This window comes from Actibacterium pelagium (assembly GCF_002285415.1).
Taxonomy (GTDB): domain Bacteria; phylum Pseudomonadota; class Alphaproteobacteria; order Rhodobacterales; family Rhodobacteraceae; genus Actibacterium_B; species Actibacterium_B pelagium.
The window spans coordinates 679,685-910,370 of sequence record NZ_NSBU01000007.1; the positions used below are offsets into that span (position 1 = coordinate 679,685).

A 230,686-nucleotide genomic window follows, 5' to 3' on the forward strand; every position below is an offset into this window, starting at 1 on the left:
TCCGGTTCTGCAGATGATCCTGCGCCAGCCGTTCACTGTTGCTGGTGTTGAAGACCAGTTCGACGTGAACGCCACCGTTAAAGGCGGCGGTCTGTCTGGTCAGGCCGGTGCGGTTAAGCACGGTATCTCGAAAGCGCTGCAGCTGTTCGATCCGTCGCTGCGCTCGCCGCTGAAAGCCGCTGGCTTCCTGACCCGCGACAGCCGTGTTGTTGAACGTAAGAAGTTCGGTCGCCGCAAAGCGCGTCGTTCGTTCCAGTTCTCGAAGCGCTAATTCGCTTTGCAAACAGTTTTGGATTGGGCTCGCTTCGGCGGGCCCTTTTCATTTTTGCCGTCCAGCCCGTCAATCTTTCGCTACATATACATGCAAAAGGCGAAGGCTTGCGTGTTGGTGCAGCTAAATCGGGAAACCTTTCCTGCGAAAACGGAAAAATAATGCTACATTAACCAGAGTTCCCGCCAACTCTGGAGCCCCCATGTTCGACGTTGTTTGGTCCAAAGACACGATAACCTGCACACTGAAAGTTAAACCTGAAGCGGATAAACTTATCGAGCCTACCGAAATGGCCTGCAGGATCGATTTGAAACTTGGGGTTACCCCTTCACCAGCTGCCGGTAAGGCACTGCGCAATGGGATGGACAAAACCTTCAATGCCTTGGTCGAACGAAAGTCCGGAAACTTCCTGAAAGACATGCGGACCAAGGTGCGCGCCTTGGGAGCCGTGCTGCAAAAGGAGATTGACCAAGGTAAGGGCGACCAAGCAAGGGCGTCCAAGTTTTTAAAGGCAGAAGAAGCTGACCTAAAGGCAATGTGGACCAAATGGTCTGAAAAACTGGCTCATAAACTTGCCGAAGAAGCATTGCAGGAGGTGGTGAAAACCACCAAGGAAAAAGAGCTTAAGGACCTTAATGTCAAGAAAGTAAAAGCGGCGGGGAAAGTGCTTACAGTTCCCACGCTAGCGCTCGCCTCAGCGGCGGTTTCTCTGTTCACAGGAAATATCACCGGGGGGGCTTCGGCGATCTTGAAGGCAGGCAGCGCGATGATGAAAGCGTCTGAGGATCTATCTTCTGCGCTAAATACCTACAGCAACGACCAAGCAGCGGTCGAAAAAGACATTGGGGCTTTAGCCGGTGCGCTGAAAACGATCGCAGGGCGTATCAACTCAATGGACAAACAGCGAAAGCTGGCAGAGATGGAGATCGCAAAGATTGCCTCAGAGCAAAGGGTCATGGCAAAAGAACTTGCCGCCGCGAAGAACTTACCAGCCGCAGAGCGCAACGCGGCTATAAAAGGGCTGCGTGCACAGGGTGAGGCAATCAAGAATATTGCTAAAGGGCTTCCGGATACCTCAGATCTCAAGGTGTCTTGGAAGGCTATAGCCGGCGAGCATAAAAAGATGCTGGACGCAGTGAAAGCAACGGGCGCTGATGCTCCTAAATCTTACAAGAACGCACGCAACCTCGCTGACGGTGCCAAGGAAATTCTTAGTATGTTGTCCAAAGTAGAAAAGGCCTTGCGGAGGTGATTAGAGTGCCTCTTCGGTGGGACGCAGAACCAGCCAGATTAGTGCGCCACCTGCCAGCATTAATAGCGGGGCCATGGCCATGTTGACGGTGAACCAGCCCTCTTGCGGCGTTCCGCCCGCGCAGTTCATTAGACCGCCGGATGACAAGGACGCCAGCGTAACACAGCCAAAGACGATCAGGTCGTTCAGGCCCTGAATGCGGCCGCGTTCTTCGGGGGTGTGGGCCGAGGCCAGCATGCTGGTGGCTCCGATGAAGCCAAAGTTCCAGCCGACGCCCAATAGGAACAGCGCGATGAAGAAGTTCTCTAGCTCGACCCCCATCATGCCAACGACGCCAGCGGCCCCGAGGATCGCAAGACCAAGTGCAACGATCTTTTCGACCCCGAAGCGAGCAATCAGGTGGCCGGTAAAGAAGCTGGGAGCGAACATCGCCAACACATGGGCAGAGACCACATCGGCCGCGTTATCAGTCTCGAACCCGCAGCCGACGACGGCCAGAGGGGTAGAGGTCATCACTAGGTTCATCAGCGCGTAAGAGACCGAGGCACAAATGACCGCGACCGCAATGCGGGGTGTGCGCAAAAGCTCCATCCGGGTGCGGCCCTTGACTGTCGTATCGCTGGCGCGCGCGGGTGTTGGGATGTCCAGAAAGCCGAACAGGGCAAAACCCAGAAGGTTGATGACAACGACTCCCAGATAGGTCCCTAGAAACGGAACGACAAAAGCGTCCGAGGTGACCTTGACCAGTTGCGGCCCGATAATGGCTGCGGCAAGGCCGCCTGCCATGACATAGGAAATCGCCTTAGGCTGAAGCTCTGGCTTGACGGTATCGGTGGCGGCAAAGCGGTAAAAACCCTGTGCTGACATATAGATACCGGTTAAAAGTGATCCAAGAAGAAACAGCGGAAACGATGCGTAATACAGGCCAGCGGCCCCAACAACGGCCCCAATGGTTCCCCCTGCCGACCCGACATAAAACCCGACCCGACGTCCATAGCGCTGCATGATGGCGGACAGAGGTGTCGCCGTCAGCATAGACCCCAGAATGATCAAAGAGATCGGCAGGGTCGCATAACAGGCATTGCTGGCCAGCGACTGCCCGGCCAAGCCACCAATGGTGAACACCATTCCCATCTGCGCACCCAGCACGGCCTGCGCCAAAACAAGAATGGCAACATTGCGGTTGGCGTGGCTGACGCCGGCATCTTCTGGCGAGGCAAAAGTCATGGACAAAGGAGTACTCTGCCCATTGGTCTTCTGAAAGCGGGAATTCGTGCGTGATTGACGCAGGGCTTGTTCATCCACGAACAGGGGTGACAAGGGGCGTAGGAAGTATCAGGCTGCGCCCATGGTTGGACGTATCATAGAAACAGAGGCCTGCGTGGCCGAAGGGGCGGAATACCTTGCCCGAAAAGAGCCGCGCTTTGCCGAATTGCTAGAGCTGACAGGCCCGCTGCCTCTGCGACGCCGCAAGGATGGGTTTGAGATGCTGCTGTCTTCGATCGTCAGCCAGCAGGTCTCGGTCGCGGCTGCAAATGCTATCTGGAAGCGTCTGAGGAATGCCCGGTTAACCGGCCCGCGCAAGATCATCTGGGCCTCTGAGGAAGAGTTGAGGGCCTGCGGCTTGAGCCATCAAAAGATACGGTATGCCAAGGCTTTGGCGGCAGAACGGATCAATTTCAATGCGCTGCGCGAGATGCCGACCGAAGAGGTCATCGACACGCTGATCGTCGTACCCGGCATCGGCCGATGGACAGCCGAAATCTATTCCATGTTCAGCCTTGGTCGCGCGGATGTCTTTGCACCCGCTGATCTTGCGTTGCAGGAGGCCGTGCGCCTTTTGTTCGATCTTGACGAGCGTCCAAAGGAAAAAGTGCTGCGACAGATGGCCGAAGCGTGGTCACCATGGAGAGGCGTTGCAGCGCGGGCGCTTTGGGCCTACTACCACGTGGCGAAAGAACGGGAAGGGATCCGATGACACGCGTATTGCAGGCAGGCCGCAAAGGGCCGAAATCAGGCGAAACTCGTTCGGCGGTGGTGTTCGTCCACGGCTATGGTGCCAATGGCGCAGACCTTCTGGGGCTGGCCGATCCCTTGTCCGAACATCTGCCCGATACGCTGTTTGTGGCGCCCGATGCGCCCGAGTCCATTCCGGGGATGCCTTTTGGTTATCAATGGTTCCCGATCCCATGGATCGACGGCTCATCTGAAGAAGAAGCCGCGCGCGGCATGGTGCAAGCCGTCGAAGATTTTAATGCATTCCTTGATGCGCTGATGGTCGACGAAGATCTATTGCCAGAGCAAGTTGTTCTGTTCGGCTTTAGTCAGGGCACGATGATGAGCCTTCAGGTCGCGCCACGTCGCGAAGACCCGGTGGCCGGCGTCGTCGGCTTCTCTGGCCGCCTATTGGAACCCGAACTTCTGGCCGAGGAAACCGTCAGCCGCATGCCCATCCTTCTGGTCCACGGCGATGCCGATGACGTGGTGCCGATCCAGTCGCTTCCCGCTGCGATCGAGGCCCTGCAGGGCGCAGACTTCAAAGACGTCTACGCCCACGTCATGAAAGGCACCGCCCACGGCATCGACCCCGAAGGTCTTGGTGTGGCTTTGGCCTTTATGCGGGACAAACTGGGACTGTAGGGCCCAACCTTCTTTGCTTGTTGGGTCGGCAAAGCTGGCCCAGCAAGCCTTTGAAACTGCAGCAATACTTTGCCGTTACCAAAGCAAAGCATTTGCCCGCCTGCTGATGCTCTCCCAATCATTTCTACTTGATTGGGAGGCTCTAGCGGCATCTATTACGTTGGATTGTAAAAATCGCGATTGAATAGAAGATTGTGCTATCCGGTTTCAGCCACTTGTTTTTGAAGAGCTTTCGCTGCTTTCAAGACTGTTTCAGCGACATGTTCTGGTCCATGGCTTTTCGTCAATTGACTCATAGGGACTTCAACGCCCAAAGGCGTTTGATTTGGGAGCGCTTGCAGGAAAGACACAAGGTCGATCTGCCCGTCACCCGGAGGCAGGCGTTCAGCGCGGCCGGCGTGGAAGAGATCTTCAGTAGAGTAGGGCGGGTGAACTGGCGCATCGCAGAGATGGGCAAAGCGCAGGCGTTCTGGTGAAAGTGAAAGCAACTGGTCCAGCGAGCTTTCCGAACGATCAAAATGTAGGCTGTCGATGAGGATCCCAACTTTAGGACCCGCTTGGGTGACAACTCTTACAGCAGTTTTTAGATCTGGAACGTCGGTCCATGGAAAGAACTCAAGAGAAACGCCAAGACCGTATTTCGCTGCGAGGTTTGAGAAGGCACCTAGCTGATCTGCCAGACGATTTAAATCTGGGTCGTAAGGGGCGGTTATGACCTCTTTCGCACCCAGTTCTGCGCCAGCGGCCAAAAAGGGCTCAAGCGCCGAAATATCCTTATCGGGTTCGATTTTCATAAACTCGATGTCGTGAACAAGTATACCTGTGTCGTGCAGGGCGGCCTTGGTTTCCTGCATCATCACCGGATCGTCCATGAGCGGATAGCCGGGGCTTGTCGGGGTTACCTGAATTAAGCGGAGGCCAACCGCGTCAAATCCCACTTTTCCCGCTAGGCGGATCAGCTCGGGCGGAGGCAGGTCAATTGCCGTAAGATGTGCGAGTGATAGCATGAACGACCTCAGCTTTCTTTTGCAGCATGGCGCCCGGCAATGAACCCAAAGGTCAGAGCCGGTCCAAGGTTGATTCCGCCTGCGGGGTAGTGCCCCCCCATGACGCTCGACATATCAGTTCCGGCTGCATAAAGGCCGCGGATGGGGTCTTCGTTGTCATCAAGGACCCGCGCGTTTCCGTCTGTCTTCAATCCTGAGAAGGTGCCGAAGCTGCCCGGCACGACCTTCACTGCATAAAAGGGCCCATTTTCGATAGGGGCGAGACATGGATTTGGGCGCACATCCGGGTCGCCCTGAAGCCTCATATAAGGTGTTGTTCCACGTCCAAACCTTGGATCCTCGCCGCGACGAGCATCCTCATTGAAATCTGCAACGGTGGCTTCAAGGCCGGCCGTGTCGATACCACAGGCCTTGGCCAAGTCGGCAAGCGTCTTCCCGCGGGTCAGGTAACCGCTTTGCAGCCATCCTGAAATCGGGATCGGGGCAGGGCGTACGATTCCCAACCCATAGCGACGCAGGAAGCGGTGGTCGCAGATCAACCAAGACGCGGTCTCTTGGCCGTCTGGAACCTTGGTCAGCATTTCTCGGACATAATCGTGATAGCCAAGGCCCTCGTTACAGAACCTTTGTCCGTCGGCCAGTACCCCGATCACGCCGGGTTTGCCGCGGTCGATAATATGGGGGAATACTCCGGTACTTCCATCTGGCCATGTAACCTGAGAAACCGGGCACCACGCCCCGGGGGCTGCAACCGAAAGGTCTTGGTGCCCGCCGGCCGTTTCACCAAGGCGCAACCCATCACCGGTGGCCGACGGAACCGCTAGCGTCAGGTGTTCTTCTGGTCGGGGAAATGTGCTTTCTCGACGCGCCAGGTCATTGGCATAGCCACCGCAGGCAAGAACGACACCGTGCTTGGCGTGGATCGTGGTTTTGCCTGCCTCGCTTTCAACAACCGCCCCGATGACGCCGGTTTGGTCTTGCAATAGCTCCGTTATCTTGTGGCTCGGGCGAAGGTCGACGCCCTTGTCCAAAGCGGCCCGTAAGAGACGACCGATCAGCGCGTTGCCATTTCGAAGCTGCATACCACGCCCATAGCGCAATAAATCCCACAGGTGGCGACCGAAGCGAAGGCTGACATAAGCCATCGACTTCACGGACCGAGTGGCGGTCAAAAAGGCTCGCAGGTCCGGACCAGCTTGTATCGTCATGCCAAGAAAGGTTGTTTCTTTCATGGGCGGTCTTAGAAGGTCAACGTCATCCCCGAGAGATCGGGCATCATAGGGCTGCGCGATCACAGATCGTCCCCCCATGCCGGCGCCGGGCAATTCAGAGTAGGTGTCAGGAATCTTTGCTCCGCAATCGAAGGTCAGTGCGGTATTGTCTTCGAAAAACGCGACCATTTCGGGTGCTGCTTTCAAAAACGCGTCCACTAGTTCGGGCCGAAAGTTGTTGCCTAGAACTGCCTTCAAATACCTGCGCGGTGCCTCGATTTCTTCAAGGATACCGTGACGTTTTGCGACCGGGTTACACGGAGCCCATATCCAGCCCCCCGACAGTGCCGAGGTCCCGCCAAGCGTCATGTCCTTTTCAATAAGAATGACCTTCAGACCGTGATGCGCGGCGACGACTGCTGCTGCGAAGCCAGCCGCACCAGAGCCGGCTACCAACAGGTCACAGGTTTCGATTTTTGAATTGTTCGAAGTCGACAAAATGAGAGCTTTCGATCGTATTTGCGAAGAACCTCTGCGACAGAGTGGGTAACGTCAATTGCTTGTTTGGGTGAGTTAATAACATTAAGTTAATCGCAAGGGTTGGTCAGGGAGGAGCAAAATGGCGGAAATGACGCTTCGTCAGATAGAGGTCATTCGTGCGGTTATGATGACCGGTACCATTACGGGTGCGGGAAAGATGTTAAATGTCTCAGCGCCGGGCATCAGTCGTTTGGTGAAACATACAGAAGAATCTCTGGGTATTCGGCTGTTCGAACGCAAAGCGGGGCTTTTCACTCCATCCGTTGAAGCAGGTCCGGTTTTCGATCAGATACGAGAGGTTTATCGGGGTGTCGAGAATCTGCAGGAATCGATTGGCTCCTTGCAAAAAGGGGAAGATGTCAGCCTTGCGTTTGCTTCGGCTCCTTCCGTCGCACAGTTCATCGCAGCGCGTGTTTTAAAGCGGGTTAGGTCCCGTTACGACGATCTGTTCATCGACCTAAATATCCTCAAGATCGAAGAGACCCCGGATTACTTGCTGCTTGAGCGGGGCGAATTCGTAATCATGTCTTCCGAGGTTCAAAACGCGGCAATCGAGAATGAGAAAATCGCCGAAGGACGTCTGGTGGTGATTCTGCCAGAAGGGCACCCATTGGCCGAGAAAGCCGAAGTATCCGTTCATGATCTGGTCGATGAAAAAATCATCAGCATGGATCCAATGGACCCCTATGGTGCAAAACTGGCGAAACCCTTTTTGGATGAGGGCATCGAGATACATCATTCGATGCGAGGACGCTTCGCGCAGACCGTGGTTAGTCTTGTAAGGCATGGATTGGGGGTCGCGCTTATCGACGTGTTTTCGGTGGCCGAAGTCTATATGCCGGGCCTAGTACGCAGGCCTCTGAAAGAAGAGCATTCTATCGAGATCTTTATTGCCCGCCGTAAAGGGCGAGTGCTGTCGAACTTCGCCGAATATACCATCCGTAACTTCAAACGTGAACTTTCGCTCGCTGTCGAGCATCAGCCTTGGCTTACTGAAACGGCGAAAAGTCAGAAGTGATCCGCCTATTAACATCAAGTTAAAAGCGGCGCTACTTAGGTATTTGACGTTACATGCGGATTGCGTCAATTAATCCGACGTGATCTGCCAAATCTGGCAGGATGAACACGAAGCCCTTTGGGAGGAAATAATGAAACGTTTCGTATTCGGAGCTCTGTCAGCTCTGGCTCTGACCTCGACCGCTGCACTGGCCGAGTATCCAGAAAAAGAAATTCAAGGCATCATTCAGTGGGGCGCCGGTGGTTCGACTGACACCGTAATGCGTTCGGTTACCCCGCATGCAGAGGCGGCTCTGGGTGGTACTGTCGTCATGCAAAACATGACTGGTGGCGTTGGCGCAATCGCGCTGAACCATGTTGTTGGCGAAGACGCTGACGGCTACACGCTGCTGATGGGCGCTGAAAATCCGATGCTGTACAAGATCATGGGTCTGGGCGACAAAGACTATAACGACTTTACCCCGATCAGCATTCTGGCACGCGGCACCCCGATGCTGGTTGCCAACCCTGACGCGCCTTACAACACCTACGCCGAGCTGATGGACTACATCAAAGCCAACCCCGGCGAAGTTCGTTTCGGCGCAACTGGCCCCGGCGGTCTGCCGTCGGTCGTGACCGCAATGATCAACACCATTGAGGGCGATCTGGACGTGATTTCGGTTCCTTACGATGGTGACGGCCCCGCGCTGACCGCGCTGCAGGGTGGTGCTATTGACGTAATGCCTGCCGTTCTGGGTGCCGCGATCGAAGGTGTTCGCGCCGGTAAGATGAAACCGCTGGCCGTGTTCGACGTCGAGCGTAACGAAAAACTGCCAGACGCACCGGTCGTGACCGAGTTCAACGCTGCCTTTGAAACTTATCTGCCTTGGGGCCCGTTCTTTGGCGTATTCGTTAAGAACGGCACTCCGGACGATGTCATCGCCAAACTGCAAGCAGCATACGCGGAAGGCGCCAAGCACCCCGACTTTGTCGAGCTGATGGACAACCGTGGCTTCACCATGATGGGCATCTCGGGTGCCGAAGCGGATGCCTTCCTGAGCAAGTGGCAGCAAGGTACAGCATGGCTGCTGCAGGACGCAGGTCTTGCCAAGAACTCGCCTGAAGAGTTCGGTATTGCACGCCCGTAATTAAATTGGATTGGGCGGGATTTCCCGTCCAAACCCTTTTGGCGCCGGCCTCGTTACAGCAGGTGCGGCGCCATTTTCTTTCATGCGACTTGGGGAGGACGTCATGCAGCATATTGATCCCGAACACCACGACGGCACGTCGGACGCCACACCTGGCGGAACTGAAAACATGCGCCGCCCAGGGGAACTGATCTTTGGCGTCGTCATGCTGGTGACCAGTCTTGGTCTGTTGTGGAGCGCTTACGGTATTTCCGGTTTCGAAGCCCTGTCTGCGCCTGGATCTGTGCCGATGGCCACAACGCTTGCGATGGTCATCTCGGCCGCGCTGATCGTTGCAAAGACTGCGCGCTTGCCGCTGGATACCTCGGAAACCCTGTCACGTGATATCTTGCCCGGCGTTGTTTTGATTTTTGCCGCTGCTCTTGTCGGTTATGGCATTTTGCTGAAGCCCTTCGGGTTCCTCCCGACCTCGGCCCTGTTCCTGATTGGTGCGATCAAGCTGTTGGCGCGCCGCGGTTGGGGTTGGACGCTGACAGTCGCGCTTAGCAGCCTGATTGTGATCTGGCTGATCTTCCGCATTGTCTTCACCGTTCTGATGCCCGCAGGCATCGTCCCCGAGGCCGAATTCATCCAATTTTTCCGTGATCTGACCAATGGGGGTGACGCGTAATGGACGCCCTGATGAACTTTTTGACCGTCTTCACGCAGCCCCAGCTTCTTATGTTGGTGGGTTTGGGGACTTTTGCCGGTGTCTACGTCGGTGCAATCCCGGGACTGTCGGTCACCATGGCCGTGTCGATCCTGATTTCGTTTACTTTCTCTTGGGATGTTTACCCCGCAATTTCGTTGATGATCGGCATCTACATGGGCGGTGTCTATGGTGGGTCGCGTACAGCGATCTTGCTGAACATTCCCGGCGCGCCATCGGCGATTGCCACGGCATTGGATGGATATCCGATGGCGAAGCGCGGTGAAGCTGGAACGGCCATTGGCGTAACCACAGTAATGTCGTTCATCGGTGGTTTCATCGGAATCGGCGTTCTGGCCGTAGCTGCGCCGGTGGTCTCTGACTTTGCGCTGAAGTTTCAGCCCCGCGACTACATGCTGTTGGCAATTCTCGGAATTCTGCTGGTTGGGTCCCTGTCACAAGGTAGCCTTTTGAAAGGTATCTTTGCTGGCGCATTGGGCATCGCAATTGGGGCGGTCGGACGTGACCCGCTTACTTTCACCGAACGCTTCACATTCGATTTCCGACTTCTTGAGGGGGGGATTTCGTTCATCGCCGTGATGATCGGTATGTTCGGCGTTTCCGAAGCGCTTCTTCAATTGCACCACGTAGACAAGGACGCCGTACGCCAGAAGATCAATCGCATCGTGCCTTCTTTGTCGACCGTGAAGAAGCATCTGCCACTGTCACTGCAAACGTCCACCATCGGCGTCATTATTGGTGCGCTACCCGGCACCGGTGGAGATATCGCTGCACTGATGGCTTATGACCACGCGAAACGGGTTACGAAGGACCCCGAGCGCGAGTTTGGTGATGGCGCGATGGAGGGGCTTATTGCACCTGAAACCGCCAATAACTCTGCGGTGGGCGGTGCCTTCATTCCGATGATGACCCTTGGTATTCCCGGCGACGCCGTGACCGCGATTATGATCGGTGCGCTCTTCATCCATGGCCTGAACCCTGGCCCCATGTTGATGATCGACCAGCCTGACATGTTCTGGTTCATCGTCGGCGCCTTGGTTATGGCCAATATCTTCATGGTGATTTTTGGTCTGACTGGCATCAAGCTGTTCACCAAGATCGTCGAGATGCCTCGTTCGGTTCTGATCCCGCTGATCATGCTTCTGTCCATCGTCGGGGCCTATGCCGTGAACAACTCGATCACCGACGTTTACTGGATGCTTGGTTTTGGTGTCTTCGGCTATTTCATGCGCCACTATGGCTATCCGCTTGGCCCAGTCATTCTTGGTGTGATCCTGTCGCGCCTTCTGGATGACAACTGGCGCCGCGCGATCATTTCGGAACGCGAAGATCTGGGCCGCTTCTTTGAAGGGATATTCACAAGCCCACTGTCTTTGGTCCTGTTCATTGCCGTGATCTTGATCTTCGTTAGCCAAACCCCGCTGTGGACCCGTGGCAAAAGAATGCTTCTGGGTCGCAAATCAGAAAGTACCTCCAAATGACAACGACCCCTGATCTGCTGCTCGGCCTGATTGGTGACAATATTTCACGGTCCCGATCCCCGCTCCTCCATAAGTTGGCCGGGCAGCAGAACGCTATGGACGTGCGTTATGACCGACTAATCCCTGTAGAGTTGGGCGCAAAGTTTGACGCCGTTTTTGACGACTGCAAACGGAAGGGGTATCGCGGCATCAACGTCACGTACCCCTACAAAGAGCTTGCCACGCATAAGGCCCAGATCGACGATCCGCTGGTGCGCTCCATCGGAGCCATCAACACCGTGCTGTTCGAGGACGCTGGACCCAAGGGATTCAACACAGACTACTCTGGCTTCAAGGCAGGGTATCGCAATGTCCGCGGGGACGCAGAGCCGGGGGTGGTCTGCCTGATCGGAACCGGTGGAGTAGGGCGTGCGGTTGCCTTTGGGCTTCTCTCTTTGGGTGCGACAGAAATTCGCCTTTTGGACCGTGATGAAGCCAAGGCCAAGGCGCTTGCAGCTGATCTGAAATCTGCGGGTTCAGAGACCCGGATCGTAGTTTCATCTGATCAGGCGACTGCCTGTGAGGGGGTGGATGGGGTGGTCAACTGCACCCCTGTCGGCATGGTTGGCTACGAAGGAACTCCGTTGTCCGCGTCATATATGAAAGGTGCCAATTGGGCCTTTGATGCGGTTTACACACCGGTCGATACGCAGTTTCTGACGGACGCTGCAGCGGCAGGGCTGGATATCATCTCTGGCTATGAGTTGTTCATCTATCAAGGTGTACACGCCTGGGCGCTGTTCGCTGAAAAACCCTTGGACGAAACCCTGCTTCGTGCCGACCTGCTGGAAACGCAGGAGGATTAATGACTTCTGCTCCCGCCATTTCTTCGATTTCCGGAAAGACGCGCCTGATCGGATTGTTCGGCTCTCCAGTTGATCACAGCCGTTCTCCGGTAATGCAGAACAGCACCTTTGAAGCGATGGGGCTGGACTATGTTTACCTAGCCTTCGATGTTGGGGGCGATCACGTGGAAGAGGCAGTTTCAGCGCTGCGTGCGCTGAACATGCGAGGGGCCAATGTAACCATGCCCCTTAAGCGCGCAATCATTCCGCACCTTGATGCGCTCTCAGAGGCGGCAGAGTTGGCAGGGGCGGTCAATGTGATTGTTAATGATGAGGGTAAGCTCACCGGCCAAATCTCTGATGGGGAAGGCTTCATGCTTTCGTTGAGGGATGCGGGTCACGATGTTGTTGGTCAGCGAATGGTCATCCTTGGTGCCGGAGGCGCTGCAATCGCGGTGGCTGTTCAAGCCGCTTTGGACGGTGTGTCTGAAATCGTTCTTTTCAACCGACGCGATGCCTTTTTCGAAGAAGCCCGGGGGTTGATCGAACGGCTTCAACAACGTGATTTGCCTATTCGTTTGGCTGATCTCGAGGACCACGCACTTTTGGCTGAAGCCATTAGGGACGCGGATATTCTTGTCAACGCGACCCCCGTCGGAATGGAAGGCAGTCTTTCCAAGACCGCGCTGCCTGATCTTGAATTGCTTCGGGCCGAGCTTTTGGTTTGTGACCTGATTTATGTGCCCCGCGAAACCCGTCTTCTGCGCGAAGCGGCAGCGCGTGGTTGTCGAACAGTGCCCGGTACTGGAATGCAACTTTGGCAGGCAGCCCCAGCTTTTCGGCTTTGGACCGGTGTCGACATGGATATGACCGTCGCTAGACAAGCCCTCTATGGAGCTGACACATGAAGGACTACGGTTTCCTTGCGATTTGGTGCGAAATTTCCGCCGAAGATTTGGATGACTACCGCGCGTGGCTGACGCAAGAGCACATTGCGGACCGCACGTTTTCGCCAGGCTTTTTGGGGGTCCGCGTGTTCGAAGAACTGGACAACCCCTTGGCCCATTTCATTCTGTACGCCACGGACGGGCCAGAGGTTCTGAATGGAGCCGAGTACAAGGCCATTCTCGATAACCCTTCGCCGTGGACGCAGCGGATCATGCCAAAGTTCGGGCCGTTCGATCGCGCGCTTGGCCATCAGATTTTGAAAATTGGTAATGGGTTTGGCTCGCATGTGGCGATTTGGAAAGTTCGACTTACCAGCCCGGCGCTTGATACCGCCCATCTGAACGAAGAGCTTTCGATCTACCTTGGCAAAGATGGTATCGTCAGCCTGCGTGTTTGTCAGTTGAACCATGACACAACAGACCGGCACAGCGTCGAAAAGACCATGCGCGGTGGAAACGAAGGAGATTTCGATCTTCTTTTGGTGGCCGAAACTACAGATGCTTCTTCAGTCCTCGCTGCAAAAACCCACCTTTCCGAAGCGCTTCCAAACCTATTCCAGCATTTCTCGGAAGCAGACGGCAAATGCTTTAGAATGTTCTACGGTGAGGCTGCTCACGAAGGGCCAAGCCTTTCACTTTGATCGACAAAGGGACACGGACATGAAAACCTCTATTGCGACAGTTTCGATCTCTGGCAGCCTTCGCGAGAAATTGACCGCGATCGCCAAAGCTGGGTTCGACGGTATCGAGATTTTCGAACAGGACTTCATCGCTGACACCGGTTCCCCGCGGGAGATCGGACAGATGATCCGTGACCACGGTTTGGAAATCACCTTGTTCCAGCCATTCCGTGATTTCGAAGGGTTGCCAGAGCCTTTGCGGGCCAAGGCCTTTGATCGGGCAAAGTATAAATTCGACACGATGGCAGAATTGGGCACGGATCGGATTCTGGTCTGCTCGTCTTGCCACCCTCAATCACTGGGCGGGATCGACAGGGCGGCCGACGACTTTGCCGCGCTTGGCGAAATTGCGGCACAATACGATATCTTCGTCGGGTACGAGGCCCTTGCCTGGGGCAAGCATGTCAATGACCATCGCGATGCCTGGGAGGTCGTCCGCCGTGCAGACCACCCGAACATTGGCCTGATTGTCGATAGTTTCCACACCCTGTCTCGCAAGATTGATCCGAATACGATCCGACGAATTCCTGGCGACAAAATCTTCTTTGTTCAGCTGGCAGATGCGCCGTTGATTGACATGGATCTTCTTTATTGGTCTCGCCATTTCCGGAATATGCCGGGCGAGGGGGATCTTCCTGTTCTTGATTTCATGCGCGCTGTGACGGCAACGGGCTATCAGGGGCCGATCAGCCTAGAGATTTTCAACGATCAGTTCCGCGGCGGTCGGCCCGAGACGCTGGCGGTTGATGGATACCGGTCTTTGGTCGCGCTGATGGATGACGTGCGGCTGGCCGAACCGGCGCTAAAAGTGGATACTCCGAACATCCCTGCCAGAGTGCGCCTTGAGGGGGTGGAATTCATCGAATTTGCGACGCGTGGCGAAGAAGCAAAGGCTTTGGCGCGGACGCTGCAATCGATGGGGTTTGTCCACGAAGGTGACCACATTTCCAAGAAGGTCGCGCTGTGGCGTCAGGGCGATATCCGCATCATCTTGAACCAAGAGACCACAGGCTTCGCCAGCTCGGCCTACACGATGCACGGAACGACCATTTGTGATCTGGGCCTACAGGTTAGCAGCGCCAAAGACACCACCGAACGTGCTTTGGCCCTTGGCGCGACGCCCTTCAACCAACCGGTCGGACCCGGAGAGATGGAGATCCCAGCCATCCGCAGTGTCGGGGGTAGCCTGATCCATTTCATCGATGAACAAAGCGGTCTGTCTGACGTTTGGTCTGTCGAGTTCCGTCCCGTGTCGGAACCAAAGGATTCTGACTGCGGGCTCGAGCAGGTCGATCATGTCGCCGAGACAATGAACTATGACGAGATGCTAAGCTGGGCGCTTTTCTACACAACCCTGTTCCAGATCAGCCGTTCGCCGATGGTGGATGTGGTGGACCCTGACGGTCTGGTGCGCAGCCAAGCGCTGCAAACCCCGGATGAGGCCGTCCGAATTACCCTCAACGGCGCAGAAACGCACCGGACCTTGGCCGGCAGTTTCCTTGCAGACAGCTTTGGCGGTGCCGTTCAGCATGTCGCTTTCTCGACGCCTGATATCTTTGAAACGGCGACACAGATGGCCGCGAACGGATTCCAAAGACTAGAGATGACCGGTAACTACTATGCAGATGTTGCTGCGCGGTTCTCGTTGGACGCAGACGTTCTAGAAAAAATGCGTGCCTTTGACATCCTGTACGATGAAGACGAAAGCGGTGCGTTCTTCCAGTTCTACAGCCAGCCCTTCAATGGCGGCTTGTTCTTCGAGATCGTTCAGCGCGTCGATGCCTATCAGGGGTACGGAGCGCCCAACGCCCCGTTCCGGATCGCCGCGCAGAAAAGAAAACTGCGTACCAAAGGTGTCCCGTCAAAATAGACACGGCTTAGGACAGGGACCCAAGGCGACTTTCAAGAGCAGGTAAATCAAGGATGCCTAGCCTCTGTATACGCCCCCTAATGGAAGCGATTGATCTGGCTGTATGCTGATGCAATTATTGTATCAATATACGGGGGGCGCCGGTGAACCTTGATCTGTTTGAAGACTTTCTAGAACTGGCGCGCGAATTGAATTTCTCGCGGGCAGCGGCAAAGCGGAACATGACACAGCCCGCCTTCAGTCGACGGATTAAAAGCCTCGAAGACGTGCTTCAGGCCCCCCTTGTCAGTCGGTCCACGCGCAGTGTCACACTGACGCCGGCCGGGGAGGCTCTGCAAGGTCGGGCCGAAGACATCGTGCGTATGATCGCCGAGACACGGCAGGATGTTCAGGACGCGGCGGGGCAAAGCCGTCGTCAACTCAACCTCGCGGTCACCCATGCGCTATCCTACACCTTCGTTCCTCGTTGGCTGATGCAAGTAACAGGACCCGCCGAGCTTGGGACACTGAACATGGTCTCGGATACGCAAAGGCAGTCCATCCGGCTCTTACAGGCCGGTGAGGTCAATTTTTTAATTACTCACATGGGGTTGGATCTGCCAAGCGGGCTTTCCAGGCGCCAATTCAACGCCATTCAAATCGGTGAAGATCGGCTTGTGCCAGTGTGTGTGCCGCTTGCCGATGGGTCACCACGCTGGTGCTTAGGCGGCGAAGATCCGTTCCCCGTGCTTGATTATGCCGAGGCATCTGGTCTTCACGCTATCCTTAAATCTTACTGGGCCGCACATGGGCGCCCGGGAATGACGCCGATCATGAGTTCGGTATTGGCTGCGACCAACTTGGAGATGGCGAAAGAAGGACAGGGCGTCTCCTTCCTGCCTAGCTCAATCGCAGAGCCGGACTTGGCAGCGGGGCATCTGGTGCATGCAGGTGACCTAAAAAACGAAGTGCCGATTAGGATCATGATATTTCGCAGCAAAGCGCGCCTTTCGCGACATAGTGAGACGTTTTGGCAGCGTGTGGTCGAAAACAGAGAGTCCGATCTATAACCTATATGTATAAATAAGGCCGGTAAGAGCATTGGATTTTCGTTGGGCCAGACAGTTAGGGTACCGTCAAACAGCCGTAGCGCGGCGCCATTGAACCAAAGGACCACCCGATGCGCATTGTCGATATCTGTGAAGTAACGAAACCTATCTCTTCCCCCATCCGCAACGCCTACATTGATTTCAGCAAGATGACTGCAAGCCTTGTGGCTGTCGTTACCGATGTCGAACGGGATGGGCGGCGTGTGGTGGGATACGGGTTCAATTCCAATGGGCGGTACGGGCAGGGTGGTCTGATCCGAGAACGGTTCCGGGATCGCATTCTAGAGGCTGATCCAGCGTCTTTGCTGAATGAAGACGGGTCAAACCTTGATGCTCATAAAATTTGGGCCGCGATGATGCAGAACGAAAAACCGGGCGGGCATGGCGAACGCTCTGTTGCGGTTGGGACGATCGACATGGCGGTTTGGGACGCCATCGCCAAAATCGAACAGAAACCGCTGTTTCGTCTGCTGGCCGAACGCAAGGGCGTCGAGGCCAATCCCCGCGTCTTCGTCTATGCCGCTGGCGGGTACTATTACCCCGGCAAGGATGACACGGCGCTGCGCCAAGAAATGCGCAGTTACGTCGATCGCGGGTATACCGTCGTCAAGATGAAGATCGGAGGTGCGTCCCTTGCCGAGGATCAGCGCCGGATCGAGGCTGTCCTGAATGAAATCGGGGATGAAGCGCAGTTGGCAGTCGATGCCAACGGCCGCTTCGATCTGGAAACAGCCATCGCCTATGCCAAGATGCTGCGCCAATATCCGCTGTTCTGGTACGAAGAGATTGGCGATCCGCTGGACTATCGACTTCAGGCAGCAATGGCAGAGTTCTATCCCGGCCCGATGGCAACCGGCGAAAACCTGTTCTCGCACCAAGATGCCCGGAATCTGCTGCGTCATGGCGGGATGCGTCCGGATCGCGACTGGCTGCAATTTGACTGCGCCTTGTCCTACGGGCTGGTCGAGTACCTGCGAACATTGGATGTGCTGGACGAACTGGGTTGGTCTCCAACCAGATGTATTCCGCACGGCGGGCATCAGATGTCCCTGAACATCGCAGCCGGTCTGGGGCTTGGCGGCAATGAAAGCTATCCTGATCTGTTCCAGCCCTATGGCGGATTTCCAGATGGTGTCGAAGTGATAGACGGCCATATCACGATGCCTGACCTTCCGGGAATCGGGTTTGAGGGTAAGTCCGATCTTATTGCCGTGATGCGGGATCTCGCAGAGTAGCTTTGAGTTCGCTCTGCATCAGGGACGCGCCTGTGCGATAAGAAGCCGGTTTTGAAACGTCCAAAGTAGGATTGGAAATTCGCGATAAGAATTTCCAACGCTTTTCAGCTGGCCGGCAAAGGCGATCACCTAGCGCAAATCCACACGCAACAAAAAACCCGCCTCGAAATCTCGAAGCGGGTTTTTTGTGTGCAATCAACGCCTTGCGGGATGATTGGCTCCGGCGGTAGGGATCGAACCTACGACCAATTGATTAACAGCCGCGTCAGGGCCATTTCTCCGCATTTCTCCGATTTTCGCTACACCTACAAAAATGACGTAAAAACAATTATTTACGTTGACCGTTTCTGCGCAGGTGACTCATGAATAACGTCAGAATTCGCTCCCTGCTGCTTCCGTAGTGCTTCCGTAGACCGGGAGAGGGGGCGAAAAACGAAGGCGGAGTTCATGGAGTGTTTAAGCTGACCAAACGCAGCGTCGAAGCGCTCGAGATCAAGGAGAAAGACTACTTTGTCTGGGATACCGAGATAGCGGGTTTCGGTGTCCGCGTCTTTGCGTCGGGTCGGAAATCGTACTTGGTACAATACAGGGCAGGCGGCCGATCAAGACGGCGGTCCATTGGTCAGCACGGGGTGCTGACGGCGGAAGAAGCCCGACAGGAGGCGCGAAAACTTTTAGGGGAGGTAGCAAAAGGGGGAAACCCTGCAGAGGAGCGCCAGCGCATGCTCCGAGCCCCAACCGTTTCCTCCCTCTGCGACCGCTTCTTGGAAGAGTACGCGGCGCACCATTGCAAGCCGTCCACGCGCAAGGGATACGAGATCGTCGTTCGGACCTGTATCAAACCCAATTTAGGAAGTCGTAAAATCGTGGACGTGACGCGGGCCGAAGTGGTTGAGTTTCATCATGGACTGCGGGACCGGCCTTACATGGCAAATCGTGCCGTGAGTATCCTGTCAAAGATGTTCAACTTGGCGGAAGATTGGGGGTTGCGGACGGATGGAACAAACCCGGCGCGGCGCATCCGAAAATTCCGAGAAGAAGAAAAGAAGCGCTACCTGTCAGATGAAGAACAGGCGCGGCTTGGAAAGGCGCTCGCGGAAGCGCTGGAGACAGGGCAGGAGTCGCCTTACGCGGTTTCAGCCATATACCTGCTTATGTTGACCGGCTGCCGCCTTGGCGAAATCCTGACGCTGCAATGGGATTTTGTGACGGCGCATCATCTGGAACTGCCGGATAGTAAAACCGGACGGCGTCGTATCCCGCTTCCAAGGGAAGTCTATGACGTTATCATGTCGCTGCCGCGTCGTGAGGGAAACCCCTATGTGATCTTAGGCGAGACGGAAGACGGTCATCTTGTGAACCTTCAAAAGCCGTGGCTTCGTATTCGCAAAGCTGCTGGCCTTGAGGATGTTCGGATGCATGACCTTCGCCACACCTATGCAAGTGTTGCGGTTATGAGTGGTATCGATCCATTCCTTCTTAAGGAGATCATGGGGCACAAGAACCTGCAAACGACTTTGCGTTATGCGCATTTCGCAGATGAGGCAGTTCAGCGCGCGGCGGGTTCGGTTGCGAGCAGGTTGGCGGGGGCATTAAAGGCCAGTCCTTCAGGTAAACCTACTTTACGCGTTGTTGGAGTGTGACTCGACGGTTGCGGTGCATGTTTCTTTTAGGCTAATCGAGTGGAGGTATTTCTACTTGCCGCTGTTGCGGCTGCCTGCTTCAAGTAATGGCGATGAGTACGGTTCTGAGTGAATATTGGAGGCAGAAATGGGCGAGAAAATTGACCAAACCTTTTGGGAAAAAATCTACTATTGGCCTATCGGAAAAGAACGCATGATGTCACCTAAAGGGCGTCTGGTGTCTGAACTGATTGATATTTTTGGGATGGTAATTGTCGCTGCACTGGGCGGTATGTTCTTGGCGTTAGCGGTTTTCACAGAAGACCGAGAGGGATTGTTTTTTACCTACAGCAGTAGCGGCGAGAGGTACTGGTACATGGTAATAGGTGCCGGATTTATACTGTTTTCTTTGGGTGCAGGAATTGCGCGCCGGATCATTATTTTACCTCCCAAACATCTCAACGACGAAGGTTAACTGGCACTCCTGACGCGCTCGATTTCAGGCACGTTCTGCGCCAATAAGTATCTGGATCGATACCGCATAATGTATCCTAATGGGCTTTGCTGCGTATCGAAGCTAAAAGGCTCCTAAAAGGAGTCCATCAATGCGATTTGACCTATCTCGCTATTACAATCTGCTTCAAGTATTTGACCTGGCCGGACGGCGGATTTTTGGCTCCGAGTGGCAAGGTGACGAGGTGGGCGCCCGTCCGGTCGCTGACCCAAACAGTATTAAAAAACAGCGATACGAATTTCGAAACAAAATAGCTGAACTTGATGGTCAAATCGCGCCTTTGCAGGCCCAGTTTGGCATCGACCTAGACATTGAGGAAGCGAAAGAGACATCTGAAAAGTTGCGCCCACTTAAACAGAAAAGAAGCGCATTGGTTTTGGAGTTCAATAACTTGCCCTATCTGACGGAAAGTTGGGTCGCGAGCGACAACGCTTTTAAGCGTAGAATGAGAGTCGAAAACGAGCTTCGCGCTGCCTTTCGCGAAGAAAAGCTAGAACTCATTCTTAGCACCGCCGATGTTGTTAAATGGCGGCATTGGGAAGAATATTCTGACTTCAAAGTTTATTTTGATCTTTCGATGGTTCGGCTGCCTCTCAGCCATACCCAGCAGCGCAGGCGCGCTGCGGGTTTTGTTCGCAAACCTGACCTAGATGCATGGCTGGTCCGGTTCGGAGCCGCCAAAATTACGGGAGAACCAGAGGAGCGAGAGCATCTTAGAAATTGGCTGGAAGACAAGGTGCGGAGTGACAAAGCCAAAGCGCGAAGTAAAGAGAGTTATCGCGCCGAGGCACAGCGCCGTTTCCCTAGCATTACAATTCGAATGTTCAACTCAGTCTGGGATCAGGCAGTTCCAGAAGCTTGGAAGCAACCGGGCCGCACTCGTACTAAATCAGGTAAAAAATAACGCGGATTGGCTTTCTAATTAGCAGCTTTCTTAAGAAATATTCAGTCAACACGTTGAAAAATATAGTGAATAATTAAAACGCAAAATTGTGCTGATTAAAGTTTTTTGTGCAGACTATTTCAGAACCGGACGCTGAAATAGCTTCAGTTCACAGGCAAGACGCCAAGCAACCAGCAATGGGAACTGAAGAGATGATGAAACAAACAAACTTAGATGATGAGGCACCCGACCTCGACCAACTCATGGATGAACGTCAAGCAGCGGATGTGCTGTGCTACTCCGTGCGCGCGCTCCAGAACTGGCGACATCGTGGAGGCGGTCCGCGTTTCGTAAAAGTATCGGCCCGGTCCGTCCGCTACCGTCGTCGCGATCTACTCGATTGGATCAATGAGCGCACCGTGGGCAATACTACCCAGACACCACTTCAATAATCTAGTTTTGCCCGTGTGAGGTTGGCAGCGTCACACGGGATTTTGGGGCCGGATGGCTCTTAAGGGCGCGAGGTCAATCGCCATCTCGCGCCCTTCCTTTGTCCAAAAGACGGCGATCACTGTAAATGAAAGGAAATATTCGAATGAGCAATCAACCAGTAAACAAGTTCAAACTCGGACTCATCACAGCGGCAATCTGGGAGAACAACGGGTTCTACTCCGTTGAAATTTCGCGATCTTACAAAAACGACGCTGGAGATTGGCGATCCACGAACAGCTTTTCGCACAGCGATTTGTTGAACGTTTCCAAATGCGCCGAACGCGCAGAAACTTGGATAGGGCGACGTGTCAATCAAGCTCAGTGAGGTTGGCCGGACTCTCGAGTCCGGCCCCAAAATAATTGCTGCCCCGCCGGAGGCGCAATTCCGGTCAATTTGAAAAAACTTTCACAAAAACTTGCAAATCAAACATGTCGCACAGCGACAAAGGGGGGTCCCTGTAACACCCCCCTCATCAATGACATAGCGCAGTCTGGAGCACAGAATGTCCGAATACAAAATCGTTTACTCCGGAATTGATACATTGGATTTCGCCGTTCGGGGCGCTTTTCCAAATGATGTTTTAGAAACCCTAAGAAATGCCCGAGAAGAAGCGGAAAAAACAGAAAAGGATCAGCCAATTAAATTGGGGAAATCGGATGTTTCTTTCTTGGTAAAACCGCACGGAAAACGCGGGGGATATAAATACGTATTGGTAGATGGGCCTACCGGCGCAATTTATTCGGTAAAAGCAAATACCGATTTGGACGAATGGAACTTATTCATTTCAATTCGGGCAAGTCGTTTGCTGACATACGGCTATGAAAAGACAAAAGTTTGGATATTCGAAAAGCTCGAAAAAATCGGTTTTCGCACATTAGAATTTAGCGTGAATAGAATTGATTTTGCTATTGACGTTAAAACCAATGGTTTTGAATTGGAGCATTCAAAACTCATTACACCGGCAAGAGCTAAAGTGAGTTCGTATTTATCAAACGAAAGTGACTTGGACGAATCCGGCAATCAAATCAGGTCCGTGGTCCGTGCTGGACGGTTTGAAAGTATTACTGTCGGGAAAATGCCAAATCGTCAGGTGATTATTTATGACAAACGCCGCGCTGCTATCGATCAAAGGCAGCCTTGGTGGTTTGATGCATGGAAGGTGGATAGAGAGGACCCAAGTGTTCAAATCTGGCGCGTCGAAATTAGGGCAGGTCGGGACGCTCTAGCGAAAAAACTTCTGAGACGCAGTTTTGAAGCGTGCGAGGCTGAACTTCCCGATTTCTTGAAAACTGCGCTTTCCGAGGTGCGATATACTTCGCGACGGGACACCTCAAATGTTTCGCGGTCATTGGAGCATCCGCTTTGGTCAGAAGTCCGGAAACATGCAAAAAATGTCTTAAAGAAAAAGGAAGCTCCAGTACTACTCGAACGAGTGCTACGAATAATGCGCGACCAAAGGCGAGATATCGCGATTCCTCAAAGTTTCGGTAATTTGATTAATGCGATGGTTCTAGATGGTGTTAATCCAATCGAAATATCCAGTTCGTTTCCCGAATTGGCTTATCGATACGCTGAGGAGTATTTGAGTTCTATCAGCGAGCCAAAATTGAGAGCAAAGGCTGAAGAAACACAGCAGCGTTTGAGTATGTTTTGTTGAAATATATTTGAACAAAGTGATCGGTTAGATCGCACGGTAAAAGCAATTGAATTCCCAAGGAAAAAATGGATTACATCCGCTGTTCGTCACTATTAGATTTCCTGCAATGTGGTTTCCCGAAAGCGGACAGCCAAGGACGCCGGCAAAGCTACTTTAGGGAAGTGCGATCAAATAGTTTTTAATTTACTCCATCTTTGCTTTTCCGGTTGCAACAGAGGCCGAATTCAATGGAGATTTGATTAGCTAGCGCGCTTCCAATATGTCTCAAAATCTTGCGCAGGATCGTGAGAGCTATTCGATGAGATATATAATGGCCTCGTGATTTTTGAGAAAATGAAATGATCCTTTACAAGACCATCGCCCTAAAATTCGGTCACCATCTCGAAAACGAAAAACCCGAAAGTATACCTGGCCCCGATGGGCAGTTGGTTTTGTCTGAGGAAATCCGTCAGCACTGGCAAAGAGTTTTAAATGATCTCTCCTCAGCAAGAATTTACTTACTTGACCACAATGCAGCGAATTACCTCGATTCCTTAAGAATGGATGTCCAAGGAATGCCATGGGAGAACCGGTCAGAGGCCGACATACAGGGCTATGTCCGCGAAGTCAGCCTCCCGCGAGACCTCATTTGGATCGAATACGACGACCGCAAACTTTGGGAACATCGTGTCGCGCGAAAAATAACGACACTGAGCGAAGACGAACTGAGCAGCCGGCATCAGCGAGGGTTTCTCTTTGACAATAGGTCTTCCGAAAAGCTGAGCGTGCGTCTTTTCTCAGCAATGACAGACACCATTTTTTTTGATGCGCCGTTCGTACTCGAGATATCGAAATCACAAGATGGTCGGCCTGACTTTAACAACACCAAGTGGAAACTCGAGAGAACCGTAATTGCGGGACTGATGAGGGCAGGATTATTACGAAACGAAGCTTCTATAAGAGAACACTTCGATGAACATAAAGGTCACCTCACCTACGAGATGGTGATCGGATTTATGCTCTTTGCAGCTCTTGCAGCACGTGAGGACGATTTGCTGTCGCAAGAGGTTGCAAGCCTTTCAGGCCGTCAAGCCAAAACAGCACGGAAATTTGGCAAGACTTGGATGACAGAAACACTAAAGTCTCACGTCACCATTCGAATTGGACCTTCGGCTGAACGGCATTTGGCTGAGCAACGGGCAAGAATTGGATTTGAAAGAGAACAAGCCGCAAGCAGAGCTACGCCCACAGAACATTGGGTGGCCGAACATGAAAGACGTTATTCGAACGGAAAAGTAGTACGGGTTCGAGCGCACAAGCGCGGACGAATAGCTAGTCGGGATTTGCCTACGCGCGTCGTGGGGCCGAGAGTGACGGGCTGAGCTCTGACAACCGCTCTTCAACGTCAACTGAGACTGACTTGTCTGGATACGGGCCCAGAACCGATATCCAGCATCAGATCAATATGCCGCATTGCGGCCCGTCAAACCGGTCGTTCGCTGCGCTCGTAAGGCTGAGGAATGCGCACCTGTATTCAGGAAACCGTCAAGAAATCACTATACAAAACCTGACGGGTTAGTCTGGATGCACAGACTCACCTCTAGCGGGCTTGATAGTCGCGGAACACTTTCTCGAACGATCCTCGAAGTCGTATTTCCAAGTCAGGTGTTAGCGGTGAAAGGCCGATTTCATATTCTTTTCTATGACGAGCAAAGAGCTTGTCGACTGATCCGGCGTTTTGAGTTGATACAAAAAACCGGTTGTTGGAATAAATGTCGTCGATTAACCCTAAGAACGACCTCCCTAAATCTACCCCAAGAGAGCTGCTGAGGTAGTATTTACATTCAACCGACATGACAACTTTGCTTGAGCGCGGATGCACATTGTTGGAACGGCACGTGTTTGCTTCGTCCTGATAAACTACTGCAACGTCGCACTCGTGATTCACTCGAGACTTGCCAGAAACATAAATGCCGATATGAGCCTCGAGTATTGGACTTCGGGGGAACCTAATTTCAGCATGACAGTAATCATGCCTAGTGGAGAAAATTGAACTCGGTGATGTACGGAAAAAGAAATTTTTTGCTGGTGATCCACTGCGGGTAAACAACCGGATTGTAGCGCCTTCTCGCCTTGCAGCATCGAGTACCAGCGCCCAAACGTAGCACTCATAAAGATCATTGCCAGCCGAAGCGGCTGTCAGATTGGCACTAGTCGCCGAAGCAATGGCTGCGGAGATATCTTTCCACATGTCTGAGCGAAGTGACATCAGGAAAGGTCCTGGTTTTGGGGAAAATTACGTTGCTTAATTCCCGCTTCTTTTGAAAGTTCGGATAGAAGCAAGGACAGCCTGTTTGTTTTGGTGCGAGATTGTTCAATGTTTGCGCGCGAAATTTTGGACCAACTGTCCTCGTCAGACTCGCCGATCTCACCCAGGCCCACTAGGTGAACATCAGGAACAACTTCTGCATCTTCGTCTATAACTCCAAAGTCCTCGATAGCTTGCATGAACTGTTGAGCCATCATTTGAGGCGCAAGGTATGCCATGCCAAGCGCCCCTAATAGCATGTTGAGTTGCTCAGTTGGCTCATAGTCTTCCCTGCCAATGAAATCACCACTGGTCGCCCTCCGAGATCGTGGAACATCAGCTATCACGTCCAGTCCTGGGCTTTGACGGACAGTCACTTTCCGCTCAACCTGCCGGCCAATTTCAATATCAGACCGCCATTGGTTAATGATTTCTGCGATGCCTGCCTTGTCCTGTTCGGTCGCTTCGCTGCGTACTTTCTCTTCGATAAAGTTGACCAGTTTTGTTACTTCATCATTTGAAATCGTCATTTGATAATTGCTCCGCCAATGAGCTCATTGTCTTCAGCAATATTACGCAAAGGGTACGCTATAGAAAGCCGGAACCAAGCTCGGTGTTTTCGAAAGGTCAACTTCCGGTCGGCCCAAAGCGAACCTTGATCAGATGCTGCAGCCGCAGCGTGGTTTGCCGCCATTCGTAACAGCGTAGTGAGCGAACTAGTACTCATCGTCAAAATCCAAATCTGGTTCTTGATCTGTCACATCTTCATCAAACTCCAGCAAATCAATACCAAAGTCGTCCAGAAAATCTTGGCGGAGAATTCTTGCTCTAGTGTTCTCAGCCTTGCGAATTCGAAGTTCCGACCCCATTGAGGTGAAGCCTCGCTCAGGATCGAAGAACTTTATGTTTCGGTTCAACAGTGCCGAAAAGAACGGATCTTGTTCAATAAAGGTTCTGTCTGTCGATGGGTTTGTTCCGTTGCGAATGGTCTCATAGGCATACAACCACATCGGTCCCTTTAAGCCTTCCCCAGACAAGTGTTGCTGCCAAGCACTGTGATCCACCGCTCCTGACACAATGCCTTGATTGGCTGCGTAGGTTAGCATCAAAGCAACCATTGAGTTTTCAAGCTGAAATAGGGGTGCGAGCCTACTTGAGGGCAACTCAAGCTCAAGTCTAATCACCAATAAGAGGAGCCATATAATCTCCCCGGTCCTGTTTTCTTGGGCTAGTTCGGGGAGTCTACGCTCCAGGAACCCAGCAAGCTTTGCCCTATCCAAATCGCCGTGTTCAGTCTCTCGCAAAACCAGCACTTCTACTAGAAGCGAGACCAATGTGGAGTTGCGTCGATACGCATTGATGAGGTGACTTTGCAAAGCGCTCCACTCATCTGCATTGACGAATGCAGATCTTGCATTCTGAAATGCAAATTTCTCCACATTTAACTCTGGGTGGTCGTTACAAACTCTACCGACTTCGTAAAAGAAGCGAAGGAACGAGTTCGTTGTTCTGTCCTTTCGAGGGACGCAAGCCATGGCAGCTTGCTTCCAGCCTGTCGAAGGACGCATGGACGTTAGTTCCACCGAAGACTTATCGTTGTTGAGCTCGAGCTCAAAAAATGCAGCGGCTTGCCTCACCGCAGCTATTACCCCGTCTCCTGACATCCCACTCGCGACCGCTATTGTGAAGTCATCAATGTATCGCGAAGCGTCTAAATCCTCGATTTGGACAATCTCAGAAAGCTTTTGATCAATTGCAGAAGCTATGACTTCGCCAATAAGTCGAGACGTATCTGGGCCGACAGGTAACCCAATTGTTTGACCATCTTGGGCGTTGCGGCAAAACAGATCGAGCAGGTTACCATAATGCGAAATTTGTCGATTTTGTTTAGACCATGGCTTGCCGTAGATAGCCCATGGTATTGAATGCGTGTATACTGAATGGAAGAACGCTCGGATGTCGGCCGCAACGTACCGTTCATGTCGTGTAGCCAGATTGACGCGAAAATCATCCCGCAAATCGATGCTAGGCCTGAAGACCGCGCGGCTGCCAACCCAGTCAAATACAAGTGGAGACGTGCTAAACCTTGAACTTCTCGAAGCGGATCTGAGTTGGACGAAATTGTCTGCAAGTACCTTGGATATCGCGAGATATGAGATCGGGTTAATTACGGCGTGTTTTCGGTCGTCTCGCCCGTACCTTGGAAAGTAAAACCAAGCCGGCTCGGAAATAAATTGTTTAGCGCCCGGATAACGCGCGTTGTTCAATCGTGGAACACTCTCAACCGCTTTCCAAAGACTTTCTCTGTAGCGGGCAAGGTCATCCGATATGAAGCATGGGGGAAGTTCAGGAGCGAAAAAGCCGTGTGAAATTAGACGTTTGAATCGCAGCGTTTTGGTCTTTGCGGTCATAGTACTTGCCCAAGGGTCTAATTGGTTTTGTGAACTGTCTTAGTAAAGGTCAGTCTGTGCAACTAAAAAGTGTGCCCTTGTTTGCGCTGGTTGCAGTGAACGGCCAGACTACGATTGACGGACCGCTTTCTAAAAGTCGGATTGCTTGTGTCGCTCCTGCCGCGAATGGCCGCTTTCCGCCCTTTTTCAGCTCGCTAAAAGACACCAAATCTTTTTGAACTCGCTATGAAAGCTTTAGGCGGCTAGATGGCTACCTTCGAACAGTATTGCCCGATTGCAACAAGTGGAAAGGCAGCGACGCTGCTTCCGTAGTGCTTCCGCAAATTCTGTAAAAGGTTTGGTCCAATTTCCAATTATCAATAACACATTGATAATATTGGTAAATTGGCTCCGGCGGTAGGGATCGAACCTACGACCAATTGATTAACAGTCAACTGCTCTACCGCTGAGCTACGCCGGAACATGTGGGGCGATATAGCAATGCCGGTTTCCGGCGTCCAGAGGGTTTTGCGATATTTTCTCAAACTTTCTGCGATAAAGGTGTGGGTAACTTTTAGTGTTACGCCAACCCCCTTATTTTCCAGAGAAAATACTCGTTTCCGTTAGGTGGCCTTCCGTCGTGACCAGCCCGCGGCGGGACAGGTCGATAAGATGTGCCAGAACATTTCGTGTCGCCGCAGGGATCAGGGCGGCGGGTGTTTCGGTGTAGATACGCTGTGCAAACTCCTGTGCGGTGCCGGGGGTATCATGGACAGCAGACAGAATCTGACCCTCGCGGGTTTTGCGGTGTGTGTGCAGTTCCTGCAGGCGGCCCTCTGCATCTGCGACGGGCGCGCCATGAGCGGGCAGAAGCCGCGTGAATTGACGCCCCATCAGTTTTTCCAGCGATGCCATGAAGTCGGTCAGATCCCCGTCAGGTGGAGAGACCATAGACGTCGCCCAACCCATGATATGGTCACCTGACAGTAAATCCTCTCCGATCCCGAAGCACAGGTGGTTTCCCATATGTCCCGGTGTCCAGATGGCGGTGGCGGACCAGTTGTCTCCTTCGATGATCTGGTCGTCTTTCAACACAACGTCAGGAGCAAACTGCCTGTCCCGGCCTTCGCCGCCGCCAAGACCCTCTAGCGCTGCGGTGTCGTCGCGGCGACCTGCAAGGCTGTCGCCATAGGCCAAAACCTGCGCCCCGGTGGCGGTGACAAGGGCAGGGACCCCCGCGCTGTGATCCAAGTGGCTATGGGTCAGAAAAATCCGTGTGATCCGTTCGCCAGCCTCCAGCGCCGACAGGATCGACTTTGTATGTGCCGGGTCAGAAGGGCCGGGGTCGACAACCGTGACCTCTCCCCGACCCAGAAGATAGGTGTTGGTTCCCCAAAAGGTCATGGGCGATGGATTCGGTGCAAGAACAAGGCGGATCAGGTCATTGATCCAGGTAACTTCGCCGGTCTCATATGGGGTGGTCATCGGGTTCGGGCTTTCGCTTTGCCTTGGGCTTGGCTACGGTCCTAGCCCATGAAAGAGGGTGTGATCAAACGTATGCTGCCGCGCAGCCTGTATGGGCGGGCCGCGTTGATTCTGTTGGTGCCAATTCTGACACTGCAATTCGTGGTCTCGGTGGTCTTTATCCAGCGCCATTTCGAAGGCGTAACCCGGCAAATGACACGGGGGGTTATCGCGGAACTGACCCTCATTTTGGATAGCATCGACGCTTCTGAAGATGTGGTGATCGCTAAGACTGCGCTGGAACCGCTAGAGGTGGCATTGGATATCGCTGTGACACTACCCCAAGTCACGCACGTTGTCAGTGCGCGACCGTTCTACGATCTTAGCGGCCGAACCATTCAAAGCGAGTTGGCCGAATCCTTCCCAAACCTGAATGCGGTCGATCTGGGCAGTTCTTCCAAGCTTGTCATCCTTGGATTTGAAACGCACCTTGGCCCGGTCACGGTTGAAGTTCTACGTGCGCGCGTGTCTGCCTCTAATCCGCACCAGTTGTTGGTCCTGATGATCTTCACGGGTCTCCTTATGACGTTGATTGCGTTCTTGTTTCTACGCAATCAACTGCGCCCAATCCGCAGGCTGGCCTTTGCGGCAGATGCATTCGGCAAGGGTAAGGACATGACGTATAAGCCCACCGGCGCGACCGAGGTCCGTCTTGCAGGCAACGCCTTTCTGGACATGAAGAACCGGATCGAACGTCAGATCGAACAGCGCACTATGATGCTGTCGGGTGTCAGCCATGACCTGCGCACCCCTTTGACTCGTCTAAAGCTGGCCCTGTCGTTGGCCGATGACACCGACGACACCGAAGCCATGCGGAAAGACGTTTCCGAAATGGAGCGGATGTTGGACACCTTTCTGGATTTCGCGCGTGGCTCGATGGTCGAGGAAACGGTGAGCACAAATCCGGCCGAATTGGTTGATCGCGTCGTGGACGGGTTCACGCGTTCTGGCGGTGTGATCGAAGTGACCTGCAGCACAGACACGCCACTGGTTCTTTTGAAAGAGGTGGCGGTAGAGCGCGCCCTGCAAAACCTTCTGGGCAATGCACTGCGCTATGGCACGAAAGCGCGCGTAGGGCTGAGCGTGGGGCAAAAAGCGATCGTGATCTCGGTCGAAGATGACGGACCAGGTATCCCAGAAGACCAGCGCATCGCCGCGGTCAAAGCGTTCTCTCGGCTTGATACGGCACGGAATCAAAACAGTGGTACAGGCGTGGGGCTTGGGCTGGCGATTGCGGCTGACGTAGCGCGCAGTCACGGCGGTCTTCTGCGTCTTGGCGAAAGTAAGGAGTTGGGCGGCCTCAAGGCAGAACTTGTTCTGGCCCGATAGGAAGGTGGTAGGCCCGGCAGGACTTGAACCCGCAACCAAAGCGTTATGAGCGCTCTGCTCTAACCAATTGAGCTACAGGCCCTCCATGCCCCCGTGCTAGCACCGAATAGCGGGACCCTCAAGACGATCTGTCCGCAAGATTGTATGTACGCTTTCTGCACGGAATCTGTACGGATTCTGCATGCCCCGTGGACAGTCGCGGGCTGATCCTTTATCGCAAGCGCAAACCAAGATGAGGACATGCCATGACCGAGGGCAAGAATGGGCTGACCTACGCCGACGCAGGCGTTGATATTGATGCAGGCAACGCGCTGGTAGACCGGATCAAACCGGCGGCCAAGCGCACGAACCGCTCTGGCGTGATGTCGGGTCTGGGTGGCTTTGGCGCCTTGTTTGACCTGAAGGCAGCTGGATACGAAGACCCCATTCTGGTAGGTGCAACAGACGGTGTTGGCACCAAACTGCGCATCGCAATTGACACTGGTGAAGTTGGCGGCGTGGGCATCGACCTTGTTGCCATGTGCGTCAACGATCTGGTTTGCCAAGGCGCAGAGCCCTTGTTTTTCCTTGATTATTTCGCGACTGGCAAACTTGCCGTGGAAGAGGCCGCTTCGGTCGTTGACGGTATCGCAGAGGGCTGTGTCCGCTCTGGCTGCGCGCTGATCGGTGGCGAAACCGCCGAGATGCCCGGCATGTATGATGACGGCGATTTCGATCTAGCAGGCTTTGCCGTGGGCGCGATGGAGCGTGGCGCAGATCTGCCCGTGGATGTGGCCGAGGGTGACGTTCTTCTGGGCTTGGCTTCGGACGGTGTACATTCCAACGGCTATTCACTGGTTCGCAAGGTGGTCGAGATGACCGGCCTTGGCTGGGACGCCGAATGTCCGTGGTCGTCCGGCCAAACACTTGGTGCGAATCTTCTCACGCCAACAAGGCTTTACGTAAAGCAGGCGCTGGCTGCTGTACGGGCAGGGGGCGTGCATGGCTTGGCCCATATCACCGGCGGTGGCCTGACCGAAAACCTTCCGCGCGTGCTGCCCGAAGGACTGGGTGCCGAGATTAACCTGTCCTCTTGGGACCTTCCGCCGGTCTTCCGCTGGTTGGCCGAAACCGCGGACATGGCGGAATCGGAGCTTTTGAAAACCTTTAACTCTGGTATCGGCATGATCCTTGTGGTCTCGGCCGACCGTGCCGGCGCGCTGACAGAGCTTTTGGAAGCTGAAGGCGAGACCGTGACCCGCATGGGGCAGGTAGTATCGGGTGAAGGTGTCGCCTATTCCGGGGCGCTTCTGTGACCAAACGCGTCGCGATCCTGATCTCTGGTGGCGGATCCAACATGGTCACGCTGGTCGACAGCATGGTGGGCGACCACCCGGCGCGGCCAGTCCTAGTGGCCTCGAATGATCCCAATGCCGGAGGTCTGGCTAAAGCGGCGGAACGTGGCATCCCCACAGCGGCTGTCGATCACAAACCTTTCGGTAAGGACCGCGCCGCATTCGAGGCGGAACTGCTGAAACACATCGAAGCAGCCGAGCCGGATATCCTGTGCCTGGCCGGGTTCATGCGTATCCTAACGCCCGATTTTATCGCACGGTTTGAGGGTCGGATGCTGAACATCCACCCTTCTTTATTGCCTAAATACAAAGGGTTACACACGCATGCTCGTGCGCTTGAGGCTGGCGACTCCGAAGCTGGCTGCTCTGTGCATGAGGTAACCGCAGAGCTGGACGACGGACCAATCCTTGGTCAGGCCCGTGTACCGATCCTTGACGGTGATGATCCTGATACTCTGGCGCAGCGTGTGCTTCGCCAAGAGCACCTGCTTTACCCGCAAGTGTTGCGCCGTTTCGCTTCTGGAAATCGGGACATCCTGCACCTTACCTAAAGGGTTTCATTTTCTCGTGTGACCGCATACACATGAGGGCGGGATTGAAAACAACAAGAATTGGGCAAAGACCCTTTAATGCGGACACTTACGACGACTGAAGAGCTGGCAGAGTTCTGCCATCGCGCCAAATCCGGCCCCTATATCACCATCGACACAGAGTTCCTGAGGGAGCGGACTTATTATTCCAAGCTTTGTCTGGTCCAATTGGCATTGCCGGGGGACGGAGAGGCTGTTCTTGTTGACCCACTGGTCAAAGACCTGTCGCTGGATCCGCTTTACGAACTTTTCGGGAATACTGATGTCGTAAAGGTCTTCCACGCGGCGCGTCAGGATCTGGAAATCTTCTTTGTTGAAGGCAAAGTTTTCCCGCAACCGCTGTTTGACACCCAGGTCGCCGCAATGGTCTGTGGCTTTGGCGAGCAGGTGGGTTACGAAACCCTTGTTCGTAAAATCGCCAAACAGCCGTTGGATAAGTCCTCGCGCTTTACCGATTGGTCCCGTCGCCCGCTAAGCGAGGCCCAAAAGACCTATGCGTTGGCGGACGTCACACACCTAAGGGTAATCTACGAATTCCTTGCTGCCGAACTTGAAAAATCAAATCGTTACAAATGGGTAGAAGAAGAAATTAAAGTTCTCACCGACCCGGAAACCTATATCATTCGCCCGCATGAGGCTTGGAAGCGTGTTAAGACGCGCACCAACTCGGGTAAGTTCATGGCGGTCGTAAAAGAACTGGCTCAGTTCCGCGAAGGCTATGCGCAGGTACGGAATATTCCCCGGTCGCGTGTCTATAAAGATGATGCGTTGCTGGAACTAGCGTCTACTAAACCGCAAAACCCACAAGATTTGGGGCGCTCTCGTCTTCTGCTGCGAGAAGCGCGGAAGGGTGAAATCGCACAGGGTATTCTGGACGCGATTCAGGCTGCGAAAGTGATGGATCCAGCGGATTATCCCAAAGCCCCGCAGCGCAATGACAAACTGCAGGTCAATCCAGCTTTGGCCGATCTTCTTCGTGTGCTTTTGAAGTCAAAGGCCGAGAACGTAGGCGTCGCGCAGAAGCTGATCGCGACCTCGGCGGATCTGGATCAGATTGCTGCCGGAAAACGTGATGTTGCTGCGCTAAGTGGTTGGCGCGCCGAGGTTTTTGGTGATGACGCGTTGCGTTTGTGCAAGGGAGAATTGGCCCTTCGAGCCAAGGGTGCCACTGTCGAAGTGATCGAACTTTAACGGCGTACGGACCGCGCGTTATTCGCACCACGGATAACGATGCTGCGCACGCCGGACAGTTCTTGGTCCGTCAGGAACATCGCAGCTGCAATCTCGCGCGAGGCTTGTGTGCCTTGAATCTGGTTGGTCAGAGGCTCTGCAACCCGGAATTGGATTGTCAAAACTCCATCAACGGGAACTCCGCGGTTCTCGGCGATTAGCGCAGGCTGCCAGTATCCCTGCCACTGTGTCAGGCCGACGGTGTTCACAATTGCACCACCGGGGGCGCGGTCGACGCGTACGCTTTGAATTTGCGCGATCAGCGGTCGGGAATCGATGATACCGCCGGGCACCTCTTGAACCACGACTTTCACTTCCTTGTCCCGGCCAAACCAGTTCAGCGGGTTCAGGCGTGACGAACAGGCAGAGGTCACAAGAACAATCGACAGGACGGCCAACAATGAAACGCGTGACATGGGAACTCCTTTGATCCGTACCCAAGGGGTTAGCCGAAACCACGCGGCTTGAAAAGACAGTAGAGCAGGGTCTGGACCTTTTGCTGTCAAAGGCCTAGGTCAAGCCGGCAACATCAAGTGAGGGCATCATGGCCAGCGAAGCCTTTGAAGAGATCGTCGAAACCTTTGAATTCCTGGACGACTGGGAGGACCGGTATCGGACCGTGATTGACATGGGCAAGGATATGGATCCGCTGGAAGATGCCTTGCGCGTTCCAGCCACCAAAGTGGACGGTTGCGCCAGCCAAGTCTGGCTTGTCCCCGAAATCGAAGGTGAGGGCCCAACGGCCACGTTCCGCTTCCGCGGTGACAGTGACGCGATGATTGTCCGTGGTTTGATTGCCGTTCTGAAGGCGCTTTACTCTGAGCAGACCATAGAACAGGTGCTTGCGGTAAACGCATCGGAAGAACTGGGCCGTCTTGGCCTGAACGACCACCTGTCTGCGCAGCGCTCTAACGGGCTGCGTGCGATGGTAGAACGCATTCAGCAGGTTGCGGCTAAGGCCTGATCCGCGCCAGTTCTGGTGTCAGTTCGCCATAGCCTGTCGCCCGGTGTTCGAACTCCAACCCAAGTCGCGCAGCGCAAACGCTGGCCTTTTCGGTTAGGGCAGGATCGTCCGTCTGGGCGAGGTGAACCAGTTTGGTGTAGTTCCCGAAATAGGTTTCAAGAAGGTCTGGATAGCGGTCTAATCCAAGCGGTTTCCAGACAAACGCGTCGAACTGGCGAACCAGAAAATCGGTCAGATAGAAGGCGGTGAACTCTTCTCGCGCTTCAAACGTTTCGACACCGTCAAAGAAGGCATAGCAATGGGGGCCAGCCATCATTTTAACCCCTAGGTCTTCGCAACGCTGTTGCAACTGACCGCCAGTACCGCAGTCGGCGTAAACGACGAAAATCTCATCGTAATTCGGCCGATGTTCGAGAACGGCTGCTTCGACTGCATCAGGGATGCCTTGCGGACTGTTGTGTAAAATCGCGGGCAGGCAATGCAGGGCCAGATGCGTCCAGCCGTTCGCCTCGATCACGGCAAGAATCTCACGAGCCAGCGCACCGCATGCTAGCAGAAGCGTTTTCGCCTCGGCAGCGCCCGTGTTCAGTCCTTTTTCAGTGAGGATTTTGTCGTCGATGCGCACGTCAGCCACGCATGAAGCGGACCAGAACCGCCGCAGCCAGTAGGGCAGGGATCAGCGCCGTGCTCGCGACCTCGTGTTCGACGAAGAACGCCACGGTCACGCCCGCCGCGATCAAGACCACCAACAGTAACATCAAAAGCCGTTTTACTGGCATGGTTCGCATCTGCCCTTCATAAGGACCCTACGCGCATCAGCGCTGGCTGATCAGGTCCTTTGCAACTTCCACGGCGACAGCGGCGTCCCTGCAATAGGAATCCGCGCCGATGGCGGTGCCGAACTCTTCATTCAAAGGTGCGCCACCGACCATGACGATATATTTGTCGCGTTTTCCCTGCGCTGCAAGTTCTTCGATGACCGTTTTCATATAGGGCATCGTGGTTGTCAGCAGGGCAGACATGCCAAGAATGTCGGCGTCAAATTCTTCCAGAGCGGCGATATATTCTTCGGCCGAGTTGTTGATCCCGATGTTCATTACCTCGAAACCAGCACCTTCCATCATCATGGTGACAAGGTTCTGGCCGATATCGTGGATGTCGCCTTTGACGGTGCCGATAACCATCTTGCCCATGCGCGGTGCGCCGGTGTCAGCCAGCAAAGGCTTCAGGATCGCCATACCCGCCTTCATCGCCTTGGCGGCCATCAGAACCTCGGGCACGAAGAGGATACCATCGCGGAAATCGTTGCCCACGACAGTCATGCCGCCAACCAATGCTTTGGTCAGGACGTCATAGGGCATCCAGCCACGTTCGAGCAGGATATTTACGCCTTCGACAACTTCTTCATCCAGACCGTCATACAGGTCGTCCTGCATCTGGGGGACAAGTTCATCATCGGGCAGTTCCGACAGGATAATATCTTCTTCTTCTGACATTTTCCTGATCCTCAAAAGGTTTCGCGTTCCCTGCCGTATACTGACTTTTTTCAGTTTGGAAACGCGAAATCGACGAATAGTTTTTATGAGTTGTGATCATATTCAGGCTGTAACCGTTTGAATATGATCACTAAGAGCAGGCGATGCCCCTAGTTTTGGACCTGCTCATCCGCGGCGACGACGGCGCGTGCGCGTGGGGGCCACGTCATCACCGGTGCCATCGCTGGCTGAAGAAAAGCCACCAAGCTTCGCGGTGATTTCTTCCAGCGTCGGGCGGTCGCCTTTTGGACGCGTTTCCAATGCCTCACGCATCGAAGACAGGTGCTCCGGCATCGTGCCACAGCAGCCGCCGATGATCGCAACACCACAGTCGCGGGCCAAACAGGCGTAGTCTGCCATCAGTTCGGGCGTGCCATCATAGTGGATGTGACCGTCGTGGTATTTCGGGATGCCCGCGTTGCCCTTGGCGATCAACGGACGTTCAGTGCCCGAAGCCACAAACCCAAGCGCGGTGCGCAGCAGGTCAGAGGCGCCCACGCCACAGTTTGCACCATAAGCGACTGGCGGATTGTCCAGCTTTTCAACCAGTGCGGCCATGTCGGCAGAGGTCACGCCCATCATGGTACGGCCCGCGGTATCAAAGCTCATGGTGCCACACCAAGGCATGTCAGCCATGGCAAAGGCTTTGGCTGCGGCTTTGAATTCTTCCGGGGCAGAGATGGTTTCAACCCACAGAACGTCAACGCCACCGTCTTTCAGGGCTTCTGCCTGTTCGTGGAACATTTCGACGGCGCCATCAAAGGACAAGGTGCCCATCGGCTCCATGATTTCGCCGGTGGGGCCGACCGAACCCGCTACGATGATCTCACGGTCGCAGGCGTCGGCAACTTCACGGCCAATCTCGGCGCCGGCGATGTTCAACTCGCGCACGCGGTTTTCGGCGTTGTGCAGTTTCAGGCGCGATGCGTTGCCGCCAAAGGTGTTGGTCAGGAACAGGTCCGAGCCCGCGTTTACAGCACCGCTGTACAGCTTCTTGATATTGGCTGGCTCGTCCACGTTCCAAAGTTCCGGCGCATCACCAGAGCTAAGCCCCATGTTGAACAGGTTCGTCCCCGTTGCGCCATCGGCCAGCAGCCATTCACGGGTTTCCAGCATGCGGGACAGAGCGTTGCTCATTTCAGAGTATCCTTTGGGAGCGTCAGATTCATCGGGGCGGATGCCACGAAACCTGCGGATTGGCAAATGCAAATTGGAACATAAAAATATGAGCGGCGCTCATGTTGGAGCGCCGCTCATAAATTCGAATTGCAGTTCGAGGCTTAGACCTCGTTCATGATCTGCTCTTTGGCAACGATCGCCAGTTCGGCCATTTGGGCGCGAATGGTGGCTTCGTCGGCCTTGTCGCCCAGATCACCAGCAACCTTGCGGAAGACGTCTTCGTGACCGGCTTCTTCAAAGTCCGACTTCACCACTTCGGCGGCATAGGCTTTTGCGTCGTCGCCGGTTTTGCCCAGAAGCTCTGCTGCCCACAGGCCAAGCAGTTTGTTGGCACGCGCTGCGGCTTTGAACTTCATTTCTTCATCATGGGCGAATTTGTTTTCGAAGGCGTTTTCGCGATCGTCGAAGGTGGTCATCACTTGATCCCCTTAATCAATAGTGTCGGACGGAGTTTTACAGAACTGACAGGTGGCCTCAAGAGCGGCAAAAGCGTTTTCTCGCCAAAACTTGCCCTGCCTTGCCGCAGGGCGTAAAGAGCGAGGCATTCCGCCGGGTCATTTGATTCCCGGCCTATACGCGTTGGAGAGACAATGGCCCGTCGCAAGAAGATATACGAAGGCAAGGCAAAGATCCTGTACGAAGGCCCCGAACCGGGTACTTTGGTCCAGTATTTCAAAGACGACGCGACCGCGTTTAACGCTGAAAAGAAAGACGTAATTGAAGGAAAGGGCGTGTTGAACAACCGCCTGTCCGAGTACTTCATGCTGGGTCTGAACAACATCGGTGTGCCGACCCACTTCCTGCGTCGCATCAACATGCGCGAACAGCTGATCCGCTCTTGCGAGATCATTCCGCTGGAAGTCATCGTGCGTAACTTTGCCGCTGGCTCGATTTCCAAGCGTTTGGGCATCGAAGAGGGGACTCAGCTGCCGCGCCCGATCATCGAGTTCTCTTACAAAGATGATTCCCTCGGCGACCCGCTGGTCCCGGAAGAGTATATCACCGCCTTTGGCTGGGCTTCGCAGCAGGATCTGGACGACATCGTGTCGATCGCGATCCGTGTGAATGATTACCTGTCGGGCGTCATGTATGGCGTCGGCATCAAGCTGATCGACTTCAAGATCGAAATCGGCCGCATCTATGACGGTGACTTCATGCGCCTTGTCGTGGCGGATGAAATCAGCCCCGACAGCTGCCGCCTATGGGACATCAAAACCGGTGAGAAACTAGACAAAGACGTGTTCCGCCGCGACCTGGGCAACCTGACCGACGCTTATACAGAAGTCGCGCGCCGTTTGGGGGTGATGCCCTCGAACGTAACCCCCGCAACCAAACCGACGCTGATCAACTAAAAGGACCGCACCCGATGAAAGCTCGTGTACATGTCATGCTGAAAAACGGTGTTCTGGACCCGCAGGGTGAAGCCGTTCGTCACGCCTTGGGTTCGCTTGGGTTTGACGGTGTTGAATCGGTGCGCCAAGGTAAGGTCATCGAGCTGGAGCTGGCCGAAACAGACGCCGCGAAAGCCGAGGAATCGGTGAAGGCCATGTGCGAAAAGCTGCTGGCCAACACTGTGATCGAAAGCTACGCGGTCGAGCTGGACTAAAGCCCTTCGCCCGCACCACACCGGAGGTGACCATGCGGGCAGCGGTTTTACGCGCTTATAACGAAGATTTGTCATTAGAGCAGGTCGCTGATCCTCAGTGCCCTGCCGATGGCGTTGTGCTGCAGGTCGAGGCTTGCGGCGTTTGCCGTTCCGACTGGCATGGTTGGGTTGGTGAACATCCGCGCGTGAAACCCGGTCAGATCCCGGGACATGAATACTGCGGCACGGTGGTAGAGGCCGGGCCACAGTCGACCTATAAGGTCGGGGATCATCTGGTCGCACCTTTCATTTTGGCCTGTGGGACGTGTCCGTCCTGTCAGTCAGGTCATCAGAACACCTGTCCAAACCAACGCTTGCCGGGGTTCATCGAACCGGGCGCCTTCGCGGAATATATCGCTGTTCCATTCGACCATAATCTTGCACGCCTGCCGGAAAGCCTTTCACCCACAGTTGCTGCCGGACTTGGGTGTCGCGTCACGACCGCTTGGCATGCCCTGACGGGTCGTGCAGCGTTGGCAGGAGGAGAGTGGCTGGCGGTCCACGGAACGGGCGGGGTTGGCCTGTCTGCGATGCTGCTTGGTAAAGCTCTGGGCGCGCATGTGGTCGTGGTCGACATTGTGCAGGAGAAACTGGACCACGCGCTTGGCCTTGGGGCGGACGCTGCGGTGAACGCCAGCGAAGGTGACGTGGCAGAGCAAATCAAGGAAATCACTGGGGGCGGTGCGCATGTCAGCGTCGAAGCCCTTGGAATTGAAGTGACGGTCAACGCCTCGTTGGAGTGCCTGCGTCCCTTGGGGCGTCATGTTCAAGTGGGCCTTCCAACCGGCCACACCGCCCGCATGGATATCAATATGAGCGCGATCTATCAGGGCAACCTTGCTGTTTATGGTACCCGAGGCATGCCTTCTTGGCGTTATCCAAGCCTGTTGGGGTTGATAGAAAGCGGACAGGTGGATATGACGCCGCTAATCGCCCGCGAAATCGGTCTGTCGGGTGCCAGCGAAGAGCTGCGCGCGTTCAACGGTCCGACACCTCCGGGTGTTGCCGTGATTACGGATTTTAAAGCCTGACGAAAGGATCCGCCCGATGAAAGCTGCCGTCATTCAGTTCCCTGGCTCTAACTGCGACCGCGACATGGCGGTGGCGCTGGAAGGGGTTGCCGGTAACGGACAGGTCTCGACCGTATGGCACAAGGAAACGTCGCTGCCCGAGGGGCTGGACGTTGTTGCCATTCCGGGTGGTTTCTCTTTCGGTGACTACCTGCGCTGCGGGGCGATTGCCGCGCGTTCGCCGATTGCCAAGGCGGTAATCGAGTTTGCCAACAAAGGTGGCTTTGTTCTGGGTGTTTGCAATGGCTTTCAGGTTCTGACCGAAACCGGCCTTCTGCCGGGTGCGCTGATGCGCAATGCCGGGCTGAAGTTCATCTGCAAGGATGTCGGCCTGAAGGTCGAAACCACCGACAGCGCCTTCACCAGCAGCTATCAGAAGAGGCAAGAGATTTCGGTCCCCGTTGCGCACCATGATGGTAACTACGTCGCAGATGACGAGCTGTTGGCAAAACTGCGCGGGGAAGACCGGATTGCCTTCACCTACACCGACAATCCCAATGGCTCGGTCGCGGATATAGCCGGTGTTCTAAGCGAAAACCGTCGTGTGCTTGGCATGATGCCTCACCCAGAGCGTTGTACCGAAAAGGCGCATGGTGGCACCGATGGGGCGGCGATGTTCCGCTCAATTCTGGATGCGATGGCGACTGCCTAATGCTTGTCGCGCCTTCGCCTAGGGCGTAGGCTTTGGCCATGGTCAACAACCCGATCAAGGAGTTTCGTGTCGTGTCCGGTCATATTGGCTGGGCGCGCAGGCTTTTTGTTTTGATCATGATCATCATGGCGGTCTCGGTCGTTGTTGTGACCAATAGCCTGCTGACAGAACGCTTTACCGAACGGACCCGAACCCTGGCGCAGGTCCGGGTGGCGCTTTATTCCGGCAACCTGATGTCTGAGGTTCAAAGAGCCTCCATCGTTCCGCTGCTGCTGTCACGCGACCCCGCGCTAATCGGTGCGCTGAATTCAGGCGATTTCTCTTCGACGTCACAGCGACTGATTTCCTATGTCGAGGAAATCGGTGCGGCCTCGCTTCTGTTGCTGGATGCCGATGGCAAGGTGGTGGCTGCCAGCAATCGGCAATTGCTTGGCAGTGATCTGTCAGACCAACCCTTTTTCCTAGCCACCGCAGACAATCAGGACACGGTGTTCGTGTCCTTTGAGACAGAGAAGGGCGACTATGAATTTGCCTATTCCCGGCAGGTTCGCAGCGAGAATAGCACCGTCGGTGTTGTGGTCGTCGAGGTTGACCTTGCGCAGTTCGAACAACGTTGGGCGGGGATTTCGGACGCAGTTGCTGTCATCGACAGTACAGGTCGTATCCTTTTGGCGACAGAGCCGCGTTGGCGGGGCCTGACAATCGAAGAAGCTTTGAAGGTCCGGTCCGCCCCGACCGCGATCGAGCGCGCGATCCGCGTGACCTCTGACTGGGGGGTATTGCCGACAGACCTGTATTCACCAGAATCGCAGGTCATGCGGAACGAGGTCGCGATGCCATTCGAAGGCTGGCAATTGGTGTCCTTCACCACTTTTGCCTCGGTCCGCGAAAGGGTGAACACCTTCCTCGCGTTAGAGATCATGGGTTTCGCGATCCTTCTGGCGTTTTCCTTCTATTTCCTGTCGCGCCGGGCGCAGTCGCGATCAATCTTTTTCCAGCGAGAGTCGGCAGAGCTTCGCCAGTTGAACGCACGCTTGCAGCGGGAAATCGCCGAGCGGGAACGGGCCGAAAAGAACCTTGAGGTTGCCGAGCAAACGCTTGAGCAAAGCTCGAAACTTGCCGCATTGGGTGAGATGTCGGCAGCAGTCAGCCATGAGCTGAACCAGCCTCTGGCCGCGATGAAAACCTATCTGGCTGGGGCGCGCCTGTTGCTGGAACGCAAACGCGGGGAAGAGGCGCTGACATCGTTCCATAGGATCGACGATCTGATTGAACGTATGGGGGCGATTACCCGTCAGCTGAAATCCTATGCCCGAAAGGGTGGAGAGGCGTTTGAACCCTTTGATTTAAGGGAATCCCTGTCGACTAGCCTGTCGATGATGGAGCCTCAATTGCGGTCTCGGGACGTTCGGATCAGCCGAAGCGTGCCTTCGGAGCCGGTCTTCGTGATGGGTGACCGTTTGCGGGTCGAACAGGTCATCATCAACCTGCTGCGCAACGCCATCGATGCCACCAAGGTCGTTAGCGACGCCGAGATCGAATTGATCCTGTCCGTCGGTGAAACCGCCACGCTGACCGTACGCGACAATGGTCACGGGATTGATAATCTGGATGACCTTTTTGAACCATTTTACACGACCAAGCAGCCCGGCGATGGCACGGGTCTTGGGCTTGCCATTTCCTCTGGTATCGTGAACGACCTTGGAGGACGCCTGACGGCCCGGAACGGGGACGAGGGCGGAGCAGTATTTGAAATGCAGTTGCCGTTGCTGGATGACAGCATGGCCGCAGCAGAGTGATCGAGGCTAGAAAAATGAACCGCTCGATGAAAATTGCGATTGTAGATGACGAACAGGACATGCGTCAGTCGATCAGCCAATGGCTGGCGCTAAGTGGATTTGAGACCGAAACCTATGCGTCGGCGCAGGATGCGTTGAAGGCGATCGGTTCAGACTACCCCGGTGTGGTTGTGACCGACATCAAGATGCCCGGCATGGATGGAATGGCCTTTCTGAAGCGCCTGATGTCTACCGACAGCACTTTGCCCGTCATCATGATCACCGGTCATGGCGACGTACCGATGGCCGTCGAGGCGATGCGTATGGGCGCCTACGACTTCATGGAAAAGCCGTTCAACCCCGACCGGATGAGTGAGCTTGCTAAGCGCGCCATTCAGGCCCGTCGTTTGACGCTGGACAACCGTGCTTTACGACGCGAGTTGTCCGATGGTTCGGTTCTGATGAAGAAGTTGATCGGGCGCTCTGATCCGATGGATCGTCTGCGCGAGGATATTCTTGATCTGGGGCAGGCGGACGGTCACGTCCTGATCGAAGGTGAAACCGGCACAGGTAAGACCCTTGTTGCGCACGCGCTTCACGCCGTTGGTCCAAGGGCAGGGCGCAAGTTCGTTCACGTCTCCTGCGCGGCTTTCGAAAGTGAAGATCTGGCCAAGCGCCTGTTCGGTCCCGTCGAAGAGGGTGAGACCCTGCCATTGGCAGAAGAGGCCCGTGGCGGCACGCTGTGCCTTGAGGATATCGAAGCGCTAAGTCAGCCATTGCAAGCCCGTCTGCTGACTTTCATCAACGATCAGGGCACGCCGGCCGAAACCCGGATCATCGCGGTGTCCAACCTGCAAGAGCAGGGCAAAACCTGCGAAGACGTCCTGCGTCCCGATCTGTTCTACCGCCTTGCGGCGATGAAGATCACCGTGCCGCCGCTGCGCCAACGTGGTGAGGACGTGCTGACCCTTTTCAACCGCATGAGCGAACAGTTCGCCGAGGAATACGGCTGCGACGCGCCGGAAGTCACTGCACAGGAAGCGGCCCAGTTGCTGCAAGCCCCGTGGCCGGGAAATGTGCGTCAATTGATCAATGTCGCCGAACGCGCCGTGTTGCAGAACCGTCGTGGTACGGGCAGCATCTCTTCGCTGTTGATGGCCGATAACGAAGAAATGCAGCCGGTGATGACCACTGAAGGCAAACCTTTGAAGGAATATGTCGAAGCGTTTGAGCGTATGCTGATCGACAACACGATGCGACGTCACAAGGGCTCTATCGTGAATGTCATGGAAGAGCTTTGCCTTCCCAGACGTACGCTGAACGAGAAAATGGCAAAATACGGTTTAAGCCGAGCGGATTACCTTTAATACCGCGTCTGAAAAAAGCCCATTGTATTTCCTACAACTTCCCCGGTATGGTCGCCTGAGGTAAGTCCGTTTTCATTCGGGCGACCGCCAACAGTTTTTCTGGATAGGCGCTGGCCGCTTTTTTGACAGGCCGCGATGACAGACCGACAACCGACCCGTTTTGGGTCAAACAGAATTGTCCCGCGTGGCAGACACCGGGCCTTTACCAACGGATGCCGTGATCGGCGTCGGAGATAAACCGCGATGCAACGCGTGCGAACGAACAGGCAGACGACAGGCAGGCTTACAGCCGCCGGTACCGGCCGCGTTACGCCCGCTTTCGCCCAAACAAGACACCATCTGACACGACCCAGCCCACTGCGGCGAGGGTTTGATCCGTGGTGCAAAGAGTTCAAATGGCAAAGAAAATGCTCATCGACGCCACCCACGCGGAGGAATGCCGTGTTGTGGTGGTCGACGGAAATAAGGTCGAAGAATTCGACTTTGAAAGTGCAAACAAGCGCCAGCTAGCTGGCAACATTTACCTAGCAAAAGTTACCCGGGTTGAGCCGTCTCTTCAGGCGGCGTTCGTTGACTACGGCGGAAACCGTCACGGTTTCCTGGCGTTCTCGGAAATCCACCCGGACTATTACCAGATCCCTCAGGCAGACCGCGAAGCGCTGCTTGAAGAAGAGCGCGCCTACGCTGAGGCAATGGCCGAAGAAGAGGCCAAGCCGAAACGTTCGCGTTCGCGCCGTCGTTCGCGCTCTAAAGCCTCGAAGGCCAAGGCCGAAGAGGCCGTAGAAGCTAACGACGTCTCTGAAGAGGCAACAGATACCGAGATCAAGGGGATGGATGTCATCGACCTTGGCCCGGAAGAGGAAGAGACATCCGCTCTGGTAGTCGACCAAGCTGCCGCGCCTGCAGAGGATGTTGCAGAGGAACAGGCCTCTGAGGACGCACAGGCCGAAGAACCTGAAGCAGATACACCTTCGGCCAAGGCGTCGTCGGTTGTTTCAGATGACGCGGTAGTGACCGAAGAAGTCGAGGGCGCGTCGGAAGAAGCGACAACAGAAGAAGCGTCTGAACCGGTCGAAGAAGTCGCCGAAGAAGCCCCGGCAGAAGAAGTCGTCGCCGAGGAAGCGGGAGCTGACGAAGCATCTGAAGAGAACTCGGCCGAGGCATCCGCAGAGGCGGAAGCGGAAGAGGTTTCTGAAGAAGACGACGACGCCAATGGCGACGAAGGTGACGATGGTCTGGACGCGTCTGAAAAGGACGAGAACATCGAATCCGTCGCCGACGAAGATGTCAGCGAGGAAATTCGCCCACGCAAACCGCGGGCGCGTCGTTACAAGATTCAAGAGGTCATCAAGGTTCGCCAGATTCTGCTGGTGCAGGTTGTCAAAGAAGAGCGTGGCAACAAGGGCGCGGCCCTGACCACGTATCTGTCGCTGGCAGGCCGCTATTGCGTTCTGATGCCGAACACTGCACGTGGCGGTGGCATTAGCCGTAAGATCACCAACGCTGCTGACCGTAAGAAGCTGAAAGATATCGCGGGTGAGATTGAGGTTCCGGAAGGTGCTGGCCTGATCATCCGTACCGCAGGTGCCAAACGCACCAAATCCGAGATCAAGCGCGACTATGAATACCTTCAGCGCCTGTGGGAGCAGATCCGTGAGCTGACCCTGAAATCGGTTGCTCCGGCGCCGATTTATGAAGAGGGCAACTTGATCAAACGGTCGATCCGCGACTTGTATGCGCGCGAAATCGACGAGGTATTGGTGGAAGGCGAGGCCGGGTATCGCACGGCCAAGGACTTCATGAAGATGATCATGCCGTCCCACGCCAAGAAGGTGAAACAGTACCAGGATCCGCTGCCGCTGTTCGCGCGGTATCAGGTCGAAAGCTACCTGTCGGGCATGTTCAACCCGACCGTTCAGCTGAAGTCTGGCGGCTATATCGTTATCGGTGTGACCGAGGCGCTTGTGGCCATCGACGTCAACTCTGGCCGGGCGACCAAGGAAGGCTCGATTGAGGAAACCGCGCTGAAGACCAACCTGGAGGCGGCTGAAGAAGTGGCACGCCAACTGCGTCTGCGTGACCTAGCCGGTCTGATTGTGATCGACTTCATCGACATGGACGAGCGTAAGAACAACAACGCCGTCGAAAAGCGGATGAAGGACAAGCTGAAAACTGATCGTGCCCGCATTCAGGTGGGTCGTATCAGCGGTTTTGGCCTTATGGAAATGTCCCGCCAGCGCCTGCGCCCGGGTATGATCGAGGCGACAACGCAGCCGTGCCCGCATTGCCATGGCACGGGGCTTCTGCGCTCGGACGATAACGTTGCTTTGGGCATCCTGCGTCAGCTGGAAGAAGAAGGCGTTCGCGGTAAATCGAAGGAAGTTCTGGTCAAGGCGCCTGTGGCGATTGCCAACTACCTGATGAACCAGAAGCGCGAACATATCGCCCAGATCGAAGCGCGCTATGGCATCTCGATCCGGATCGAAGCCGATGGGCACATGATCAGCCCGGACTTTGAGATCGAACGCTTCAAGACCGCCACACGCAATGTGCCGGTTGCATCGGCTCCTGTGATCTCGATCGACATGCCTGAAATGCCCGAGGCCGAAGAGGCGCCGGAAGAGACAGCAGAGGACGAAGACGCACCCAAGAAGAAGCGCCGTCGCCGTCGCCGTCGTCGTGGTCGGAAGCCGACCGACGGAGCCGAGAACCAGACAGAAGCGGAAGAAGATCAGGAAGAAGCCTCCGAGGAGGCTTCTGACGGCGAAGAGTCTGAAGCTCCTTCGGAAGAGGCAACTGAAGAAGAAAAGCCCAAGCGCAAGCGCCGTTCGCGTTCTCGCCGTCGCAAGACGCAGGACGATGACGCTGAAAGCACGTCTGAAACGGACGCCGCAGAAGGGGCTGATAAGGCTGACGCGCCTGAGACAACGGAAGAGGACGCGTCTGAGACTGCGGAAGAACCGGCCGTCGATGCTGTAGAAGAAACGGCCGAGGAAGCAGTTGAAGCGGAAGCGCCTGCGGAAGAGGTTGCCTCGGAAGAGCCTGAAGCGGTTGAAGAGCCTTCGGCTGAAGAAGATCCTGCCGTCGAGGAAGAGCCAGAACTGGTTGCGTCGGAAGCTGTCGCCGAATCTGTAGAAGAGGCCGCGACAGCAGCGGTAGACGAACCACCCAAACCGAAACGTCGTGGATGGTGGTCTCGCGGCTAACGCCATCAAGTGAAAGCTGCCCCGGCCATTGGTCGGGGCAATTTTCTTTGGGCACCAATGCACGCAAACGTGACGCCGTTTTTAGGTGACCTTCGGGGCGCGCGCTCATAAGTTCAGTCCGACAAAGGATGGAATATGTTCGGAATTGAAATCATCGATGCGGGACTGCTCCCAGCTCTGCTGATCGCACTTTTGGCCGGGGTGCTGAGTTTTCTCAGCCCCTGCGTGTTGCCAATCGTCCCGCCGTATCTTGCCTATATGAGTGGCGTTAGCATGCAGGACTTGTCCGAAGGACAGCAAGCGTCAAGGCGTGCGTTGTTTTCGGCGCTTTTCTTTGTGCTGGGCCTGTCGACTGTCTTTCTGTTCTTAGGATTTGCCGCTTCGGCCTTCGGGGCGTTCTTCCTGCAAAACCAGCAGTATTTCAATTACGGCGCGGGGGCAGTTGTCAGTATCTTCGGCCTGCACTTTCTGGGCGTCATCAACATTCCGTTTCTGAACCGCGAGGCCCGCATTGATGCAGGTGACCAAGGCGGTTCGGCCTTCGGGGCCTATCTGCTTGGGCTGGCGTTTGCCTTTGGCTGGACACCCTGTATCGGCCCGCAACTTGGGGCAATCCTGTCGATGGCCGCAAACGAGGCAGATCTGGCTCGGGGTACCTTGTTGCTGGCTGTCTATGCTTTGGGTCTAGGCGTTCCTTTCCTATTGGTGGCGGCCTACTTCCCGCGCCTCAAAGGGCTGATGGGCTGGATGAAGCGCCATATGAAGGTAATTGAACGCGTCATGGGGCTTCTTCTTCTCGTCGTTGGTCTGCTGATGCTGACCGGCGGGTTTGCCCGTATGTCCTATTGGCTGCTGGAAACATTTCCGGCGCTGGCTCTTGTCGGCTGATCTTCCCTTCGTGCGCCATCCGTCTATGATCCCCTGAAACGGGGAGCGCAGGCAAAGCAAATGGCCGAAAAGTCCGACACGACGGTGCTGAAACGGAGGGTGTTCTACATCCCCGGATATGACCCGTTTCCTCCTCGTAGATATCGCGAAATCTATCGACGCGAAGGGGCAGCACAGGCGCAGATCGCTGGCTACGAGTTGAAGATGGTCAATCGCCAATCTGGCGAAGGGTTTGGCTGGTCTGCTGAGCTAACAGAAGATGGTCAGACTTCGACTGTTGAGGTCGAAGTTCTTGAATGGGCCGATATCGTTCAGGCGTCGATGAATGCTGGGGTCTTGGCGACCTATGGCCAGCTTTTGGTGACCACTTATCGCTATCTTGCGAGCGGAGCGCTTTTTCGGCTGATGCGCCTGCGAAAGGGACCGGTGATCGCCGCCCTATATCCGGTTGTCCTGCTTTTGATCCAATTGATACTGGCACTTTTGGTGGCGCGGTTTGCCGGTGCGATCCTTGCCATCAGCGGTATTCCGTGTGTCGGTTGGCTTGGCCTGGCAGCAGTTTGGCCAGTGCTCCACCTTTTCCGGAAGTGGGATAACAAGCTTTTTGCCTATTACCTGATGCATGATTATGCGTTTTCAGCCCGTTGGAACGGCGCTTATCCCAAACAGTTGCAAGATCGGTTGTCGTCCTTCAGGGACCGGATCGAGGCTGCCTTGGACGAAGACATCGAAGAGGTTCTGGTAATCGGCCATTCGTCAGGAGCCTACCTCGGAGTTTCAGTGATGGCTGGGCTACAGACAGGGCAGGGGCCGAAGGTGGCCTATCTGTCGCTTGGGCAAGTGGTGCCGATGGTCAGCTTCCTGCCCAAGGCAACAGAGTTGCGCCGCGGCCTGCGGATCCTATCTGAGCGTAATGACATCTTCTGGCTGGATGTTTCTGCGCCGGGGGACGGGTGTTCCTTTGCGCTGTGCGATCCTGTCGCTGTGAGCGGGGTATCGACAAACAAGCAGCGTGGACCTTTGGTTTTATCAGCCGCCTTCACGCAGACCTTAAGCCCTGAACGATACAAAGCCCTGCGTTGGCGGTTCTTCCGTCTTCACTTCCAGTATCTTTGCGCCTTCGACAATCCCGAAGGGTATGACTATTTCCAAATCACAGCGGGTGCGAAAACCTTGGAAGATCGTTTCGCCGATCGTACAGCTTCTGCCAGTCGTATAGAGGCCCCGAGATCAGGCTATAGGAGCGTCACATGATCCGGCCGCCAAAGCCCAAATCACGGGAAGCCAAAGTGTCTTTGTGGCGCTACGTGCGGCTTTTTCGCAAGGATATCTTGTCTGCTCAACCCGAACGTCTGTACCGCGCCAAAATGGCTGTGATGCGCACACCGTTTTTCTGGTCATTCATGATCAATCAGACCGAGTTGGTCGAAACGGTTTTGAAAAAACGCCCCGAAGACTTTCCTAAATCCCGCCGTTTTGCCGAAGGGGTCAGCCCGCTGTTGGGGCAGTCGGTCTTTAATACCAATGGCAAGACATGGGCGCGTCAGCGGCGCATCATCGACCCCGCCTTTGAGCATGGAAGATTAAAAGACAGCTTTGACACGGTTTGCGATGCGGCACGTGCCGCAAGCGACCGGCTGGATCAAGGATCGATCGACGTCGAACCCTTTACCAGCCATGCTGCCGCCGACATCATATTTCGCGCGCTATTTTCGATCCCGATTGATGCCCCTGATGCAGAATTGATTTATCAAGAGTTTCAGGACTACCAATCCACGCAACCCTTGTTGAATCTTGCCGCATTTCTACCGCTACCGGGCTGGTTGCCCCGGTTTCATCGGCGCAAGACAAAACAGTCAGCACGACGCCTGCGCGCCTTGATCCTGCGCCTGACCAAAGCGCGCGCAGACAAGATTGCGGCGGGAAATGCTCCTGACGATCTTTGCACCAAGATCATGACCTATTCGGACCCCGAAACCGGAGAGAAGTTCTCGGCTGAAGAGATGGTCGATCAGGTTGCGATTTTCCTTCTCGCTGGACATGAAACGTCGGCTTCGGCGGTGGCATGGTCGCTTTATCTGCTTGCTTTGTCCCCGGAAACGCAGTCGGCACTACGCAAAGAGGCGCAGGAATTCTGGGCGGCACCAGCGTTTTCAAAACTATCGGATTTCAAGGAAACGAGGGCGGTTTTCCGCGAGACCATGCGCCTGTACCCACCCGTTCCGATGATGGTTCGGGAATCCACGCAGCCAGAGGTTTTTCGAGACCGCAAAGTCCCAACTGGCAGCCAGATCGTGATCAGCCCCTGGCATTTGCATCGCAATGATCGGTATTGGCCCGATCCCGACGCATTCTGTCCTGAGCGCTTCAATGATCCAGAACAGCGTGACGCGGTGCGGTCTGCCTTTCTTCCTTTTTCTGCCGGTCCTCGCGTTTGTCCCGGGGCGGGTTTCGCCATGATGGAGGCCTGTTTGCTGATTTCACGTATCTTGGCAGATTGGGATGTTAGTCCTGTTGAGGGACATATTCCGCAGCCCTCTGCCTACCTGACGGTTCGGTCAGCCAATGGAATACATCTACGATTTTGGTCTCGCGCTTAGGTTTTAGCGAATGTTTTCCCAGAAGTACTCAACCTAGGGGCTATAGAGGTGAGTCTTTTTTGCCGCAGGTTTAAAGATGATTAACCGCTAATTAACGCCAAGTTTTGAAATGTGGCAGAAATATGGTTTCCTGATAGCACACCTAATCACATAAAAAAATAGGTTGAGGCATGGGTGGCAGTATCAAAACTATGGCGCGGAAAACCGCGCTCTTCGGGCGTTTCTGGCGTAAATCTTCAATTCTCTCTGCGGGTGGCAGAGAGCTTTCTGGCAAGCGGCCAATTCGCCGTAAAGAATTGATGGAATTGTGTAAAAAGGACCTGCAGCAGGCCTGTCATGAACATGAAGACAAGCTGATGCAGATAGGTGAGGTGCGTTTGCGTAGCCGCATTCGAACTGCAATCACCAGCTAGGTTTTTGACAAGCGCCTTTTTAAGTCATTGAGCACATGAAGCCGGATCGCCGAGGCCAGCCCTAGGCGGTCGCCTCTGTCTGCATCAATTTGTGCGGCGAGTTCGTTAATAGGAATATTGCGCCGTTCAGCGATTTGCCGGAACTCAGACCAAAACTCTTTTTCCAACGAGACGCTGGTGCGATGCCCGCGCAGGGTCAGCGAATGCTTTTCGGGGCGTTCGCTCATGTGTCGTCCCGCTTGTGCCCGTCAAGAAAAGTGACCGAGCGCTCGGCCTGATCTTCTTCTTGTTTCTTCTGGGATTTACTGCGGCCATGCAGCGCGGCGTTTTGATCCGCCTTTTGGCGTTTCGCAAGGCGCTGTTGCGCCTTGCGAGCTGTTCTAAGGTTCACGACCTTGGACATCAGTCCTTGGGGCCGATCATCTGTTCCGGACGCACCACTGCATCGAAGGTTGCTTCGTCGACGAAGCCCAAAGCAATCGCTTCTTCCTTCAGGGTGGTGCCGTTCTTGTGCGCGGTTTTCGCAACCTTGGTCGCATTGTCGTATCCGATAGTCGGGGCCAGAGCGGTGACCAGCATCAGCGACTCTTTCATCAGTTTGTCGATGCGCGGTTCGTTGGCCTTGATGCCGTTCAGCATACGCTCGGTAAAGCTGTCGGCGACGTCGCCCAGCAACTGCATGGACTGCAGCAGGTTGTAGGACATCATCGGGTTGTAGACGTTCAGTTCAAAGTGTCCCTGCGACCCGGCGAATTTCATTGCGGCGTCGTTGCCCATGACGTGGGCTGCGACTTGGGTCATTGCTTCGGCTTGGGTCGGGTTCACTTTGCCCGGCATGATCGACGAGCCCGGCTCGTTTTCCGGCAGGATCAACTCACCAAGACCCGAGCGCGGGCCAGAGCCCAGGAAGCGGATGTCGTTGGCGATCTTGTACATCGCGCCGGCGGTTGTCGCCAGAGCGCCTGACATGAAGACCATCGCGTCATGCGCTGCCAGCGCTTCGAACTTGTTCGGCGCGGTCACGAAGGGCAGGCCTGTGATCTCAGCCATGTTGGCGGCGACTTTTTCGCCCCAACCGTGCTGGGTGTTCAGGCCGGTGCCGACAGCGGTGCCACCTTGAGCCAGCTCATAGATGCCGGGCAGGGCGGCCTCAATACGCGCGATGCCTTGACGGATCTGGTGGGCATAGCCGCCGAATTCCTGACCAAGGGTCAGAGGGGTTGCGTCCTGGGTGTGGGTGCGGCCGATCTTGATGATGTCTTTGAACTCTTCCGACTTGGCCTCCAGACCAGCCAGCAGCTTTCTCAGGCCCGGCAGCAGAACGTCGCGCGTGGTCATCGCCGCGGCAATGTGCATCGCGGTCGGGAACGTGTCGTTCGAGGATTGACCCATATTACAGTGGTCGTTCGGGTGAACCGGGTCTTTCGAGCCGATAACACCACCCATAATTTCGATCGCGCGGTTTGCGATAACCTCGTTCGAGTTCATGTTCGACTGGGTGCCCGAACCGGTCTGCCAGACGACCAGCGGGAAGTTGTCGTCGAACTTGCCCTCAAAGACCTCTCCAGCAGCTTGGATAACGGCGTCAGCGATCTTCGCGTCCAGCTTGCCGGATTCCTTGTTGGCCATGGCGCAGGCTTTCTTGATCACGCCAAGGGCGCGTACGATCGCGACGGGCTGCTTTTCCCAGCCAATCGGGAAGTTCATGATCGAGCGCTGCGTCTGAGCACCCCAATACTTGTCGGTGGGAACTTCCAGCGGGCCAAAGCTGTCGGTTTCGGTACGGGTCTCGGTCATGCGAACTCTCCTGCATTTGTCCACAAAGCGTATAAGGCGCGTATTTGCCTTTCGCAACGTCAAGAAGGCACCGTTAGCGCGACCAAAATGCTCAACCTGTCAATGGTGTGGAAACGGTTAGTTCAAAACGCCATTTCGCCTGAACTGATAGACCCGGGCAGGGGGAAGATTGCCCCAGACCCTTGAGCTGACCGTCCAATCAAGCTGAAGATCTTCGCGAATTTCTTGCGCGATCGGTGGCACAGGCCCGTATGTGAATTGGACGAACTTGCCGCCATCAGACAGGGCATGAAACGCACCACGAACAATTTCGCGCTGCACCGCGGTCGGCATGGAAAGAAGCGGCAACCCACTGACCACGGCGCCGAAGGACCCAGGTTCGACCGAGTTTAAAGCCTGTGCCGGTTCGTTCAGAATATTGGCGTTCGGGAATGCCTTGGTGAGAATTTCATGGAAAGAGGGATTCAGTTCGAACCCGGAAATGTCTTCTTCCCGGACGCCTCTTTCCAGAATGGCGCGGGTGATCTTGCCGGTTCCAGGACCTAGTTCGGCGACTTTTCCCGTTTCCGGCGACAGGCCCTCGCACATCTTGCGGGCCAAGCTGGTGCTGGAAGGGGCGAGGGCGACAATTTCGTGCGGGCGGCGTAGCAGTTGGCCAAGAAACAGGCTGAGGTCGCGCGCCGACATGGTTCAGTGCTTTCTGAAGCTATCCAGGCTGACGACTTCGGCCTCGGATGCGGTTGCACCTTCCACATCGGGCTCTGGAGGAGCCTCTTCTTCAGCTCCCTCATCCTCATCGCTATCCTGCGTCTCGAACCGCAATCCGAATTCCACTGACGGGTCTACAAAGGTGCTAATCGCGTCGTAGGGAATGTAAATCGGTTCCGGGCTGTCGCCAAAGTTCAGGGTGATGCCGAATCCGTTGTCGCCAACCTCAAGATTCTCGAACCAGTGCTGTACGACAACTGTCATTTCGCCGGGGTACCGCTGACGCAGCCAATCGGCTAGGGCGACATCTTCGTGAGTGGTGTCGAAAGTAATGAAAAAATGATGCTCTGCGGGCAGGCCTTCATCCGCGACCTGGCTCAGGACCTCACGGATCAGACCACGCATCGCGTCGTGCATCAGATTTCCATAGTCGATACTGTCGGACATCAAATCACCCCACCAATTGCCGTCAGCATATTCCATTCGTCAGGAGATGAAAGTGGTTCGCGGAGAATTTATTCAAGCTTCGTCAGACCATGGACAGGCCGACACCGGCAAGGGCCATCAATATAAGGGTTATGCCCAAAGGAACGCGCCCCAAGGCAAGAAGCCCAAAGGAGGCGATTGTCAGAAGGACAGTATGTGGATTCAAGCTGGTAAGTTTGGGCAAAGAAACTGTCGAATTACCCACCATATATACGTTAAATTCAGCAAATAAGGTATTGAAAGAGAACCATATTCCTAGATTTAAGATCACGCCTACAACTGCTGCCGTTACAAAGCTTAACGCGTTTGCAAGGCGCGGTTGGCGCGTCAAGTTCTCTACATGACCGGCTGCAAGAAAGATCCAAAGGAAACACGGAATAAAGGTCATCCAAAGGGTGAGTAGAGCGGCAAGGATACCAAACCAAAGCCCGCCAGTTTTGAAAGCGGCCAGAAAACCCACGAATTCAGTCACCAAAATCAGTGGTCCGGGGGTCGTTTCAGCAAGGCCGAGGCCGTCAATCATCTCGGGCAGGCTAAGCCATCCGAAGTCCTGCACGGTTGCCTGAGTCATATAGGCAAGGACCGCATATGCGCCGCCAAAGGTGACAACGGCAAGTTTTGAAAAGAACCATGCCAGTTCGGCAAGAAACTCTGATCCGAAGAATTGCAGGCTGAGAAGCGGGATCGCCCAAAGCGCTGCGAAGAGCGCCGCAGCTTTGTAGGGCGTTTTGACCTTCGCGTGACTGGGCTCAGTCCGTCCAGATTTCTTAGCGGTGAGGAAACCAAAAAGTGCAGCGGCGGCGATGGTCAAAGGGAAGGGGGCCGAGAAGACGAAAATGGCAATGAAGGATAATATGGCTGCAATCCAGCGCGGCTTGTCTTTCAAAGTCTTGACAGCCAATCGATATAACGCGGTCGCGACAATAATTATGACTGCGGCTTTAACCCCTAAGAATGCAGCTTGGGTCAGGGGGAGGCGCCCCCAGTAGCCATAGGCAATCGCCAGTACCAGAATGACCATCGCGCCCGGCAGGACAAACAACAGACCAGACAGGATCCCGCCGAGGACTCCCCGGATCTTCCAACCTGTGTAAGTGGCAAGTTGCATTGCTTCGGGGCCGGGAAGCAGCATGCAGAAGCTCAGTGCGCGCAGGTAATCCTCTTCCGTCAGCCATTGGCGTTTCTCGACGATTTCTTGATGCATCAGGGCCATTTGGGCCGCGGGCCCGCCGAAGGACAGAAGTCCAATCCGCCCGAAGGCTTGGAAAAGCTCTGACATCGTTGGCTGTGACATAGGACGCCCGATCCGTTGAATTCCTGTTCAGAGTTGGCTGGAATTCAAGGCGGAGTAAAGCGTGGTTCAGGCGCGCAAGAAACGCGTGCTTGAATGTTGCAAATACTGCTCAGAGATTTGTGGAAGTAATGCAGGTTTCTGTTGCCAGGTACCTGCGAACCCCGCCAGCCGTTGCTAGACAACTGGACTTAAGTTTCGGTGTGAGGCACTGCTTACGCAGCGACTGCTACCGGAGCACGATTGTCATTTGCAATTGTACAGTTTGAACCGATAACGGTGGTATCTCACCGAGACAAAGCTAACACCTTTAGACGTCCGTCGATCCTATTTCGGCCCCATGATCCCCAAATGAAGGATTATTGGTGGAGCCGCCGGGTACCGCCCCCGGGTCCGAGCCGCTTATTACGAGCGCATTTATGTCCATAGTCCCGAAGGACAACCTGAATATATGTGTGCTTATGCCAAGGTTCAACGGATTTGTACCGAATTAATTAAATACAATAAAAACAAATGGATATTGACTGATGCGAAGGTGAGTACAGAAAGTTTTTCGATTCAAGTTACTACGACTCTCGACCTTTCACCGCGGTTGACGATAGCTTGGCGCCAGGAGGGCGCATGAATACTTTAAATATCGCGGATCAACAGATTAACTATCGCCGATCTGGCAACGGGCCACCGGTACTTTGCCTGCATTGTTCGTCCAGTCACAGCGGCCAGTTCAAACCCTTGATTCAGTCGCTGCAGGATCGCTTCACCGTATTTGCGCCAGATGTGCATGGCTATGGCGGGTCCGACGCTTTTCCCAAAGACGGGAACCCATGGTTTTACCATGATCTGAAGGTCATCGAGGCGTTGCTGGAGCAGTTTACGGAGCCTGCGCATATTGTTGGTCACTCACTGGGGGGCGCTTTGGGCTATATGGCGGCGCAGCGATGGCCTGATCGGTTTAAATCCGTGACTTTGATCGAGCCGGTGTTGTTCATGTTACTTGCGCAAGCAAACAGCCCTTTTATCGCCGAAGGACACTATGCCACGTCGATGGTGCATGGTCATTTGCACTTGAAACTCCCAGAGGAAGCAGCGCGATCGTTCATGGATTTTTGGGCGGACGAGGGCGCTTTTGACGCCGCGCCAGAGCATGTTCAAGATTACGTTGTCGCAACTGTCTCGCGTGTTGCCGATGATTGGGCGGGAATGCTGCCGAACCTGCCCGGCACGCCAAAGTTAGAGGCTGTTTCGCAATTGACCCTGCCTACCCTGTTGATGCGCGGTGGGGCCACGCGTCGTTCGGCGGCCGCTATTGTGGAGCTGTTATCAGAAAGACTTCCAAACGCGCAGTTGGTCGAGATGGAAGGGATGACGCATATGGCGGCGGCCACGCATCCAGGGGTCGTAAACCCTCATATCCTGCAATTTATTGATGCGCAGAGTAACTGAGCTGGTCTGTGGCCTATCCGGCAGACCGCTCGTCCCGCTGCGCCTTAACATCCTGTCCAAGTTTGATGGTGTAATCCCGAAGCAGGTCGACTTCCGCTTCCGCACGCGCCGTATCGTTACCTTCAAGAGCGTCTGTAAGATACTGATGTCGAGTGATAATTTCCGATCTGTTGCGTGCCGTAAACGTGATCATGTTCATCAAGGGCTGCATGGCTTCAACAGCGCCGGCCAGTTGGTAGGACAGTACCGGATTACCAGCCGCATCAACCATGGCGCGGTGAAAAGCGACGTCAGAAGCACAGAATCCTTCATCGCTTAATCCTTCTTGCCCTTGTGCGGCGATTTCCGCCCGCATTCGGGCCAAATGATCCGGGGTGCGGCGTTGCGTTGCAAGTGGAAGGCACGCCCGCTCTAACGCAAACCGCGCTTCGCAGGCGGTTTCAAAGTCGATCGCATTCATCGACAAAAGCAAAGTCGAGGTCGTGATCTGATCGCGATAGGCGTCTTCGTAACGCAGTTGGTTCACGAACGCCCCGCCAGCCGCGCCACGTTTGGTTCGGATCAGGCTTTGCGCAGCCAACCGCTTCAGCGCCTCGCGGATCGTGGGGCGGGACACGCCGTGCGTTTCAGCCAATTCAGCCTCAGACGGCAGGCGCTCATCTACCATCAGCTGGCCTGTCAGAATGGCTTCACGAAGCACTTGAGCGATCTGCGTCGATAGATCTTGGTCTGATTTTCCCATGGCACTCACGTCTTAACAATTGTCAGACATTTAAATGTATGACATTTACTTGTACGACTCATTCACGCTTACAACAAGAACGAAACAGAGGTGTCCCGATGTTCAAAGCTCTCGTCGTTGAAAAGAATGATGATGGGAAAACCCATGCATCTGTTCAGGAAATTTCCATCGATCAATTGCCGGAAGGTGATGTTGTGGTTTCCGTCGAATATTCGACTGTGAATTACAAGGACGGCCTGTGCATCGGCCCCGGTGGTGGTTTGGTGCGAAACTATCCGCATGTGCCCGGCATCGATTTTGCTGGCACAGTCGAAGCGTCCGAAGACCCTCGTTACAAGCCGGGCGACAAGGTGGTTCTGACTGGTTGGCGCGTCGGCGAAGTTCACTGGGGCGGCTACGCACAGAAGGCACGGGTGAAAGCCGACTGGCTGGTTCCGCTGCCAAAGGGGCTGACGACCCGGCAGGCCATGGCTGTCGGTACAGCCGGTTTCACGGCAATGTTGGCTGTAATGGCGCTTGAAGATCACGGATTGGAGCCGGGGAATGGCCCGGTTCTGGTTACCGGCGCTGCTGGTGGGGTCGGGTCGGTTGCCAGTGCCATTCTGGCGAACCGAGGATACGAGGTTGCCGGGGTCACAGGGCGCCCAGAGACGGCCGAGTACCTGAAGTCGCTTGGAGTTAGTCAAATCGTGCCGCGTGAAGACATCAACACAACGGTCAAACGCCCGCTGGAGACGGAAACCTGGGCTGGATGTATTGACGCCGTAGGCGGCGAGATGCTGGCACGCGTTCTGGGCCAGATGAAATACGGGGCCTCGGTCGCAGCGGTTGGGCTTGCCGGTGGGGCTGGTCTGCCCGCGACGGTGGTTCCGTTCCTGCTGCGTGGCGTAAACCTTCTTGGAATCGACAGCGTCATGCAGCCCTATGAAAATCGCCTTCGCGCGTGGGAACGTGTCGCCCAAGACCTGCCGATGGATCGTCTGGAAGAGATGATCAATCCGGCAACCTTGGCCGATCTGCCAAAGCTTGGTGCGGACATTCTGGCCGGCCAAGTGCAGGGCAGGGTGGTTGTCGACGTAAACGCTTGATTGCGCTTGCCTCTTTGCGTTGTCCGGCACACAGTCTGTCGGACAACAATAAGAGGGCATCATGCTGGACACCGAATTTGTACGCGCCCAGTTCCCGGCGTTTTCGCAACCATCGTTGGCCGATCAGGCGTTTTTCGAGAACGCTGGCGGGTCCTATCCCTGTCGGCAGGTCGTCGATAGGCTGACGGGGTTCTACACCGACCATAAGGTCCAGCCCTATTACCCGTTCCTAAGCAGCCAAAAGGTTGGCGCGGAAATGGATGAGGCCCGCGCGCGTTTGGCCGCCATGATGGGGGTGACGCCGGACGAAGTCAGCTTTGGTCCGTCAACCACCCAGAACACTTATGTCCTTGCACAGGCGTTTCGCCAGTGGATGTCACCCGGCGATGCGATTGTCGTAACCAATCAGGATCACGAGGCAAATTCGGGCCCATGGCGTCGCTTGGCCGACGACGGGATAGAGGTGCGCGAATGGTCTGTTGATCCAGAAACCGGACGGCTGGACCCTGCCGATCTTGAGGCCATTCTGGATGAGAAGGTCCGGCTGGTTTGCTTCCCCCATTGTTCAAACGTCGTGGCAGAGATCAACGACGTTGCCGCCATCTGTGCGACTGCGCATATGGCTGGCGCTTTCGCCTGTGTCGATGGGGTAAGTTATGCGCCTCACGGGTTGCCGAATGTTGGGGAATTGGGGCCAGATATCTATCTGTTCTCAGCCTATAAAACTTATGGCCCTCATCAGGGGATCATGGTCATGCGCCCCGCTCTGAATGCGTTGCTGCCCAATCAGGCGCACTATTTCAACGCGGATGTCCCTTACAAGCGGTTCACACCGGCAGGACCAGATCATGCTCAGGTCGCGTCCTGTGCGGGGATCGCCGACTATTTTGATGCCATTTATGACCATCATTTTGATGGAACCACTGATGCAGCAGAGAAATGCGCCAAAGTATCTGGCTTGATGCGCCAGAAAGAGGTCGAACTGGCGCAGCCCATTTTGACCTACCTTGCCGAGCGAAATTCTGTCCGCCTGCTTGGGCCATCGGATGCCAAAACACGCGCACCAACGATCGCCGTCGTGGCCAAAACACCTGCGGCAGAACTCGCCCAGGCGCTGGCAGCCGATAACATCAACGCAGGGTGCGGGACGTTCTATGGAAACCGTGTGCTTCAGGCCATGGGGGAAGACATTGACCACGGCGCGCTTCGACTGAGCCTTGTCCACTACAATACAAACGAAGAGGTTGATCGATTGCTGAACGCGCTAGATCGATTGCTGTAAGCAATCAAAAGCACGTCCCATGACCCAAAAACCTGTTCTTCTGTGGCTTCGCCGCGACCTGCGGCTATCCGACCATCCCGCGTTGACCGCAGCCGTTCAAACCGGTGCGCCGATCATTCCGGTGTTCATCCGTGACCCATTGGTCGACGCGATGGGACGCGCCCCCAAGTGGCGTTTGGAAAGGGCTTTATCCCATTTGCAGGGAAACCTTGAAGCCGTCGGAAGTGCACTGATCCAAAGGTCTGGTGACGCGCTGGAGGAACTTCAAAAACTGGTCCGCGAAACGGGGGCGGGGGCTGTCTATTGGAGCCGCGACTATACCCCCGCTTCGATCAAGCGCGATACGCGGGTGAAGGCAGCACTGAAAGATGCAGGGGTTGAGGCCCGCTCTTTCAAAGGGTTTCTGTTGTTCGAACCCCCAAGCGTTCAGACGCAGCAGGGGTCGTATTACAAGGTTTACTCACCGTTCTGGCGTGCGGTTCGGAATATACACGTCGAGGCGATTTTGCCACGGCTTGCGAAGCTGCCTGCGCCGGATGCGTGGCCAGTTTCAGAAAAGCTTACGGATTGGGGGCTTGGCAAGGCCATGAACCGAGGGGCAGCGGTGATCGCCAACCATACTGCAGTGGGTGAACAGGCCGCGCAGGATAAACTGGCTGCGTTTCTGACGAACGCAGTCGAAGGGTACAAGGCTGACAGAGACTTTATGGCCAAGCCCGCGACATCGGGCCTAAGCGAATACCTGACCTACGGAGAGATCTCTGCACGGCAAATCTGGCATGCGGGTCGCAGGGCGATGGAAGAGGGCGCCTCGGGTGCGGAACACTTCCTTAAGGAACTCGTTTGGCGAGAGTTTTCCTATCACCTTGCGTATCACACGCCGCATTTATTGGACCGAAACTGGAAAGACGGTTGGGACGATTTCCCCTGGGGCGGCGAAGATGCACCGCATGTTAAATCGTGGAAGATGGGCCGGACTGGTGTTCCTTTGGTCGATGCCGCAATGCGAGAGATGTATATAACTGGCAAAATGCATAACCGCGCCCGGATGATCGCGGCCTCCTATCTTACCAAGCATTTGATGGTTGATTGGAAGGTCGGACTGAATTGGTTCGCAGATTGCCTGACAGATTGGGACCCTGCAGCTAATGCGCTTGGCTGGCAGTGGGTGGCTGGATGCGGCCCGGACGCAGCCCCATTTTTCAGGATATTCAATCCCGAAACGCAATGCGCCAAGTTCGATCCGGATGGAACCTATATCCACCGCTGGATTGCCGAGGGTCAGCCCAACCCCGGTGCAACGGCCTTGTCCTATTTCGACGCCATCCCGCGAGGCTGGGGCCTATGCGCTGACGGAGCCTATCCTGATCCGGTTGTTGGGTTGAAAGAGGGGCGTGAACGGGCGTTGCAGGCTTATCACGCGACCCGTGGCTAAGTCGGAGCTATGACAGCTTTTTTCCAGCTTACTCTTGCCGCGTGACCCGCGTTAACGCAGTGTGGTGGGAATAAGGAACCACCCGGAGACAAAGATGCCCACAGCCGCCAAGCTGATCGCCGCTTTGAGTCTTGCTGTCGTTGCGTTCTTCGCGACCACAGAGATCGTTCGGACCCTGCCAGACGGAATGGCCGGTCCTAGGTTTGTGATCGTGAACTGCGCAATCGGGTTCCTTGTTGGTTGGAAAGTCCTTGGGCGATATGCCGACCGAGGTTATCGGGGGTCAATTCCGTTCGGATTCTGGGCGCTGTCGAACCTTGTTTTCTGGGCGATGGTCACCCATTCGATCAATGAAATGTTAAGCGAGTCGACCAAGCTACGTTATGACGGCGTGATGGAAGCTTTGCAGGGCACATTCGAGATCATGCTGGAATATGCCATTGTCATGATAGAGGCGCCGGCTTCTATTGTGACCTTGCTTATCGGAAGCCTGCTGGCCACATGGGCCAGTGTCTGGGCTGATAAGCGCTGGAAGTAATCAATGACTGACATCTTTGTTTTTGGCACGCTGCGGCATCTGCCGCTGCTTGAAATCGTGCTTGGTCGGTCGTGGGAAGGAACCCCGCAAGAGGCCGTTCTTCTCGATCATCGCTGCCTTTGTGTAGCAAATGAAATCTATCCGGCGTTGCGGAACGAGGTTGGCGCCACAGCCAAAGGATTGCTTTTAGCAAATCTCACAGCCACCGAAATCGAACGGCTGAACTTTTATGAAGGGCCATTTGACTATGCGCTGACTAGCGCAAGCGTTCGGGTCGGGGATGAGATTAAGACCGCGCAGGTCTATAAACCTCAAAGCCCACTCCAAGTGATTGATGTCGAATGGTCGCTCAACGATTGGGCGCAAGCGCATTCAAGCGTGACCGAGATTGCCGCCAAGGACGTCATGGCCATGTTCGGACGGCAGTCTCTAGAACAGCTCGGCCGTCGTATGGAGGCGATCAGGGCGCGGGCAAGCTCTGCACTTCGAGCGGGGAATTCTAGTTCTACCGCAGGAGATCCAAGGTTTCTGCCGGGGCAGGGTGATGTTGAGATTGTTCAGCGGACCACGCCGCACGCCGGTTTCTTTACCGTGGAAGAGGTAGCTCTTCGGCATCGGACCTTTGACGGTGGTCTCAGTCCTGCGATCCACAGAGAGGCCTTTGTGGCAGTCGATGTGGTCACGGTGCTTCCCTTTGATCCCGTTCGAAATCGCGTCCTGTTGGTCGAACAGTTTCGTGTCGGCCCCTTGGTAAGGGGTGACACAAACCCATGGTCGTTAGAGGCCGTCGCAGGCCGGATCGACGCGGGCGAAACCCCTGAAGAGGCCGCGTTTCGAGAGGCCCGCGAAGAAGCAAATCTGGATATCCGTAAGCTCGTCCCCCTTAGCCCTTGCTACACCACTCCGGGCGCAGTGACGGAATACCTGTATCCGTTTATTGGCATTACGGACCTTCCTGACGGTTGCGCCGGGCTTGGCGGCGCACAGGATGAAGGAGAGGACATTCGTGCGCATCTGATAGAAATGGACGAATTCCGGGCCTTTATTTCGAATGGAGTGCTGGAAAATAGTCCTTTGATCCTTTCTGGCCTCTGGCTGCTCTTGAATCATCAGCAGCTTACGTCCATTCCTTAGGTCTGCACCGGGAACGCCCGGCGCGAGAGAGTTCGGAGAAAAGAATGACACGCTGTGAAGACCTTGCTGCCCTGATCGGAAATACACCTCTTATACGCCTGAAAGGGCCTAGCGAGGCGACCGGGTGTAATATCTATGGCAAGGCAGAGTTTCTAAACCCCGGTCAATCGGTGAAGGACCGCGCTGCGTTGTTTATCATTCGTGACGCGGTCAAAAGCGGTGCACTGCGCCCCGGCGGCACGATTGTCGAGGGGACTGCGGGCAACACCGGCATCGGTCTGGCCGTCGTCGGCGCCTCGATGGGGTTCCGCACCGTGATTGTGATCCCTGAAACCCAAAGCCAGGAAAAGAAAGATATGCTGCGCCTTGTTGGGGCAGAGCTGGTGGAGGTACCGGCCGTTCCCTACAAGAACCCGAACAACTATGTGAAGTATTCGAAACGTCTGGCCGAAAAGCTGAACGAGACAGAAGAGAACGGCGCAATCTGGGCCAATCAGTTCGACAATGTTGCCAACCGTCAGGCCCACATCGAGGGCACCGGTCCCGAAATTTGGGAGCAGACAGAAGGTAAGGTCGACGGCTTCATCTGCGCGGTCGGTTCTGGTGGTACTCTTGCGGGTGTCGGTATGGCGCTACAGCCCAAGGGCGTCAAAATCGGTCTGGCCGATCCTGATGGCGCGGCGCTTCATTCCTATTACAAAACGGGTGAGTTCAAATCCGAAGGATCATCGATCTCGGAAGGTATTGGTCAGGGCCGGATCACCGCGAACCTTGAAGGGTTCACCCCGGATTTCAGCTGCAACATCCCAGATACAGAGGGCCTGCCTCTGGTCTTTGACCTGTTGCAAAACGAGGGCCTATGCCTTGGTCTGTCGACCGGGATCAACGTTGCTGGCGCCATGCGTCTTGCCAAGGATCTTGGTCCGGGCAAGACCGTCGTGACCGTACTGTGCGATTACGGAAACCGCTATCAAAGCAAAGTCTTCAACCCTGAATTCCTAAAAGAAAAGGGACTGCCGTTCCCCGAATGGCTGGATGGAGAAAAGCGGAAATTGGTCGAAGTTTTCGAAAGCTAAGACTGCTTCGTTGCCTGAATTTGATCTCTGCGCCACCCAATCGGGTGGCGCCTTTGATTCAGCTTGGAAATTATCGCGAAGTTAGGGCTTTCTTTGCTCTTGCAAACCCTGTCGCAACAAGGCTAAACAGCGCGGCACGGAGAGGTGGCCGAGTGGTCGAAGGCGCACGCCTGGAAAGTGTGTAGGCGGGAAACCGTCTCCAGGGTTCGAATCCCTGTCTCTCCGCCATTCACCCCAATTGCTGTCGGTAGCCTCTCGTTTTCACGGGGCCTTGGGCTTTGGTTTTTTCCTTATAAACAACTGTTGTATCGCCGTTGGCGGCGAAATCATTGAGACGGCCTTGCGGGCCAACTTTGGGCAAGGACTGCTCTTACACCATTACGATTCGAAATAGACTGATGGCAACGCTAAGTCGTATCACTTTCGCCGTTGGAACAGGATCAATGAAAGCGCCAGCAGCGAAGACCCCAGCATCAGTAGAAGCGACACAGCGTTGAGAAGCGGTGTTGATCCTTCTTTGAGGCGATCAAACATGGCGATGGTCAACGGAGCATCCGAACCGACCAGCATTAGGGTCGTGTTGAAATTCTCGAAGCTCATCAGGAAGGCCACGACCAGTGCGCCGATCATAGCCGGCATGAGGAAGGGAATGGTAATGGTGCGCACGGCCGTTAGGCGGCTAGCGCCAAGGTTCAGGGCAGCTTCTTCCAGGCTGCGATCGAATTTTTGCAGGCGGGCCGAGATGACGAGCGTGGCGATCGTAGCGATAAATGAGAACTGCCCAAGGATGACCAGAAGCAGGCCGGGGCGCAGGGCTTGGATATCCATTTTGGCGATGTCCCACATGCCGTTGGCTACGGTCGAGGAAAACACCAGTATGGAAATGCCCAGTACGATACCCGGAATGACCAAGGGCAAAAGCATCAGGACATAAAGCAGGCCTTTGCCGCGGAAATTGTAGCGGTTGAACAGGAATGCGTTCGAGGTGCCCACTGCGACAGACAAGAGCCCAACAATGCCTGCTACAAAGGCAGAGGTGCCGACAGCACGGATAATCGGTCGTTCGTGGAATACGCCGATCATCGGGCGGCTGTCGCCAAAGAACCAGTTCCAGGTGAAGCCTTCCCACGGCAGCGAGGGGAACTGGCTGTCGTTGAAGGCAAACACTGCCACCACGGTAAGGGGCAGGGCCAGATAAAGGAAGAACAGCGCGATATATGTGCCATAGACGATACGAAGCGCACGCGGTTGGGGAATGGTGGGAATCATCGCGGAGCCTCCTTCTATCCCATGGTCTCTTCAAGCGACTGCCGGGTCAGTTTCAGCATCCCCCAGACAATCAACGACGACAGGATCAGCAGCATAAAGCCAAAGGCGGCGCCCAACTCCCAGTTAAAGCGCACGATGAACTGATTGTAGATCATCTCGGTGAACCAAAGGCTGTCCTTGCCGCCCAGAATCGTGGGGGTCAGGTAGTTGCCAAGGCTTAGCATGAATACCACGATAGAACCTGAAACGATGCCCGGCGCGGCATGAGGAATTATGATCTCGCGCAGGACTGAAAAGCCGTTGCCACCAAGATCGTATCCCGCCTCGATCACGCTGTCGTCTAGGCTTTCCAGTGTCGTGACCAGCGGCACCACCATGAACAGCATCGAGGTATAGACCAGCCCGATCATAATGGCGGCGTCGTTATACAGCATCTCGACCGGCTGATCAGCAAGACCCGCCCATTGCAGAAGGTTCGACACCAAACCCGTCTCGCGTAGCAGGATCATCCAGCCGAAGGTGCGCACGAGTTCCGAGACGTAGAACGGGATGAGGCAAAGAACGAACAGTACCTGTCCCAATCGGCCACGGGCAATTTTCGCGATATACAGGGACACCGGGAAGGCGATCAGCAAAGTGATGATCGTCGCCAAAACCGACATCACGGCGGTGCGGACGAAGGTCCAGATATAAAGCGGCTCGGTAAAGAAAGTCAGGTAGTTGGCGAAGCTGGTTTCATACTGGCGTACACCAACCCGTTCACGCAAAGACACAAGAAACATGTCGATATGCGGAATAACGATCAACAGAGCCAACCACAGCACCAGTGGTGTCAGCAATAGGTAGAAACCAAGGCGAGTACCGCTCTGCATCAATCCGCCCCAACTGGGAAGCAATTGCCTTGCGCCCCGGACCAGCCGATATGCACCTCGTCGCCCCGTGCCAAGCTGGCATATTCGCCCGATTGCGGCAGGTTGACCTCGATTTCTTCATTGGCTGTGGCGTCGCGCACAAGGATGCGGCTGGCTGCGCCATTGAATAGAAGACTGGTAACGCGACCGGTGATGCGATTGTCGAATTGCTCTAGCTCGGTGGCGTCTCGCGTCACGCGGATGGCTTCTGGGCGCACGAAGATATCTGCGCTGTCGCCCGCGCTTAGAGAGCGGCCATGGGTGGCACCGCGCATAAGCATGCCGGTGTCGGTGCGCATCTCCATTTCGTTTCCCTGCACCCGTTCGATTTTGCCGCGCCAGCGGTTCGACTCTCCGACAAAGGCCGCAACGAAGGCAGAGTCCGGGCGATAATAAAGGTCTCGGCCAGTGCCAGTTTGTTCAAACCGGCCCTCGTTCATCACCGCGATCTGGTCAGACATCACCAAGGCTTCGGATTGGTCATGCGTGATGTAGATGAAAGTTGTATCAAAGGCCGTCTGCAGCGCTTTCAGCTCGATCTTCATGTGCTCGCGCAGCTTTAGGTCCAGTGCGCCCAAGGGTTCGTCAAGCAACAGAACATCCGGCTCCATCACCATGCAGCGGGCAATCGCTACGCGTTGTTTCTGACCACCCGAAAGCTCGTCCACCTTGCGGTTGCCGATCCCGGGCAAGCCGATCCGGTCCAGCGCCTCGTCGACCTTGCGGGCAATTTGATCCTTGGGAAGTTTTTTCCTACGCAGCCCGTAGCCGATATTGTCGGCGATGTTCATCATCGGGAACAGTGCCAAATGTTGGAACACCATGTTCACCGGGCGCTTGTTCGGGGGCGCGTTCAGGACGGATTTGCCCTTGATTTCGATGTCGCCCGAGGTCGGATCCTGAAACCCGGCTATCATCCGCATGATCGTCGTCTTGCCACATCCCGACGGGCCAAGGATCGAAAAGAACGATCCGGCTGGCACCGAGAAGGACACGTCGTCGACGGCGGTAAAATCGCCGAACCGCTTGGTCAGGCCTTTGCATTCAAGATCGGGCGTCATCGGATTTCCGGTTATTCAAATGGCTGCGGCACCCGCGCGTTGCGGGTGCCAACATAGCTTCAATGGTTGCTTACTGGGCCGCTTTCACGCGATCCAGAACGCCACCTTCGATGGCTTCCAGACCAGCAGGAACCGGCGGATACCACTTGATGTTGTCCACGGCTTCTGGCGGGAAGCTGGCCTGGTAACGGGCCTTAAGCGCATCTTCGGCATAGGCATCTGCACCTTGCGAGGCGGTGAAGTTGCCCGCCGCTGCAGTGATTTTGGCCGCAATCTCTGGGCGCATCACGAAGTTGATCCAGGCATAGGCCGCATTATCAGATTGCCCTTTAGCAGGCAGAACGAAGGTGTCGATCCAGCCCAGTGCGCCCGATGCGGGTGCAACAAACGTGATGTCGGGATTGTCAGCATTCAGTTTCCAGCCGCCGGTGTCCCAGGCCATCGAGGCGACAACTTCGCCCGAACGCACCAGACCCATCAACTCATCGCCGCCACCCCAATAGGTTTTGACATTGGATTTGCACTCGATCAGCTTAGCTTCGACCTTGCTCATCACCTCACCATAGGCGTCGGCGTCGCTATATGCCGCGAAGGGGTCCATACCCATCGCGAACGCAAATCCGATCAGGGTAGGGCGTTTCAGGCGATACGAGACCTTACCTGCAACTGCCGGATCACAGAGGTCGGTGTAGTCTTTGACAATATCCCCGGCCGCCTTGGTGTCCATCACCAGACCCGAAGTGCCCCAGACATGCGGAACGCCGTAAACTTCGCCCTCGACCGTTGTATTGGCCATTGTTGCCCCAAGCATCGACTGGATGAATTGCCCCTGGTCGATTTTGGAAACGTCAATTGGCTTATAGATGCCGAATTCCAGTTGCGGACCCGTGATCCGGTCCTGGCTGGGTTGGGCAAGGTCGAAACCACCACCACCGGTGGCGCGAAGCTTCGCGATCATTTCTTCGTTGTTGGATTTGGTCACTTCTACCGTGTGGCCGGTTTCCTCTTCGAAAAGTGCGACGACATCTTCTGGCGCGTATCCGCCCCAGGTCAGCAGGCGCAGCGTGTCTGCATTCGCCGTTTGCGCCAGTCCGGCCATGGCGAGGCCGATCGCGGCAAGTTTAACTGTTTGGTTCTTCATTGGTCTTCTCCTCTCTGTTGTCTTTCGTTTTGATCATGATCGACTGGCTTAAGGTTGATTGGTCTTTGCCAACTTTTTCAGTCTTTCTAGCTCCTGGCGATCATGAACCTGCTTTGTAACAATCGGGCTACAAAGCAGGGAACACTTCGTTTCTCAAGTTACAGAACCTCTTCGAACAAGGCTCGAACGTTGTCTTCGTTCAACTCGACGGGGTTGCCGCCACAGCTTGGATCTTTCAATGCCCCGGCGATAAGACGATCTATGTCCGGGTTGGTTACACCAAGATCTGACATTCGCTTGGGGATGCCCAGTGAGGCGTTGAATTCGTCGACAAAGGCGCAGAATCCGTCGAACCCACCTTTGATCCCCAAGTAAGGTGCCACCTCGTTAAAACGGGTTTCGATCATGGGGCGGTTCAGTTGCAACACTGCGGGCATGCAGACCGCATTCGTGGTGCCATGATGGGTGTGATACATCGCCCCAAGCGGGTGGCTAAGCGAGTGGATCGCGCCAAGCCCTTTCTGAAAAGCCGTGGCCCCCATCGCCGCAGCAGACATCATGTTTGCTCGCGCCTCGATGTCCCCGCCATCGGCATAGGCGCGCGGAAGGTTGTCGATAACCAACCGCATTCCTTCAATAGCGATGCCTTGGCTCATCGGATGATAATGCGGGCTAGAGAACGCCTCGACACAATGGGCGAAGGCATCAAGGCCCGTGCCTGCGGTAATTGCCGGCGGCATTCCGACGGTCAGTTCCGGATCGCAGATCACCACCGACGGCAGGACCTTTGGGTGGAATATGATCTTTTTCTCTTCCGTTTCCGAATTGGTGATCACGCTGGCGCGGCCCACTTCCGAGCCTGTGCCGGCCGTGGTCGGCACGGCTATGATCGGAGCGATGGCGTCGCTATCCGCACGGGTCCACCAATCGCCCACATCCTCGAAATCCCAGACCGGGCGGGTTTGACCAGCCATAAAGGCGACCATCTTGCCCAGATCCAACCCCGAGCCACCGCCAAAGGCGATCACGCCGTCGTGTCCGCCCGCTTTGTAGGCAGCAACCCCGGCAGACAGGTTCTTTTCGTTTGGGTTCGGATCAACGTCCGAGAAGATCGCTCGACCAAGGCCAGCGGCCTCCATGACATCAAGTGTTTGCGCAGTCACTGGCAGCCCGGCCAGACCCCGGTCGGTCACCAGAAGGGGGCGCGTTATTCCAGCGCTCGCGCAGGCATCTGCCAGTTCGTTGATGCGACCGGCGCCGAATTTGATTGCGGTCGGATAGGACCAATTGCCGACAAGGGTCATGATGTAACTTTCTTCAAGTGGAAGGATTTGGGTCGGGTCAGGTTGTGATAGCCGATTACTGACAGGCCTCCACCGCGCCCTGTGTTTTTGCACCCGGTCCAGCACAGGCCAGGGTCAAGGTAATCAGCCCGGTTCAAGAACACGGTGCCGGTTTCGATCTGGTCCCCCACACGTTCGGCTCGGTCCACGTCGCGGGTCCACAGGCTGGCGGTCAGACCGAACTCGCTGTCGTTCATCAAAGCGATGGCTTCGTCATCGCTGCTGACGGGCATAATACCGACGACCGGGCCAAAGCTTTCTTCTTTCATGACGCGCATGTCGTGGGTGACATTGGTCAGAATTTGGGGGGTTAAGTAGGTGCCACCGTCATCTTGTTCGAAGGTAGGAATATGCGCCGTGGCACCGGCGGCAACCGCTTCGGAAATTTGGGCGCGCACCTCGTCAGCGAAACGCTTGTTGGCCATGGGGCCAATGGTGGTTTCGGACTCTAAAGGATTGCCCAGTTTGTAGTTTTTTACAATTTCGATGGCCTTGGCGAGGAAGGAGTCAAAAAGACTTTCATGCACGTAAATCCGTTCGATCCCGCAGCAACATTGACCGGAATTGAACATCGCCCCATCGATCAGGGTTTCGACCGCCGCATCCAGATCGGCGTCTTCCATTACATAGCCGGGGTCCTTACCGCCCAGTTCTGTACCAACACCTGTAAAGGTGCCGGCTGCGGCGCGCTCCATCTCGGCCCCGCCACCGACTGAGCCTGTGAAGTTGATGAAATCAAACGAGTTCTCGGCGATCAGTTTCGATGTCGTGGCGTGATCAAGGAACACATTCTGGAACACGTTTTCCGGCACACCTGCCTCGTGGAAAGCACGCGCCATTCGTTCACCAACCAGAAGCGTCTGCGTGGCATGTTTAAGAACCACCGTGTTGCCTGCGATCAGGGCAGGTGCCACTGTGTTGATCGCGGTCATGTAAGGATAATTCCATGGGGCCACCACGAAGACGACCCCGTGCGGCACGCGTTTTATATAGCGTTTGAAGCTGGCATCTTCGCCAACCTCAATCGGGGCCAACGAGGTTTCGGCGATCTCGGCCATGTAACTGGCGCGCTCGTTGAACCCACCAAATTCGCCGCCATAGCGAACCGGGCGGCCCATCATTTGGGCCAGTTCGGGCACGATCTCGTCGTTCATTGCGCCTACGGCGGCAACGCCTGCCAGAACAAGGTCAATACGCTCTTGCAGTGGACGCGCTGCCCATTCCGATTGAGCGCCCCGCGCTCGGTCTACTGCCGCTCGAGCATCTTCGACCGAAAGCGTTTCTCGAGTGGCAAAAACAGAGCCATTAATGGGTGAGATACAGGTTAGCGTGCTCATGCCTTTTCGAAGCCTCGTGCGATTTCATAGTTAGTAACGACGCGATTGAATTCTTCGATCTCCCATTCGGCCGCGCGGGCGTAGTGGGTTACGGTTTCCTCACCAAAGGCCTCTTTCAGCATGTCCGAGCTCAGCAAAGCCTCGTGCGCGTCGCGAAGGGTGCGGGGAATATGGTTCTGTTCATCATCCGCGTATGCATCCCCGGTATAGGGCGCAGGCAACTCCAGCTTTTCTTCGATCCCCTTAAGACCAGCCGCCAACATCGCGGCCTGTGCCAGATAGGGGTTCATGTCAGAGCCCGGGACGCGGCATTCAACCCGCACCGCCTTGGTTCCATCGCCACACAGGCGGAAGGCAGCGGTACGGTTATCCACAGACCAGACCGTTTGCGTTGGGGCGAAACTGCCTTTGGCAAACCGTTTGTAGCTGTTGATATAGGGCGCCAAGAATACGGTCATTTCGGAAGCGTATTTCAGCAGGCCCGCCAAGTAGTGATCCAGCAACGCCGACTTGCCCAGTGGAGCATCAGGTTCATGAAAGGCATTCTTGCCGCCTTTCCACAGAGATTGGTGCACATGGGCGGCACTGCCCACGCGGTCATGGTGCCATTTCGGAAGAAAAGTCGCGGCATATCCGTTAAGATGGGCGATTTCCTTGACGCCGTGCTTGGCCAGCGTGTGGTGATCCGCTGTAGCCAGCGCATCGGCGTATTTGATGTTCAATTCTTCTTGGCCGGCTTCAGCCTCGCCCTTGGTTCCTTCGACGGGGATACCCATGGCCCGCAAATGATTGCGGATCGGCCGCATGACCGGTTCCTCTTTCGAGGTCTGAAGGATGTTGTAATCTTCGTTATAATTCGAGATCGGACGCAAATCACGGAAACCGTTCGAAGCGATCTCATCATGAGTGCCTTGGAACAGGAAAAATTCGAGCTCAGTTGCCATGATCGGGCTAAGGCCCAGTGCTTCAGCTCTGGCGATCTGACGCTTCAGAACCTCACGCGGGGAGAAGGCAATCGGTTCATGGCTGTGGTGATCCTGAACGTCGCACAGAACAAGTGCTGTGCCCTCTAGCCACGGCACTGGGCGAATTGTGCTCAAATCGGGCTTCATCACGTAATCGCCATAACCTGACGACCAAGACGTCGAGGCAAAGCCGTCAGGCGTTGCCATCTCAAGGTCCGTTGCCAGCAGGTAGTTGCAGCAATGGGTTTCATCCTCGGCCATCTCCAGGAAAGCCTCGGCATGAAAGCGTTTGCCCATAAGGCGTCCCTGCATGTCGACGATACAGGTCAGGACCGTATCAATCGCACCTGCTGCTATTTGTTTTTTGAGCTCTTCGAATGTCATTGCAATCTCGATCGTTATTTGCGCGGGTGAGTTGACCCACCCGCGCAGTTTGCATGTACTTTAGCCGTAGCGATAGGGCCGTCCGGCTTTCTGCATGTCGGCGTTATACTTCCGGAAGATATCAACTACCTTCGCCTGTACTTCACCTTCAGCAGCGATCTCGTCCCAGAAGGCAACGGCCGCGTTTTCGACCTGTGCCCATTCTTCGTCGGGGATCGAGGTCAGTTGCATCTTGGTGCCGTTGACACGCAGGTTGGCCTCGCCACCCCAGTACCACCACTGGCGATAGTAGTGGGATTGATCACAGCACACCCGGAACAGGGTTTGCAGGTCGTCAGGCAACTCGTTCCAGCGGTCCATATTCGCAAAGAACGAACCGGCCCAGGCGCCCGAGATGTTGTTGGTCAGGAAGTAGTTGGTCACATCCGCCCAGCCGACGGTGTAGTCCTCGGTGATGCCCGACCACGCGATACCGTCCAGTTCGCCGGTTTGCACGGCAACCTCGATGTCTTCCCATGGCAGGGTCACCGGTACGACGCCGAACTGCGACAGGAAGCGGCCCGCGGTCGGGAAGGTGAAGACTCGCTTTCCCTTGAGGTCTGCAAGGCTGCGGATCGGATCTTTAGTCGCAAAGTGGCAGGGGTCCCAGGAACCGGCGCTGATATGCTTGACGCCCACGGCGCTATATTGCTCGTCCCAGATTTCATTCAGGCCGTACTGATTGAACAGAACTGGTACGTCGAGCGAATAGCGCGAGGCGAACGGGAAGTAGCCGCCAAACACAGTCACATCGGTGGGCGAGGCCATCGAGTCGTCATCCGATTGTACCGCGTCGATGGTGCCTTTCTGCATGGCGCGGAACAACTCGCCTGTGGGAACCAGCTGATCTGCGTAGAACAGTTCGATCTGCATCCGGTCACCGGCGATCTTGTTGAACATTTCAATCGCTGGATCGATAACGTGCGCGGCCAGTGCCGGGCCGGCATAGGTCTGCATCCGCCACTTGATCGTGCTTTGGGCCAGTGCTGGTGTCGCCAACGGGGCCGCCGCCGCGCCAGCCGCAGCAGTACTTAAGAACTTCCGTCTTGTCGTGTTGGTCATTTTGATACCTCCATTCAGGTGTTGAAATGTGTGCCTTTCAGGCCTTCTGGTTATTTTCCGTAAACATATTCGGGCAGCCACAAAGCGATCTGTGGGAAGGTCATAATAATCGCCAGCGCTAGGATCATGATGCCGACGAAGGGGATGATAGAGCGGTAGATGTCTCGCAACCCGATCTCGGGCGGCGCCATGGCCCTCATCAAGAACAGGTTATACCCAAACGGCGGGGTCATATAGGCAATCTGTGTGGTGATCGTATAAAGAACGCCGTACCAGATCAGGTCGAAGCCCAATGCACCGACCAGCGGGACGTAAAGTGGCGCCACGATGACCAGCATGGCCGTGTCATCCAAAAACGTGCCCATAAGGATGAAGCTAAGCTGCATAAGGATCAGGATGACCCAGGGGCTGAGGCCTAGTTGGTCAGTAAAGAGGCTGTCGATTGCCTTGACCGCACCCAACCCGTCGAACACCGCGCCAAAGCCCAAGGCGGAAAGGATGATCCACATGAACATACAAGAGATCGCCAGTGTCTGCTTGGTACAGGTGTGAAACACGGCCCATGTCATCCGGCGTTTCAGGATTGATGCCACCAGCGCCGTCAACGCACCAATAGCCGAACTTTCGACCAGAGAGGTCCAGCCGTTGACAAAGGGCACCATCATGGCGGCAAAGATCGCCAGCGGTAGAATTCCGGCGCCCAGTAGGCGGATTTTCTCTTCGCGGCTAAACTCGTGCAGGTCTTCGGCCACCGGTCCCAACTCTGGGTTCAACCGACAACGGAACCAGATGTAGAGAATGAACAACGCCGCCATCATCAGCCCTGGGATGATCCCTGCCAGCCACAATTGGCCGACCGGTTGGCGTGCAATCATTGCGTAAAGTACCAGCACGACTGACGGCGGCACCAGAATTCCAAGTGACGACCCGGCTTGGATCACGCCTGTGACCATAAGCTTATCATAGCCACGCTTAAGAAGTTCCGGCAAAGCGATCGTTGCGCCAATTGCCATGCCTGCCACCGACAATCCGTTCATGGCAGAAATCAGCACCATCAACCCGATGGTTCCCATCGCGAGCCCACCATTCACGTTGCCGAACCAGACATGGAACATGCGGTAAAGGTCATCTGCAAGGCGGCTTTCCGACAGGACGTAGCCCATGAAGATGAACATTGGCAGGGTCAGAAGAGGATACCATTTCATCAGTTTCATCGCCGCAGAGAACGGGATGTCCTGACCGCCAGTACCCCACAGCGCAAGTGCGGCGATGGCGGCAATTGCACCGATGGCCCCAAAAACCCGCTGCCCGGTGAAAAGCATCAGCATCATTGATGCGAACATGAACAGTGCGATGTATTCTTGGCTCATAGCTTGGCATCCGGAATGTCGCGGCCAATGGCGCGCGCGAGGTCTTTGATTAGCTCGGACAGGGCCTGCAACAGCATCAGGCAAAGACCCACGATCATGATCGTCTTGACTGGCCAAATATACGGACGCCACGCGGTGGACGAACGCTCCATACGGCCGATACTTTCCTCGCCGGTGATTAGTCCGATGAAGAACTCGACTGGCGCCGACCCCCAATAGCCAAGCGAATAAGCCGTCGAGCCCAGCGCGCCATAAAGCAGCACGCCAAGATAAAAGAGCAGGAATAGGACGGTGATCACATCAATCGTCGCTTTCCGACGCAATGACCAAGTTCCGTAAAACAAGTCCATCCGTACGTTCGATCCCACTAGGATCGAATAGGGACCGCCCAACATGTAATAGGCAACCATGGCAAACTGGGCCATTTCGAGTGTCCAAAGCGACGGCACGAAAAAGGTCTTTGAAATCGTGGACCAGAGCAGGATACCCATCAGGATGAATACGCCATACATCACCACCAGACCGATCCAACGGTTGATGCGGTCGACAAACCGGGCAAATCCTAAAGCAGCGTTCATGCCGAAACCTTTGAGTTGCGCAGATGGTCCAGCGTTTTCTCGATCCAGGGATAAAGATAGCTGGCCATGTCGTCCTGCTGCTGTGGCGTTGCAATCAAATCGTTTCGGATCTCGATCATCACGTTGAGCAGTCCGTTTTGCGCTCCGTGCAGGTCCAACGAATGGGTCACACCATCCTTCGCCGCATAGGGTTCATTCAGACGAGTAACGTAGGGGGCTTTGGCAGGCTGTAACTCCATCATCGCCTTGGCAAACCGGTCGTTTTCGCCGTGCAAGATGCCCAATTCAACGGCCCGTTTCTTGCCATGAAAAATCGGGGTGAAGCTGTGAATAGTGATCAGAAGTTCAAGGTCATTTCTCTTTTGCCTGACCTCTTCGCTTACGGCTTGGACAAAGGGAACATAGACGTTTTCAACGCGTTCCATCCTTGCTTTTTCGCTCAGGTTTGTGTTGCCCGGAATGTCGTGGATTTCACTGCGTGCCGGGATGGCGCTTTCAGCTTCTGGTGGGCGATTACAGTCATAGACCAACCGCGAGATGTTTCCGTTGATCAACGAGGCGTCCAATTTCTGACGCAGGGTTTTCGCCACGCCTAAAGCGCCGGGATCCCACGCAACATGACTGTTTAGGACCTCTTGCGAAACGCCAAGGTCGTTTAAACAGGCCGGGACGCGGTTCGATGCGTGTTCACAAAGGATCAGGAACGGCGTCCCTTGAGCAGGGGCGCTCACTTCAAGTGGCTGGCCATAGCCAGATGCTTCTACGTGCGATTCCATCGTCAAATCATTGACAGGAGAAATTTACCTGTCAATGATTTTCCGGAATAATATCGACAGCATTGACGAGGCTGTTCAAATATTGACAATCGTCAGCGTGCCACCCCAAAAAAGGAGCACATGTCATGACTGTTTCTGCCAGACTGATCGAACACCGCGACGAGATGACTCCGTCCGAGCGGCAACTTCTGAACACGCTTCTCGACGATTATCCGATCGTTGGCCTGGGCAGCATTACCGAGCTTGCCAGCGCTGCCGGCGTATCGACAACAACGGTTGCTCGGATGCTGCAAAAGACTGGGTACGATGGATTCCCACAGTTTCAATCCGCGCTGCGCGCTGAGCTGAAACAGATGATTTCAGACCCAATTGCCAAGCGCAATGTCTGGAAAACCGACTTACCCGAGGAACACATACTGAACCGCTATTCAAGGCAAGGGATTGAAAACCAACAGCGTACGCTTGGCGATGTGGACCCCGAGGATTTTGACAGCCTGTGTTCCCTGCTTAGCGACCCGAACAGGACGATCTTTATTGCCGGCGGCCGGATCACCGGGACGGTGGCCCATTACCTTTACTTGCATCTGCAAATGATCCGCCCGCAGGTGCGGCTTGTTGCCAGCGGAGGGTCGTGGCCGCATGACCTTCTTGACCTCCAGCCCGGGGATGTCTTGCTTGCCTATGATGTGCGGCGCTATGAAAACGGCACCTTACAGATGGCGCAGATGTGCCATGAGAAGGGGGCCGATGTCCTTTTGTTCACTGATCAGTGGCGCTCGCCGATACACCGGTTGGCCAAGCACACTTTCGCCAGCCGGATAGATGTGCCGTCGGCCTGGGACTCCTGCCTGCCGCTGCTGATGCTGACCGAATGTACCATCGCCGCCGTGCAAGAGATTCTTTGGGAAACGGTCAAGGCAAGAACAGACGCGCTGGAAGCGGCGTTCGACCAAACAAAGCTGTTTCGGAAGTTCACCTAGGTTAGTTTACGGCATCCCGAGATGGTGCCGAAAAATCTACTGTGAAGGGCAGGGCGGCGATCTAGCTTCTGTCTGGGATAGGACGTGCACCTTTGCCTTACTTCAAAAGCACCGTCCTGACACGTCATCAGTGTTTACGCTTAACAATGCTATATCAGCCTTGAGCGACGATAATATTGAGCGACGAGGTCACTTTTTCAAAGCCAGCGTCGACAGGGCGGTCTGTTACCAAGAAGTCACCGGACCGCAGATTTGGCTGCCTCATCGCGGGTCTACGATCTTGCGGAGAGAATTTGGATGCGTCGACCGCCATGATGGTGCGCGTGGCATTACGCATCATCGCTGTTGCGATATCCACCTCACACTGTTCATGGACCAAAAAGCCTTTCTGCGCGTCAACGACAGAGGCTGACAGAAGGGCATAGTCAACCTGCATCCGCTCAATCACCTCAAAAGCAGAACGGTCGAAGGCTGCGCCATCATGATCGCGCAACTGGGTGCCTGCCATAGAGACGTTGTTGCCGGGAATCATCGCCAAAGTGCTTGCCACAAACGCGGAATTGGTGACGACCGTCAGGTTCTTGCGTTCGCGCAAGGCCTGCGCCGCGAAGGCCGAGGTAGATCCGGTGTCGATCGCGATACTGTCCCCGTCCTTGACAAGACGGGCGACTTCTCGAGCGATAGCGATTTTCGCAGTTCTATTTTGCGACATTCGCGCCAAAAATGGCGGATCCAGTGCCGAGCGATTGGATACGAGGGCGCCATGGACTTTACTGATGTCACCGCGCTCCACCAAGGGTTTGACAACCCGCCTGATGGTTTGATCAGAGACCTGCAATTCATTAGCGAGGTTAAGCACGCTGATGCTGCCACGGAGATTGACGATCTCTATTATTTGAGATTCATATTTCGACATCGCTTGATCTTTTTGTTTAAAATATAGGGGTATATTACACGACCCCTTTAGGCAAATCGACTTAAATCAACAAAAATCAACAAAAATATTGTGCTTTTGTTGCTTTGGGTTATCGTGGCCTTAGCAAAATCAGGGGCTGTGAGATGGCAAAAACGGCGGTGAAGCATCTTATTGTCGGTGGAGGCATTATTGGATGCTCTATCGCTTATCATCTTACGCGAAATGGCGAAAAGGACGTGGTCTTGCTAGAGCGCGAAGGCCTGACCGAAGGGGCCACGTGGCATGCGGCAGGTCTGGTCGGTCAACTTCGATCATCGCGTAACACCACTCGCATGTTGAAGAAGTCGGTCGAGATGTACGACCGCCTGCAAAACGAAGAGGGGTTCCAGTTCGACTGGAAAAAAACGGGTTCGCTTCGGTTGGCGGCGACCAAGGAGCGGATGCTTGAAGCCAAACGTCTGGCCACGATGGCGCGCAGCTTTGAGCTTGAAATGTCGATCATTTCTCCTGCAGAGGCAAAAGTACTCTTTCCGTTGATCGATGCGAGAGGACTTGAGGGGGCGGCCTATATTCCCTCTGATGGCTATGTGGATCCGGCATCGCTTTGTCAGGCAGTGGCGAGTGCCGCCCGCAAACAAGGTGCCGTGATCAAGCAAGGCGTCGAAGTCACGGATTTCACCGTCAACAATGGCCGCGTCACTCAGGTGATGACCAGCGACGGCATCTATGAGGCGGATACGGTGATCCTTGCCACTGGTATGTGGAGCCGAGAGATTGGTGAAAAACTGGGTATCAGAGTGCCGGCCTGTGCGGTTGAACACCAGTATATCGTCACTGAATCTACTGGCAGCGATATTGGTCACTACCCAACCCTTCGCGACCCTGAAAGACTGGTCTATTACAAGCCGGACGTAGGTGGCCGCCTTGTGATTGGCGGCTACGAAGACGACACTTTGCCATTTGGTGATCCGAAAATTCCCGGTCGCTTTGTGCGCCAGCTTTTGCCGGAAAACCTTGACCGTTTCTTGCCCTTGGCTGAATTGGCCGGGAAAGTGACACCGGTTGTCAACGAAGTCGGTATTCGTCAGGTGATCAATGGCCCGATCCCTTATTCTGCTGATGGCGATTTCGTCATGGGGTGGCAGCCTGGGTTCGACAACCTTATGTTGGCCACAGGCTTTCTTTACGGCATTGCGGCAGGTGGCGGCGCTGGCGAGATGATCGCTGAATGGGTTGTCGATGGTGCGCCGTCATTGGATTTGTGGCCGCTGGATGTGCGTCGGTTCGGGCCGCATCACGGCACGCGAGCCTTCATGTATCCTCGGGCGGTCGAGCACTATGCCCATCATTATAAAATGCGTTATCCCGGGCAGGAGCATGAGACTGCGCGTCAACTGCGACTGTCGCCGCTGTATCAACGTCTCAAGGACGCGGGCGCTGTTTATGGGTCGAAAAACGGGTGGGAGAGACCGTTGTGGTTTGCCCCCGAAGGGGTTGCACGGGTAGACCAGCTCGATTTCCTCAATCCAGGCTGGAAGGAATACGCCGCGCAAGAACACAAGGCGGTGCGGGAACGTGTGGCGCTGATAGACCAAAGCTCTTTTGCAAAGTTCGAAATTCTAGGGCCTGGCGCACTAGATCTGCTTCAACGGTTGTGCGTTTCAAATATGGACAAGCCGGTCGGGTCGGTCATCTACACCCAGATGTGCAATGAGCAGGGCGGGACCGAGGCAGATGTGACCTTTATCCGGCTTGCACAGGATCGCTTCTATATGGTCACCGGCTCTGGCTTTGGGGTGCATGACAGCGATTGGATCAAACGCAACATGCCCAATGACGGATCCGTTCACCTGATAGAGGTTACCTCTGGCAAGGCAGTCGTAAACATCGTCGGCCCTAAGGCGCGCGAAGTTTTGGCGAAAGCATCGGAATCGGATGTTTCGGACCAAGCCATTCCATTTTCCACCGCATGTGAAATCATCGTGGGCGCAGCACCAGTTCTGGCCGCGCGGATCGGCTATGTCGGGGAATTAGGTTATGAGCTGCATGTTCCCACAGAATTCGCCGCACATGTCTATGACCAGCTGTGGCAAGCCGGGCAAAGCGCGGGCATTGCAAATGTCGGCTACCGCGCGATCGAAAGCCTGCGAATGGAAAAAGGCTATATCTACTGGTCGGGGGATGTGACGCCAGATTATACGCCGGTCGAGGCCGGGGTCGGCTTTCGCGTGCATTTGAAGTCCAAGGGAGACTTTATGGGCCGCGCCGTTCTTGAACAGCAGAAGGCCGGTAAACTGACGCGCAAGCTGTGCACGTTTACGACAGATGCCAACCTGCCGCTGACCGGGGGAGAGACGATCCTTGACGGCGATCGGGTTGTTTCACTGGCGACATCTGTGGGCTTTGGGCACAGTGTGGGTAAGACCATTTTGCGGGGTTATCTCGACAAGGATCATTGGGACAAAACGGATTTCATGCTGGAGGTCTTTGGCGACCGCCATCCCATCACCAAGGTAGATGGGCCGCTGTATGATCCCGAAAACAAGGCGCTGAAAGGTGAGGTGTAAGCGATGACAGAACATGCTGAACAGGTGATAGAGGCGCTGCACAAGGCTCCGGGATTGGAAAAGGCAGAAGTGCTTAGCATTACGCGACTTGGTGGGATGACCAATTTGGTGCATCGGGTTGATATGGCCGATCGCTCTGTCATCGTGCGCATCCCCGGGGCGGGGACGGAAGATTATATTGATCGGGCTGTAGAGGCTCATAACGCCGAGGCCGCCGCCCAAGCAGGTGTGTCGGCCAAGGTAATCTTTGCCGATCCAGCAACCGGATTGATGATTACCGAGACGGTTCCGAACATCGAGACAATGACGCCCGATCTGTTCAAATCGCGAAAGGGATCTCCGGCGCGCGCTGGTGCGGCTTTGGCCAAATTGCACAATTCGGGACAGATGTTTGAGTTCCGCTTTGAGCTTTTTGCGATGATTGACGATTACTTGAAGGTTCTTTCGACCAAGGATGTCGACCTGCCTGCCGGCTATCACGACGTGGTTGAAGCCGCAAAGCCGGTTAAGGATGTGCTGGCGAATGCCGATCTGCCGCTAAGCCCGTGCCACTGCGATCCGCTGTGCGAGAATTTTCTGGATGACGGCGCGGTCATGTGGATCGTCGACTGGGAATATTCCGGCATGAACGATCCGTTGTGGGATGTCGGTGATCTTTCGGTCGAGGCGGGTATGGACAGTGATCAAGATGCGGAATTGATGCGCGCGTATTTCGGCCGAGAGCCGACAGCGGCTGAAACTGGTCGGATGGTCATTTACAAGGCCATGTGCGACCTGCTTTGGACGCTTTGGGGCCTGATCCAACATGCCGATGACAACCCGGCCGAAGATTTCTGGGCATACGCGACAGAACGGTTCGAACGTTGCAAGGCGTTGATGCAAGACCCAAGCTTTGCGGATCATGTCGAGGCGGTTCGGCGCGGCTAGGTCGCGACCAACGCCATCAATTCTGCATGAAGCTCGGGGGTTGAAGCGGTCAGGGTACGACCGTCAGAGTTCAGGGTCAGCGGGGCGCCGCTCCAATCGGTCATAACCCCGCCAGCAGCTTCTACCACAGCCGCAACCGGTAGATAGTCGTACGGCTGCAGGTCGAAATCCACGACGGCATCTATCGAGCCCGCAGCAACCAGCGCATGGGCGTAACAATCCGCTCCCATGCGCCGCAATTGGCCGGCGCCCACAAGGCGTTTGAATACATCGGGCTCTTGTACGGCAAGTTTGTCGCCTTCGTTTATAAAAAGTTTGGCTTCGGACAGGTGTTTGCATTGGCTGACATGGATCGGCTCTTCGTTGCGTGTCGCCCCAAGGCCGGGGGCGCCAGCATAAACCTCGCCAAGCGCGGGCATCCGAATGACCCCGACGGGGCTGTCTGAAGGATCCTGAAAGCCAAGCAGCATTCCAAACAAAGGCAGTCCGGCGATAAACGACCGCGTGCCGTCGATTGGATCAATGATCCAGGTTCGGTCAGAACTACCAGAGCGCCCCATTTCTTCGCCAAAAATGTGATCCTCGGGGAAGCGCTCTTCCAGCAAATCACGGATTCGGCCTTCGGTCTCCCGATCGGCTATGGTGACAGGACTTTCATCGGACTTGGTGTCAAATCCGGAAACGCGCCTGAAGTGACGCATCGAAGTTCGCGCGGCTATCTCGGTGATATCGACGGCTGCGCGAAGTCGCTCCTGACGTGTATGTGTGCTCATTGTTTAAAGGTCCAAGTTTCAATTTGCATCAATCTATAGCGCTGAAACTGAACTATCGACAGTAAAACGTTGAAATTTGTTGATTTGAGGCGGGATTGCTGTTGGAATTGGATCATAACAGAGCGAGTCGGACGGCTATGCCCCCACGAGATGACATCGCCGCACAGAGTCAAAAGGGAGGACTTCCAATGAAATTTCTCGCAGCTGCGTCCGCATTATCACTTGCGGCGCTTCCGGTTATGGCTGACAGCGCCGATCCGATTAAGCTTACATTGCATGACTGGTCGGGTCAGTTGATCACTACCACCCTGATGGGAGAGGTGCTCAAAGCTGGCGGCCACAACGTCGAATATGTTCAAGCCGATTACATCGCGCAGTTTGCCGGGCTTGAAACTGGCGATCTGCATGTCGCTATGGAGATTTGGGAAACCACGGGCCGCGAAGCGATGGACGCTGCAACCGGCACCGGGAAAGTCGTCAATCTTGGCTCGACCGGGATGGACGCAATCGAAGAGTGGTGGTTCCCGTCTTATATGAAAGATGTCTGCCCCGGCCTTCCGAATTGGGAAGCTTTGAATGACTGTGCTTCCGAGTTTGCCACTGCCGAAACCGCGCCGATGGGCCGGTATCTGGGTGGACCGGTAACTTGGGGTGGTTTCGACGACGAGCGTGTTGAGGCCCTCGAGATGGACTTTGAAGTGGTTCATGCCGGTACGGATGCCGCGCTTTTTGCAGAGCTGGAGTCGGCTTACCAACGTAAAGCACCGATCGTCTTGTGGATTTATTCGCCGCACTGGGCACCTGCCAAATATGATGGTGAATTCGTGGAGTTCCCGCCGTATTCGGTAGAGTGCTACAATGATCCGTCGGTCGGGATTAACCCCGATGCGGCTTACGACTGCGGTAAGCCAACCGGTCCGATTTGGAAAGTTGCACATGCCGGGCTGCAAGAAAGCCACCCGGATGCCACCAAGGCAATCGTGAATTTCAACATCTCTAACGCCGATATGGGCGCAATGGTGGCTGAGGTCGATCTTAATGGCAAATCGGTTGAAGAAACCGTTGCCGCTTGGATGGATGCGAACCAAGACACCTGGAAAGCTTGGTTGAACTAAGCTCTTTCGTAAGATTGCGCCCGCCAGTTTTGGCGGGCGCACACAAAACCTCACAACAATAACGGCAATTCGGTTTACTTTCGAGCGACCGGAATAAAAGAGACCGAGAGACCTGATATGACCAACCAAGTTCTGTTGGATTGCCGAAATGTGTGGAAACTCTACGGCGCGCGAGCCGAAACAATTCTGCAAGAGAATGATTGTCCAGACCCAGAGGCGTTGAAAGCCGCAGGTGTCATCGGAGCAGTGCGCGCAGCCGATGTTCAGATCAATCGGGGCGAAATCTTTGTGATTATGGGCCTGTCTGGCTCGGGCAAATCCACATTGGTGCGGTGCCTGTCGCGACTGGTAGAACCCACCGCAGGCTCTATCCAATTTGACGGTATAGATCTGTTAAGCGCGTCAGATGCCGAGCTGATCGAGATCCGCCGCAAGAAAATGGGCATGGTCTTCCAGCAATTCGCCTTGTTGCCACACCTGACAGTTCTGGAAAACGTGGCGTTTCCGCTGGATGTTCAGGGTGTTGATCGCAAGACCCGCGAAGCGCGCGCCCGCGAGGTGGTTACGCTAGTTGGTTTGGAAGGGCGGGAAAACTATTATCCGCGCGAGCTTTCCGGGGGCCAGCAACAGCGCGTCGGTATCGCACGTTCTCTGGTTGTAGAGCCCGAACTGTGGTTTCTGGACGAACCCTTTTCCGCGCTTGATCCCCTGATCCGCCGTGAAATGCAGGACGAGTTCCTTCGTCTGCAGAACATGTTGAAGAAAACAATTGTCTTCATCACCCATGACTTTGACGAGGCGATCCGTCTGGCAGATCGGATTGCGGTGATGAAGGACGGGGCAATTGAACAAATCGCGGCGCCCGAGGAACTGGTGCTGAATCCGGCCACTGAATATGTGGCAGAGTTCACGCGACATGTGTCACGCGCGAAGGTCATCCGAGCCAAAACGATCATGTCGCCCGTGACGTCAGAGAGTTTCGCCGGAGAGGTCGACTGCCGTGCGACGGTTGAAAGCATTGCCGATCAGGTTGAGGCGGCCTCGGGGCCCGTACGGGTGCTCAATAACGGCGAAATAGTCGGCCAGATCGACAAACAGGCCGTGATCGACGTGCTTGTGGGGCGCAAGTGATGCGTCGCTGGATCACATGGAGCACAGGGTTCTGGGTCGGGCTGTTCGCAGTCACCTGGCTGCTGTCTTCCTATTCGTTTCAACTCTACAAGGCCCTCGATGCGCGGTGGATCGTCAGGTTTCCGAAAGCCTACGAATTGCCGACCGAAAGCCGGATCAGCGCTTTGCTCGACTGGCTTGTCGACTCGGCCCATTTTGTTTTCTTCACCTTTCGGGACCTAACGCGCGCCATCGCGGCGCTGATCGAAATTCCTTATCAATTCTTGCGGAATCTGCTGATTGAAGGGTTCCAAAGCGGTCTTGGCGCAGAAGCAGTACAGATAGCGCCGTCCCTCAGCTGGATCGCGGTGATCGGGGTGGCGGTTTTGATCGCGCACTTTGCCAGAGACTTGAGCTTGGGCGCCCTGACAGGCGTTTGTTTCCTGTACCTTGCAGTTTTTGGGCAGTGGGCCAGTGCCATGGTCACAATGGCGTCGGTTCTGATCGCAGTGCCGATCGGTGCGGTGGGTGGATTGCTGCTTGGTATCGCTGCCTATCGTAGCCCGCTATTCGAAAAGCTCCTGCGGCCGTTTCTTGATCTTATGCAAACTGTTCCGGTTTTTGCATACCTCGTACCGGTCCTTATCTTGTTTGGTTTTGGCCCGGTTGCGGCTCTTGTGGCGACGGTCATTTACGCCATGCCGCCAATGGTGCGGGTGACAATCGTTGCCCTCAAGGCGGTTCCTGAAGAAATCAAAGAAGCGGGGCGCATGGTGGGTTGCACCAGACATCAGATGATGTGGAAGGTGCTTGTACCCTCGGCCAGCCCGGCGCTGATGGTTGGCGTCAATCAGGTGATCATGTTGACCCTGAATATGGTGATCATTGCTTCGATGATCGGCGCCGGAGGTCTGGGGTTTGATGTGCTGGCCAGCCTGCGTCGTCTGGATATCGGCGGTGGTATCGAAGCCGGACTAGCCATCGTCGTCATGGCAATAGCCCTGGACCGTGTCAGTCAGGCTTTTGCCTCGCGTGGTGTACATGAGCATCGCAGCGGGAGTTACCTGAAGCGCCACCCGTGGACATCCACTTCATTTGCGATCATCGTCGGTACCCTTCTTCTGGGCCAGTTCATTCCTGCTGTGCAGACCTATCCCAAAGACCTAACCATCACCACCGGGCCGTTCTGGACGGCCTCGATCGAGTGGATCAACGTCAACTTCTTCGATGCATTCGAAGCGATCAAACTTGTGGTCTTGCAAGGGCTGTTGCTGCCAGTCAAAAAGTTCTTCACAGGCATTCCTTGGGCGTGGGGGATCATCGCTACAGGGCTTTTCGCGTGGAAGCTTGCAGGCTGGCGCATGGGATTGATGGCCATGCTTTTCATGGCCTTTATTTCGGCCAGCGGCCTGTGGGGCAAAACGATGGTCACGATCTATCTGTGCGGCGTATCCGTCTTTCTAGCATCACTGATCGGTATCCCGCTTGGCATCTGGGCGGCAGAACGTCCAAGAGCCGGCCGTGTCATTCTGGGTTTAATGGACACGCTGCAAACCCTTCCCAGTTTCGTATACCTCATCCCAGTGGTGATGTTGTTCCGCGTTGGCGACTTCAGCGCGATGATTGCGGTTGTGCTTTACGCGCTTGCCCCGGCGGTGCGGTATGCTGCCTTCGGTCTTCGCGAGGTGCCGGCGCATCTGATTGAGGCCGGGCGGATGGCTGGCTGCACCCCGCGGCAAATCCTCTTTCGGATCAAACTTCCATTGGCGACCCCGCATCTTTTGCTGGGACTGAACCAGACCATCATGCTGGCGCTTTCGATGCTGGTGATCACCGCTCTCGTTGGTACTCGCGATCTGGGGCAAGAGGTTTATATCGCGTTGACCAAGGCGAATGCTGGTCAAGGCATCGTCGCGGGACTGTGTGTTGCGTTCATCGCGATCATCGCCGATCGCGTGGTACATGCAGCCGCCGACGGGCAACGTAGGAGGTTGGGATTGTGAACAAAGCAATCGAACGTGCCGCTGGACTGTCCTGCTTCAAGGCGCCGACCGAAATCACGCCACTTGGTGGTGGGATTACCAATGTAAACTTGCGGGTTACGGACGGTGATGCCGACTATGTCGTGAGACTGGGTTCAGATATTCCCGAACACGGCGTTATGCGTTGGAACGAACTTTCGCTCAGCAAAGCGGCCTATGAACTAGGAGTGGCGCCCAAGGTCGTTCACCACGAACCCGGTGTTTTGGTTCTAGAATTCCTTAAGGCACGAACCTTCTCTGAAGACGATGTGCGTGACCCTGAAAACCTACCGCGTATCGTCGATCTTCTCATAAAGACACATCGGGGCCTTGGCGCGCATTTGACGTCGCCCGTACTGGCCTTCTGGCCCTATCAGGTCAACCAGACCTACATGACCAGACTGATTGCCGAAGGCTCGCCCCATGTCAGCAAATTGCCAGAATTGAAGGCAGAGCAGGACAAACTGATTGTGGCCACCGGACCCGTGGAAATGGTCATTGGGCACAACGACCTTCTTGCTGCCAACATTCTGGATGATGGCAGGCAACTTTGGCTGATCGATTGGGAATATGGCGGGTACAACACGCCGCTGTTCGATCTGGCCGGTCTCGCCAGCAACAACGGACTGTCAGAAGAACAGGAGCGCGAAATGCTGACCCAGTATTTCGGCAGCGATCCAAACAAGTTTTGGCGGTCCTACCAAGCCATGAAATGCGCGTCTCTGATGCGTGAGACCCTATGGTCGATGACTTCGGAACTGCATTCCGAACTTGATTTTGATTACGCCGCCTACACGGCCGAGAACTTCGACAGACTGCGAGCAGTCCTGTCCGACTTCCACAATACCTAAGAGAGTGACATGAGCCTGCCTTCTTCTTCGAAAATCATCATTATCGGCGGCGGTATCATCGGCTGTTCGACCGCCTATCACTTGGCTCAGATGGGCCACGAGGTGCTGCTGCTGGAGAAGGCTGGACTGACCTCTGGATCAACTTGGCACGCCGCCGGGCTGGTAGGGCAGTTGCGCTCGAATGCCAATGTCACACAGCTACTTGGGTATTCGATCGAACTGTACAATCGACTTGAGGAAGAAACCGGCTTGGCAACAGGCTGGAAGATGAACGGTGGCCTGCGACTGGCCTGTAACCAAGAGCGCTGGACCGAAGTCAAACGCCAAGCCACCACGGCCCATTCCTTTGGTCTGGACATGCAGCTTCTGACTCCACAGGAGGCACAAGATCTTTGGCCGCTGATGGATATCTCCGACATTGTCGGCGCGGCTTTCCTGCCGACAGATGGTCAGGCCAGCCCATCGGACATCACGCAAGCCTTGGCGCGTGGTGCGCGTAACGGCGGGGCGAAGTTGGTTGAGAATTGCCCGGTTACCGAGATTTTGACCGAGAAAGGCAAGCTTGTCGGTGTGCGCACGCCTCAGGGGGACGTGAGCTGTGAGAAACTGGTCTTGTGCTGTGGTCAATGGACGCGCGATCTGGCGGCAACGATCGGCGTGACCGTGCCTTTGGTATCGGTCGAACACCAATACATGATCACAGAGCCTTTCGGCGTGCCTTCCGATTTGCCGACCCTGCGCGACCCTGACCGGCTGACCTATTACAAGGAAGAAGTCGGCGGGTTGGTTATGGGCGGCTACGAGCCCAACGGCATTCCCTGGGCCGAAAAAGGGATTCCCGATCCCTTCGATTTCCAGCTACTGGAATCCAACTTTGACCATTTCGAACAACTCGTCGAACTTGCCCTGCCGCGGGTGCCCAAGCTGGCCGATGCAGGCGTTAAACAGCTTTTGAACGGACCTGAAAGCTTTACGCCAGATGGCAATTTCATTCTGGGCGAGGCGCCAGAAATGGCCAACGTCTTTATCGGCGCGGGGTTCAACGCTTTTGGTATCGCATCTGGCGGTGGTGCAGGCATGGCACTGGCAGAGTGGGTGGCGAAAGGCGCGCCGCCCTATGATCTTTGGCCAGTCGACATTCGTCGCTTTGGCCGGCCGCATACCGATACGGATTGGGTTCGCGCGCGAACGCTTGAAGCCTATGGCAAGCACTACACCATGGCGTGGCCCTCGGAAGAGCATCAGAGTGGGCGGCCCTGTCGGCGTTCTCCTCTCTACTCAACCCTAAAGGAATCCGGTGCGGTTTTCGGCGAAAAACTTGGTTGGGAACGTCCCAATTGGTTTGCTGAGGCCGGGGAAGAGGCCCGTGATATTTACACCTTCGAGCGTCCCAACTGGCATGGTCCGGTCGGCCGGGAACACACCGCTGCGCGAGAGTCTGCGGTTCTGTTCGATCAGACATCCTTCGCGAAATTCATTCTCACCGGACCGGATGCCGAAGCGGCGTTACAGTATATTGCTTCCAATCGTGTCGACAAACCGGTCGGCTCGATCATCTATACCCAGATGCTGAACGATCATGGTGGCATCGAGTGCGACCTGACATGTGTGCGCACGCGAGAAGACGAATATTACATCGTGACCGGCACGGGGTATGCCACCCATGACTTTGACTGGATCAAGCGCAACATTCCCCAGGGGATGAATGCAGAACTTGTGGACGTGACCTCGTCGAACGCTGTTCTTTCGCTGTTTGGACCGAAGGCGCGCGACATCCTTCAAGCTGTCACCAATGACGATGTTTCCGATGGGAGCCACCCGTTTGGTCGTGCGCATCGCATCGGGATCGCCGGATGTCCTGTTCTTGCGATGAGGATCACCTATGTCGGTGAACTCGGCTGGGAGCTGCACTTGCCCGCGGAATATGCGCAAACTGTCTATGACGCGCTTCATACTGCAGGGGCGCCGCTTGGTCTGCGCAATGCAGGTTACCGCGCGATCGAAACCCTAAGGCTAGAGAAAGGGTATCGCGCTTGGGGGTCAGACATCGGACCTGATCACACGCCGGACGAAGCTGGTCTTGGCTGGGCCGTCAAGATGAAGTCAAATATCCCGTTCCGGGGTCGTGACGCCGTGGCCAAGCAACGTAAGGACGGCATCAAGAAGATCATGGCAACCTTTACAACGGACCCGGATGTGATCCTGTCGGGCCGGGAAACAATCTACCGAAATGGAAAACGCTGTGGCTGGCTAAGCTCGGCGGGCTTTGGTCATACCATCGGAAAATCCATCGGTATGGGCTATGTGCGCAGCGAAACGCCGATTGATCGCGACTATGTTTTGTCAGGCAAGTACGAATTGGAGGTCGCGACCGTGCGAGTTCCGGCCGATGTGAGTGTTGCGCCGTTGTATGACCCGAAAATGGAAAAAGTGAAGGTCTGAAAATGGTCGCGTTTGAATAACTCGACTTTGATTGGGCAGGGCGCTGTTTAGCGTCCTGCGATGCCTAAGCCCATCCCTTAGGGGTGCCATAAAACGAGAATCAAGATTCTCGTTCGCGGCGCGGATATCCGCGAATTGGCGGTCCGGTGGTTTCCTTCTCAAGTGGAATTTCCCTGACGGTCTAGGGCCAGTCCGCAAAGTTCAAGGCAGGCGTCTCTTTCTGCTGCAATTGCTGGGCAAGATTGTCCCTGAACATACGCGGAGACTCAGCGCTTGCGGATTTGAAATACTTACTGAAGTGCGCGGGATCACGAAAACCAAGCCTGTCAGAGATTTCCTTGATAGAGATCGAAGAGCGCGCCAGCATCATTTGCGCTTCGTAGATCGTACGGTCCCTAATCAGGACGCTTGGTGATTTGCTCAATTTCTCTGTGCAAAGGTCGTGCAATCTGTCCGGGCTTATGCCCAGTTCAGATGCGTATTGGGCAACGGTCCAACGGTCACGAAAGCGGTTTTCCAGCAACTGCCGGAACCGCAGAAGCAAATTGCTTCCTCTGTCCGATACGTGCTGTGGCATAACCGTTTCGGGGATATTGCGCAGTAGCATCCCGAAAATCATTTTCAGGCTGGCCTCAATCATCGTCTGCTGGCCGGGTGCCTCTTGGCGCGCCTCTGTCTGAATTGTGTCAAAGGCTCTTTCTGCCTGCTCAACCATGCCACCTTTGTCGAGCAATTGACTGACGGCAGGGCGTTCCAACACTCGGCGAATGTCGGCGGAATCTGGACCCCGGCCAATAGATGTCAGCACGACTTGCTCTGGGATGGTGCAGATCACCGCTTCGCCCCCCGCCTGGATGCGAAAGGTTCTTTCCTTGTCCACCGGCGCGAGGAAAATGGACACGGGGGCAAGTGCCAAAGTCTCGTGCGCGTCTTCGATGTGCGCCGTTCCGGAAACGAGCAATGCCCCGGTCCAATGGCGTTCACTTTCAGACGGCGATGTCGACCAAACTCGTTCTCGAATCGTCGGCTCGATTTTTTCGGCTCTTAGCAAATTTGTCGGCTTTCTAGATACAAACGCTGATTTTTTCCGAAAATATACAATCAAATTCCATAAATATACATGTATTTGCGAGCGTTTTGCTCGTTTCAATATATGACGGGAGGAACGGTCTGCATGAACCGCACAAATCATATGCATATTTCGACGTGTCGGAATCTGTTCAACGGGATGTTGCTTCAAGATGTATGAAGCACAGTTGATCGTTGGCGGTAAGAAGGTCGATGCGCGTGATAAGTCGACTTATCAGTTGATGTCTTCCACTTTGGAAGGCCCATCAACAGTCGCTGCTGCCGCGACAGTTCGGGACGCTAAAAATGCGGCCAACGCAGCTGCGGCCGCGTTCCCGGCATGGTCAGTGACACCTGATGAGGAACGCGCAGCGGTTCTTAGCAAGGCGGCCGATACGATCGAAGCTCGCGCAGATGATTTCGTGGCCGTCATGGCCAGCGAAACGGGTTCGACCGAGGCATGGGCGCGCTTCAATTGCAAAATCGCCGCCAACGTTTTGCGGCACGCCGCGTCCCAATGTGGATATGAGCGTCATGTCGTGCGCGAGGGCGGGGACCCGCATGTGTCCTCATATCTGGTACGCCAACCGGCCGGGGTTGTTCTTGGAATTGCCCCTTGGAACGCGCCGATCGTTCTGGCGACCCGTGCGGTGGCAATCCCGCTTGCGGTTGGAAACACAGTTGTTCTGAAGGCGTCCGAGAGATGCCCGAAAACCCATTCGATGGTCATAGAGGCGATTAACGAGGCAGGGGCCGTTCCTGGCGCCGCCAATCTGGTGACCAATGCACCCGATCTTGCCTCTGAAGTAACCGAGGCCATCATCGCACACGCCGCCGTTCGGCGGGTGAACTTCACAGGGTCCACCCGGGTCGGTCGTCACGTGGCCGAAACCTGTGCACGCCATCTGAAGCCCGTGGTTCTGGAACTTAGCGGCAAGGCGGGCGTCATCGTACTGAACGACGCTGATACCGACCGGGCTGTTAATGCCGCCGTTTTCGGTGCCTTTTTCAATCAAGGCCAGATCTGCATGTCGACAGAGCGTGTGATCATCGACGATCAGTTGGCGGATGACTTCGCCGAAAAGCTTGTCCAACGCACCAGTGAGCTAAGCGTTGGTGACCCTAATACTCAACGCGTGAACGTGGGCCCGATGATTTCAGCGGACGCCGCCATTCGTGCGGGCAACCTGATCGAAGACGCGGTTTCCAAAGGGGCGCAGCTTCTGACCGGTGGGGCGATTTCAAAGTCCACAATGGAACCCGCGGTTTTGGATCACGTCGACAGTTCGATGCGTATTTATCACGAAGAAAGCTTTGGTCCGGTGTTGTCGATAATCCGTGTTCGCAGCGAGGACGAAGCCATCACCGTGGCCAATGACACCGACTATGCACTTGCCGCGTCTGTTTTCAGCGAAGACATCGCGCGTGCGCAGAAGGTCGCCGCGCAGCTTGAATGCGGCGTGTGTCAAATCAACGGGCCAACGGTTTACGACGATCCAAGGATGCCCTTCGGAGGCCTAAGAGCAAGCGGTTACGGAAAACTAGGTGGCGTCGAGTCCATCGACGAGTTTACCGAACTCCGCTGGATCGGAATTCACGAAAAAGAGGGCGAGCATTTCTTGTGATTACTCTGCCGAAGGCGCGGAACAGCGGCTCGGCCAATCTGCAGAAAGACAACGGGAGAATGTAATGAAACGCAGAACAAACCTAAAACTTGCCGCAGCCGCGGCGCTGGCCTTGGCACTGCCACAAGTGGCACTGGCCGAGGATACCTTGAAACTGGGTATCGTTGCCCACAAAACAGGGCCTTTGGCGGGCGGTGAGAAAGTCACCCAGACACCAAACGTCCAGCTTTGGATCCACGAGGTTAACGAACGTGGCGGTCTGAACGTCGGCGGGACCCAGATGAAGGTCGAGCTGGTTGAATATGACGACAAAACCAACCCGGGTGAGCATATCAAGGCCGCTAACCGTTTGATTAACCAAGACAACGTACACTTCATCGTCGCGCCTTATGGCACTGGCTTCAACATCGCTGCGGCGCCGATCTACGGTAAGTCCGGTTATCCGATGGTTGCGGTTTCGGCGATCACTGACAAGGTCGACGAACTGGCAGAACGTTTCCCCAACCTGTTCTTCACCCTCGGCACTACGACCGCTTTCGTAGAAGCCGTACGTGATATCCTGGTTGAGCAACGCGATGCCGGCAACATTGGCAACAAAGTCGCTATGGTGAACGTTGCTGACGCATTCGGAATCGAACTGGCCGATGTGGCCCGCCAAGCCTTTACCGATGCCGGGTTTGAGCTGGTTTACGACAAGTCGTACCCGCTTGGCACTCCGGACCTGTCGCCTGTTATGAAAGGCGCCAAGGCCTCGGCCGCGGATGCGTTCATCGCTTGGTCCTATCCGCCGGACAGCTTTGGTCTGGCAGAACAAGCGATCATCGAAGATCTTGACGTGTCGATCTACTACTCGGCCGTTGCGACCTCTTTCCCGGCGTTCTTCGGAGCCTACGGGTCCAAGATCGACAACGTTCTGGGCGCAGGCGGTACGAACGTCGACGACCCCAAAATCGCGGCTTATCGTCAGGCGCATGAAGAGGTGACCGGTGCGACACCTGACTTCTGGGCCTCAGCCAATACCTATGCTGCTTTGGAAGTTCTTGGTCAGGCGATCGAAGGTGCAGGCACTTTGGACCGGAACACTGTGACCCAGTACATCAAGGACAACAGCTTTGACACGATCATGGGCACTTTGGATTTCGAGAACAACTTCTCTGAAAAATTCTGGACCGTTGGCCAATGGCAGGACGGTGTGTTCCGGGGCGTCAAAGGCGTCAATGTCGACGGTGCTGTCGACGTACGCCTGAAAGACGGCTGGAAGTGATCTGAAAGCAATACTCTCTCGGCGCTTAGCCGCGCCGGGAGACCTTTGAACACCGGAAAAGACGCATGGACATCCTAGTTTCAGGACTGCTGCTGGCTGGCACCTACGCCCTAATGGCGTTGGGTTTGAACCTGCAATACGGCGTTGCCAGGATCATGAACCTTGCCAATGGCGAGATGCTGGTTCTGGGCGCATTGGCAGCCTTCTGGCTTTACATAAACGCGCAGGTCAGCCCCTTGCTGACTGTCGTGATGGTCGGACCAATCGCTTTCATCGGCAACTGGCTGATTTATCGCTTTTTGCTTGTGCCGCTTGTGAAGCGGTCAAAAAACCAAGGTCAGCTAGAGGTCGACTCGATCCTCGCCACCTTTGGGATGAGCTTCTTTATCGTCGGCATCATGGTGTCCATTGAAGGGGGCTTTTTCGCCTACAAATACCTTTCCGAGACTATCTCGATCCTCGGCTCCACATCTTCGCTGAACCGTCTAGCGGCCTTTTTGCTAGCCGTCGTGATCGGCGGTTCTTTGTACCTTTGGCTTAACAGAACACGAACTGGGGTGGCCGTACGTGCTGTATCGGTCAGCACCGAAGCTGCAGGCCTTGTTGGGATCGACGTGCCGAAGATGTCCGCGCTTGCCTTTGCGCTTGGTGGCGCGGTGACATCGATGGGTGGCAGCTTGATCTCGACCTTCTACACTTTGGATGCCTCTGTCGGGGTGATCTTCACCATGAAGGCCCTGATCATCGTTATCATGGGCGGGGTCGGTGATGTTCGAGGTACCATCGTGGCGGCGATCATCCTTGGTATCGTGGAAACTGCCGTCGCAACCTTGGTCGACCCCGGTCTGACGCTTGCCTCCGCCTACTTCATCTTTCTTCTTATCCTGCTGTTCCGTCCGCAGGGCCTGTTCGGGAGGCGTACCGCATGAGCCGCAGCGGTTTTAAAGAGCTGGCCATTGCCGCCTGCCTGGCCATTCTGGCTGGCTTCGTGCCGCTGGTGTTCAACAACTATTGGCTGTCGATCTCGGTGACGGCGATGATGTATATCGCGCTATGCACTAGCTGGGTGATGTTCTCTGGTCCGACGCATTACATCTCGCTGGCCTCAGGCGCTTTCTTCGGCATTGGGGGGTACCTCGTTGCCACTGGCATGAGCGATTACCAGATGAGTTTCTGGCTGATGGCTGGAATTTCTGCGCTGGTCGCAACGATCTTGGCCGGACTGATCGGGGCCGCGACTCTGCGGTTGTCTGGTGTCTATTTTGTGATCTTCACACTTGGTCTGGCCGAGATGATCCGGAACCTTGTGAGCTGGGTTCAAAACAACTTTCTTGGCTCGCGCGGGCTGTATGTCCTGACCGATTTCACAGAAGCGCATATCTATTGGATGCTTTTGGTCCTGGCCGCGGCCGCCTATTTCCTTGGTTGGTATATCAATCGGTCGCGCCTTGGTTTCGCGCTGCGAATTATCGGCAATGATGAGACCGTCGCGCGCCATGTTGGCATCAATACTGCCACCGCCAAAATCGTTCTATTCATGACGACGGGCTTTTTCGGTGCATTGGTCGGTGCCGTGATTGCACCGCGCTACAGTTATATCGAGCCGAACCAGGTGTTCTCGCCAGAGCTTAGCTTCATGGTTGTGATCATGGCATTGCTAGGTGGGGCAGGGCGGCTTTGGGGCCCAATCGTTGGGGTCATTCCTTTCACTTTGGTCTGGGAATACGTCTCGTTGCAGTTCCCCAATCAGACCACGATGTTTATCGGCCTGATCTTCCTGCTGATCGTCTTCGTTTTGCCTAACGGCATCGTCGGACGCCTAGAGCAGGTGGCGGTCAAAATCCGTCAAGGAGGCCACTGATGCGTTATAGCGGTTCTGCTCTTTCAGTGAACGGTGTCACCAAGCGGTTCGGTGGTCTTGTCGCCGTCGACAACATGGAATTCAGCGTGGGCGAGCACGAGATGGTCGGCATCATCGGTCCGAACGGCTCGGGCAAGACGACCATGATGAACATGATCTCTGGCACGTTCAAACCAACTTCTGGTTCCATTTCGATGATGGGATCACGGATCTCAGACCTGCCTGCGCAAGAGATTACCCGTCGCGGGGTGGGGCGCACATTCCAGCTTGTTCGCCTTCTACCGTCACTTTCGGTTCTGGAAAACGTCATTGCCGGTGCCGTTTTCGGGCATCGCAAGCGTTGGGGGCGCGAAGCAGAGGATCACGCCCATCGGATGCTTGAGCGCGTTGGTATGGACGCGATGAGCTATGCCCCCGTGTCCTCGCTTACTTATATCGATCAGAAACGCGTCGAACTTGCGCGCGTTCTGGCGGGTGATCCTGAAATTTTGCTTTTGGATGAATGGCTTGCGGGCCTTAATCCAACAGAGTTGGAAACCGGTATCGAGCTTATTCATGACCTTCGCAAGGAAGGCCGTACCGTCATTCTGGTTGAACATGTCATGGATGCAATTCGCTCGCTTTGCGACCGCTGCGTTGTAATGTCGTCGGGGGTGAAGATCGCAGAAGGTTCGCCTGATGTCGTCTTGTCCGACCCCGAAGTGATCCGCGCTTACCTGGGAGATGACGATGCTTGAGGTCAGAAATCTCTCTGTCGCTTATGGCCAGCACCGCGCGCTGGAAAACGTGTCTATCAAGATCGACAAGGGCGAAATCGTTGTGATCCTTGGGGCCAACGGCGCTGGTAAGTCAACACTTCTGCGCGCCATCAGCGGCATTTGCGAAGGGCAGCATTCCGGTGATGTTGTCGTTGATGGGCACCCCATTCTTGGCCTTTCTTCAGATCGTATTGTCGAAGGCGGTGTCGCGCTTGTTCCAGAGGGTCGCGGGATATTTGGTGACCTGACCGTCCGGGAAAATCTGGTGCTGGGGGCCTATGCCAACCGCGCCCGAGACGACGAGGCCGCAAACCTTGAACGGGTGATGAGCCTATTTCCCAAACTTGGCGAACGGCAGAACCAAATCGCCCGCACAATGTCGGGCGGCGAGCAACAGATGGTTGCCATCGGCCGAGCAATGATGAGCAACCCGCAGATCCTGATGCTGGACGAGCCCTCTTTGGGTCTGTCTCCCCTGCTTTGCAAAGAGCTGTTCCAGAGCCTGACAGAGGTGCGTAAGGCTGGCATCGGGATACTTCTGGTCGAGCAGAACGCAAAGCAAAGCCTGGCCATCGCTGATCGGGGCTATCTGCTAGAAAACGCCCATATCGTACACGAGGACAGTGCCCAGAAACTGGCCAGTGATCCGGCTGTTCAGAAAGCCTATCTTGGCGCGGGCGGGACGGCGTCCGGAGCCGCGAAAAAGGGTTCGGCAGAGAAATCCGCCGAAGACGCGGTCATTGCCGACGTTGTCACCAGACAACCGTTCAGACAGCGCGTAGTGCCGCGCCGTAACGCCGATGACCTTCTTGGGCAGTCGGTCGATGCGCTCGTGGCGTCAGCTTCGGTTAAGTCTGCGCCCACGCTATCGCGACCAAAGGCCTCGTCAACAGCGGGCAGCCATGAGGCGCGCCTAAAGACAATGATTGCGGAGATCGAGACAGCGGCAGCCGGAGCGCGACAGAAGCGGCGTTTGCAGCCTGTACGCATGCAAAGCCCGGAAGTGCCGGTGCCGAAAGAACCCAAAAAGCCTGTCGTGGTCGAAGTTTACCGCGCGCCACGCGTCGAAGTTTATCGCCGTCGCGAAGGCAGCAACGAATTTGAAAGGGACTAAAGGAGAAAGTCATGCTGGATAGGGCTACATCTGGTCCCGTTATCAAGGGACATTACATTGGCGGCCAATGGGTTCAGGGAACTGGAACATTCGTCGACTCAAACCCGTCAGACGGCAGCACATGGGCGACCGTGCCAGATGCCGGAATCGCTGAAGTTCGTGCAGCGATTGATGCCGGGCAGGCGGCCTTTGAGGGCTGGTCTTCGCTGAAATTCAGCGAGCGGGCACATTATCTGCTGAAGATGGCCGACATCTGGGAACGTCGCATCCCCGATTTCGTGACCGCGATGCAGGGCGAAGGTGGCGGCTGGTTCGGCAAGGGAATGTTCGAGGCCGGCTACGTGCCGGAAGTTTTCCGGGCAGCGGCCGCTGCGTGCTTCAACCCAATTGGTGAAGTGATGCCTTCGGAAACCGGTAAGTTTTCGACCGCGGTGCGTTCGCCGATGGGGGTGGTGACCATCATTTCCCCATGGAATTTCCCCGGCATTCTGTCGTCGCGCGGGCTCGCCTTTCCATTGGCGGCGGGCAATACAATCGTGCTGAAACCTTCAGAGGATACACCCTATTGCGGCGGTTTGTTCTTCGCGGAAGTAGCCGAAGAAGCAGGCCTGCCAGCCGGTGTTTTCAATGTCGTAGTCTGCTCGCGCGACAACGTTCAGGTGGTTGGCGACGAGTTGATCGAAAACCCGTTGGTCAAAGGGGTGTCGTTCACAGGCTCGACCCCGGTAGGGCGCACTATCGCGGCTAAGTGCGGTGCGCATCTTAAAAAGTGCTGTGTCGAACTGGGCGGGAAGGACAGCCTGATTGTCCGCGCCGATGCGGATTTGGAACGCGCCACACAGGCTGCCAATTTTGGCAGTTTCATGCATCAGGGTCAGATCTGCATGAGCGTCGAAAAAGTTCTGGTACATGAAAGCATCTACCCGGAATTCCTGCGCCGTTTTGCTGAGCGCGCCCGCAAGCTTCCGGTTGGGAACACTTCGGACAAAGGCAATGTTATCGGTCCGCTGATCAACGATCGGCAAGTGGCCCGAGTGAAAAGCCAGATAGAAGATGCTCTCGCAAGAGGGGCCAAAGTTGTGGTCGGCGGTGGCATCAAAGATCGTTTTGTCGAGCCCACAATCCTGACCGGGGTCACCCCCGACATGAAGGTCTATCAGGATGAGACTTTCGGCCCTGTAGTGCCAGTCATCCCATTCTCGACCGACGAAGAGGCCATCGCGATTGCCAACGACACAGAATATGGGTTGTCGTCGGGCATTATCACTGCCGACGAAGAGCGTGCGCTTGAAATGGCCCGTTCTCTGCAAACTGGGATGTGTCACATCAACTGTAGCTCTGTGAATGACGAGCCGCATGTGCCCTTCGGTGGCTCGAAAGCCTCGGGCGTTGGGCGTCACGGCGGGCGTTGGTCAATGGAGACCTTTACCGAAACACGCTGGATCACGATGGACAGGGGCGGTCGCCCTTATCCGCCGGTATTTTAGGGATTAGACATGTCTGTTCAAAACCTGCTGGCAGGTAAGAAAATCGTCGTCACGGGATCGGCCTCGGGGATCGGCAAGGAAACCGCCCGCTTGCTGACTGCACAAGGGGCGACCGTTCTGGGTGTCGACCTCAACAAAAGCTTTGATCATGTGGAAGAGTTCTACCGCGCTGATCTTAGCGACGGTCCAACCATCGAAGCACTGGTAGACGTTCTTCCCTCGGGCATCGACGGGATTGCGAATGTCGCGGGTCTGCCACCGACAGCACCGGCGGAAAAGGTGTTGGCGGTGAACCTTGTCGGGCTGAAGCACTTCACCGAACTCATGATCGACAAACTGAATGACGGTGCCTCGATCGTGAACCTTGCCTCGCTTGCCGGGTTCGGCTGGCAGCAATCTGTCGAGGCTATCAAGGCTTCGGAAAATCTTGGCTACGCCGGCATAAAGGACTTCATCGCTAAATGGAGTGTCGGCAACGAAGGTGGACGGTCTTATTTCTTCTCCAAAGAAGCATTGGTCGTCTGGACCATGCAGAACCGATGGACCTGGCGCGACCGCGGCATTCGCATGAATGCGGTCAGCCCGGGGCCAGTGGACACTCCGATCCTTCAGGACTTCCTCGAAACCTTGGGCGCCCGCGCCGAGGAAGATGCCCGCGTCATGGACCGCCCCGGTACACCGGAAGATATTGCGCCCGTCGTGGCCTTTCTGTTGTCGGACATGACCAGTTGGTTGCGCGGCACAAACATTCACACCGACGGCGGAATGGCGTCGAACATCCTGTGCGACATGCACGGCTTCTCATAAGGAAAGGGTAAGAAAATGAGCGTACTTGCCTGGGTCATTCTTCTTCTAGTCATCATCGCGGCCTTCGTCGCGGTCGTAGCGTGGTTCTATGAACGCGCCACAAATGAGGTCAGCCTCGTTCGGACCGGCGTCGGGGGGCGCAAGGTGATAAAGGACGGCGGCACATTGGCCGTTCCCTATTTCCACGAGATTTCTCGTGTGAACATGCAGACCCTACGGCTGGATGTTGCACGAAAGGGCGACTCCTCCCTGATCACCAAGGACAGGATGCGTGTCGATGTCGGGGCAGAGTTCTATGTCTCGGTCGCGCCGGAAGAAGACGCCATCGCACGCGCCGCCCAGACCCTTGGCAAGCGCACGTTCCAGTCGGATCAACTGCGGTCGCTGGTCGATGGGATGATGATCGATGCGCTTCGCTCTGTCGCGGCGCGCATGACGATGGATGAGCTGCACGAGAACCGCGCGGCCTTTGTCGCCGAGGTTCGCGAGTCGTTGAAAGACGTGCTGTCGCGTTACGGTCTTGAACTGGATAGCGTGTCGCTTACGGCGCTTGACCAGACGCCCTTCGCCTCTTTGGACGAGAACAACGCGTTCAACGCGGTTGGGATGCGCAAACTGGCCGAGGTGATCGCCAATTCCAAGAAGGAACGCGCCGAGATTGATGCTGACGCAGAGGTGTCGGTTCGCAAGGCTGCGATGGAAGCGGCCCGTCGCCGTCTAGAAATCGACCTTGAAGAACGCCGCGCCGAGATTGCTCAGCAGCAAGAGATTGAAACACTTTCTGCCGCCCAACTGGCCGAGATCGCCCGGCGTAAGGCTGAAAGCGAACAATCTGCGGCCTCTGCGCGGATCGAAATGGAAAGACAGATCCAAGCCGCCGAGATTGCCCGCGAACAGGCTCTGACTATTGCAGAGCAGGATCGCCAGATTGCGATTGCAGCGAAGAGCCAGGAAGAAAGCAAGGCGGGAGCAGCGGCGGATACTGCGCGCGCTAATGCTGTCAAAGCAGCTGAGGCCGTGGAAACCGCCAAAGCCACCGCCGAGGCAGAACGTCGTCAGACCCTGTCACTGATCGCAGCACAGGCCGAAGCCGAAGCTGTGGCCCGCCGCGCTGAAATCAAGGCGAAATCCGAGAAAGCGACCGCGAAAGACAAGGCCGAGGCGATGCAAGTCGAGAACGAAGCGATCAAGGCTGTCGAACTTGCGAAAGCAGAAACCATCAGGGCACGTCTGGAAGCCGAGAATGCTCGGTCGAGTGAACTGGTTGCCATGGAGTTGGAAAAAGCACGTCTTGAAGCGATGCCGAAAATCGTCAGTGAAATGGTTAAGCCCGCTGAAAAAATCAATGGTATCAGCATCAACCATCTTTCTGGTGGGTTTGGCTCTCAGTCGGGTGGCGGTTCACATGGCGGGGATAAGCCTGTGGTCAATCAGGCGCTGGACTCTATCATGGACATGGCCGTTCAGCTTCCAGCGTTGCAGAAGATCGGCGAGACCATCGGGCTGAACCTGGAGGATGGACTGCCTGACACGCGGAAGCCGAAAAAGAAATCCTGATGATGGGATGAAGGGTGTGAACTGAGCATCCTTCCCAATCAAAATTTCGAGAAAACTAAAAACGCGCCCCCTCTATTCAAGTAGAGGGGGCGCGTTTTTGTCAGCTCATCCGAACTCATATCCGCAGGTAGCTTGCGCCAAGCAAACCCGTTCGGCGCGGTCAACTAGATGCCCTAGTTAAACATTGTATTCGGCAGGAAGAGCGAGATTTGCGGGAAGGCAATCAACACACCCAATGTCGCCACCATGGCCAGCCAGAAGGGGATCACACCGCGGAAGATCTGGCCCAATGGAACTCTGGGTGCGACAGATTTCACGATGAATACGTTGATGCCCACCGGGGGTGAGATCAGCCCCATTTCCAGCGTCAGAACGACCAGAACGCCGAACCAAATCGGGTCGATGCCAAGCTCCAACACCACCGGAAAGAAGATCGGCAGCGTCAATACAAGCATTGCAAAGCCTTCTAGAAAGCATCCCAGCACCAGATAGACGGCCAAAATGAATAGAAGAGTGCCAAGCACGCTTAGATCGAGGTAGGCAAGGAAATTGCCCACGGTTTCCGTGATGTGGGTCAAAGCAAAGAAAGGATTCAGCAAATGCGCGGCTATAAGGATAAGCATCACGGTCGCAGTCGTTACCACGGAATCTGTGATCGCTTCCTTCAACGCGGAAAAGCTTAGCGAGCGGGTGAAAAGACCATATAGAATGGCCAAGCCGGCGCCGACGCCTGCAGCCTCTTCCGGTGAAAAGAAGCCGCGATAAATTCCGCCGATTGTCACCAGAACAAGCACCAGAATGGGCAAGGCACCGACCAATGCGCGGCGCTTTTCGCTAAAGCTGGTTTTTGGGCCTGGCGGACCAAAAGAGGGCTGGATCAGACACAGAATAAGGACGGTCAACACAAAGACCATCAGCAAGAGGATACCGGGCAGGATGCCTGCCATGAACAAACGACCGATGCTTTGTTCAGTTAGGATCGCGTAAATCACAAACCCGGTGGACGGCGGAATAAGGATGCCAAGCGTTCCACCAGCCGCGACGCTGCCGGTTGACAGACGGTCATCGTATTTGAAGCGCTCCATCTCTTTCAGGCTGACTTTGCCCATCGTAAGCGCAGAGGCGACCGAGGACCCCGACAAGGCAGCGAACCCGCCGCAGCCAATAATCGTGGCAGAGGCGAGACCTCCGCGCACATGACCGATAAGAGAGTAGGCCGCGTCATAAAGCTGTCGGCTCATACCGGAAGCCGATGCCACGTTACCCATCAGAATGAAAAGAGGGATCACTACAAGTTCGGGCTTAGAGGCAAGCGTGAAGGTTTCCGACGAAAGAAGGCCCGCGGCCACGTTCCAGCCGTCGACGATCCAAAGCCCAAGGAAGCCCACGATAAACATGGCAAAGGCTACGGGCAGGCGCAAAAGCAGCAGCGTCAGTAGGGCGACGATGCCAATCAAACCAATAATGCCGTCACTCATACTGTGTCCTTGCGAATGTCTTTGGACTTGAGCGCAAGCTCAAGCGCGCGCAGGGCCATGCCAAGCGCGGTTACGATAGAAAGTACCGAGACACCCCACTGAAACCAAGCGCGCGGCAAGCGCAAAAGATTGGTCGAGATATTCAGCATCTGGCTTAGCTTCGCGGATTCGTGGACCGTGTAAGCAATCATCACAAAAATTACCGCGCCAGTCAGTGCGGCGACAATGTCGATTATTCTGTTCAGACGGGCAGGGTAGCGGGGCTCTAGTAGATCGACGGCGATATGCCCGCCTTGGCGGTCACACAGTGCCATGCCTCCAAACACCAGGATCGCCATACCCATGTTGATAAGGTCCTGACTACCGAAAAGGGGCGCCCCGAAAGCGCGCCCAATTACGTCAATCAGAATGACGCCGACGAGCCCCAAAAGACAGAGCCCGCCGATGAATGCGGACAGGCTGATCAGCCTGTCCGCTATGGTTCTTAAAGACGACACTTAGTTGACTGCGCCACGCATTGCTTCCAGCGCCGCAGCACCGTCGACTTCAGCGACATAGGCATTCACGACATCCGCGACGGCTGCGGCAAATGCTTCGGCTTCGTCGGCGTTCAGGTCGATGAATGTGTTGTCACCAGTGGCGCGTGCCTTGGCGAGGCCGTCATCCGAGGTCGCATTCCACGCATCTTCCGCGGACTTCGACAGGGCTGCCGGATCAAGAGCAGCCTTCGCCGCGTCGCTCAGCCCATCATAGGCGGACTGATTCATGACAGCGAAGAATGACAGGCGGCCAAGGTTTGCACCAAGCGTGTAGCTGTTTGCCACTTCATCCAGTTTAAAGTCGTTCAGCGTCGACGATCCGGTAATAACACCGTCAATCAGGCCAGTCTGCAGCGAGTTGTAGACCTGGTTAATCGGCATCTGTACCGGAGTACCGCCCAAAGCCTCGACGACTTTGGCTGCAGTTGCCCCTGCAACGCGAATTTTCAGGCCAGCCACATCCGCCGGGCTGCGAACTTCACGGTCCTTCATGATGAAGATATTGGGTTCAGAAGTCCAAAGCGCCACGGGAACCGTGCCGGGGAATTCATCTGCCAGGTGATCTTCGTAAGCAGCCCAAATGGCGGCCCAACCCGGTGCGTCCAGCGGGATCGCATTTGGCAGCTCCACAATCATGGTGTCATCAAACTGAGACGACGTGTAACCCGGAAGGCCCCAGGCAACATCGGCCACGCCCTGCACGACGCGCACATATTGCTCAACCGGGCCCGCGCCCAGTTCGCCGCCATGATACCCGCGTACTGTCACTTCGCCGCCGGTGGCACCCGAAAGCATCTCGTTCATCTTTTCGATAACGCTGGCGTTGATCGTGTGGAACGGCGGTGTGAAGTTGGCAAATTTGATCTCATCTGCCCAAACCGTCGTGCCTAGTACTGCTGCCATGGATGCAGCGCCAATCAGTCGTTTTAGTTTCATGATAATCCTCCCAGATCATGGTGTCCCGCTGAACGGGATCTTTAGAGAGGCCAGCGCGCTGGCCCCTCGGTTTGCCATTTATTCCGCGGCGATCGTCTTGGTCCGCCAGCTGTCCGCATAGTTCTCGCGGGCTTCTTTTGCGTATGGCGTGGGGGCCACGCGAACGCGGATCTCGGCCTGCTTGTGCAACTCGGTCGAGGTCTTTCCTGTTGGTTCCGGCTCACCCCATTTCAGGGTCAGCACGTCGCCCACATTAACCGATTGGTCGACTACGCCAAGACTTAGAACACAGCGCTCATTGTAGCTGTAGCCATTGAACATCGACATCCCGACCATCGACCCGTCCTCAGCGCAGATCATGTCGGCACTGGACGAGGCGTAGTTCGGCTGTGGGAAGTCGATCCACTTGTATGGCGTCCCTTCTTCGAATGCAGAGGCGATGACCTTCAAGACGTCATCACGGTTCCATTCGAACGTGACCTTTTTGCGGTTAGAAGTGCTGCCCTTCATCTTTTCGAGGGCCGATTTCCCGATGAAATCGTCTTTTTTCCAGCCAATGTAGAAATCATAGCCCAGTTCGAACGGGTTGACGTAATAGTCTTCGATATTGTCAGAGACAAAAGACCCGCCAATCGCACCAGCTGCTTCGTAGCTGTCAGCGCCCAACCAATCACGGTAATCAGCCAACATCCCATCGCCGGTATAGATGCCGGGCAGGGGGGACGGGATCCAACCGGATTCCAATGTGTTGGTCGAATAGGCCCGCGACCCACACTGAACAAGATCGACGCCCGCATCGCGCGCGGCCTGCTGAATGGTCGACAGGATATAATCTTTGTCCTTGTAAGGACCCCAGACCTCAAGACCCGGCGCACCCGACATGCCGTGGCGAAGTGCCTGCACCTTCTTAGAGCCGATGTTGATCCAATCGACGTGGAAGAACTTGATGTCCGGGATCGGACCCCCGTTCATCTTTTCAAAGATCGCCGGGGCGTCGGGGCCCTGAATCTGGAAACGGTAATGCTCTCGCATCACCCGTTCACCTTCGGGACGAGACGGCGAACGCGGGTCGTAACGCAGACGAACATTCCAATTGCCGTAAGCTGCAGCAAACATAAGCCAGTTCGAGGTCGGCGCACGGCCCACCAGAATGTACTTGTTCTCATGCTCTCGGAAAATGATGTGGTCACCGATGACGTGACCGTTCGGTGTCACGGGTACAAAGTGCTTCGCGCGGTTAAGACTGAAGTTGCTGAAGCTGTTGATCCCGTGATGGGACAGGAATTCCGTTGCTTGCGGCCCTTCAACGATCAATTCGTCCATGTGATGAGTTTGATCGAAAAGTACCGCGCTTTTACGCCAGGCTTCTTGCTCTACGCGCCAATTCATAAATTCAGGCGCAACAACCGGATATACGTACATACCGATTTTGGAGTTGCGCAGCATCGACACGGGGTTTCCAGCCGCTTCTATGGCTGATGTCAGGCTATGAGCCATTTCGAGTCCTCCCAGTTAAGATGTATACATAGTTATCGTCACATTCGTACAAGGCAAGATAAAATCACCAGGCGCGCTGGCGGGACCGCTGAGCGTTTCTTCGCGCTATCTCATGCAGAGACAATCGCAAGCGGCGCACTGCCTTCCCTCAGGGCGGCTTCGTTCTTGGTCAGGAACTCCACGTTCTGCAGCGCGGCTCGGGCGTGTTCTCTGGTCAGTGCTTCTGCGCGCGCACTTTGTCGATTAGCAATGGCGTTAAGGATGGCCCGGTGCTGTTCGTTGGCCACGATCAAGTTGCGCAAAAGCTGTGTGGCGCGGCTTTCGTCGTCCAGAAAGGCCGACGGGGATGCAAAGGGTAGGGTAGTCACCCGGGTCAATTCTCGCGCCAAAACGCGGCTTCCACAGGCCCGGGCCAAGCAGTCGTGAAAGATTGAATTATACTTTGAATACTTAGACATATCGACAGTTTTTCCCGAAAGAACCTTGTCTATCTGGCTTATCGCATCGTCGGCTTGCGCCAGGATTTCAGGATCCGCCCCCATTTCAGCCGCAAGCCGTGCGGCGGTCCCCTCCAGTACTCCGCGCAGTTCGATCGTGTCAGTGACGTCGCGCAGGTCAAACTTCCGAACGGCAAAGCCGCCGGATTTCATGCGGTCCAGCAATCCCTCTTCAGCGAGTTTCGACAATGCGGCGCGAACCGGGGTGCGAGAGATATTGAGGTCCTCTGCCAAAGCCACCTCGAAGAGACGCTGCCCGCCGGCGTATGCCCCGCTGACAATGCGCTGGCGCAGGGTGATCAACGCGCGTTCGGTGTGGGTTTTTGTTGTCATTATGCTCTCATATTCTCAAATGTGGACCAAAACGCCCTTCGCTCTAGATTGACCAAATGTATACATCAATGCAATGGTGATGCGAAGCACGGCTTAAATAATCGGTATCGGGCGTTCGCGGGAGTGACGTGAACATTTGGGCCTAGTGGGTCCGAACGGACGAACGAAAGAAAGAAAGAAATGAATACTCTGTGTTCTCGTGCACCAGAGACAGTTTGAGAGGAGGGCGCCAATGAGCGATGTCGCGCATCTTGGCCACGTAGAAGTCTACACCGACCAATTTGAGGCTAGCCTTGATTTTTTCACGCGTGTCTATGGGCTTAAACTGTCGCTTCTTGACGGTGACAGCGCCTACTTACGCGCGTGGGACGATTACGAGTTTCATTCGCTTAAACTGACAAAGCATCACACGACAGGCGTCGGACATATTGCCTATCGGACATCAAGCGCCGAGGCACTTGAACGGCGCGCCAAACTGATCGAGGAGGCGGGTTACCCAGTTCGTGGTTGGGTCGAAGGTGATGCGGGGCACGGCCGCGCGTTTCGGTTCGAAGATCCGTTCGGCCATGTGTTCGAGCTTTACTACGATACGCGCCGCGCTGAACCCGGGCCCGACGACACACCCGCGCTGAAGAACATGGCGTCACGATTTCATGCGCAAGGTGCGTGTCCGCGCAGGCTGGATCACCTGAACCTTCTTGCCGAAGATGTCAGTGTCTTTCGGACCTTTATGGAAACCTGTTTCGGTTCAAAGGTGACCGAGATGATCCAGCTTGATAACGGGCGGATCGGTGGATGTTGGTTCACGGTTAATAACAAAACATATGACTTGGCCTGCACAGAAGAACATGGTCGAGGTAAAGCGCGATTGCATCATCTGACCTACGCGACAGACCAACGCGAAGACATCCTGCGTGCCGCTGACATTTTCCTTGAGAACGGCGTTCACATTGAAACCGGACCTCACAAACACGCCATTCAGGGCACCTTCTTTTTGTATGTTTGGGAACCGGCCGGAAATCGTGTCGAGCTGGCAAATGCCGGGGCGCGGTTGATCCTTGCCCCGGATCATGAACCGGTCGTTTGGACAGAGGCTGAACGTAAAAAGGGTCAAGCCTGGGGGCTTAAAACGATCGAAACCTTTCACACGCATGGGACACCCCCTGCACCCACTCAGGAGTGAGAAGCGCATGTCTGTTTTTCCGATTGATGCCAACAAGAAACCTAACGCTTCCGCCTCAGGCTTGATGCAACGCTTCTCTATCGAAGTCATGCCGCGAACAGCTGCAAAAGTCGAAAGCTTCAGGGCGATTCTTCCCAAGGGGACACGGGTTTATGTCGCTCATATCGAAGGAACAATGATCGACGATATGATCGCCACTGCCAAACGCCTTACCGACGAAGGCTTTGTTGCAATGCCTCATATTCCGGCACGGATCGTTCCCGATCGAGCGCGTTTGAAAACTTGGCTGAAACGCTATCGGGACGAAGCGGGCGTGTCCCAGGCGCTGGTATTGGCGGGCTCGCCAAAGGCGCCGCTTGGAGATTTCCATTCGGCCATACAGCTTTTGGAGACTGGGCTCTTCGATCAGTTGGGGTTCAATCGTCTGCACGTCGCGGGTCATCCAGAGGGCAATAAAGACATCGACACCCGCGGCGGCACCCGATTGGTGGACGACGCGGCAAAATGGAAGTCGGACTTTGCCAATCGGACTGATGCCAAGATGGCGATGGTGACCCAGTTTGCCTTCGACGCAGATCCGGTTCTAAATTGGGCACGCCGGATGCAAGCCGCTGGTGTCGACTTACCGATCCATGTCGGTGTCGCAGGGCCAACCAAGCTGAACACACTGATTAAATTCGCCATCGCATGTGGTGTCGGGCCGTCTTTGAAGGTCTTGAAAAAGCGCGCGCTTGATTTGACCAAACTGGCAGCGCCTTTTGAGCCCACGGATGTGATCAATGCAGTTTCGGAAGGCCACGCCGCGGGGCAGGCCGGTTTGATTGAAAGTATTCACCTGTTCCCACTTGGGGGGATCAAAGCGTCTGCAAACTATGCGACAGCGTTTGGCAATGACGCGGGTCACCAAAGGGCAATGGGCTAAGTAGACCGGATGGAATTCAAGTTTGTGGTTGGGGCTCGGTTGAAGCGAGATGTCAAAAACAGAGGGCCGGGTGTCGTTTCAGGACCCGCAATCAAACGTCTCTCTGAATGACGGTTGCATGTAAAATAGAAAGTCAGGACCAAACACGCTGGCGCGTCGTGTTTGCCGCAGTCGGCCTAGGTGTGATTGGCGCCATGCACATCGGTAAGGTGCCGCCAGCGATGCCCGCGATCCGCGAAGACCTAGGGCTTGGCCTTGTGGGCGGCGGATTTGTGGTATCCCTGTTCAATCTGCTCGGCATGGTTCTGGGCCTGCTGATTGGCAGCATGACCGATCGGCTAGGAACCCAACGGGCGACAATGCTTGGGCTTTTGTTTTTGGTTGCAGGGGGTGTGCTGGGTGCTTTGGCCTCTGATCTGTCGCTCCTCCTAATTAGTCGCGCGCTGGAAGGGGTCGGCTATATCGCTGTCGTCGTGACGATGCCCGGGATCGTAGCCGGCGCCGCAGGAGAGCAAAGCCGATCATTCGCGATGGGCCTTTGGAGCGCATTCATGCCTCTAGGGTTTGCCCTTGGTGTTCTTGGAACATCTGTGATCATCCCAGTTGGTGGCTGGCCGATTGCTTGGCTCGGTCTGGCAGGGATGACGTCACTTGGTTTTTATGTGGTGATCCGTGTCTTACCGAAAGACGCTAAAACGCCGCTTGAAAATTCAATGGCCCAATTAAGAATGATCGTCGCACGCCCACGCCTGTGGGGGCTGTCTGGTGCATTTGCCGCTTACGCGTTTCAGTGGGTCACTTTCATGGTCTGGCTGCCCACCTATCTGATCGAAGAACTGGCCTTCACGCTTGGGGCTGCATCGCTGGCCACGGTCGGGGTGGTGGTGATTAACGTTCCGGGGAATTTGCTTGGCGGTGTTCTGCTGAATCGCGGTGTGGGCCCCGCATGGATTGTTGCGGGGTCGGCGATATCCATGTCTCTTGCCGCGGCAGCGCTCTTCCTAGGGTGCGTTGGCAGCCCATGGCTTGTCCTGCTGTGTTGTTTCGCCTTTTCATTTTCCGGAGGTGTTGTGCCAGCAGTTCTATTTACCGGGGTTACATACAATGTGGATCGTCCGGGGCTTGCTGGTAAAGCCAACGGCATGCTGATGCAGGGATCAGCCATAGGGCAATTTATTGGCCCGCCACTTGTAGGTGCAGCTGTTGCCGCCGCCGGAGGGCAATGGAGCGGGGCAGTTGCGCCATTGGGTATAGCCGCTGTTATCACTACCTTGTTGTGCACAGTGGCTGCAAATAGACCGCGAAATTAGAAGAACAGTACTAAAAACCCGCAGACGAAGGCCGTGAATTCGGAAACTTCTGTATTCAGGTTCGGCGCAATTCGTTTTACCAATTGATGAGGCAAATCTGCTTGTCCGAACGCAGTTTTTGATAGCGCTAACGTAAACTTCAGTCTATGACCAGCCTACGGAGGTCCAGCGCATGATTGTTTGTTGTGGTGAAGCACTTATCGACATGATCCCCGCTAAATGCGGAGAACTTCAAGAGGATGGATTTATCCCTCGTGCTGGTGGGTCTGTTTTCAATACAGCGATTGCGTTAGGGCGTCTTGGATCGGGCCCTAAGTTCTTGTCTTGTTTGTCGAGGGACATGTTCGGCGATCTGCTTGAGCAAACTTTGGTGAACAGCCGAGTTGGTAATGATTTGTGCCTGCGCGCTGACCGTCCCAGCACAATGGCTTATGTCAAGCTGACCAACGGCAACGCCACCTATGTGTTCTACGACGAGAATTCGGCGGGCCGGATGATCAAACCCACTGACATTCCAGCCATCCCAGATGAAGTTTCGACCCTCTTTTTTGGTGGGATTTCCCTTGCGGTAGAGCCTTGCGCGGACACCTATGCTGACCTGGCAATCCGTGAAGGAACCGAGCGCGTAGTGATGGTGGACCCCAACATTCGCCCCGGATTTATCGCGGATGAAACGCGCTTTCGTGAACGGCTTAGACAGATGTTTCAAATCACCGACATCGTGAAAGTGTCGGACGAAGATTTGGAGTGGCTGGTTCCGGGAGATATGACTGACCAAGAGCGCGCTGAAAAGATCATTCAGCAGGGGCCCCAGTTGGTGTTGGTCACCGCAGGTGGGGACGGAGTGACTTGCTTCGCAGCGGATGGGCGGTCAATCAAAAAAGAGATTACCCCAGTTGAAGTTGTAGACACGGTTGGGGCGGGCGATACGTTCAACGCTGGTTTCCTGCACAGCCTTCACGCTAATGGACTCCTTGTTAAGGGCCGCATTGGCCAGTTGACGGATGACCAGATTTTGAAAGCTCTTGGATTGGGCACACAGGCCGCAGGCGTTGTCGTCGCCCGGTCCGGCGCAAACCCGCCTTGGGCGGATGAGCTAGATGTCCTTTGAAAGGTTTCCAAATCGTAGGGTAAGCCGAAGCTCTCGTGGAATGCCCTAAATTGGGCTAATCGGGGCCCACATCTACGATTTTACCTGACAAATCTGTAAGTACCTGTTGAAATTTATTTTAATGGGAATGCCTTTGGGCATTTGAAAGATTTGTTGCGCGAAACTGGGTTTCCAGGACGCATGATGGGAAGGCCAAGCTACGATGGACGTTCGAACGATCCCTACATCCCCGATTGATGGGCAAAAACCCGGAACCTCTGGCCTGCGTAAGAAGACGCGAGTGTTCATGGGTAAGCACTATTTGGAGAACTTCGTTCAGTCGGTTTTCGATGCTATCGGTGGGGCGGCTGGCAAGACCTTCGTAATTGGTGGGGATGGGCGCTATTTCAATGCTGCGGCTATCCAGACCATTCTGCGTATGGCTGCGGCCAACGGGGCTAAACATGCGATCGTTGGACAAGCGGGGTTGTTGTCGACGCCAGCGGCTTCTCATCTGATCCGCAAACACGCAACCGACGGTGGCCTGATCCTATCCGCCAGCCACAACCCCGGTGGCGTAGACGAAGATTTTGGCCTTAAGTTCAACGCAGACAACGGCGGCCCTGCACCAGAGGGCGTGACGGATGAAATCTTTCGTAAAACACTGGAAATTTCGTCGTATCGAACTTTGGACACAGAAGATTTGGATCTAAGCGCGATTGGGGAAACCTCTGTTGGACAAATGAATGTCACCATTGTTGATCCGGTAACTGACTATCAGGAGATGATGGAAGACCTGTTTGATTTCAAAGCCATATCTGATCTTTTTAATTCTGGTTTCCGGATGCGCTTTGATGCCATGCACGCGATAACCGGGCCCTATGCCAAAGCTATTCTTGAAGGGCGCGTTGGGGCTCCCGAAGGGACAGTAATGAACAGCGTCCCGAAAGAAGATTTTGGCGGCGGACATCCTGACCCGAACCCAACTTGGGCAAAAGATTTGATGGCTGAAATGATGTCGGATGCGGGCCCTGATTTTGGTGCGGCGTCTGATGGGGATGGTGACAGGAACATGATCCTAGGGCGCAATACCTATGTGTCTCCGTCCGACAGCCTTGCAGTTCTGACCGCCAATGCGCACTTGGCGCCCGGGTATTCGAAAGGACTGGCCGGTGTTGCACGTTCGATGCCCACAAGCTGTGCGGTCGATCGTGTCGCTGAAGATCTTGGCATCGAATGCTTTGAAACGCCCACCGGTTGGAAGTTTTTTGGAAACCTGCTGGATGCAAGTCGGGCGACCCTGTGCGGCGAAGAAAGCTTTGGCACGGGCTCTGATCACGTTCGGGAAAAAGACGGACTATGGGCCGTTTTGCTGTGGCTGAACATTCTGGCAGTCAGGAAAACAACGGTGGCGGAGGTTCTTAGCGACCATTGGCAACGTTTTGGGCGAAATTATTACTCGCGTCATGACTATGAGGCGCTGCCGACAGAAACGGCGCAAGCCCTGATGTCGCGCGTGACTGATCAGCTTAAAACCCTTCCCGGAACGACGGTGCATGGGTTGACGGTCGAACACGCAGACAGCTTCAGTTATCAGGATCCTGTCGATGGTTCGACCAGCGTGAATCAGGGCCTGCGTATTCAGTTTGATGGGGGTGCCCGCGCGATCTTCAGGCTGTCCGGCACCGGAACTGACGGCGCGACGCTGCGCTTGTATATCGAGGCGTTGGAAACAGATCCGACCAAGCTGTCGCAAGACCCACAGCAAGCGCTGTCTAGGGTTATCGCCGCAGCGCACAATATCTCTGGCATTGAAAAACTGGGGCGCGATGCCCCTGATGTGGTCACCTAATCAAAGACAACGACCTTCGAATTCCGCGGATTTCGACGGGATAGTTTAACGTTAAGCAATGCGCTGAACGCATAACGGACTGCTCATATCGCGATTTCACTCGCCTGACTTTATATGTATAGTCCTGCGCCATAGAGGAGGCCCCAATGCGTGACCTGAAGTTGCCGGAAGAACGTCATCCGGAAAAGGCGCATCGTTCAGACAATGCGCAACCCAAGAAGCCCGACTGGATTCGTGTGAAAGCACCGGTATCCGAAGGGTATAAGGCCACGCATAAGATTATGCGCGAGCATGGGCTTGTGACCGTCTGCGAAGAAGCAGGCTGCCCGAACGTCGGCGAATGCTGGAGCCAGGGACACGCGACCATGATGATCATGGGCGAGATCTGTACCCGCGGCTGTACCTTCTGCAACGTCGCCACCGGCCGTCCTGACGCGCTGGACGTGTTTGAACCGGGCCGTGTTGCCGATGCCGTCAAAAAGCTGGGGCTGAACCACGTTGTTATCACCTCGGTTGACCGTGACGATGTCGAAGACGGCGGGGCAGAGCACTTTGCCCAGACCATCCGCGCCGTGCGCCGTCAGGCACCCGATACAACGATTGAAATTTTGACCCCGGACTTCCTGAAGTGTACTGACGATGCGCTGGAAGTTGTGGTCAAAGCGAAGCCTGATGTGTTCAACCACAATCTGGAAACCGTCCCGGGCCTGTACCCCGAGGTGCGCCCCGGTGCGCGGTACTTCCACTCTCTGCGTCTTTTGCAGCGGGTGAAAGAGATCGATCCGTCGATGTTCACCAAATCTGGAATCATGGTTGGTTTGGGCGAGGACCGTCAGTCCGTCCATCAGGTCATGGATGACATGCGCGCGGCAGACATAGATTTCCTGACGATCGGTCAATACTTGCAGCCGACCCCCAAGCACCACGCGGTGGATCGCTTTGTGTCACCGGAAGAGTTCGCTAGCTATGAGAAAGCCGCTTACGGCAAGGGCTTCCTGATGGTTTCGGCAACGCCGCTGACGCGTAGCTCTTACCACGCTGGCGACGACTTCGCGCAGTTGCGTGCAGCTCGTTTGGAAAAGCTGGGGCAGGCTTAAAAAGCCCACCCGACAAACGTACTGAAGGCCGTATCGGACACATCCTGATGCGAGATGCCGGCCTTCAGATAAAGGTTCTGTCCGAATGCAACATCCACAGCGGCCCCAATCGCTGTCTCCGAACCGCCTGAGGTTTCTTGCTGCACAAAACCTGTGGCCGTAACGCGGGCGTTTGGCTGATAGGTCAGGGCAAGTTCCGCCAAATCGGCTTTGGCGTCGTAGCTGTTCAAGAAATAGCTGACCGAAATCCCAAACTGATCCAACTGATGATTGGCCTGTAGCTTTGCGTTCGCATCAGATCCAGTGTCGTGGTCGATATATTCCAGCCCGCCTGATAACGTCCAATCCCCGGCATCAATTCCTACTCCGAAGCTCAGGACCTGTGTGTCGAGTACGTCAACAGAATGCGCGGACAGGGCATAGGCTGTTCTGCCAACACTGGACTGATACAGGATCCCCAACGGGACTTCTTCCAACTCGGCAGAGGCGAGGGTTGCATAACTGCGAGTCTGCCCCAACTGATTGATCCCAACAAAGGGCAGGGCGCTATCCGCCACAGAGACGGCGAATAGGTCATAAGCAGGCCGTGGCACCCCCAGAGATACGCGGCCATCCAAGACATCTGCGAACAAAGCGGCATAGGTTTCGTGCGGGTGGTCGTCTTTGGTCCAAACCCCGTATGATCCGACTTGCGCGCCGAAGCCGCCAAAGTCGAGCGTATAGATGGCGTCTGTGTATAACGTGGCTTCAGTCGTACCGTTTCCGCCAACAGTCCCGATACCGATCGTGCCCTCTAACCCATTGGACGAACTAACTGATGGAAACGCCGCGATCAGGGCGCTTAGAAATATAAAATGCTGCATGAAATCACCTGTATTTGCATAAGAATATGCAGGCTTCTGCAGTGCAGAAAAGTCTATTCGTCTGGGATCGCTTTCAGGTAGGCTGCAACACTTTTTCGATCAGATTCAGTCAGTCTCGACATGTTTTCTACGACTGCTGCCATGTGCCCGCCAACACTGTCGAAGTCCGGTGTAAATCCGGTTTCCAGATAGTATGCGATGTCCTCTGCGGTCCAGTTCAGCTTGCCGGGTGAAATTGCAGGGACCCGCCCTTTGCCGCCAGGAACGGGAGCGCCCTCCAACCACGACGAAGTCTCTAACCCACCCAAGGCATTTCTTGGCGTGTGGCATTCCCCGCAATGGGCAAGGGCCTCGACCAGATAGCGGCCTCTTTCAAGTTCAGGGGTCGGTGCAGTGTCTAGAACCCACTCGTCCGATACGAACAGGAACTTCCAGCCGCCAAGGTTCCGGCGAATGTTGAAAGGAAAGCCCACATCATGCGCTTTGCTTTCCGTTTGGTCGGCGGGCAGGGTGTCGAAAAAGGCTTTCAGGTCGACAAGGTCCTGTGCCTGCATCTTGTTGTAAGCCGAATAGGGGAAGGCAGGGTAATAGTGCTGTCCCGTGGGCGAGACACCTTTTTGCACAGCATTTGCAAATTCCTCGACCGTCCAACCGCCGATCCCATGGTCGGGATCGGGCGAAATGTTGGGGGCGTAGAACGTCCCAAAGTCAGAGGCAAAGGCTTGGCCGCCTGACAGCGATGGCGCATCTGTCGCATCGCTGCCCGGCTCTGTATGGCAAGAGGCGCATCCGGCTGCCCAGAAGACCATCTTGCCGTTCTCGGGGTTGGCAGTTAGCCCGGCGTAGGTTTGGGGGTCGACCTTGACCGGGCTGGTGATCCAAAAGAACACGCCGATCCCGACGATTCCGACCGCAACAAAACCTCTTAACGCCAAAAGCACTGCCTACCCCTATATTGCTTTTACTGCTCCTGACGATACGCTTTGTGGCAGGCACCACACGCACCACCAAGCGCACCCATTCCGCTTTGAAGCGATGCCAGGTCGGCACCTGCAAGACCCTGCATGGCAGCGGCTGCGTCTTTCAGGGCGCCGGATTTGGCGCCTACATCGGGAAAGTTGCTCCAGATTTCTGGCAGCGCCCGAGTGCCTTCGGTCGACGCGCTGTCAGAGCCTTGCGGCCACAGCGAATTCACATTCACACTAGTCAGAGCAACAAGGTTATCGGCGGCCACCTGTGCGGCTTCTGCGTCATATGCGATCTTTTCACGCGCCATTCCACCCAGAACCCCAAGGTTCACAGCGTAAAGGTTCATCATACCTTTGCGGGCCTTGATCTGAGAGTCGTACGGCGATTTTGCCCCATGGCTTTCAGCGAAAACAGTGGTGGTTGCAAGCAGGGCGCCCGCGGCGATTACGGCTACTTTACGGAATTTCATAAATCTCTCCCGAGTTAACTATCTACAAATTTTATTATGTGCAGTAATTCGTGTATATTTATAAAAAATGCACCGTGGGTCACGAATTATGCACAGCCTGAATTGGGATGACTTTCGCTACGTCCTGACTGTTGTCGAAACCGGTACGGTTAGCGGCGCGGCGAAAAAGCTTGGCGTTAATCATGCAACGGTCGTCCGGCGCATCAATGCTTTCGAGGAAAATCAGGGATTTCGCATCTTCGAGAAAACCCCGACAGGATACCGTGTCATCCCTGAAAACATGCGCATCATTGATGCCATGCGAGAGGTCGGAGCAGCGGTTTCGGCGACAGAGGGCATATTGGCAGGTCATGAAGGCGGCGTGTCCGGCAAGCTGCGCGTAACCGCCACGGACACGGTTTGCACCTATCTTCTGCCGCCCGTTCTGAAGCGGATCGCAGAAGCAGAGCCCCGCCTTCAGGTGGATCTTATGAGCAGTAATCAGACCGAAGATCTGGGTCGGATGCGCGCAGATATTGCGGTTCGAACGATGGGGAAGGTGACTTCCAAAATCACCGGAGAAATTGTCGGCAGAATTGGGCTGGCGGTCTATGGACGAAAAGGCGCGGATGAACGGTTGATTTCGGTTTCCGGATCGGTCGCGCAATCCCGGATCGGGCAGCACATACTTCAAATGGCCGAAAGATCTACGCCGCCGGCGGTTGCGGACAGCTTTCTTGTTGCCGCGCAACTGGCGTCCCATGGCATCGGGCGGGCGGTTTTGCCCAATTTCGTCGGAGATCGGTTTCCGGAACTGGAGCGTATTAAGCCAGTTGATGGCTTTACCTCGGTTCCGCTTTGGGCGACGTGCCACACGGAAATGGCAGGGGTGACCAGGATCGCGACCTTGCTTCGGTTGCTGTCAAAAGAGTTAAAGCGAGAGATCGCGACTTATCCATCTGCGGATTAATCGGGGTCTGTAAACCTGACTGTGCCGATATACGACAAGTTGCGGTTTCGTTGCGCATAGTCGATGCCATAGCCGACAACGAACTTGTCGGGAATTTCAAACCCGGTCCAATCAGCGCCAAAGGGCACTTCCCGACGGGTTGGTTTGTCCAGCAGCGCACAAACCTTCAGTCGCGCGGGATTGCGGCTTTTCAAAAGGCCAACTACATGGGTCATGGTGTATCCGGTGTCGACGATGTCTTCGACAACCAACACGTCGCGGCCCTCGATCTTGCCGCGCAGATCCTTCAGGATTCGCACTTCGCGCGTGGATTCCATGGCATCGCCATAGGACGAGGCTTCGATGAAATCGACCTCGATTGGCAGATCAAATTCACGCACCAAATCAGCAATGAAAATGAATGATCCGCGCAACAGACCGACCACGACAAGCTTGTCGGTGTCTTTGAAATGTTCACAAATTTCCCTGGCCAATTCTTCGACTCGGGCGGAAATGGCCTTGGCAGAGATAAGCTCGTCGATGACATAGGTCGGAAGTGTCATGGTGACCCCTTGATTTTCCAAGCCCTATAGTCGAAACCCCCGGGCAGTTTCAACGACCACTCTGCCTGATGCCGATACATTCCGAAACCCGCCATATGCCCTATACCGCTCAGCAGATGTACGATCTGGTGGCGGATGTGGCTTCTTATCCGAAATTCCTGCCTTGGACGGCGGCCGCGCGCATTCGTTCGACCACGCCGAAGGGGCATGGAATAGAGATGCTCGCGGATCTTGTGATCAGCTTCAAAGTCTTCCGGGAACGTTTTGGCAGCCGCGTGATGCTATATCCCGACGTTAAGCGGATCGACACAGAATATCTGGACGGTCCCTTCAAATACCTCAAGTCGAACTGGTCGTTCGAAGATGCCGAGGGCGGCGGGTGCAACGTTTCCTTCTTTGTGGATTTTGAGTTCAAAAGCAGGATCTTGCAGGGCGTAATCGGCGTTGTGTTTAACGAGGCCATGCAGCGCGTTGTGCGGGCTTTTGAAGACCGGGCAAAAGAACTTTACGACTGAAAAAGAAAAACGCGCCCATGAAAGGGCGCGTTTCTTTTTATGTATGTCCGGATTGACTTAGGACGACATGTCGTAGGCGCGTTCGCCGTGGACCGTCAGGTCCAAACCGTTGGTTTCAGTCTCGGCATCCACACGCAGCGGCGTGATCAGCGCGACGACTTTTACCAGTACGACGGTGACGACGAAGGTGAAGAAACCGACGATCGCAAGGCTGCCAAGTTGCGCGGCAAAGCTGCCCGCGCCGAAGACCGCGATCATGATGGTGCCGAAGATACCGCCAACGCCGTGGACGGCAAAGACGTCCAGAGTATCGTCAATCTTCAGAACCTTACGCACAAGGGTCACGGCTTCCTGACACAGGATACCCGCGACTGCCCCGATGATCAGTGCTTCGATCGGGCCAACAAAACCCGATGCCGGGGTGATCGACGCCAGACCAGCAATGGTGCCGGTTACCAGACCAACAAGGCTGGCTTTGCCGTACTTGATCTTCTCCCAAAGGATCCAGGTCAGCGAAGCTGTCGCGGCCGAGATATGGGTAACGGTCAGAGCCATCGCAGCACCGCCGTCAGCAGCCAGCTGAGAGCCACCGTTGAAGCCGAACCAACCGACCCACAGCATTGCAGCACCGACCATCACCAGACCGGGGTTATGCGGCGGAGTGGTTTGGTTCTTACGCGGGCCTAGGAAGAAGGCGATGATCAGCGCGGCCAGACCTGCGGTTTCGTGAACAACGATACCACCTGCAAAGTCTTTAACGCCGGTTTCACCGAAGATACCGCCGTCCGACAGCATGCCGCCGCCCCAGATCCAGTGTGTGACCGGCGCATAGCACAGCAGCATCCACAGTGCAGAGAAGACCAGAACAAAGCCAAAGCCAACGCGTTCAACATAGGCACCGACGATCAGGGCAGGGGTGATGATGGCGAAGGTCATCTGGAAGGCAAAGAACAGAACCTCAGGCAGGGTGCCCGACAAGCTGTCTGCGGTTACTCCCATCAGGAACATTTTGCCAAGGCCGCCCCAATAGGCGTTGCCCTCGCCAAATGCGATGGAATAGCCGAAAGCCAGCCAGAGAATGCTCATCACACAGGCGATGGCATAGCAGTGCATGAAAACGCTAAGTACGTTGCGTGCGCGTACCAGGCCGCCGTAAAACAGCGCCAGCCCGGGCAAAGTCATAAACAGAACCAGCGCCGTGGCGACGATGATCCATGCGGTATCCGCTCCATTCATTGGATTAAGTCCCTTCCTTATTTTGGCCGACATGAAGCGGCTATTTTTTGATTAGAGAAGGGGCAAATTGAGCGAGGGGTGGATTAATTTATGTGCAATGTGCGCTATGCCTATTATTTAGGCACTTAACGCGAGCCGTGATTAAAGGTTGATCAAGCGCGAGATCAATCCTTCAGAGCCTCTAGAAGCAGAGTTAAAGCGTGTTCGACCGTTTTTTGACGCACTTTTGCGCGGCCAATCGCGCCAAACTCAACCGTTTCTGTGACGACATTTGCACCCGTCTGCGCCAGTCCAAAGCATACGCGACCCTCCGGCTTGAACTCGGATCCGCCGGGGCCAGCAATCCCCGTCACCGACACAGCAAGCTTCGCACCAGAGTTCTGAAGGGCTCCAGCAGCCATCTCTGAAGCGACCTGTTCCGACACCGCACCAAACTGCGTCAGGGTTTGTGCCTTGACGCCCAACATCTGTTCTTTGGCGTCGTTTGAATAGGTTATGAAGCCCCGGTCCACTACATCGGAAGACCCCGGGATATCCGTCAGTGCGGCAATGATCATCCCGCCGGTACAAGATTCTGCAGTTGCGATTGTAGCGCTCGCACCTCGTGCGGCCTGCAGAACCTGCTCGGCAAGGGTCATATCAGCACCGCATGATACAGAACGCCGAAAATCACAACGACTATGGCCGCCATATAGCCAGCCAACACATCATCCAGCATGACGCCAAGAGGTGTAGACTTACGATCAGCCCAGCTAACTGGCCATGGCTTGAAGATGTCGAACAGGCGGAAAGCCAGAAACGCCGTGATCCAGCCGGGCCAGAGGGCGGTGACGTCCATTCCTTGGTGCCATGCCCCGAATGAAACAGGCCAAAGCGCGATCCACTGTCCCGCGACCTCATCAATCACGATCTCTGATGGATCGTGGTCACCCTTGCCCTTGGTCTCGACCATGGTGGCCCACCAGCCAAGCACGAAGACGACAAGCGTCATAATGGCCAGCAACGGAAACCCACCCAAAAGATGAATGATATACATCAAGGGCAGGGCTGCGGCAGAGCCCCAGGTTCCCGGTCCGGGGCGTAGAAGGCCAACATAGAAAACAGTAGCGATAAAACGGGTCATGATTTCACCAAGGTTGCTGTGGCAATGGATGCAATCCCCTCACCGCGGCCGGTAAAGCCTAATTTCTCTGAAGTCGTCGCTTTGACAGAGACGCGGTCAAGGTCGATGTTCATGGTTTCAGCCAAGGCCTGACGCATGGGTTGGACATGAGGGCCGATCTTGGGTTGTTCACAAATCAACGTGACATCGCAATTGGTTAGCGTGAAGCCTCGTTCATTGGCTGATGCCACTGCGTGCTTCAAAAAGATGCGGCTGTCCGCGCCTTTCCACTGGTCGTCCGAGGGTGGGAAGTGTTTGCCGATATCGCCAAGCCCTAAAGCGCCATAGATAGCGTCGGTCAGTGCATGCATTCCGACATCTGAGTCAGAGTGACCGTTAAGGCCCTGATCAAAGGGAATGCGCACGCCGCACAGGATCACGTGATCCCCCTCGACGAAACTATGCACATCAAACCCATTGCCGCAGCGAATGTCCAAGCCCGCCTCCTGTCTAAGAATTTCTTCGGCCCGGGCGAAGTCTTCGGGCCGGGTGATTTTCAGGTTTCTTTCGTCACCTTCGACGATAGCGACGTCAATACCTTGCGCGAGGGCTACCTGCACGTCATCCGCTGCGTTTTGATCCGCCGCCGCATGGGCATTTAAGATAGCGCGACGATGAAACCCCTGTGGGGTTTGAGCGCGGAACAGTCCGTCACGTGGAACCGAGGTCACGACTTTCCCGCCCGCGCCTTTCCATAGCGCATCGACAACGCCAAGGGCAGGGGCGGCACCTACACTGTGCTTTAGCGCCTCTAGCACACGAGTGATGACCTCATTCGATACCAACGGGCGTGCAGCATCATGGATCAGCACTGGATCTGATTCAGAAACCGCCTTCAGACCGTTTTGAACCGAAATCGCCCGGGTCGCGCCGCCATTCACGATGGAAACTGCAGAGTGCAAATCGCCAAGAGCTTGCTTGCAAAGGTCGTGGTCGTCCTTGTGGATGACAAGAACCGTTTGGGAAATCTCGGGATGCCGAAGAAAGCGCCGCACAGTGTGGCGCAAAACAGCCTCGCCGTTCAGCAATTGGTATTGCTTAGCAACAGGCCCTCCGGCCCGGGTGCCGCGTCCGGCCGCAACGATGATGGCGGTAGCCTGCATAGTGTTCCTTTCCCTTGCTTTCCTTTACGGTCTGCTTCGCGCATCGGCAAGTTTCCGGAAAAACAGCCCTTTATGCCTAATTTTTGTGCAATTGGTGTCTATTGTTTAAAAATCTGGCGCATGTGATTGTTAAGGGTCCGCCGAAGCATTAGTTAGAAGTCCAAACCGCTCAAGGATTAAGCGATTGTCTGTTCAATTTGCAGATATAACTCTAGACCCTCCTGTTTTATTGGCACCCCTCGCGGGAATCACAGATTTGCCGTTTCGGAATCTGGTCTCTTCGTTCGGTGCGGGGCTGGTTGTGTCTGAAATGGTCGCAAGCCAAGAATTGGTTCAGGCCAAGCCCGGCGTCCGAGAGCGGGCAGAGCTTGGGTTTGAGGTTGAAAATACCTCGGTCCAACTGGCCGGACGCGAAGCATCGTGGATGGCGGAAGCCGCCCGGATGGTCGAAGGCAACGGGGCCCGACTGATTGATATCAACATGGGCTGCCCCGCGAAGAAGGTCGTGAACGGCTATTCCGGGTCTGCCCTGCTGAAAGACCTAGACCACGCGTTGACCCTGATCGAGGCGGTGGTCGATGCCGTCGACATCCCGGTAACGCTAAAAACCCGTTTGGGTTGGGACGACGACCTGCTTAACGCACCCGAACTTGCGCGCCGAGCAGAGGCGGCGGGAATTTCAATGATTACCATACACGGGCGTACACGCTGCCAGTTCTACAAAGGCCGCGCCGATTGGGCCGCAATCTCGCGCGTGAAGGAAACGGTTGCGATCCCTGTGATCGCGAACGGCGATATCGTTGATGCGGACACAGCGTCGGAAGCCCTGCAACAGTCTGGCGCCGATGGCGTGATGGTCGGGCGAGGGGCCCAGGGACGGCCTTGGCAACTGGCTGTAATCGCATCAGAGCTTTTTGGCGCGCCGGATGTTGATATCCCCAAAGGCAAAGCCTTGGTCGATATGGTTCAGACCCACTACGATGCCATGCTTAACTTTTACGGCGCCGACCTAGGCGGTCGCGTGTCGCGCAAACATCTGGGTTGGCACATGGACGAAGCTGGCACGCCCGCAGGGCTTCGCCGACTGGTTCTTACCGAAAAGGACCCCGATCGGGTTCTTTCCCTGATCAATGACGCAATCCTACAGACCGAAGAGGTGGCTGCTTGATGGAAGACTTGTCCAAGAACTCTGTCTGGACCTCTCTCCCGTTGCCCGGTTTCATTATTGACGCCGAGGACCGGATCGAGACGATCAACCCGGCGGCCGAACAGTTTACAAACACGTCGCTTAGGGCAGTCCGTGGAGAGCCGATTTGGGACAAGCTTGCCGTAGATGCGCCGTTGGACGATGCGTTCTCTCGCGTGCGGAGCAATCTCGCTGAGCTTTACATCAATGATGTCGACGTCAGCACCGGGTCGAACCCGCCCGACCTGTGCAACATTCAGATCGCGCCGCTGGCAGGGTCTGAAGGCAAGGTAATGCTGTTGATCGCGCCGCGGAAAATTGCGGGGCGTTTGAACAGAGCGTTTTCCCCGAAATCTGCGGCAAAATCTGCGATCGGCATGGCAGAGATGCTGGCCCATGAGATCAAGAACCCCTTGGCCGGTATCACCGGGGCTGCGCAGCTTCTGTCGATGAACCTGACCCCCGAGGATCGAGAGCTGACTGATTTGATCGTTGCCGAAAGCCGCCGGATCGTGACCCTGCTGGAACAGGTAGAGCAGTTCGGCAACCTGCGCCCACCAGAACGCAAACCGGTGAACCTGCACGACCTTCTTGATCGCGCACGGAAGTCGGCCATGGTCGGGATCGCGGCGAACATGGAGATCGTGGAAGACTACGACCCCTCGCTTCCCCCAACTTTCTGGGACGGGGATCAACTGCTTCAGGTGTTCTTAAACCTGATCAAGAACGCCGCGGAAGCGGCAGGTAAGCAGGGCGGTAAGCTGACCTTGCGTACTTTCTATGATCGAACGCTCCGCATGCGCCGCGCCGATGGTTCACAATCTTATCTGCCGCTACAGGTAGAGGTCATGGACGACGGTCCGGGCATCCCGCCCGAGATTGTTGGCGAGATTTTTGACCCCTTCGTGTCGGGCAAGGAAAACGGTACAGGGCTTGGACTGGCCCTTGTTTCAAAAATTATCACCGAAAACGACGGCATGATCGCGGTCGACTCTGTGCCTGGGCGCACGGTGTTCCGCATTTCTTTGCCCGTAGTTCCCAAGGATTATAAGGAAGAAGCGTAATGGACGGCACGGTACTAGTTGCAGATGACGACCGCACGATCCGCACGGTCCTGACACAGGCTTTGACACGCGCGGGCTGTAAGGTGCACGCGACCTCTTCTTTGACGACACTGATGCGTTGGGTCGAAGAGGGCAAAGGGGATCTGGTGATCTCGGACGTTGTCATGCCGGACGGAAACGGGCTTGAGGCGCTGCCGAAGATACTAGAGTCGCGCCCCGGACTGCCAGTAATCGTGATCTCCGCACAGAACACCATCATGACGGCGATTCAGGCGGCCGAGGCCGAGGCCTATGACTATCTACCGAAGCCTTTTGACCTTCCTGACCTAATGAAACGCGCCGCACGTGCGCTGGAAACCAAGCGCCGATCGAACGTAGCGCGCGCAGGGGCACGAGGTGAACAAGGCGATCAGGCAGAGCAAAGTGATCTGCCGCTTGTTGGGCGCACCCCGCAGATGCAGGCGCTCTATCGTCTTGTCGCTCGCGTAATGAACACCGAGTTACCCGTCCTTATTACGGGTGAAAGCGGTACGGGGAAATCTTTGATCGCGAAGGCGATCCACGATTTTTCTGACCGCAGGAACCTGCCGTTTGTAACAGCAGCGGCCAGTGATCTGCAGGGTATGGATGGACCGTCGGCCCTGATCGCCCGCAGTAAGGGTGGCTCGATCCTATTTGATGAGGTCAGCGACCTCGACTTGGAAGCACAAGGCCGGATCGTGCGCATGCTGGACAGCTTTGGTGTCAACGCGCCCCGCGTCATGGCCAGCAGCCAGACTGATCTTATGTCGCGCATGGAGGCGGGGCAGTTCCGGCAAGACCTGTTCTACCGTCTTGGCGCGGTAACCGTGGCGGTGCCGTCACTGCGCGAACGTGTCGACGATATCCCGCTTTTGGCCGAACACTTTCTGAACCGCGCAGAGCGTGACGGGCTAAATGCACGCCGGATGTCTGACGAAGCGCTAGAGCTGATCCGTGCCTACAGTTGGCCGGGCAATGTGCGCCAATTGGAAAACACCATTCGCCGTCTCGCCGTTACCAGTTCGGAAGAACTGATTGGTCGGGCAGAGGTCGAAGCCGTACTTGGCAACCAACCAGAAATCGAACCGCTCGTCGGTGGGGGCGAAGGTGACAAGCTGTCCGCCTCTGTCGCCAAACACCTGCGCAGATACTTCGATCTGCATGGCGGAGTGTTGCCGCCGGCGGGTCTTTATGGGCGCATCTTGAAAGAGGTCGAGCTTCCGCTGATAGAGATCGCATTGGACGCCACAGGCGGTAATCAGGCGAAATGCGCGGATCTTCTGGGCATTAACCGAAATACCCTGCGTAAGAAGATCACCGAACTCGATATTCGCGTGACACGCCGCCGCAAGTTGATGTAAAACCGCCACAGGTTGGGGCGTTTTTGTTTCATTCTTGTCACAACCTAAAGGGCGGTAAGCTGCGCAAAGCAGCAAAATCACGAGGCACGCAGTGGTCAATTATGCGCGTAGCGCAACTTGGGAAAGGCTAAGCAAGCTGCGACGTCAGCGGCGGGTTCAAAACCTTGCGACGCTGTTTCTTGTACTGGCAGGCCCCGTGCTGGCGATCACCACACTTTTGATGCTTGGCCCCTTCGATATGGGGGCGAACTCTCCGTATCTGCGGCTGACGCTTCTTGCCGATCTTGTCTATGTCCTCGTCGTTGCTGCGCTGGTGATCTACCGCGTCGGCAGCCTTGTTTCCGCCCGCCGCCGACAATCCGCCGGGTCCAGACTTCACCTAAGACTTAGCGGCGTTTTTGCCGCCATCGCGTTGATCCCGGCTGTTTTGGTCGCCGTCTTTGCCGGCTTGACCGTGAACACCGGGCTTGAGGGCTGGTTTTCGGACCGGGTGCGCCAAGTTGTTGGCGCGTCATTAGCGGCAGCTGAAGCTTACGAGACCGAACAGCGCGTCGACCTTATAGAAGATGCCGAGGCCTTGGCACGCTTTCTGGACACAGCCCAACGCGCGCGCGGATTCCTAGATAGCGGAGACACCCGTCAGCTTCTTGCGCAAGGGCAGGCGCAAATTCAACGGGGCTTGAAAGAGGCCTATATCATCAATGGGTCTTCAGAGCTGCTAATTCGGGGCAACCGGTCCTATTTGTTCGATTACGAGGCGCCCAGTCCGGATCAGATCACGGCTGCTGACAGTGGCGAAACCCTGATCATCGAAGATTGGGAAAACAACGAATTTCGTGCTCTTTTGAAGCTGAACGGATTTGCGGATTCCTTTCTTTATGTCGCCAGAGAAGTCGATGGTTCGATCCTTACGCTTCTGGACGACACACAAGAATCCGCGCGGCTCTATCAACAGTTGGAAAACGAACGCGGTCGGTTGTTGTTCGAATTCAGCCTTCTTTATATCGGGTTTGCTGTGATCCTTATCCTTGCCGCGGTCTGGTCGGGTCTATGGTTTGCCGAGCGCCTGTCGCAACCTGTCGGACGACTGGCCGGGGCTGCACAACGCGTTGGGGCAGGGGATTTCGATATTCACGTCCGCGAAGATGGTGGCGACGATGAGATCGCCATGCTTGGCCGTGTCTTCAACCAAATGACGGGTCAGCTGAAGCTTCAGCGTGATGCGTTGCTGGACAACACGCGTCAGATCGAAAACCGCCGTCGTTTGTTTGACAGTGTTCTGGGGTCTGTGTCGGCCGGCGTTGTCGGATTGGATGAAGAAGGTCGGATTGACTTCATGAACCGCTCAGCGCTGCGACTTTTGATGCTGGGTGACGACGATTGTCATGGCGAGCTGCTGGATGACGTCGTGCCAGAATTCACACCGCTGCTTGAACGGTTGCCAGACGCCCGACGCGCCACAGTTCAGGAAGAAGTCAAACTGGCCCGCGGTGGCAAGATGGAAAACTTACTGGTTCGCGCGTCGACCCGCCGGAACCCGGAAGGAGAGCCCGAAGGTACCGTGGTGGCCTTTGACGATGTGACCGACTTGGTTTCGGCGCAACGGATGGCTGCCTGGGGCGACGTGGCCCGCCGGATTGCCCACGAAATCAAGAACCCGCTAACACCGATTCAATTGTCCGCAGAGCGCGTTAAACGCAAGTTCAGACCATTGGTGGGCGATCAATCCGACAGTCTTGATCAATACACTGATGTCATCATCCGCCAGACGAACGATCTGAGACGTATCGTCGACGAATTCTCGAAATTCGCACGCATGCCGGATCCGGAAATGCAGCTGCTTGATCTGGCCTCTACGCTTCGCGACGCAGTTCTATTGCAAGAAAACGGGCAACCGGATGTTACATTCGTCACGGATATTCCGGATCAGCAGGTTTGTTCCAATGCCGACAGTGGAATGATGACACAGGCCTTTACCAACTTGATTAAGAATGCTGGCGAAGCAATTGAATCTAAATTGGAAAAGGACCCAGAGGCTAACTTTACCCCAGCCATACATGTGACCATGAAAGTTGATGGAGAAGACGCTGTTATCCAAATCGCTGACAATGGTATCGGTCTGCCTGAAGACCGTGCGCGTCTTTTCGAGCCATATATGACGACCCGCGAAAAGGGCACGGGGCTGGGTTTGCCGATTGTGAAAAAGATTATCGAGGAACACGGGGGCCAATTGGTTTTGCTGGACGCCCCGGTATTTGAAGGAAACGACCACTTCGGCGCGATGGCCGAAATAAGGTTGCCCGTGGTGCGCAATATCGCACCCAGAGCAGAGCAGATGAGAGACACGGACCAATGAGCGATATTCTGATTGTAGATGACGAAAAAGACATTCGGGAACTGATCTCGGATATCCTGATCGACGAAGGCTTCACTACGCGGCTTGCGGCGAATTCGGATGAATGCATGTCCGAAATCAAGGCAGAGGCACCCGCGCTGATGATCCTGGATATCTGGCTAAAGGACAGCCAGATGGACGGAATTGATATTCTGTCCACCGTCAAGCGCGATAAACCGGAAATTCCGATTATCATCATCTCGGGGCACGGGAATATCGAAATCGCTGTGGCTGCGATCAAGCAGGGGGCCTATGACTTCATTGAGAAGCCGTTCAATATTGATCAGCTGCTTGTGGTGATTAATCGTGCGATGGAAGCCTCGAAACTGCGTCGCGAGAATACCGAACTGCGCCGGAAAGAAGTCAGCAACACCGAAATGATCGGTTCAAGCTCGGCCTTTAAGATTTTGAAATCGCAGCTGGAAAAGGTTACACGGTCTAATGGTCGTGTCATGCTCACCGGTCCATCTGGCTGCGGGAAAGAAGTCGCTGCACGGTTCATCCATCAGGAATCTGATCGTAGTGTAGCCCCGTTCGTTGTGGTGAACTGCGCCAGTATCGAACCAGACCGTATGGAAGAGCTTTTGTTTGGCCGTGAAGGGGCCGATAAGGCAATTGAAGCGGGGCTGTTAGAGCAAGCCAACGGTGGCATCGTCTATTTTGACGAAGTTGGGGATATGCCTCTTGGGACCCAGTCCAAAATTCTGCGCGTTCTCGTCGATCAACAGTTTCAACGTTCTGGCGGAACAGAAAAGGTGCGCGTGGATGTCCGCGTGCTGTCCAGCACCAGCAAGAACCTTCCTTCGTTGATCGAGGCCGGTCAATTCCGGGAAGAACTTTACCATCGCCTGAACGTAGTACCGATTGCAGTTCCATCTTTGGAAGAGCGTCGTGAGGACATCCCTGAACTGGCCCGACATTTCATCGCAGATTTCAACAGGACACAGGGTCTGGCTGAACGCGCGATGGGGCAAGAGGCCGAAGCACTTCTGCAAACCATGAAATGGCCCGGAAATATTCGTCAGCTCAAGAATATGATCGAACAGTTGTTGATTTTGGGCGATGGGACAAACGAGATCTCGGCGGCAGAACTGCCTGCCCAGAAGGGGCAGAATGCCGGGGAAGAGGTCACCTTGTCGGCCGCTGTTGCGTCGCTTCCGCTGCGCGAGGCGCGTGAAGTATTTGAACGGGAATACCTGCTGTCTCAGATCAACCGGTTCGGCGGCAATATCAGCCGTACCGCGACCTTCGTTGGGATGGAACGGTCTGCCTTGCACCGTAAACTGAAATCGTTGGGCGTTGTCACCTCAACGAAGTCCGGGGCACGTGTTGCAGAGGTGCAAGCAGAGACAGCGTCGGATTGACCATCAGCGTCCCATCTGCAAAGGATGGGGCCTGTTGAATAGCCACGGGCGGTTGGATGAAAGTCATTATTTGCGGGGCCGGTCAGGTCGGCTGGCAGATCGCGCGCCATTTGGCCAGCGAGAAGAACGACGTCACAGTTGTCGACAACAACGCCGCTTTGGTGCGCCGGGCGACCGATGCGCTTGACGTGCGCGGTATTGCTGGATTTGCGTCCTATCCTGACATTCTGGACAAAGCAGGTGCGCGCGACGCTGATATGATTATCGCTGCCACCCATTCTGACGAGGTGAACATGGTCACCTGTCAGGTGGCGCATTCCGTTTTTGCCATTCCGCGAAAGATCGCGCGTTTGCGTGCTCAAAGCTATCTGACCGCTATCTATTCAGACCTATATCGCCGCGACCACATGCCGATTGATGTGTTGATCAGCCCCGAACGGGAAGTGGCAGAGGCTGCGCTACAGCGACTGGATGCCCCTGCATCCTTTGATATTGAAAAGTTTCTTGATGGCCATGGGCGCCTTATGGGTGTCGATCTGGAGCCGGATTGCCCGGTTCTGAACACACCTCTACGCCAATTGACGGACCTGTTCTCAACACTTCAATCCATCGTTGTCGGAATTCGTCGCGAAGGAACTTTGTTCGCCCCGGAGCCGGGCGATCAGCTTTTCGCTGGCGATCAGGTCTATGTGTTCTGTGAAGATAAAGACGTAAACCGCACGCTGGAAATCTTTGGCAAGACGATCCGTAAACAGGAACGTGTTGTGATCATCGGCGGCGGCAACGTCGGCCTGGCGGTCGCTGAAGAGCTTGAGAAGCGCACAAAGCGTATTCGCGCGAAGGTGATCGAGCACAATCGAGAACAGGCCGAGGCCGCCGCAGAGTTGCTGGAAAAAACGATTGTTCTTGCTGGCGACGGCTTGAATATCGACCTGTTACGTGAGGCGAATATTCAAAACGCCGATGCGGTTCTGGCTGTGACCTCGGACGACAAGACGAACATGCTGATAGCCGTTCGGGCGAAATCAATGGGCTGTAAAATGGCGATCAGCCTTGTGAACGACCCGACATTGGTTCCCATGATGGCACCACTGAATATCGATGCCTATATCAACCCGCGTTCGACTACAGTCAGTTCGATCTTGCGCCACATTCGCCATGGTCGGGTACGCGGTGTCTATTCAATCGGGGACGCAGAGGCCGAGGTAATCGAGGCGCAGGTTCTGTCGACCTCACCGATGTCCGGCAAGAAGATCCGGGACATTCCCTTCCCAGAGGGCGTCTTGGTTGGCGGCGTATTGAAAGACGGCAAATATCATCGCCCCAGTGGGGGTCTGATGATCGAAGAAGGTGACGTGGTCGCTCTCTTCGCGCTTGCCGCAGACGTGCCGGAAGTCGAGCGCCTGTTGCAGGTCTCGATCGACTTCTTCTAGGGCCATGCAGCGCGTTCTCAACGTTCATTTCTTCATCTTTCAGATGGGTGTGGCCGCATTGGCCATGCTGATCCCTTTTATTCACGCGGTGGTTCTGCGCGACTGGGGCGTGGCGAGGGCCTTCTTCTATTCGTCGTTACTGCTGTCGATCCTGACCGCTTTGCTTGGCGTTGCCTCTTATAATTCGAAGGCAAGCAACCTGACCCGAAGCCATCTGTTGGCAGTTCTGTTCGCCTTTACAATCTTGCCGCTAATTTTGGCGGTCCCATTCTACGAGGCCGTCGGTAATACCACCTTGCTCAACTCTTTTGTCGAGATGGTCTCTTGCATCACCACAACCGGGGCCACGCTGTTCGATGATGCCGCACGGCTCGCGCCTTCCGTACATTTGTGGCGCGGACTTGTTGGTTGGATGGGCGGGTATTTCATCTGGCTGTGCGCCATCGCCATTCTCGCCCCTATGAACCTTGGCGGGTTTGAGATCAGCACCGACCAGCGCCATGTTGGTCTGCGTGACACAGGCCCAAAGGGTATGTTTCGAACCGACCCTCGTGAACGTCTATTGCGGTTCAGCCTGAAGCTTTTGCCGGTCTACGCAGGTCTGACGGGCACGCTTTGGTTGCTACTGGTGATGGCAGGTCAGACGCCGCTTGTGGGGATCATGAATGCGATGGCCACGCTTTCGACCAGCGGAATCACGACCTTCGGGCCCGGTGCATCGGTTGGGGCAGGGCGACTTGGCGAGTTGCTCGTACTGATTTTCCTGGTTTTCGCGATCTCGCGACAAACCTTCGCTCAGGATTTCAACCCTCATCGCGGCCGGGAGTTGAAGAAGGATCCAGAGATTCGTCTTGCTGCCTTCTTGATCATTAGTATTCCGATCCTGATGTTTCTGCGCCATTGGGTGGGTGCTTTGGAAGTAGAGGAAGAGGAAAACATCCTCGCGGCCCTTCGCGCTTTCTGGGGCGCTTTGTTTACCGTCTCTTCCTTCCTTACTACGACCGGATTTGTCTCGACAGACTGGGGCGAGGCGCAGCTTTGGTCCGGGCTGTCGACCCCGGGCATGATCCTTCTGGGGTTGGCCATGATCGGCGGCGGTGTTGCAACCACTGCGGGCGGGGTCAAGTTGATGCGGGTGATGGTCCTGTACAAACACGGTTTGCGTGAGATGGAGAAACTGGTTCACCCTTCCTCGGTTGGCCACGACGGCACCGCCGCGAAAGAGCTTCGAAGGCGCAGCGCCTACGTTGCATGGATCTTTTTCATGCTTTTCGCTCTTAGTTTGACAGTGGTGATGTTGTTCCTTTCCGCCTATGGCCTGAGCTTTGAAGAGGCCACGGTTTTGGCCGTTGCAGCGCTGTCGACGACTGGTCCTTTGACGGCAATTGGTGGTGGCGAGCCAATCCTTCTGGGTGACCTTGCAGATGGTGCGAAACTGGTCTTTGCCTCGGCAATGGTCCTTGGGCGGCTGGAAACGCTTGTGATCATTGCACTTTTCAATCCCGATTTTTGGCGCGGTTAGATGCCGCATGTGCAAGAATGATCACCGGTTGGGCGAAATTTAGGGTGGAATGATTTGGAAAGCCCATACATACTCTCCTTCGTAAACCGTCCCCAGTGCTATGTGGGGCAGACCAAACAAAAACAAAGGCAAGAGACTCAATGGCTGCCGATAAACAAAACCTGCAGGACGCTTTTCTAAATAACGTTCGAAAAGCCAAGGTTCCGGTGACGATTTTCCTGATCAATGGCGTAAAGCTTCAGGGCGTTATCACTTGGTTTGACAATTTCTGTGTTCTTCTGCGCCGCGATGGCCAGTCGCAGCTTGTGTACAAGCACGCGATTTCCACCATCATGCCGGCACAGCCGATCTCTCTTTACGAAGGTGAAGAAGAATAGCGCAGGAATATGATCACACACCGCGCCCGACACGGGCGTGGGTCCTGCATCCTGAATTCACTTCTGATCGAGAGCGTCGACCAGCCAAACCCGCGCTGGAAGAGGCCGTATCCTTGGCAGCCGCGCTGCCGGGGCTCGAAGTGGTTGGAGCTGATGTCGTACCTTTGCCCAAGGTGCGGCCGGGGTATCTGTTTGGCTCGGGCAAGACCGAAGAAATTGCCGATCGCCTGAAGGCCGAAGAGGTGGAACTTGTTCTCATCGACGGTTCCGTGACCCCGGTCCAGCAGCGCAACCTAGAGAAAATCTGGAAAGTTAAGATCCTTGATCGGACGGGCCTGATCCTTGAGATATTTGGCGACCGGGCGCGTACCCGCGAAGGTGTGCTTCAGGTCGAGCTGGCAGCCCTTAGCTATCAACGGACGCGCCTTGTGCGTGCCTGGACCCACCTAGAGCGTCAGCGCGGTGGTTTGGGCTTTGTGGGCGGCCCCGGGGAAACCCAGATCGAGGCCGACCGCCGTGCGATTGACGAGGCGATCACGCGATTGCGCCGTCAGCTTGCCAAAGTCGTCAAAACCCGCGACCTGCATCGGGCGGCCCGGCGAAAGGTTCCTTTCCCGATCGTTGCGCTTGTGGGCTATACCAACGCTGGTAAATCGACGCTGTTCAACCGCCTGACCGGGGCAGAGGTGATGGCGAAGGATATGCTTTTCGCCACGCTTGACCCGACGATGCGGGCCGTGACCCTGCCAACCGGCAAGCGCGTCATTCTATCTGACACCGTGGGCTTCATCTCGGACCTGCCGACGCAACTGGTAGCCGCCTTCCGTGCAACGCTGGAAGAGGTTCTAGAGGCCGATCTGATCCTGCATGTACGCGATATCGCCCATCCAGACAGCGCTGATCAGGCGAAAGACGTTCTTGCAATTCTTGATGATTTGGGCGTGGACGAAAAGACACCCGTCATCGAGGTCTGGAACAAGACCGATCTTTTGCCCGAGGACGAAGTCGCCGCCCTGAAAGAACGCGCCGCGCGGGAAGAGATGATCTACACCATGTCGGCCCTGACAGGTGACGGCATCGATCCTTTAATGCGGGCAGTGACGGATGCGCTGGACGACGAACGCCATGAACTGACCTTTTCGCTGCCCTATGCTGAGGGCCGCAAGCGCGCGTGGCTTTATGAACAGGGTGTCGTCGAAAACGAGACGCAGACCGAGGACGGGTACGAACTGACTGTCCTTTGGACCGCCAGACAGCAAAAGACTTTCCGCGAACTTTAATTCGGCCGTAGCATCGTAATCCCAACGGCTGCTGCGCGCGCTAGTTCGGGGTCAAGCGACATCGGAATGTACTCGCCTCGGCGCCACAGCTCTCCTAGGTCATCGTAATGGCGGCTAAGCGGGTGCCCCGATTGTCCGGTTGAGATCACGAAAACAGAGCTATCAGGGTCCGCAAAGTCATAGACACCGCGATACCCGGCCCCGTGCACGTTGGTGAAGGGGGCAGGGTCCTCGCCGCTGGTCAAGCCGCGCATCAAAGTGTTGTCGCCACCAGAGGTCGACTGACGGATGTTCACGATGTTCCGCAAAAGGGGCAGATCGCCTAAAACGGCGTGATCATGATGGGCTTCATGCGCATCGCCCCAGTGAAGCGCTTCTAAGTTGCCGCCGTGAGTTTGATCGATCCACAATAGGGCTTCGTCCAAGGCGATGCGGGCCATATCAGAGCAGGTTTCTTTCGCAGTTGATTGCTTGATGTCGCACCAACGGCTGGCACCGGAAATGTCCCGGAAGACGCGCTCGATGAACACGGGCTCTACATGGGTGTATTTATCTGCCAGCGGGCCAAGGTCATCGCGGATCAACTTGTCTTGCAGGCGTCGCATCCATGCCGAATAGATCAGTGGTTCAGGCAGATGCTCATTCATTTCGCCATTCCAATCGGCCAGCATTTTCAAAGCTTGCTGACGGCGTGCCTCTGGCGTGCCTTCGGGGGCGGCTTCCCCGGTGTACCAAAGTTCCCCGGCAACAAGCGGAAGCAACGATCGTGCAGTGTAGGACACGGTGTCCAGTTGAGCTTCGATAAAGCTGTCGCGCGTGTGGACCTCACGGCCTTGCATCAGACCTTTCCAGCGGTGGACACGCTGTGTATCGCCCCAAGAAAAGCTGATGTGGTTCGGGTAGGGACGGTCGGTCATCTTGTTGTTCGTATTGCCCAAGATGCCGCTATTGGGGTTCCGAACGCTTGGTGCGTCCGAGGTTGGCAGCATGCCTTGCCAACGGTTCGTGGCAATCCAACCCGGCGCAGGCATACGCCCCTGAGTCTGATGGTCTTGGTGACGTTTTGGAAGCGCTCCGATAACGCGCATCGCTATGGTGTCATTGTCCACGACCGTCAGGTTTTGCGAAGGAGCTACAAATGTCCTGCTCATCACATCCAGAGCCTGTTCAGCCGATTGTGCCTGCATCAACTTCAGCCCAGCCATCAATGATGTGTCCTGAGCGCTAAGCGTTGTCCAAGCAAGGCTGGCGACATGACCCTTTGGCGTAATCAACCCCAGATCATATTGCGAGCCAGGGATCACCGGTCCGTTTTCCGTCCATCGCAACGTGATTGTGACAGGGGACCCGTCCTTGACGTTGATGATCGTGCGGCGAGTTTCGAAGGGTTTGTAACCGTCTGGTGTCAGGTATTCCTTGGGGTTCGACGGGTTCAGCTTTTCGATGAACGCGTCCTGATCATCGAGGTGGCTGGACGTTATCGCCCATCCAACCTGTTGCCCACGTCCAACCAGCACTACTGGCATTCCCGGAATGGTGGCGCCGATGATGCCACCAGTCGGTAACTCCAGTCGAGCAAGATACCAAATTGCAGGCGCAGTGAACCCCAAGTGCGGATCGTTTGCCAAAAGCGTTCCGCCCGCGGCAGAGCGTTGTGGCATTGCGGCCCATGAATTCGACGCGCCAGCCATGCGTCGTGTCGGAACTGGATTCAGAAAGTCTGTTTCAGCCTTGGCGATCTTGAAGTTTTTAGGTGTTGATGGAAACAGGGCCGCGAAATCGGGAAGCGCGGCGACCGCGTCGCTTGGGTCGTCCGGCAGAATGTCTTTCAACCCTTCTTCACCAACCAACAAAGAGGTTTGGGCGCGAAGAACCTCTTCGCTGAGATGCCCGGACAGTTGTAGGCCCATCAGCTTCACAATGGCTAGCGAGTCGGCAGGGCGCCAGTAAGCGATTTCCGGTGGGAACAGGAAGAATTCAGGCGCGCCACGACCCAAAGCTTCGTCGTTGACCGTTTTGATCCACGCGTTGACGCCCTTGGCATAAGCGTCCAAAGCGGCCCGTGTTTCGTCGTCTTGAACCGACAGGGACTTGGTTGCGAGGGTGTAGAAATCGAAGCGGCGCAGTAATTCGTCAACCTTCAGGGTGCGTTCGCCAAACAACTCTGACAGGCGCCCCTGTGCGGTGCGCCGCATCACCGTCATTTGCCACAACCGATCCTGCGCGTGGGCGAAGCCAAGCCCAAAGTATACGTCTTCCGCGGTTGGACCGAAGATATGCGGGACATTCGCGTTATCGCGCACGATTTCGGTGTCGTTGCTCAGTCCGTCGACAGAGTAATCTGCGTTGTAATCGGGCAAGGACCGAGATGCGAAATAATAGACGAACGCAAGACCCAAGGCTGCGATCACCACTGCTCCCATGAACAAACGCAGGAGCCATTGAAAGACACTTCGCATAATTTTCCTGTTGTGGCTGAGCTACACTTGGGTTGTTACTAAGGATAATCTTCGAACGAGGCAATGACAGGAGCCAGACATGGCAAAGACAGCATTCTTGGGGCTTGGTGTGATGGGGTATCCGATGGCGGGCCATCTGAAAAAAGCCGGTCACGAGGTCACCGTTTACAACCGCACGACCGCCAAGGCAGAGGCTTGGGCGGCCGAACATGGCGGAGCCTTTGCAGCAACGCCCCGTGAAGCTGCAGAAGGGGCAGAGTTTGTTTTTGCCTGTGTCGGTAACGATGACGATCTTCGGGCGGTCTGTAGCGGTGATGACGGGGCTTTCGCAGGAATGACCGCAGGCAGTGTTTTCGTGGATCACACGACCGTCTCTGCCAAAGTCACGCGTGAATTGTTTGATCTAGCGTCTGAAAATGGAATCGGATTTGTAGACGCCCCCGTATCCGGCGGACAGGCCGGGGCGGAAAATGGTGTTCTGTCGGTGATGTGTGGTGGCCCCGAAGCGGACTATGGCCGTGCTGAGCCGGTGATTGACGCCTATGCCAGAATTTGCCGCCGTCTTGGCGAAAGTGGTGCAGGCCAAATGACCAAGATGGTCAACCAGATCTGTATCGCTGGTCTTGTCCAAGCGCTGTCGGAGGGTTTGAACTTTGCCGATAAGGCTGGGCTGGATGGCCGTGCCGTGGTCGAGGTAATCAGCCAAGGCGCTGCGGGAAGCTGGCAGATGGCCAACCGCTATGAAACGATGATCGACAACGAATTCGACTTTGGTTTTGCCGTGGACTGGATGCGCAAGGATTTGGGCATCTGTCTGGCGACTGCTGATGAGCTTGGCGCAAGCCTGCCGGTGACCGCTTTGGTCGATCAGTTCTACAAGGAAGTGCAGGCGATGGACGGTGGTCGAAACGACACATCTAGTCTGATCCGTCGCCTTCGTGACCGCTAAAATGAAAGCGCCGCCCGATGGGCGGCGCATTTGCTTTTAGGGGATGATCCGGGTGTATTTGGTGCCCTCGATCGTGGCACCGATCAACAGTCCCGCTTGACCGAAGACCACCGCAAGCACCGGGTCCAGAACCGTGGTCGTTTCGGCCCGCAAGGTCTGGCCATCTTCGCTGACAACATACTTCAGGTCGGCACCTGCTGCCCAACCTTCGGACCGGCGGAAGTTGGATAGCGCTTCAGGCGTCATGAACATCAGCGCGTGCGCGTATTGCTGAACACCGATCTGAAGCCCGACAGAGGCTTTGGTGGCCGAATAATAGTCCACCGTCGCGTCATTGATCCGCAGCGCGCCGCGCCCATAGGCGCCGCCCAAGCCCAGACCAGCTTCGGTGATCAGCGGCATGTACAGAACGCCAAAAGCCTTGCTGACCAGTTCCCGTGTGGCGGGATACTTGTTGAAAAGGAAGTCACGCGTCGAGTCCACACGTGCGTCGATTACGGCGCCGCCGTCACTGCCCACGCCATTTCCACAGGCAGCCAGCGTTGTCGCGGCTCCTGCGCTTGCCAGAAAACTCCGGCGGTTCAGAATGCTCATATTTAAGCCCTCGATATAGCCTCAAGATGGCCGTTTTCGGCCTTGTAGTGGACTATACAGGGGGGCAATGCATCCGTCACCCCAAGACTTTGTGTCTGGGCGACCCTTTGCCGGCTCAGCTGTCTTGCAGAAGTTTTGCGACCGCGGGTGCGAAATAGGTCAAAATACCGTCACAGCCTGCGCGTTTAAACGCCAGAAGGCTTTCCAGCATCACTTTCTCGCCGTCAATCCAGCCGTTTTGTGCAGCAGCCTGCACCATCGCGTATTCACCTGACACCTGATAGGCGTAGGTCGGAACGCCAAAACTGTCTTTCACGCGGCGGCAGATATCAAGATAGGGCAGGCCGGGTTTGACCATCACCATGTCCGCACCTTCCGCAAGATCACGAGCGACAAGGCGCATTGCCTCATCGGAATTGCCCGGGTCCATTTGATAGGTTTTCTTGTCACCGGAAAGCGCGCTGGTAGCCCCAACAGCATCCCGGAAAGGACCGTAGAACCCCGAGGCATATTTCGCCGTGTAGCTTAAGATCACGACATTCGGGTGATTTGCGGCTTCAAGCGCGGCCCGAATAGCGCCAATGCGTCCGTCCATCATGTCCGACGGTCCAAGGATATTAGCGCCGGCCTCTGCCTGCGCCAAGGCCATCTTGACCAAGGCCTCGACCGTTTCGTCATTCACGATCTCACCATCGCGGACATAGCCGTCGTGGCCGTTGATGTTGTAAGGGTCCAGCGCGATGTCGGTCATGACCGCAATATCAGGCGCTGCCACTTTGATTGCACGGATCGCGCGGTTTGTCAGATTGTCGGGGTTCCATGCCTCGGCACAATCTTCGGTTCGGTCTTCCATGCCTGTGTAAGGAAACAAGCAAATCGCCGGTATGCCCAAAGCCTGCGCTTCGACAGCGGCTTCGACGGCCTTGTCGACTGACAAGCGGTTTACTCCGGGCATGGAGCCAACCGGTTCCACCACACCTTCGCCAGAGCGTAGAAAGATCGGCCAGATCAGATCGTCGACCGTCAGAGTGTTCTGGCGGGTCAATCGGCGCAGCGCGTCAGTGGATCGGGTCCGGCGCAGGCGCGTCGTTGGAAAGGGTGCTGGTGTCGGGTTCATAGTCAGTCTCCGATAGTTAAGCTTGGGTCGCATGACTGAATGTGATTGGCAAGGCTAGGATTCTTTCAAACGGGGCATTAGGTTATCGGAAACAGCCGGATGAAGCCTTTGCAAAGCTACGAAACAATCTTGGAACTGCTTGATATGCAGTCCTTTTCCAACCTTTGGTACTGGATTGTGCTGGCGGTTGTCTGGGCCTCTGTGTCCTACTTCATGATGGGTGTGCCGTATGACATGTACCGTCAGGCGCGGTGGCATGGGGGTCAGGCCCAGGAAGACCTTATCACCCTGCTGAAAATCTATATTCGCAGGGTCGATCACATTCTGGCAAAGTCGGGTTTGTTCATCATCGCCTTCACGTTCTTCCTGATTTCGTTGATGGTCGGACTTGGGTTCTTTTACGGCAATGAGTTCTCTCAAGCCGTTCTGCTTATCTTCGTTCCGGCCTGCATGATTGCCGCCTTGAATGTCCGCAATTGCAAGAAGGTGAAACGGTTAGAGCTATATAACGAACCCGACAAGCTTTATCGCTTGATGGCGCGGTATCGGCTGACAGTTCAGATCATCGGTGTGGTCGATATCGTGATCACCACCTTCTGGGGCATTGCCGTCAACTTTACGCGTACCGCGATTGTTGGTTGACACGACGGCTCTCGACTATAACTCACGCCCCTATGACACGCGCAGATCACATCACCGTCGGTGGAGCACCAGAGGGCTTTGACGCTCGTCTGATCGCTCGTGAGTTGGAAAAGGGCGCGCCTGCGGTTGTTCATATCGCGGGTGACGACAAACGCATGGCCGCGATGAAGGCGGCATTGGCGTTCTTCGCACCCGAGGCTGTTGTTCTGGAACTGCCGGGGTGGGACTGTCTTCCCTATGACCGCGTGTCCCCGAATGCCGAGGTTTCGGCCCGCAGGATGGCCACCCTTGCCGCATTGGCACAAGGCGTTCCGGGGCAATTCGTCCTGCTGACAACGCTCAGCTCTGCCATGCAGCGCGTTCCTGCGCGCGACTTGTTGAAGAAAGCGGCGTTTTCGGCGCGGGTTGATCAGCGGATCGACGAGCCTGCGTTGCGGACTTTCCTGACCAATATGGGTTTTGTGCAGGCCCCCACAGTGACAGAGCCCGGCGACTATGCCGTGCGTGGCGGGATCATTGATATCTTCCCACCCGGCCAAAGTGGCCCTGTAAGACTGGACCTGTTTGGCGACGTCCTTGATGGCGCGCGACGGTTTGACCCGGCCACCCAGATGACCACCGAAAAACTGACATATGTGGATCTTGCCCCAGTGTCAGAGGTTATCCTGGATGAGGCGTCCATCACGCGCTTCCGTCAGAACTATCGCGTCGAATTCGGTGCAGCAGGGTCCGACGATCCGCTGTACGAGGCCGTCAGCGCTGGCCGCAAGCATCAGGGAATGGAGCACTGGCTGCCGTTCTTTCACGAGCGGCTTGAAACCCTTTTCGACTATCTGCCCGACGCCAGTTTTTCGCTAGACGAGCAAATCACCCCGATGCGTTTGTCGCGGTGGGACGGAATTAAGGATCAGTACGAAACGCGCCAGTTCGCGCTTCAGCAGAAAAACAAGATGGGCTCGGTCTATAAGCCGTGCCCGCCGGAACAGCTGTATTTGGATGATACCGCGTGGGCAGAGGCGACCGGCGGGTTGCGCTTGCTGCAATTCCACGCGCTGCCCAAAGGAACTGGCCCGGGCGTGATCGACGCTGGTGGTCGTATTGGCCGCAACTTCTCTCCTGAACGGAAACTCGAAGACGTCAGCCTGTTTGAAGCTCTGGCACAGCATATCGAAAATCGCCATTCCGAAGGACCCGTGGTCGTCGCATCCTATTCCGAAGGTGCGCGGGAACGACTGGAGGGACTTCTGGCCGATGAGGGGCTGACACAGGCGGTCCTTATCAAGGATATCCGACAGGTTACCAGTCGCGGCGTCTATCTGACCGTTTGGGCGCTGGAACACGGGTTTGAGGCACCTGACCTGACGGTCATCTCGGAACAGGACGTTCTGGGTGACCGCCTGATCCGGGCGCCCAAGAAACGTCGCAAGGCCGAAAACTTCCTGACCGAGGCGCAATCGCTGCATCCAGGCGATCTGGTCGTGCATGTCGAACACGGGGTAGGGCGCTACACCGGTTTGGAAACCATTACGGCTGCGGGCGCGCCGCATGAATGCCTCTCGCTGGAGTATGCGGGCGGCGACCGCCTGTTCCTACCAGTGGTGAACATCGAACTCCTCAGCCGCTATGGCCATGAAGAAGGGTTGCTGGACAAGCTTGGCGGCGGCGCTTGGCAGGCCAAGAAGGCCAAGCTGAAAGAGCGTATCCGCAAGATCGCTGACAAGCTGATCCGCATTGCAGCCGAACGGACCCTGCGCAAGGCACCGATCCTAGAGGTGAACCCTTCGATGTGGGAAGAGTTCAGCGCGCGTTTCCCATATCAAGAGACCGAGGACCAGCTAAGCGCCATCGAAGACGTTCTTGCCGATTTGGCGCAAGGGTCTCCGATGGATCGCCTTGTTTGCGGCGACGTGGGTTTTGGCAAAACAGAAGTCGCCATGCGGGCAGCGTTTGTGGCCGCCATGTCGGGCGTGCAGGTGGCCCTGATTGCCCCCACAACACTGCTGGCCCGCCAACACGCCAAGGCCTTTGCCGAACGGTTCCGGGGCTTCCCGGTTCAGGTTCGTCAACTGTCCCGGTTTGTCTCGGCCAAAGAAGCGTCTCTGACCCGCACGGGCATGGCGGATGGCACGGTTGATATCGTCATTGGCACCCATGCCCTGTTGGCCAAGAACATCAAGTTTCAGAACCTTGGACTGCTGATAATTGACGAGGAACAGCACTTTGGTGTGAACCACAAGGAACGCCTGAAAGAGCTGCGCTCGGACATTCACGTCCTGACCATGACCGCCACGCCGATCCCGCGAACCTTGCAGATGTCGCTTACCGGTGTCCGGGACCTGTCGATCATCGGCACACCGCCGGTCGACCGGCTTGCGATCCGGACCTACGTGTCAGAATTCGACCCCGTCACCGTCCGCGAGGCGCTTCTGCGCGAACACTATCGCGGAGGTCAAAGCTTCTATGTGGTGCCCCGTATCAACGATCTTGCCGAGATCGAAGAGTTCCTGAAAGAACAGGTGCCCGAAGTCAGCTATGTCGTGGCGAACGGCCAGATGGCGGCGGGCGATCTGGATGACCGGATGAACGCCTTCTACGACGGGAAATACGACGTCTTGCTGGCCACCACGATCGTGGAAAGCGGATTGGATATCCCAACCGCCAACACATTGATCGTGCACCGTGCCGATATGTTCGGTCTGGCGCAGCTGTACCAAATCCGGGGCAGGGTGGGCCGGTCGAAGACCCGTGCCTATGCCTACATGACCACGAAACCCCGCAAGCCGCTGACGCCACAGGCACAGAAACGCCTGAAGGTTCTGGGAAGCCTCGACAACCTTGGTGCAGGCTTCACACTGGCCAGCCAAGACCTTGATATCCGTGGGGCGGGCAACCTTGTGGGTGAAGAACAATCAGGCCACGTCCGCGAGGTAGGGTTCGAACTGTATCAATCGATGCTGGAAGAGGCGATTGCCAAGATCCGTTCGGGTCAGATGGAAGGCTTGACCGACCAAGATGACCAATGGGCGCCGCAGATTAATCTTGGCGTCCCGGTTCTGATCCCAGAAGACTATGTACCCGATCTGGATGTACGCCTTGGCCTTTATCGCCGCTTGTCCAACCTGACCACAAAGGTGGAACTTGAAGGCTTTGCCGCCGAGTTGATCGACCGGTTCGGCAAGCTGCCGAAAGAGGTCAACACGCTGATGCTGGTGGTCCGGATCAAGGCCATGTGTAAGCGCGCGGGTATTGCCAAGCTTGACGCAGGGCCCAAGGGCGCGACCATTCAGTTCCACAACGACAAATTCGCCTCACCCAAGGGGCTTGTTCAGTTCATGGAAGCCGAACGCGGGCAGGCCAAGGTCAAGGACAATAAGATTATCGTCCGCCGAGATTGGAAGAAGACCAGCGAAAAAATCAAAGGTGCCTTCTCGATCGCGCAGGATCTGGCAAAGGCGACGAAGGTCTAAACGTCGCCGGGTCTCACGACCACGCGCTCAAGCTTCGCCATTCGGCGCACGGTGACCAGTGCGATCAAGGCACACAGGAACACGCCGATCGCCAAGGGAAGCGCGGTTCCGTTGTAGGCCAGCCCAACCGGGACGGCGATAAGAACCGACAGAACCGTCGAAACCGCCCCGATGACAGAGCCGGCGAGCCCCGCGATATGTCCAAGCGGCTCCATCGCGAGTGCTGTCAGGTTGCCCAATGTCAGGCCGACCATGGCGAAAATCGTGATTTTCCAGATGATGTAATGTGCAAACCCAAGGGGATGGCCCAAGCCGCCCGCCAACAGGATCAGAATGCTGATCAGGGACATCACCACTTGCAGAAGAACCGCAAAGGTCACCATTCGACGCATCCCCAAACGAAGGACAAGTCGTGCGTTAATTAGGTTCACGGGAGCGACCATCAATGCCACAAGCCCGAACCAAAGGTGAAAGTGTTCGCCTTGCCCGTACGTCGTATCGATAATCTGTTGGGTCGAACTGATCGTCGCGAACAGGGCGCCCATGCACATGGTCTGGGCGATGATCGACAGGCGCGTCATGGGGGCTGCGAATACCTCTTTCACGGCAGACCAAAGGTTTCGTGAACTGATTGGGCGACGGGCCTCTTTCGGGTGGGTTTCCGCCATCCTCATGGCAAACCAGATGGCAGAGACCAACGCGAAAACCATGAAGCTTACAAAGATCATGCGCCAGCCACTGACCGAGATGATCGCGGCGCCAAGCGTCGGGGCCATTGCAGGGACAAGCGTGAAAACCATCATGACGAAGGACATGATGCTGGCCATTTGACGCCCTTCGTACAGGTCACGCACGATGGCCACACAGACAACCCTGGGACCAGCAGCGCCCGCGCCTTGAATGAAGCGCGCCAGAAGAAGCATTTCCAGTGACTGAGCAAGGCCTCCAATCACCGATCCGAAGATAAAAAGCCCAATGCTGACCAATGCAACCGATCGGCGGCCAAAGGCATCTGTAAGCGGGCCAACGATAAACGTGCCGACCCCCATCCCCAGAACAAAGCTGGTGATGACCAGTTGCGCACGGTTTATGTCTTCCGGGCTTAGGGCCTGTCCGATTTCGGGCAGGGCGGGAAGCATTGCATCGACCGAAAAGGCAATCGTCGCGAAAAGCATCGCGGTCAAAGCGATGAATTCAGTTCGGCCGATGAAGGGCTTTGTCATGCTGATGGAGCGTCCAGCTGCGCTTTGATCTCATCGATCACCTTCAACCACAGATCCACAGGCTGTGCGCCTGGCAGCGCGTGTTGATTTGCGACGATAAAGCAGGGAACACCAGTTACGCCTTTGGCACGCGCATTGCGATCCCGTGCAATGATGTCTTCTGCATCGGCGTCGCCTTCAAGTAGACGGCGGATCAGGGCGCCGTCCATGTCTGCCTGTTCGGCAATTTGGACAAGAACGTCGTGGTCACCGATGTCCTTTCCCTCTTCGAAATAGGCTTTGAACAGTTTGTGGACCACGGGGGTTTGCTTACCCTCCAGCCCGGCCCAATGGATCAGTCGATGAGCATCCAAAGAGTTCGGCGTCCGTTTGATCGCACCGAAATCAAGGTTCAGACCAGCTGCCTCGGCATGTTCTGCAATCTTGGAATAGACCGAAATAGCGCCTTCCTTGCCACCGAACTTCAGCTCTAGGTATTCACGCCGATCCATGCCCTCTTTTGGCATATCGGGGTTCAGCTGGAAGGGATGCCATTCGATGGTGAACGGGTGGTCGGGCTGTTGTTCCAAGGCGCGGAACAACAGTGTTTTACCGATATAGCACCACGGGCAAATCGGGTCGGATAGGATATCAAGCTTGACCAAGGTTAGCCTCGTATTCCTGACGCAACTGGCGTCGGTTGATTTTGCCATTGCCACCTTTGGGCAGGCTTGGGACATGTATGAATATGCGGGGTTGTTTGTATCGGGCCAGAACCCCTGCGGCGTAATCTGCCAAGGTTGCTGAGTCCTGTTCCTCGCCGGTGTAAAAGGCCGCAATGACAGAGGCATCGGCCTTTACCTGAACCTCGGTCACAGCGACCTCTGCGATCGCCGAGTGCTTGCCAAGCGTCTGCTCGACCTCGATCGGCGAGACACGGAAGCCGCCGGCGTTCATTTGATCGTCATCGCGGCCCAGATAGGACACTGCATAGTCGTCGGCCATCTGGACCGTATCTCCAGTGACAAACCAATTTCCGGTGAACTTGTCGGTGCCACCGTCCAAGTACCCAAGCATCAACCCCGGATCACTTCGATGGATCGCAAGGTTGCCCGGGGTATTGGTTGGAACGGCTTCGTTATTGTCATCCAAAACCGCGATCTTCCGGCCTTCTTGCGGGTAACCCGATGCAAGCTCTGGGGCGGGGCGCGACGGAGACCCTGAAATGAAGGTCGAGCATTCCGACATTCCAAGCGCCTCGAACACCTGCTTGCCAGTTGCTTCCGTCCAAGCAACGGCCGTGGCATGGGGCAGTTTTTCCCCGGCAGAAAGCCCATGTCGTAGCTTCGGCAACGAAATGGGAATGCCGTTTTTCAAAACCTGCCGATAGACACCGGGGGCGGCGGCAAAAATCGTCGCATCGAAGCGCTTCAGCAACAGGGGCAGGGCCTGTGGGTCAACACCGGTGGCCGGGATCAAGGACGTCGCACCACGAGACCAGGGATCAAGCAGACCGGTGCCAAGGGTATAGGTCCAATTGAACGCCCCTGCGTGCAACACGCGGTCAGATGCCAGAAGTCCATACCAGCCGTCCCACATCATCCGTCGCGCCCAGATCGTCCGGTGCGCATGGATCACGCCGCGGGGCTGTCCCGAACTGCCAGAGGTGAAAACAATATAGGCCGGGCGCTCTGGGTCCCCCATCTCAAACCCGGCGGACGGAAGCTCGAACATGCCCTCCAGATCTTTTGTCGTCAGGATCGGAGTGTTTCCGTCGGGCAGCGCGATCCCGTCGCTTGCGATGACCAAGCTAGGTTTGACCTGGTCAGCAATCTTCGTGATCTCGGGTCCGGTTAACTGGGCAGAGGTCGGAACCGGGACCAACCCCGCTGCAATCGCGCCAAGAAAGGCGATTGGGAAATCTACAGTATTGCCCAGTCGAAGAAGAATGCGCGCTCCAGCGGGTAGACCCTTGTCCCGCAATCCAGCGGCCACGCCCTCAACAGCGGTGCTGAGCCGCTCAAAGCTCCACCGTTCTGCGCCGGTCGGCGATACGATGGCCAGCGCAAGCTTGTCAGGGGTCTGACGGCCAGCATGCAGAACATATTCTGCCAGATTGAACGGTGACGGGCAGGGGGGATGAGCGACGGGTGAGGTTATTGATAACATACCCGACTGCTACGCCTGCAGGGCATCGCGTGCAAGTGCCGCGAGCCCTGCATCAGCGCACAAAGCCTTAAAGGACGTTGCGAACCTTTCGCGCGCCAGCCGAGATATCCTCGCCCATACCTTCAACGGTCGCACATCCGGCAAGCGTCAGGGCAAGAGCGGTCAGGGTTAGGATACGAAGCATTGGGCTGTCCTCTTATTCTTCAAACCACCAGACGTCCGGCTGGAACCCCAACCAGTCGCCATAGATCGGCAGGTGTTCGGGATATTTCAAACCCGCGTCATGGGCAATGCGCGATACCGGATCATACCAAATCGGGATCACATAGCGGCCCGACGTCAGGATGCGGTCCAGCGCGCGGGTGGCGGCAATGAAGTCCGTCTGATCTGGGGCGTTCAGCATCGCGTTGATCATCGCTTCAGCAGCCGGAGAGTTCACACCCATCCAATTGCGCGTGCCGGGCTTCGACACGCCGTCCGCACCCCAATACAGATATTGTTCATTGCCCGGGCTCAGGGACATGCCACGACGGTAGTAGGTCATGTCAAAGCTATAGTCCTGCGTCCGTTCGTTGTACTGAGCGTTGTCCACGGTTTCGACTTCGGCAAAGATACCAATTCGTTTCAGCGCCTCGAGGTAGATATCAATGGTCTGCTGACGGGCTGTATCACCCTGTTTCAAGAGCACCTTGAAGCTGAAGTCTTTGCCTTCCGCATTCCGCAAAACGCCATCCGATCCAACCGACCAGCCAGCTTCTTCCAGAAGTGCCAGAGCCTTACGAATATTGCCACGGTTGGCTTCCTTGCCGTCAGAGGCAGGCGGCGCGTAGCCTTCTAAAGCACCGGGCAGCAGTTCATCTGCGAAGGGTTCCAACAGGTCTTTCACGCGGCCCTCTGCAGGCCCTTGGGACATTCCCAGAACCGAGTTCGAAAAATACGATGTGATCCGCGGCAGCTCTCCGCCGTTCAAAGTCGCGTTGATGAATTCGAAGTTGAACGCATGAATAAGTGCACTTCGTACGCGCCAATCCGCAAACAGAGGGTTTCGTGTGTTCATCACGTAACCAACAATGCCCGTCGGGCGTTGATGCGGGATCTCGGACTTGACCATCTTCCCGTCATTCATCGCGGGGAAGTCATACTGGCCTTCCCATTTCGCAGCCGAGGTTTCCCGGTTCGAATTCATAACGCCAGCTTTGAACGCTTCGAACATGGCATTCTCGTCGGCGTAGAATTCATAACGCACTTCATCAAGGTTGTTCGTCCCACGGCGGAAAGGCAGGTCATTGCCCCAGTAATCGGGGTTCCGTTTCATCGAAACGAAACGGCCCGCTTCAAAATCACCGATGACATAGGGTGCCGTGCCGATCGGGACCTCATCCAGACCACTGTCGGCAAAATCTTTGCCTTCCCATTGCGCTTTCTTCATGATCGGACGCATGCCGATGATCAGCGCAAGCTCTCGGTCTTCGACGTTGAAGGTGAAACGGACAGAGCGGTCGCCGGTTTGTTCGGCGGTTTCTACCTTGTCCCACAGACCGTGATAACGCGGGTGACCTATTGTACCGAGAGTTTCATAGGACCAAAGAACGTCCTCGACCGTGACCGGGCTGCCGTCTGAAAAACGTGCCTCGGGGCGCAGGGTGAATTCCACCCATTCGCGGTTCGGACCCGTCTCGATGCTTTCGGCCAGAAGACCGTACAGCGCAAACGGTTCATCATAGCTGCGCCCCATCAGGCTTTCGTAGGCGATAAAGCGCAACTGCCACGGAACACGTCCCTTGCGAATGTGGGGGTTCAGGCTGTCAAAGCTGCCGACTTCGCCGGTTACGATCCGCCCGCCCTTGGGCGCGTCAGGATTGGCATAGGGTAAAGCTTTGAAATCCGGACCTAACGCAGGTTCGCCGTACATCGCGATTCCGTGCGATGATTCGGAGACCGCTTTTTCCGCGCTGAAACCAGTAAATGCTGCTGCTGCAACCCAGACCGATGCGGTGATGAATTTTCTCGATTCCGTAAACAATGCCTGACCACCCTTTGTTTCTTTGGTCTAAGCATTAGCCAGCTAAGCCAGCCATTTCAAACTTTTAACTTGGAGGAAGGCGAAGATTTGAGTATAAAGATCGCACTGCTCGATAGGTTTCTTGCCTGTATGAAACCTGCCTCAATAACTTAACGCCCGCTTCGTGCGGGCGTTTTTTTTGTCCTGAATGGTCGAAAACGGTTCACTTCGCGCCCGCAGCAATTATGGTTCCCTCACCAAAATTAGAGACGGAGGAACGTTCATGTCGCTGCAAGGTAAAACCGCCATTGTCACCGGGTCGAATTCGGGAATCGGGCTTGGCGTGGCAATTGAATTTGCGAAGGCTGGACTGAATGTTGTCCTGAACTCTTTCACCAATAATGACGAAGACCACGCTTTGGCCGCAAAGCTAAGTGAAGAGCACGGCACGCATGTTCAGTACATCAAGGCCGACATGTCCAAAGCAGAAGAATGCCGAGGCCTGATCGAAATCGCCGGTGGCTGCGATATCCTTGTAAATAATGCCGGTATCCAGCACGTCGCTCCGATCCAGGATTTCCCGACCGAAAAATGGGACGCGATCATCGCAATCAACCTGAACTCTGCCTTCCACACGACTGCTGCCGCACTGCCGCATATGCGTGAGCGGGGCTGGGGCCGTGTCATCAACATTGCCTCGGCGCATGGCCTAACTGCGTCGCCGTTCAAATCGGCATATGTTGCGGCGAAACACGGTGTGGTCGGCCTGACCAAAGTCACCGCGCTGGAGACCGCAGAAGAGCCGATTACCTGTAACGCCATTTGCCCGGGTTACGTCCTGACACCGCTGGTCGAGGCGCAGATCCCCGACACGATGAAGGAATACGGGATGGACCGGGAAGAGGTGATCAAGAACGTGATGCTGACCCGACAGCCGTCCAAGGATTTCGCGACTGTCGAACAGTTGGGCGGCACGGCCTTGTTCTTGTCCAGCGACGCCGCGGCCCAGATCACGGGCACGACGATCAGTGTGGACGGTGGTTGGACCGCACTCTAACTTATGGCGCCCAAGCCTATCAATCTGGCCTTGCAGGGTGGGGGCGCGCATGGCGCCTTTACCTGGGGAGTGCTGGACCGACTGCTGGAAAGCGATGAGGTCGAAATCGCCGCAATGTCCTGCACCTCTGCCGGGGCGCTGAATGGCGCTGCGGTAAAGGCCGGCTTGGCATTGGGCAGCAAACAGACCGCCCAAGACAAGCTGGATTCGCTTTGGCATCAGATTGGGGCGAACAGTGATCCTCATGTATCGCGCTACCTGCGAATGGTGACGCCCCACACGTCGGCCGTGGCCAACGCTTTGGAAACATCTCCGCTGTTTCAGTGGGGGGATTTCCTGTCGCGCAGCGTCAGCCCCTATAGCTGGGGGCCATTCTACGAAAACCCTCTTCGCAGAATCGTCGAAGGCCTTGTGTGTGAAGAGCTGATCCATGATGAGGGCCCGCGCTTCTGCATCTGCGCCACGAATGTTCGCACCGGTAAGATCAAGGTCTTTGACCACGAGCGTTTGACGGTTGATTCAATCCTTGCTTCGGCCTGCCTGCCATCGCTGTTTCAGGCGGTCGAGATCCAAGATCCCGATACCGGCACGACCGAGGCCTATTGGGACGGTGGCTACACCGGCAATCCGGCCTTATTTCCTTTGTTCGAACCGGACCTGCCGCAGGACATTGTCATTGTGAACATCAACCCGCTGTACCGCGAGCAATTGCCGGTTACGCCTCAGCAAATCCAAAACCGGATCAATGAGATCAGCTTCAACTCATCCCTCTTGCGAGAATTGCGCGCGATTTCCTTTGTGAAACGGCTTTTGGAGCAGGGGCAGATTGAGAACAATTCTATGAAGAATGTTCTGATTCATATGATCACGGATGACGAGCTGATGAACGACCTGAGTGTCGCCACCAAACTTGTTCCGATCCCCTATATGCTGGACCGCCTAAAAGAGGCTGGGCGCAAAGCGGCTGATGGTTTTTTGAACAACGATGTACAGAATCTGGGCAGGCAGGATTCAGTCGATATTCACGACCTATTCGCCTGAGGGCTTGTGCGTGATCTGAGCGGCAAGCTCTTCTAGGCTCTTGGCAACTTTCTGTCCGCTCTTCCCGTCTTTGCCGTTCGGATAGACCAGACCGGCAGAAATCACCAGTTTCGCTGCATCCTCGACCTTCATATCCAGCATGATCACGTCCTCACGCGGGACAAACAGAAGGAAACCAGAAGTCGGGTTGGGCGTGGTGGGTAGAAAGACGCTTAGCAAGGGCTCTTCACGCGGAATCTTGGCATCAACCTCACCCTTTGTGGTCGTCGAAACAAATGCCACGGCCCAGATGCCACGGCGCGGATATTCCACCAGGCAGGCTTTTTCAAACGAAGTTTCGCTTTGTGCGAAAACCGTTTCTGCCAATTGTTTCAGACCGTTATAGACCGATCTTACCACGGGAAGCTGTTCAACCAACCCTTCGGCGTAATTCAGGATAGAGCGCCCGATGACCCCCTTCATGATCCAACCGACAAAGACAGTGAACAGCAGGAAGACCACAACGCCGACACCACGAATGTTGATCGCAGTATCCTCGCCAAAAATGTCTTTCAGGAGTGTTTCGGGCTGATAGCCATCGGGGATGAAGGGCAGAACAAAGTTGTCGACCCAGCCAACCAGGGTCCAGAAAAGCCAAACCGTCAGTCCAATCGGCGCAATCACAACCAGACCGGTCAGGAAACTGGTGCGCAGCCCACTAAATAGCGTGCCACGCTTTTTGGGTGGATGCTCTTCGTGATTTTGGTCGTTGTCTTCAAACATGGCGAATTCCGAATTTCACGATTCACTTAGGTTGAAAATCAATTGCTTACAAGCTTGGATCAGCTTTGGTCCGCTTTTTCCCGCAAGGCTGTGATGCTGGTGGCTATTTCAGCGGCAAGACGAGCGTTGTTCAGCACCAGCGCGATGTTTGCATCCAGTGATTTCCCATCCGTTAGTTCAAAAATCCGCCCAAGCAGGAAGGGTGTCACCTCTTTGGCGGAAACGCCTGCGGCTTCGGCTTCGGATAGAGCTGCCTGAATGATCGGGTTGATTGTCTCTGTCGGAATTTCAGCGGTTTCGGGTATTGGGTTTCCCACCAATTGCCCGCCGGGCAAACCAAGCTGCCCGCGCAGCAGATGTGCCTGACCTATTTCCGACGCGGTATCAACGCGCAGCGGGGCAGGTAGGCCGGATGACCGCGACCAGAAAGCCGGGAAGTCATCACTTTGGTAGCACAGAACCGGAACGCCTTGGGTTTCAAGGGTTTCCAGAGTTTTGGGCAGGTCCAGAATGGCCTTTGCACCAGCGGCAACAACGGTCACCGAAGTTTGCGCCAGCTCCATCAGGTCTGCGGAAATATCAAAGGTTTCCTCAGCCCCGCGATGAACACCACCGATCCCGCCGGTCGCAAACACGTCGATCCCTGCGAGGTTTGCACAAATCATCGTTGCCGCAACTGTTGTCGCCCCGGTCCAGCCTTTGGCCAGACACACGGCAATATCGGCGCGGCTGACCTTGTGCGCGCCGTTGGATTGGGCGAGTTTCTCTAACGCCTCAGGGGTCAGACCTGCATGAATTTGACCGTCCATCAGGGCGATTGTCGCTGGTACCGCACCTGCATCGCGAACCTGTTGTTCGACCAGACGCGCGGTCTCTAGGTTCTGCGGATAGGGCATCCCGTGGGTGATAATCGTGCTTTCCAGTGCGACAATCGGCGCGCCGGTTCGTTTGGCCTCTGCCACTTCGGGCGAAAAAATAAGGGGCAGGGTCATTCGGTCTCTCCACAGACATAGGCCGCGGCGGCATTCAGGGCGGTTTGCAAAGCGGCTTCGGGCGTTTCACCGCGCAGCTCAGCGGCAATATGGGCGGCCATGAAGGTGTCTCCGGCGCCGGTAACACGCGTGACAAGCACAGGTGGCGGCGTCATCGAGCGGACACCATCTGGGGTCCCTTCAGAGGCAGGATCGCCGCCATCGGTGACCAGAACACGACCAAGCCCACGCCCGACCAACCCCTTGGCGGCGCTGGCCGAATCTTCGAACTTGGATTGGCACAGAATGCTGGCCTCTTCCCGGTTCACATAGAAGGTGGCGTTGGGATGAGAGATCAACGGCATCAACCGCTCTGCCTTACCGGGGCTGGCTGGGGCGATGCGCAGATCAGCCTTGGCAAAAAGCGGGCTGCGCGCGATCTCTGCCAGCAACACGGTCGTCAGGTTGCCATCAAGTGCGACCACACCTTCGAACGGGGCGTCGGCCGAGCCAAGCCGCCCGTCGGAAAGCGCGGATAAAATTTTGTCGCCAGCAGCCTCTAGCGAATGTGCATCCGCGATCGCAGCCACAAGACCATTCGCCCCCTCAATCGCCATATAACGGTCAGTTGGCAGGTCCTTCGAACGGTAAAGGTATTCTGTTACCAGCCCCATGCTGACGCATCTTTGAACCAAAGCATGCCCCTCGGCATCGTCACCGACGACGCTAAGCAGGGCAGGGCGCAGACCAAAGCCGGACAGGGTCATGGCAATATTCAACGCCACACCACCCGGCAGGGTTTCAATCCGGCCGGGCACATCCGCGCCGGATTTCATATGCCGATCGGTACGGCCAACCATGTCCCAAAGTACGGAACCGATGCAGAGGATATCTTGAGAAGTTTGCATCCCTGACTTTTGATCTCAAAGAAAGGGCGGCGCAAGTGGCTAGTCAGACTTGATCGGATATCGGTCGGGCTCTTCAAATATATCAATCACGACGGTGCCGGCTTTCAAACTCCCTCCGTGAACCGCCCCGTCCGGAATAGAGTAGCTATCCCCACGAAGGTAGGTTCGCGTCTCATCGCCGATCGTCAAATTTAATTCGCCTTCCAGAACGGTACCCCACTGGGCTTTGTGGTGATGCATTGGCAGTTCAAAGTCTTGGTGCGCCATTACCATCATCATCAACCCACGGTCAGATTGGATTGCCCTGGTCTCAACGACCTCAGGGTCGAAAGGGACATCCACTTGTGGCAGAGCCAAAATAAACTCGGGAATATTCATGAAAACCTCCTTTTGTTTAACGCAGATTAACATCTTGTATGCAGGACGAAGCAATTTTCCCGACATTCCCTTGCATTAGTTTCCGCGATGCCGTATGTGCGCGTCACTTCACAGGCGAGGGTCGGGCCGATGGGAGAGACATCCCCAAAGGTCCACCGGTTGGGCAACTGCCCTTTGATGCTCTCGCTTAGGCGCAAACCGGAAAGGAATATGGACATGGCGCTTCCTGAATTCACCATGCGTCAGCTGCTTGAAGCTGGCGTTCACTACGGTCACCAAACCCAACGCTGGAACCCGCGTATGCAGGAGTTCATCTACGGCGACCGTAACGGCATCCACATCTTCGACCTGACCCAGACCGTCCCGATGCTGGACGCTGCTCTGAACGTCGTTCGTGAAACCGTCGCCAAAGGCGGCCGTGTTCTGTTCGTCGGCACCAAACGTCAGGCCGCAGGCCCGATCGCCGAAGCCGCAGAGAAATGCGCGCAGTACTACATGAACCACCGCTGGCTGGGCGGCACGCTGACCAACTGGAAAACCGTTTCCCAGTCGATCCAGCGTCTGAAGTCCATCGACGAGCAAATGGCATCGGGCGCAGAAGGCCTGACCAAGAAAGAGCGTCTGGGCATGGAACGTGAGCAGGCAAAACTGCAAGCGTCTCTTGGCGGTATCGCCGAGATGGGCGGCACTCCGGACCTGCTGTTCGTTGTTGACGTCAAAAAAGAAGCTCTGGCCATTGCAGAAGCCAAGAAACTGGGTATCCCGGTTGTAGCTGTTGTCGACACCAACTGCTCGCCCGACGGCATCGACTACATCATCCCGGGCAACGACGACGCATCGCGCGCGATCTCGCTGTACTGTGATCTGGTCAGCCGCGCCGCTCTGGACGGTATGAGCGCTCAACTGGACGCGGCAGGTGTTGACCTGGGCGCGCTGGAAGAAGGCACCGTCGAAGAAGCGATCGCTGAAGAAGCTGCAGAGGCACCGGCAGAGGCGTAAGCCCCGGCACGTTGTCACACAACTGATACCAGACGTGGATAATCCCGCGTCTGGACATCAATCCACATACTAGGAGAGCCAAAATGGCAATCACCGCAAAACTGGTGAAAGAGCTGCGCGACAGCACCGGCGCAGGCATGATGGACGCGAAAAAAGCGCTGACCGAAACCAATGGCGACATGGAAGCCGCGGTTGACTGGCTGCGCACCAAAGGTCTGGCGAAAGCCGCCAAGAAATCCGGCCGTACCGCTGCAGAAGGTCTGGTCGCTGTTGCTGTAGACGGCGGCAAAGGCGTTGCTGTTGAAGTGAACTCGGAAACCGACTTCGTTGCGAAAAACGCAGAATTCCAGGGCATGGTTGCAGGTATCGCAAACGCCGCTCTGGGTGTTGCTGACGTTGAAGCACTGGCCGCTGCCGATCTGGGCGGTAAGACCGTTGCCGACACTCTGACCGACAAAATCGCCACCATCGGTGAGAACATGGGCCTGCGCCGCATGGTCACCGTCGAGGGTGAACAGGTTGTGACCTACATTCACAACCCGGCCGGCGACAACATGGGTAAAATTGGCGTTCTGGTTGCCCTGAAAGGCGACAACGAAGCCTTCGGCAAGCAGGTTGCAATGCACGTTGCTGCTGCTGACCCGCGCCCGCAAGCGCTGACCGCAGAAGACCTGGACCCGGCCGTTGTTGAAAAAGAGCGTCAGATCCAGATCGACATCGCGCGTGAATCGGGCAAGCCCGAGCAGGTCATCGAGAAGATGATCGAAGGCCGCATGAAGAAGTATCTCGCAGAGATCACTCTGCTGAACCAAGCCTTCGTTATTAACCCGGACCTGACCGTTGAAGCAGCGGCCAAAGAAGCCGGTGTTGAAATCGTCGGCTTCGCCCGCGTTGAAGTCGGCGAAGGCATCGAGAAAAAAGAAGAAGACTTCGCAGCGGAAGTTGCAAAAGCCGTTCAGGGCTAATCCTGTCTTCATACAATTTCGAAAACCCGGCCATCGCGCCGGGTTTTCTTTTTATTGGGGCAGGGGAGGTGATGACCAGTGCCCCTTAAAACCCAAAACGGCGCGATCCAGGGAAGGATCGCGCCGCTGGTGCAGCACTCATTGGGATTGAACTCGCACGCAGGCCAGACGATCTAGGCCAAATATTCCCACGTCCAGCTTTCCGGTTTCCCGGACAGAAAAGGTTCAGTCGAAATCGCGACGTCTGCTTCTCCTGCTCCTATGGCTAAATTGCCACCACTCACGGAACACAACCAGATTAGACGCATACTTCCGTAAGGGAAAGTAAGGGAAACCCGACAAGAGAAAGAATTTTTGGGAAAGTTAAGTGAATTAGTATCCACCTAGATTGGCGCCAGATAATAACTTAACTAAATCGTCTAACTACTTATTTTTAATATATATTTGGTTATGGAGGGAAGCCTTCAAGACAGCCTGCGCCGTTGTATCAACGTTCAGAACCTCTCTGGCCCGACGAAGGTGCTTTTCAACTGTCGCTGGTGTCAACTCAAGGATCTGCGCGATGTCTTGAGTCGTTTTTCCTTCACCAACCCATTCCAGCACTTCACGTTGCCGACTGGTCATATTCCGGTCTTTGCTCGAGAACGGCAGATCCATCAGCTTGAGGTGCGCGACATTGCAGAAGGCCAGGATTTTACGCCCGTGTTCGCTCCACAAGGCATCTACATAATCTTGGTCTTTGTCGGATTCAGTGGCCAGCCCCATGGCAGCCTTATGCCGCTTGCTCGCGCCACCGAAGCTTAGCGTATAACCAGCAGTCAGGTTAAATTTTTGATTTAATTCCAGCACCTTACGCTCGCTCGAGGAAAGCTCTTTTCCGTCAAGCATTTCGGCCATTAACGACCAGCTTTTGGCGCCAACATTGTCCTTTGCCCATAGCAGCATCGGTCCGCTAAAGAACAAACGATCTTCGATGAACTGACGAACATAATCCGACGGTAAAGTCGTTAGGATCATAAAGTCGCTTGGGTCACCAAACGAATTCATCGAGTTAAATCGCGTGTTCCCATAGATGATGCGTGTGAACCCAAACTCGCTCAACCAATTGCTCAAGAACTGCCACAGATCGTCGACGTGCTGCGCTGAAATTACGGCTTCGACGTCATTCAAAGATAGACCGTCACTGATAATTCTGGATTTGGTTATTTGGTCCATAGTCGCCAGTCTGCCCGGACAAATACGCCTCAGGGCAAAAAGAGAGGGTACGCGTCATATCAATAGAGAAATTATGTTAGATGGTCGTCAAACTAGCGAATTAGTTACAGGTTTAACAATAGTAGGATTACAGGAATTCTCTTATTTATACGCTTTCATCGCGTCATATTGCATCCACTTTTACCATAATACTTATTATTGGTTATTCAGGCGAACTAAACCGTTCAATTCAATTCTTTAAAAATAGTCAATTTGGGGTTCAAACGAATCTCGCGCTACGCACCCCACCGTTAACTGCGCGCCCAGTTCACGAACTCTATCCCTAAGATTGGACCGTAACACAGCCTAGGCTTTAATCAGAAGCCAAAATTCAGAAGTTTCATTTCCTTTACTCGAAGGTTTTTCCAAGAGCCAAATCAGAAAACTCACACTGCCCTCCTCTACGCCTGGACACTATCCCCGAGAATTTAGGCTTCCTGAACTAAATGCTTTTTCAAAAGATTTTTTAAGCCTCCAAAACTTCAAGTCGGATTCATTTTTTAAAACAACTGTGGCCCTCAGTCATTCAATTTCTGCAACCGGTTGCAAAAAATGGTTGACTCAAACCTCCACAGACCGCAGGTTTAGTGTCGAAACCAGAGTCGGAGACTGCGAATGTTTCATTTGCAGTCAGGGGGAGCGATGCTCGATTTCGGATTGAACCAAGTCACGATGCCGAATGCGACATTCGATGAGTTTTTGTGTGTTGCAAAAGAATTGGGCTGTATCGGCGTAGAATTACGCAACGATTTGGGCCGCCCCTTTTTCGACGGTATAGGACCGCAGGAGGCTTATTCCTGTGCTAAAGATCACGGCTTACGAATCCTCGGATTGTCACAGGTTTACCCTTGCAACCGGTGGACAGAAAACACTGCCACAGAGGTTCGTGCGCTGATTGAAATTGCAGAGGCTGTTGGAGCAGAAACCATAAGTCTGATCCCCTGCAACGACGGCTCAGGTACTGATGAAAAGTCTCGATCTCAAGATTTGCAGACAGCTTTGGAGAACTGCCTGCCCTTTCTCCAAGATGCCAATCAGGTGGCCTTGGTAGAGCCTTTGGGATTCACAAGGTCTTCTCTACGGCTGAAATCAGAGCTGGTCCAAGCGGTAGACGCTTTAGGCGCTCAGGATCATATCAAGCTGGTTCATGACACCTTTCACCATGCCTTGGCCGGTGAAGATCAACTCTTTCCCAAGCAAACCGGGATCGTGCACATCTCGGGTGTTGAGGCCAATATTCCTTATGACCACATGCAGGACGAGCACCGAATTTTGGTCGGTGGTGGCGACCGCCTGAATAACATTACCCAAATTCAGGCCCTTCTCGACGCCGGATATACCGGCGCCTTCTCTTTCGAATGTTTCGCGCCAGAAGTTCAAGGCCTCGCCCGCCCTGCCCGCGCGATCCGACAGTCAATCGATTTCATATCCTCGCAACTCAAGCAGAAGGCTGCGTGATGCGCGGGTATTGATTAGCCCCACTGGGGGAAGTTCCGGTGAAACGCACGGTGTGCCGGACACCATTTTTGGGAGGAAACTCATGAAGAAGACATTTGTCGCGGCTGGTATTGCCGCAATGATGGGAACCAGCGCAATGGCGCAGGAAATCGGCGCAACCTTTTCCCGGTTTGACGATAACTGGCTGACCGTTCTGCGTAATGGCATGGTTGAATATGCCGAGTCGATTGATGGGCTGGTTTACCAGCAGGAAGATGCGTCTGACGACCTAGCGAAGCAAATCGACCAGGTGAAGAACTTCGTGGCATCCGGCGTGGACGCTATCATCGTGAACATCGTCGATACCTCGGCCGGTGCTGCTGTTTCAGCCGCGGCTGGCAACGTGCCGCTGGTCTATGTGAACCGTGAGCCCGACAACGTGAACGAGCTGCCGCCGACCCAGGCCTTCGTCGCGTCGAACGAGATCGAATCCGGCACCCTCTCTGCCTTTGAGGTCTGCAAAAACCTGCGTGCTGCCGGCAAAGGCAGCGGTGCGCGCGGTTACCTAATGAACGGCCAGCTGTCGAACCAGGCGGCTGTGCAGCGTTCCAAGGACGTTCATGACGTGATCGGCATGGACATGTGTAACTTCATGGAGATCATCGACGAACAGACCGCAAACTGGTCGCGTGATGAAGCTCAGGACCTTATGACCAACTGGATGTCCTCGGGTGAGCCTTTTGACTTTGTACTGGCCAACAATGACGAGATGGCAATTGGTGCGATCCAAGCGATGAAAGCTGCTGGCATGGACATGGCCGACGTTCAGGTTGGTGGTGTTGACGCATCGCAGGACGCCCTTCTGGTGATGGCAGCAGGCGATTATGACGTCACCGTTTTCCAGGATTCTGTCGGTCAAGGAACCGGCTCTATCGACGCTGCGCTCAAGCTGATCGCAGGCGAGAAAGTGGATAGCAAAGTCTACATCCCGTTCGTTCTGGTGACCCCAGAGAACATGGATGACTTCCTGGATAAGAACTAAGCGACTTAACCCGTAAAATCGGACGGCGCGATTTCAGCGCCGTCCTTCCCACTACCCCAAAACTGGGAGAGGCAAATGGCTGACACGAGCCACGGCACCGGAGGCCTGACCTTTGACAAATCCAAAAGGTCCTGGCCGAACGAACTGAACATCCTGCTGGCACTGATCATCATCATCGTGATTTTCGAAGCCATCGGACAATTCGCGCCATACATGCGCGACCAAAGCTTCCTTTTCGACACAAAGGACCGCTTTGACAGCATCTTCAACGAAGCGCGGCTTCAAATTATCGTCCTACAGGTGGCCATTATCGGCATCATCGCACTGGGCGTGACCCAAGTCATCATCACCGCCGGGATCGACCTTTCGTCTGGTCCATTGGTCGCGGCGACGGCCATGATCGCGATGAGTTTCGCGCAGACCGAACTAGTGAATGGCCAGCCCAACCCCAAAGCCCTGTTCGGCACTTGGGCGATGGACCTGCCCGTTATCGTCCCTGTGGTGATCGGCCTGACCTTTGGCGCCATGATCGGGGCAATCAACGGCACATTTGTCGCCTATCTACGCATTCCACCCTTCATCGCGACATTGGGCATGTTCCTGATTTGCCGCGGCATCGCGCTGTGGTGGTCCGGTGGTAACCCGGTTTCATTCCCGACAGACTCTTACGCCTTTCTTGGCTCAGGCATGATGCCTGTGGTCTGGTTCGTGGCGCTGGCGATCGTCTTCCAGCTGATCATGAGCTTCACGGTGTACGGCAAACACACCTATGCCATTGGGTCCAACGAAGAAGCCGCGCGCATGTCCGGCATCAACGTCAGACGCCACAAGGTCATGGTCTATATGATCGCCTCGATCCTGGCGGCCTTTGCGGGCATCGTCCTCAGCTCGAAAGCATCTACGGCACAGGCCGGTATGGGCGAATTCTATGAACTGTTTGCCATCGCGATGGCGGTTATCGGCGGCATCAGCCTAACCGGTGGTCGCGGGTCGATCATCGGCACCGTGCTTGGCGCAATGGTTCTGGGCGTTATCCGCTCGGGGTTCACCTACATCAAACTGGACGGTTCGTACCAGTTGATGGCCATGGGTGCGATCATCATCGCTGCGGTCATTCTTGACCAGTACCGACAACGAAACCGAGCATAGTCAGGAGAGACAGATATGAGCGAAGATATCGTTCTGAAAACCGAAGACCTGACCAAGCATTATGGCGGTGTTCACGCGCTGGAAGGCGCAGACTTCGAAATGCGCAAAGGCGAGCACGTCGCGATCATGGGCGATAACGGTGCTGGCAAATCGACCTTCGTGCGCCAGATCACCGGGGTGGAACAACGCACTCGCGGCAAGGTCTGGCTGTACGGAGATGAGGTGCAATTCGACGGACCGCTGGATGCGCGCGAAGCCGGGATCGAGACCGTGTTCCAGACCTTGGCTCTGGCCGATGATCTGGACGTTCCCGACAACCTGTTCCTAGGGCGCGAAAAGACCTATGCCGACTGGCTGGGCCCCTTCCGCCTGCTGGACTACAAGGCCATGCGTCAGGCAACCATCGACGGGTTGAACCGCACCGCGGTGAAGATCCCCAACATCCGCAACACCATCCGAAACATGTCGGGCGGTCAGCGGCAATGTGTGGCGATTGCACGTACAGCGACCTTCCATTCCAAGCTGACCATCATGGACGAACCCACGGCGGCGCTTGGGGTTCAGGAGACCGCGCAGGTGGAAAACATCATCCGCACTTTGAAGGATGAAGGTGAGCCGTTGATCCTGATCAGCCACAACATGCGGCAGGTGCTGGATCTGGTGGATCGCATCGTCGTCTTCCGGCGCGGCCGCATCGTGGCCAACCTGAAAAAGGAAGAGACCGACGGTCAGGACATCGTTGCCTATATCACCGGTGCCAAAACCGGCGAAGAGTATATGGAGCACGCGCTCTGAGGCGCGATCTTAACCTGATCGGGCGACAGCTCGAAAAATCCGGCGCCGGGCGTTCAATCCCCTTCTACGCCCGCGCCCGTTGCTCCTTGGCCAGGTCGGCCTCGTGGAACAACCACTTGGCCCCGCTGCACTCCAGTTTTGAAAAGGACGCCAGATGACCGGCTATTTCACCAAAGTCGATTGCCGGATCGAAGTTTTCGAGGCCCTGATCGCAGAACGCCTTAGCCCCGACTGTTTGCGCTTTGCAGACCGTGTCGAAAACAACATCCCGATTTATGAGGCCGAGCAGGTCAAAACCGCCCTCGCCTCTTCTTTTCAACGACAGGCTCTGATGGCCGAATGGGCCAATGTACTGGCAGACCATTCAGGCGCTGTCGTTCTGAAAGGCGCGGTCCCAGACCTTCAGGCAATCGACGACGCAACCGCGATCTATGAAACCATCATCGAAGAAGAGCGGTTGGCCAACAGCGGCGGCGATCACTTCGGCGAACGCGGCGCGAATGACCGCGTCTGGAACTCTCTGCAAAAGCTCTGCCTGCGTGACTCGGCTGTTTTTGCCCGCTATTTCGCAAGCCCCGCCATCGCCGCCATCAGCGAAGCATGGCTTGGCCCGTGGTACCAAATGACAACGCAGGTGAACCTCGTGCGTCCCGGCGGAAAAGCGCAGGTCTGCCATCGGGATTATCACCTTGGCTTCATGACCGAAGAGCAGTCCCAAAGCTTTCCGGCACGCGCGCATCTATTGTCCCCCTCCCTGACCCTGCAAGGTGCCGTCGCCCATTGCGACATACCGATAGAAAGCGGCCCGACAAAGCTGTTGCCGAACTCTCAACGCTATGGCCCGGGCTATCTGGCGACCCTGCTGCCAGAGTTTCGCGAGGTCTTTGAAAACCACCACGTCCAACTTCCACTGGAAAAGGGCGACGGTCTTTTCTTCAACCCTGGGACCTTCCACGCAGCCGGCGACAACAGTTCCGCAGATATCGAACGAATGGCTAACCTGATGCAGATCGGTTCGGCGATGGGGCGCACGCTAGAACGGATTGATCGCACCGCCATGGTGCGGGCCCTCTACCCTGCCCTAATGGATCTTGGCCTGACCGGTTCAAAGCGCGCAGCAACCATTGGGGCCGCCGCCGAAGGTTATCCCTTCCCAACAAATCTGGACACAGATCCGCCGATTGGGGGGCTTGCCTCGGAAAGTCAGGCCGAACTTCTGGCAAGGGCTCTTGACGAAAGGATGTCTTTAGAGGACTTCGAAACAGCATTAAATCAAAACAGGGCGCGACGTTTGCCCTGATCAAGAATTCCTCGCGCTACAAAGGACCGAAACAGATGACTGACCAGTTTGCGAAGTACCCAAGCCTTGAAGGCAAAACGGTATTTGTCACCGGGGGCGCATCCGGGATCGGCGCACGGATCGTTCGGGCATTTGCCGATCAGGGGGCCAAGGTTGGTATTCTCGATATCGACGAAGCGGGTGGCAAGGCCATGCTGTCCGAGATCGGGAACACCCACGCGTTTGCGGCCTGTGATCTGCGTGACATTGACGCCTTAAAAACTGCTATGGATCAACTGGTCTCGGCGATTGGACCGGCGCAGGTTTTGGTCAACAACGCCGCGCGCGACGACCGGCACGACTGGACCGATGTAACGCCAGAGTACTGGGACGAGCGTATGGCGACCAACCTGCGCCACATGTTCTTTGCGATCCAGGCCGTTGCTCCAGGGATGATCGAAGCCGGAAGCGGATCGATCATCAACATGGGGTCGAACTCTTGGTGGGAAGCCGGCGGAGGTTTCCCGGCCTACACAACCGCAAAGTCGGCGGTGCATGGCCTGACCCGCAGCATGGCCCGCGATTTGGGGCCGCATAGGATCCGCGTAAACACCGTGGTTCCGGGTTGGATCATGACAGAGCGTCAGAAAGAACTTTGGGTAACGCCCGAGGCTTTGGCCAAACATCTGGACCGGCAATGCCTGCCGGACCCGATTGATCCGGTCTACGTGGCACGCATGGTGGTGTTCCTTGCCTCTGATGATGCGGCAATGTGCAGCGCCAACAATTTCATGGTTGAAGGAGGTTCGATCTAACGCCGCTAGGTTTCTTTTTACAAAGGGATTAATAGCTCTGATGTCGAATCGGATTCGGTGATGACGAAGAACGGAAAGTAAGACGATGGCAGTGACGTTGAAAGAAGTTGCAGAACGCGCGGGTGTTTCACGCTCGGCCGTTTCACGCACTTTCACCAAAGGTGCGTCTGTCTCTGCCAAAACCCGGCGAAAGGTCGAAAAAGCCGCGAACGAACTGGGGTATCACCCCAACGCGCTTGCATCGTCGCTGACCACGGGTCGGACCAAACTGATTGGCTTGGTGTCGAACAACTTCCACAACCCGATCTTCCTCGAAGTCTTCGACCTGTTTACCCGCGGCCTGCAAGACTGCGGATTGCGGCCCTTGCTTGTGAACCTGTCTGACGAGGTTAACCCGCAGGACTCGGTTCGGATGATGGCCCAGTATTCGGTCGACGGCGTCGTCGTCGCCTCATCCACCCTGCCCCCGGGATTTTCCAAAGCGTTTCGTGACTTCGGCATTCCGGTGGTCCACGCTTTCGGTCGGTCCTCTTCCTCACCACAGGTCCATGTGGTCGGTATCGACAACGTAGAATGCGGTCGCATGGCCGCCCGGGAACTGGTTGCCCGAGGCTACGACGATGTTGGCTTCCTTGGCGGCCCGGAACAGGCAACTTCGACACAGGACCGCTATACCGGGTTCATGTCGGAAATGGCCCAGCATCCGCATATCAAAACCAGCTACTCATATGCGGACGCCTATTCGTTTGACGCAGGACGCCGCGAGATGTTGCGCCTTCTCAAAGAGCCTACAGCGCAGGCCTATTTCTGCGGGGATGACGTTCTTTCGATCGGTGCGCTATCCGCGATTGAAGACAGCGATCTGTCCTGCCCAGACGACATCGGCATCATCGGGCTGAACGACATGGAGATGTCCGGTTGGGAAAACATCAACCTGACGACGATCCACCAGCCGATCCGGCAGATCATCACCTCGTCGATTGAGCTGATGGTCGCGATGCTGGACGAGCCAGAGCGCCTCCCAGAGGCGCGTATCTTCCCCTGCTCTGTCGTCGAACGCGGCACCCTTCGCGCGATCAAAGGTTAACCGCTGCCACCTGGCCAAAGCTCATATGCTGGTCATATGCAGATCATACGCCAGTAATATCGTCGGATTTCGCAGAAAAGCCGGGCGTTAACCCGGCTTTCCCACGATTAAGTATCGCGTAAATCAGCGGAAAATCGACGGGCGCGCGTCCATCCAGACGCCGCCATTCTTGGCTGACGCAACTGCCGTATGAACCGCCGCCATAGACCGCACGCCATCCGCGGCATTCGGCAATCCGTCGCGCGTTTCACCGCGAATGGCATCCGCCAAATCGCAGTAAATATTGGCTACAGCCAGTGGAAACCCCTCGGGATGGGCGATCGCGACACGGCTTAAGCGTTGTGCATCTTCGTGCAAACCGCCCTCACCTTTTTCGATGATCTGCGTACGCCCGCCCACCGGCGTATAGATCAATTGGTTCGGCTGCTCAGACGCCCAACGCAACCCGCCGGTCTCACCAAAGACTTGAATTTCAAACCCATGCTGGCGACCAATCGCCACCGAAGACGTCCACAACCGACCCACGGTCCCACCATCCATGCGAAAGTTCACCATCGCATCGTCCTCCAAAACCCGGCTTGGGATGGTCGAGGCAAAGTCGGCAGACAAGGTCGAAACCTCGTCATTGCAAATGAAGCTGGCCATGTGCAAGGCGTGGATCCCGCAATCGGCGAACTGGCCAGAAACCCCAGCCATTTCAGGGTCATAGCGCCAACGGACCCTTGGATTATCCGCGTCTGTCGCGTCTCCGTGGTGGCCATGGCTGAAGGCCGTCACGACCAATCGTACACTGCCGATCTCGCCGTTTTGCACCATCGCGCGGGCCTGCCGCACCATCGGATAGGCAGAGTAGCAATAGTTCACCGCGCAGATTTTTCCGGTCTTTTCGACTACGCGCACGATCTCTTCGCCCTCTTCCACCGTCATGGTCATCGGCTTTTCACAAAGCACGTTGAAACCAGCTTCCAGAAACGCCTTGGTGATCTCAAAGTGGGTCGAGTTCGGGGTCGCCACGGTCACCAGATCAATTCGATCATCCCGGTTCTTTTCGCCCTGCAGCATCTCGGTCCAATCGCCATATGCACGATCTGCGGCGACGCCCAGTCGTTGGGCATACTCGCGCCCCACTTCCGGTCGATGATCCAACGCGCCGGCTGCAAGTTCAAAGTGCCCGTCAGCCAAGGCGCCAAGCCGATGCGCCGGGCCAATTTGGCTGCCTTCACCGCCACCGATCATTCCCCACTTCAGTTTCTGCATCTCCCGGCCTCCTTACTTAAAGCCAATAGATTCAAGGTATTCGCGGTTATCGCGGTTGTCTGCCATTGGTGTGACATCCAATGTTGGATCAATGTCCTGTTCGACCGTACACCAGCCTTCAAACCCGGCGTCCAGAAGCAGCTGTCGGACTTCGGGAAAATCGACATCCCCCTGCCCCAGTTTGCAGAAAATCCCTTGGCCACAGGCGTCATAGAACCCGGTTCGGTTCTCGATGACCTCAGCTTTCACTTTCGGGTCAATGTCTTTGAAGTGCATATAGGAAATCCGGTCCATGTAGCGCTTCATGAAGGCAACCGGATCGAACCCGGCATAAGAATGATGACCGGTATCGAAACAAATCTTCAGGATCTTCTCGTCCACTTCGTCCAACAGGCGTTCCAGCTCTGGTTCGAAGTCCATGAAACCCGCTGCGTGGGCGTGAATGCCAACGGTCAAACCGTATTCTTCGGTTCCAATTCGGGCGCTTTCGGCAAGACGGTCCCGAAAAGAAGTCCACTCTGCCTTATCCATTTGCTCTGCTTCAGAGGCGCGGCCAGCGGTTGGGGCGCGGCGCGGTGAAATCGAGTCGATCAGAACCAAATGTTCAGCCCCGTGTGCCTTGAGCGCGCGCGCCGTGCGATGCGTCGCATCCAGCACATCGTCCCACGCATTTGGATCGTGATAGGCGCGGAAGACGACACCGCCGATCAGCTGAAGGTCGTATTCAGCCAAAGCATCTGCCAAGATCGAGGGGTCCTCGGGCATAAATCCGACCGGACCCAATTCAATACCCTTATACCCCGCCTCGGCGCACTCTTTCAGCACCGTTCGCCATGTGGGGTTGCGCGGATCATCCGCAAATTCCACACCCCAGGAACACGGGGCATTTCCGATTCTGATGGTCATATTCTTCTCTCCGATAATCAGAAGCGATTGATATCTTTCCATGTTTCGTCGTCTGACGACGCAAGGACGGCTGCGATCACACGATTGACTTCGTGCCCGTCGCGGAAAGTCGGCCAAACGGGTTCACCCGTTTCTATGGCCTGCAGGAAGTCGCGGGCTTCGATAATGATCTGGTCCTGATACCCTGTGCCGTGGCCGGGGCCCTGGCAGAAGGGTTCATAATCAGGGTGCGCCGGTCCCGTCAGAATTTTCCGGAAACCGCGCTCGGCCTCGGGGCCGTCCATCTTGTAAAGCCAGATAGCATTCTGATCTTCCTGATCAAAACGAATGGCCCCCTTGGTTCCCGTGATTTCATAGGCATAGCCCATCTTCCGACCCGTCGCGATGCGCGAGAAAAAAAGATGCCCCATGGCCCCATTCTTAAAACGGCACATCATCTGGGCGTGGTCGTCGTTGGTAACCTCTCCACCCGGTCGCGTTTTGTGAACGGTTTCAACAGCGCCCATGACCCGTTCAATCGGCCCGATCAAGGCAAGCGCCGCGTTGATCATATGCGGGGCAAGATCGCCCATCGTTCCATTCGCCATCCCGGTTGTACGCCACGTCGCAGGAGCCTTTGGATCGGCGAAAAAATCTTCAGTATGTTCGCCGCGAAACCACGTGATATCCCCGATCACTCCATCGGCGATCAGATTGCAGGCATACTGGCTTGCTGGCGTCCTGATATAGTTGAACCCCACCATATTCGCCGCGCCTGATGACTCTGCCGAAGCGACCATCGCCGCGCTGTCCTGCATCGAAGCACCCAGAGGTTTTTCACACAAAACAGGCTTTCCAACTGCAAAAGCTGCCTCGGCAATTTCACGATGAGTTTCTTGTGGAGAGGCAATAACGATGGCCTCGACCTTTGGGTCTGAAACAAGGACCCGCCAATCGTCCGTAGACCGGGCGAACCCATAGGCCTGACGGTAACGCTCGGCACTTTCCGGGCTTGAGGCGCACACCATTTCCAACCGCGGACGTAAACCGGTGTTAAAGACAGCGCCAACGGACGACATCGCAACCGCATGGGCCTTACCCATGTAGCCACCCCCAATGATGCCAACACCTAGCTCTTTCATTACCTGTTCCCTCCCCGATTTGAATTTTAGATTGCAACCGGTTGCAAAGGTTGTATCTTGAGAATCGAAGACTCGCAAGCTGCATTCGGCATCTGCCCGGATTTTCTGAAAGGCCCGCGTTGAAATGACAACCACACCCGAAACTATCCGCCTCACTACAGCGCAGGCAATTATCCGATGGCTCTCTAACCAATTCATTGAAATCGACGGCAACGAGATGCGCCTGTGCGGTGGTGGTTTCGGTATTTTTGGCCACGGCAATGTGACGTGTCTCGGCGAGGCTTTGAACACTGTTCGTGAGGAACTTCCCCTCTACCGCGGTCAAAATGAACAAAGCATGGGTTTCGCAGCCGCAGGGTATGCCAAACAGTGGCTTCGTCAGCGGTTCATGTTCTGCACGGCTTCTGCCGGGCCGGGTACTGCCAACCTGCTGACCGCTGCTGGTCTGGCCCATGCCAACCGATTGCCGATGCTGATGCTTTGTGGTGATACCTTCATCACACGCCTGCCCGACCCGGTTCTTCAGCAGATGGAGAACTTCAACGACCCGACATTTGGTGTGAACGACGCTTTCAAACCTGTAAGCCGTTTTTGGGATCGCATATGCCATCCAGCACAAGTGATCCAATCGTTGCCCGCGGCGATTTCCACAATGCTTGATCCTGCAGACTGTGGCCCGGCCTTCATTGGCCTGCCCCAGGATGTACAGGGATGGACCTATGATTACCCGGTCGAATTCTTTGCCAAGAAGGTTCACCGTATCCGTCGACAGGCCCCGGACGCAGATGAAGTGGGCGACGCAATCGCCCTTTTGAAAACCTCCAAGCGCCCGATGATCATTGCCGGTGGAGGCGTACAGTACTCGAAGGCCGTTGCAGAACTAACTGCATTCGCAGAGGCCCACCAAATCCCAGTTGTGGAGACCATCGCTGGCCGCGCCAACATGTTGGCCACCCATCCCCTGAACATTGGCCCAATTGGCGTAACAGGTTCGGACAGTGCCAATGCAATAGCTGAAAAAGCCGATGTGATCGTCGCAATCGGAACGCGCCTACAGGACTTTACTACCGGTTCTTGGACAGCGTTTTCGAAGGATGCCAAATTCATCTCAATCAACGCTGGCCGCCACGATGCGGGTAAGCATATGTCCCTTCCCGTCGTAGGTGACGCGAAATTGTCGCTGAGTGCCTTCGCCGCGGCATTAGACTATTCGACGCCAGCCGACTGGGTGGCCTTCGCTCAAGACGAACGCAAGAAATGGGATGCCTACGTTGCCGAGAATGTCTCGTATGGCAATCGTCCAAATTCTTACGCGCAAGCCATAGGTATCGTGAACGACCTGTGCGAACCACGCGATCGTGTGGTTGCCGCAGCTGGCGGCCTGCCCGCCGAAGTCACGGCCAACTGGCGCACGCTGGACATCGGCACCGTTGACGTCGAATTCGGCTTTTCCTGCATGGGATATGAAATTGCTGGCGCCTGGGGCGCGCGTATCGCGCAATCCGAGCAAGAACCGGATCAGGACACAATCACCTTCTGTGGGGACGGCTCTTATCTGATGCTGAACTCGGATATTTATTCCAGCGTTCTGAGCCAAAAGAAACTGATTGCGCTGGTGCTGGACAACGGTGGCTTTGCGGTCATCAACAAACTGCAAAACAACACCGGCAACGAAAGCTTCAACAACCTTCTGGAAGACTGCCCGACCATCCCACAAGCCTTTGGCGTGGACTTCGTGGCTCATGCGGCTTCAATGGGAGCGACCGCAGAAAAAGTCCCCAATCCTGCGGAATTGGCCGAGGCGTTCAAGCGCGCTAAAGCTTCGGACAAAACCTATGTGATCGTAATGGACGTCGACCCGTATGAGGGGTGGACGACCGAAGGCCACACATGGTGGGAAGTTGGCACTCCGCACGTCACAGACGACGAAAACGTTCGCCAAGCTCATGTTGAATGGGAATCCACCCGCAGCAAGCAACGCCGGGGTGTCTGATGAGCGCTTTGATCGAAGGCATTCGCAAGGGGAACTTCGTGGTCTTCGGCCGCGCCGGGATGGACATGTTTGCCGACCCGCAAGGCACCAAGGCCGAACATGCCGAGGTGTTTCGCGCGGACCTTGGCGGGTCTTCCGCGAATATCTGCGCGGGACTTTGCAAACTTGGGATGCAATCCGCGTTGGTGACCTCTGTCAGTGATGACACGGTCGGTCGGTTCTGCACCAATAAGCTGAAGCACTACGGGGTCGATACGCAGTATGTGACCGTTTTAGGCGGGGAATACCGCGTTTCCTTGGCAGTCTACGAAAGCACGATGGACGACTTCCAGCTGTGCATCTACCGCAATAACGCTGTGGATTTTCAAGTCACAAATACGGATGTCGACAAGGTCGATTACGGCGCATTCGGCGCGCTGATCACCGCAGGCACCGTCTTTGCAGCCGAACCCTCGCGAGGCTCTACGTTCCGATCATTTGAAAACGCACGGGCGGCAGGAATTCCGGTGATCTTCGACATCGACTATCGCCCCTATTCGTGGCCCTCTCCTCAGGTCGCCGCCGAGGTTCTTTCTCGTGCTGGCGAGGAAAGCGATATGATCGTCGGCAATGACGAAGAGTTCGGCTTCATGGCCGGCGGCATTGAAAAGGGTCTTGATAAGGCCCGAGAACTCGCCGCTTCGGGCAAACTCATTATTTATAAAATGGGCCATGAAGGCGCGATCACCCTGATGGACGGGGAAGAGATACGCACCGGAATCTATCCCGTCACTGCTGTTAAACCGAACGGTGCAGGCGACAGCTTCATGGCTGGAATGCTCGCCAGCATTGCCGAGGGTCGTGACCTTCGCGAGTCCGTACTGCGCGGCTCTGCCTGCGCGTCAATCGTTGTATCCAAACCGGGATGTGCCCCCTCGATGCCGACCACGGCCGGGCTGGAGGCATTTCTGCAAGACCATCCCGGCCCCACTTGAGAATGAAAGGAGTCGCCAATGCATATCGCGCCTCATGACAACCAGAACAAACCGATCGTCGACGTCGACAATGAGTTGGTGCCGCTGAACTACTTCAACATCGTGAAGCTGAAGAAAGGTGAGATATTCGAGTACAGCGTGCCTGGGTACGAAACCTGCGTCGTCCCGGCCACTGGCACTGTAAACGTCGATGTCGAAGGGGCTGTTTATGAAAACCTTGGCAATCGAACGGTCGATGTCTGGGATGGCGATCCCGAAGGCGTTTATGTTCCAGTCGGCGCCAAGGTGCGCATTACCTGCCTGACGGATGAGACCGAAACTTTCATCGCGGGTGCGAAGTACGACAAAGTTCTGGAACCCTTCGATGTTCGCGTACCTGAACTGGATGTTGTTCAGTATGGGTCTGACGAGACAAAAACGCACCGCAAGATCAAACACATCCTCGGCGCTGGCCACCATGACAAGGTCGGCCGCCTACTGGTAAGCGAGCTGTACACCGTGGGCGCGGGCGGTTGGTCCGGTTTCCCATCGCACAAGCACGACACTGATCGGCTGCCGGATGAAACCCGACATGACGAGACCTATAACTTCCGGTTTAAGCCAAACTATGGCTCTGGCGTTCAGATGCTGCAGCGTGAGGACAACGAACCTGGCGATGCCTATCACATCATGGATCGCTCAACGATCTTGCTGGACAAGGGCTATCACCCCTGTGCGGTGCTACCGGGGTACGAAATGTACTATTTCACCATTCTGGGTGGGCTGAGCCAGCGGTCTTTAAAACAGTATTTCCAACCGACCCACGCGGAACAGCTAAAAACCATTCCGGGCATCATGGACATGGTGGCAAAGTTTAAATGACCCTAGTAACACTAGCAGATGTGCTTCAGCCCGCGCTGAAGCAGGGCCACGCTGTGGCCGGATTGGTCACGCTAGGCTGGGAAGACATGCGCGCCTATGTTGCGGCGGCAGAGGCCGAGAATTCTCCGGTGATCCTGCAGGCCGGACCATCTTGCCGAGAGCACACACCTTTACCAATTCTTGGTAAAATGTTCCGCCATCTGGCCGAGAATGCCAGTGTTCCGGTCGTGGCGCATCTAGACCACGGCTATACGGCCGAGGACTGCAAAATAGCCATCGACAGCGGGTTTACGTCCGTGATGTTCGACGGCTCGCGAAAACCACTGTCAGAAAACATAGACGAAACAGCCGCAATCGCGGAAATGGCCCACGCTGCAGGGGTTTCGTGCGAAGGAGAGATCGGTTTTGTCGGCTATTCTGGTGGAGAGAACTCTGCCGGAACCGACCCTGACGAAGCCGCAAAGTTCGCGCAAGAGACAGGTGTCGACGCAATGGCAATCTCTGTGGGCAACGTGCATCTTCAGCAAGACAAAGAAGGCGGCTTGGACGAACCCCGTATTCGCGCGATTGAGGCAGTGACGGAGGTGCCGCTGGTCATCCACGGGGGCTCTGGCGTGCCAGTGGCGCAGAGAACTGCGCTGGCTCGGGGATCAAAGATCTGCAAATTCAACATCGGTACGGAACTGCGTATGGCCTTTGGAAAAGCATTACGCGAGGCCGTGAATGCGGACCCAAACAGGTTTGATCGCGTGCAAATCCTAAAAGAAACACATGACCCGGTGATGGCCGCGACCCGCCGCGTTCTTCAAGCGTTTAAAGGAGCTTAGGATGTTGAGAATTGGTCTTTTGGGCTGCGGCCGGATCGGACAGGTGCATGCCCGCTCTGCTACACACCTCGACGGGGTTTCTGTAGCTGCAGTCGCAGATGCTTTCCCCGAAGCCGCACAGGCGTTGGCAGCTAAAACCGGCGCCACGGTAATGGACCCTGATGCTTTGATCACAAGCGATCAGGTCGATGCGGTTGTTATCGGCACCCCGACCGACACGCATTACGACCTGATCCATAAAGCCTCGGCTGCGGGCAAGGCGATCTTCTGCGAAAAACCCGTGGACATGTCGGCAGATCGTATCCGCGAATGCATCACCGCAGTCGAAGCCGCAAATGTCCCCTTCATGACCGCCTTCAACCGACGTTTCGATCCCAACTTTGCCAATGTGCAGTCCCGGATCAAAAACGGAGAGATTGGGGATGTCGAGATTGTCACCATTCAGTCCCGGGACCCCTCCCCGCCCCCGATCAGCTATGTCAAAAGCTCCGGTGGGTTGTTCCGGGACATGATGATCCATGATCTGGACATGGCGCGTTTTCTGTTGGGCGAAGAACCGATCAGCGTTTTCGCTGTGGGGTCTTCTTTGGTCGACCCCGAAATCGGAAAAGCGGGTGACATCGATACAGCCGCCGTCACCTTGACTACGGCGTCAGGAAAGATCTGCCAGATTTCGAACTCTCGTCGCGCCACTTACGGCTATGATCAACGGATCGAGGTGCATGGCTCTGCCGGGATGCTTCGGGCCGAAAACATGCTGGAAAATTCTGTCGAGGTTGCGAATGAAGCAGGCTTTCGGCGGGCACCGGCCCAGCATTTCTTCCTTGAACGGTACGAAGCCGCCTATGCGGCCGAACTAAAGGCCTTCGCGGATGGGGTCACTCAAGGAACGCCTATCACACCGGGCATCGTGGATGGGTTGAAAGCCCAACTTTTGGCAGATGCCGCAGCCTTATCATTAGAAGAAAAAAGAATGTTTTCAATTGGTTAACTTGAATAATTAACCAACAGACTTTTCGATAATAACGAGGCTCTGATCAGGCCCCGTCATTGTTGTTGGCTCAAAAACCCTTAGCCCAAAGCGTAGCCAGCCCCGCGGACTGTGCGCAATGGGTCATCTCCACCGTGTTGGCAAAGGGCCTTGCGCAAGCGTCCAATGTGAACGTCTACAGTTCGTGTATCCACATAGATATCCCGCCCCCAGACGCGATCCAGAAGTTGTTCGCGGCTCCAGACGCGGCCCGGTTTTTCCATCAACGTGGATAGCAGGCGAAATTCGGTCGGACCCAGTTTCAGGGGCTCATCCGCGCGCGAAACCTTATGTGTCTCGGCATCCAGAACGATGTCTTCGTATTCAAGACGCTGGCCTACGGTGGCCGGTCGGGTTCGGCGTAACTGCGTACGAACCCGCGCCATCAATTCAACGACCGAATAGGGTTTGACCACATAGTCATCCGCACCGGTTTCAAGCCCGCGGACACGGTCGACCTCTTCGGAACGGGCAGACAGCATGATGATCGGCACCCCGCGTGTTTCGGGGCGCGTCTTTAGCCGGCGGCAAACTTCGATACCCGACACATTTGGAAGCATCCAATCCAGTACGATCAGGTCCGGGCTTTCCTCGTCTACGCGCAACAGGGCTTCTTCACCGTTGTCGGCTTTGACGACGTTGAACCCTTCAGCTTCTAGATTGTAGGTCAGAACTTCGCGTTGTGCTGGTTCGTCTTCAACGACCAGTACGGTAGGATGCTCGACGTTTTTCATCACTCATTTCCGTGCGTTTCGATCGAGGTGCGATCCCGTTTCGGACGCCCCTCATCAGGCATCTCACCAGTCACAAGGTAAATCACCTGCTCAGCGATCGAGGTCACGTGGTCGCCCATGCGTTCGATGTTCTTGGCAATGAAATGCAGGTGCATACAGGCGGTGATGTTGCGTGGGTCTTCCATCATAAACGTCAGGAATTCACGGAACAGCGCGTTGTACATCTGATCGACCTCTTGGTCGCGCAAACGAACATCTTCCGCCAATTCTGCATCGCGCTGGATATAGGCGTCCAGCACGTCTTTCAGCATGGTTTCAACGGTCTTTGCCATTCGACGGATCGCACCGGACGACCCATCAATCGGCGGCATTTGCACCAGAACCGAGGTCCGCTTGGCCAAGTTCTTGGCATAGTCGCCTACCCGCTCAAGGTTGGCGCTGATCTTCATGACAGTCAGAACGGTCCGAAGGTCACGGGCAATCGGCTGACGCAGGGCCAGCACGCGGGCGCATTCTTCGTTGATCTGCTCTTCGAGTTCGTCGATTGCGGCGTCGTTCTTGCGAACCTTCTCGGCCAATTCTTCGTCGCGAGTTTCCAAGGAGTTCGCGGCCTGAAGAATGGCGGCCTCGGTCAGACCGCCCATTTTCATGATCATGGCCTGAATGGTTTCCAGATCGGTGTCGTAGGAACTTACGATATGTTGTTGTTCAGACATTGGATTTTCCTTAGCCAATACGGCCGGTAATATAGCTTTCAGTGCGCGGATCTTTGGGGTTGGTAAAGATCTGGCCGGTGTCGCCGTATTCCACGAGGTTCCCCAAGTGGAAGAAGGCGGTCTTCTGGCTCACACGGGCGGCTTGCTGCATCGAGTGTGTGACGATCACCACCGAATAACTGACACGAAGTTCGTCGATCAGTTCTTCGACTTGCGCAGTTGCAATCGGGTCCAGGGCCGAGCAAGGCTCGTCCATCAACAGAACCTCAGGCTCTGTCGCGACGGCGCGCGCAATACACAGGCGCTGTTGCTGGCCACCAGAAAGTCCAGTGCCTGGTGCGTGCAGACGGTCTTTGACCTCATCCCAGATTGCGCCGCGACGAAGGGACTTCTCCACGATGACGTCTAGATCAGCTTTGCTGTTGGCCAGACCGTGGATACGGGGACCATAGGCGATGTTGTCATAGATCGACTTGGGGAACGGGTTCGGCTTCTGGAACACCATGCCAACCTTCGCACGAAGCTGCACCGGATCGACGCGTTTGTCATAGATGTCTTCACCATCCAACAGGATGTCGCCTTCGACACGACAAATGTCGATCGTGTCATTCATTCGGTTCAGGCAGCGCAGGAAGGTCGACTTACCGCAGCCCGACGGGCCGATGAAAGCGGTGACGGTTTTATCCTCGATCTCGATGCTCACATCTTTGATCGCATGGTTGTCACCATAGTAAACCTGAGTGTTGCTCGCGGAGATCTTGATGTCGTTAGCGGCCACTTTTCTCTCCAGAATTCGCATATCGTTCATGGGTATTTCCCTTACCAGCGACGCTCAAAGCGGCGACGCAGGATGATGGCAATGATATTCATGGTCAGCAGGAATGCCAGTAGGACGATGATCCCGCCCCAGGCTTTCTCGTAGAAGCTGACGTCTGCACGGGCCGCCCAGGTGTAAATCTGGGCTGGCATGGCCGAGTTCGCCTCGGTGAAACCAGCGACAATACCTTCCGGATAGCCGCGGGCCACAAAGCCCACCATGCCGATCAAAAGAAGCGGTGCGGTTTCGCCCAAAGCCTGAGCCAGACCGATAATGGTACCCGTCAGGATGCCCGGCATGGCCAAGGGCAGCACGTGGTGGAACACGGCCTGCATTTTCGAGGCCCCTACCCCCAGTGCCGCGTCACGGATCGACGGCGGAACCGATTTCAACGACGCACGGGTCGAGATGATGATCGTCGGCAAGGTCATCAGGGTCAGAACCAAGCCACCGACAAGCGGCGCGGATTGCGGCAGGTGCATGAACTGGATGAAGACAGCCAGACCAAGGATACCGAAGACAATCGACGGAACCGCCGCAAGGTTAGAAATATTCACTTCGATCAGGTCAGTCAGCCTGTTCTGCGGCGCGAACTCTTCAAGATATATCGAGGCGGCGACACCAATGGGCAGCGACAGCACAAGCACCACGATCATCATAAAGAACGACCCCACGACAGAGGCACCAATACCCGCCCCACCGGGGTTGTCCACGCCCGAGTCTGCGCCGGTGACAAAGGTCCAGTTGAAGGCTTGCTTGATGATTCCGACTTCTTCCAGCGCGTCGACCAGATCAAGGTCACTCAGCATCAGGAAGCGGCTGTCTTGCAGCGTGTCACGGCTTACGCGCCCCTTGAAATAACCATCGACGCGGCTGGAGGCTGCCAGCTCGAACTGGACAGGTTTACCCAAATCGGCTGCGTTTGCCTTGTAATGCTCACGAAGCGTGCCGCCGACCTTGCCCAGAAGGCGTTCAATCGCTTTGGCATCGAAATCAATCGACAGGCCGCTGGCGGTCAGTTGATCCTGAAGCTCTGCGATAAAGAGGTTCGAGTAGGCTTTGGTCTTGAATAGCTCTTTCTCAGACGCGTCGAATTGTTCCTGCGTCAGCACAAATTCAACATCCACGACGGTCCGTGTGAAGGCCGGCATGCCAGAACGCACGATAGACACGAAGAGAACCACCAAGAAGGCGAGGCCCATCAAGATCGCGGTAAGACCATAAGCACGGAAACGCTTTTCTGCTGCGTTGCGCTTGGCGGTCCGCGCATCTGAAGATATCAGCGAGCTTTGCTTACGCGGTTCGGGGCTTTGGGCGGTTGCGTCGGTCATTCGTACTGCTCCCGGTATTTGCGCACGATGTAGAGGGCGAGAACGTTCAGACCCAAGGTCAGAACGAATAGGGTCATGCCAAGGGCGAACGCCACCAGTGCCTCGGGCGAGGCGAAGTCAGCGTCGCCCGTCAGCTGGCTGACGATCTTGGCGGTGACAGTGGTCATCGCATCAAAGGGGTTCATGCTAAGCCGGGCCGCGGCCCCTGCCCCAAGAACCACGATCATCGTCTCACCAATAGCGCGCGAGGCCGCCAGCAGGATCGCACCAACGATGCCAGGCAGCGCTGCGGGCAGGACAACTTGTCGAATGGTCTCGGACTGGGTTGCACCCAAACCATAGGAACCGTCGCGCATCGCCTGCGGTACGGCATTGATGATGTCATCAGACAGAGAGCTTACAAACGGGATCAGCATGACCCCCATCACCAAGCCCGCAGTCATCACGGCGGTGCCCGATTGCATCCAGCCTAGCCCATCGTCACCGAAGAACTTCACCAGCAGCGGACCAACCGTCAGCAGCGCAAAGAGACCGTAAACGATGGTCGGGATACCGGCCAGAACCTCTAGCAATGGCTTGGCCACAGCACGCAGGCGTGGCGACGCATATTCGCTTAGGTAAATCGCCGCGAACAGGCCGATCGGAACCGCAACCGTCAGGGCGACAATAGAGATGTAGAACGTCCCCCATAGTAGCGGCAGGATGCCAAGGTCCGAAGCGCCCCCACGTCCCGAGAAGCTGGGCGCCCACTTGGTTCCGAAGAAGAAATCCATGAATGGATACAGACGGAAGAACTCGAGCGTATTGAAAACCAACGACAAGACGATGCCGACGGTGGTTAGGATCGCGATAGAAGCGGCGCCTATCAAAATGGCTTTCAGGCCGGCCTCAACCACGTTACGGGCACGAAATTCCTTTTGGGTTTCACGAAGTCCGAAAAAGACCCCAGCCAACGCAATCAGGATGACAAGCCCGCTCATCACGAAGTAGCCGGTCGCATTCATGGCGCGGTATTTCTGAGCACCACGCAGAATGTCCTGCGTCACATCTGCAGTTACAATCTGGCCCGCGTCCTTCAGGCTTTGCGTCACTTCGGCCAGATCCGCATCGGGATCGGTGGCGAACTCTGTTGTCATTTCACCAAGGGCAACCGCGTTCTTAAGGCCATCAGCAGTGCGTCGCACCTCTGCCATCACCAAACTGCGAGAAGAGCCCTCTGCGACGGCACTATCAGGGATCGTACCCGAAACCTGCGAACCCACGTACAAGGGCTGAAGCAGAAGCCATAGGATCATCACCCCTATGGCGGGAACCACAGACTTCAGCGCGACGTTCGCACCGTAATAAGACGGCAAAGAGTGCAGGTGACGGCTATCGCCCCCCGCACTTGCCAAAGCTCGCGATCGGCCAAGCACGTACCCCGCGCCTGCAATCGCCAACACTATCAGAGTGAGCCAAAGTAGTGGCATCGTGCCTCCAGAGAGCAGTTGTTTTAAAAAGGTCCTAAAAGGTCAAAGGGGCGACGAAATATGCCGCCCCTGAAAATCTGGCTTGGCGCCAAATTACATGTCTTTGCCCATGACGACTTCGCCATCAACGGCTTCTTGGGTCGCGGCCAGTTCTGGGTCAGCAACCAGACCGTACTGGGCCAGCGGGCCTTCGCCGCCTGCAATTTCGTCAGCAACGAAGAACTGAGCGAATTCTTTCAGGCCGGGAATTACACCGATGTGCGCTTTCTTCACGTAGAAGAACAGCGGACGCGAAACCGGGTAAACGCCTTCGGCGATTGTCTCGGTGGTCGGAACAACACCAGACATGGTCGCGACTTGCAGCTTGTCAGTGTTGTTTTCGTAGAATGCCAGACCGAAGACGCCGATGCCGTCTTTGTTGGCTTGGATACGTGCCAGGGTCTCGGTGTAGTCACCGTCGATGTCGACCGACAGACCGTCGGTGCGCACTGCCAGACATGCATCTTCTGCATCGTCTTCCGACATGCCCGCGGCTTGCATTGCTTCAAAAGCACCGGTGGCTTCACAACCAGCAGCGATTACTTTTTCTTCGAAAACTTCACGAGTGCCGTGCTTGGTGCCCGGGATGAACGCAGCGATCGGCTGTGCCGGGAACGCGTCGTTTACCTGGTCCCAGGTGGTGTTCGGGTTGTCGACCAGTTGACCGTCAACAAGGATTTTCGGTGCCAGAGCGTTGAACCAGTCCGACGGGGTGAATTCAAAGTTGAAGCCGTTGATGTCCGACGCGAAGACGATCCCGTCGTAACCGATGCGGACTTCGATGATCTCGGTCACGCCGTTCTCGGCGCAAGCTTTGATCTCTTTTTCGCGAATGGCGCGCGATGCGTTAGCAACGTCGATGGTGTTTTCGCCAACGCCTTCGCAGAAGCGCTTCAGGCCAGCCGACGAACCGCCCGATTCAACAACCGGTGTCGGGAAATCGGTGTTGTCGCCGAACAGCTCTGCCACGATCGAGGCGTAAGGCAGTACGGTAGAAGAACCAGCAACCTGAACGTTGTCACGTGCGGCAGCAGCAGTGGCCGAAACGGTGGCAATCGCCAGAGCAGAGGCGGTCAGTTTCACGAAGGACATTTGTAGCTCCTGATGTCATTTCTTGGCCCCTTAGTCAGAGACCTTGCCGCGGGTCCTAAGCAGCGCTGTTAAGGCTTTTGTGACACTTGTGTAACTGTTTTATGACAATGCGGGTTTTCTGACGAAAATTTAGACAAACAGGCAATTCTTTGCAGAGATCTGACGTTAGGTCATCGGCAAAATGACGGTGAATTTGCTGCCTTTTCCCGGCTTGCTTTCGATACGGAATCGGCCCCGATGCCGATTCACAATGTGCTTTACGATTGCGAGGCCAAGACCCGTACCCCCCTTCTCGCGAGAGCGGTGACTGTCGACCCGATAGAACCGCTCGGTCAGACGGGGAATATGGACGGGATCGAAACCCTCTCCATCATCCATGACTTCGATATGGACGGCCGGACCACGAAACGCAATTTCCCGTTCGACCTTGACCAATCGCACCTGAACGAGTCCGCCCACTTTGCCATACTTGATGCCGTTTTCGATTAGGTTGGTGAATACCTGGGTCAACTGGTCCGGATCGCCACGCACGAACACCTCGTTTTTGGCCCCGATCAGTTCCACCTCATTTCCATGATCAAGTGACAGCTTGCGAAGCCCGGTGATCGTGGATTTCAAAAGACCACTCACATCAACCTTCTCGTCTGGACGCATCCTCTCTTCGCTTTCCACCCGGCTTAGCTGAAGAAGGTCGCGAACCAAACGGTTCATGCGCTCGGCCTCTTTCTCCATGATGCCTAGGAAACGATCGCGCGCTGCTGCATCATCTTTGGCGGGACCGCGCAAAGTCTCTATGAACCCAAGCAACGCTGTTAGAGGCGTTTTCAGCTCATGGCTGACATTCGCCACGAAATCACGTCGAATTTGACCCGCCTGCTCTCTTTCGGTGACGTCTTCAAACACCACCGCCGCGCCCCATGAAGTGCCATCGGCCACGGGTGACGCCGTCACATTATAGGTCGCCTCACGGTTCACCTCAGAGGTGAGAAAGCGAACTTTGCGCACCTGTTGAAGCCTTAGCGTGTCCTCTACGCAGTCCAGCAACTCTGGGTGCCGCAATACTGTTATGAAGTGCCTGCCAACACTTCCAGTTCCGAACAATTCCTCTGCCTGTTTGTTCATTGCGCTGACCCGTTCGCGCCCGGAAACAAGGACGACCGGAACAGGCAAAGCGTCCAAAACATCGACGGGAATAGTTTGTGTCATGTCGCGTTCACCGATGGATTACCTTTCGCGGACCTTTGGCGAATTACATGGAAAAGTAAATCGTTTGACACAAGAACAGCAAATTGACGAAATAAGTCTCCGCTTAATCATCTGGTAATGTCTTAAAAGTTTAGTAGAGTTTAAACCAACTTTATTCTGTCATCTTTTTCCGTAATGGGTGATAGTAAAGTTCCACTTAAAGATGAAACTTAGCGCGACGGCGTAGCGAATGAAAAAGAACCCGGCTCTTAATTTGTTGGCGCAGCCCACCGTGCTGGACCCGATCACGTTGTTGGTCGGCACGACAATCATGGACTTACCTGCGCCCTTGCGAAGCCGATTGAAAGATCGGGTAGAAAGCTTGCCGCTGGTCTATATCCACGCAGTTCTTTCTAGAGCTCCGGAAACCCGCGAGATCATTACTCCACTGTTCTCAGACACGTTTGACGCGATGGAGCTGGCCGAAGAATTAAATCTGGCGGATTACACCGGTGCCCTGACAGTGATTGCGCCATCACTGCCAGAGCCAACACTGGTCTTGCAAGAATTGCAGATGATTTGCCCCGACGTTCAGGTGAAACTAGAGCAGCGCGCGCCGCACTAGCTTATTTTTTCCAAGCCGTCCCGGAACAAACGCATCCGGTCCTGATAGTGCTTGGCTGATTGAAACAGCCCGTCGATTGCGTTCTGGTCAAGTTCCCGAACAACCTTTCCCGGCATTCCCATGACAAGGCTGCCGTCCGGAATCACCTTCCCTTCGGGGATAAGCGCCCCCGCCCCGATCAGGCAGTTATTTCCGATCTTCGCTCCGTTCAGAACAGTTGCCCCCATCCCGATCAGGCTTTGGTTGCCGATCGTGCAGCCATGAAGCATAGCCTTATGTCCGATGGTGCAATTATGGCCGATGGTTAGCGGATAGCCCATATCGGTATGAAAGACGCAGTTTTCCTGAACATTGGTGCCCGCGCCAAGTGTTATTGGCTCGTTATCCCCACGCAATGTCGCTCCGAACCAGACAGAGACGCCGCTTTCAATCAGCACTTCGCCGATCACATTAGCATCTGGCGCAACCCAGAAATCTCTGTCCTCAGGCAAAATCGGCGCGCGGTTTTTCAGGGCATACAACGTCATTTTTTGTCCTCGAATTCTTGCTGAAGTTGACGGACATGGCCAAGCAGTCCGGGTTGTTGCGCGCGCTTCAGTCGTGTTGCTTCCACAATGGTCCGAAGCTGCGCTTCGGTCTTGTCCAGATCCTCGTTCACCAGAACGAAATCATAGTATCCCCAATGGCTGATTTCGGTCCAACTTTTGTCCATGCGGCGTTGGATGACGTCTTCGCTGTCCTTGCCACGTTCCACAAGGCGACGGTGCAATTCGGTAATCGACGGCGGCAGAAGAAAGATAGACAGGGCATGAGGAGCCAGATCAGAGTTTCGGATCTGCAGCTCTCCTTGCCAGTCGACGTCGAACAGAACGTCTCTGCCGCTTTCAATTGCTTCCTTCACAGGCGCCTTCGGAGATCCGTAATAGTTGCCAAACACATAGGCGTGTTCCAACATTTCCCCGTCTGCAACCTGACGTTTAAACTCTTCTTCTGAAAGGAAATAATAATCCTGCCCGTCCACCTCACCCTCACGCGGGGCGCGCGTGGTGGCCGAGACTGAAAAGCTAAGCGTGTCGTCCCATTTCATCAGCCGTTTGGCCAAGGTGGATTTACCTGCACCCGAGGGCGACGAAAGGATGATCAAAAGGCCGCGGCGGTCCTGCATCATTCACTCCACATTCTGTACTTGTTCGCGCATCTGATCGATCACGACTTTAAGGTCAAGGCCGATCCGGGTCAGTTCTTTTGACTGAGACTTCGAACACAGGGTGTTGGCCTCTCTATTGAACTCTTGCGTCAGAAAATCCAGCTTTCGGCCGACAGGCTCTTTAATAGCCAGCAATTCACGCGCCGTCGCTATATGGGCGGTCAAGCGATCCAGTTCTTCTGTAACATCAGTCTTAACGACGATTAATGCCAGTTCCTGTGCCACACGTTCCGGATCCGCTGTGCTGACCCCTTCAAGCGCTTTTTCAAGGTTGGCTTTGATGGTCGCAGACCATGTCTCTTTACGGGCCGATGCTTCTTGTGTGGCCTCGGAATTTAGCGTTTCGATCCGCTCAATCTGACCACTAAGAATATCGTGAAGCGTATCACCTTCGGTTTTCCGCATCGCGTTGAAACTGTCGACCAACTGCGCAAACTCTTCCAACAGAGCATCACGAAGGGGTGCCGTATCGTCGGTGGTCGTGGCCTGCTCTAGCACACCGCGTTGGTTCAAAATCGCAAGCGCCGTTGTCGGGGCAAGGTCAAGGTCTGCCCCTTCCAAACCGGCGGTTTCCACCTGTTTTATCTGGGCAAGCACTTCTTCCAGTGCTGACTGGTTCACAACAGTCATCGCCGCTTCGGCATCTTTGCCGATCTTCAAAGACAGGCTTAGGTTGCCACGCGCAACCTTGCCCTTCAACGCAGTTCGCACTGCAGGCTCTAACCCTTCGATCCAATCGGGCAATCGCGGCCGAAGATCCAGCCCCCGCGCATTCACACTACGCAACTCCCACACCCAACTGTGCCCAAACCCCTGCCCGGTCAAAGACGCATAACCAGTCATCGAATGAAGATTTTTAGGAGGCTGATTAACCATTTGGAAAGTTTTCTCCCGATTTGGACCGCGTTTATGAGAAATTAACAATTGAGTAACGAGTGTCGAAGTAGCGTTAACAGAGCATTAAGTTCGCGACAACGACAGAGACAACGACAAGGGGGTCCTGTCGCGGACCGTGGTGCTATGCGTGATCAGGTGATTGATTTAATGCAATATAGAAATGCTGAACATTTCCATTTGCTGAACGAAGTGGAATCCTATTGGGAAGCGCTTCGTGATGGGGCCTCGGCCCCTTTTCGCGATCAGATTGATCCACGCGGCCTCGAACGAGCTTTGGACAATGTTTTCTATATTGAAAAGCTAGGCGCTGGCGCAGTTCGCTTCCGGCTTGCCGGCAAAGTGGTTGAACAGCTGATCGGGATGGACCCACGCAGCATGCCGTTTGTCAGCCTGTTTGACGGCGCCGATCGTACGGCTGCTCGCAATCTCGTCGAAAATGCCTTTGAGCGCCCGCAGGTTGTCAGAATGCGCCTGTTCTCGAAAGGACCTAATGGTCAGTCCAAATTTAATCTGTCCGGAGGTCTGATCCTGTTGCCCCTGAAAGATGCTAAGGGATCTGTCAGAAGGGCCTTGGGATGTTTACAGGTCGAGAAAAAAGATGCGCCTTCGATGAGGAACTTCACAATTCAAACGGTGACCACGCGCAATCTGGCACCGCTTGAAAAGCGGCCAGAAAAAATGCCCCCTCTGATCGAGGAGGCATTTACCGAGTTCAATGAAGACCCGGCCAAGTTCGACCACAAACCCGCAAAAACTGACGTCACGCCATTTCTGCGGGTCGTGAAATCTTAGGTGTTCACGGCGGCCTGTTTCGCCGAGTCGTGACGCTTTGACAATTCTTCAGCAACCAGGAAGGCCAGTTCCAGCGATTGCGAAGCATTCAGGCGCGGATCGCAGGCGGTGTGGTACCGGTCCGACAGATCTTCGTCAGTGATCGCACGAATACCGCCGGTGCATTCGGTTACGTCTTTGCCGGTCATCTCGAAATGCACACCACCGGGGATCGTCCCCTCGGCCGCGTGAACGCCAAAGAATTCCTGAACTTCACCAAGAACATTGTCGAACGGGCGCGTCTTATAGCCAGTTGCCGACTTGATGGTGTTGCCGTGCATGGGATCACAGCTCCAGACGACATTAGCGCCTTCTTCCTGAACGGCCTTGATCAGGCGTGGCAGGTGATCACCCACATTGCCCGCACCGAAACGTGCGATCAGGGTCAGACGACCCGCTTCGTTTTCCGGGTTCAGGGTTGCCATCAAGTGTTTCAGGTCATCCGCTGAAGTGGTCGGGCCGCATTTCAAGCCGATCGGGTTGATTACGCCCTTACAGAACTCAACATGCGCACCGTCGGGTTGACGGGTCCGGTCGCCGATCCAAATCATGTGACCAGAGCCAGCAACCCAGTTGCCGCTAGTGGAATCGACACGCGTCAGCGCCTCTTCATATTCCAACAGAAGCGCTTCGTGCGACGTGTAAAAGTTCACAGTCCGCATGCTGTCGGAGTTGTCAGAATTCATGCCGGCCGCGTTCATGAAGTCCAGCGTATCCGAAATGCGGTTTGCCATATCGCGGTAACGCTCGGCTTTCTCGCTATCGGTAAAGCCCAGTGTCCAGGAATGGACGTGATGCATATCGGCGAAACCACCTTGCGAGAATGCCCGCAGAAGGTTTAGCGACGCGGCCGCCTGTGTGTAGGCCTGTAACATACGGTTCGGATCGGGCACACGGTCTTCGGGAGTGAAGTCAAAGCCGTTGATGATATCGCCACGATAGGACGGCAGCTCTACCCCACCCTTGGTTTCCGTCGGCGCAGAACGCGGTTTCGCGAACTGGCCCGCAACGCGTCCCACCTTGATGACCGGCACTTTCGCGCCGTAGGTCAGTACCATCGCCATCTGCAGCATCACCTTGAAGGTGTCGCGGATCGTGTCGGCGGAAAATTCACCAAAGCTTTCCGCGCAATCGCCGCCCTGCAACAGGAAGGCCTCGCCGCGCGATGCGGCAGCCAATTTTGCGCGAAGGGCGCGTGCTTCGCCTGCAAAGACCAGCGGCGGATACTTTGCAAGCTGAGCCTCCGCGGCCTCCAGCGCTGCAGAGTCCGTATATTCGGGCATCTGAACTCTGGGCTTGTTGCGCCAGTCAGTTTTTTGCCACTGTGCCATCTCTTTGCTCCATAAATCGGTTTCAGCAAAGGGTTTATAGGAAACCATAGAGTAACACGCCACAGCAAAATCCAGAAATATCGTTAATATGTTAGGCGCTAACAGGCATGCATCGCCTGCCAGAACAAGAGCCGAAGCCGATTGGCATTCTCGCAAGAGGGGCCGAGTTTCTTTAACGACTAAATAATTGATTCATCTAGGCTTTAAAAAACTTATTCACAGGCCGCCCAAAAGGCCAAATTTGTGACCATGATTCAAACGTATTTGGTCATAATCCGCCTTCATAAACACAGGGAAATCGTTTCAAGGCGTTCAAAAGCCCTGAGCGCGATCAACAGGTTAACGGAGAACCTTATGAAACGGATCCTTCTTGCGTGCGCTCTAACCGCTTTTCCCTTTGCCGCCTCAGCCCAAGGTGCCGTGAAAATCATCTACGCCTGCAAGATTGATCAGAATTGTTCTTCGGGCAGCTGCGAGGCAAACGAACCGCCCTTCATGTTCCAGCTGGTTCATGACACGGAAGAAGATATCGGAACCGTTTTGTTTGGCGATCAATCGGCGGATACGATCGCAGTGGCTGGTATGGGAACGCAGGATTTCACGCAGCTTCGCGACGAAAGCAGCGTTAGCTTCTCTATCCGCAAAAGCTCTGGCACACTTGAAGTGCGCGCGCATGGACCGGCAGGATCCTCGCTTGAAAAAGGTCTTTGCGGGACAGACCAGTAAGCTGCGTTGCCCAGCATAATTTCTTGTGCTCTTGTTGAGCCATGGATCAAAGAACTGTTCTCCTACTCGCAGCGGGCGCTTCGCGCCGGATGGGCGGTCGCGACAAGCTGCTCGAACTTATAGACGGCACCCCTATCATCGCACGGCAGGCAAAAAACGCTCTAGCCGTCGCGGACAACGTCCTTGTGACGCTGCCACCAGATCGACCCAAACGACTTAAGGTGTTGCAGCACCTTCGAGACAAGCTGAACATCATAGAGGTTCCAGGCGCCGATCAGGGGATGTCCGCATCCTTTCGCGCTGTCAGTCAGCTCGATATCCCCGGGCCCATCATGGTCTTGCCTTGCGATATGCCTGAACTTACCAAAGAGCTTCTCGACACGGTTTGGCTGACATACGAGGGAAACCCTAACTCGATTGTCAGAGGTGCTGCCGAAGATGGCACTCCCGGGCACCCGGTTATCTTCCCACAAGACCTGATTGAACGCTTCGCGACACTTACTGGCGACGAAGGCGCGCGCGCTATTCTAAAACAGAACAAGGATCGGATCGTAAAAACGCCGCTTCCTGGGGAAGCGGCGCTGATTGACTTGGATACGCCAGAGGCGTGGGATTGCTGGAAGGCGTCAAATCGCCTTTAGTTTACCCCAGAAGCTACGAATAACGACGGGCTTGCGGCTGAACGTATCTGCCTTCTTATCGCGCATTTCCGGGAACACTGCGTAAAGCTCTGTACGCTGTGCATTCCGGCGCACGCCGTTGTCCGAATCTAGCGGGCTATAGCACTCGACCCAAAGACCGTTGGCTTTGATAATCTCATGCCGATCAAAATGAATGTGGATATAGCTTAGAGCATCAGGGTCGGCGCGCCGTATTCCGTGTCCATCCAGAAGTTTCTTCGCGGGGACACGATCTTCATCCATCATCAAAACACCAACTCGTTGGCAGCATTCCGCATCCAACCAGGTGTTCTGGCTGACGGCCATGTCACGTTCCGGAAGGTTCCGGCCCAGAGCACTTTTCTGAATAAACACTGGCAACAGATGCCGGTTTCCATAAAGCTCGTGGAAGTTAAGCATTGCAGAACTTTTCCAACGGATCTGAACCGCGACGCCTTTCTTGTTTAGAACGACGTCACCTGTGCCTAGCTCTTGAATTGGGCGCTGACCGCTTGGTGTCTCGACCAAGGTTCCGGGGGTAAAAAACGGCATATCTGTCTACTCACTCAAATAAACGCTCACGGGGCAAACCCCAAAACTTTTCCAAACGCGATCAACGGTCGAGCGGCGAAACATAATTCACCTAAAAAACTCTTTATAAATGCTTTGGTCATAAAGCGCCTTCACGCCGTCCGACCGTCTCACGCTATCCTTTGCCGTAAATTCGCCTCCGCGAATTCTTGGCGATTGTCTGGCCTCTATCCGCAGGAAGTGATTGATACCGCTGAAAAATTGCGGCGAATTTTTTTCTCACCTACCGGCTCTATAACTCCGGTGTTTGTACCACCGTCTGCGACCGAAGCCATCCAATCAGGACATGTTAAGGATACGACTCACGCATCCCGAGGAGAAGGGGAAATTGGCCAAAATGTGACCAAAAAAGGCATCTTTGGGGTGAATTGGGGCAATTATTTGACGCTAATTTTTGGCGATTATGTTCAAGAATTAGCCCGGTCACTTAAGAAAGATCGCTTTAACTAGAATCTGCAGCTGTTTGTTTTTTTTATATATTTCACAAACTGTATACGAAAGTATATAAACCAGCAGAAAAATGACGGGTACCAAAGTGGCCTTGCCCCTTCCTACAAAATTCCAGATGGCGATTTATCGATTTAACAAAGAAATAAGCCGCAACAGTCTGCCAAATTAAGGGGAATTGATTGCAAACTACGAAATATGGCTGCGAATCGGATTGTTTTTGGTGCCCAAGGAGAGATTCGAACTCTCACGATGTTGCCATCGGGGGATTTTGAATCCCCTGCGTCTACCATTCCGCCACTTGGGCCCGCGCAACGAGACGACTCATTGCGTCGGTCCGTCAGGGTTTAGCAACTTGATCAGCGCAGGAAAAGCAGGTTTCGAGTCTGACTTGACTTGCGACCCCGGTCATGGTGCATCTGCCTCAACCAAAACAGGGCAAAGACATGATCCGCAGGCTATATGATTGGACACTTTCACTGGCTGAAACACGCTATGCCCTTTGGGCTTTGGCGTTGGTTGCCTTTGTTGAAAGCTCCGTTTTTCCGATTCCACCGGACGTCCTTATCATTCCGATGGTCCTTGCTACGCCAAGGCGCGCATGGCTGATCGCCGGCGTCGCCATGGTGTCTTCTGTTTTGGGCGGGCTGTTTGGCTATTACATTGGCTTCGCCCTTTTCGAGCAGATCGGCTACCCGGTTCTCGATTTTTACGGCAAGACTGCCTACTTCGAGGAATTCAGCGCCAAGTATAATGAATATGGCGCATGGGCTGTGCTTTTCGCGGGCGTGACCCCCTTCCCTTACAAAGTCATCACAATCCTTTCGGGCTCTACCGGCCTCAACCTGGGCGTATTCATGGTGGCGAGCGTCATAGCGCGTGGATTGCGCTTCTTCGTAGTCGCAGGTCTTTTGTGGAAATTCGGCCCTCCGATCCGCGATTTCATTGAAAAGCGTCTGGGCCTGCTATTTACAATCTTCCTGATCCTGCTGATCGGCAGCTTTGCTTTGGTGAAATATCTATGACCCAACAACAAAAAATCTTCCTGGCCGCCTTGGGCTCTGCCGCCCTTCTGCTTGGCGCCTTTGGGTTTCAGTACATCGGCGGGCTGGCCCCGTGTAAGTTATGTCTGTGGCAGCGCTGGCCCCACGCGGCGGCGATTCTTATCGGCGCGGTCGCGCTTTTGACACAACGCGGACAATTGGCGTTCTTGGGTGCTGCTGCCGCGCTGACGACCGGCGGCATTGGTGTCTATCATACCGGGGTCGAACGCGGATGGTGGGAAGGCCCGACATCCTGCACTGGTGACGCCAGCAGCCTTTCAGGCATGACAGGTGGCGATCTTCTGGACTTCAGCGCGCCGGAAACGATCATCATGTGTGATGAGGTTGTCTGGGAAATGCTGGGCCTGTCGATGGCCAGCTGGAATGCCGTCGCTGCCTTTGGTCTGGCTGCCCTGTGGATCTGGGCCGCCATCACCCCGGAAAAGCATTGAGTGATTGCACACCAGATACTGGATCGGATATACTGTCTTACACAAAATATAGAACGTGAGCAGACAGGCGTACACAGTTGAGCGATACTCCGGAAACCCCTGAAAACGAAGAAGAAAACACTCCAGAACGCCCGGTTTACGACGGGCCTTCGATCACGATCGAAGAGGAGATGAAGTCTTCCTACCTCGACTACGCGATGAGCGTGATCGTCAGCCGTGCGATTCCCGACCTTCGGGACGGCCTGAAACCGGTTCACCGCCGCATTCTTTTCGCGATGCACGAGACCGGGAATACGCATGAAAAGGCGTACCGGAAATCGGCCCGTCCTGTCGGCGACGTGATGGGTAAATACCACCCGCACGGTGACAGCGCGATCTATGACGCGCTGGTGCGGATGGCGCAGGATTTCTCTATGTCACTGCCGCTTCTGGACGGTCAGGGTAACTTCGGCTCGATGGACGGCGATAACCCGGCGGCCATGCGTTATACCGAAGTGCGGATGGATAAACCCGCCGCCTCGCTGCTGGCAGACATCGAGAAAGACACGGTCGATTTTCAGGACAACTACGACGGCAAAGACCGTGAACCAACGGTCCTGCCCGCACGTTATCCAAACTTGCTGGTCAACGGGTCTGAAGGCATCGCGGTGGGTATGGCCACGCGCATTCCGCCTCACAATCTGGGCGAGGTTTGCGACGCCACTCTGGCACTGATCGAGAACCCTGACCTGACCTCTGAAGACCTGATCGAATACATCCCTGCCCCGGATTTCCCGACCGGCGGACAGATTCTTGGCCGGTCCGGCGCGCGCAAGGCGTATCTGGAAGGTCGCGGTTCGGTCATCATCCGCGCCAAAACCCACGTCGAAGAGATCCGCAAGGATCGCTACGCCATCATCATCGATGAGATTCCCTATCAGGTGAACAAGGCCACGATGATCGAAAAGATCGCCGAAATGGCCCGCGAGAAGAAGGTGGAAGGCGTCGCCCACGTACAGGACGAATCCGACCGCGTCGGTGTCCGCGTTGTGATCGAGCTGAAACGTGATGCGACAGCAGAGGTCGTGCTGAACCAGCTGTTCCGCTTCACCCCGATGCAGACCTCTTTCGGCGCCAATATGCTGGCCCTGAACGGCGGTCGCCCCGAACAACTGACCCTGCGCGCCTTCCTCACGAATTTCGTCGCGTTCCGCGAACAGGTTGTTGCCCGCCGCACCGCGTTTGAACTGCGCAAAGCGCGCGAACGCAGCCACATTCTGTGTGGTCTGGCCGTAGCTGTCAGCAATGTGGACGAGGTGGTCGCCACCATCCGTTCCTCTGCCGACGCGGCCGAAGCTCGTCAAAAACTTATGGAACGCCGCTGGCCCGCCGCCGATATCGCCGAGTACATCCAGCTGATTGATGACCCGTCGCACACGATGAACGACGACGGCACCTACAATCTGTCGGAAACCCAAGCCCGCGCAATTCTTGAACTTCGCCTGCAGCGTCTGACCCAGATCGGCGTGAAAGAAGTTACCGATGAGTTGCAGGAACTGGCCGCGAAGATCCGCGAATACCTTGATATCCTGCGTTCGCGTGATCGGATCATGGAAATAATCGGAAATGAACTGCGTGAGGTTCGCGCAAACTTTGCCGTCGAACGTCGCACCGAGATCATCGAATGGTCCGGCGACATGGATGACGAAGACCTGATCGAGCGCGAGGACATGGTCGTGACCGTGACCTCTGGCGGCTATATCAAACGGACCCCGCTGGCCGATTACCGATCGCAACGCCGTGGCGGCAAAGGCCTGTCGGGTATGGCGACCAAAGAAGAAGACGTGGTCACCACCCTCTTCGTTGCCAACACCCATACGCAGCTGTTGTTCTTCACGACAGACGGCATGGTCTACAAGCTGAAGACATGGCGCCTGCCTCAAGGTGGTCGGACAGCCAAAGGTAAGGCGATCGTTAACATCCTGCCGATCCCGCCCGGTGTTTCGATCGCGGCCATCATGCCCGTCGACCGACCGGACGATGAATGGGACGAGCTGCAAATCGTCTTCGCGACCTCTGCGGGTGATGTCCGCCGGAACGCGCTGAGCGATTTCACGAATGTCCGCTCAAACGGCAAGATCGCGATGAAGCTGCCCGAGGGCAAAGAACTGGTAAATGCGCGCATCTGTACCGAAGATGACGATTTCATGCTGGTCACTGCCATGGGCCGCGCCATTCGTTTCCCGACGACCGAGGTTCGCGTCTTCAAGGGCCGCGACTCTACCGGTGTTCGTGGCATCAAACTGGCCGAGAACGACACCGTCGTGTCGATGTCCGTCATTCGCCACTTCGAAGCCACTCCTGAAGAGCGTACGGCCTATCTGAAAATGCGCCGCGCGGTTGCCGGGCTGGCAGATGACGCCTCGGAAGAGGATGAAACCCCGGCAGATCCGAACTTTAGCCAAGAACGCTATGCTGAAATGTCTGCGGCTGAAGACCTGATCCTGACGATCACCTCCGGCGGCAGCGGTAAGCTGAGCTCCAGCCACGACTACCCGGTTCGGGGCCGTGGTGGGCAAGGTGTTCAGGCGATCGACAAAGGCCTGCGCGCAGGCCCCGTTGTCGCCTCTTTCCCGGTGGAAATGGACGACCAGATCATGCTTGTCACGTCGACCGGTCAGTCGATCCGCTGCCCTGTTGACGGCATCTCGTTCCGGTCGCGTTCGGCTGGTGGTGTTCGCGTCTTCGACACCGCTAAGGATGAACTGGTTTCGTCGGTCGCATGGATCGCTGAACAGGATAATGAGGAACAGGGAGAAGAGTGATCTTCTCCCGCTCCCTCGCGTTAACCTTAACAAGGCGCGTTAACCATTTAATTTCATAAAACTTTATTCAACCTGATCTCTTCCCGTACACCAATGACATCGACCGATCATGGTCGTGCGGCCAGAAGGGATTTGGTTATGAGTAAAATACTGAATTATGTGTTCACCTTTCTGGCCCTGCCGGGGTTGGCCTCGGCGCAAAGCAGCCTTGGGGTCAATCAGGCGCAAGCAGTTGTGGAAACTGCTCCGGACGCCACGACTGCCGAGGCTCAGATCGACATTCTGTTTACCCCCAACCACGGGTTACAGGGTGATCTTGGTCTGGCGCGCTATGATGAAACCTCAATCGGCTATCTTGCTGGCCACCTTTACCTGTCGACCAATCAAAACCAAAAATACGGGCTGTTTGGTAGCTATCATGACTGGGATGACACCTCGCAATCAATGATTTCTGGCGGGATCGAAGGGTTGTTCGCCCTCGGCAACCAATCCGCGGTCGGGTTCCATGCAGGCCTTGGCAAAATGGACCCAGGAGAGATCGACTTTGTCTTTGCAGGTGTAAGTTGGGTCTATGACGTGTCGACCGATCTGCGCCTTACGGCACGCGCCAGCATTACGGACATCGACGAAGCAAGGTTTTCAACCACAGCACAAACCATTGAGTTCGCGTCAGAATATCAAATTACTCGACCTGTCACGCTGTCCGCGGGTTTGCGTCATACCCGGCTTAGCGGGACCTATACCGACCAGAAGACAGAGGCCTTTCTTGGTCTGAAGATCGGGTTCGGGCGCAACTCAAGTACGGTCCGCAGCACACCGTTCCACAGCCCGCAGCCCCTGCAAGCGTATTGGCAACGGGGGTTGGCGATACGCTGACCCCTTTCCAATCGCTTGATTGGGCGCTACATCGCGCCCATGACACAGACACTTCATATCGTTGGCGGCGGCATGGCAGGCTCTGAGGCCGCATGGCAAGCCGCGCAAGCTGGCATTCCCGTTGTGATCCACGAGATGCGCCCGAAGGTCGAGACTTTCGCGCATCAAACCGGCAAATTGGCCGAGATGGTTTGCTCGAACTCGTTCCGTTCGGACGACCACGAGCAGAACGCCGTAGGTTTGTTGCACTGGGAAATGCGCGAGGCTGGCGGTCTGATCATGGAAATGGCCGATACCCATCAATTGCCCGCTGGCGGTGCCTTGGCCGTAGACCGCGAGGCGTTCTCACAAGGGGTGACCGACCGGCTGCGCGCCCATCCGTTGATCACCGTTGAAGAAGGTGAAATCACCTCTCTGCCCGATGACGGACACTGGATCTTTGCAACCGGCCCTCTGACCTCGACCGCTTTGGGGGAAGCCATCGCCGCGGAAACCAGCGCCGAGTCGCTGGCCTTCTTCGACGCCATCGCGCCGATCGTCTATGCCGACACGGTCGATATGACAAAGGCTTGGATGCAGTCGCGCTATGACAAAGGCGAGACCGAGGAAGAGCGCACCGCTTACCTGAACTGCCCGATGACCAAAGAACAGTACGAGGCGTTCATCGACGCCCTGTTGGCTTCGGATAAAACAGAGTTCCACGAAGGCGAAACCGCAGGATATTTCGACGGCTGCCTGCCGATCGAAGTGATGGCTGATCGCGGCCGCGAAACACTGCGCTTTGGCCCGATGAAACCCGTTGGGTTAACCAACGCGCATGACCCAGAGAACAAACCCTATGCCGTGGTGCAATTGCGCCGTGACAACAAACTGGGCACACTGTTCAACATCGTCGGTTTTCAGACCAAGATGAAATACGGCGCCCAGACAGATGTCTTCCGGATGATCCCCGGCCTAGAGGACGCCAAGTTCGCGCGCCTGGGCGGTATTCACCGCAACACCTTCATGAACTCGCCCACTCTGCTGGACGAGCAGATGCGCCTGAAGTCCCGCCCGAACATCCGTTTTGCGGGCCAGATCACTGGCGTCGAAGGCTATGTTGAAAGCGCCGCGATGGGGCTTTTGGCGGCTCGTTTCGCAATTGCCGAGATCAAGGGCACACCCCTTCCCCCGCTTCCGCAAGACACCGCCATGGGCGCATTGGTTCACCACATCACAGGCGGAGCCGAAGCAAAGACCTTTCAGCCGATGAACGTGAACTTCGGCCTCTTCCGTCCGGTTGATGGCCTGAAGGGTGGCCGCAAAGGCCGTAAGGACCGCTACAAAGCCTATACAGACCGCGCCAAAGCCGCGTGGAAGGAGTGGCTGTCGGCGTGATGTTTCGCACCCGCTTTGCCCCATCGCCCACTGGGCCGCTGCATCTGGGACACGCCTATTCCGCGATGCTGGCCTATGATATGGCGACGGAGGCTGGCGGCGAATTCATTTTGCGGATCGACGACCTTGACCAATCACGGTCGCGCGCTGAATGGGAAGACCTCATTTTCGAAGACTTGAAGTGGCTTGGCCTGTCTTGGCCAACGCCAGTTCGACGCGAAAACGACCATGCTGATGATTATGCTGCGGCATTGGATCGCTTAGGCGCAATGGGCCTTACCTATCCGTGCCGCTGCCGGCGGAAAGATATTGAAGCCGCAGCAAGCGCACCTCAGGAAGGCGTTCCTCAGTTCGGTCCAGATGGTCGGATCTATCCCGGTACCTGTCGCACCCGAACTATGGAAGATCGGCAATCGGATGACGTGATCCGTCTGAATATGCGGAAAGCGGTCGCGCTTGCTGGTTCACCCAGTTTTACCGAGACCGGCCCAATTCACGGGGGCAATCACGTGATCTCGGGCGATATGTTCGACACGATCGGCGACGTAATCCTTTCCCGCCGTGATATGGCCGCAGCCTATCACTTGGCCGTGGTTGTCGACGACGCCGCCCAAGGCATTACCCACGTCATCCGGGGCGCTGACCTGTTCGAGGCGACGTTTATCCACGTCCTACTCCATCAGCTACTTGGCCATCCAACGCCGACATATCATCATCACGACCTGATCCGGGATGAAGCAGGCAAACGGCTTGCGAAACGCGACGATGCAAGAGCGATCCGGAAATACCGGGAAGACGGGCTTAGCCCGGCTGACGTTCGGAAACTGGTCGGGCTTTAGCCCTTCATCGGCGTGATCAACTCACGCTCGGTCCCGTCGACGACCGACGTGTAAAAGCAATTTCGCCGATTGGTGTGGCAGGCCGCGCCTTCCTGTTCGACGATTGCCAACAGGCAATCGCGGTCACAATCCACACGTAGGTCAATCAGGTTTTGCGTGTGGCCGCTGGTCTCACCCTTGATCCAAAACGACTGACGCGAGCGCGACCAATAGGTGACCCGACGCGTTTCCAATGTCTTGGTCACGGCCTCGGCATTCATCCAAGCCATCATCAGGACTTCGCCCGCCTCGGACTGCGCGATACAGGGGATCAGCCCCTTTTCATCGAACTTTAGTGTCGAGACATCGAAATCCATTGCCCAATCCCTTTGCATTCTATGCGGCTAAAGCTATCTATTCAGAACTGCGGCAAAGGAAAAGCCATGAGTGAAGACAGCGACCTGATAAAACTCTACTCGCAACGCATCCTTGCGTTGGCGGCGGATATCCCGCATCTGGGTGAACTGGAAGAGCCAACCGGGTCGGCCAAGAAACGCTCTCCGCTGTGCGGATCGACGGTGAAAGTTGATTTGGTTGTCGAGGACGGCAAGGTCGCGGACTATGCTCAGGACGTGAAAGCCTGTGCGCTAGGGCAGGCCTCTGCCGCCGTTGTTGGCGCGGCTATCGTCGGCACCACGCGCGATCAGATCGCCAAGGCCCGTGACCAGCTGAAAGCCATGTTGAAAGACAACGGCCCCACCCCTTCGGCCCCATTTGACGGGCTAGAGGTACTGATGCCCGCGCGGGATTACAAAAACCGCCATGCATCGATCCTTCTGACCTTGGATGCGGCACTGGACGCTTTCGACGCCTCCACCGTAGACGCATAAAAAAAAAACCGCCGCTCACCCAACGGGCAGCGGCGGAAGTCAGCGTCAATTCGATCCGAGCGGCCCTCGGGCAAAGGCTCAGCGGTCGTGCTTGGGGGTCAGACGGCTGATGGATCAGAACGCAGGCAGAAACGTTAAAGAACGGTCGGCAGGTGCAGACCTGCCATCAGGATCACAACCAGAGACACAGCACCAATCGCGTCACCGACCAGATGGGCGTGGTTGCGTTGAACGATCGACTTGATGTTGGTCAGCATGGCCTTGATCCCCTTTTGTTCCTAAGTTGCTAATTTGTTCTCATATTTCTGTTAACCAGTAAAGAACTTTTTGAGAACATTCGTGAACAAAAACGCTAACCCACTGATATCAAACGAATCGCTTTGTCCTGCTCCATCAGCCACAAAAGAACACGAGCGGCGTTTCCACGGTCCGAAGTCAGCGTTGGATCGCTTTCCAGAAGGTTTCGGGCATCTGTTTGGGCGATGGCCATAAGGGCGCTTTGGCGCTCTAGGTCAGCAACGCGGAACTTGGGAACACCGGACTGGGCCGTCCCGATCATGTCACCTGCCCCGCGCATCGCCAGGTCCTCTTCCGAGATGCGGAAGCCATCCTCTGTCTCGCGCAGGATTTCCAAACGCCTGCGCCCACCCTCTGACAAGGGTTCATGGAACATCAGTAAACATGTCGAAGCGGCGTCCCCGCGCCCCACCCGGCCCCGCAACTGATGAAGCTGGGCAAGGCCAAAACTTTCAGCCCGTTCGATCACCATGATCGTGGCATTTGGCACGTTCACGCCGACCTCGATCACTGTCGTCGCGACAAGAACCTTAGTCTCTCCTGCCACGAATTTCGCCATGGCTGCGTCTTTTTCAGCGGGCGGCATCTGCCCGTGCACAAGTCCCACAAGCCCCTCACCAAGGGCGGCTCGAATGTGTTTAAAACGTTCTTCGGCCGCGGTCAGTTCGCTGACTTCGCTTTCCTCGACCAACGGACACACCCAATAGGCCTGCCGCCCGTCGGCAACGGCCCCGCGAAGATGATCGACGACTTCCTCCAGCCGCCGAGTTGATACCAGCGCGGTTTTGATAGGCTTACGCCCCGCAGGTTTTTCATCCAGAACCGAGACATCCATGTCCCCGTATTGTGCCAACGACAGGCTGCGCGGGATCGGTGTTGCCGTCATCACCAGCATATGCGCCCCCCGCCCCTTCGAGGCCAACTCCATCCGCTGCGCGACGCCAAATCGATGTTGTTCATCTACAATGGCAAGACGCAGATCCTTGAAGTTCACGTCTTTCTGAAACACCGCATGTGTCCCAACCAAAATCTGAATGCGACCGTCTTCCAGCGCTTCCAGCTTCGCCTTTCGTTCTGCCCCCTTATCGCGACCGGTCAGCAACTCCAGAACGACCCCTGCGGCTTCGGCCAAAGGCTGCAAGCTTTCAAGATGCTGACGGGCCAGGATCTCTGTCGGGGCCATCATTGCCCCCTGCCCACCTGCCTCGACCGCGACCAACAGCGCCATAAAGGCCACCAGCGTTTTCCCGGCACCTACATCCCCTTGCAGTAGCCGGTTCATCCGTTGGTTTTTGGCCAGATCTGCGGCGATTTCTTCCATCGCTCGGTGCTGCGCACCTGTCGGGCGATAAGGCAGGCTATCCAATACCTTGCCGCGCAGTTTGCCATTTCCCACGGTCGGCACACCCGGTTTGCGCCGCGCTGTCTGACGGGCCAAGGACAACGTTAGCTGGTGCGCGAAAAATTCGTCATAGGCCAATCGTTGGCGCGCCGGCGCGGTCGGTGCAAGACCATCAACCCCTGCCGGAGCATGCACGTCTTGAATGGCCTTTTCCCAAGACGGCCAGCGCTGCTGATCCAGCAGGGCCGGATCAATCCACTCTGCCAACTTAGGTGTCCTCGCCAACGCCCCAGCCACGGCCTTGGCCATAACTTTTTGCGTAACGCCGGACGTCAACGGGTAGACCGGTTCAAACTCTGGAATTCCGTCAGCTTCTTCCGGAGGCAAGATGAAATCGGGATGCGCGATCTGCACGATCCCGTCAAAAAGCTCGACCTTGCCCGAAACAATCCGACGCTGTCCGGACGGCAGCTGCCGTTGAAGGTAGTCCGCTTTGGCGTGAAAAAAGACCAGTTGAAAAGACGTCTCTGAATCTTCGACATGCACACGATAAGGGCCGCCCCTTGTACGTGCGGGTTGATGATTGCCGACCGTGACTTCGACGGTGGCCGTATGGCCCGGTTGCACGCCCTGAACTGTCGGACGCAAGGAACGATCAACACCGGAATATGGCAATGAAAACAATAGATCTCTTGGCTTTTCCAAGTCGATCTGAGTTAAAGCTTTCGCAGTTTTCGCGCCAACGCCTTCCAGCGTTTCCATCCCCGCAAACAGGGGGAACAGGATATCTGGACGACCGCTCATCCGTCGCCAATCAGGGCCAGCCAGCCGTCTTCGTCGATCGTTTCGACACCCAGATCGGCAGCCTTCTTCGCTTTCGAGCCAGCGCCAGGTCCCGCAACCAAAAGATCGGTCTTTGCGGACACCGAACCAGACACTTTTGCGCCTAAGGACTCTGCCCGCGCCTTTGCCTCAGACCGCGTCATCTTCTCCAATGTCCCGGTGAAAACGACGGTTTTTCCAGCCACCGGGCTGTCGCTTTCAGCCGGTGCTGCGACGTCTTCGATATTCAACTCAGCGACCAACCGATCAATAGACGCACGTTCCGCCTGTTGATGAAAAGCTGTTACCAAAGAGGCCGCCATGACCTCGCCAACACCATCAATCGCAGTCAACGATTCCCAATCAGACCCGCCTCCGACAGTTGCGCCGGTCATTGCCGTTTCAAAGGCATCCCAGCTCCCGTAAGCACGCGCTAAAGTCGCCGAAGCGCTTTCACCAACGTGACGAATTCCCAAGGCAAAGATCACACGGTTAAGCGGTATTTTTCGTTTCTCATCAATAGCATCAAAGAGGTTGTTCGCGGACTTTTCACCCCAGCCTTCGCGGTTCTTTAGTTGCTGCAAACCCGCACTAAAGCGGGCGCGAAGTGTAAAGATATCGGCAGGCTCTTTGATCCAGCCATCGCGATAAAACTGTTCGACCTGTTTGGCGCCAAGGCCTTCGATATCAAAGGCTGCGCGACTGACGAAATGTTTCATCTTCTCTACGGCTTGGGCCGGGCAAACAATACCGCCACTGCATCTGCGTACGGCGTCCCCCTCTTCCCGAATGGCTTCAGAGCCACATTCGGGACAAACAGTCGGGAATTCATACGGCTTTGCACCTTCGGGGCGCTTGCTTAGATCAACATCCGCAACTTTCGGGATGACATCTCCAGCCCGATAGACCTGGACCCAGTCCCCTTCACGAATATCCTTCCCATCGCGGATCGGATTGCCCTTGGCGTCCCTTCCCGCGATGTAGTCTTCGTTGTGTAAGGTTGCGTTGGATACAACGACGCCGCCGACTGTAACGGGTTGCAACCTTGCAACCGGGCTAAGCGCACCCGTTCGCCCCACCTGAATTTCGATCTGTTCAAGACGCGTCCACGCCAGTTCCGCAGGAAATTTATGCGCAATGGCCCAACGCGGGGTCGTCGACCGGAAGCCCAACCGAGATTGAAGTGAAAGATCGTCGACTTTGTAGACGACCCCATCAATATCATACCCCAAAGTGGCGCGCTGCTCTTCGATAGCGGCGTAGTGATCGACAAGCTCCGAAACAGAATCACACTTCAAAGTCAGATCGTTAGTCGAGAACCCTAATGCATTTAGTCGCGCAATTGCTTCGGTTTGAGTTGCTGCCAAGGGTTCGGACAGCTCACCCCACGAATAGGCAAAGAACCTCAAGGGGCGCTCTTTGGTTACTTTCGCATCCAACTGTCGCAAGGATCCTGCGGCCGCGTTACGCGGGTTCGCGAAAACTTTCTCACCTTTTGCCGCTTGCCGTTCGTTAAGCGCGGCGAAATCTGCGTGACTCATGTAAACTTCGCCACGTACTTCCAAAACCTCTGGTGCGCCTTCAAGAGAACGTGGAATATCCGAGATGGTCAGCGCATTCGCGGTGACATTTTCACCAGTCGCCCCGTCCCCGCGTGTTGCAGCCTGAACCAGCTGACCCTTTTCGTAACGTAGCGACAGCGAAAGACCATCGATTTTGGGCTCGGCGGTGAAACTTAGCGGATGGTTTTTGGACAGACCCAAATAAGACCGGATCCGACCATCAAAATCAGCAACATCTTCATCCGTGAACGCATTGCCTAGTGACAACATGCGAACGGCATGCGCTACCTTGGAAAACCCCTCTGAAGGCGCGGCGCCAACAACGTCGGAAGGGCTGTCGGCACGCTTCAGATCAGGGAATCTGGCCTCGATTTCCTGGTTCCGCCGTTTCAGTGTGTCATAGGCGGCGTCCGAAATCTCTGGCGCATCTGACCGGTGATAGGCGTCATTGGCCTTGGCCAGCTTCTGCGCAAGCGATGAAAGCTCTTCCTGTGCCTCTGCTTTGGTCAGATTTTCGACGGGTTTGTCTGGCGCCATCTCGTGCCCTCTATCAACTTGCTAGCCAAGTGATAGGGGCAGAGAGGGCGTAGGTCCAGCGCGACAAGCGCCTTCAGGCGCGAAGCGGAACCGGACCGGAGGATTCCTGAACCTGTGGGTCGCGAAGGACATAGCCCCGGCCCCAAACAGTTTCGATATAGTTATTACCACCAGTGGCCAGGCTAAGCTTTTTGCGAAGCTTGCAGATGAAAACATCAATGATTTTCAGCTCTGGCTCGTCCATGCCACCGTAAAGATGGTTAAGGAACATTTCTTTCGTCAGAGTCGTTCCTTTGCGCAGACTTAGAAGCTCCAACATCTGGTACTCTTTACCGGTCAAGTGAACCGTATCCCCTTCGACAGAGACGGTTTTCGCATCAAGGTTAACTTCTACCTCGCCGGTTTTAATCACCGATTGCGCGTGCCCTTTGGACCGACGGATAATCGCGTGGATACGGGCAACAAGTTCTTCCCGGTGGAATGGTTTGGTTAAGTAATCATCTGCCCCGGACCCGAAACCTTTGATCTTGTTTTCCGTATCGTCGGCACCTGAAAGGATCAGGATTGGGGTCTCAACCCGTGCCAGTCGTAATTGCCGAAGCACGTCATGGCCATTCATATCGGGAAGGTTCAAATCGAGGAGGATCAGGTCATAGTCATATAACTTGGCCAGATCGATCCCCTCTTCACCAAGATCCGTCGTATAGACGTTCAAGTTGGCGTGGGTCAGCATCAACTCGATGCTTTTAGAAGTGGTCGGATCGTCCTCGATCAACAAAATTCGCATTGGTCTGTCTCCGGATGAAGCGCTATTAACCATTACACTTTCTGGTAATAGTTAATTGCACGTTACCAATGTCTCAAACTTTATCTATTCTCCCTCAGGTTGTCGATACTTCTGAAGCCCAGTAACCTTCAAAGCCTGTATTCCATGCCTTGCAATCGCATGGCGCCATTCGTCGAATTCTTCGTCCGAGATCGCATAGATCTCCAATGCTTCATCACGACTCAGCAAGCCCGAAACTACGGCCTTAACCACTGCTGCTTTCCGACTTGCCACCCATCTGCGTGTATTTGCTGACGGCAAATCCGCCCGCGTCATACTGGTTCCATCCGGCAGACGCACCGTCCGTGGTCCGCTTAACCTCTTGATATACATGGGACACCCCCCGCTTTTCTCGCAACAAACAGGGTCAACAGGCATCTTTAACGGAGAGTGAAACCACCTCTTGAGAGTAATTAGGATTTTCCTATATTCCGTCAGAATTCCCTAGGAGCATCCAATGTCACTGGACCAACCCCTCAATTCGCTTGGTTTTGCCAAGCCCCCATCCGAGACCCGCGTGGTCGTCGCCATGTCCGGTGGCGTCGACAGCTCTGTCGTGGCGGCAAAGCTTGCGGAAGAAGGATATGACGTCGTTGGCGTGACCTTGCAGCTGTACGATCACGGGGCAGCGCTGGCCAAAAAAGGCGCTTGCTGTGCGGGGATCGACATCCATGACGCGCGACGTGTGGCCGAGGAAATGGGCTTCCCGCACTACGTGCTGGATTATGAGAACATTTTTAAGGATGCAGTGATTGACGAGTTCGCCGACAGCTATCTTGCCGGCGCTACCCCGGTGCCCTGTATCCGCTGCAACGAGCGGGTGAAGTTCAAAGACCTGCTGGAAACCGCGCGCGATCTGGATGCTGATTGCATGGCGACCGGGCACTATATCCAACGCATGATGGGCGAACACGGTCCAGAACTACACAGTGCCGCTGATGCCAATCGCGACCAAAGTTACTTCCTGTTCTCGACGACACCGGAACAGCTGGAATTCTTGCGCTTCCCCTTGGGCCACCTGCCGTCCAAGGACGAGACCCGGAAACTGGCCGCAAAATACGGGCTGCCTGTCGCAGATAAACCCGACAGTCAGGACATCTGTTTTGTGCCCAACGGCAACTATGCCAGTGTCATCGAAAAGCTACGCCCGGGCGCGGCCGAACCCGGCGAGATCGTTCACGCCGATGGACGCGTTCTGGGTAAGCACGACGGCGTCATCCACTACACAATCGGCCAGCGCCGAGGTCTGGGGATCGGCGGCCTGACAGAGCCTCTGTACGTGGTCAAACTGGACGTCGATACCAAACAAGTGGTTGTCGGCCCGAAAGAGATGTTGTCGACCCGTGTTATCCCGGTTCGGGAAATCAATTGGTTGGGCGACACGCCTTTTGACAGTCAGGAAGAATGGCATGTCTCGGTGAAAGTCCGCTCGACCCGCCCCCCGCGTGAGGCGATCATTCGCCCGCTGTCGCCGACAACGGCCGAGGTCGAACTACTGACCCCCGAAGAAGGTGTCAGCCCGGGTCAGGCATGTGTTTTCTATGAAACCGATAGCAGCCGCATCCTTGGCGGAGGCTGGATCTGGCGCGGCTACTGAAGCCCGTCCAGCACGGCTTTGGCTGCGCGCAGCCCGGGGGCCTCTCCGCCCTGCCCCAGTCTCTGCATGGTCTCAGCTTCGGCCGCAAGCTGAGCCTGCATGGCGGCTTCGTCATGCAACAACGTCAGCAGACCCTCAGAGATTGCTTCGGGCGTACAGGCCTCTCCCAGGAACTCTGGGACGGTACGTGTGTCGCTGACTATGTTGACCAAGGTGACCGTGTCGATCTTCAGCATACGGCTGATCAGTCGGCGGCTGATCCAGTTCATGTCATAGGCAATGACCATCGGCGTTTTGGCAGCCGCGAGTTCCAACGAAACCGTCCCTGACGCGGCCAACGCCAAATGCGCGGCGGAAAAGGCCGCGCGCTTCTGTGCCTGCACTGCGTCTTTAGCCTTCCCGCGTGGGTCAAGGATGATGGGCTGCACGGGCCAATCTTTGGTCAATTCCTCTACACGCGCCGCAACGGGGCCCGCTGCGGGCAGAACAACTTTCAGCCCGGGGTGACGGGCGTGAACGGGGTCAAGCGCTGCGCCAAAAACCGGCGCCAGTCGTCCGACTTCGCCCAGTCGTGACCCCGGCAAGACCAACAGAAATTTTTCGTCCTCTTGCAGCCCATGCTCTGCGCGGAAAGCCGAAACCTCGGCGTCCGTGGCCTGCTGTTGCGCAACAACCGGGTGCCCGACGAAATCGCAGCGCATTCCCTCTGCCTCCATATACGGAGGTTCAAATGGAAACAGCGCCAGAACCTGATCAATCACCTTCGCCATCTTGGCAGCCCGTTTGGACCGCCAAGCCCAGACCGTGGGGGCAACATAGTGCACCGTTCGGATGTCAGAGGCGTTCTTGACCAGCCGCGCCACTCGCAGACAGAAATCTGGACTGTCGATCGTGATCAGGGCATCCGGTGGATCGGCCAGCACTGCGTCAGCACATTCACGGATGCGCCGCTTGAGATGGCGATATTTCGGCAGGACCTCTGCCAGCCCCATGACGCTAAGCTCGTCCATCGGAAACTGGCTTTCCATGCCCTCGGCCTGCATCAAGGGCCCACCGACGCCGGTGAACTCGACATCCGGGTGCATCTGCCGCAGTCCCGCCATCAGGGCCGCCCCAAGGGCGTCTCCAGAGGGCTCACCTGCAATCAGGAAGAAACGCATCAGTCGGCCTCTCGAACCCAGAGGAAAAGCTCGTGTTCATTGGCCAGACGCACCGTATTGTCCCAATCCAGAACCATCACACCGCCTGCCTCAATCACGAGCCCGTTCAAACCTGCACGAGCCACAGCCCGAACTGTATCGGGGCCGACCACAGGAAGATCTACCCGCCGGTCCTGCCCCGGCTTCGGTGCCTTGGCGAAGATACCGCCGGGGGCCGCAGCCTTGGGCCGATCGTTGGCAAGCGTCTCAAGCATCCAATCGGTGCCGCCAAGCGCCTCTACCGCCAAGGCCTGCCCATGCGAAACCACGCAGCCCTGCCCAATATCAGCCTCTGCCGTGGCTTTTAGAATCTGCCCTGCGCGGGCGGCATCCTTTTCGTCCTGAACGGACGGGGTCTGTTTCGTGGCAACGCCAGTTCCGGGCAGCAACGCCGGTGCAACCTCATGCGCAGCGACAACTTGAAAACCACGTTCTTCGAAGATCGACAAAACTTCGCGAAGGGCACCATCATCGCCCTTTTGCAGGGACTGAATGATCCGTTCGACATAAGGCAAGGTGGCCGCGTCGACCGCTTCGGGATCCAACGCCGGGCGCGCCAAGCTGCCTGCGAAACACACCCGATCCACGCCGCGCGTGTCCAACTCATTCAGAAAGCTGCCAAGCTGTTCGACCCGGAAGATCAGATCAACATCAACCTCGGGCGGGAACCCTTCAAGTGCGGCGACAGTAACCGGCCCAGTGACCTGCGCCAGAAGGATCGCGGGCAAGCCGCCTTGTCCTGCCACTAGCGCCAGCATCGCTTACCTCGGTGTTAGGAAAGAACGGTCGCTTTCCCCAAGAATGAAGTCGACCACTTCACGTACGTAGTCGCTTTCGGTTTCGTCCGCCAAGCCACGGGCACGTTCCTGAAAGGCCCCTTCGCCCTGCGCAAGTGCCTGATAGGCCGCACGCAGTTCCGCGATTTCAGCGCGCGGTAGACCGCGACGCTTAAGGCCTACAAGGTTCAGCCCGTCCAGCGCGCCACGCGGCCCCTGAACAAGGCCAAAGGGAATCACGTCATTGGTCACCATGGTCACGGCGCCAATGATCGCCCCGCGACCGACACGTACCCATTGGTGAATACCCGAAAGACCACCGATGATGACCTCATCTTCAATGACACAGTGGCCTGCCAGCGCCGCGTTGTTGGCAAGGATCACCTTGTCACCGACTTGGGCGTCATGGCCAACATGACTGCCCATCATGAACAGGCAGTCATCACCCACCTTGGTCACCCCACCGCCACCTTCGGTACCAGTGTTCAGGGTCACATTCTCGCGGATGCGATTACGCTTTCCGACAATCAAGCGGGTCCGTTCGCCAGCGAACTTCAGGTCTTGCGGAATGTCGCCAATATTCGAGAACGGAAAGATCACCGTCTCGTCGCCGATCTCGGTCCAGCCTGTTACGACAGCGTGGCTTTTCAGCACGACATCAGCGCCAAGAGTTACCTCTGGCCCGACGACCGAAAACGGTCCCACAACGGTCCGAGGGCCGATCACGGCCCCGTCTTCGACAATCGCGCTAGGATGTACCTTTGCCGAGGGATCAACTGCCATACGGCTTACTCCTTTGGCAGGTCCATCATGGCCGAAAATTCGCATTGCGCGGCGATCTCGTCGCCAACTTTGGCCACACCTTCAAATTTCCAGATTTTCGAACCACCGCGCAGCGCTTTGACATGAAGTTCCAGCACATCACCGGGCACCACCTTGCGGCGGAACTTGGCCTTGTCGATGTTCATGAAGTAGACCAGCATTTCTTTGTCGGCCATATCCATGGACACACCCACCATGACAGCCGCAGTCTGGGCAAGCGCTTCGATGATGGTCACACCGGGCATAATCGGGGCGCCCGGGAAATGGCCCTGAAAATGAGGCTCGTTGAAAGTCACGTTCTTGATGCCGACGGCGGTCTCGTTCGGAACGATATCGCCAACCTTGTCGACCAGCAGGAACGGATAGCGGTGCGGAATGATCCGTTGGATCAGATCGATATCTGCTTCGGTAGGTAATTGATCCGACATGGGTACGATCCTTCCCTTAATGGTCTTCGTCTTTGACTAGGGGTTAGCAACTCCCCGAGCAGGAAACAAGCGTCACTCGGCGGTCTTTGGCTGAGGGTCTTCCTGCAAGAACTGCGCATCGATCCGCGAGATTGCCTCTGCGGTTATGTCAATCTGCCCGGCAGCAAGAAACACGCTGCGATCTTCCAAAACGACAACAGCGCCGCGTTCACGGATAATTTGCGCCAGAACGGGTAAAACGGTCTGGAAAAAACGCTGCTCCAACGCCTCACGGTCCGCCAACAGACGCCTGGTTTTTTCGTCCTGGGCGCTGCGCAAATTGACAACTTTTTCGTCAAAGGCCTTCGCCCGCGCCCGGAAGGCTTCTGGATCAAGGTTTTGACGCTCTTCTGTCAGTGCCTTTTCTTCAGCGACAAGCTCAGACTCGATCTCTCTGTTCTCTTCAATCAGCGCACGGCTGCGATCTTCAAGAACGGTTTGCATCTGCTGTCCAAACTTGGACTGCAAATACAGGCGCTCTGAATCGATGGTCAGAACAGGGCTGGTCAGCGTTTGCTCCTGCGCTGTGACTGCTGGAGCCACAAGCGACAGGAACAGCGCTATTAAAACTCGAACCATTAGAAGGAGGTTGAAATCGTGAAGTCGAAACTACGATCCCGATCGTAGTCCTCTTTCTGAAGTGCATGGGTAAAGTTGAACCGAAGCGGTCCAAGCACAGAGTCCCAGACAAGAGCGAAGCCAATGACCGATCGCAGATGGAACCCATCATCGACCAGACCTCCATTGTCGTTGTCCAGCCCCCATACCGCGCCAAAGTCAGCGAACAAGCCACCGGTGATCCCATATTCTTCAGGCAGCCCCAACGGGAATTCCGTTTCAAATCGAGCTACGGCATAGATATTGCCGCCAAGAGCTTCACCAGAACTGATTGCCGGATCCCGCGGACCGATACCGTTGGCCTCAAACCCGCGAATTTTGCTGTTCAGGAAGAAGCGATCAACAACCCGGCTGTCACCATTCAGAACATTCAGAAGGCCCGCCTCAAAGTCAGCGCTGATGCCAACTTCTTCTTTAAAAATCCGCTTTTGAGCGCGCGCACGAAAGCTCGATTCGATGAATTCAACATCGCCTCCGACACCAAAGTCTTGCGAAAGGCTCAGCAAGACACCCGCGTTTGGATCAAGCCCTGAACGACGGTTGTCAAAGGTGTAAGAGTAGCCAGCATAGAACCGGTTTTGTTTACCCAACGCGACTTCGTCGGTCAGGATTGCAGAACTACCGGTGTAATTCAGAAGCTCAGTACTTTCGAACCCGGTGCGCAGTGAAAGTCGTGAATTTTCGCCAACCGCAAATCCCAAAGAAGGAACGAACTTGATCTTTGTCGTATCATAAGATGCGTTGAATGCGTCTGTCGTCTCTTGGTAGGAGGCATCTATACTGAAAGCCACATCCCGCGACAGGAACGCTGGTTCGACGAAGCGGAAGCCGTATTCCTGATTCTCAGAAGCAGTTGAAATCGTGAATGACAGGGTTTGACCGCGGCCAAGGAAGTTTCGTTCACTGAAACTTATCGCAGCGCCTATGCCGCTGTCCGCGCTATAGGTCGCGCCAAGTGTCAGGCTACCGGTGGGTTGTTCTTCGACATCCACATCAACGATCACCTGATCTGGTGCGCTTCCTTCGCGCGCATTCACATCTGCGTTTGAGAAGAAACCGAGGCTCCGAATACGCTCGGCAGCGGCGCGAATTTCACGCGGATTAAACGGATCGCCCTCTACAGTTTTGAACTGGCGACGGATAACGCGATCCATAGTGGTTGCGTTACCTTCAATATCGATCCGCTCGACAAAGACTCGCGGACCGCGGCTGACAACGAAATCGATATCCAGAGTCAGATCCCGATCATTACGAGTAATGCGTGGTTCAACGCGGATGAATTTGAGCCCTTGCTGAAGTGACAGACGCTCTAGGCGGGTGATCGTGTTTTCCACACGCAGCGGTGTGTAGGTCTGACCAGGTCGAATTCGGATAACGTCTTCGTAAACCTCGGGATCGACCTCTGACAGGTCCGAGCTGACGGTAATTTCACCAAATTCAAAGGACTGTCCTTCACGAACATTAAACGTCAGTTGATACCCATCGCGGCTGCGGGCCAATTCTGAGGTCACCGAATTCACTTGGAAGTCGATGTAACCGCGTGACGCATAGAAATCGGCCAGTACCTGTTTGTCGAACTCGATCCTGTCAGACAGGAATGTATCGCTACGGACAAAGCGACGGAAAATACCGGCCTGTTTACTGGACAGGACTCTGCGCAGACGGCGTTCAGAGAAATTGCGGTTACCAACGAAAGAGATCCGCTGAATTTCGACGTTCCGCCCTTCTTCGATTTCAAACACCAAATCGACGCGATTGTCGGAACGGCGGATAATCTTGGGTGTTACAGAGGCCGCAAGACGCCCGTCCTGCTCGTAAGCCAATACAATCTGCGCTGCATCTGCCTCGGCAGTGCGAGGGTTGTAAACGCGACGCGATTGCGAGGATACGACCGACGCCAGCAATTCATCATCCAGACGATCATTGCCCTCGAACGCGACGACGCTGATGGTTGGGTACTCTACTAGGGTAATTTCCAGAACGGATCCGCGCGGATTAACCACGACGCTTTCAAACAGACCGCTTTCGGTCAGGCGGCGGGACGCTTCGTTCACCTGCGCGGCGGTAGCTGTTTTACCGGGTACAAGTCCGGCGTAGGACAGCACCGTCGCATCATCTACACGCTGGTTGCCTTCGATCAGGATTGTGCCGAAACGATATGTCTGAGCTGAGACCTCTTTCGGGGCCAATGCGCCCAAAAGGATCACAGCCAACCCCAGAACAAGCGCTGGCTTTCCAGCAGTTTTAACAATCGAATGAAGAGCGCGCTTAAGGCAGTTGCGTCCGGTCATGTTCTGGCCCATCTGGAAACAAAATACCGAACCTGCGTAGACTCATTGCGCTAGCTTGTCAAAAGAGGAAACACCCTTCCCCGCATATTGCACCTGCCCATTCGCCCGGAACGGCACAAAGCCGCGACGACACCGGGATCAGGGGCAGAACAGGTCGTTACTTAGACCGAACAACATTATGCCAAGGATGAAGACCAAACCGAGCGGGAAAAGGAAGTTCATGACCTTTTCGCTTGGCGGCCGGCCAACGATCGCCTCGTAGGCGTGGAACACCAAATGACCACCGTCCAGTACCGGAATTGGGAATAGATTGATCATCCCAATCGCCACCGACAGAACGGCAATGAACCAAATGAACGTATCAATCCCCTGGCTTGCCGCAGCGCTGGATGTTTGGGCAATTCCAATCACCCCGCGCAGATTACAGCTGCTGATAGAGCCGACAGCCATGTGATAAAGCGCTGAAAGGCTTGATTCTACGATGAAGGTAATCTGATTAGCGGCTAGGCCGATGCCCTCGGTTACCGAAGGAAGCTCTGTCTTTGGCTCGAACAAAAGCCCGCCGGTCATGCCAATCATCCAGTTGGTGCTGAACCCGCCATTTCCATCAGGCAGATCTACACGGCGCGGTGTCATGCTTAGCGTCATGGTTTCGCCGTCGCGCCAGACATCCAAGTTCAGTTCGGTGCCATTCGAAGAGCGGACCACGTCCTGCAACTCGCTAAAGGCGTGAATGCGATTCCCGTCGATGGCAACGACAACATCACCCTTCTTCAGATTCGCATCCAAAGCAGCCGAGTCCGGCTGAACGCTTTCGACCAGCGGCGGGAATGGATAGCCGCCAACCAACCGACGCTCTTGCCCGTCACGCAGCACATCGTATTCGACGGGCTCTTGCGGGTCGATCGAGGGCAGTGCGCCATAGAAGGCCGCATAGTCCGGCGTTTCAATGCCGCCAATCGACAGGATCTGATCGCCGGGCAACAGCTCGGTCTCGCCCGCTGGCAGCGCAGACAGGTTGCCAACCGTGGGCGGCTCAATCGGCACGCCGCGGATAAACATGAACGCAAGAAAGATGATGAACGACATGGCAAAGTTGAACGCCGGGCCAGCCGCGGCTGTCAGGGCCCGCGCCCAAACAGGCGCGCCCATCATGGTGTGTCGACGTTCTTCAGCGCTTAAGTTCTCAAAGGTCTCATTATCAGGCGCACTCGCCGCATTTGCATCACCAAGGAACCGAACATAGCCACCCAGTGGTAACGCAGCGATCTGCCATTTGGTGCCGTGCCTGTCTTCGCGTGAGAACAAGACGGGGCCAAACCCGATCGAGAACACCTCGGCATAAATCCCGCTCCAGCGGCCCACGATGTAATGCCCATATTCATGAATGGCGACGATAATGCTTAGCGCTACGATCAGCGCCAGGATCGTCAGACCCAGATTTCCAAAGGTCGGAATCAACTGCGAAAGATCCAAGTGAATACCTTTTTAATTAAAGCGCGGTAATCACCGCCTGCGTCGCCTCACGAGACAATTGGTCAGCCTCGGCAACATTATCAAGTGTGATCTGGTCGGGATTGAGGCGGATTTCGCCCGAAAAACGGTCCATCACGCGTTCAACAACTTTGAACATATCTAAAAAACCAATCTTCTCGGCAATGAAGGCGTCCATCGCCGCCTCTTTCGCGGCAGTGAACACCGCGCCTGACAATCCGCCCTCTGCCATAACCTGCTTTGCTAACCCTAAAGCGGGATACCGCTGCAAGTCGGGCTCACGGAAGGTCAACTGACCAATCTGGGCCAAGTCCAGCCTTTGAACCGGCAACGTATCGCGTTTCGGCCAGTTCAGAGCAAAGCCAATTGCATGGCGCATGTCATGGGGCCCAAGGTGTGCCATCAACGCGCCATCCGAGAACCCGACCATCGCGTGGATCAGGGATTCGGGATGGACGATGACCTCTATTTTTTCTGGCGATACGCCAAAAAACTCTTTGGTTTCGATGACTTCCATCGCCTTGTTAAACATGGAAGCACTATCAATCGTGATCCGTTGCCCCATGTTCCAATTCGGATGTGTCGACGCCTGCGCGACCGTCGCGTTGGCCAAGTCTTCTAGCGGCCAATCCCGAAATGCACCGCCTGAGGCCGTGATAACGATGCGTTCAACGGCCTCGATATCCTCACCCATCAGCGCTTGGAAAATGCCCGAGTGTTCGCTGTCGACGGGAAGAACCGTCGCGCCATAGGCCTTGGCCGTTCCCAGCAACAGCGGACCTGCGGTCACAAGGCTTTCCTTGTTGGCAAGCGCCAAGGTCGTTCCATGTTTCAGCGCCTCTAACCCCGGCGGCAAACCAGCGGCGCCCACAATGGCAGACATGATCCAGTCAGCAGGCCGAGCGGCGGCTTCAATCAGCGCGGCCTCGCCAGCGGCGACTTCGATACCCGTGCCTGCCAGTGCTTCTTTCAATGCGCCCAGACAGTCGTCATAGCAGGTCACGACAAGGTCGGGTCGAAACTGTCGCGCCTGCTCAGCTAAAAGGTCGATATTTCGGCCTCCCGTCAGGGCAACGACATCAAACGCCTCGGCACCGCCTTGATGCGCAATCACGTCCAGCGTGCCAACGCCTATCGAGCCCGTTGAACCAAAGACAGATACGCGCCGCATGGATCAGAACCTTACCTCTGGCACGTAGACGACCTGGGCGACGATCAGCATGAACAGTACGGCGCCCAGCATCCCGTCAAAACGGTCAAACAGCCCACCATGTCCCGGCAAAAGGTTAGAGCTGTCCTTGACGCCCATCTTCCGTTTCAGCCCGCTTTCCGCGAAGTCCCCTGCCTGACTGGCCATCGACAGCAGCATAGAGACCCAAGGCAGGTCGACACCTGCGTTGGTGAAGGTGCGGAAAATAAACCCGATCGCGATTGCCGCAAGCCAACCAGCAACGATGCCGGACCATGTTTTCTTCGGGCTGACCGCCGGCCAAAACTTTGGGCCACCGATAAAGCGTCCTGCAAAATAACCAAATATATCTGTGGCGATAACCACCAGCATCAGCCAGACGATCCAGACCATCCCGTGCTCATTACGGAACTCGATAAGTCCGTAACCCGCAGCAAGGATCGCAATGCCAAAGGCAACGAAAAGAACCAGCCAGCGTTGTAGTAGATAAGCGCCATAGATAAGAGGCGCCAAAAGCAAAACGGCACCATAGGGAATGGAATTTGCCAGCAACACGCTTGCCGCGCCAAGAACGCCAATCTGCCAAGCTGCGCGAACTTTCTCGGGCGCTACCATGCGCGAGAGTTCCCACAGCATGACACCGCTAACGAATGCCGCGAGCATGGCAAACCAAGGCCCTCCGGCCCAGACCAGGCCCAAACCAACAACTGCCATCGCCAGACCCGAGATCATGCGATCGCGCAGGTCATCCCACTTCGACGCGCCAGCCATCAGCTTAGAACTGCGCCAAACCGGCGCTCTCGTTTGGAATAGTTGTCAAGGATGCCCTTGAAGATCTCTGGTGTGAAATCAGGCCAAAGAACCGGCGTAAATTCATACTCGGAATAGGCCGACTGCCACAGTAGGAAATTCGAAATCCGCGCTTCGCCACTGGTCCGGATCACAAGGTCCGGGTCCGGCAAAACGCAGGTATCAAGGAAGCTGGCCAAAGTCTGCTCATCCACAGTATCTGGGTCCAGTTTTCCGGCGGCGACCTCTTTGGCAAGGCGTTTGGTCGCCCGCGCGACCTCGTCCCGGCCGCCATAGTTCAGAGCAATCGTCAAATTGACCAAGGTGTTGTCCTTGGTCAGATCTTCCAATTCGTCCATCAGCTTGACCAAGGACGGGTCCAGCCGAACACGATCCCCGATGAAACGAACGCAGACGCCCTTTTCAAAAAGTTCGCGTGCTTCGCGGGTGATATACCGACGGAAAAGCGCCATCAGGCCACTTACCTCGGCCTGCGTACGCTTCCAGTTCTCTGTCGAGAACGCGAAGATCGTCAGGTATTCGATGCCGAACCCCGGACAAGCCTCAACGATATCGCGGACGCGTTTGGCACCTGCCTGATGGCCGAACAGGCGTGGCCGCCCACGCTGCTGCGCCCAACGACCGTTGCCGTCCATTACGATGGCCACATGTTGAGGGCCGTTCTGCGTGTCAGTCGCCAAAAGTAGCGGCCCCCTTTGCAAGTTCAGTCAGGTCAGACCTGCATGATTTCTTCTTGCTTGGTCTCAAGCGCCTTATCGACAGCAGCGATCGCGGTGTTGGTCAGGTCTTGGATTTCTTCGGCCCAGATCTTTTCCTCATCCTCGCTCATACCGGCTGCTTTGGCTTTCTTCAGCTGGTCCATGCCATCCCGACGCACGTTACGGATCGCAACACGGGCGCTTTCGGCATATTGACCAGCGACTTTCCCAAGCTCGCGGCGACGCTCTTCGTTCAGTTCCGGGATCGGCAGCATGATAATCGTGCCGTTCATCTGCGGGTTGATCCCCAGACCACTTTCACGGATCGCTTTTTCAACCGCGTTGACCATCGACTTATCCCAGACATTCACCGTCACCATACGTGGTTCTGGCACGTTGATGGTTCCCACCTGGTTAATCGGGGTCCGCTGACCATAGGCTTCGACCATTACCGGCTCCAGCATCGAGGCCGATGCCCGCCCGGTCCGCAGCGACGCGAATTCGGTTTTAAGGGAGGCCATTGCACCGTCCATACGGCGCTTCAGGTCGTCTGTATCAATTTCAAGATCATCTTCGGACATGGCTTGTCACTCTTGTTCTTATGCGGGCTGGCCCGCGGTCATGCTCGTTACTTCAGCTATACCGTTATTCATGCACGATTGTATAGGTGCCTTCCCCGGCCAGAATTCCCCGGAACCCGCCCGGTTCGTCCAGCGAGAAGACAATAATCGGCATATGGTTGTCACGGGCCAGCGCGATGGCCGAGGCATCCATAACCTTCAGGTGCTTTTGCAAGACATCGTCGAACGAGATCTTGGAGAAACGCACCGCATCCTCGTTAGTGACAGGGTCCTTGTCGTAAATCCCGTCCACCTTGGTGCCTTTAAAGATCGCCTCGCAGGCCATTTCGCTTGCACGCAATGTCGCTGCAGTGTCGGTGGTGAAATAGGGGTTACCGGTGCCCGCAGCAAAGATACACACACGTTTCTTTTCAAGGTGGCGCACCGCGCGGCGGCGGATATAGGGCTCGCACACCTGATCCATCGGGATCGCGCTGATCACACGTGTGAATACGCCAAGCTGCTCTAGCGCGGACTGCATCGCCAAGGCATTCATGACGGTCGCCAGCATCCCCATGTAGTCTGCCGTGGTTCGTTCCATCCCTTGCGCGCTGCCCGAAAGCCCGCGGAAAATGTTGCCGCCCCCGATGACCATGCAAATCTCGACGCCAAGGTCATGGCAGGATTTGACCTCTCTGGCGATCCGCTCGACTGTTGGCGGATGAAGGCCGAACCCCTGATCACCCATCAGAGCTTCGCCCGAAATTTTCAGCATGACACGTTTATAGGCCGGCGCAGGTTGATTGGTCTGTCCGTCGCTCATATGGTCGCACCCCGTCCCGAATTGTGAAATTGGGCGCAAGATGTCGGAAACTGCCGACAGTTTCAACGAAGAAGCGACACGAAAGCCGATGAACCTTCCGTCAACTAATCCCGAATTGCCAATTTTGATCGCGGGTCCCACGGCCTCGGGCAAATCAGAGCTGGCTTTACGGTTTGCCGAAACCCAAGGCGGGGTGATCGTGAATGCGGACGCGCTTCAGGTCTTTGATGGATGGCGAATCCTTACGGCGCGCCCACCGGCCGCGGACGAGGCCCGCGCGCCCCACCATCTGTACGGGCACGTGCCCTTTGACCAGACCTATTCCGTTGGGCATTGGCTGCGCGACGTGGCGCCCTTTCTGTCAGGCAAAGAGCGGCCGATCATCGTAGGCGGCACCGGGCTTTACTTTTCGGCGCTGACAGAAGGCTTGGCAGAAATCCCCATGACCCCGCCCGAAGTTCGAAGCGAGGGCGATGCTTTCCTGCGCGACAAGGGGCTGGCCGCCATGGTCGCAGAACTCGACCCCCTAACGGCATCTCGAATCGATCTGAACAACCCGGCCCGCGTTCAGCGCGCGTGGGAGGTTTTGCGAACCACCTCACGCGGGCTGGCGGATTGGCAAGATGACACGCCACCTGCCCTGCTTCCGCTTAGGCAAGCGCAAGGCTTCGTGATGAATGCAGACAAAGAGTGGCTGAACGACAGGATCAGCCGCCGTTTTGACCTGATGATGGATCAAGGCGCCTTGGAAGAGGCCCGAATGATGGAGCCCAACTGGGACCCTGCGCTGTTATCGTCGAAAGCCATCGGCGCGCCGGAACTGATCGCGCATCTGCGCGGAGATCTTACGCTGGATGAGGCCCGTGAGGCCGCAAAGATTGCGACCCGCCAATATGCCAAGCGCCAGCGAACATGGTTCCGTTCGCGTATGAAGGCTTGGACGCCGATTGATTTGGGTTAGCTTCCCAGAATGATCCGCACGTAATTGCGGGTTTCCTTGTAAGGTGGCACGCCACCGTATTTCTCAACCGCTTTCGGGCCAGCGTTATAGGCCGCAAGGGCCAACCGCCAGCTGCGGAACGTGTTGTATTGCTCTCGCAGATATCGCGCCCCACCTTCCAGGTTTTGCGCCGGATCACGCGGGTTCACGCCCAGGTACCGTGCCGTCTGCGGCATCAGCTGTGCCAGACCATAGGCGCCTTTGTGGCTGCGGGCATTTGGGTTCCAACCGCTTTCCTGCTGAACAAGGCGCAGGAACAGGTCCTCGGGAATGCCATGGCGGCGCGCGGCGTTCTTCGCCATATCCAGATACATGCCACGGTATTTCCCGTCATACGCAGGGCTGCCGTATTTCGACGGGGTGTAGATTGGACTGGGCTTCAAACGGACCGAATTTGCGTATTGCTGCGCCGCTCGGCCATCCAGAACCTTGGTCTGATCTTTGAAGACCGCCATACGAGACGTTTGCTGCGCCTGTGCAGGCACAGCCACCGCAATTCCAACCAGAATAATCAAAGCACGTACAAACACGTTTCCGCCCTCGTCCCGGAAAATTTCACGAGAATATAACGTTTTTCCAGAAATTCTCCAGTGCTGAAGACCCTACCCGCCCCCAACGACAAGAATTTGAACTTTCATTAACCATCAGGGAGTGGTGTAACCAAGGACAACCAATTCTAAAGATTCGACAGGGAGCACGAAATGGCAGGATCAGTGAACAAGGTTATTCTGGTCGGCAATCTGGGGCGTGACCCCGAGGTGCGCTCGTTCCAGAACGGTGGCAAGGTGTGCAACCTGCGCATTGCGACTTCGGAAAACTGGAAAGACCGCAACACCGGTGAACGTCGCGAACGGACCGAATGGCACTCGGTCGCGATTTTCTCAGAGCCGCTGGCACGGATCGCCGAGCAGTATCTGCGCAAAGGGTCCAAAGTTTACATCGAAGGTCAGCTGGAAACACGCAAGTGGCAGGACCAAAGCGGTCAGGATCGTTACTCGACCGAAGTCGTTCTGCGTCCCTACCGTGGAGAGCTGACGCTTCTGGATAGCCGCGGTGAAGGCGGTGGCGGCGGCGGTTATGGTGGCGGCCAAGGCGGTGGTTACAGCCAAGGTGGCGGCAGCTATGGCGGTCAGGGTAGCGGCTATGACAGCGGTCCGTCCGGCCCGGCCCCGTCCAGCGATCTGGACGACGAAATTCCGTTCTAAGAATTTCGCGCGGGGGTCAGCCCCGCGCTTTCAAAGCTTCGTTAAGGACGGCGATCACGTCGTCCTTTTCTATTTCATCCGTCACGAAGGTCTGACCAATTCCGCGTGCCATGATGAAACGGATTTTCCCGTCCAAAACTTTCTTGTCCTGAGCCATCAGTGCCAACAGACCCTCGGCATCGGGCAGGTCACCCGGGATATCCTGCAACCCACGTTTCATCCCCATAGCCTGAAGATGTGCGTGCACACGAGACGGGTCTTCCTGACTGCAAAGCCCGGCCTTGGCTGACAGGTCAAACGCCAGCCCACAACCAATCGCCACGCCTTCGCCATGAAGCAAACGGTCGGAATATCCGGTCGCCGCTTCCAGCGCGTGGCAGAATGTGTGTCCAAGGTTAAGAAGCGCGCGGTCGCCCTGCTCTGTCTCGTCGCGCACAACGATATCGGCTTTCATCTCGCAGGAACGACGCACGGCGTAGGCACGTTTGTCCATATCGCCCGCCGCAAGCGCAGGGCCGTTATCCTCGAGCCAGGTGAAGAACTCTGCGTCCCCCAGAAGGCCGTATTTCGCAACCTCACCATAACCCGCAATGAAATCGCGTGCGGTTAGCGTGTTCAAAACCCCGATATCGGCCAATACAAGGCTGGGCTGGTGAAAAGCACCGATAAGGTTCTTACCAAGCGGAGAATTGATCCCGGTCTTGCCGCCAACCGAACTGTCCACCTGCGCCAGTAGCGACGTTGGGATTTGAACAAAGCGCACGCCACGACGCAAAATCGCTGCGGCAAAGCCCACCAAGTCGCCAATCACGCCTCCGCCGAATGCAATCACTACGTCGCGACGCTCGACCTTTTCCGCCAGAAGCCATTCAACGACACGTTCCAGATTGGCCCAGCTTTTCGTGGATTCACCTGCGGGCAGCACAAGCGAGGACATCTCAATCCCTTCGGCAGCCAAGCCGGCTTTCAAAGTCTCCAGATGCAAGGCCGCGACATTTTCATCGCTGACCACCGTCACGCGAGGACGGCGCATAAGCGGTGCAATCTCTGCGCCTGCGCGCGAGATCAGACCATCACCAATTCGAATGTCATAGGCCCGATCGCCCAAAGGCACGTGAACAGTTTGGACGGACATGGGTCAGACCTCCTTCAACACATCGGGACGAGTCTTCAGAACCTCGAACACTTTGTCAGTCATTTCTTCGATAGAGTAGCTTGGGTCGCCTTTGACCTGCAGGTCAGCCATTTCATAGAACGGCATCCGGGCCTCATACAGGTCTGAAAGCGTCTTGCGCGGGTCCGCTGTGCGCAGCAATGGCCGCGTATCCTTGCGTTTTACGCGGCTCCACAAAAGCGGGATATCGGCATCCAACAGCAAGGAAACGCCTTTGTCGTGAATGATCTGGCGATTTGTGCCCGACATGAACGCCCCACCGCCGGTAGAAAGAACTCCCGGTGTGTCATCCAAGAGGCGCGTAATGATTTGTGTTTCCTTCTGGCGGAAGAAGGGTTCCCCATCCCTGGCAAAAATCTCGGCCACGGTCATGTTGGACGCTCTCTCCAACTCGTGGTCGCTGTCACGGAAAGGAACATCCAGACGTCGGGCCAAGGCGGTGCCGATAGCGGTTTTGCCCGACCCCATCATGCCGACCATCACCACCGTCTTTTTCAACTCCCAGCCCAAATGGGCCTCCTATCGCCTAGATTCATAAATTTGGAACTGAATGACGTGATCTGCGGGAAAATGCCATATATAATCGTCCACAAATCGGCGGAATGCGCCGCAACAAAAGAGCAGGCACCATGGGGCGACTATTAAAAATCCTCTTTTTTCTCCTTCTTCTGGCCTTTGTCGGACTGATTGGTTTCGCCTATTTGGGCGATCTACGACCTTCGCAGAAAGTTATCGAAGAGCCGGTCAAGCTGGATGTCGATTAAGGTTTTTAGCTTTGCGGCCATGATGGTGGCGAGCAGCGCTTTGGCGCAAGGACCGGATTCGGCCATCGACTGGCTGTCCGATTCTGTTTCGCTGCCACCCGAGGTTGGACCGCTGACGGAGGCACCGACAGAGAATGGTCCCAACCTTCTACCAGAGCCGGTAACGGTTACCCCTTTAAGCCTGCAGCGCATTGACGCGGTTGGTCTGTTGCCCGGATCAGTCACCGGCCTGTCGCCGGACATTTGGGCAGGTTCTGATCCAATGGAACTGGCGCGACTCATCCGCGCCGAACAGGTCGACGACCTTCCAGCGGCGCAATCGCTACTATACTTGTTGCTATTGGCAGAGTTGAACCCGCCTACAGTTCCCGGCGAAGACGGCACAGTTCTTTTGGCGAGGCTAGACAAGCTGCTGCAGCTCGGCGCAATTGATCAGGCCCAAGCCTTGTTGGAACGCGCAGGGCCCAACCAACCTCAACTGTTCCGTCGCTGGTTTGATGTTTCGCTTCTGACAGGCCACGAAAACCGCGCCTGCGCCGCGATGATTGCCACACCGGAAATCGCGCCGACCTTCCCTGCTCGCATCTTCTGTCTGGCACGCGGGGAAGACTGGAACGCAGCTGCTTTGTCCTTGGAAACCGGCAAAGTTCTGGGCTTCATCACCGAAGAGGAAGAAAACGTCCTTCTTCAATTCCTTGACCCGGAATTGGCCGAGGAACTGCCGCCGCTGGGCGCGCCTTCCAAGGTCACACCACTGGTTTTCCGTATGTACGAGGCCATCGGGACACCGCTTGCCACCGGAACACTGCCCATCGCTTTTGCCTGGACTGACCTGTCAGAAACCTCTGGTTGGCGGGCCCGGATCGAAGCGGCAGAGCGCCTGTCGCGCAGCGGGGCGCTGTCCCCGAACCAGCTTCTGGCGATCTATACAGAGCGCAAACCAGCTGCTTCTGGCGGTGTTTGGGACCGTGTGAAGGTTGTGCAAGACTTTGACGTAGCCAGTATCGCAGGCAGTCCAGAGCTGATAGCTGAAACGCTGCCGGCCGCCTGGAAAGCCATGCAGGCCGCGCGATTGGAAGTGCCCTTTGCCAACCTCTACGTGGAAACGCTGGCCAAGATCGCCCTTCAGTCCGAGGCACAACCCCTCGCCTTCCAGATCGGCCTTTTGTCCGATCGATATGAAAGCGTTGCCCTGTCCCACACCCCGCTGACCAAGGAAGAAGCCTTTCTGCACGGTGTCGCGACGGACAATCTGGCCCTGCTTCCGCCGATCTCGCCCGAAGCGGCCGTCGTGAAGGAAGCCTTTGTCACACCTGATCAGTTGCTAAGCACGACACAGAAACAATTGTTGGCGAATAATCGCGATGGTGAGGCGATCCTGATGGCAATCGATTTGCTATCGACCGGGGTTAACGGTGATTCCGTCGCGATGGGAGCGGGTCTTGCCCTGCTGCGTAAACTCGGCCTTGTCGATACCGCCCGCCGCGCCGCACTTCAGTGGCTGATATTGCAGAGGCGCGGATGACCCCTGATCACCGCCGCTGGCTGTCCTCTTTCCTTGACGCGATGGCGGCAGAGCGTGGGGCCGCGAAGAACACGCTTGAAAGCTATGCCCGCGACCTGACCGATTTCGCCGAATGGTTGGAACGGCGCGGATCATCGCTTGAGGCTGCCGATCAGGATATGGTCGAGGCTTACCTGATCCATTGCGATGCGCAGGGGCTGGCGACCTCTACCCGCGCTCGGCGCCTCTCGTCGATCAAACAGCTCTTTCGTTTCGCTTTCGAAGAAGACTGGCGCGATACGAACCCTGCTCTTCAGATCAAGGGGCCGGGCCGCGCGCGCCGCCTTCCCAAGACCCTAAGCATCGAAGAGGTCGATGCGCTTCTAGAGGCTGCCCGTACCGCGCCCCGTGATCCTTTGCGCGCCATCTGCCTGATGGAGTTGCTTTACGCGACCGGGATGCGCGTCAGCGAACTGGTATCGCTGCCTGTCAGCGCCGTTCGGGGTGACCCGCGCATGTTGTTGGTGACCGGCAAAGGCAACAAGGAACGCATGGTCCCACTGTCAAATCCCGCGCGGGACGCATTGGCTGATTGGGTGGCCTTCCGCGACGCCAACGAAGAGTTGAAACAGAAGAAAGGCCAACCGGCCAGCAAGTTCCTGTTTCCAAGCCGGGGTAAACTGGGCCATCTGACACGACACGCGATGTACCAGCAGATCAAAGAAATGGCCCTGCGCGCCGGCGTCGATCCGTCCCGGGTCACGCCACACACCCTGCGCCATGCCTTCGCTACCCACCTGCTTAGCGGAGGAGCTGACCTTCGGACCATTCAGGTCTTGCTGGGCCATGCCGATATCTCGACCACTGAAATCTACACCCATGTTCTGGATGAACGCCTTCGGGAACTTGTGCTGACGCAACATCCATTGGCCCGCAAGCCTAAGTAACGTTGACGGAAAGCCCACATCACCCGATATAAGGGCCCTAGTCTTTGACGGAATAACGAAATGACCGCCTCTACAACTGCTCTTCTTGATACGGCCTTTTGGGTAACCTCTGGGTCCATTGCCTTGCTTTTGGTGCTTTCCGCCTTCTTTTCGGGTTCGGAAACCGCCCTGACAGCGGCTTCGCGCGGTAAGCTGCGCAGCCTTGCGGACAAGGGCGACAAGGGCGCACAAAGCGCATTGGAGATCACCGAAGATAACGAGCGCCTGATCGGTTCTGTCCTTCTTGGCAACAACCTTGTGAACATCCTGTCGGCGTCGCTGGCGACGGCCCTGTTCACACGGCTATTCGGCGAAAGCGGCGTTGCGCTAGCAACGCTGATGATGACGGTCCTTGTTCTGGTCTTTGCCGAGGTGCTGCCCAAAACCTATGCCATCACGAACCCCGAATCCGCGGCGTCGCGTGTGTCGCCGATCATCCGGATCGTGATCCTTGTATTCTCGCCGGTTGTGGCCGCTGTGCGAATGCTGGTCAGACAGGTGCTGGCAGTGTTCGGCGTGAAAACTGACCCCGACACTCATATCCTTGCGCTGCAGGAAGAAATTGCTGGCGCGATCCAACTGGGCCACTCGGAAGGCGTTGTCGAAAAAGAACACCGCGACCGGATCCTGGGTGCGCTGGATCTTGGCGATCGCTACGTTGAAGAGATCATGCTTCACCGCTCTCAGATCGAAATGCTGAACGTTGACGACGACGCGCGCACAATTCTGGAGCAGTGTCTTTCGTCAGCCCACACGCGTCTTCCAATCTACAAGGACGAGCCGGAAAACATCGTTGGCATCATCCATGCCAAGGATCTTCTGCGCGCGATGTACAAGCAGTTCGAAACCAACGCGGATGATTCCGACGCTCTGACCGCGTTCGACGTGATGGACGTGGCGAAAGAGCCCTACTTTATTCCCGAGACGACATCTCTGGATGATCAGATGCACGAGTTCCTTCGTCGCCATACGCATTTCGCGCTGGTGGTTGACGAATACGGCGCGCTGCAGGGTCTGATCACGCTGGAAGACATTCTGGAAGAGATCGTGGGTGAGATCACCGACGAGTTCGATGAAGGCGAGGACCTTTCGATTACCCGCACTCCCGAAGGTGATTTCATCATGGACGGCGGCACCACGATCCGCGACCTGAACCGCGCCTGTGATTGGTCTCTTCCGGATGACGAAGCCAACACGATCGCGGGGCTGGTCATCCACGAAGCGCAGATGATCCCCAGCAAGGGACAGGTCTTTTCGTTCCATGGCTACCGGTTCGAGGTTACCGGCCGCGAGGCCAACCGTCTGACAGAGTTGAAGATTCGACCGCTTTAGGGTGTTTCGTTCAGTTCTTTTCGAAGGATGGATGGAATTGTCGCGACTTTTACGAATTCCAAAGTAACGCCATACATCGGCTTCGGCACCACATGGCCGAAGCCGTAAAAACCACTGATTAGCAGTCCGACGACCAAAGGTATTGGCTTGATTGGAACATTTGTCCAATCAGGCCGGTATTTCACAAATGCGACCAAGGCCACCAAGATAAGCCCGGTCACATGCAGGGCCATCCACCGACCCCAATCGACCGACATGACATAAAGCGGCACCAACGGGATAGCTGAGGCGACATAGAGAAGTCGCAGTTTGTGTTTGTGCGGGGAGCTTCCCGTCGCAACAAACAGCGGGATCGAAATGATCACGTAGCTGAACAAAACGACCAGTCCCGTCCCTTTGACCGCAAAGATCCACGCATTTTCACGCTGGTCGGATACCCCGTATTGGATCCAGTGAAAGATACCGTCGCAAATGGCCGCTGATGCCCCGCGCGCCACCACCTGCTCGCACATGGTCTGACTTGAAGAGACGGCCGGAAAAAGTAGCGCGAAACCTAGACCGGTCAGCGAGACCATCCCGATTGCCGCGGCCCACATTATGATGCTGGCCCGTTCTGATAGACCTCCCAAGCAGATGGCAAAACCGATCAGCAGGAAGATTGAGAGGAACGCGTTCACCTCGTGAAATGCCACGGCAATCACGAAGATTGTGAAACTGAATAGAAGGGCGTTAGTGGGTTTCAAACGATCCGCTGCACACCCCAAAAGCGGTAAAAACGCGATGAAGCCCAAAATTTCTTTCCGAAAACCTGCATTGGGCTCGTAAACCCAAAAGGCCAGAAACGCTGGAGATAGCGCAAGCAAAAGCACCCGCTCTGAGACGCCTATATGAAGGACGGCCCGTAAGACGCCCCAGAAGACAATCAGAACCAAGGCTGCTTGGGCCGCGCAGACAAGCGCGACCACGCCAATGCCGGTCACATCAGAGAGTAACAGGAAGAACTCGCCAGAAACGCCCCTGCGCACCGGCCCATCCGCAAAGCTGATCAGCCAGTCCGCTTGCTGCCAGGCCGTTCCACCGACCGACCACATGACGTAAAGTCGGGCCAACAGTATAGCCGCCCCTGCCCCGTAGACAGCCAATAGGACAGCACGTGGCCAACCGGGCAGATGTCGGGAAGAGGCAGCTTGGCCCTGCATCAAATTTCTTACCGCCCTCTGAACAAACCGCCCAGAATGCCCCGAACAATACGGCGGCCCGTGGTTCCGGTCAGCTCTTTCACAACCATATCACCAATGGCCTTGCCAATTGTGTCGGGTTTGCGTGTCCGCCGAGACGTCGAACGGCTGACACGTGACCCGGAATACCGACGGCCAGCGCGGTATTCACGCTCTGCCGCGCGCAATTCTTCTTCTTGCTCTTCGGCGGCTTCGGCTTCTTTCGCGGCTTCCTCGGCGCGGGCTTGCAGTGCCTCAAAGGCAGAGTGTCGATCAACCCGTGTCTTGTATTTGGCGTCCAGCGGAGACGCCGCAATCACGGCGCCCCGTTCAGCCTTTGACAGTGGCCCCAATTGCGAAGACGGCGGACGGATCAGCGTACGCTCAACCACGCCGGGGACACCTTTGCGTTCCAGCATCGACGTCACGGCCTCGCCTACACCGACCTCTCGGATCGCTTCTTCGGTGTCGAAGCGTGGGTTGTCACGATAAGTGTCCGCCGCCAGGCGAAGCTGCTTCTTGTCCTTGGCTGTAAAGGCGCGCAAAGCGTGTTGGACCCGGTTGCCAAGCTGACCAAGAATGTCCTCTGGCACGTCAGCGGGGTTCTGGGTGATGAAGTAAACCCCGACACCTTTTGACCGGATCAAACGTGCGACTTGTTCGACCTTGTCGACAAGCGCTTTCGGGGCGTCATCAAACAGCAAATGTGCTTCGTCAAAGAAGAACACCAGTTTGGGTTTGTCGGGATCACCCACTTCGGGCAGTTCTTCAAACAGTTCTGACAGAAGCCAAAGAAGAAAGGTCGCGTACAGGCGTGGGCTCGACATCAATTGATCTGCGGCCAGAATATTCACTTGGCCGCGCGCGTCTGCGCCAACCCGCATCAAATCTGCAAGCTCCAATGCCGGTTCGCCAAAGAAGTTGGTTCCACCTTCATTGTCCAAAACCAGAAGGCGCCGCTGGATTGCCCCGATCGACGCGGTCGAGATGTTGCCATAACGCAGGGACAGCTCTTGCCGGTTCTCGCCAACCCAAACCAACAGCGACTGAAGGTCTTTGAGATCCAGAAGCGGAAGACCCTGTTCATCGGCCAGCCGGAACGCAATGTTGACGATGCCTTCCTGAACCTCGGACAGGTCCAACAGGCGCGAGATCAACAGTGGGCCCATCTCGGCGACCGTGGTGCGAATGGGGTGCCCCTGCTCACCGAACAAATCCCAGAATGTCACGGGTGAGGCGCTGTATTGCAGGTCCAGACCGATCGTATCTGCGCGTTTCATAAATGCATCGTGCAGTTTGAACTCTGCAGACCCGCTGGCCGCCAGGCCAGACAGGTCACCTTTGACGTCAGACAGAAATACCGGAACACCCGCGTTCGAGAACCCTTCGGCCAGAATCTGAAGCGTCACGGTTTTCCCGGTACCGGTCGCGCCAGCGATAAGCCCATGACGGTTGGCATAACCCAGCAACAAAGTCTGCGGATCGGCATAGCCGTCACCGCCGCCGCCAACAAAAATTCGGTCCGTCATGATGACCTCCTGTCACAAAAGTACGCGAGTACGATAGTTTCTTAACCAAGTTGCGTAAGTCTAGCTTTGTTTCCGAGACGTTCACAGACACGTTTCGGTATTTTCCCTCCCTGTTGGTCTGGCCGTGTCCTTTGTGGCACGGCCCTTTTTCCGCGACTAACAGACTGCCTGTAAACTTATTGATTGAATTAGAAAAATTCTCTGTTGACGACCGCTAACAAACTTCTTAGCCTCCACCCCAATGATGAAGTCGGCCAGTCCGACGGGGAGAAAAAAATCATTCAAAAAGAGCCCGTTCGCGTGGCTCTTTTTGTTTTTTTAGCCCTCACTGATCAAGCTGCGGAATCCCGCTGATATTCAGGTTTAGTGCCCTGACAGTACCTTCAGGGCATGGTAAAGAAGCTTGAAAAGATCCAACAAAGGTACCGCAGAAAAAATGCGTAAATTCACAACTACTCTAGCCGCACTGGCGATTGGAACGACTGCCGTTTTCGCGCAGGACACCACGCCCGAAGCTGAGACCACTGCAGAGCAGACCGAAACCACACCCGAAATTGGCGCGACCTATATCAAAGAGGAAAACGGCGAATGGACGCTTCGGTGTGCGCGTGCGCCGATCGGGCAAACCGATCCTTGCGACATGTTCCAGCTTTTGACCAACCCGGAAGGTCAGGCCGTGGCCGAGGTATCCGTGCAAACGCTGAATGCCTCGGGCGAGTTTATTGCGGACCTCGTTATCATCGCGCCCCTGGGCCTACTGCTGCCCGCCGGCGTGCAGGTTAAGATCGACGGCCGTGACGCCGGACGTATCCCGTTCATTGTCTGCAATAAGAATAGCTGTGTGGCCAAGGCCGGCCTGAAAGAAGCAGACGTTCAAGCGCTGAAAGCCGGTAATGTCACTCAGCTGGCGTTCGTCCCTGCTGACCGGAGCCTTTCGCCATTCGGAGGAGATATTTCGCTGACTGGCTTCACGGCAAGCTTTAATAAATTGCCTGAGCCGAAAGCAGCTGCGCAGTAATTCGGCCTTTTAGGAAAAATGCGCCGCCCTTATTTAGGGCGGCGTTTTTTATTTAGGCCGCGCGCAGGGCCAGAACTGCGTTCAATCCACCGAAGGCAAATGCATTGCTGATCGCCACGTCGATCTTGGCTTCACGTGCTTCATTTGGAACCACATCCAGCGCACATTCAGGATCTTGTTCTTCGTAATTGACGGTCGGTGCTACAACACCGTCCTTCAACGCCATCACACAAGCTAAAAGCTCAATCGCGCCAGTGCCGCCGATCAGGTGGCCGTGCATCGACTTGGTCGACGAAATCAGCAATTCGTCGGCGTGATGCCCAAAGACATCAACCACGGCGGCACATTCTGTTTTGTCATTCGCAGCGGTCCCGGTTCCGTGAGCGTTGATATAACCCACCTCTTCGGGGTTCAGGCCCGCGTCTTTGACGGCGCCCGAAATTGCTCTGGCCGCGCCCTGTTTGGAGGGCATGACAATATCCGAAGCATCGGCTGTCATGGCAAAACCAATGACTTCAGCCAAAATCTCTGCTCCGCGCGCTTTGGCGTGCTCGTACTCTTCGAAAACGAAGATCCCCGCGCCTTCGCCCTGCACCATTCCATTACGGTTCGCCGAGAACGGACGGCACGCATCTTTGGACATTACACGAAGACCTTCCCAGGCCTTGATACCACCGAAGCACAGCATGCTTTCCGAACCGCCGGTGATCATCACGGGCGTCTGCCCGGACCGGACCATCTGATAGGCCTGCCCCATCGCGTGGTTCGACGATGCACAGGCCGTCGCCACGGTAAAGCTTGGCCCCATCAGGTTATGGGTCATCGAGATATGACTGGTCGCCGCGTTGTTCATCAACCGAGGAACAACAAACGGGTGCACGCGGTTTTTACCCTCTTCGTACACGGTTCTGAAGTTGTCATCCGAGGTCGACAGACCGCCACCTGCGGTTCCGACCACAACTCCTGCCTTCAAGGCAAGCTCGCCATCGAAGGTCAGTCCCGATTGATCGATCGCTTCTTTAGCGGCAAGCAATGCGAACTGGGTGAAACGGTCATAAAGGCCGATCTGCTGGCGGGTATAATGGTCTTCGGGGTTAAACCCTTTAACCTGCCCGCCAATCTTGATCGAAAGACGGTCGACGTCGCGAATATCGATCGGGCCAATACCGCATTGGCCTTCGCGCATCGCGCCCATCACGGCGTCGGCGCTGTGTCCAAGAGCACAGATTGCGCCCTGCCCTGTAATGACTACGCGCTTCATGCGTCTTTTTGGGCCACTAGCTCTGTGATTGCCGCAACTATGCTGGCAACCGAAGAAATATCGAAATCGCTTTGCTCAGGATCGTTCGCGTTGAAGGGAACCTGAATGTCGAACGCCTCTTCAATTGCGAAGATCGATTCGACCAGTCCAAGACTATCGATTCCCAGATCTTCCAGCGTGCTTTCCATGGTCACGTCAGCGACGTCCATGACTGCCTGCTCAGCGATGATCTCGATCACCTTGTCTTTGATGCTGTCCGACATGCCCTGTCCTCCATGCGATTTGCCATGTGATTTAGTCGTTCTGATCGCTCTTGGAAACTGCTTTCTGCAATTTGGCGACCTGCGACATCAATCGCGGTAGGCGACGCAAGGCTTTATACGTCTCTACATGGCTTTGCATTTTCATAGCCGGGTAACCCAGCATTGCCCGACCCTTGGGGACGTTTGAAAGAATCATGGTCCCTGCCCCGGCAATCACCGCGTCCCCCACGATCAGATTGTCGACCACGCCGACCTGACCACCTAGGACAACATTGTCGCCAATCCGGGTAGATCCCGCGACACCAACCTGTCCGCACAAAAGACAATCCTGCCCAATCTGGACGTTGTGACCAACCTGAACGAGGTTATCGATCTTCGTCCCCGATCCGATACGGGTGGCGCGGATTGTCCCGCGGTCGATCGTGGTGTTCGCGCCGATTTCGACATCGTCCCCGATCTCTACCGAACCGATCGAATGAATCCGGACCCAGCCTTGCTGCTCTGCATCTCCGGCGTCGCCAAGGGTTTCGCGTACGTTCTCTACGGCGGACTTCTCCGGTGTGACGAAGGAAAACCCGTCAGCCCCAATGACCGCGCCGGGTTGAGCAATGAAGCGATCACCGATCTGAACCTCGGCGCCAATTCGAGCGCCCTGCAAAAGCAATGCGTCATCGCCAATCTGCGCCCCATCCGTGATGCTGACATGGCTGGCGATCCGCGCATTAGCGCCGATCTTCACACCCGAAGCGATCACTACGAAGGGACCGATAGCTGCGTTCTCACCGATCTTTGCATCTGGGGCAACGACTGCGCTTGGATGGATACCGGGTGCAATCTGTGGCCCCGCATCCATCAGCTGGGTCAATCCCGACATGGCATAGCGAGGACGCGGTACATAGATCGCGCCTTTAAGGCCAAGCGATTGCCAATCGGCGCCATCCCACAGGATGGCGGCCTCGGCCTGCCCGAATGTAAGCCCAACTGCGTATTTTGGTGACATGGCAAGCGCAAGGTCGTTCGGACCCGCCTCTGCCGGTTCGGCAGGACGCAGAACAGTCAGGCCCGCGTCTCCTTCGACCCGGGCCCCAAGTGCATCCGCAATTTGTTGCAGAGTATAAGCCATAGACTTCCCCCAATAAGCCGGTGGCGTTTTGTCACCCGGCTGTTGAGGAGTATTTAGCTTTGAACCGCGTACAGCACCACCCCGGCCTGCGACAAGGCTTTGAAAATCGCAGCGTCACGCCCGTAAATGTCGTCGCGGAACTGTGTGCGACCCTTCGCATTCGTATAGGCCGTGCGATAGATCAGGTGCACTTGCAGCGGGTCCTTCAGGTCCACGCGGGTTTCTTTCCCGGTCGACAATCTTGCCTTGAAGAACCCTTGCGGGTCGTTGGTTTGCTTCGACAACAGCGCGTAAGCGAAATCGAATGGATCGCGCAGACGGATGCAGCCATGGCTAAAGGCCCGCGTCTGACGCCCGAACAAAGATTTATGCGGCGTGTCGTGCAGGTAAATATTGTGGGGGTTCGGGAACATGAATTTCACCAGACCAAGCGCATTACTGTTGGACGGCGGCTGTTTCATGTCGAATGGGAAGTTCTTTTCGTTGAACTGGGTAAAGTCCAAACCCTCGCGGCTGACCCTGCGCCCAGACGCATCCAACAGGTTCAGATGAGAAACAGCATTTGGGTTCTCCTGCAACATCGGCAGGTATTCCTTGGTCGCGATTGACCGCGGAACATTCCAGGTCGGGTTGATCACCATGTGGTTCATCACATCCGAGAATTCCGGTGTGCGGCGATCTGTGAGGTTCATGCCAACGACCGAACGGGTCTGGAACGCCACCTTGCCGTTTTCGACAATACGCGCATGGAAATCTGGGATATTCACCAGTACATGCCGGCGACCTAGGTCGCGGTTCATCCAGCGCTCGCGTTCCATCGCGACGACAACTTGCTGCAAACGGTACTGAGGCTCGTGGTTCAGCTCTTTCAAAGTGCCCTTGCCGATCACCCCATCTGCAAAAAGCCCGTGATCCTGCTGGAAGGCCTTCATCGCTTTGACCATGTTCGCATCATAGGTCTGCGAAGCGGTGCGCTTTAGATAGCCCATCGCGATTAGACGGTTGCGAACACCTACAACGT

Annotated in this window: 219 protein-coding genes, 4 tRNA genes and 1 other RNA gene (2 of these 224 cut by a window edge); 118 read left to right on the top strand and 106 right to left on the bottom strand. The window is 55.7% G+C overall.

The features are described 5' to 3' along the window. Both rpsI and CLM58_RS12295 read left to right on the top strand, forming a co-directional pair. Positions 1-271 carry the 3' portion of a 30S ribosomal protein S9 gene (gene rpsI / locus CLM58_RS12290; RefSeq protein WP_095596200.1) on the top strand. The gene continues 221 nt to the left of window position 1, outside the view, so 271 of the gene's 492 nt are visible here — the last part of the coding sequence; the start codon falls outside the window, past its left edge; its stop codon occupies positions 269-271. Between the two features lie 202 nt (positions 272-473). Beyond that, positions 474-1,523, top strand: a complete 1,050-nt coding sequence (locus tag CLM58_RS12295) for a hypothetical protein (protein ID WP_095596201.1) — start codon at positions 474-476, stop codon at positions 1,521-1,523. On the opposite strand, the gene CLM58_RS12300 is transcribed toward CLM58_RS12295, so the two are convergent. Then, positions 1,524-2,750, bottom strand: coding sequence for an MFS transporter (locus CLM58_RS12300; RefSeq protein WP_188720423.1), 1,227 nt, complete (start codon positions 2,748-2,750; stop codon positions 1,524-1,526). Between the two features lie 121 nt (positions 2,751-2,871). Between CLM58_RS12300 and CLM58_RS12305 the strand changes: the two genes are divergently transcribed. Both CLM58_RS12305 and CLM58_RS12310 read left to right on the top strand, forming a co-directional pair. Further along, positions 2,872-3,501: a DNA-3-methyladenine glycosylase family protein gene (locus CLM58_RS12305; RefSeq protein WP_095596203.1), complete on the top strand. Its 630-nt coding sequence runs from the start codon at positions 2,872-2,874 to the stop codon at positions 3,499-3,501. Further along, complete coding sequence (locus tag CLM58_RS12310; protein ID WP_095596204.1) at positions 3,498-4,163, top strand: alpha/beta hydrolase; 666 nt, start codon at positions 3,498-3,500, stop codon at positions 4,161-4,163. The genes CLM58_RS12305 and CLM58_RS12310 overlap by 4 nt, the downstream gene beginning before the upstream one ends. Before the next feature lie 197 nt (positions 4,164-4,360). Here the strand turns inward: CLM58_RS12310 and CLM58_RS12315 are convergent, their stop codons facing one another. Together CLM58_RS12315 and CLM58_RS12320 are read right to left on the bottom strand one after the other, a co-directional pair. Next, the gene (locus CLM58_RS12315; protein ID WP_095596205.1) at positions 4,361-5,170 is read right to left on the bottom strand and encodes a sugar phosphate isomerase/epimerase family protein; all 810 of its coding nucleotides are present in this window, start codon (positions 5,168-5,170) and stop codon (positions 4,361-4,363) included. A gap of 8 nt (positions 5,171-5,178) precedes the next feature. After that, complete coding sequence (locus CLM58_RS12320) at positions 5,179-6,879, bottom strand: FAD-dependent oxidoreductase (RefSeq protein ID WP_095596206.1); 1,701 nt, start codon at positions 6,877-6,879, stop codon at positions 5,179-5,181. A 121-nt stretch (positions 6,880-7,000) separates the two neighbouring features. On the opposite strand from CLM58_RS12320, the gene CLM58_RS12325 reads away from it, so the two are divergent. From CLM58_RS12325 to CLM58_RS12405, 16 genes are all read left to right on the top strand, one after another. Further along, positions 7,001-7,939 carry a LysR family transcriptional regulator gene (locus CLM58_RS12325; RefSeq protein ID WP_095596207.1) on the top strand — a complete coding sequence of 313 codons (939 nt, stop codon included), beginning with the start codon at positions 7,001-7,003 and terminating at the stop codon, positions 7,937-7,939. 130 nt (positions 7,940-8,069) lie between these two features. Then, complete coding sequence (locus CLM58_RS12330; RefSeq protein ID WP_095597092.1) at positions 8,070-9,065, top strand: Bug family tripartite tricarboxylate transporter substrate binding protein; 996 nt, start codon at positions 8,070-8,072, stop codon at positions 9,063-9,065. A 103-nt stretch (positions 9,066-9,168) separates the two neighbouring features. Continuing rightward, entirely contained in the window at positions 9,169-9,735 is a 567-nt protein-coding gene (locus tag CLM58_RS12335; protein WP_095596208.1) for a tripartite tricarboxylate transporter TctB family protein, read from the top strand. Continuing rightward, a complete protein-coding gene (locus CLM58_RS12340; RefSeq protein WP_095596209.1) occupies positions 9,735-11,255 on the top strand; it encodes a tripartite tricarboxylate transporter permease in 1,521 nt (506 codons plus the stop codon). The genes CLM58_RS12335 and CLM58_RS12340 overlap by 1 nt, the downstream gene beginning before the upstream one ends. After that, positions 11,252-12,100: a shikimate dehydrogenase family protein gene (locus tag CLM58_RS12345; protein WP_095596210.1), complete on the top strand. Its 849-nt coding sequence runs from the start codon at positions 11,252-11,254 to the stop codon at positions 12,098-12,100. Before CLM58_RS12340 ends, CLM58_RS12345 begins: the two co-directional genes overlap by 4 nt. Beyond that, positions 12,100-12,987, top strand: coding sequence for a shikimate dehydrogenase (gene aroE, locus CLM58_RS12350; RefSeq protein WP_188720421.1), 888 nt, complete (start codon positions 12,100-12,102; stop codon positions 12,985-12,987). The genes CLM58_RS12345 and aroE overlap by 1 nt, the downstream gene beginning before the upstream one ends. Beyond that, positions 12,984-13,667, top strand: coding sequence for a hypothetical protein (locus CLM58_RS12355; protein WP_095596211.1), 684 nt, complete (start codon positions 12,984-12,986; stop codon positions 13,665-13,667). The genes aroE and CLM58_RS12355 overlap by 4 nt, the downstream gene beginning before the upstream one ends. Before the next feature lie 19 nt (positions 13,668-13,686). Continuing rightward, positions 13,687-15,576: a bifunctional sugar phosphate isomerase/epimerase/4-hydroxyphenylpyruvate dioxygenase family protein gene (locus tag CLM58_RS12360; protein WP_095596212.1), complete on the top strand. Its 1,890-nt coding sequence runs from the start codon at positions 13,687-13,689 to the stop codon at positions 15,574-15,576. Positions 15,577-15,719: 143 nt separating this feature from the next. After that, positions 15,720-16,625, top strand: coding sequence for a LysR family transcriptional regulator (locus tag CLM58_RS12365; RefSeq protein WP_095596213.1), 906 nt, complete (start codon positions 15,720-15,722; stop codon positions 16,623-16,625). A 110-nt stretch (positions 16,626-16,735) separates the two neighbouring features. Then, complete coding sequence (locus CLM58_RS12370) at positions 16,736-17,899, top strand: mandelate racemase/muconate lactonizing enzyme family protein (RefSeq protein ID WP_095596214.1); 1,164 nt, start codon at positions 16,736-16,738, stop codon at positions 17,897-17,899. Positions 17,900-18,351: 452 nt separating this feature from the next. Next, the gene (locus CLM58_RS12375; RefSeq protein WP_095596215.1) at positions 18,352-19,542 is read left to right on the top strand and encodes a site-specific integrase; all 1,191 of its coding nucleotides are present in this window, start codon (positions 18,352-18,354) and stop codon (positions 19,540-19,542) included. 127 nt (positions 19,543-19,669) lie between these two features. After that, complete coding sequence (locus CLM58_RS12380; protein ID WP_095596216.1) at positions 19,670-19,996, top strand: hypothetical protein; 327 nt, start codon at positions 19,670-19,672, stop codon at positions 19,994-19,996. 130 nt (positions 19,997-20,126) lie between these two features. After that, the gene (locus CLM58_RS12385; RefSeq protein WP_095596217.1) at positions 20,127-20,939 is read left to right on the top strand and encodes a hypothetical protein; all 813 of its coding nucleotides are present in this window, start codon (positions 20,127-20,129) and stop codon (positions 20,937-20,939) included. A 176-nt stretch (positions 20,940-21,115) separates the two neighbouring features. Next, positions 21,116-21,370, top strand: coding sequence for a helix-turn-helix transcriptional regulator (locus CLM58_RS12390; protein WP_229666104.1), 255 nt, complete (start codon positions 21,116-21,118; stop codon positions 21,368-21,370). A gap of 543 nt (positions 21,371-21,913) precedes the next feature. After that, the gene (locus CLM58_RS12400) at positions 21,914-23,068 is read left to right on the top strand and encodes a hypothetical protein (RefSeq protein WP_095596219.1); all 1,155 of its coding nucleotides are present in this window, start codon (positions 21,914-21,916) and stop codon (positions 23,066-23,068) included. Between the two features lie 338 nt (positions 23,069-23,406). Then, positions 23,407-24,429 carry a hypothetical protein gene (locus CLM58_RS12405; RefSeq protein ID WP_095596220.1) on the top strand — a complete coding sequence of 341 codons (1,023 nt, stop codon included), beginning with the start codon at positions 23,407-23,409 and terminating at the stop codon, positions 24,427-24,429. A gap of 218 nt (positions 24,430-24,647) precedes the next feature. Here the strand turns inward: CLM58_RS12405 and CLM58_RS17025 are convergent, their stop codons facing one another. The 5 genes from CLM58_RS17025 to CLM58_RS12425 all read right to left on the bottom strand — a co-directional run bounded on the left by CLM58_RS17025 (position 24,648) and on the right by CLM58_RS12425 (position 29,230). Then, positions 24,648-25,316, bottom strand: a complete 669-nt coding sequence (locus CLM58_RS17025) for a hypothetical protein (protein WP_143226568.1) — start codon at positions 25,314-25,316, stop codon at positions 24,648-24,650. Continuing rightward, positions 25,316-25,885, bottom strand: coding sequence for a hypothetical protein (locus CLM58_RS12410; RefSeq protein ID WP_095596221.1), 570 nt, complete (start codon positions 25,883-25,885; stop codon positions 25,316-25,318). The genes CLM58_RS17025 and CLM58_RS12410 overlap by 1 nt, the downstream gene beginning before the upstream one ends. Before the next feature lie 186 nt (positions 25,886-26,071). Beyond that, on the bottom strand, positions 26,072-27,766 hold the full coding sequence (locus CLM58_RS12415; protein ID WP_095596222.1) for an RNA-directed DNA polymerase: 1,695 nt from the start codon (positions 27,764-27,766) through the stop codon (positions 26,072-26,074). A 385-nt stretch (positions 27,767-28,151) separates the two neighbouring features. Beyond that, positions 28,152-28,226, bottom strand: a tRNA-Asn gene (locus tag CLM58_RS12420). A 113-nt stretch (positions 28,227-28,339) separates the two neighbouring features. Next, entirely contained in the window at positions 28,340-29,230 is an 891-nt protein-coding gene (locus CLM58_RS12425; protein ID WP_095596223.1) for an MBL fold metallo-hydrolase, read from the bottom strand. A gap of 48 nt (positions 29,231-29,278) precedes the next feature. On the opposite strand from CLM58_RS12425, the gene CLM58_RS12430 reads away from it, so the two are divergent. Next, positions 29,279-30,598 (top strand): ATP-binding protein, encoded by a 1,320-nt coding sequence (locus CLM58_RS12430; protein WP_095596224.1) that lies wholly within the window; start codon positions 29,279-29,281, stop codon positions 30,596-30,598. A gap of 5 nt (positions 30,599-30,603) precedes the next feature. Here CLM58_RS12430 and CLM58_RS12435 read toward each other — a convergent pair. Next, positions 30,604-30,680 (bottom strand) — tRNA-Ile (locus tag CLM58_RS12435). Between the two features lie 163 nt (positions 30,681-30,843). On the opposite strand from CLM58_RS12435, the gene purM reads away from it, so the two are divergent. The 3 genes from purM (at position 30,844) to rnd (ending at position 33,713) form a co-directional block, all read left to right on the top strand. Next, the gene (gene purM, locus CLM58_RS12440) at positions 30,844-31,893 is read left to right on the top strand and encodes a phosphoribosylformylglycinamidine cyclo-ligase (protein ID WP_095596225.1); all 1,050 of its coding nucleotides are present in this window, start codon (positions 30,844-30,846) and stop codon (positions 31,891-31,893) included. After that, positions 31,890-32,483 (top strand): phosphoribosylglycinamide formyltransferase, encoded by a 594-nt coding sequence (gene purN, locus CLM58_RS12445; protein ID WP_095596226.1) that lies wholly within the window; start codon positions 31,890-31,892, stop codon positions 32,481-32,483. The genes purM and purN overlap by 4 nt, the downstream gene beginning before the upstream one ends. A 78-nt stretch (positions 32,484-32,561) precedes the next feature. Further along, positions 32,562-33,713, top strand: a complete 1,152-nt coding sequence (gene rnd / locus CLM58_RS12450) for a ribonuclease D (RefSeq protein ID WP_095596227.1) — start codon at positions 32,562-32,564, stop codon at positions 33,711-33,713. Here the strand turns inward: rnd and CLM58_RS12455 are convergent. Further along, complete coding sequence (locus CLM58_RS12455) at positions 33,710-34,168, bottom strand: hypothetical protein (RefSeq protein WP_095596228.1); 459 nt, start codon at positions 34,166-34,168, stop codon at positions 33,710-33,712. The two genes, rnd and CLM58_RS12455, sit on opposite strands and share 4 nt — an antisense overlap. Positions 34,169-34,296: 128 nt before the next feature. Between CLM58_RS12455 and CLM58_RS12460 the strand changes: the two genes are divergently transcribed. Beyond that, a complete protein-coding gene (locus CLM58_RS12460; protein ID WP_095596229.1) occupies positions 34,297-34,716 on the top strand; it encodes a SufE family protein in 420 nt (139 codons plus the stop codon). Here CLM58_RS12460 and CLM58_RS12465 read toward each other — a convergent pair. The 5 genes from CLM58_RS12465 to CLM58_RS12480 form a co-directional block, all read right to left on the bottom strand. Further along, entirely contained in the window at positions 34,706-35,341 is a 636-nt protein-coding gene (locus CLM58_RS12465; RefSeq protein ID WP_229666142.1) for a DUF1638 domain-containing protein, read from the bottom strand. The genes CLM58_RS12460 and CLM58_RS12465 overlap by 11 nt on opposite strands. 1 nt (position 35,342) lies before the next feature. Then, positions 35,343-35,504 (bottom strand): hypothetical protein, encoded by a 162-nt coding sequence (locus tag CLM58_RS17185; protein ID WP_158221907.1) that lies wholly within the window; start codon positions 35,502-35,504, stop codon positions 35,343-35,345. A gap of 27 nt (positions 35,505-35,531) precedes the next feature. Beyond that, positions 35,532-36,212 carry a corrinoid protein gene (locus CLM58_RS12470; protein ID WP_095596231.1) on the bottom strand — a complete coding sequence of 227 codons (681 nt, stop codon included), beginning with the start codon at positions 36,210-36,212 and terminating at the stop codon, positions 35,532-35,534. 165 nt (positions 36,213-36,377) lie between these two features. Continuing rightward, positions 36,378-37,388 carry a betaine--homocysteine S-methyltransferase gene (gene bmt / locus CLM58_RS12475; RefSeq protein WP_095596232.1) on the bottom strand — a complete coding sequence of 337 codons (1,011 nt, stop codon included), beginning with the start codon at positions 37,386-37,388 and terminating at the stop codon, positions 36,378-36,380. Positions 37,389-37,531: 143 nt separating this feature from the next. Next, complete coding sequence (locus CLM58_RS12480) at positions 37,532-37,846, bottom strand: DUF1476 domain-containing protein (RefSeq protein ID WP_095596233.1); 315 nt, start codon at positions 37,844-37,846, stop codon at positions 37,532-37,534. 174 nt (positions 37,847-38,020) lie between these two features. Between CLM58_RS12480 and purC the strand changes: the two genes are divergently transcribed. The 11 genes from purC (at position 38,021) to CLM58_RS12535 (ending at position 51,049) form a co-directional block, all read left to right on the top strand. Further along, positions 38,021-38,782: a phosphoribosylaminoimidazolesuccinocarboxamide synthase gene (gene purC, locus CLM58_RS12485; protein WP_095596234.1), complete on the top strand. Its 762-nt coding sequence runs from the start codon at positions 38,021-38,023 to the stop codon at positions 38,780-38,782. 14 nt (positions 38,783-38,796) lie between these two features. Continuing rightward, entirely contained in the window at positions 38,797-39,036 is a 240-nt protein-coding gene (purS, locus tag CLM58_RS12490; RefSeq protein WP_095596235.1) for a phosphoribosylformylglycinamidine synthase subunit PurS, read from the top strand. A gap of 32 nt (positions 39,037-39,068) precedes the next feature. Beyond that, positions 39,069-40,106 carry a zinc-dependent alcohol dehydrogenase family protein gene (locus CLM58_RS12495; protein ID WP_095596236.1) on the top strand — a complete coding sequence of 346 codons (1,038 nt, stop codon included), beginning with the start codon at positions 39,069-39,071 and terminating at the stop codon, positions 40,104-40,106. Positions 40,107-40,122: 16 nt separating this feature from the next. Continuing rightward, positions 40,123-40,797 carry a phosphoribosylformylglycinamidine synthase subunit PurQ gene (gene purQ / locus CLM58_RS12500; protein WP_095596237.1) on the top strand — a complete coding sequence of 225 codons (675 nt, stop codon included), beginning with the start codon at positions 40,123-40,125 and terminating at the stop codon, positions 40,795-40,797. 38 nt (positions 40,798-40,835) lie between these two features. Continuing rightward, positions 40,836-42,596, top strand: coding sequence for an ATP-binding protein (locus CLM58_RS12505; protein WP_095596238.1), 1,761 nt, complete (start codon positions 40,836-40,838; stop codon positions 42,594-42,596). A gap of 14 nt (positions 42,597-42,610) precedes the next feature. Then, positions 42,611-43,942, top strand: a complete 1,332-nt coding sequence (locus CLM58_RS12510; RefSeq protein WP_095596239.1) for a sigma-54-dependent transcriptional regulator — start codon at positions 42,611-42,613, stop codon at positions 43,940-43,942. Positions 43,943-44,337: 395 nt separating this feature from the next. Then, entirely contained in the window at positions 44,338-47,148 is a 2,811-nt protein-coding gene (locus CLM58_RS12515; RefSeq protein ID WP_095596240.1) for a ribonuclease E/G, read from the top strand. A gap of 135 nt (positions 47,149-47,283) precedes the next feature. Next, on the top strand, positions 47,284-48,036 hold the full coding sequence (locus tag CLM58_RS12520) for a cytochrome c biogenesis CcdA family protein (RefSeq protein WP_095596241.1): 753 nt from the start codon (positions 47,284-47,286) through the stop codon (positions 48,034-48,036). A 60-nt stretch (positions 48,037-48,096) separates the two neighbouring features. Continuing rightward, a complete protein-coding gene (locus CLM58_RS12525) occupies positions 48,097-49,290 on the top strand; it encodes a hypothetical protein (protein WP_095596242.1) in 1,194 nt (397 codons plus the stop codon). After that, positions 49,287-50,636 (top strand): cytochrome P450, encoded by a 1,350-nt coding sequence (locus CLM58_RS12530; protein WP_095596243.1) that lies wholly within the window; start codon positions 49,287-49,289, stop codon positions 50,634-50,636. Before CLM58_RS12525 ends, CLM58_RS12530 begins: the two co-directional genes overlap by 4 nt. A 170-nt stretch (positions 50,637-50,806) precedes the next feature. After that, complete coding sequence (locus tag CLM58_RS12535; RefSeq protein ID WP_095596244.1) at positions 50,807-51,049, top strand: hypothetical protein; 243 nt, start codon at positions 50,807-50,809, stop codon at positions 51,047-51,049. Here the strand turns inward: CLM58_RS12535 and CLM58_RS12540 are convergent. The 7 genes from CLM58_RS12540 to ssrA form a co-directional block, all read right to left on the bottom strand. After that, positions 51,046-51,276, bottom strand: a complete 231-nt coding sequence (locus CLM58_RS12540) for a ribbon-helix-helix domain-containing protein (protein WP_095596245.1) — start codon at positions 51,274-51,276, stop codon at positions 51,046-51,048. The two genes, CLM58_RS12535 and CLM58_RS12540, sit on opposite strands and share 4 nt — an antisense overlap. Beyond that, positions 51,273-51,452: a DUF4169 family protein gene (locus tag CLM58_RS12545; protein WP_095596246.1), complete on the bottom strand. Its 180-nt coding sequence runs from the start codon at positions 51,450-51,452 to the stop codon at positions 51,273-51,275. The genes CLM58_RS12540 and CLM58_RS12545 overlap by 4 nt, the downstream gene beginning before the upstream one ends. Beyond that, a complete protein-coding gene (gene fumC / locus CLM58_RS12550; RefSeq protein WP_095596247.1) occupies positions 51,452-52,846 on the bottom strand; it encodes a class II fumarate hydratase in 1,395 nt (464 codons plus the stop codon). Before fumC ends, CLM58_RS12545 begins: the two co-directional genes overlap by 1 nt. Positions 52,847-52,963: 117 nt before the next feature. Then, the gene (locus CLM58_RS12555) at positions 52,964-53,533 is read right to left on the bottom strand and encodes a class I SAM-dependent methyltransferase (RefSeq protein WP_095596248.1); all 570 of its coding nucleotides are present in this window, start codon (positions 53,531-53,533) and stop codon (positions 52,964-52,966) included. A gap of 3 nt (positions 53,534-53,536) precedes the next feature. Further along, on the bottom strand, positions 53,537-54,001 hold the full coding sequence (locus CLM58_RS12560; RefSeq protein ID WP_095597095.1) for an SspB family protein: 465 nt from the start codon (positions 53,999-54,001) through the stop codon (positions 53,537-53,539). Positions 54,002-54,083: 82 nt separating this feature from the next. After that, the gene (gene chrA, locus CLM58_RS12565) at positions 54,084-55,334 is read right to left on the bottom strand and encodes a chromate efflux transporter (protein WP_095596249.1); all 1,251 of its coding nucleotides are present in this window, start codon (positions 55,332-55,334) and stop codon (positions 54,084-54,086) included. Positions 55,335-55,461: 127 nt separating this feature from the next. After that, positions 55,462-55,810: a transfer-messenger RNA gene (gene ssrA / locus CLM58_RS12570) on the bottom strand. A 142-nt stretch (positions 55,811-55,952) separates the two neighbouring features. Here ssrA and CLM58_RS12575 point away from each other — a divergent pair. Beyond that, entirely contained in the window at positions 55,953-56,774 is an 822-nt protein-coding gene (locus CLM58_RS12575; RefSeq protein WP_095596250.1) for an alpha/beta fold hydrolase, read from the top strand. A 13-nt stretch (positions 56,775-56,787) separates the two neighbouring features. Here CLM58_RS12575 and CLM58_RS12580 read toward each other — a convergent pair whose 3' ends face one another. After that, positions 56,788-57,516 (bottom strand): FadR/GntR family transcriptional regulator, encoded by a 729-nt coding sequence (locus CLM58_RS12580; protein WP_095596251.1) that lies wholly within the window; start codon positions 57,514-57,516, stop codon positions 56,788-56,790. A 98-nt stretch (positions 57,517-57,614) separates the two neighbouring features. Between CLM58_RS12580 and acuI the strand changes: the two genes are divergently transcribed. The 7 genes from acuI to CLM58_RS12615 all read left to right on the top strand — a co-directional run bounded on the left by acuI (position 57,615) and on the right by CLM58_RS12615 (position 64,297). Beyond that, entirely contained in the window at positions 57,615-58,604 is a 990-nt protein-coding gene (gene acuI, locus CLM58_RS12585; RefSeq protein WP_095596252.1) for an acryloyl-CoA reductase, read from the top strand. A gap of 58 nt (positions 58,605-58,662) precedes the next feature. Next, positions 58,663-59,886: an aminotransferase class V-fold PLP-dependent enzyme gene (locus CLM58_RS12590; RefSeq protein WP_095596253.1), complete on the top strand. Its 1,224-nt coding sequence runs from the start codon at positions 58,663-58,665 to the stop codon at positions 59,884-59,886. Between the two features lie 19 nt (positions 59,887-59,905). Continuing rightward, on the top strand, positions 59,906-61,321 hold the full coding sequence (locus CLM58_RS12595) for a cryptochrome/photolyase family protein (protein ID WP_095596254.1): 1,416 nt from the start codon (positions 59,906-59,908) through the stop codon (positions 61,319-61,321). Positions 61,322-61,415: 94 nt separating this feature from the next. Continuing rightward, a complete protein-coding gene (locus CLM58_RS12600) occupies positions 61,416-61,859 on the top strand; it encodes a TrgA family protein (protein ID WP_095596255.1) in 444 nt (147 codons plus the stop codon). Positions 61,860-61,862: 3 nt separating this feature from the next. Next, positions 61,863-62,993 (top strand): NUDIX domain-containing protein, encoded by a 1,131-nt coding sequence (locus CLM58_RS12605; protein WP_095596256.1) that lies wholly within the window; start codon positions 61,863-61,865, stop codon positions 62,991-62,993. Positions 62,994-63,037: 44 nt separating this feature from the next. Next, on the top strand, positions 63,038-64,069 hold the full coding sequence (locus CLM58_RS12610; RefSeq protein WP_095596257.1) for a cysteine synthase A: 1,032 nt from the start codon (positions 63,038-63,040) through the stop codon (positions 64,067-64,069). A 138-nt stretch (positions 64,070-64,207) separates the two neighbouring features. Next, positions 64,208-64,297: transfer RNA gene (locus tag CLM58_RS12615), tRNA-Ser, on the top strand. 189 nt (positions 64,298-64,486) lie between these two features. Here CLM58_RS12615 and CLM58_RS12620 read toward each other — a convergent pair. From CLM58_RS12620 to CLM58_RS12670, 11 genes are all read right to left on the bottom strand, one after another. Further along, a complete protein-coding gene (locus CLM58_RS12620) occupies positions 64,487-65,338 on the bottom strand; it encodes an ABC transporter permease (RefSeq protein ID WP_095596258.1) in 852 nt (283 codons plus the stop codon). Between the two features lie 14 nt (positions 65,339-65,352). Then, positions 65,353-66,210, bottom strand: a complete 858-nt coding sequence (locus CLM58_RS12625; protein WP_095596259.1) for an ABC transporter permease — start codon at positions 66,208-66,210, stop codon at positions 65,353-65,355. Then, positions 66,210-67,310, bottom strand: a complete 1,101-nt coding sequence (locus CLM58_RS12630; protein ID WP_095596260.1) for an ABC transporter ATP-binding protein — start codon at positions 67,308-67,310, stop codon at positions 66,210-66,212. The genes CLM58_RS12625 and CLM58_RS12630 overlap by 1 nt, the downstream gene beginning before the upstream one ends. A 70-nt stretch (positions 67,311-67,380) precedes the next feature. Further along, a complete protein-coding gene (locus CLM58_RS12635) occupies positions 67,381-68,451 on the bottom strand; it encodes an extracellular solute-binding protein (RefSeq protein ID WP_095596261.1) in 1,071 nt (356 codons plus the stop codon). A 158-nt stretch (positions 68,452-68,609) separates the two neighbouring features. Further along, on the bottom strand, positions 68,610-69,755 hold the full coding sequence (locus CLM58_RS12640) for an iron-containing alcohol dehydrogenase (protein ID WP_095596262.1): 1,146 nt from the start codon (positions 69,753-69,755) through the stop codon (positions 68,610-68,612). After that, on the bottom strand, positions 69,752-71,131 hold the full coding sequence (locus tag CLM58_RS12645) for an aldehyde dehydrogenase family protein (RefSeq protein WP_095596263.1): 1,380 nt from the start codon (positions 71,129-71,131) through the stop codon (positions 69,752-69,754). The genes CLM58_RS12640 and CLM58_RS12645 overlap by 4 nt, the downstream gene beginning before the upstream one ends. Next, a complete protein-coding gene (locus CLM58_RS12650; RefSeq protein ID WP_095596264.1) occupies positions 71,128-72,480 on the bottom strand; it encodes a glutamine synthetase family protein in 1,353 nt (450 codons plus the stop codon). The genes CLM58_RS12645 and CLM58_RS12650 overlap by 4 nt, the downstream gene beginning before the upstream one ends. A 60-nt stretch (positions 72,481-72,540) precedes the next feature. Further along, a complete protein-coding gene (locus tag CLM58_RS12655) occupies positions 72,541-73,581 on the bottom strand; it encodes a TRAP transporter substrate-binding protein (protein WP_095596265.1) in 1,041 nt (346 codons plus the stop codon). A 50-nt stretch (positions 73,582-73,631) separates the two neighbouring features. Next, a complete protein-coding gene (locus CLM58_RS12660) occupies positions 73,632-74,951 on the bottom strand; it encodes a TRAP transporter large permease (protein WP_095596266.1) in 1,320 nt (439 codons plus the stop codon). Then, positions 74,948-75,529 carry a TRAP transporter small permease subunit gene (locus CLM58_RS12665; RefSeq protein WP_095596267.1) on the bottom strand — a complete coding sequence of 194 codons (582 nt, stop codon included), beginning with the start codon at positions 75,527-75,529 and terminating at the stop codon, positions 74,948-74,950. The genes CLM58_RS12660 and CLM58_RS12665 overlap by 4 nt, the downstream gene beginning before the upstream one ends. Next, complete coding sequence (locus CLM58_RS12670) at positions 75,526-76,305, bottom strand: N-formylglutamate amidohydrolase (RefSeq protein ID WP_095596268.1); 780 nt, start codon at positions 76,303-76,305, stop codon at positions 75,526-75,528. Before CLM58_RS12670 ends, CLM58_RS12665 begins: the two co-directional genes overlap by 4 nt. Before the next feature lie 125 nt (positions 76,306-76,430). Here CLM58_RS12670 and CLM58_RS12675 point away from each other — a divergent pair, with 125 nt between their 5' ends. Beyond that, positions 76,431-77,285, top strand: coding sequence for a MurR/RpiR family transcriptional regulator (locus tag CLM58_RS12675; RefSeq protein WP_095596269.1), 855 nt, complete (start codon positions 76,431-76,433; stop codon positions 77,283-77,285). Positions 77,286-77,439: 154 nt separating this feature from the next. Here the strand turns inward: CLM58_RS12675 and CLM58_RS12680 are convergent, their stop codons facing one another. After that, positions 77,440-78,201 (bottom strand): DeoR/GlpR family DNA-binding transcription regulator, encoded by a 762-nt coding sequence (locus tag CLM58_RS12680; RefSeq protein ID WP_095596270.1) that lies wholly within the window; start codon positions 78,199-78,201, stop codon positions 77,440-77,442. Positions 78,202-78,359: 158 nt separating this feature from the next. Here CLM58_RS12680 and CLM58_RS12685 point away from each other — a divergent pair, with 158 nt between their 5' ends. Together CLM58_RS12685 and CLM58_RS12690 are read left to right on the top strand one after the other, a co-directional pair. After that, complete coding sequence (locus CLM58_RS12685; protein WP_233133115.1) at positions 78,360-80,768, top strand: GcvT family protein; 2,409 nt, start codon at positions 78,360-78,362, stop codon at positions 80,766-80,768. A gap of 3 nt (positions 80,769-80,771) precedes the next feature. Then, positions 80,772-81,695 carry a phosphotransferase gene (locus CLM58_RS12690; RefSeq protein WP_095596272.1) on the top strand — a complete coding sequence of 308 codons (924 nt, stop codon included), beginning with the start codon at positions 80,772-80,774 and terminating at the stop codon, positions 81,693-81,695. On the opposite strand, the gene CLM58_RS12695 is transcribed toward CLM58_RS12690, so the two are convergent. Continuing rightward, complete coding sequence (locus CLM58_RS12695) at positions 81,692-82,468, bottom strand: inositol monophosphatase family protein (RefSeq protein ID WP_095596273.1); 777 nt, start codon at positions 82,466-82,468, stop codon at positions 81,692-81,694. The two genes, CLM58_RS12690 and CLM58_RS12695, sit on opposite strands and share 4 nt — an antisense overlap. Positions 82,469-82,656: 188 nt before the next feature. On the opposite strand from CLM58_RS12695, the gene CLM58_RS12700 reads away from it, so the two are divergent. The 5 genes from CLM58_RS12700 (at position 82,657) to CLM58_RS12720 (ending at position 90,007) form a co-directional block, all read left to right on the top strand. Beyond that, complete coding sequence (locus tag CLM58_RS12700; RefSeq protein ID WP_095596274.1) at positions 82,657-83,583, top strand: ABC transporter substrate-binding protein; 927 nt, start codon at positions 82,657-82,659, stop codon at positions 83,581-83,583. A gap of 117 nt (positions 83,584-83,700) precedes the next feature. Next, positions 83,701-84,714 (top strand): quaternary amine ABC transporter ATP-binding protein, encoded by a 1,014-nt coding sequence (locus CLM58_RS12705; protein ID WP_095596275.1) that lies wholly within the window; start codon positions 83,701-83,703, stop codon positions 84,712-84,714. Beyond that, positions 84,714-86,696, top strand: coding sequence for an ABC transporter permease (locus CLM58_RS12710; RefSeq protein WP_095596276.1), 1,983 nt, complete (start codon positions 84,714-84,716; stop codon positions 86,694-86,696). The genes CLM58_RS12705 and CLM58_RS12710 overlap by 1 nt, the downstream gene beginning before the upstream one ends. Beyond that, positions 86,693-87,565, top strand: a complete 873-nt coding sequence (locus CLM58_RS12715; protein ID WP_229666103.1) for a choline/ethanolamine kinase family protein — start codon at positions 86,693-86,695, stop codon at positions 87,563-87,565. Before CLM58_RS12710 ends, CLM58_RS12715 begins: the two co-directional genes overlap by 4 nt. Positions 87,566-87,574: 9 nt before the next feature. Further along, entirely contained in the window at positions 87,575-90,007 is a 2,433-nt protein-coding gene (locus CLM58_RS12720; protein ID WP_095596277.1) for a GcvT family protein, read from the top strand. A 181-nt stretch (positions 90,008-90,188) separates the two neighbouring features. Here CLM58_RS12720 and CLM58_RS12725 read toward each other — a convergent pair whose 3' ends face one another. Further along, the gene (locus CLM58_RS12725) at positions 90,189-91,205 is read right to left on the bottom strand and encodes an AraC family transcriptional regulator (protein WP_095596278.1); all 1,017 of its coding nucleotides are present in this window, start codon (positions 91,203-91,205) and stop codon (positions 90,189-90,191) included. Positions 91,206-91,248: 43 nt separating this feature from the next. Here CLM58_RS12725 and CLM58_RS12730 point away from each other — a divergent pair, with 43 nt between their 5' ends. The 9 genes from CLM58_RS12730 (at position 91,249) to CLM58_RS12770 (ending at position 101,548) form a co-directional block, all read left to right on the top strand. After that, positions 91,249-92,700, top strand: coding sequence for an aldehyde dehydrogenase family protein (locus CLM58_RS12730; protein ID WP_095596279.1), 1,452 nt, complete (start codon positions 91,249-91,251; stop codon positions 92,698-92,700). Between the two features lie 64 nt (positions 92,701-92,764). Then, complete coding sequence (locus CLM58_RS12735; RefSeq protein ID WP_095596280.1) at positions 92,765-93,964, top strand: amino acid ABC transporter substrate-binding protein; 1,200 nt, start codon at positions 92,765-92,767, stop codon at positions 93,962-93,964. A 65-nt stretch (positions 93,965-94,029) separates the two neighbouring features. After that, entirely contained in the window at positions 94,030-94,893 is an 864-nt protein-coding gene (locus CLM58_RS12740; protein ID WP_095596281.1) for a branched-chain amino acid ABC transporter permease, read from the top strand. Next, positions 94,890-95,825, top strand: a complete 936-nt coding sequence (locus tag CLM58_RS12745; RefSeq protein WP_095596282.1) for a branched-chain amino acid ABC transporter permease — start codon at positions 94,890-94,892, stop codon at positions 95,823-95,825. Before CLM58_RS12740 ends, CLM58_RS12745 begins: the two co-directional genes overlap by 4 nt. Continuing rightward, on the top strand, positions 95,825-96,562 hold the full coding sequence (locus tag CLM58_RS12750; protein WP_095596283.1) for an ABC transporter ATP-binding protein: 738 nt from the start codon (positions 95,825-95,827) through the stop codon (positions 96,560-96,562). Before CLM58_RS12745 ends, CLM58_RS12750 begins: the two co-directional genes overlap by 1 nt. Beyond that, positions 96,555-97,697, top strand: a complete 1,143-nt coding sequence (locus CLM58_RS12755; RefSeq protein WP_095597097.1) for an ABC transporter ATP-binding protein — start codon at positions 96,555-96,557, stop codon at positions 97,695-97,697. Before CLM58_RS12750 ends, CLM58_RS12755 begins: the two co-directional genes overlap by 8 nt. An 11-nt stretch (positions 97,698-97,708) precedes the next feature. Further along, entirely contained in the window at positions 97,709-99,184 is a 1,476-nt protein-coding gene (locus CLM58_RS12760; RefSeq protein ID WP_095596284.1) for an aldehyde dehydrogenase family protein, read from the top strand. A 9-nt stretch (positions 99,185-99,193) separates the two neighbouring features. Further along, positions 99,194-99,991 (top strand): coniferyl-alcohol dehydrogenase, encoded by a 798-nt coding sequence (locus CLM58_RS12765; protein WP_095596285.1) that lies wholly within the window; start codon positions 99,194-99,196, stop codon positions 99,989-99,991. A 15-nt stretch (positions 99,992-100,006) separates the two neighbouring features. After that, entirely contained in the window at positions 100,007-101,548 is a 1,542-nt protein-coding gene (locus tag CLM58_RS12770; RefSeq protein WP_095596286.1) for a flotillin family protein, read from the top strand. Positions 101,549-101,721: 173 nt separating this feature from the next. On the opposite strand, the gene CLM58_RS12775 is transcribed toward CLM58_RS12770, so the two are convergent. The 5 genes from CLM58_RS12775 to CLM58_RS12795 all read right to left on the bottom strand — a co-directional run bounded on the left by CLM58_RS12775 (position 101,722) and on the right by CLM58_RS12795 (position 106,828). Beyond that, positions 101,722-103,026: a TRAP transporter large permease gene (locus CLM58_RS12775; protein WP_095596287.1), complete on the bottom strand. Its 1,305-nt coding sequence runs from the start codon at positions 103,024-103,026 to the stop codon at positions 101,722-101,724. Next, positions 103,023-103,523, bottom strand: a complete 501-nt coding sequence (locus tag CLM58_RS12780; RefSeq protein ID WP_095596288.1) for a TRAP transporter small permease — start codon at positions 103,521-103,523, stop codon at positions 103,023-103,025. The genes CLM58_RS12775 and CLM58_RS12780 overlap by 4 nt, the downstream gene beginning before the upstream one ends. Further along, positions 103,524-104,501, bottom strand: a complete 978-nt coding sequence (locus tag CLM58_RS12785; RefSeq protein ID WP_095596289.1) for a TRAP transporter substrate-binding protein — start codon at positions 104,499-104,501, stop codon at positions 103,524-103,526. It abuts the gene before it with no gap. 78 nt (positions 104,502-104,579) lie between these two features. After that, the gene (gene ligM / locus CLM58_RS12790; protein ID WP_095596290.1) at positions 104,580-105,998 is read right to left on the bottom strand and encodes a vanillate/3-O-methylgallate O-demethylase; all 1,419 of its coding nucleotides are present in this window, start codon (positions 105,996-105,998) and stop codon (positions 104,580-104,582) included. A 110-nt stretch (positions 105,999-106,108) separates the two neighbouring features. Continuing rightward, the gene (locus tag CLM58_RS12795; protein WP_095596291.1) at positions 106,109-106,828 is read right to left on the bottom strand and encodes a GntR family transcriptional regulator; all 720 of its coding nucleotides are present in this window, start codon (positions 106,826-106,828) and stop codon (positions 106,109-106,111) included. A gap of 232 nt (positions 106,829-107,060) precedes the next feature. Here CLM58_RS12795 and CLM58_RS12800 point away from each other — a divergent pair, with 232 nt between their 5' ends. From CLM58_RS12800 to lipA, 6 genes are all read left to right on the top strand, one after another. Further along, positions 107,061-108,011 (top strand): VOC family protein, encoded by a 951-nt coding sequence (locus CLM58_RS12800; protein WP_095596292.1) that lies wholly within the window; start codon positions 107,061-107,063, stop codon positions 108,009-108,011. A 7-nt stretch (positions 108,012-108,018) separates the two neighbouring features. After that, a complete protein-coding gene (locus CLM58_RS12805; protein ID WP_095596293.1) occupies positions 108,019-108,933 on the top strand; it encodes a methylenetetrahydrofolate reductase in 915 nt (304 codons plus the stop codon). Between the two features lie 158 nt (positions 108,934-109,091). Then, positions 109,092-110,243 (top strand): MFS transporter, encoded by a 1,152-nt coding sequence (locus CLM58_RS12810; protein ID WP_158221908.1) that lies wholly within the window; start codon positions 109,092-109,094, stop codon positions 110,241-110,243. 172 nt (positions 110,244-110,415) lie between these two features. Then, positions 110,416-111,354, top strand: coding sequence for a carbohydrate kinase family protein (locus CLM58_RS12815; RefSeq protein ID WP_095596295.1), 939 nt, complete (start codon positions 110,416-110,418; stop codon positions 111,352-111,354). A 202-nt stretch (positions 111,355-111,556) separates the two neighbouring features. Further along, on the top strand, positions 111,557-113,185 hold the full coding sequence (locus CLM58_RS12820) for an alpha-D-glucose phosphate-specific phosphoglucomutase (RefSeq protein WP_095596296.1): 1,629 nt from the start codon (positions 111,557-111,559) through the stop codon (positions 113,183-113,185). 146 nt (positions 113,186-113,331) lie between these two features. Further along, the gene (gene lipA / locus CLM58_RS12825) at positions 113,332-114,282 is read left to right on the top strand and encodes a lipoyl synthase (RefSeq protein ID WP_095596297.1); all 951 of its coding nucleotides are present in this window, start codon (positions 113,332-113,334) and stop codon (positions 114,280-114,282) included. Here lipA and CLM58_RS12830 read toward each other — a convergent pair. Genes CLM58_RS12830 through CLM58_RS12840 form a run of 3 tightly spaced genes read right to left on the bottom strand, consistent with a single transcriptional unit; the run spans position 114,279 to position 116,583 of the window. Next, positions 114,279-115,145, bottom strand: a complete 867-nt coding sequence (locus CLM58_RS12830; protein WP_095596298.1) for a hypothetical protein — start codon at positions 115,143-115,145, stop codon at positions 114,279-114,281. The two genes, lipA and CLM58_RS12830, sit on opposite strands and share 4 nt — an antisense overlap. A 53-nt stretch (positions 115,146-115,198) precedes the next feature. Then, on the bottom strand, positions 115,199-116,086 hold the full coding sequence (locus tag CLM58_RS12835; RefSeq protein ID WP_229666102.1) for a cytochrome c: 888 nt from the start codon (positions 116,084-116,086) through the stop codon (positions 115,199-115,201). A gap of 20 nt (positions 116,087-116,106) precedes the next feature. Then, complete coding sequence (locus CLM58_RS12840) at positions 116,107-116,583, bottom strand: c-type cytochrome (RefSeq protein ID WP_095596299.1); 477 nt, start codon at positions 116,581-116,583, stop codon at positions 116,107-116,109. Between the two features lie 88 nt (positions 116,584-116,671). Here CLM58_RS12840 and CLM58_RS12845 point away from each other — a divergent pair, with 88 nt between their 5' ends. Continuing rightward, complete coding sequence (locus tag CLM58_RS12845) at positions 116,672-117,532, top strand: LysR family transcriptional regulator (protein WP_158221909.1); 861 nt, start codon at positions 116,672-116,674, stop codon at positions 117,530-117,532. Here the strand turns inward: CLM58_RS12845 and hpt are convergent. After that, the gene (gene hpt, locus CLM58_RS12850; RefSeq protein WP_095596301.1) at positions 117,529-118,074 is read right to left on the bottom strand and encodes a hypoxanthine phosphoribosyltransferase; all 546 of its coding nucleotides are present in this window, start codon (positions 118,072-118,074) and stop codon (positions 117,529-117,531) included. The genes CLM58_RS12845 and hpt overlap by 4 nt on opposite strands. 68 nt (positions 118,075-118,142) lie before the next feature. On the opposite strand from hpt, the gene CLM58_RS12855 reads away from it, so the two are divergent. Next, the gene (locus CLM58_RS12855) at positions 118,143-118,589 is read left to right on the top strand and encodes a type II toxin-antitoxin system RatA family toxin (RefSeq protein ID WP_095596302.1); all 447 of its coding nucleotides are present in this window, start codon (positions 118,143-118,145) and stop codon (positions 118,587-118,589) included. A gap of 57 nt (positions 118,590-118,646) precedes the next feature. Here CLM58_RS12855 and CLM58_RS12860 read toward each other — a convergent pair whose 3' ends face one another. From CLM58_RS12860 to CLM58_RS12875, 4 genes are all read right to left on the bottom strand, one after another. Next, the gene (locus tag CLM58_RS12860) at positions 118,647-119,825 is read right to left on the bottom strand and encodes an ammonium transporter (RefSeq protein ID WP_095596303.1); all 1,179 of its coding nucleotides are present in this window, start codon (positions 119,823-119,825) and stop codon (positions 118,647-118,649) included. Positions 119,826-119,989: 164 nt separating this feature from the next. Beyond that, entirely contained in the window at positions 119,990-120,463 is a 474-nt protein-coding gene (locus tag CLM58_RS12865; RefSeq protein ID WP_095596304.1) for a CinA family protein, read from the bottom strand. After that, positions 120,460-120,948, bottom strand: coding sequence for a phosphatidylglycerophosphatase A family protein (locus CLM58_RS12870; RefSeq protein WP_095596305.1), 489 nt, complete (start codon positions 120,946-120,948; stop codon positions 120,460-120,462). Before CLM58_RS12870 ends, CLM58_RS12865 begins: the two co-directional genes overlap by 4 nt. After that, positions 120,945-122,090 carry a bifunctional 2-C-methyl-D-erythritol 4-phosphate cytidylyltransferase/2-C-methyl-D-erythritol 2,4-cyclodiphosphate synthase gene (locus CLM58_RS12875; RefSeq protein WP_095596306.1) on the bottom strand — a complete coding sequence of 382 codons (1,146 nt, stop codon included), beginning with the start codon at positions 122,088-122,090 and terminating at the stop codon, positions 120,945-120,947. The genes CLM58_RS12870 and CLM58_RS12875 overlap by 4 nt, the downstream gene beginning before the upstream one ends. 184 nt (positions 122,091-122,274) lie before the next feature. On the opposite strand from CLM58_RS12875, the gene dusB reads away from it, so the two are divergent. The 9 genes from dusB to hflX all read left to right on the top strand — a co-directional run bounded on the left by dusB (position 122,275) and on the right by hflX (position 134,093). After that, a complete protein-coding gene (gene dusB, locus CLM58_RS12880; RefSeq protein WP_095596307.1) occupies positions 122,275-123,258 on the top strand; it encodes a tRNA dihydrouridine synthase DusB in 984 nt (327 codons plus the stop codon). Next, positions 123,258-124,340 (top strand): two-component system sensor histidine kinase NtrB, encoded by a 1,083-nt coding sequence (locus CLM58_RS12885; RefSeq protein ID WP_095596308.1) that lies wholly within the window; start codon positions 123,258-123,260, stop codon positions 124,338-124,340. The genes dusB and CLM58_RS12885 overlap by 1 nt, the downstream gene beginning before the upstream one ends. Further along, on the top strand, positions 124,340-125,722 hold the full coding sequence (locus tag CLM58_RS12890; protein WP_095596309.1) for a response regulator: 1,383 nt from the start codon (positions 124,340-124,342) through the stop codon (positions 125,720-125,722). Before CLM58_RS12885 ends, CLM58_RS12890 begins: the two co-directional genes overlap by 1 nt. A gap of 91 nt (positions 125,723-125,813) precedes the next feature. Further along, a complete protein-coding gene (locus CLM58_RS12895) occupies positions 125,814-128,078 on the top strand; it encodes a sensor histidine kinase NtrY-like (protein ID WP_095596310.1) in 2,265 nt (754 codons plus the stop codon). Continuing rightward, positions 128,075-129,481 (top strand): nitrogen assimilation response regulator NtrX, encoded by a 1,407-nt coding sequence (gene ntrX, locus CLM58_RS12900; RefSeq protein ID WP_095596311.1) that lies wholly within the window; start codon positions 128,075-128,077, stop codon positions 129,479-129,481. Before CLM58_RS12895 ends, ntrX begins: the two co-directional genes overlap by 4 nt. 56 nt (positions 129,482-129,537) lie before the next feature. Further along, positions 129,538-130,914: a Trk system potassium transporter TrkA gene (trkA, locus tag CLM58_RS12905; protein WP_095596312.1), complete on the top strand. Its 1,377-nt coding sequence runs from the start codon at positions 129,538-129,540 to the stop codon at positions 130,912-130,914. Between the two features lie 4 nt (positions 130,915-130,918). Next, entirely contained in the window at positions 130,919-132,436 is a 1,518-nt protein-coding gene (locus tag CLM58_RS12910) for a TrkH family potassium uptake protein (RefSeq protein ID WP_095596313.1), read from the top strand. 140 nt (positions 132,437-132,576) lie between these two features. Further along, positions 132,577-132,813, top strand: coding sequence for an RNA chaperone Hfq (gene hfq / locus CLM58_RS12915; RefSeq protein WP_095596314.1), 237 nt, complete (start codon positions 132,577-132,579; stop codon positions 132,811-132,813). Then, complete coding sequence (hflX, locus tag CLM58_RS12920; protein ID WP_095596315.1) at positions 132,810-134,093, top strand: GTPase HflX; 1,284 nt, start codon at positions 132,810-132,812, stop codon at positions 134,091-134,093. The genes hfq and hflX overlap by 4 nt, the downstream gene beginning before the upstream one ends. On the opposite strand, the gene CLM58_RS12925 is transcribed toward hflX, so the two are convergent. After that, positions 134,090-136,552: a penicillin acylase family protein gene (locus CLM58_RS12925; protein WP_095596316.1), complete on the bottom strand. Its 2,463-nt coding sequence runs from the start codon at positions 136,550-136,552 to the stop codon at positions 134,090-134,092. The two genes, hflX and CLM58_RS12925, sit on opposite strands and share 4 nt — an antisense overlap. A gap of 79 nt (positions 136,553-136,631) precedes the next feature. On the opposite strand from CLM58_RS12925, the gene CLM58_RS12930 reads away from it, so the two are divergent. Then, positions 136,632-137,501 carry an NAD(P)-dependent oxidoreductase gene (locus tag CLM58_RS12930; protein WP_095596317.1) on the top strand — a complete coding sequence of 290 codons (870 nt, stop codon included), beginning with the start codon at positions 136,632-136,634 and terminating at the stop codon, positions 137,499-137,501. A gap of 36 nt (positions 137,502-137,537) precedes the next feature. On the opposite strand, the gene CLM58_RS12935 is transcribed toward CLM58_RS12930, so the two are convergent. Continuing rightward, a complete protein-coding gene (locus tag CLM58_RS12935; RefSeq protein ID WP_095596318.1) occupies positions 137,538-138,095 on the bottom strand; it encodes a lipid-binding SYLF domain-containing protein in 558 nt (185 codons plus the stop codon). 115 nt (positions 138,096-138,210) lie between these two features. Next, positions 138,211-139,212 carry a porphobilinogen synthase gene (gene hemB / locus CLM58_RS12940; protein WP_095596319.1) on the bottom strand — a complete coding sequence of 334 codons (1,002 nt, stop codon included), beginning with the start codon at positions 139,210-139,212 and terminating at the stop codon, positions 138,211-138,213. A gap of 129 nt (positions 139,213-139,341) precedes the next feature. On the opposite strand from hemB, the gene CLM58_RS12945 reads away from it, so the two are divergent. Both CLM58_RS12945 and mfd read left to right on the top strand, forming a co-directional pair. Further along, positions 139,342-139,854 carry a component of SufBCD complex gene (locus CLM58_RS12945; protein WP_143226569.1) on the top strand — a complete coding sequence of 171 codons (513 nt, stop codon included), beginning with the start codon at positions 139,342-139,344 and terminating at the stop codon, positions 139,852-139,854. A gap of 32 nt (positions 139,855-139,886) precedes the next feature. Beyond that, positions 139,887-143,321 carry a transcription-repair coupling factor gene (gene mfd / locus CLM58_RS12950; RefSeq protein WP_095596321.1) on the top strand — a complete coding sequence of 1,145 codons (3,435 nt, stop codon included), beginning with the start codon at positions 139,887-139,889 and terminating at the stop codon, positions 143,319-143,321. Here the strand turns inward: mfd and CLM58_RS12955 are convergent. From CLM58_RS12955 to CLM58_RS12975, 5 genes are all read right to left on the bottom strand, one after another. After that, positions 143,318-144,544: a multidrug effflux MFS transporter gene (locus CLM58_RS12955; protein WP_095596322.1), complete on the bottom strand. Its 1,227-nt coding sequence runs from the start codon at positions 144,542-144,544 to the stop codon at positions 143,318-143,320. The genes mfd and CLM58_RS12955 overlap by 4 nt on opposite strands. Beyond that, entirely contained in the window at positions 144,541-145,188 is a 648-nt protein-coding gene (locus CLM58_RS12960) for a DsbA family oxidoreductase (RefSeq protein WP_229666101.1), read from the bottom strand. Before CLM58_RS12960 ends, CLM58_RS12955 begins: the two co-directional genes overlap by 4 nt. Beyond that, entirely contained in the window at positions 145,175-146,692 is a 1,518-nt protein-coding gene (locus CLM58_RS12965; RefSeq protein ID WP_095596324.1) for a class I adenylate-forming enzyme family protein, read from the bottom strand. Before CLM58_RS12965 ends, CLM58_RS12960 begins: the two co-directional genes overlap by 14 nt. A gap of 67 nt (positions 146,693-146,759) precedes the next feature. Beyond that, entirely contained in the window at positions 146,760-146,876 is a 117-nt protein-coding gene (locus tag CLM58_RS12970) for an entericidin EcnA/B family protein (protein ID WP_095596325.1), read from the bottom strand. Positions 146,877-146,888: 12 nt separating this feature from the next. After that, on the bottom strand, positions 146,889-148,604 hold the full coding sequence (locus CLM58_RS12975; RefSeq protein ID WP_095596326.1) for an extracellular solute-binding protein: 1,716 nt from the start codon (positions 148,602-148,604) through the stop codon (positions 146,889-146,891). A 373-nt stretch (positions 148,605-148,977) separates the two neighbouring features. Here CLM58_RS12975 and CLM58_RS12980 point away from each other — a divergent pair, with 373 nt between their 5' ends. After that, complete coding sequence (locus CLM58_RS12980; protein ID WP_095596327.1) at positions 148,978-149,751, top strand: 3-hydroxybutyrate dehydrogenase; 774 nt, start codon at positions 148,978-148,980, stop codon at positions 149,749-149,751. Between the two features lie 3 nt (positions 149,752-149,754). Further along, positions 149,755-150,792, top strand: coding sequence for a patatin-like phospholipase family protein (locus tag CLM58_RS12985; protein ID WP_095596328.1), 1,038 nt, complete (start codon positions 149,755-149,757; stop codon positions 150,790-150,792). Here the strand turns inward: CLM58_RS12985 and CLM58_RS12990 are convergent. From CLM58_RS12990 to CLM58_RS13005, 4 genes are read right to left on the bottom strand one after another with little or no spacing between them, the layout of a single operon-like run. Beyond that, positions 150,781-151,554 (bottom strand): DUF502 domain-containing protein, encoded by a 774-nt coding sequence (locus CLM58_RS12990; protein WP_095596329.1) that lies wholly within the window; start codon positions 151,552-151,554, stop codon positions 150,781-150,783. The two genes, CLM58_RS12985 and CLM58_RS12990, sit on opposite strands and share 12 nt — an antisense overlap. Positions 151,555-151,613: 59 nt before the next feature. Next, the gene (locus tag CLM58_RS12995) at positions 151,614-152,546 is read right to left on the bottom strand and encodes a pseudouridine-5'-phosphate glycosidase (RefSeq protein ID WP_095596330.1); all 933 of its coding nucleotides are present in this window, start codon (positions 152,544-152,546) and stop codon (positions 151,614-151,616) included. Next, on the bottom strand, positions 152,543-153,433 hold the full coding sequence (locus tag CLM58_RS13000; RefSeq protein WP_095596331.1) for a PfkB family carbohydrate kinase: 891 nt from the start codon (positions 153,431-153,433) through the stop codon (positions 152,543-152,545). Before CLM58_RS13000 ends, CLM58_RS12995 begins: the two co-directional genes overlap by 4 nt. A gap of 39 nt (positions 153,434-153,472) precedes the next feature. After that, positions 153,473-153,811: a cupin domain-containing protein gene (locus tag CLM58_RS13005; RefSeq protein ID WP_095597099.1), complete on the bottom strand. Its 339-nt coding sequence runs from the start codon at positions 153,809-153,811 to the stop codon at positions 153,473-153,475. Between the two features lie 216 nt (positions 153,812-154,027). Here CLM58_RS13005 and rpsB point away from each other — a divergent pair, with 216 nt between their 5' ends. Further along, on the top strand, positions 154,028-154,810 hold the full coding sequence (rpsB, locus tag CLM58_RS13010) for a 30S ribosomal protein S2 (protein WP_095597100.1): 783 nt from the start codon (positions 154,028-154,030) through the stop codon (positions 154,808-154,810). Positions 154,811-154,893: 83 nt separating this feature from the next. Then, positions 154,894-155,775, top strand: coding sequence for a translation elongation factor Ts (tsf, locus tag CLM58_RS13015; RefSeq protein WP_095596332.1), 882 nt, complete (start codon positions 154,894-154,896; stop codon positions 155,773-155,775). 423 nt (positions 155,776-156,198) lie between these two features. Here tsf and CLM58_RS13020 read toward each other — a convergent pair whose 3' ends face one another. Then, positions 156,199-156,990: a helix-turn-helix transcriptional regulator gene (locus CLM58_RS13020; RefSeq protein WP_095596333.1), complete on the bottom strand. Its 792-nt coding sequence runs from the start codon at positions 156,988-156,990 to the stop codon at positions 156,199-156,201. Positions 156,991-157,644: 654 nt separating this feature from the next. Here CLM58_RS13020 and CLM58_RS13025 point away from each other — a divergent pair. The 7 genes from CLM58_RS13025 (at position 157,645) to CLM58_RS13055 (ending at position 164,633) form a co-directional block, all read left to right on the top strand. Next, a complete protein-coding gene (locus CLM58_RS13025; RefSeq protein ID WP_229666100.1) occupies positions 157,645-158,487 on the top strand; it encodes a TIM barrel protein in 843 nt (280 codons plus the stop codon). 82 nt (positions 158,488-158,569) lie between these two features. After that, a complete protein-coding gene (locus tag CLM58_RS13030) occupies positions 158,570-159,508 on the top strand; it encodes a substrate-binding domain-containing protein (RefSeq protein ID WP_095596335.1) in 939 nt (312 codons plus the stop codon). Positions 159,509-159,583: 75 nt separating this feature from the next. After that, the gene (locus tag CLM58_RS13035) at positions 159,584-160,657 is read left to right on the top strand and encodes an ABC transporter permease (RefSeq protein ID WP_095596336.1); all 1,074 of its coding nucleotides are present in this window, start codon (positions 159,584-159,586) and stop codon (positions 160,655-160,657) included. A gap of 15 nt (positions 160,658-160,672) precedes the next feature. Next, positions 160,673-161,452 carry an ATP-binding cassette domain-containing protein gene (locus CLM58_RS13040; protein WP_095596337.1) on the top strand — a complete coding sequence of 260 codons (780 nt, stop codon included), beginning with the start codon at positions 160,673-160,675 and terminating at the stop codon, positions 161,450-161,452. A gap of 154 nt (positions 161,453-161,606) precedes the next feature. Next, positions 161,607-162,752 carry a phytanoyl-CoA dioxygenase family protein gene (locus CLM58_RS13045; RefSeq protein WP_095596338.1) on the top strand — a complete coding sequence of 382 codons (1,146 nt, stop codon included), beginning with the start codon at positions 161,607-161,609 and terminating at the stop codon, positions 162,750-162,752. 35 nt (positions 162,753-162,787) lie between these two features. Next, a complete protein-coding gene (locus CLM58_RS13050; protein WP_095596339.1) occupies positions 162,788-163,546 on the top strand; it encodes an SDR family NAD(P)-dependent oxidoreductase in 759 nt (252 codons plus the stop codon). Positions 163,547-163,631: 85 nt separating this feature from the next. Next, positions 163,632-164,633: a LacI family DNA-binding transcriptional regulator gene (locus tag CLM58_RS13055; protein WP_095596340.1), complete on the top strand. Its 1,002-nt coding sequence runs from the start codon at positions 163,632-163,634 to the stop codon at positions 164,631-164,633. Between the two features lie 123 nt (positions 164,634-164,756). Here the strand turns inward: CLM58_RS13055 and CLM58_RS13060 are convergent, their stop codons facing one another. The 3 genes from CLM58_RS13060 to CLM58_RS13070 are packed head-to-tail and all read right to left on the bottom strand — an operon-like array spanning position 164,757 to position 167,917. Beyond that, on the bottom strand, positions 164,757-165,890 hold the full coding sequence (locus CLM58_RS13060; RefSeq protein ID WP_095596341.1) for a Gfo/Idh/MocA family protein: 1,134 nt from the start codon (positions 165,888-165,890) through the stop codon (positions 164,757-164,759). A gap of 12 nt (positions 165,891-165,902) precedes the next feature. Then, positions 165,903-166,796, bottom strand: coding sequence for a TIM barrel protein (locus CLM58_RS13065; protein WP_095597101.1), 894 nt, complete (start codon positions 166,794-166,796; stop codon positions 165,903-165,905). A 17-nt stretch (positions 166,797-166,813) separates the two neighbouring features. Continuing rightward, positions 166,814-167,917 (bottom strand): Gfo/Idh/MocA family protein, encoded by a 1,104-nt coding sequence (locus tag CLM58_RS13070; protein WP_188720412.1) that lies wholly within the window; start codon positions 167,915-167,917, stop codon positions 166,814-166,816. A gap of 124 nt (positions 167,918-168,041) precedes the next feature. On the opposite strand from CLM58_RS13070, the gene iolD reads away from it, so the two are divergent. Genes iolD through iolG form a run of 5 tightly spaced genes read left to right on the top strand, consistent with a single transcriptional unit; the run spans position 168,042 to position 173,563 of the window. Next, positions 168,042-169,910: a 3D-(3,5/4)-trihydroxycyclohexane-1,2-dione acylhydrolase (decyclizing) gene (gene iolD, locus CLM58_RS13075; protein WP_095596342.1), complete on the top strand. Its 1,869-nt coding sequence runs from the start codon at positions 168,042-168,044 to the stop codon at positions 169,908-169,910. Further along, a complete protein-coding gene (locus CLM58_RS13080; protein ID WP_095596343.1) occupies positions 169,910-170,884 on the top strand; it encodes a PfkB family carbohydrate kinase in 975 nt (324 codons plus the stop codon). Before iolD ends, CLM58_RS13080 begins: the two co-directional genes overlap by 1 nt. A gap of 18 nt (positions 170,885-170,902) precedes the next feature. Then, positions 170,903-171,745 carry a 5-deoxy-glucuronate isomerase gene (locus CLM58_RS13085; RefSeq protein WP_095596344.1) on the top strand — a complete coding sequence of 281 codons (843 nt, stop codon included), beginning with the start codon at positions 170,903-170,905 and terminating at the stop codon, positions 171,743-171,745. Then, a complete protein-coding gene (locus CLM58_RS13090) occupies positions 171,742-172,572 on the top strand; it encodes a class II fructose-bisphosphate aldolase (protein WP_095596345.1) in 831 nt (276 codons plus the stop codon). The genes CLM58_RS13085 and CLM58_RS13090 overlap by 4 nt, the downstream gene beginning before the upstream one ends. 1 nt (position 172,573) lies before the next feature. Further along, complete coding sequence (gene iolG, locus CLM58_RS13095) at positions 172,574-173,563, top strand: inositol 2-dehydrogenase (protein WP_095596346.1); 990 nt, start codon at positions 172,574-172,576, stop codon at positions 173,561-173,563. Between the two features lie 80 nt (positions 173,564-173,643). Here iolG and phoB read toward each other — a convergent pair whose 3' ends face one another. The 7 genes from phoB to CLM58_RS13130 form a co-directional block, all read right to left on the bottom strand. After that, on the bottom strand, positions 173,644-174,336 hold the full coding sequence (phoB, locus tag CLM58_RS13100; protein ID WP_095596347.1) for a phosphate regulon transcriptional regulator PhoB: 693 nt from the start codon (positions 174,334-174,336) through the stop codon (positions 173,644-173,646). Continuing rightward, positions 174,336-175,052: a phosphate signaling complex protein PhoU gene (gene phoU, locus CLM58_RS13105; RefSeq protein ID WP_095596348.1), complete on the bottom strand. Its 717-nt coding sequence runs from the start codon at positions 175,050-175,052 to the stop codon at positions 174,336-174,338. Before phoU ends, phoB begins: the two co-directional genes overlap by 1 nt. A 10-nt stretch (positions 175,053-175,062) precedes the next feature. Further along, the gene (gene pstB, locus CLM58_RS13110) at positions 175,063-175,851 is read right to left on the bottom strand and encodes a phosphate ABC transporter ATP-binding protein PstB (protein ID WP_373286797.1); all 789 of its coding nucleotides are present in this window, start codon (positions 175,849-175,851) and stop codon (positions 175,063-175,065) included. A gap of 20 nt (positions 175,852-175,871) precedes the next feature. Continuing rightward, positions 175,872-177,200 carry a phosphate ABC transporter permease PstA gene (gene pstA / locus CLM58_RS13115; RefSeq protein ID WP_095596350.1) on the bottom strand — a complete coding sequence of 443 codons (1,329 nt, stop codon included), beginning with the start codon at positions 177,198-177,200 and terminating at the stop codon, positions 175,872-175,874. After that, the gene (gene pstC / locus CLM58_RS13120) at positions 177,197-178,669 is read right to left on the bottom strand and encodes a phosphate ABC transporter permease subunit PstC (protein ID WP_095596351.1); all 1,473 of its coding nucleotides are present in this window, start codon (positions 178,667-178,669) and stop codon (positions 177,197-177,199) included. The genes pstA and pstC overlap by 4 nt, the downstream gene beginning before the upstream one ends. 93 nt (positions 178,670-178,762) lie before the next feature. Continuing rightward, on the bottom strand, positions 178,763-179,800 hold the full coding sequence (locus CLM58_RS13125; RefSeq protein WP_095596352.1) for a substrate-binding domain-containing protein: 1,038 nt from the start codon (positions 179,798-179,800) through the stop codon (positions 178,763-178,765). A 165-nt stretch (positions 179,801-179,965) separates the two neighbouring features. Further along, positions 179,966-181,006, bottom strand: coding sequence for an ATP-binding protein (locus tag CLM58_RS13130; RefSeq protein ID WP_095596353.1), 1,041 nt, complete (start codon positions 181,004-181,006; stop codon positions 179,966-179,968). 229 nt (positions 181,007-181,235) lie between these two features. On the opposite strand from CLM58_RS13130, the gene CLM58_RS13135 reads away from it, so the two are divergent. After that, the gene (locus tag CLM58_RS13135) at positions 181,236-181,610 is read left to right on the top strand and encodes a hypothetical protein (protein WP_095596354.1); all 375 of its coding nucleotides are present in this window, start codon (positions 181,236-181,238) and stop codon (positions 181,608-181,610) included. On the opposite strand, the gene CLM58_RS13140 is transcribed toward CLM58_RS13135, so the two are convergent. The 3 genes from CLM58_RS13140 to CLM58_RS13150 are packed head-to-tail and all read right to left on the bottom strand — an operon-like array spanning position 181,607 to position 183,660. Then, positions 181,607-182,137 (bottom strand): gamma carbonic anhydrase family protein, encoded by a 531-nt coding sequence (locus CLM58_RS13140; protein WP_095596355.1) that lies wholly within the window; start codon positions 182,135-182,137, stop codon positions 181,607-181,609. The genes CLM58_RS13135 and CLM58_RS13140 overlap by 4 nt on opposite strands. After that, on the bottom strand, positions 182,134-182,775 hold the full coding sequence (gene gmk, locus CLM58_RS13145) for a guanylate kinase (RefSeq protein ID WP_095597103.1): 642 nt from the start codon (positions 182,773-182,775) through the stop codon (positions 182,134-182,136). The genes CLM58_RS13140 and gmk overlap by 4 nt, the downstream gene beginning before the upstream one ends. A 3-nt stretch (positions 182,776-182,778) precedes the next feature. Further along, entirely contained in the window at positions 182,779-183,660 is an 882-nt protein-coding gene (locus CLM58_RS13150) for a YicC/YloC family endoribonuclease (protein WP_095596356.1), read from the bottom strand. A gap of 177 nt (positions 183,661-183,837) precedes the next feature. Here CLM58_RS13150 and CLM58_RS13155 point away from each other — a divergent pair, with 177 nt between their 5' ends. After that, complete coding sequence (locus tag CLM58_RS13155; RefSeq protein WP_095596357.1) at positions 183,838-184,506, top strand: PAS domain-containing protein; 669 nt, start codon at positions 183,838-183,840, stop codon at positions 184,504-184,506. Here the strand turns inward: CLM58_RS13155 and CLM58_RS13160 are convergent. Next, positions 184,503-185,876 carry a class II 3-deoxy-7-phosphoheptulonate synthase gene (locus tag CLM58_RS13160; protein WP_095597104.1) on the bottom strand — a complete coding sequence of 458 codons (1,374 nt, stop codon included), beginning with the start codon at positions 185,874-185,876 and terminating at the stop codon, positions 184,503-184,505. The genes CLM58_RS13155 and CLM58_RS13160 overlap by 4 nt on opposite strands. 354 nt (positions 185,877-186,230) lie before the next feature. Between CLM58_RS13160 and CLM58_RS13165 the strand changes: the two genes are divergently transcribed. Beyond that, positions 186,231-186,602, top strand: coding sequence for a hypothetical protein (locus tag CLM58_RS13165; RefSeq protein ID WP_095596358.1), 372 nt, complete (start codon positions 186,231-186,233; stop codon positions 186,600-186,602). 41 nt (positions 186,603-186,643) lie between these two features. Beyond that, on the top strand, positions 186,644-187,243 hold the full coding sequence (locus CLM58_RS13170) for a nucleotidyltransferase family protein (protein WP_095596359.1): 600 nt from the start codon (positions 186,644-186,646) through the stop codon (positions 187,241-187,243). Here CLM58_RS13170 and CLM58_RS13175 read toward each other — a convergent pair. After that, positions 187,229-187,813: a Hint domain-containing protein gene (locus CLM58_RS13175; protein WP_095596360.1), complete on the bottom strand. Its 585-nt coding sequence runs from the start codon at positions 187,811-187,813 to the stop codon at positions 187,229-187,231. The genes CLM58_RS13170 and CLM58_RS13175 overlap by 15 nt on opposite strands. A 195-nt stretch (positions 187,814-188,008) precedes the next feature. Here CLM58_RS13175 and CLM58_RS17030 point away from each other — a divergent pair, with 195 nt between their 5' ends. Next, positions 188,009-188,302, top strand: coding sequence for a hypothetical protein (locus tag CLM58_RS17030; RefSeq protein WP_143226570.1), 294 nt, complete (start codon positions 188,009-188,011; stop codon positions 188,300-188,302). Between the two features lie 218 nt (positions 188,303-188,520). Here CLM58_RS17030 and CLM58_RS13180 read toward each other — a convergent pair. Then, positions 188,521-188,606: transfer RNA gene (locus CLM58_RS13180), tRNA-Leu, on the bottom strand. Between the two features lie 139 nt (positions 188,607-188,745). Between CLM58_RS13180 and CLM58_RS13185 the strand changes: the two genes are divergently transcribed. The 6 genes from CLM58_RS13185 (at position 188,746) to gluQRS (ending at position 195,690) form a co-directional block, all read left to right on the top strand. Further along, positions 188,746-189,324 carry a YqaA family protein gene (locus tag CLM58_RS13185; protein ID WP_095597105.1) on the top strand — a complete coding sequence of 193 codons (579 nt, stop codon included), beginning with the start codon at positions 188,746-188,748 and terminating at the stop codon, positions 189,322-189,324. Continuing rightward, positions 189,321-189,794 carry a disulfide bond formation protein B gene (locus CLM58_RS13190; protein WP_095596361.1) on the top strand — a complete coding sequence of 158 codons (474 nt, stop codon included), beginning with the start codon at positions 189,321-189,323 and terminating at the stop codon, positions 189,792-189,794. Before CLM58_RS13185 ends, CLM58_RS13190 begins: the two co-directional genes overlap by 4 nt. A gap of 77 nt (positions 189,795-189,871) precedes the next feature. Then, positions 189,872-192,598, top strand: coding sequence for a DNA gyrase subunit A (gene gyrA, locus CLM58_RS13195; RefSeq protein ID WP_095596362.1), 2,727 nt, complete (start codon positions 189,872-189,874; stop codon positions 192,596-192,598). Between the two features lie 138 nt (positions 192,599-192,736). Further along, positions 192,737-193,474 (top strand): hypothetical protein, encoded by a 738-nt coding sequence (locus CLM58_RS13200; RefSeq protein ID WP_095596363.1) that lies wholly within the window; start codon positions 192,737-192,739, stop codon positions 193,472-193,474. A 39-nt stretch (positions 193,475-193,513) separates the two neighbouring features. Beyond that, a complete protein-coding gene (gene trmFO, locus CLM58_RS13205) occupies positions 193,514-194,851 on the top strand; it encodes a methylenetetrahydrofolate--tRNA-(uracil(54)-C(5))-methyltransferase (FADH(2)-oxidizing) TrmFO (protein ID WP_095596364.1) in 1,338 nt (445 codons plus the stop codon). Continuing rightward, on the top strand, positions 194,848-195,690 hold the full coding sequence (gluQRS, locus tag CLM58_RS13210; RefSeq protein WP_095597106.1) for a tRNA glutamyl-Q(34) synthetase GluQRS: 843 nt from the start codon (positions 194,848-194,850) through the stop codon (positions 195,688-195,690). Before trmFO ends, gluQRS begins: the two co-directional genes overlap by 4 nt. Here the strand turns inward: gluQRS and hisI are convergent. Continuing rightward, the gene (hisI, locus tag CLM58_RS13215; RefSeq protein ID WP_188720410.1) at positions 195,687-196,046 is read right to left on the bottom strand and encodes a phosphoribosyl-AMP cyclohydrolase; all 360 of its coding nucleotides are present in this window, start codon (positions 196,044-196,046) and stop codon (positions 195,687-195,689) included. The two genes, gluQRS and hisI, sit on opposite strands and share 4 nt — an antisense overlap. Before the next feature lie 66 nt (positions 196,047-196,112). Between hisI and CLM58_RS13220 the strand changes: the two genes are divergently transcribed. Further along, on the top strand, positions 196,113-196,559 hold the full coding sequence (locus CLM58_RS13220) for an iron-sulfur cluster assembly scaffold protein (protein WP_095596366.1): 447 nt from the start codon (positions 196,113-196,115) through the stop codon (positions 196,557-196,559). Between the two features lie 134 nt (positions 196,560-196,693). On the opposite strand, the gene CLM58_RS17430 is transcribed toward CLM58_RS13220, so the two are convergent. From CLM58_RS17430 to sciP, 5 genes are all read right to left on the bottom strand, one after another. Further along, positions 196,694-196,816: a hypothetical protein gene (locus CLM58_RS17430; protein WP_268236394.1), complete on the bottom strand. Its 123-nt coding sequence runs from the start codon at positions 196,814-196,816 to the stop codon at positions 196,694-196,696. Positions 196,817-196,911: 95 nt separating this feature from the next. Continuing rightward, positions 196,912-199,002 (bottom strand): ATP-dependent DNA helicase RecG, encoded by a 2,091-nt coding sequence (recG, locus tag CLM58_RS13225; RefSeq protein ID WP_095596367.1) that lies wholly within the window; start codon positions 199,000-199,002, stop codon positions 196,912-196,914. After that, complete coding sequence (ligA, locus tag CLM58_RS13230) at positions 198,999-201,119, bottom strand: NAD-dependent DNA ligase LigA (RefSeq protein ID WP_095596368.1); 2,121 nt, start codon at positions 201,117-201,119, stop codon at positions 198,999-199,001. The genes recG and ligA overlap by 4 nt, the downstream gene beginning before the upstream one ends. A gap of 73 nt (positions 201,120-201,192) precedes the next feature. Continuing rightward, entirely contained in the window at positions 201,193-201,906 is a 714-nt protein-coding gene (ctrA, locus tag CLM58_RS13235; protein ID WP_095596369.1) for a response regulator transcription factor CtrA, read from the bottom strand. 84 nt (positions 201,907-201,990) lie between these two features. Then, positions 201,991-202,278: a CtrA inhibitor SciP gene (gene sciP, locus CLM58_RS13240; RefSeq protein WP_095596370.1), complete on the bottom strand. Its 288-nt coding sequence runs from the start codon at positions 202,276-202,278 to the stop codon at positions 201,991-201,993. 124 nt (positions 202,279-202,402) lie between these two features. On the opposite strand from sciP, the gene mnmA reads away from it, so the two are divergent. Continuing rightward, positions 202,403-203,542: a tRNA 2-thiouridine(34) synthase MnmA gene (gene mnmA, locus CLM58_RS13245; RefSeq protein ID WP_095596371.1), complete on the top strand. Its 1,140-nt coding sequence runs from the start codon at positions 202,403-202,405 to the stop codon at positions 203,540-203,542. Here mnmA and lpxB read toward each other — a convergent pair. The 12 genes from lpxB to pyrH form a co-directional block, all read right to left on the bottom strand. Continuing rightward, complete coding sequence (gene lpxB, locus CLM58_RS13250) at positions 203,536-204,702, bottom strand: lipid-A-disaccharide synthase (RefSeq protein WP_095596372.1); 1,167 nt, start codon at positions 204,700-204,702, stop codon at positions 203,536-203,538. The two genes, mnmA and lpxB, sit on opposite strands and share 7 nt — an antisense overlap. Then, on the bottom strand, positions 204,702-205,499 hold the full coding sequence (locus CLM58_RS13255) for an LpxI family protein (protein ID WP_095596373.1): 798 nt from the start codon (positions 205,497-205,499) through the stop codon (positions 204,702-204,704). Before CLM58_RS13255 ends, lpxB begins: the two co-directional genes overlap by 1 nt. Before the next feature lie 3 nt (positions 205,500-205,502). Beyond that, on the bottom strand, positions 205,503-206,300 hold the full coding sequence (lpxA, locus tag CLM58_RS13260) for an acyl-ACP--UDP-N-acetylglucosamine O-acyltransferase (protein WP_095596374.1): 798 nt from the start codon (positions 206,298-206,300) through the stop codon (positions 205,503-205,505). A gap of 5 nt (positions 206,301-206,305) precedes the next feature. Beyond that, on the bottom strand, positions 206,306-206,767 hold the full coding sequence (gene fabZ / locus CLM58_RS13265) for a 3-hydroxyacyl-ACP dehydratase FabZ (protein ID WP_095596375.1): 462 nt from the start codon (positions 206,765-206,767) through the stop codon (positions 206,306-206,308). A gap of 72 nt (positions 206,768-206,839) precedes the next feature. Continuing rightward, positions 206,840-207,385, bottom strand: a complete 546-nt coding sequence (locus CLM58_RS13270) for an OmpH family outer membrane protein (RefSeq protein ID WP_095596376.1) — start codon at positions 207,383-207,385, stop codon at positions 206,840-206,842. After that, complete coding sequence (bamA, locus tag CLM58_RS13275; protein ID WP_229666098.1) at positions 207,385-209,715, bottom strand: outer membrane protein assembly factor BamA; 2,331 nt, start codon at positions 209,713-209,715, stop codon at positions 207,385-207,387. Before bamA ends, CLM58_RS13270 begins: the two co-directional genes overlap by 1 nt. 138 nt (positions 209,716-209,853) lie before the next feature. After that, the gene (gene rseP, locus CLM58_RS13280; RefSeq protein ID WP_095596378.1) at positions 209,854-211,191 is read right to left on the bottom strand and encodes an RIP metalloprotease RseP; all 1,338 of its coding nucleotides are present in this window, start codon (positions 211,189-211,191) and stop codon (positions 209,854-209,856) included. Positions 211,192-211,207: 16 nt separating this feature from the next. Beyond that, the gene (dxr, locus tag CLM58_RS13285) at positions 211,208-212,380 is read right to left on the bottom strand and encodes a 1-deoxy-D-xylulose-5-phosphate reductoisomerase (protein ID WP_095596379.1); all 1,173 of its coding nucleotides are present in this window, start codon (positions 212,378-212,380) and stop codon (positions 211,208-211,210) included. Positions 212,381-212,383: 3 nt separating this feature from the next. After that, positions 212,384-213,169 (bottom strand): phosphatidate cytidylyltransferase, encoded by a 786-nt coding sequence (locus tag CLM58_RS13290; RefSeq protein WP_095596380.1) that lies wholly within the window; start codon positions 213,167-213,169, stop codon positions 212,384-212,386. Further along, a complete protein-coding gene (uppS, locus tag CLM58_RS13295; RefSeq protein ID WP_095596381.1) occupies positions 213,169-213,888 on the bottom strand; it encodes a polyprenyl diphosphate synthase in 720 nt (239 codons plus the stop codon). The genes CLM58_RS13290 and uppS overlap by 1 nt, the downstream gene beginning before the upstream one ends. Before the next feature lie 32 nt (positions 213,889-213,920). After that, positions 213,921-214,487 (bottom strand): ribosome recycling factor, encoded by a 567-nt coding sequence (gene frr, locus CLM58_RS13300; protein ID WP_095596382.1) that lies wholly within the window; start codon positions 214,485-214,487, stop codon positions 213,921-213,923. A 64-nt stretch (positions 214,488-214,551) separates the two neighbouring features. Continuing rightward, positions 214,552-215,289: a UMP kinase gene (gene pyrH / locus CLM58_RS13305; RefSeq protein WP_095596383.1), complete on the bottom strand. Its 738-nt coding sequence runs from the start codon at positions 215,287-215,289 to the stop codon at positions 214,552-214,554. Between the two features lie 40 nt (positions 215,290-215,329). On the opposite strand from pyrH, the gene miaA reads away from it, so the two are divergent. Continuing rightward, positions 215,330-216,250, top strand: a complete 921-nt coding sequence (gene miaA / locus CLM58_RS13310; protein ID WP_373286769.1) for a tRNA (adenosine(37)-N6)-dimethylallyltransferase MiaA — start codon at positions 215,330-215,332, stop codon at positions 216,248-216,250. Here miaA and CLM58_RS13315 read toward each other — a convergent pair. After that, on the bottom strand, positions 216,247-216,786 hold the full coding sequence (locus tag CLM58_RS13315; protein WP_456297839.1) for a lytic transglycosylase domain-containing protein: 540 nt from the start codon (positions 216,784-216,786) through the stop codon (positions 216,247-216,249). The two genes, miaA and CLM58_RS13315, sit on opposite strands and share 4 nt — an antisense overlap. Before the next feature lie 204 nt (positions 216,787-216,990). Between CLM58_RS13315 and ssb the strand changes: the two genes are divergently transcribed. Continuing rightward, a complete protein-coding gene (gene ssb / locus CLM58_RS13320; protein WP_095596384.1) occupies positions 216,991-217,494 on the top strand; it encodes a single-stranded DNA-binding protein in 504 nt (167 codons plus the stop codon). Positions 217,495-217,510: 16 nt separating this feature from the next. Here the strand turns inward: ssb and aroB are convergent, their stop codons facing one another. Beyond that, positions 217,511-218,629, bottom strand: coding sequence for a 3-dehydroquinate synthase (gene aroB / locus CLM58_RS13325; protein WP_095596385.1), 1,119 nt, complete (start codon positions 218,627-218,629; stop codon positions 217,511-217,513). A gap of 3 nt (positions 218,630-218,632) precedes the next feature. After that, positions 218,633-219,178, bottom strand: coding sequence for a shikimate kinase (locus CLM58_RS13330; protein ID WP_268236393.1), 546 nt, complete (start codon positions 219,176-219,178; stop codon positions 218,633-218,635). A 92-nt stretch (positions 219,179-219,270) separates the two neighbouring features. Here CLM58_RS13330 and CLM58_RS17190 point away from each other — a divergent pair, with 92 nt between their 5' ends. Genes CLM58_RS17190 through CLM58_RS13350 form a run of 4 tightly spaced genes read left to right on the top strand, consistent with a single transcriptional unit; the run spans position 219,271 to position 223,254 of the window. Continuing rightward, positions 219,271-219,432, top strand: a complete 162-nt coding sequence (locus CLM58_RS17190; protein ID WP_158221910.1) for a hypothetical protein — start codon at positions 219,271-219,273, stop codon at positions 219,430-219,432. After that, the gene (locus CLM58_RS13340; protein ID WP_229666097.1) at positions 219,422-220,957 is read left to right on the top strand and encodes a hypothetical protein; all 1,536 of its coding nucleotides are present in this window, start codon (positions 219,422-219,424) and stop codon (positions 220,955-220,957) included. Before CLM58_RS17190 ends, CLM58_RS13340 begins: the two co-directional genes overlap by 11 nt. Further along, positions 220,954-221,883, top strand: a complete 930-nt coding sequence (gene xerD, locus CLM58_RS13345) for a site-specific tyrosine recombinase XerD (protein WP_095596386.1) — start codon at positions 220,954-220,956, stop codon at positions 221,881-221,883. The genes CLM58_RS13340 and xerD overlap by 4 nt, the downstream gene beginning before the upstream one ends. A 60-nt stretch (positions 221,884-221,943) precedes the next feature. Further along, positions 221,944-223,254, top strand: a complete 1,311-nt coding sequence (locus tag CLM58_RS13350; RefSeq protein WP_095596387.1) for an HlyC/CorC family transporter — start codon at positions 221,944-221,946, stop codon at positions 223,252-223,254. On the opposite strand, the gene CLM58_RS13355 is transcribed toward CLM58_RS13350, so the two are convergent. After that, positions 223,251-224,453 carry a hypothetical protein gene (locus CLM58_RS13355; RefSeq protein WP_143226571.1) on the bottom strand — a complete coding sequence of 401 codons (1,203 nt, stop codon included), beginning with the start codon at positions 224,451-224,453 and terminating at the stop codon, positions 223,251-223,253. The two genes, CLM58_RS13350 and CLM58_RS13355, sit on opposite strands and share 4 nt — an antisense overlap. 8 nt (positions 224,454-224,461) lie before the next feature. Next, positions 224,462-226,000 carry a helicase HerA-like domain-containing protein gene (locus CLM58_RS13360; protein WP_095596389.1) on the bottom strand — a complete coding sequence of 513 codons (1,539 nt, stop codon included), beginning with the start codon at positions 225,998-226,000 and terminating at the stop codon, positions 224,462-224,464. A 204-nt stretch (positions 226,001-226,204) separates the two neighbouring features. Here CLM58_RS13360 and CLM58_RS17195 point away from each other — a divergent pair, with 204 nt between their 5' ends. Both CLM58_RS17195 and CLM58_RS13365 read left to right on the top strand, forming a co-directional pair. Next, positions 226,205-226,354, top strand: coding sequence for a hypothetical protein (locus CLM58_RS17195; protein WP_158221911.1), 150 nt, complete (start codon positions 226,205-226,207; stop codon positions 226,352-226,354). Between the two features lie 82 nt (positions 226,355-226,436). After that, entirely contained in the window at positions 226,437-227,018 is a 582-nt protein-coding gene (locus tag CLM58_RS13365) for an invasion associated locus B family protein (protein WP_095596390.1), read from the top strand. A gap of 52 nt (positions 227,019-227,070) precedes the next feature. Here CLM58_RS13365 and CLM58_RS13370 read toward each other — a convergent pair whose 3' ends face one another. The 4 genes in view from CLM58_RS13370 to CLM58_RS13385 are tightly spaced (at most 53 nt apart) and all read right to left on the bottom strand, a layout consistent with a single transcriptional unit that may run on beyond the window. Continuing rightward, complete coding sequence (locus CLM58_RS13370) at positions 227,071-228,279, bottom strand: beta-ketoacyl-[acyl-carrier-protein] synthase family protein (protein WP_095596391.1); 1,209 nt, start codon at positions 228,277-228,279, stop codon at positions 227,071-227,073. Continuing rightward, positions 228,276-228,542: an acyl carrier protein gene (locus CLM58_RS13375; protein ID WP_095596392.1), complete on the bottom strand. Its 267-nt coding sequence runs from the start codon at positions 228,540-228,542 to the stop codon at positions 228,276-228,278. The genes CLM58_RS13370 and CLM58_RS13375 overlap by 4 nt, the downstream gene beginning before the upstream one ends. Before the next feature lie 31 nt (positions 228,543-228,573). Continuing rightward, positions 228,574-229,665 (bottom strand): UDP-3-O-(3-hydroxymyristoyl)glucosamine N-acyltransferase, encoded by a 1,092-nt coding sequence (gene lpxD, locus CLM58_RS13380; RefSeq protein WP_095596393.1) that lies wholly within the window; start codon positions 229,663-229,665, stop codon positions 228,574-228,576. Positions 229,666-229,718: 53 nt separating this feature from the next. Then, positions 229,719-230,686: the 3' portion of a L,D-transpeptidase family protein gene (locus CLM58_RS13385; protein WP_229666096.1), read on the bottom strand. Its footprint extends 634 nt past the window's final position; 968 of the gene's 1,602 nt are visible here — the last part of the coding sequence; its start codon lies off the right edge, out of view; it ends in the stop codon at positions 229,719-229,721.

Coding starts and splice junctions, on each gene's coding strand:
- CLM58_RS12330 (WP_095597092.1), top strand. CDS start 8,070: ATGAAACGTTTCGTATTCGGAGCTCTGTCAGCTCTGGCTCTGACCTCG.
- CLM58_RS12935 (WP_095596318.1), bottom strand. CDS start 138,095: ATGAGCATTCTGAACCGCCGGAGTTTTCTGGCAAGCGCAGGAGCCGCG.
- CLM58_RS13270 (WP_095596376.1), bottom strand. CDS start 207,385: ATGGTTCGAGTTTTAATAGCGCTGTTCCTGTCGCTTGTGGCTCCAGCA.
- CLM58_RS17430 (WP_268236394.1), bottom strand. CDS start 196,816: ATGCTGACCAACATCAAGTCGATCGTTCAACGCAACCACGCCCATCTG.
- CLM58_RS12610 (WP_095596257.1), top strand. CDS start 63,038: ATGACACGCTGTGAAGACCTTGCTGCCCTGATCGGAAATACACCTCTT.
- CLM58_RS12985 (WP_095596328.1), top strand. CDS start 149,755: ATGGCGCCCAAGCCTATCAATCTGGCCTTGCAGGGTGGGGGCGCGCAT.
- gmk (WP_095597103.1), bottom strand. CDS start 182,775: ATGCAGGACCGCCGCGGCCTTTTGATCATCCTTTCGTCGCCCTCGGGT.
- CLM58_RS12480 (WP_095596233.1), bottom strand. CDS start 37,846: ATGACCACCTTCGACGATCGCGAAAACGCCTTCGAAAACAAATTCGCC.
- CLM58_RS12315 (WP_095596205.1), bottom strand. CDS start 5,170: ATGCTATCACTCGCACATCTTACGGCAATTGACCTGCCTCCGCCCGAG.
- CLM58_RS12820 (WP_095596296.1), top strand. CDS start 111,557: ATGGACGTTCGAACGATCCCTACATCCCCGATTGATGGGCAAAAACCC.
- pstB (WP_373286797.1), bottom strand. CDS start 175,851: ATGCGAATTCTGGAGAGAAAAGTGGCCGCTAACGACATCAAGATCTCC.
- CLM58_RS12505 (WP_095596238.1), top strand. CDS start 40,836: ATGGTCAACAACCCGATCAAGGAGTTTCGTGTCGTGTCCGGTCATATT.
- CLM58_RS12870 (WP_095596305.1), bottom strand. CDS start 120,948: ATGACCCGTTTTATCGCTACTGTTTTCTATGTTGGCCTTCTACGCCCC.
- CLM58_RS12295 (WP_095596201.1), top strand. CDS start 474: ATGTTCGACGTTGTTTGGTCCAAAGACACGATAACCTGCACACTGAAA.
- CLM58_RS12700 (WP_095596274.1), top strand. CDS start 82,657: ATGAAATTTCTCGCAGCTGCGTCCGCATTATCACTTGCGGCGCTTCCG.
- CLM58_RS12525 (WP_095596242.1), top strand. CDS start 48,097: ATGGCCGAAAAGTCCGACACGACGGTGCTGAAACGGAGGGTGTTCTAC.
- miaA (WP_373286769.1), top strand. CDS start 215,330: ATGTCGGAAACTGCCGACAGTTTCAACGAAGAAGCGACACGAAAGCCG.
- pyrH (WP_095596383.1), bottom strand. CDS start 215,289: ATGAGCGACGGACAGACCAATCAACCTGCGCCGGCCTATAAACGTGTC.
- CLM58_RS12725 (WP_095596278.1), bottom strand. CDS start 91,205: ATGCATATGATTTGTGCGGTTCATGCAGACCGTTCCTCCCGTCATATA.
- rpsB (WP_095597100.1), top strand. CDS start 154,028: ATGGCGCTTCCTGAATTCACCATGCGTCAGCTGCTTGAAGCTGGCGTT.
- fumC (WP_095596247.1), bottom strand. CDS start 52,846: ATGACCGAGACCCGTACCGAAACCGACAGCTTTGGCCCGCTGGAAGTT.
- bmt (WP_095596232.1), bottom strand. CDS start 37,388: ATGAGCAACGCTCTGTCCCGCATGCTGGAAACCCGTGAATGGCTGCTG.
- CLM58_RS13340 (WP_229666097.1), top strand. CDS start 219,422: ATGTCGATTAAGGTTTTTAGCTTTGCGGCCATGATGGTGGCGAGCAGC.
- CLM58_RS13065 (WP_095597101.1), bottom strand. CDS start 166,796: ATGACCATCAGAATCGGAAATGCCCCGTGTTCCTGGGGTGTGGAATTT.
- CLM58_RS13085 (WP_095596344.1), top strand. CDS start 170,903: ATGCATATCGCGCCTCATGACAACCAGAACAAACCGATCGTCGACGTC.
- lpxD (WP_095596393.1), bottom strand. CDS start 229,665: ATGGCTTATACTCTGCAACAAATTGCGGATGCACTTGGGGCCCGGGTC.
- CLM58_RS12645 (WP_095596263.1), bottom strand. CDS start 71,131: ATGAGCACGCTAACCTGTATCTCACCCATTAATGGCTCTGTTTTTGCC.
- CLM58_RS13125 (WP_095596352.1), bottom strand. CDS start 179,800: ATGTCCTTCGTGAAACTGACCGCCTCTGCTCTGGCGATTGCCACCGTT.
- iolG (WP_095596346.1), top strand. CDS start 172,574: ATGTTGAGAATTGGTCTTTTGGGCTGCGGCCGGATCGGACAGGTGCAT.
- rnd (WP_095596227.1), top strand. CDS start 32,562: ATGCGGACACTTACGACGACTGAAGAGCTGGCAGAGTTCTGCCATCGC.
- chrA (WP_095596249.1), bottom strand. CDS start 55,334: ATGTCACAGCCAACGATGTCAGAGCTTTTCCAAGCCTTCGGGCGGATT.
- CLM58_RS12325 (WP_095596207.1), top strand. CDS start 7,001: ATGGCGGAAATGACGCTTCGTCAGATAGAGGTCATTCGTGCGGTTATG.
- CLM58_RS12600 (WP_095596255.1), top strand. CDS start 61,416: ATGCCCACAGCCGCCAAGCTGATCGCCGCTTTGAGTCTTGCTGTCGTT.
- aroE (WP_188720421.1), top strand. CDS start 12,100: ATGACTTCTGCTCCCGCCATTTCTTCGATTTCCGGAAAGACGCGCCTG.
- frr (WP_095596382.1), bottom strand. CDS start 214,487: ATGTCCGAAGATGATCTTGAAATTGATACAGACGACCTGAAGCGCCGT.
- CLM58_RS12890 (WP_095596309.1), top strand. CDS start 124,340: ATGGACGGCACGGTACTAGTTGCAGATGACGACCGCACGATCCGCACG.
- CLM58_RS12345 (WP_095596210.1), top strand. CDS start 11,252: ATGACAACGACCCCTGATCTGCTGCTCGGCCTGATTGGTGACAATATT.
- CLM58_RS12380 (WP_095596216.1), top strand. CDS start 19,670: ATGGGCGAGAAAATTGACCAAACCTTTTGGGAAAAAATCTACTATTGG.
- phoB (WP_095596347.1), bottom strand. CDS start 174,336: ATGAAAAACGTCGAGCATCCTACCGTACTGGTCGTTGAAGACGAACCA.
- fabZ (WP_095596375.1), bottom strand. CDS start 206,767: ATGTCGGATCAATTACCTACCGAAGCAGATATCGATCTGATCCAACGG.
- CLM58_RS12670 (WP_095596268.1), bottom strand. CDS start 76,305: ATGGAATCGCACGTAGAAGCATCTGGCTATGGCCAGCCACTTGAAGTG.
- CLM58_RS12755 (WP_095597097.1), top strand. CDS start 96,555: ATGCTTGAGGTCAGAAATCTCTCTGTCGCTTATGGCCAGCACCGCGCG.
- CLM58_RS13165 (WP_095596358.1), top strand. CDS start 186,231: ATGAAACGGATCCTTCTTGCGTGCGCTCTAACCGCTTTTCCCTTTGCC.
- CLM58_RS12770 (WP_095596286.1), top strand. CDS start 100,007: ATGAGCGTACTTGCCTGGGTCATTCTTCTTCTAGTCATCATCGCGGCC.
- CLM58_RS12560 (WP_095597095.1), bottom strand. CDS start 54,001: ATGTCCGACAGTATCGACTATGGAAATCTGATGCACGACGCGATGCGT.
- ctrA (WP_095596369.1), bottom strand. CDS start 201,906: ATGCGAATTTTGTTGATCGAGGACGATCCGACCACTTCTAAAAGCATC.
- ligA (WP_095596368.1), bottom strand. CDS start 201,119: ATGGCGCCAGACAAACCCGTCGAAAATCTGACCAAAGCAGAGGCACAG.
- CLM58_RS13005 (WP_095597099.1), bottom strand. CDS start 153,811: ATGAATATTCCCGAGTTTATTTTGGCTCTGCCACAAGTGGATGTCCCT.
- lpxA (WP_095596374.1), bottom strand. CDS start 206,300: ATGGCAGTTGATCCCTCGGCAAAGGTACATCCTAGCGCGATTGTCGAA.
- CLM58_RS13370 (WP_095596391.1), bottom strand. CDS start 228,279: ATGAAGCGCGTAGTCATTACAGGGCAGGGCGCAATCTGTGCTCTTGGA.
- CLM58_RS13220 (WP_095596366.1), top strand. CDS start 196,113: ATGAGTGAAGACAGCGACCTGATAAAACTCTACTCGCAACGCATCCTT.
- CLM58_RS12605 (WP_095596256.1), top strand. CDS start 61,863: ATGACTGACATCTTTGTTTTTGGCACGCTGCGGCATCTGCCGCTGCTT.
- CLM58_RS12460 (WP_095596229.1), top strand. CDS start 34,297: ATGGCCAGCGAAGCCTTTGAAGAGATCGTCGAAACCTTTGAATTCCTG.
- CLM58_RS13360 (WP_095596389.1), bottom strand. CDS start 226,000: ATGACGGACCGAATTTTTGTTGGCGGCGGCGGTGACGGCTATGCCGAT.
- CLM58_RS12775 (WP_095596287.1), bottom strand. CDS start 103,026: ATGAGTGACGGCATTATTGGTTTGATTGGCATCGTCGCCCTACTGACG.
- CLM58_RS12625 (WP_095596259.1), bottom strand. CDS start 66,210: ATGCAGAGCGGTACTCGCCTTGGTTTCTACCTATTGCTGACACCACTG.
- hpt (WP_095596301.1), bottom strand. CDS start 118,074: ATGACACTTCCGACCTATGTCATCGACGAGCTTATCTCTGCCAAGGCC.
- CLM58_RS13355 (WP_143226571.1), bottom strand. CDS start 224,453: ATGCAGGGCCAAGCTGCCTCTTCCCGACATCTGCCCGGTTGGCCACGT.
- iolD (WP_095596342.1), top strand. CDS start 168,042: ATGACAACCACACCCGAAACTATCCGCCTCACTACAGCGCAGGCAATT.
- CLM58_RS12515 (WP_095596240.1), top strand. CDS start 44,338: ATGGCAAAGAAAATGCTCATCGACGCCACCCACGCGGAGGAATGCCGT.
- CLM58_RS12710 (WP_095596276.1), top strand. CDS start 84,714: ATGCGTCGCTGGATCACATGGAGCACAGGGTTCTGGGTCGGGCTGTTC.
- CLM58_RS12690 (WP_095596272.1), top strand. CDS start 80,772: ATGACAGAACATGCTGAACAGGTGATAGAGGCGCTGCACAAGGCTCCG.
- CLM58_RS12470 (WP_095596231.1), bottom strand. CDS start 36,212: ATGTCAGAAGAAGAAGATATTATCCTGTCGGAACTGCCCGATGATGAA.
- CLM58_RS12720 (WP_095596277.1), top strand. CDS start 87,575: ATGAGCCTGCCTTCTTCTTCGAAAATCATCATTATCGGCGGCGGTATC.
- CLM58_RS12580 (WP_095596251.1), bottom strand. CDS start 57,516: ATGGGAAAATCAGACCAAGATCTATCGACGCAGATCGCTCAAGTGCTT.
- CLM58_RS13035 (WP_095596336.1), top strand. CDS start 159,584: ATGGCTGACACGAGCCACGGCACCGGAGGCCTGACCTTTGACAAATCC.
- CLM58_RS13130 (WP_095596353.1), bottom strand. CDS start 181,006: ATGACACAAACTATTCCCGTCGATGTTTTGGACGCTTTGCCTGTTCCG.
- CLM58_RS13055 (WP_095596340.1), top strand. CDS start 163,632: ATGGCAGTGACGTTGAAAGAAGTTGCAGAACGCGCGGGTGTTTCACGC.
- lipA (WP_095596297.1), top strand. CDS start 113,332: ATGCGTGACCTGAAGTTGCCGGAAGAACGTCATCCGGAAAAGGCGCAT.
- CLM58_RS12805 (WP_095596293.1), top strand. CDS start 108,019: ATGTCTGTTTTTCCGATTGATGCCAACAAGAAACCTAACGCTTCCGCC.
- CLM58_RS12635 (WP_095596261.1), bottom strand. CDS start 68,451: ATGAAGAACCAAACAGTTAAACTTGCCGCGATCGGCCTCGCCATGGCC.
- sciP (WP_095596370.1), bottom strand. CDS start 202,278: ATGTATATCAAGAGGTTAAGCGGACCACGGACGGTGCGTCTGCCGGAT.
- CLM58_RS12620 (WP_095596258.1), bottom strand. CDS start 65,338: ATGATTCCCACCATTCCCCAACCGCGTGCGCTTCGTATCGTCTATGGC.
- CLM58_RS12360 (WP_095596212.1), top strand. CDS start 13,687: ATGAAAACCTCTATTGCGACAGTTTCGATCTCTGGCAGCCTTCGCGAG.
- CLM58_RS12675 (WP_095596269.1), top strand. CDS start 76,431: ATGACTGTTTCTGCCAGACTGATCGAACACCGCGACGAGATGACTCCG.
- CLM58_RS17025 (WP_143226568.1), bottom strand. CDS start 25,316: ATGTCACTTCGCTCAGACATGTGGAAAGATATCTCCGCAGCCATTGCT.
- CLM58_RS12340 (WP_095596209.1), top strand. CDS start 9,735: ATGGACGCCCTGATGAACTTTTTGACCGTCTTCACGCAGCCCCAGCTT.
- CLM58_RS13175 (WP_095596360.1), bottom strand. CDS start 187,813: ATGCCGTTTTTTACCCCCGGAACCTTGGTCGAGACACCAAGCGGTCAG.
- CLM58_RS12840 (WP_095596299.1), bottom strand. CDS start 116,583: ATGAAATTCCGTAAAGTAGCCGTAATCGCCGCGGGCGCCCTGCTTGCA.
- CLM58_RS12875 (WP_095596306.1), bottom strand. CDS start 122,090: ATGCAGGCTACCGCCATCATCGTTGCGGCCGGACGCGGCACCCGGGCC.
- CLM58_RS12305 (WP_095596203.1), top strand. CDS start 2,872: ATGGTTGGACGTATCATAGAAACAGAGGCCTGCGTGGCCGAAGGGGCG.
- CLM58_RS13365 (WP_095596390.1), top strand. CDS start 226,437: ATGCGTAAATTCACAACTACTCTAGCCGCACTGGCGATTGGAACGACT.
- CLM58_RS12750 (WP_095596283.1), top strand. CDS start 95,825: ATGCGTTATAGCGGTTCTGCTCTTTCAGTGAACGGTGTCACCAAGCGG.
- CLM58_RS13045 (WP_095596338.1), top strand. CDS start 161,607: ATGACCGGCTATTTCACCAAAGTCGATTGCCGGATCGAAGTTTTCGAG.
- CLM58_RS12415 (WP_095596222.1), bottom strand. CDS start 27,766: ATGACCGCAAAGACCAAAACGCTGCGATTCAAACGTCTAATTTCACAC.
- CLM58_RS13000 (WP_095596331.1), bottom strand. CDS start 153,433: ATGCAAACTTCTCAAGATATCCTCTGCATCGGTTCCGTACTTTGGGAC.
- CLM58_RS12800 (WP_095596292.1), top strand. CDS start 107,061: ATGAGCGATGTCGCGCATCTTGGCCACGTAGAAGTCTACACCGACCAA.
- CLM58_RS13070 (WP_188720412.1), bottom strand. CDS start 167,917: ATGAAAGAGCTAGGTGTTGGCATCATTGGGGGTGGCTACATGGGTAAG.
- CLM58_RS12370 (WP_095596214.1), top strand. CDS start 16,736: ATGCGCATTGTCGATATCTGTGAAGTAACGAAACCTATCTCTTCCCCC.
- xerD (WP_095596386.1), top strand. CDS start 220,954: ATGACCCCTGATCACCGCCGCTGGCTGTCCTCTTTCCTTGACGCGATG.
- CLM58_RS13190 (WP_095596361.1), top strand. CDS start 189,321: ATGACCCAACAACAAAAAATCTTCCTGGCCGCCTTGGGCTCTGCCGCC.
- CLM58_RS13155 (WP_095596357.1), top strand. CDS start 183,838: ATGCGTGATCAGGTGATTGATTTAATGCAATATAGAAATGCTGAACAT.
- CLM58_RS13350 (WP_095596387.1), top strand. CDS start 221,944: ATGACCGCCTCTACAACTGCTCTTCTTGATACGGCCTTTTGGGTAACC.
- CLM58_RS13150 (WP_095596356.1), bottom strand. CDS start 183,660: ATGACTGGTTATGCGTCTTTGACCGGGCAGGGGTTTGGGCACAGTTGG.
- CLM58_RS12300 (WP_188720423.1), bottom strand. CDS start 2,750: ATGACTTTTGCCTCGCCAGAAGATGCCGGCGTCAGCCACGCCAACCGC.
- CLM58_RS12455 (WP_095596228.1), bottom strand. CDS start 34,168: ATGTCACGCGTTTCATTGTTGGCCGTCCTGTCGATTGTTCTTGTGACC.
- trkA (WP_095596312.1), top strand. CDS start 129,538: ATGAAAGTCATTATTTGCGGGGCCGGTCAGGTCGGCTGGCAGATCGCG.
- CLM58_RS17190 (WP_158221910.1), top strand. CDS start 219,271: ATGCGCCGCAACAAAAGAGCAGGCACCATGGGGCGACTATTAAAAATC.
- CLM58_RS12995 (WP_095596330.1), bottom strand. CDS start 152,546: ATGACCCTGCCCCTTATTTTTTCGCCCGAAGTGGCAGAGGCCAAACGA.
- CLM58_RS12740 (WP_095596281.1), top strand. CDS start 94,030: ATGGACATCCTAGTTTCAGGACTGCTGCTGGCTGGCACCTACGCCCTA.
- mfd (WP_095596321.1), top strand. CDS start 139,887: ATGACACGCGCAGATCACATCACCGTCGGTGGAGCACCAGAGGGCTTT.
- hemB (WP_095596319.1), bottom strand. CDS start 139,212: ATGAACCCGACACCAGCACCCTTTCCAACGACGCGCCTGCGCCGGACC.
- CLM58_RS12520 (WP_095596241.1), top strand. CDS start 47,284: ATGTTCGGAATTGAAATCATCGATGCGGGACTGCTCCCAGCTCTGCTG.
- CLM58_RS13255 (WP_095596373.1), bottom strand. CDS start 205,499: ATGCTGGCGCTAGTGGCAGGACAAGGCGGCTTGCCCGCGATCCTTCTG.
- CLM58_RS12630 (WP_095596260.1), bottom strand. CDS start 67,310: ATGACGCCCGATCTTGAATGCAAAGGCCTGACCAAGCGGTTCGGCGAT.
- CLM58_RS13080 (WP_095596343.1), top strand. CDS start 169,910: ATGAGCGCTTTGATCGAAGGCATTCGCAAGGGGAACTTCGTGGTCTTC.
- CLM58_RS12735 (WP_095596280.1), top strand. CDS start 92,765: ATGAAACGCAGAACAAACCTAAAACTTGCCGCAGCCGCGGCGCTGGCC.
- CLM58_RS12955 (WP_095596322.1), bottom strand. CDS start 144,544: ATGACAAAGCCCTTCATCGGCCGAACTGAATTCATCGCTTTGACCGCG.
- CLM58_RS12355 (WP_095596211.1), top strand. CDS start 12,984: ATGAAGGACTACGGTTTCCTTGCGATTTGGTGCGAAATTTCCGCCGAA.
- CLM58_RS12795 (WP_095596291.1), bottom strand. CDS start 106,828: ATGACAACAAAAACCCACACCGAACGCGCGTTGATCACCCTGCGCCAG.
- CLM58_RS12845 (WP_158221909.1), top strand. CDS start 116,672: ATGCACAGCCTGAATTGGGATGACTTTCGCTACGTCCTGACTGTTGTC.
- CLM58_RS12925 (WP_095596316.1), bottom strand. CDS start 136,552: ATGCGAAGTGTCTTTCAATGGCTCCTGCGTTTGTTCATGGGAGCAGTG.
- CLM58_RS12785 (WP_095596289.1), bottom strand. CDS start 104,501: ATGAAACTAAAACGACTGATTGGCGCTGCATCCATGGCAGCAGTACTA.
- CLM58_RS13375 (WP_095596392.1), bottom strand. CDS start 228,542: ATGTCGGACAGCATCAAAGACAAGGTGATCGAGATCATCGCTGAGCAG.
- CLM58_RS12530 (WP_095596243.1), top strand. CDS start 49,287: ATGATCCGGCCGCCAAAGCCCAAATCACGGGAAGCCAAAGTGTCTTTG.
- CLM58_RS12400 (WP_095596219.1), top strand. CDS start 21,914: ATGTCCGAATACAAAATCGTTTACTCCGGAATTGATACATTGGATTTC.
- CLM58_RS12410 (WP_095596221.1), bottom strand. CDS start 25,885: ATGACGATTTCAAATGATGAAGTAACAAAACTGGTCAACTTTATCGAA.
- CLM58_RS12650 (WP_095596264.1), bottom strand. CDS start 72,480: ATGACATTCGAAGAGCTCAAAAAACAAATAGCAGCAGGTGCGATTGAT.
- CLM58_RS12910 (WP_095596313.1), top strand. CDS start 130,919: ATGCAGCGCGTTCTCAACGTTCATTTCTTCATCTTTCAGATGGGTGTG.
- CLM58_RS12555 (WP_095596248.1), bottom strand. CDS start 53,533: ATGTCGGCGCGCGACCTCAGCCTGTTTCTTGGCCAACTGCTACGCCGC.
- CLM58_RS12660 (WP_095596266.1), bottom strand. CDS start 74,951: ATGAGCCAAGAATACATCGCACTGTTCATGTTCGCATCAATGATGCTG.
- CLM58_RS12665 (WP_095596267.1), bottom strand. CDS start 75,529: ATGAACGCTGCTTTAGGATTTGCCCGGTTTGTCGACCGCATCAACCGT.
- CLM58_RS13290 (WP_095596380.1), bottom strand. CDS start 213,169: ATGGCTGGCGCGTCGAAGTGGGATGACCTGCGCGATCGCATGATCTCG.
- CLM58_RS12335 (WP_095596208.1), top strand. CDS start 9,169: ATGCAGCATATTGATCCCGAACACCACGACGGCACGTCGGACGCCACA.
- CLM58_RS12765 (WP_095596285.1), top strand. CDS start 99,194: ATGTCTGTTCAAAACCTGCTGGCAGGTAAGAAAATCGTCGTCACGGGA.
- CLM58_RS12575 (WP_095596250.1), top strand. CDS start 55,953: ATGAATACTTTAAATATCGCGGATCAACAGATTAACTATCGCCGATCT.
- mnmA (WP_095596371.1), top strand. CDS start 202,403: ATGTCACTGGACCAACCCCTCAATTCGCTTGGTTTTGCCAAGCCCCCA.
- purC (WP_095596234.1), top strand. CDS start 38,021: ATGGCCCGTCGCAAGAAGATATACGAAGGCAAGGCAAAGATCCTGTAC.
- CLM58_RS12640 (WP_095596262.1), bottom strand. CDS start 69,755: ATGACCCTTGTCGGCAATTGGTCCTATCCGACCGCAATCAAATTCGGC.
- tsf (WP_095596332.1), top strand. CDS start 154,894: ATGGCAATCACCGCAAAACTGGTGAAAGAGCTGCGCGACAGCACCGGC.
- bamA (WP_229666098.1), bottom strand. CDS start 209,715: ATGACCGGACGCAACTGCCTTAAGCGCGCTCTTCATTCGATTGTTAAA.
- CLM58_RS12535 (WP_095596244.1), top strand. CDS start 50,807: ATGGGTGGCAGTATCAAAACTATGGCGCGGAAAACCGCGCTCTTCGGG.
- CLM58_RS13030 (WP_095596335.1), top strand. CDS start 158,570: ATGAAGAAGACATTTGTCGCGGCTGGTATTGCCGCAATGATGGGAACC.
- CLM58_RS12865 (WP_095596304.1), bottom strand. CDS start 120,463: ATGACCCTTGCCGAGCAGGTTCTGCAGGCCGCACGAGGTGCGAGCGCT.
- CLM58_RS12885 (WP_095596308.1), top strand. CDS start 123,258: ATGGAAGACTTGTCCAAGAACTCTGTCTGGACCTCTCTCCCGTTGCCC.
- CLM58_RS12745 (WP_095596282.1), top strand. CDS start 94,890: ATGAGCCGCAGCGGTTTTAAAGAGCTGGCCATTGCCGCCTGCCTGGCC.
- purQ (WP_095596237.1), top strand. CDS start 40,123: ATGAAAGCTGCCGTCATTCAGTTCCCTGGCTCTAACTGCGACCGCGAC.
- CLM58_RS12815 (WP_095596295.1), top strand. CDS start 110,416: ATGATTGTTTGTTGTGGTGAAGCACTTATCGACATGATCCCCGCTAAA.
- CLM58_RS12990 (WP_095596329.1), bottom strand. CDS start 151,554: ATGTTTGAAGACAACGACCAAAATCACGAAGAGCATCCACCCAAAAAG.
- CLM58_RS12310 (WP_095596204.1), top strand. CDS start 3,498: ATGACACGCGTATTGCAGGCAGGCCGCAAAGGGCCGAAATCAGGCGAA.
- CLM58_RS13160 (WP_095597104.1), bottom strand. CDS start 185,876: ATGGCACAGTGGCAAAAAACTGACTGGCGCAACAAGCCCAGAGTTCAG.
- CLM58_RS12970 (WP_095596325.1), bottom strand. CDS start 146,876: ATGCTTCGTATCCTAACCCTGACCGCTCTTGCCCTGACGCTTGCCGGA.
- CLM58_RS13170 (WP_095596359.1), top strand. CDS start 186,644: ATGGATCAAAGAACTGTTCTCCTACTCGCAGCGGGCGCTTCGCGCCGG.
- CLM58_RS13040 (WP_095596337.1), top strand. CDS start 160,673: ATGAGCGAAGATATCGTTCTGAAAACCGAAGACCTGACCAAGCATTAT.
- CLM58_RS13140 (WP_095596355.1), bottom strand. CDS start 182,137: ATGACGTTGTATGCCCTGAAAAACCGCGCGCCGATTTTGCCTGAGGAC.
- CLM58_RS12855 (WP_095596302.1), top strand. CDS start 118,143: ATGCCGATACATTCCGAAACCCGCCATATGCCCTATACCGCTCAGCAG.
- trmFO (WP_095596364.1), top strand. CDS start 193,514: ATGACACAGACACTTCATATCGTTGGCGGCGGCATGGCAGGCTCTGAG.
- CLM58_RS12540 (WP_095596245.1), bottom strand. CDS start 51,276: ATGAGCGAACGCCCCGAAAAGCATTCGCTGACCCTGCGCGGGCATCGC.
- CLM58_RS12595 (WP_095596254.1), top strand. CDS start 59,906: ATGACCCAAAAACCTGTTCTTCTGTGGCTTCGCCGCGACCTGCGGCTA.
- CLM58_RS12695 (WP_095596273.1), bottom strand. CDS start 82,468: ATGAGCACACATACACGTCAGGAGCGACTTCGCGCAGCCGTCGATATC.
- CLM58_RS12680 (WP_095596270.1), bottom strand. CDS start 78,201: ATGTCGAAATATGAATCTCAAATAATAGAGATCGTCAATCTCCGTGGC.
- CLM58_RS12405 (WP_095596220.1), top strand. CDS start 23,407: ATGATCCTTTACAAGACCATCGCCCTAAAATTCGGTCACCATCTCGAA.
- phoU (WP_095596348.1), bottom strand. CDS start 175,052: ATGTCTGAACAACAACATATCGTAAGTTCCTACGACACCGATCTGGAA.
- CLM58_RS12385 (WP_095596217.1), top strand. CDS start 20,127: ATGCGATTTGACCTATCTCGCTATTACAATCTGCTTCAAGTATTTGAC.
- CLM58_RS12510 (WP_095596239.1), top strand. CDS start 42,611: ATGAACCGCTCGATGAAAATTGCGATTGTAGATGACGAACAGGACATG.
- CLM58_RS12655 (WP_095596265.1), bottom strand. CDS start 73,581: ATGACCAACACGACAAGACGGAAGTTCTTAAGTACTGCTGCGGCTGGC.
- CLM58_RS13200 (WP_095596363.1), top strand. CDS start 192,737: ATGAGTAAAATACTGAATTATGTGTTCACCTTTCTGGCCCTGCCGGGG.
- dxr (WP_095596379.1), bottom strand. CDS start 212,380: ATGCGGCGCGTATCTGTCTTTGGTTCAACGGGCTCGATAGGCGTTGGC.
- hfq (WP_095596314.1), top strand. CDS start 132,577: ATGGCTGCCGATAAACAAAACCTGCAGGACGCTTTTCTAAATAACGTT.
- CLM58_RS12545 (WP_095596246.1), bottom strand. CDS start 51,452: ATGTCCAAGGTCGTGAACCTTAGAACAGCTCGCAAGGCGCAACAGCGC.
- CLM58_RS13050 (WP_095596339.1), top strand. CDS start 162,788: ATGACTGACCAGTTTGCGAAGTACCCAAGCCTTGAAGGCAAAACGGTA.
- CLM58_RS12705 (WP_095596275.1), top strand. CDS start 83,701: ATGACCAACCAAGTTCTGTTGGATTGCCGAAATGTGTGGAAACTCTAC.
- purS (WP_095596235.1), top strand. CDS start 38,797: ATGAAAGCTCGTGTACATGTCATGCTGAAAAACGGTGTTCTGGACCCG.
- CLM58_RS12495 (WP_095596236.1), top strand. CDS start 39,069: ATGCGGGCAGCGGTTTTACGCGCTTATAACGAAGATTTGTCATTAGAG.
- ligM (WP_095596290.1), bottom strand. CDS start 105,998: ATGGCTCATAGCCTGACATCAGCCATAGAAGCGGCTGGAAACCCCGTG.
- lpxB (WP_095596372.1), bottom strand. CDS start 204,702: ATGCGTTTCTTCCTGATTGCAGGTGAGCCCTCTGGAGACGCCCTTGGG.
- CLM58_RS12930 (WP_095596317.1), top strand. CDS start 136,632: ATGGCAAAGACAGCATTCTTGGGGCTTGGTGTGATGGGGTATCCGATG.
- purM (WP_095596225.1), top strand. CDS start 30,844: ATGACCGAGGGCAAGAATGGGCTGACCTACGCCGACGCAGGCGTTGAT.
- CLM58_RS12975 (WP_095596326.1), bottom strand. CDS start 148,604: ATGTACGGCGAACCTGCGTTAGGTCCGGATTTCAAAGCTTTACCCTAT.
- CLM58_RS13020 (WP_095596333.1), bottom strand. CDS start 156,990: ATGGACCAAATAACCAAATCCAGAATTATCAGTGACGGTCTATCTTTG.
- CLM58_RS12980 (WP_095596327.1), top strand. CDS start 148,978: ATGTCGCTGCAAGGTAAAACCGCCATTGTCACCGGGTCGAATTCGGGA.
- CLM58_RS12965 (WP_095596324.1), bottom strand. CDS start 146,692: ATGTTATCAATAACCTCACCCGTCGCTCATCCCCCCTGCCCGTCACCG.
- recG (WP_095596367.1), bottom strand. CDS start 199,002: ATGAGCGGTCGTCCAGATATCCTGTTCCCCCTGTTTGCGGGGATGGAA.
- CLM58_RS12830 (WP_095596298.1), bottom strand. CDS start 115,145: ATGCAGCATTTTATATTTCTAAGCGCCCTGATCGCGGCGTTTCCATCA.
- CLM58_RS12760 (WP_095596284.1), top strand. CDS start 97,709: ATGCTGGATAGGGCTACATCTGGTCCCGTTATCAAGGGACATTACATT.
- ssb (WP_095596384.1), top strand. CDS start 216,991: ATGGCAGGATCAGTGAACAAGGTTATTCTGGTCGGCAATCTGGGGCGT.
- CLM58_RS12390 (WP_229666104.1), top strand. CDS start 21,116: ATGGGAACTGAAGAGATGATGAAACAAACAAACTTAGATGATGAGGCA.
- CLM58_RS13025 (WP_229666100.1), top strand. CDS start 157,645: ATGTTTCATTTGCAGTCAGGGGGAGCGATGCTCGATTTCGGATTGAAC.
- hisI (WP_188720410.1), bottom strand. CDS start 196,046: ATGGATTTCGATGTCTCGACACTAAAGTTCGATGAAAAGGGGCTGATC.
- CLM58_RS13060 (WP_095596341.1), bottom strand. CDS start 165,890: ATGCAGAAACTGAAGTGGGGAATGATCGGTGGCGGTGAAGGCAGCCAA.
- aroB (WP_095596385.1), bottom strand. CDS start 218,629: ATGTCCGTCCAAACTGTTCACGTGCCTTTGGGCGATCGGGCCTATGAC.
- CLM58_RS13185 (WP_095597105.1), top strand. CDS start 188,746: ATGATCCGCAGGCTATATGATTGGACACTTTCACTGGCTGAAACACGC.
- CLM58_RS12430 (WP_095596224.1), top strand. CDS start 29,279: ATGAAAGAGGGTGTGATCAAACGTATGCTGCCGCGCAGCCTGTATGGG.
- pstC (WP_095596351.1), bottom strand. CDS start 178,669: ATGCCACTACTTTGGCTCACTCTGATAGTGTTGGCGATTGCAGGCGCG.
- CLM58_RS13135 (WP_095596354.1), top strand. CDS start 181,236: ATGAAAAAGAACCCGGCTCTTAATTTGTTGGCGCAGCCCACCGTGCTG.
- CLM58_RS12730 (WP_095596279.1), top strand. CDS start 91,249: ATGTATGAAGCACAGTTGATCGTTGGCGGTAAGAAGGTCGATGCGCGT.
- ntrX (WP_095596311.1), top strand. CDS start 128,075: ATGAGCGATATTCTGATTGTAGATGACGAAAAAGACATTCGGGAACTG.
- acuI (WP_095596252.1), top strand. CDS start 57,615: ATGTTCAAAGCTCTCGTCGTTGAAAAGAATGATGATGGGAAAACCCAT.
- pstA (WP_095596350.1), bottom strand. CDS start 177,200: ATGACCGACGCAACCGCCCAAAGCCCCGAACCGCGTAAGCAAAGCTCG.
- CLM58_RS13090 (WP_095596345.1), top strand. CDS start 171,742: ATGACCCTAGTAACACTAGCAGATGTGCTTCAGCCCGCGCTGAAGCAG.
- CLM58_RS17185 (WP_158221907.1), bottom strand. CDS start 35,504: ATGCGAACCATGCCAGTAAAACGGCTTTTGATGTTACTGTTGGTGGTC.
- CLM58_RS12425 (WP_095596223.1), bottom strand. CDS start 29,230: ATGACCACCCCATATGAGACCGGCGAAGTTACCTGGATCAATGACCTG.
- CLM58_RS12860 (WP_095596303.1), bottom strand. CDS start 119,825: ATGAATGGAGCGGATACCGCATGGATCATCGTCGCCACGGCGCTGGTT.